General features: G+C 61.5%; 208 protein-coding genes, 4 tRNA genes and 3 pseudogenes (2 of these 215 only partly in view). 104 read left to right on the top strand and 111 right to left on the bottom strand.

Features of this window, described 5'->3' with window-relative positions:
- The 9 genes from HS968_RS13645 to HS968_RS13605 form a co-directional block, all read right to left on the bottom strand.
- On the bottom strand, positions 1–249 hold the 5' portion of the coding sequence (locus tag HS968_RS13645) for a secretin N-terminal domain-containing protein (protein WP_182366413.1). 561 nt of this gene lie to the left of the window's left edge; only the first 249 of its 810 coding nucleotides appear in the window; it begins with the start codon at positions 247–249; its stop codon lies beyond the left edge, outside the window.
- Positions 246–887, bottom strand: coding sequence for a DUF7931 domain-containing protein (locus tag HS968_RS13640; RefSeq protein ID WP_182366411.1), 642 nt, complete (start codon positions 885–887; stop codon positions 246–248). Before HS968_RS13640 ends, HS968_RS13645 begins: the two co-directional genes overlap by 4 nt.
- An 8-nt stretch (positions 888–895) precedes the next feature.
- Entirely contained in the window at positions 896–1321 is a 426-nt protein-coding gene (locus HS968_RS13635) for a GNAT family N-acetyltransferase (protein WP_036999437.1), read from the bottom strand.
- Positions 1314–2480, bottom strand: coding sequence for a ribosomal protein uL16 3-hydroxylase (locus tag HS968_RS13630; protein ID WP_182366409.1), 1167 nt, complete (start codon positions 2478–2480; stop codon positions 1314–1316). The genes HS968_RS13635 and HS968_RS13630 overlap by 8 nt, the downstream gene beginning before the upstream one ends.
- A 78-nt stretch (positions 2481–2558) precedes the next feature.
- Positions 2559–3929 (bottom strand): adenylosuccinate lyase, encoded by a 1371-nt coding sequence (gene purB, locus HS968_RS13625; RefSeq protein WP_182366407.1) that lies wholly within the window; start codon positions 3927–3929, stop codon positions 2559–2561.
- A 147-nt stretch (positions 3930–4076) separates the two neighbouring features.
- Positions 4077–4940 carry a DMT family transporter gene (locus tag HS968_RS13620; RefSeq protein WP_179624886.1) on the bottom strand — a complete coding sequence of 288 codons (864 nt, stop codon included), beginning with the start codon at positions 4938–4940 and terminating at the stop codon, positions 4077–4079.
- Positions 4941–4942: 2 nt separating this feature from the next.
- On the bottom strand, positions 4943–5563 hold the full coding sequence (hflD, locus tag HS968_RS13615; RefSeq protein WP_182366405.1) for a high frequency lysogenization protein HflD: 621 nt from the start codon (positions 5561–5563) through the stop codon (positions 4943–4945).
- Positions 5560–6672, bottom strand: a complete 1113-nt coding sequence (gene mnmA / locus HS968_RS13610; protein WP_182366403.1) for a tRNA 2-thiouridine(34) synthase MnmA — start codon at positions 6670–6672, stop codon at positions 5560–5562. The genes hflD and mnmA overlap by 4 nt, the downstream gene beginning before the upstream one ends.
- An 88-nt stretch (positions 6673–6760) precedes the next feature.
- Positions 6761–8146, bottom strand: coding sequence for an aminotransferase-like domain-containing protein (locus tag HS968_RS13605; protein WP_182366401.1), 1386 nt, complete (start codon positions 8144–8146; stop codon positions 6761–6763).
- Between the two features lie 117 nt (positions 8147–8263).
- On the opposite strand from HS968_RS13605, the gene HS968_RS13600 reads away from it, so the two are divergent.
- From HS968_RS13600 to HS968_RS13585, 4 genes are all read left to right on the top strand, one after another.
- Positions 8264–9550, top strand: a complete 1287-nt coding sequence (locus tag HS968_RS13600) for a hydroxymethylglutaryl-CoA reductase, degradative (protein WP_182366399.1) — start codon at positions 8264–8266, stop codon at positions 9548–9550.
- Complete coding sequence (locus tag HS968_RS13595) at positions 9547–10455, top strand: hydroxymethylglutaryl-CoA lyase (protein ID WP_182366397.1); 909 nt, start codon at positions 9547–9549, stop codon at positions 10453–10455. Before HS968_RS13600 ends, HS968_RS13595 begins: the two co-directional genes overlap by 4 nt.
- Positions 10456–10581: 126 nt before the next feature.
- Positions 10582–11115, top strand: coding sequence for a hypothetical protein (locus HS968_RS13590; protein ID WP_238338844.1), 534 nt, complete (start codon positions 10582–10584; stop codon positions 11113–11115).
- Positions 11115–12497, top strand: a complete 1383-nt coding sequence (locus tag HS968_RS13585) for a tripartite tricarboxylate transporter permease (protein ID WP_182366395.1) — start codon at positions 11115–11117, stop codon at positions 12495–12497. Before HS968_RS13590 ends, HS968_RS13585 begins: the two co-directional genes overlap by 1 nt.
- Positions 12498–12553: 56 nt before the next feature.
- Here the strand turns inward: HS968_RS13585 and HS968_RS13580 are convergent, their stop codons facing one another.
- Both HS968_RS13580 and HS968_RS13575 read right to left on the bottom strand, forming a co-directional pair.
- Complete coding sequence (locus HS968_RS13580; protein WP_182366393.1) at positions 12554–12991, bottom strand: NUDIX hydrolase; 438 nt, start codon at positions 12989–12991, stop codon at positions 12554–12556.
- 121 nt (positions 12992–13112) lie between these two features.
- A complete protein-coding gene (locus HS968_RS13575; RefSeq protein ID WP_182366391.1) occupies positions 13113–15341 on the bottom strand; it encodes an NADP-dependent isocitrate dehydrogenase in 2229 nt (742 codons plus the stop codon).
- 361 nt (positions 15342–15702) lie between these two features.
- Between HS968_RS13575 and icd the strand changes: the two genes are divergently transcribed.
- Complete coding sequence (icd, locus tag HS968_RS13570; protein ID WP_106741022.1) at positions 15703–16959, top strand: NADP-dependent isocitrate dehydrogenase; 1257 nt, start codon at positions 15703–15705, stop codon at positions 16957–16959.
- Positions 16960–17030: 71 nt separating this feature from the next.
- Here icd and cspD read toward each other — a convergent pair whose 3' ends face one another.
- Positions 17031–17300, bottom strand: coding sequence for a cold shock domain-containing protein CspD (gene cspD, locus HS968_RS13565; protein WP_119691357.1), 270 nt, complete (start codon positions 17298–17300; stop codon positions 17031–17033).
- Positions 17301–17532: 232 nt separating this feature from the next.
- Between cspD and clpS the strand changes: the two genes are divergently transcribed.
- Together clpS and clpA are read left to right on the top strand one after the other, a co-directional pair.
- Positions 17533–17895 (top strand): ATP-dependent Clp protease adapter ClpS, encoded by a 363-nt coding sequence (gene clpS / locus HS968_RS13560; RefSeq protein WP_106741026.1) that lies wholly within the window; start codon positions 17533–17535, stop codon positions 17893–17895.
- 29 nt (positions 17896–17924) lie between these two features.
- Positions 17925–20195: an ATP-dependent Clp protease ATP-binding subunit ClpA gene (gene clpA, locus HS968_RS13555; protein ID WP_106741029.1), complete on the top strand. Its 2271-nt coding sequence runs from the start codon at positions 17925–17927 to the stop codon at positions 20193–20195.
- A 95-nt stretch (positions 20196–20290) separates the two neighbouring features.
- Here clpA and infA read toward each other — a convergent pair whose 3' ends face one another.
- The 4 genes from infA to trxB all read right to left on the bottom strand — a co-directional run bounded on the left by infA (position 20291) and on the right by trxB (position 23179).
- Positions 20291–20509: a translation initiation factor IF-1 gene (infA, locus tag HS968_RS13550; RefSeq protein ID WP_002553999.1), complete on the bottom strand. Its 219-nt coding sequence runs from the start codon at positions 20507–20509 to the stop codon at positions 20291–20293.
- Between the two features lie 138 nt (positions 20510–20647).
- Positions 20648–21355 (bottom strand): arginyltransferase, encoded by a 708-nt coding sequence (locus tag HS968_RS13545; protein ID WP_182366389.1) that lies wholly within the window; start codon positions 21353–21355, stop codon positions 20648–20650.
- Positions 21356–21493: 138 nt separating this feature from the next.
- Complete coding sequence (gene aat / locus HS968_RS13540; protein ID WP_182366387.1) at positions 21494–22174, bottom strand: leucyl/phenylalanyl-tRNA--protein transferase; 681 nt, start codon at positions 22172–22174, stop codon at positions 21494–21496.
- A 54-nt stretch (positions 22175–22228) separates the two neighbouring features.
- A complete protein-coding gene (gene trxB, locus HS968_RS13535; protein ID WP_182366385.1) occupies positions 22229–23179 on the bottom strand; it encodes a thioredoxin-disulfide reductase in 951 nt (316 codons plus the stop codon).
- Between the two features lie 194 nt (positions 23180–23373).
- Between trxB and HS968_RS13530 the strand changes: the two genes are divergently transcribed.
- From HS968_RS13530 to cysG, 6 genes are all read left to right on the top strand, one after another.
- Complete coding sequence (locus HS968_RS13530; protein WP_407681629.1) at positions 23374–25779, top strand: DNA translocase FtsK; 2406 nt, start codon at positions 23374–23376, stop codon at positions 25777–25779.
- 122 nt (positions 25780–25901) lie between these two features.
- Positions 25902–26528, top strand: coding sequence for an outer membrane lipoprotein chaperone LolA (gene lolA, locus HS968_RS13525; protein ID WP_179624897.1), 627 nt, complete (start codon positions 25902–25904; stop codon positions 26526–26528).
- Between the two features lie 3 nt (positions 26529–26531).
- Positions 26532–27857, top strand: a complete 1326-nt coding sequence (locus HS968_RS13520; protein ID WP_182366380.1) for a replication-associated recombination protein A — start codon at positions 26532–26534, stop codon at positions 27855–27857.
- Positions 27854–28234 (top strand): fluoride efflux transporter CrcB, encoded by a 381-nt coding sequence (gene crcB / locus HS968_RS13515; protein ID WP_119691349.1) that lies wholly within the window; start codon positions 27854–27856, stop codon positions 28232–28234. The genes HS968_RS13520 and crcB overlap by 4 nt, the downstream gene beginning before the upstream one ends.
- Before the next feature lie 80 nt (positions 28235–28314).
- Complete coding sequence (serS, locus tag HS968_RS13510; RefSeq protein WP_182366378.1) at positions 28315–29595, top strand: serine--tRNA ligase; 1281 nt, start codon at positions 28315–28317, stop codon at positions 29593–29595.
- A 151-nt stretch (positions 29596–29746) separates the two neighbouring features.
- Positions 29747–31135, top strand: coding sequence for a siroheme synthase CysG (gene cysG / locus HS968_RS13505; protein ID WP_182366375.1), 1389 nt, complete (start codon positions 29747–29749; stop codon positions 31133–31135).
- A 48-nt stretch (positions 31136–31183) separates the two neighbouring features.
- Here the strand turns inward: cysG and HS968_RS13500 are convergent, their stop codons facing one another.
- From HS968_RS13500 to HS968_RS13470, 7 genes are all read right to left on the bottom strand, one after another.
- A complete protein-coding gene (locus HS968_RS13500) occupies positions 31184–32188 on the bottom strand; it encodes a glutathione S-transferase family protein (RefSeq protein ID WP_182366372.1) in 1005 nt (334 codons plus the stop codon).
- 73 nt (positions 32189–32261) lie between these two features.
- Complete coding sequence (locus HS968_RS13495) at positions 32262–33257, bottom strand: glycosyl transferase family protein (RefSeq protein WP_182366369.1); 996 nt, start codon at positions 33255–33257, stop codon at positions 32262–32264.
- A complete protein-coding gene (locus HS968_RS13490; RefSeq protein ID WP_182366366.1) occupies positions 33254–33589 on the bottom strand; it encodes a TusE/DsrC/DsvC family sulfur relay protein in 336 nt (111 codons plus the stop codon). Before HS968_RS13490 ends, HS968_RS13495 begins: the two co-directional genes overlap by 4 nt.
- On the bottom strand, positions 33586–33885 hold the full coding sequence (gene tusB / locus HS968_RS13485; RefSeq protein ID WP_182366363.1) for a sulfurtransferase complex subunit TusB: 300 nt from the start codon (positions 33883–33885) through the stop codon (positions 33586–33588). The genes HS968_RS13490 and tusB overlap by 4 nt, the downstream gene beginning before the upstream one ends.
- The gene (gene tusC / locus HS968_RS13480; protein WP_182366360.1) at positions 33885–34244 is read right to left on the bottom strand and encodes a sulfurtransferase complex subunit TusC; all 360 of its coding nucleotides are present in this window, start codon (positions 34242–34244) and stop codon (positions 33885–33887) included. Before tusC ends, tusB begins: the two co-directional genes overlap by 1 nt.
- The gene (gene tusD / locus HS968_RS13475; protein ID WP_182366357.1) at positions 34245–34637 is read right to left on the bottom strand and encodes a sulfurtransferase complex subunit TusD; all 393 of its coding nucleotides are present in this window, start codon (positions 34635–34637) and stop codon (positions 34245–34247) included. It abuts the gene before it with no gap.
- A 138-nt stretch (positions 34638–34775) separates the two neighbouring features.
- The gene (locus HS968_RS13470; RefSeq protein ID WP_179624908.1) at positions 34776–35444 is read right to left on the bottom strand and encodes a Bax inhibitor-1/YccA family protein; all 669 of its coding nucleotides are present in this window, start codon (positions 35442–35444) and stop codon (positions 34776–34778) included.
- A 165-nt stretch (positions 35445–35609) separates the two neighbouring features.
- Here HS968_RS13470 and HS968_RS13465 point away from each other — a divergent pair.
- The 7 genes from HS968_RS13465 (at position 35610) to HS968_RS13435 (ending at position 39386) form a co-directional block, all read left to right on the top strand.
- Positions 35610–35697: transfer RNA gene (locus HS968_RS13465), tRNA-Ser, on the top strand.
- Between the two features lie 162 nt (positions 35698–35859).
- Complete coding sequence (gene gacA, locus HS968_RS13460; RefSeq protein WP_119691339.1) at positions 35860–36504, top strand: response regulator transcription factor GacA; 645 nt, start codon at positions 35860–35862, stop codon at positions 36502–36504.
- A gap of 2 nt (positions 36505–36506) precedes the next feature.
- Positions 36507–38330, top strand: a complete 1824-nt coding sequence (gene uvrC, locus HS968_RS13455) for an excinuclease ABC subunit UvrC (RefSeq protein WP_182366354.1) — start codon at positions 36507–36509, stop codon at positions 38328–38330.
- A gap of 33 nt (positions 38331–38363) precedes the next feature.
- Entirely contained in the window at positions 38364–38924 is a 561-nt protein-coding gene (gene pgsA, locus HS968_RS13450) for a CDP-diacylglycerol--glycerol-3-phosphate 3-phosphatidyltransferase (RefSeq protein WP_119691337.1), read from the top strand.
- A 67-nt stretch (positions 38925–38991) separates the two neighbouring features.
- Positions 38992–39067: transfer RNA gene (locus tag HS968_RS13445), tRNA-Gly, on the top strand.
- Between the two features lie 38 nt (positions 39068–39105).
- Positions 39106–39179 (top strand) — tRNA-Cys (locus tag HS968_RS13440).
- 120 nt (positions 39180–39299) lie between these two features.
- A tRNA-Leu gene (locus HS968_RS13435) sits at positions 39300–39386 on the top strand.
- 209 nt (positions 39387–39595) lie between these two features.
- Here HS968_RS13435 and HS968_RS13430 read toward each other — a convergent pair.
- Genes HS968_RS13430 through HS968_RS13420 form a run of 3 tightly spaced genes read right to left on the bottom strand, consistent with a single transcriptional unit; the run spans position 39596 to position 40906 of the window.
- Positions 39596–39817 carry a hypothetical protein gene (locus tag HS968_RS13430; RefSeq protein WP_119691858.1) on the bottom strand — a complete coding sequence of 74 codons (222 nt, stop codon included), beginning with the start codon at positions 39815–39817 and terminating at the stop codon, positions 39596–39598.
- Positions 39818–39858: 41 nt separating this feature from the next.
- Positions 39859–40503, bottom strand: coding sequence for a BRCT domain-containing protein (locus tag HS968_RS13425; RefSeq protein ID WP_182366352.1), 645 nt, complete (start codon positions 40501–40503; stop codon positions 39859–39861).
- Positions 40457–40906 carry a hypothetical protein gene (locus tag HS968_RS13420; RefSeq protein WP_119691335.1) on the bottom strand — a complete coding sequence of 150 codons (450 nt, stop codon included), beginning with the start codon at positions 40904–40906 and terminating at the stop codon, positions 40457–40459. The genes HS968_RS13425 and HS968_RS13420 overlap by 47 nt, the downstream gene beginning before the upstream one ends.
- A gap of 344 nt (positions 40907–41250) precedes the next feature.
- Here HS968_RS13420 and HS968_RS13415 point away from each other — a divergent pair, with 344 nt between their 5' ends.
- Complete coding sequence (locus HS968_RS13415) at positions 41251–42405, top strand: Fic family protein (RefSeq protein WP_119691334.1); 1155 nt, start codon at positions 41251–41253, stop codon at positions 42403–42405.
- Here HS968_RS13415 and HS968_RS13410 read toward each other — a convergent pair.
- On the bottom strand, positions 42377–43048 hold the full coding sequence (locus tag HS968_RS13410) for a hypothetical protein (protein WP_182366349.1): 672 nt from the start codon (positions 43046–43048) through the stop codon (positions 42377–42379). The two genes, HS968_RS13415 and HS968_RS13410, sit on opposite strands and share 29 nt — an antisense overlap.
- Before the next feature lie 183 nt (positions 43049–43231).
- On the opposite strand from HS968_RS13410, the gene HS968_RS13405 reads away from it, so the two are divergent.
- The gene (locus HS968_RS13405; protein ID WP_182366346.1) at positions 43232–44593 is read left to right on the top strand and encodes a UDP-glucose dehydrogenase family protein; all 1362 of its coding nucleotides are present in this window, start codon (positions 43232–43234) and stop codon (positions 44591–44593) included.
- A 42-nt stretch (positions 44594–44635) separates the two neighbouring features.
- Positions 44636–45475: a UTP--glucose-1-phosphate uridylyltransferase GalU gene (galU, locus tag HS968_RS13400; RefSeq protein ID WP_119691331.1), complete on the top strand. Its 840-nt coding sequence runs from the start codon at positions 44636–44638 to the stop codon at positions 45473–45475.
- A 48-nt stretch (positions 45476–45523) separates the two neighbouring features.
- Here the strand turns inward: galU (HS968_RS13400) and HS968_RS13395 are convergent, their stop codons facing one another.
- Entirely contained in the window at positions 45524–45946 is a 423-nt protein-coding gene (locus HS968_RS13395) for a VOC family protein (protein ID WP_182366344.1), read from the bottom strand.
- A 72-nt stretch (positions 45947–46018) separates the two neighbouring features.
- Between HS968_RS13395 and gorA the strand changes: the two genes are divergently transcribed.
- The 3 genes from gorA to HS968_RS13380 are packed head-to-tail and all read left to right on the top strand — an operon-like array spanning position 46019 to position 48402.
- Entirely contained in the window at positions 46019–47377 is a 1359-nt protein-coding gene (gene gorA, locus HS968_RS13390; RefSeq protein WP_182366342.1) for a glutathione-disulfide reductase, read from the top strand.
- Between the two features lie 9 nt (positions 47378–47386).
- Entirely contained in the window at positions 47387–48010 is a 624-nt protein-coding gene (locus HS968_RS13385) for a trimeric intracellular cation channel family protein (protein ID WP_182366340.1), read from the top strand.
- A 2-nt stretch (positions 48011–48012) separates the two neighbouring features.
- The gene (locus HS968_RS13380) at positions 48013–48402 is read left to right on the top strand and encodes a VOC family protein (RefSeq protein WP_182366338.1); all 390 of its coding nucleotides are present in this window, start codon (positions 48013–48015) and stop codon (positions 48400–48402) included.
- Between the two features lie 24 nt (positions 48403–48426).
- On the opposite strand, the gene mqo is transcribed toward HS968_RS13380, so the two are convergent.
- Positions 48427–50082, bottom strand: a complete 1656-nt coding sequence (gene mqo / locus HS968_RS13375; protein ID WP_182366336.1) for a malate dehydrogenase (quinone) — start codon at positions 50080–50082, stop codon at positions 48427–48429.
- A gap of 220 nt (positions 50083–50302) precedes the next feature.
- Here mqo and HS968_RS13370 point away from each other — a divergent pair, with 220 nt between their 5' ends.
- The 7 genes from HS968_RS13370 to HS968_RS13340 all read left to right on the top strand — a co-directional run bounded on the left by HS968_RS13370 (position 50303) and on the right by HS968_RS13340 (position 54258).
- The gene (locus tag HS968_RS13370) at positions 50303–50794 is read left to right on the top strand and encodes a hypothetical protein (protein WP_119691325.1); all 492 of its coding nucleotides are present in this window, start codon (positions 50303–50305) and stop codon (positions 50792–50794) included.
- A gap of 10 nt (positions 50795–50804) precedes the next feature.
- The gene (locus HS968_RS13365) at positions 50805–51254 is read left to right on the top strand and encodes a DUF421 domain-containing protein (protein WP_119691324.1); all 450 of its coding nucleotides are present in this window, start codon (positions 50805–50807) and stop codon (positions 51252–51254) included.
- A 118-nt stretch (positions 51255–51372) separates the two neighbouring features.
- The gene (locus HS968_RS13360) at positions 51373–51540 is read left to right on the top strand and encodes a con-10 family general stress protein (protein WP_119691323.1); all 168 of its coding nucleotides are present in this window, start codon (positions 51373–51375) and stop codon (positions 51538–51540) included.
- Positions 51541–51698: 158 nt separating this feature from the next.
- Entirely contained in the window at positions 51699–52562 is an 864-nt protein-coding gene (gene galU, locus HS968_RS13355; protein ID WP_119691322.1) for a UTP--glucose-1-phosphate uridylyltransferase GalU, read from the top strand.
- Between the two features lie 27 nt (positions 52563–52589).
- Positions 52590–53444 carry an SDR family oxidoreductase gene (locus HS968_RS13350; protein ID WP_179624922.1) on the top strand — a complete coding sequence of 285 codons (855 nt, stop codon included), beginning with the start codon at positions 52590–52592 and terminating at the stop codon, positions 53442–53444.
- 93 nt (positions 53445–53537) lie between these two features.
- Positions 53538–53708: a con-10 family general stress protein gene (locus tag HS968_RS13345; protein WP_119691320.1), complete on the top strand. Its 171-nt coding sequence runs from the start codon at positions 53538–53540 to the stop codon at positions 53706–53708.
- Positions 53709–53787: 79 nt separating this feature from the next.
- Entirely contained in the window at positions 53788–54258 is a 471-nt protein-coding gene (locus HS968_RS13340; RefSeq protein WP_119691319.1) for a hemerythrin domain-containing protein, read from the top strand.
- A gap of 46 nt (positions 54259–54304) precedes the next feature.
- Here HS968_RS13340 and HS968_RS13335 read toward each other — a convergent pair whose 3' ends face one another.
- Both HS968_RS13335 and HS968_RS13330 read right to left on the bottom strand, forming a co-directional pair.
- Entirely contained in the window at positions 54305–55273 is a 969-nt protein-coding gene (locus HS968_RS13335; RefSeq protein WP_182366334.1) for a class I SAM-dependent methyltransferase, read from the bottom strand.
- Between the two features lie 16 nt (positions 55274–55289).
- Positions 55290–56690: an iron-containing redox enzyme family protein gene (locus HS968_RS13330; RefSeq protein WP_182366332.1), complete on the bottom strand. Its 1401-nt coding sequence runs from the start codon at positions 56688–56690 to the stop codon at positions 55290–55292.
- Positions 56691–56905: 215 nt separating this feature from the next.
- Between HS968_RS13330 and HS968_RS13325 the strand changes: the two genes are divergently transcribed.
- The 5 genes from HS968_RS13325 (at position 56906) to HS968_RS13305 (ending at position 60423) form a co-directional block, all read left to right on the top strand.
- The gene (locus HS968_RS13325) at positions 56906–58042 is read left to right on the top strand and encodes a carboxylate-amine ligase (protein ID WP_182366330.1); all 1137 of its coding nucleotides are present in this window, start codon (positions 56906–56908) and stop codon (positions 58040–58042) included.
- A 56-nt stretch (positions 58043–58098) separates the two neighbouring features.
- Positions 58099–59265 carry a zinc-dependent alcohol dehydrogenase gene (locus HS968_RS13320; protein ID WP_182366328.1) on the top strand — a complete coding sequence of 389 codons (1167 nt, stop codon included), beginning with the start codon at positions 58099–58101 and terminating at the stop codon, positions 59263–59265.
- 117 nt (positions 59266–59382) lie between these two features.
- Positions 59383–59727, top strand: coding sequence for a YgaP family membrane protein (locus HS968_RS13315; protein ID WP_182366327.1), 345 nt, complete (start codon positions 59383–59385; stop codon positions 59725–59727).
- 73 nt (positions 59728–59800) lie between these two features.
- A complete protein-coding gene (locus HS968_RS13310; protein ID WP_182366325.1) occupies positions 59801–60223 on the top strand; it encodes a hypothetical protein in 423 nt (140 codons plus the stop codon).
- Positions 60220–60423 (top strand): metallothionein, encoded by a 204-nt coding sequence (locus HS968_RS13305; RefSeq protein WP_182366323.1) that lies wholly within the window; start codon positions 60220–60222, stop codon positions 60421–60423. Before HS968_RS13310 ends, HS968_RS13305 begins: the two co-directional genes overlap by 4 nt.
- A 242-nt stretch (positions 60424–60665) precedes the next feature.
- Here the strand turns inward: HS968_RS13305 and HS968_RS13300 are convergent, their stop codons facing one another.
- Positions 60666–61043 (bottom strand): Rho termination factor N-terminal domain-containing protein, encoded by a 378-nt coding sequence (locus HS968_RS13300; protein WP_182366321.1) that lies wholly within the window; start codon positions 61041–61043, stop codon positions 60666–60668.
- A gap of 170 nt (positions 61044–61213) precedes the next feature.
- On the opposite strand from HS968_RS13300, the gene HS968_RS13295 reads away from it, so the two are divergent.
- The 4 genes from HS968_RS13295 to glgB all read left to right on the top strand — a co-directional run bounded on the left by HS968_RS13295 (position 61214) and on the right by glgB (position 69317).
- Entirely contained in the window at positions 61214–61738 is a 525-nt protein-coding gene (locus HS968_RS13295) for an MgtC/SapB family protein (RefSeq protein WP_182366319.1), read from the top strand.
- Between the two features lie 124 nt (positions 61739–61862).
- Positions 61863–63845, top strand: coding sequence for an alpha-1,4-glucan--maltose-1-phosphate maltosyltransferase (locus tag HS968_RS13290; protein ID WP_182366317.1), 1983 nt, complete (start codon positions 61863–61865; stop codon positions 63843–63845).
- A 16-nt stretch (positions 63846–63861) separates the two neighbouring features.
- Entirely contained in the window at positions 63862–67167 is a 3306-nt protein-coding gene (treS, locus tag HS968_RS13285; protein WP_182366315.1) for a maltose alpha-D-glucosyltransferase, read from the top strand.
- Entirely contained in the window at positions 67164–69317 is a 2154-nt protein-coding gene (gene glgB, locus HS968_RS13280) for a 1,4-alpha-glucan branching protein GlgB (RefSeq protein WP_182366313.1), read from the top strand. Before treS ends, glgB begins: the two co-directional genes overlap by 4 nt.
- Before the next feature lie 148 nt (positions 69318–69465).
- On the opposite strand, the gene HS968_RS13275 is transcribed toward glgB, so the two are convergent.
- The 4 genes from HS968_RS13275 to HS968_RS13260 all read right to left on the bottom strand — a co-directional run bounded on the left by HS968_RS13275 (position 69466) and on the right by HS968_RS13260 (position 73449).
- Complete coding sequence (locus HS968_RS13275) at positions 69466–70236, bottom strand: alpha/beta hydrolase family protein (protein ID WP_119691307.1); 771 nt, start codon at positions 70234–70236, stop codon at positions 69466–69468.
- Positions 70233–71321, bottom strand: a complete 1089-nt coding sequence (locus HS968_RS13270) for a DUF3182 family protein (RefSeq protein WP_182366311.1) — start codon at positions 71319–71321, stop codon at positions 70233–70235. Before HS968_RS13270 ends, HS968_RS13275 begins: the two co-directional genes overlap by 4 nt.
- Positions 71318–71749 carry a hypothetical protein gene (locus tag HS968_RS13265; RefSeq protein ID WP_182366307.1) on the bottom strand — a complete coding sequence of 144 codons (432 nt, stop codon included), beginning with the start codon at positions 71747–71749 and terminating at the stop codon, positions 71318–71320. Before HS968_RS13265 ends, HS968_RS13270 begins: the two co-directional genes overlap by 4 nt.
- Before the next feature lie 251 nt (positions 71750–72000).
- A complete protein-coding gene (locus tag HS968_RS13260; protein ID WP_182366304.1) occupies positions 72001–73449 on the bottom strand; it encodes an efflux transporter outer membrane subunit in 1449 nt (482 codons plus the stop codon).
- Positions 73450–73539: 90 nt separating this feature from the next.
- Here HS968_RS13260 and HS968_RS13255 point away from each other — a divergent pair, with 90 nt between their 5' ends.
- The 6 genes from HS968_RS13255 (at position 73540) to HS968_RS13230 (ending at position 82952) form a co-directional block, all read left to right on the top strand.
- Positions 73540–74154: a TetR/AcrR family transcriptional regulator gene (locus tag HS968_RS13255; RefSeq protein ID WP_182366301.1), complete on the top strand. Its 615-nt coding sequence runs from the start codon at positions 73540–73542 to the stop codon at positions 74152–74154.
- An 80-nt stretch (positions 74155–74234) separates the two neighbouring features.
- Entirely contained in the window at positions 74235–75341 is a 1107-nt protein-coding gene (locus HS968_RS13250) for an efflux RND transporter periplasmic adaptor subunit (RefSeq protein WP_182366298.1), read from the top strand.
- On the top strand, positions 75338–78430 hold the full coding sequence (locus HS968_RS13245; protein WP_182366295.1) for an efflux RND transporter permease subunit: 3093 nt from the start codon (positions 75338–75340) through the stop codon (positions 78428–78430). Before HS968_RS13250 ends, HS968_RS13245 begins: the two co-directional genes overlap by 4 nt.
- Before the next feature lie 64 nt (positions 78431–78494).
- The gene (fabF, locus tag HS968_RS13240; RefSeq protein WP_182366291.1) at positions 78495–79787 is read left to right on the top strand and encodes a beta-ketoacyl-ACP synthase II; all 1293 of its coding nucleotides are present in this window, start codon (positions 78495–78497) and stop codon (positions 79785–79787) included.
- Complete coding sequence (locus tag HS968_RS13235; RefSeq protein WP_182366289.1) at positions 79784–80335, top strand: TetR/AcrR family transcriptional regulator; 552 nt, start codon at positions 79784–79786, stop codon at positions 80333–80335. Before fabF ends, HS968_RS13235 begins: the two co-directional genes overlap by 4 nt.
- A gap of 163 nt (positions 80336–80498) precedes the next feature.
- On the top strand, positions 80499–82952 hold the full coding sequence (locus HS968_RS13230; RefSeq protein ID WP_182366286.1) for a glycogen/starch/alpha-glucan phosphorylase: 2454 nt from the start codon (positions 80499–80501) through the stop codon (positions 82950–82952).
- A 6-nt stretch (positions 82953–82958) separates the two neighbouring features.
- On the opposite strand, the gene HS968_RS13225 is transcribed toward HS968_RS13230, so the two are convergent.
- The 6 genes from HS968_RS13225 to HS968_RS13200 form a co-directional block, all read right to left on the bottom strand.
- Positions 82959–83180, bottom strand: a complete 222-nt coding sequence (locus HS968_RS13225; RefSeq protein WP_119691303.1) for a hypothetical protein — start codon at positions 83178–83180, stop codon at positions 82959–82961.
- A gap of 195 nt (positions 83181–83375) precedes the next feature.
- The gene (locus tag HS968_RS13220) at positions 83376–84350 is read right to left on the bottom strand and encodes a lysylphosphatidylglycerol synthase domain-containing protein (protein ID WP_182366284.1); all 975 of its coding nucleotides are present in this window, start codon (positions 84348–84350) and stop codon (positions 83376–83378) included.
- Entirely contained in the window at positions 84347–85549 is a 1203-nt protein-coding gene (gene clsB / locus HS968_RS13215) for a cardiolipin synthase ClsB (RefSeq protein WP_182366282.1), read from the bottom strand. The genes HS968_RS13220 and clsB overlap by 4 nt, the downstream gene beginning before the upstream one ends.
- On the bottom strand, positions 85546–86334 hold the full coding sequence (locus HS968_RS13210; RefSeq protein WP_182366280.1) for an endonuclease/exonuclease/phosphatase family protein: 789 nt from the start codon (positions 86332–86334) through the stop codon (positions 85546–85548). Before HS968_RS13210 ends, clsB begins: the two co-directional genes overlap by 4 nt.
- 28 nt (positions 86335–86362) lie before the next feature.
- Positions 86363–87631, bottom strand: coding sequence for a zinc-dependent alcohol dehydrogenase (locus HS968_RS13205; protein WP_182366278.1), 1269 nt, complete (start codon positions 87629–87631; stop codon positions 86363–86365).
- 147 nt (positions 87632–87778) lie between these two features.
- Entirely contained in the window at positions 87779–88363 is a 585-nt protein-coding gene (locus HS968_RS13200) for a TetR/AcrR family transcriptional regulator (protein WP_182366275.1), read from the bottom strand.
- 131 nt (positions 88364–88494) lie between these two features.
- On the opposite strand from HS968_RS13200, the gene HS968_RS13195 reads away from it, so the two are divergent.
- Complete coding sequence (locus tag HS968_RS13195; protein WP_182366273.1) at positions 88495–89694, top strand: MFS transporter; 1200 nt, start codon at positions 88495–88497, stop codon at positions 89692–89694.
- Between the two features lie 31 nt (positions 89695–89725).
- Here the strand turns inward: HS968_RS13195 and glgX are convergent, their stop codons facing one another.
- The 6 genes from glgX to glgA all read right to left on the bottom strand — a co-directional run bounded on the left by glgX (position 89726) and on the right by glgA (position 100314).
- Positions 89726–91840: a glycogen debranching protein GlgX gene (glgX, locus tag HS968_RS13190; RefSeq protein WP_182366266.1), complete on the bottom strand. Its 2115-nt coding sequence runs from the start codon at positions 91838–91840 to the stop codon at positions 89726–89728.
- A 10-nt stretch (positions 91841–91850) separates the two neighbouring features.
- Complete coding sequence (locus tag HS968_RS13185; RefSeq protein WP_182366264.1) at positions 91851–92108, bottom strand: DUF2934 domain-containing protein; 258 nt, start codon at positions 92106–92108, stop codon at positions 91851–91853.
- A 98-nt stretch (positions 92109–92206) separates the two neighbouring features.
- Positions 92207–94984: a malto-oligosyltrehalose synthase gene (locus HS968_RS13180; RefSeq protein WP_182366262.1), complete on the bottom strand. Its 2778-nt coding sequence runs from the start codon at positions 94982–94984 to the stop codon at positions 92207–92209.
- Positions 94977–97031 (bottom strand): 4-alpha-glucanotransferase, encoded by a 2055-nt coding sequence (gene malQ / locus HS968_RS13175; protein WP_182366260.1) that lies wholly within the window; start codon positions 97029–97031, stop codon positions 94977–94979. Before malQ ends, HS968_RS13180 begins: the two co-directional genes overlap by 8 nt.
- Entirely contained in the window at positions 97028–98782 is a 1755-nt protein-coding gene (treZ, locus tag HS968_RS13170) for a malto-oligosyltrehalose trehalohydrolase (RefSeq protein WP_238338843.1), read from the bottom strand. The genes malQ and treZ overlap by 4 nt, the downstream gene beginning before the upstream one ends.
- Complete coding sequence (gene glgA, locus HS968_RS13165) at positions 98782–100314, bottom strand: glycogen synthase GlgA (RefSeq protein ID WP_182371550.1); 1533 nt, start codon at positions 100312–100314, stop codon at positions 98782–98784. The genes treZ and glgA overlap by 1 nt, the downstream gene beginning before the upstream one ends.
- A gap of 246 nt (positions 100315–100560) precedes the next feature.
- Between glgA and HS968_RS13160 the strand changes: the two genes are divergently transcribed.
- The gene (locus tag HS968_RS13160; protein WP_182371549.1) at positions 100561–101043 is read left to right on the top strand and encodes a CinA family protein; all 483 of its coding nucleotides are present in this window, start codon (positions 100561–100563) and stop codon (positions 101041–101043) included.
- Between the two features lie 19 nt (positions 101044–101062).
- Here the strand turns inward: HS968_RS13160 and HS968_RS13155 are convergent, their stop codons facing one another.
- Positions 101063–101587, bottom strand: coding sequence for a DUF4142 domain-containing protein (locus tag HS968_RS13155; RefSeq protein WP_182371548.1), 525 nt, complete (start codon positions 101585–101587; stop codon positions 101063–101065).
- 216 nt (positions 101588–101803) lie between these two features.
- Here HS968_RS13155 and katE point away from each other — a divergent pair, with 216 nt between their 5' ends.
- Positions 101804–103942, top strand: coding sequence for a catalase HPII (katE, locus tag HS968_RS13150; protein ID WP_182371547.1), 2139 nt, complete (start codon positions 101804–101806; stop codon positions 103940–103942).
- Positions 103943–103974: 32 nt separating this feature from the next.
- Here the strand turns inward: katE and HS968_RS13145 are convergent, their stop codons facing one another.
- The 9 genes from HS968_RS13145 to coxB all read right to left on the bottom strand — a co-directional run bounded on the left by HS968_RS13145 (position 103975) and on the right by coxB (position 110687).
- Positions 103975–104154, bottom strand: a complete 180-nt coding sequence (locus HS968_RS13145) for a hypothetical protein (RefSeq protein ID WP_182371699.1) — start codon at positions 104152–104154, stop codon at positions 103975–103977.
- Entirely contained in the window at positions 104155–104484 is a 330-nt protein-coding gene (locus HS968_RS13140) for a four-helix bundle copper-binding protein (protein ID WP_182371546.1), read from the bottom strand.
- A gap of 92 nt (positions 104485–104576) precedes the next feature.
- Positions 104577–104801: a PLD nuclease N-terminal domain-containing protein gene (locus HS968_RS13135; RefSeq protein ID WP_182371545.1), complete on the bottom strand. Its 225-nt coding sequence runs from the start codon at positions 104799–104801 to the stop codon at positions 104577–104579.
- A gap of 113 nt (positions 104802–104914) precedes the next feature.
- Positions 104915–105376: a hypothetical protein gene (locus HS968_RS13130; protein WP_238338949.1), complete on the bottom strand. Its 462-nt coding sequence runs from the start codon at positions 105374–105376 to the stop codon at positions 104915–104917.
- A gap of 11 nt (positions 105377–105387) precedes the next feature.
- Positions 105388–105705, bottom strand: a complete 318-nt coding sequence (locus HS968_RS13125; protein WP_119691286.1) for a hypothetical protein — start codon at positions 105703–105705, stop codon at positions 105388–105390.
- Between the two features lie 410 nt (positions 105706–106115).
- Positions 106116–106925: a cytochrome c oxidase assembly protein gene (locus HS968_RS13120; protein ID WP_182371544.1), complete on the bottom strand. Its 810-nt coding sequence runs from the start codon at positions 106923–106925 to the stop codon at positions 106116–106118.
- Positions 106916–107269 (bottom strand): hypothetical protein, encoded by a 354-nt coding sequence (locus HS968_RS13115; protein ID WP_182371543.1) that lies wholly within the window; start codon positions 107267–107269, stop codon positions 106916–106918. Before HS968_RS13115 ends, HS968_RS13120 begins: the two co-directional genes overlap by 10 nt.
- Positions 107269–109800 (bottom strand): cytochrome c oxidase subunit I, encoded by a 2532-nt coding sequence (ctaD, locus tag HS968_RS13110; protein ID WP_182371542.1) that lies wholly within the window; start codon positions 109798–109800, stop codon positions 107269–107271. The genes HS968_RS13115 and ctaD overlap by 1 nt, the downstream gene beginning before the upstream one ends.
- Positions 109797–110687, bottom strand: a complete 891-nt coding sequence (coxB, locus tag HS968_RS13105) for a cytochrome c oxidase subunit II (RefSeq protein WP_182371541.1) — start codon at positions 110685–110687, stop codon at positions 109797–109799. The genes ctaD and coxB overlap by 4 nt, the downstream gene beginning before the upstream one ends.
- A 144-nt stretch (positions 110688–110831) precedes the next feature.
- Between coxB and HS968_RS13100 the strand changes: the two genes are divergently transcribed.
- Positions 110832–111293, top strand: a complete 462-nt coding sequence (locus tag HS968_RS13100; RefSeq protein ID WP_119691282.1) for a DUF2231 domain-containing protein — start codon at positions 110832–110834, stop codon at positions 111291–111293.
- Between the two features lie 58 nt (positions 111294–111351).
- Here the strand turns inward: HS968_RS13100 and HS968_RS13095 are convergent, their stop codons facing one another.
- Complete coding sequence (locus HS968_RS13095) at positions 111352–111765, bottom strand: CopD family protein (protein ID WP_182371540.1); 414 nt, start codon at positions 111763–111765, stop codon at positions 111352–111354.
- Between the two features lie 390 nt (positions 111766–112155).
- On the opposite strand from HS968_RS13095, the gene HS968_RS13090 reads away from it, so the two are divergent.
- From HS968_RS13090 to HS968_RS13080, 3 genes are all read left to right on the top strand, one after another.
- Positions 112156–112707 carry an ATP-dependent Clp protease proteolytic subunit gene (locus tag HS968_RS13090; protein WP_119691280.1) on the top strand — a complete coding sequence of 184 codons (552 nt, stop codon included), beginning with the start codon at positions 112156–112158 and terminating at the stop codon, positions 112705–112707.
- A gap of 128 nt (positions 112708–112835) precedes the next feature.
- On the top strand, positions 112836–113300 hold the full coding sequence (locus tag HS968_RS13085) for a ferritin-like domain-containing protein (protein ID WP_182371539.1): 465 nt from the start codon (positions 112836–112838) through the stop codon (positions 113298–113300).
- Between the two features lie 91 nt (positions 113301–113391).
- Positions 113392–113877 (top strand): PA2169 family four-helix-bundle protein, encoded by a 486-nt coding sequence (locus HS968_RS13080; protein ID WP_182371538.1) that lies wholly within the window; start codon positions 113392–113394, stop codon positions 113875–113877.
- Here HS968_RS13080 and HS968_RS13075 read toward each other — a convergent pair.
- On the bottom strand, positions 113852–114208 hold the full coding sequence (locus HS968_RS13075; protein WP_182371622.1) for a DUF7693 family protein: 357 nt from the start codon (positions 114206–114208) through the stop codon (positions 113852–113854). The genes HS968_RS13080 and HS968_RS13075 overlap by 26 nt on opposite strands.
- A gap of 202 nt (positions 114209–114410) precedes the next feature.
- On the opposite strand from HS968_RS13075, the pseudogene HS968_RS13070 reads away from it, so the two are divergent.
- From HS968_RS13070 to HS968_RS13050, 5 genes and pseudogenes are all read left to right on the top strand, one after another.
- A pseudogene (locus HS968_RS13070) lies at positions 114411–115374 on the top strand (GNAT family N-acetyltransferase).
- Positions 115375–116320: 946 nt separating this feature from the next.
- Positions 116321–124423: an Ig-like domain-containing protein gene (locus HS968_RS13065; RefSeq protein WP_182371536.1), complete on the top strand. Its 8103-nt coding sequence runs from the start codon at positions 116321–116323 to the stop codon at positions 124421–124423.
- The gene (locus HS968_RS13060) at positions 124420–125697 is read left to right on the top strand and encodes a TolC family protein (RefSeq protein ID WP_407681649.1); all 1278 of its coding nucleotides are present in this window, start codon (positions 124420–124422) and stop codon (positions 125695–125697) included. Before HS968_RS13065 ends, HS968_RS13060 begins: the two co-directional genes overlap by 4 nt.
- Positions 125687–127849: a type I secretion system permease/ATPase gene (locus tag HS968_RS13055; RefSeq protein WP_182371534.1), complete on the top strand. Its 2163-nt coding sequence runs from the start codon at positions 125687–125689 to the stop codon at positions 127847–127849. The genes HS968_RS13060 and HS968_RS13055 overlap by 11 nt, the downstream gene beginning before the upstream one ends.
- Entirely contained in the window at positions 127839–129017 is a 1179-nt protein-coding gene (locus tag HS968_RS13050; RefSeq protein WP_182371533.1) for an HlyD family efflux transporter periplasmic adaptor subunit, read from the top strand. The genes HS968_RS13055 and HS968_RS13050 overlap by 11 nt, the downstream gene beginning before the upstream one ends.
- Before the next feature lie 43 nt (positions 129018–129060).
- Here HS968_RS13050 and HS968_RS13045 read toward each other — a convergent pair whose 3' ends face one another.
- The 6 genes from HS968_RS13045 to HS968_RS13020 are packed head-to-tail and all read right to left on the bottom strand — an operon-like array spanning position 129061 to position 135427.
- Positions 129061–130002 carry a D-2-hydroxyacid dehydrogenase family protein gene (locus HS968_RS13045; protein WP_182371532.1) on the bottom strand — a complete coding sequence of 314 codons (942 nt, stop codon included), beginning with the start codon at positions 130000–130002 and terminating at the stop codon, positions 129061–129063.
- Between the two features lie 24 nt (positions 130003–130026).
- A complete protein-coding gene (locus tag HS968_RS13040) occupies positions 130027–131541 on the bottom strand; it encodes a tripartite tricarboxylate transporter permease (protein ID WP_119691254.1) in 1515 nt (504 codons plus the stop codon).
- Between the two features lie 3 nt (positions 131542–131544).
- Complete coding sequence (locus tag HS968_RS13035) at positions 131545–131997, bottom strand: tripartite tricarboxylate transporter TctB family protein (protein ID WP_182371531.1); 453 nt, start codon at positions 131995–131997, stop codon at positions 131545–131547.
- A 47-nt stretch (positions 131998–132044) separates the two neighbouring features.
- On the bottom strand, positions 132045–133025 hold the full coding sequence (locus HS968_RS13030) for a Bug family tripartite tricarboxylate transporter substrate binding protein (RefSeq protein WP_182371530.1): 981 nt from the start codon (positions 133023–133025) through the stop codon (positions 132045–132047).
- Between the two features lie 35 nt (positions 133026–133060).
- The gene (locus HS968_RS13025) at positions 133061–134311 is read right to left on the bottom strand and encodes an OprD family porin (protein ID WP_119691251.1); all 1251 of its coding nucleotides are present in this window, start codon (positions 134309–134311) and stop codon (positions 133061–133063) included.
- Between the two features lie 39 nt (positions 134312–134350).
- Positions 134351–135427, bottom strand: a complete 1077-nt coding sequence (locus tag HS968_RS13020) for a 4-oxalomesaconate tautomerase (protein ID WP_119691250.1) — start codon at positions 135425–135427, stop codon at positions 134351–134353.
- 212 nt (positions 135428–135639) lie between these two features.
- Here HS968_RS13020 and HS968_RS13015 point away from each other — a divergent pair, with 212 nt between their 5' ends.
- Together HS968_RS13015 and HS968_RS13010 are read left to right on the top strand one after the other, a co-directional pair.
- Positions 135640–136554: a LysR family transcriptional regulator gene (locus HS968_RS13015; RefSeq protein WP_106741247.1), complete on the top strand. Its 915-nt coding sequence runs from the start codon at positions 135640–135642 to the stop codon at positions 136552–136554.
- 308 nt (positions 136555–136862) lie between these two features.
- The gene (locus HS968_RS13010; protein ID WP_182371529.1) at positions 136863–138116 is read left to right on the top strand and encodes an OprD family porin; all 1254 of its coding nucleotides are present in this window, start codon (positions 136863–136865) and stop codon (positions 138114–138116) included.
- A 33-nt stretch (positions 138117–138149) separates the two neighbouring features.
- Here HS968_RS13010 and pdxR read toward each other — a convergent pair whose 3' ends face one another.
- On the bottom strand, positions 138150–139649 hold the full coding sequence (gene pdxR, locus HS968_RS13005; protein ID WP_119691248.1) for a MocR-like pyridoxine biosynthesis transcription factor PdxR: 1500 nt from the start codon (positions 139647–139649) through the stop codon (positions 138150–138152).
- Between the two features lie 123 nt (positions 139650–139772).
- On the opposite strand from pdxR, the gene HS968_RS13000 reads away from it, so the two are divergent.
- A complete protein-coding gene (locus HS968_RS13000) occupies positions 139773–140978 on the top strand; it encodes an NAD(P)/FAD-dependent oxidoreductase (RefSeq protein ID WP_119691247.1) in 1206 nt (401 codons plus the stop codon).
- A gap of 41 nt (positions 140979–141019) precedes the next feature.
- Here the strand turns inward: HS968_RS13000 and HS968_RS12995 are convergent, their stop codons facing one another.
- Positions 141020–141889: a helix-turn-helix transcriptional regulator gene (locus HS968_RS12995; protein ID WP_119691246.1), complete on the bottom strand. Its 870-nt coding sequence runs from the start codon at positions 141887–141889 to the stop codon at positions 141020–141022.
- Positions 141890–142040: 151 nt separating this feature from the next.
- On the opposite strand from HS968_RS12995, the gene HS968_RS12990 reads away from it, so the two are divergent.
- A complete protein-coding gene (locus HS968_RS12990) occupies positions 142041–142751 on the top strand; it encodes a cysteine hydrolase family protein (protein WP_119691245.1) in 711 nt (236 codons plus the stop codon).
- Positions 142752–142783: 32 nt separating this feature from the next.
- Here HS968_RS12990 and HS968_RS12985 read toward each other — a convergent pair whose 3' ends face one another.
- The 3 genes from HS968_RS12985 to HS968_RS12975 form a co-directional block, all read right to left on the bottom strand.
- On the bottom strand, positions 142784–143287 hold the full coding sequence (locus HS968_RS12985; protein ID WP_119691244.1) for a hypothetical protein: 504 nt from the start codon (positions 143285–143287) through the stop codon (positions 142784–142786).
- Positions 143288–143458: 171 nt separating this feature from the next.
- The gene (locus HS968_RS12980; protein ID WP_119691243.1) at positions 143459–144352 is read right to left on the bottom strand and encodes a chemotaxis protein CheV; all 894 of its coding nucleotides are present in this window, start codon (positions 144350–144352) and stop codon (positions 143459–143461) included.
- A gap of 60 nt (positions 144353–144412) precedes the next feature.
- On the bottom strand, positions 144413–145435 hold the full coding sequence (locus HS968_RS12975; RefSeq protein WP_119691242.1) for a zinc-dependent alcohol dehydrogenase family protein: 1023 nt from the start codon (positions 145433–145435) through the stop codon (positions 144413–144415).
- Between the two features lie 218 nt (positions 145436–145653).
- On the opposite strand from HS968_RS12975, the gene HS968_RS12970 reads away from it, so the two are divergent.
- From HS968_RS12970 to HS968_RS12945, 6 genes are all read left to right on the top strand, one after another.
- Positions 145654–146568 carry a LysR family transcriptional regulator gene (locus tag HS968_RS12970; RefSeq protein WP_106741267.1) on the top strand — a complete coding sequence of 305 codons (915 nt, stop codon included), beginning with the start codon at positions 145654–145656 and terminating at the stop codon, positions 146566–146568.
- A 49-nt stretch (positions 146569–146617) separates the two neighbouring features.
- Positions 146618–147385: an AraC family transcriptional regulator gene (locus tag HS968_RS12965; RefSeq protein ID WP_182371528.1), complete on the top strand. Its 768-nt coding sequence runs from the start codon at positions 146618–146620 to the stop codon at positions 147383–147385.
- Positions 147386–147544: 159 nt separating this feature from the next.
- The gene (yddG, locus tag HS968_RS12960; protein ID WP_182371527.1) at positions 147545–148450 is read left to right on the top strand and encodes an aromatic amino acid exporter YddG; all 906 of its coding nucleotides are present in this window, start codon (positions 147545–147547) and stop codon (positions 148448–148450) included.
- Between the two features lie 333 nt (positions 148451–148783).
- The gene (mexE, locus tag HS968_RS12955) at positions 148784–150022 is read left to right on the top strand and encodes a multidrug efflux RND transporter periplasmic adaptor subunit MexE (RefSeq protein ID WP_182371526.1); all 1239 of its coding nucleotides are present in this window, start codon (positions 148784–148786) and stop codon (positions 150020–150022) included.
- A 29-nt stretch (positions 150023–150051) separates the two neighbouring features.
- Positions 150052–153231 (top strand): efflux RND transporter permease subunit, encoded by a 3180-nt coding sequence (locus tag HS968_RS12950; RefSeq protein ID WP_179624987.1) that lies wholly within the window; start codon positions 150052–150054, stop codon positions 153229–153231.
- Entirely contained in the window at positions 153228–154616 is a 1389-nt protein-coding gene (locus HS968_RS12945) for an efflux transporter outer membrane subunit (RefSeq protein WP_182371525.1), read from the top strand. Before HS968_RS12950 ends, HS968_RS12945 begins: the two co-directional genes overlap by 4 nt.
- A gap of 175 nt (positions 154617–154791) precedes the next feature.
- Here the strand turns inward: HS968_RS12945 and HS968_RS12940 are convergent, their stop codons facing one another.
- The 3 genes from HS968_RS12940 to HS968_RS12930 all read right to left on the bottom strand — a co-directional run bounded on the left by HS968_RS12940 (position 154792) and on the right by HS968_RS12930 (position 157474).
- Positions 154792–156636, bottom strand: a complete 1845-nt coding sequence (locus HS968_RS12940; RefSeq protein WP_182371524.1) for a sensor domain-containing diguanylate cyclase — start codon at positions 156634–156636, stop codon at positions 154792–154794.
- A 92-nt stretch (positions 156637–156728) separates the two neighbouring features.
- Positions 156729–157151, bottom strand: a complete 423-nt coding sequence (locus HS968_RS12935; protein ID WP_182371523.1) for an MAPEG family protein — start codon at positions 157149–157151, stop codon at positions 156729–156731.
- Positions 157148–157474: a DUF2834 domain-containing protein gene (locus HS968_RS12930; protein ID WP_182371522.1), complete on the bottom strand. Its 327-nt coding sequence runs from the start codon at positions 157472–157474 to the stop codon at positions 157148–157150. The genes HS968_RS12935 and HS968_RS12930 overlap by 4 nt, the downstream gene beginning before the upstream one ends.
- 108 nt (positions 157475–157582) lie before the next feature.
- On the opposite strand from HS968_RS12930, the gene HS968_RS12925 reads away from it, so the two are divergent.
- Genes HS968_RS12925 through HS968_RS12915 form a run of 3 tightly spaced genes read left to right on the top strand, consistent with a single transcriptional unit; the run spans position 157583 to position 159538 of the window.
- Positions 157583–158398, top strand: coding sequence for a helix-turn-helix domain-containing protein (locus HS968_RS12925; protein ID WP_182371521.1), 816 nt, complete (start codon positions 157583–157585; stop codon positions 158396–158398).
- Positions 158395–159159, top strand: coding sequence for an aminoglycoside adenylyltransferase family protein (locus HS968_RS12920; protein WP_182371520.1), 765 nt, complete (start codon positions 158395–158397; stop codon positions 159157–159159). Before HS968_RS12925 ends, HS968_RS12920 begins: the two co-directional genes overlap by 4 nt.
- Before the next feature lie 25 nt (positions 159160–159184).
- Positions 159185–159538, top strand: coding sequence for an MmcQ/YjbR family DNA-binding protein (locus tag HS968_RS12915; protein WP_119691230.1), 354 nt, complete (start codon positions 159185–159187; stop codon positions 159536–159538).
- On the opposite strand, the gene HS968_RS12910 is transcribed toward HS968_RS12915, so the two are convergent.
- Together HS968_RS12910 and HS968_RS12905 are read right to left on the bottom strand one after the other, a co-directional pair.
- The gene (locus HS968_RS12910; protein ID WP_182371519.1) at positions 159524–160252 is read right to left on the bottom strand and encodes a DUF1294 domain-containing protein; all 729 of its coding nucleotides are present in this window, start codon (positions 160250–160252) and stop codon (positions 159524–159526) included. The two genes, HS968_RS12915 and HS968_RS12910, sit on opposite strands and share 15 nt — an antisense overlap.
- A complete protein-coding gene (locus HS968_RS12905; RefSeq protein ID WP_182371518.1) occupies positions 160249–161079 on the bottom strand; it encodes an undecaprenyl-diphosphate phosphatase in 831 nt (276 codons plus the stop codon). The genes HS968_RS12910 and HS968_RS12905 overlap by 4 nt, the downstream gene beginning before the upstream one ends.
- Positions 161080–161328: 249 nt before the next feature.
- Here HS968_RS12905 and HS968_RS26735 point away from each other — a divergent pair.
- The 5 genes and pseudogenes from HS968_RS26735 to HS968_RS12885 all read left to right on the top strand — a co-directional run.
- Positions 161329–162060: pseudogene (locus tag HS968_RS26735) on the top strand (cache domain-containing protein); the annotation flags it as partial.
- Between the two features lie 72 nt (positions 162061–162132).
- Positions 162133–162963, top strand: coding sequence for a methyl-accepting chemotaxis protein (locus HS968_RS26730; RefSeq protein WP_407681659.1), 831 nt, complete (start codon positions 162133–162135; stop codon positions 162961–162963).
- A 7-nt stretch (positions 162964–162970) separates the two neighbouring features.
- Positions 162971–163585 (top strand): hypothetical protein, encoded by a 615-nt coding sequence (locus tag HS968_RS12895; RefSeq protein WP_202884208.1) that lies wholly within the window; start codon positions 162971–162973, stop codon positions 163583–163585.
- Positions 163586–163637: 52 nt separating this feature from the next.
- On the top strand, positions 163638–164204 hold the full coding sequence (gene pnuC, locus HS968_RS12890) for a nicotinamide riboside transporter PnuC (RefSeq protein ID WP_182371516.1): 567 nt from the start codon (positions 163638–163640) through the stop codon (positions 164202–164204).
- The gene (locus HS968_RS12885) at positions 164204–164758 is read left to right on the top strand and encodes an AAA family ATPase (RefSeq protein WP_182371515.1); all 555 of its coding nucleotides are present in this window, start codon (positions 164204–164206) and stop codon (positions 164756–164758) included. The genes pnuC and HS968_RS12885 overlap by 1 nt, the downstream gene beginning before the upstream one ends.
- Here the strand turns inward: HS968_RS12885 and HS968_RS12880 are convergent.
- Positions 164718–165899, bottom strand: coding sequence for a sigma-54-dependent transcriptional regulator (locus HS968_RS12880; RefSeq protein ID WP_238338948.1), 1182 nt, complete (start codon positions 165897–165899; stop codon positions 164718–164720). The genes HS968_RS12885 and HS968_RS12880 overlap by 41 nt on opposite strands.
- Positions 165900–166164: 265 nt before the next feature.
- On the opposite strand from HS968_RS12880, the gene HS968_RS12875 reads away from it, so the two are divergent.
- The 4 genes from HS968_RS12875 to HS968_RS12860 all read left to right on the top strand — a co-directional run bounded on the left by HS968_RS12875 (position 166165) and on the right by HS968_RS12860 (position 170064).
- The gene (locus HS968_RS12875; RefSeq protein WP_182371513.1) at positions 166165–168042 is read left to right on the top strand and encodes a di-heme-cytochrome C peroxidase; all 1878 of its coding nucleotides are present in this window, start codon (positions 166165–166167) and stop codon (positions 168040–168042) included.
- A gap of 35 nt (positions 168043–168077) precedes the next feature.
- Positions 168078–169283, top strand: coding sequence for a catalase family protein (locus HS968_RS12870; RefSeq protein ID WP_238338947.1), 1206 nt, complete (start codon positions 168078–168080; stop codon positions 169281–169283).
- A 177-nt stretch (positions 169284–169460) separates the two neighbouring features.
- Positions 169461–169730, top strand: coding sequence for a hypothetical protein (locus tag HS968_RS12865; protein WP_106741329.1), 270 nt, complete (start codon positions 169461–169463; stop codon positions 169728–169730).
- A gap of 106 nt (positions 169731–169836) precedes the next feature.
- On the top strand, positions 169837–170064 hold the full coding sequence (locus tag HS968_RS12860) for a DUF1272 domain-containing protein (protein WP_106741332.1): 228 nt from the start codon (positions 169837–169839) through the stop codon (positions 170062–170064).
- Positions 170065–170115: 51 nt separating this feature from the next.
- On the opposite strand, the gene nfuA is transcribed toward HS968_RS12860, so the two are convergent.
- Both nfuA and HS968_RS12850 read right to left on the bottom strand, forming a co-directional pair.
- Entirely contained in the window at positions 170116–170700 is a 585-nt protein-coding gene (gene nfuA, locus HS968_RS12855; RefSeq protein ID WP_182371512.1) for a Fe-S biogenesis protein NfuA, read from the bottom strand.
- A gap of 145 nt (positions 170701–170845) precedes the next feature.
- Complete coding sequence (locus HS968_RS12850; RefSeq protein WP_182371511.1) at positions 170846–173122, bottom strand: fatty acid cis/trans isomerase; 2277 nt, start codon at positions 173120–173122, stop codon at positions 170846–170848.
- A 152-nt stretch (positions 173123–173274) separates the two neighbouring features.
- Here HS968_RS12850 and metH point away from each other — a divergent pair, with 152 nt between their 5' ends.
- Complete coding sequence (metH, locus tag HS968_RS12845; RefSeq protein WP_182371510.1) at positions 173275–176985, top strand: methionine synthase; 3711 nt, start codon at positions 173275–173277, stop codon at positions 176983–176985.
- Positions 176986–177152: 167 nt separating this feature from the next.
- On the top strand, positions 177153–177485 hold the full coding sequence (gene osmE, locus HS968_RS12840; protein ID WP_182371509.1) for an osmotically-inducible lipoprotein OsmE: 333 nt from the start codon (positions 177153–177155) through the stop codon (positions 177483–177485).
- 41 nt (positions 177486–177526) lie between these two features.
- Here osmE and HS968_RS26910 read toward each other — a convergent pair whose 3' ends face one another.
- Both HS968_RS26910 and HS968_RS12835 read right to left on the bottom strand, forming a co-directional pair.
- Positions 177527–177613 carry a small membrane protein YohP gene (locus tag HS968_RS26910; RefSeq protein ID WP_115291545.1) on the bottom strand — a complete coding sequence of 29 codons (87 nt, stop codon included), beginning with the start codon at positions 177611–177613 and terminating at the stop codon, positions 177527–177529.
- 82 nt (positions 177614–177695) lie between these two features.
- The gene (locus HS968_RS12835) at positions 177696–177989 is read right to left on the bottom strand and encodes a DUF1883 domain-containing protein (protein WP_074914993.1); all 294 of its coding nucleotides are present in this window, start codon (positions 177987–177989) and stop codon (positions 177696–177698) included.
- A gap of 139 nt (positions 177990–178128) precedes the next feature.
- On the opposite strand from HS968_RS12835, the gene HS968_RS12830 reads away from it, so the two are divergent.
- Positions 178129–179175, top strand: coding sequence for a DUF5924 family protein (locus HS968_RS12830; RefSeq protein WP_182371508.1), 1047 nt, complete (start codon positions 178129–178131; stop codon positions 179173–179175).
- Here HS968_RS12830 and HS968_RS12825 read toward each other — a convergent pair.
- The gene (locus HS968_RS12825; RefSeq protein WP_182371507.1) at positions 179172–180176 is read right to left on the bottom strand and encodes an AraC family transcriptional regulator; all 1005 of its coding nucleotides are present in this window, start codon (positions 180174–180176) and stop codon (positions 179172–179174) included. The two genes, HS968_RS12830 and HS968_RS12825, sit on opposite strands and share 4 nt — an antisense overlap.
- Before the next feature lie 114 nt (positions 180177–180290).
- On the opposite strand from HS968_RS12825, the gene HS968_RS12820 reads away from it, so the two are divergent.
- The 5 genes and pseudogenes from HS968_RS12820 (at position 180291) to HS968_RS26720 (ending at position 186083) form a co-directional block, all read left to right on the top strand.
- A complete protein-coding gene (locus tag HS968_RS12820) occupies positions 180291–182030 on the top strand; it encodes an N-acyl-D-amino-acid deacylase family protein (protein WP_182371506.1) in 1740 nt (579 codons plus the stop codon).
- Positions 182031–182075: 45 nt separating this feature from the next.
- On the top strand, positions 182076–183107 hold the full coding sequence (locus HS968_RS12815; protein ID WP_182371505.1) for an RNA methyltransferase: 1032 nt from the start codon (positions 182076–182078) through the stop codon (positions 183105–183107).
- Positions 183108–183155: 48 nt separating this feature from the next.
- Entirely contained in the window at positions 183156–184052 is an 897-nt protein-coding gene (locus HS968_RS12810) for an alpha/beta hydrolase (RefSeq protein ID WP_182371504.1), read from the top strand.
- Between the two features lie 147 nt (positions 184053–184199).
- Positions 184200–185177, top strand: a pseudogene (locus HS968_RS26725) (cache domain-containing protein); the annotation flags it as partial.
- Positions 185178–185255: 78 nt separating this feature from the next.
- Positions 185256–186083, top strand: coding sequence for a methyl-accepting chemotaxis protein (locus HS968_RS26720; RefSeq protein ID WP_407681658.1), 828 nt, complete (start codon positions 185256–185258; stop codon positions 186081–186083).
- A 68-nt stretch (positions 186084–186151) separates the two neighbouring features.
- On the opposite strand, the gene HS968_RS12800 is transcribed toward HS968_RS26720, so the two are convergent.
- The 4 genes from HS968_RS12800 to HS968_RS12785 all read right to left on the bottom strand — a co-directional run bounded on the left by HS968_RS12800 (position 186152) and on the right by HS968_RS12785 (position 190137).
- The gene (locus tag HS968_RS12800; RefSeq protein ID WP_179625009.1) at positions 186152–187228 is read right to left on the bottom strand and encodes a polyamine ABC transporter substrate-binding protein; all 1077 of its coding nucleotides are present in this window, start codon (positions 187226–187228) and stop codon (positions 186152–186154) included.
- 77 nt (positions 187229–187305) lie between these two features.
- Positions 187306–187647 (bottom strand): cupin domain-containing protein, encoded by a 342-nt coding sequence (locus HS968_RS12795; protein ID WP_119691211.1) that lies wholly within the window; start codon positions 187645–187647, stop codon positions 187306–187308.
- A 40-nt stretch (positions 187648–187687) separates the two neighbouring features.
- Complete coding sequence (locus HS968_RS12790) at positions 187688–189094, bottom strand: NAD(P)/FAD-dependent oxidoreductase (RefSeq protein ID WP_182371502.1); 1407 nt, start codon at positions 189092–189094, stop codon at positions 187688–187690.
- 197 nt (positions 189095–189291) lie between these two features.
- Positions 189292–190137 carry a helix-turn-helix domain-containing protein gene (locus HS968_RS12785; protein WP_238338946.1) on the bottom strand — a complete coding sequence of 282 codons (846 nt, stop codon included), beginning with the start codon at positions 190135–190137 and terminating at the stop codon, positions 189292–189294.
- 124 nt (positions 190138–190261) lie between these two features.
- On the opposite strand from HS968_RS12785, the gene HS968_RS12780 reads away from it, so the two are divergent.
- Entirely contained in the window at positions 190262–190489 is a 228-nt protein-coding gene (locus HS968_RS12780; RefSeq protein ID WP_182371501.1) for a DUF2970 domain-containing protein, read from the top strand.
- On the opposite strand, the gene HS968_RS12775 is transcribed toward HS968_RS12780, so the two are convergent.
- On the bottom strand, positions 190490–191554 hold the full coding sequence (locus HS968_RS12775; RefSeq protein WP_238338945.1) for an ABC transporter substrate-binding protein: 1065 nt from the start codon (positions 191552–191554) through the stop codon (positions 190490–190492).
- Between the two features lie 448 nt (positions 191555–192002).
- On the opposite strand from HS968_RS12775, the gene HS968_RS12770 reads away from it, so the two are divergent.
- Together HS968_RS12770 and HS968_RS12765 are read left to right on the top strand one after the other, a co-directional pair.
- Positions 192003–193661 (top strand): nitrite/sulfite reductase, encoded by a 1659-nt coding sequence (locus HS968_RS12770; protein WP_182371499.1) that lies wholly within the window; start codon positions 192003–192005, stop codon positions 193659–193661.
- The gene (locus HS968_RS12765; RefSeq protein ID WP_119691208.1) at positions 193645–194142 is read left to right on the top strand and encodes a DUF934 domain-containing protein; all 498 of its coding nucleotides are present in this window, start codon (positions 193645–193647) and stop codon (positions 194140–194142) included. Before HS968_RS12770 ends, HS968_RS12765 begins: the two co-directional genes overlap by 17 nt.
- Before the next feature lie 63 nt (positions 194143–194205).
- Here HS968_RS12765 and HS968_RS12760 read toward each other — a convergent pair whose 3' ends face one another.
- The 12 genes from HS968_RS12760 to sdhC form a co-directional block, all read right to left on the bottom strand.
- Positions 194206–194598, bottom strand: a complete 393-nt coding sequence (locus tag HS968_RS12760; protein ID WP_182371498.1) for an MAPEG family protein — start codon at positions 194596–194598, stop codon at positions 194206–194208.
- A complete protein-coding gene (locus tag HS968_RS12755; RefSeq protein WP_106741384.1) occupies positions 194595–195329 on the bottom strand; it encodes a DUF599 domain-containing protein in 735 nt (244 codons plus the stop codon). The genes HS968_RS12760 and HS968_RS12755 overlap by 4 nt, the downstream gene beginning before the upstream one ends.
- Before the next feature lie 246 nt (positions 195330–195575).
- Entirely contained in the window at positions 195576–196889 is a 1314-nt protein-coding gene (gene brnQ / locus HS968_RS12750) for a branched-chain amino acid transport system II carrier protein (protein ID WP_182371497.1), read from the bottom strand.
- Between the two features lie 306 nt (positions 196890–197195).
- Entirely contained in the window at positions 197196–198083 is an 888-nt protein-coding gene (gene sucD, locus HS968_RS12745) for a succinate--CoA ligase subunit alpha (RefSeq protein WP_106741389.1), read from the bottom strand.
- Positions 198083–199249, bottom strand: coding sequence for an ADP-forming succinate--CoA ligase subunit beta (gene sucC, locus HS968_RS12740; protein WP_179625014.1), 1167 nt, complete (start codon positions 199247–199249; stop codon positions 198083–198085). The genes sucD and sucC overlap by 1 nt, the downstream gene beginning before the upstream one ends.
- 241 nt (positions 199250–199490) lie before the next feature.
- Complete coding sequence (gene lpdA / locus HS968_RS12735; protein WP_119691205.1) at positions 199491–200927, bottom strand: dihydrolipoyl dehydrogenase; 1437 nt, start codon at positions 200925–200927, stop codon at positions 199491–199493.
- A 63-nt stretch (positions 200928–200990) separates the two neighbouring features.
- Entirely contained in the window at positions 200991–202214 is a 1224-nt protein-coding gene (gene odhB, locus HS968_RS12730; RefSeq protein ID WP_182371496.1) for a 2-oxoglutarate dehydrogenase complex dihydrolipoyllysine-residue succinyltransferase, read from the bottom strand.
- A 65-nt stretch (positions 202215–202279) separates the two neighbouring features.
- Complete coding sequence (locus HS968_RS12725) at positions 202280–205111, bottom strand: 2-oxoglutarate dehydrogenase E1 component (protein WP_182371495.1); 2832 nt, start codon at positions 205109–205111, stop codon at positions 202280–202282.
- 252 nt (positions 205112–205363) lie between these two features.
- Entirely contained in the window at positions 205364–206071 is a 708-nt protein-coding gene (locus tag HS968_RS12720; protein ID WP_106741402.1) for a succinate dehydrogenase iron-sulfur subunit, read from the bottom strand.
- Positions 206072–206082: 11 nt separating this feature from the next.
- A complete protein-coding gene (gene sdhA / locus HS968_RS12715) occupies positions 206083–207855 on the bottom strand; it encodes a succinate dehydrogenase flavoprotein subunit (protein WP_106741405.1) in 1773 nt (590 codons plus the stop codon).
- 3 nt (positions 207856–207858) lie between these two features.
- A complete protein-coding gene (gene sdhD, locus HS968_RS12710; RefSeq protein ID WP_119691202.1) occupies positions 207859–208227 on the bottom strand; it encodes a succinate dehydrogenase, hydrophobic membrane anchor protein in 369 nt (122 codons plus the stop codon).
- Positions 208221–208595: a succinate dehydrogenase, cytochrome b556 subunit gene (sdhC, locus tag HS968_RS12705; RefSeq protein WP_106741410.1), complete on the bottom strand. Its 375-nt coding sequence runs from the start codon at positions 208593–208595 to the stop codon at positions 208221–208223. Before sdhC ends, sdhD begins: the two co-directional genes overlap by 7 nt.
- Before the next feature lie 363 nt (positions 208596–208958).
- Here sdhC and gltA point away from each other — a divergent pair, with 363 nt between their 5' ends.
- A complete protein-coding gene (gene gltA, locus HS968_RS12700; RefSeq protein ID WP_106741412.1) occupies positions 208959–210242 on the top strand; it encodes a citrate synthase in 1284 nt (427 codons plus the stop codon).
- Positions 210243–210311: 69 nt separating this feature from the next.
- On the opposite strand, the gene HS968_RS12695 is transcribed toward gltA, so the two are convergent.
- The 3 genes from HS968_RS12695 to HS968_RS12690 all read right to left on the bottom strand — a co-directional run bounded on the left by HS968_RS12695 (position 210312) and on the right by HS968_RS12690 (position 212178).
- Entirely contained in the window at positions 210312–210911 is a 600-nt protein-coding gene (locus HS968_RS12695; RefSeq protein WP_182371494.1) for an START domain-containing protein, read from the bottom strand.
- Positions 210912–210977: 66 nt separating this feature from the next.
- On the bottom strand, positions 210978–211229 hold the full coding sequence (locus HS968_RS26385) for a YkgJ family cysteine cluster protein (RefSeq protein WP_119691200.1): 252 nt from the start codon (positions 211227–211229) through the stop codon (positions 210978–210980).
- 76 nt (positions 211230–211305) lie between these two features.
- Positions 211306–212178, bottom strand: a complete 873-nt coding sequence (locus HS968_RS12690; protein ID WP_182371493.1) for an NAD(P)-dependent oxidoreductase — start codon at positions 212176–212178, stop codon at positions 211306–211308.
- A gap of 183 nt (positions 212179–212361) precedes the next feature.
- Here HS968_RS12690 and HS968_RS12685 point away from each other — a divergent pair, with 183 nt between their 5' ends.
- The 3 genes from HS968_RS12685 (at position 212362) to rhtA (ending at position 214255) form a co-directional block, all read left to right on the top strand.
- Entirely contained in the window at positions 212362–212910 is a 549-nt protein-coding gene (locus HS968_RS12685) for an exonuclease domain-containing protein (RefSeq protein ID WP_182371492.1), read from the top strand.
- Positions 212911–213047: 137 nt separating this feature from the next.
- The gene (gene ppnP, locus HS968_RS12680; RefSeq protein WP_003459961.1) at positions 213048–213329 is read left to right on the top strand and encodes a pyrimidine/purine nucleoside phosphorylase; all 282 of its coding nucleotides are present in this window, start codon (positions 213048–213050) and stop codon (positions 213327–213329) included.
- Positions 213330–213403: 74 nt separating this feature from the next.
- Entirely contained in the window at positions 213404–214255 is an 852-nt protein-coding gene (rhtA, locus tag HS968_RS12675) for a threonine/homoserine exporter RhtA (RefSeq protein ID WP_182371491.1), read from the top strand.
- On the opposite strand, the gene HS968_RS12670 is transcribed toward rhtA, so the two are convergent.
- Genes HS968_RS12670 through HS968_RS12650 form a run of 5 tightly spaced genes read right to left on the bottom strand, consistent with a single transcriptional unit; the run spans position 214252 to position 218564 of the window.
- A complete protein-coding gene (locus HS968_RS12670) occupies positions 214252–216009 on the bottom strand; it encodes an ABC transporter transmembrane domain-containing protein (protein WP_182371490.1) in 1758 nt (585 codons plus the stop codon). The two genes, rhtA and HS968_RS12670, sit on opposite strands and share 4 nt — an antisense overlap.
- A gap of 8 nt (positions 216010–216017) precedes the next feature.
- On the bottom strand, positions 216018–216425 hold the full coding sequence (locus HS968_RS12665) for a DoxX-like family protein (protein WP_182371489.1): 408 nt from the start codon (positions 216423–216425) through the stop codon (positions 216018–216020).
- Positions 216418–216852 (bottom strand): thiol-disulfide oxidoreductase DCC family protein, encoded by a 435-nt coding sequence (locus tag HS968_RS12660; RefSeq protein WP_182371488.1) that lies wholly within the window; start codon positions 216850–216852, stop codon positions 216418–216420. The genes HS968_RS12665 and HS968_RS12660 overlap by 8 nt, the downstream gene beginning before the upstream one ends.
- A complete protein-coding gene (locus HS968_RS12655; protein ID WP_182371487.1) occupies positions 216849–217439 on the bottom strand; it encodes a DUF1287 domain-containing protein in 591 nt (196 codons plus the stop codon). The genes HS968_RS12660 and HS968_RS12655 overlap by 4 nt, the downstream gene beginning before the upstream one ends.
- 9 nt (positions 217440–217448) lie before the next feature.
- Entirely contained in the window at positions 217449–218564 is a 1116-nt protein-coding gene (locus tag HS968_RS12650) for an ATP-NAD kinase family protein (protein ID WP_182371486.1), read from the bottom strand.
- A 220-nt stretch (positions 218565–218784) separates the two neighbouring features.
- Here HS968_RS12650 and HS968_RS12645 point away from each other — a divergent pair, with 220 nt between their 5' ends.
- The gene (locus HS968_RS12645; protein ID WP_182371485.1) at positions 218785–218955 is read left to right on the top strand and encodes a PA1571 family protein; all 171 of its coding nucleotides are present in this window, start codon (positions 218785–218787) and stop codon (positions 218953–218955) included.
- 27 nt (positions 218956–218982) lie between these two features.
- Here HS968_RS12645 and msrB read toward each other — a convergent pair whose 3' ends face one another.
- Complete coding sequence (gene msrB / locus HS968_RS12640; protein WP_106741437.1) at positions 218983–219378, bottom strand: peptide-methionine (R)-S-oxide reductase MsrB; 396 nt, start codon at positions 219376–219378, stop codon at positions 218983–218985.
- A gap of 314 nt (positions 219379–219692) precedes the next feature.
- Between msrB and HS968_RS12635 the strand changes: the two genes are divergently transcribed.
- The 3 genes from HS968_RS12635 (at position 219693) to htpX (ending at position 222325) form a co-directional block, all read left to right on the top strand.
- The gene (locus HS968_RS12635) at positions 219693–220904 is read left to right on the top strand and encodes a pyridoxal phosphate-dependent aminotransferase (protein WP_182371484.1); all 1212 of its coding nucleotides are present in this window, start codon (positions 219693–219695) and stop codon (positions 220902–220904) included.
- 6 nt (positions 220905–220910) lie between these two features.
- A complete protein-coding gene (locus HS968_RS12630) occupies positions 220911–221363 on the top strand; it encodes a hypothetical protein (RefSeq protein WP_119691191.1) in 453 nt (150 codons plus the stop codon).
- Positions 221364–221452: 89 nt separating this feature from the next.
- Positions 221453–222325 carry a protease HtpX gene (htpX, locus tag HS968_RS12625; protein ID WP_099524396.1) on the top strand — a complete coding sequence of 291 codons (873 nt, stop codon included), beginning with the start codon at positions 221453–221455 and terminating at the stop codon, positions 222323–222325.
- 57 nt (positions 222326–222382) lie between these two features.
- Here the strand turns inward: htpX and HS968_RS12620 are convergent, their stop codons facing one another.
- On the bottom strand, positions 222383–223039 hold the full coding sequence (locus tag HS968_RS12620) for a thiopurine S-methyltransferase (protein ID WP_182371483.1): 657 nt from the start codon (positions 223037–223039) through the stop codon (positions 222383–222385).
- A gap of 54 nt (positions 223040–223093) precedes the next feature.
- Here HS968_RS12620 and HS968_RS12615 point away from each other — a divergent pair, with 54 nt between their 5' ends.
- Together HS968_RS12615 and HS968_RS12610 are read left to right on the top strand one after the other, a co-directional pair.
- Entirely contained in the window at positions 223094–224326 is a 1233-nt protein-coding gene (locus HS968_RS12615) for a transporter substrate-binding domain-containing protein (RefSeq protein ID WP_182371482.1), read from the top strand.
- 91 nt (positions 224327–224417) lie between these two features.
- Positions 224418–225185, top strand: a complete 768-nt coding sequence (locus HS968_RS12610) for a DODA-type extradiol aromatic ring-opening family dioxygenase (protein WP_182371481.1) — start codon at positions 224418–224420, stop codon at positions 225183–225185.
- Here HS968_RS12610 and HS968_RS12605 read toward each other — a convergent pair.
- Positions 225182–225766: a TetR/AcrR family transcriptional regulator gene (locus tag HS968_RS12605; RefSeq protein ID WP_179625031.1), complete on the bottom strand. Its 585-nt coding sequence runs from the start codon at positions 225764–225766 to the stop codon at positions 225182–225184. The genes HS968_RS12610 and HS968_RS12605 overlap by 4 nt on opposite strands.
- Positions 225767–225869: 103 nt before the next feature.
- On the opposite strand from HS968_RS12605, the gene HS968_RS12600 reads away from it, so the two are divergent.
- Complete coding sequence (locus HS968_RS12600) at positions 225870–226307, top strand: hotdog fold domain-containing protein (protein WP_182371480.1); 438 nt, start codon at positions 225870–225872, stop codon at positions 226305–226307.
- A gap of 39 nt (positions 226308–226346) precedes the next feature.
- Here HS968_RS12600 and HS968_RS12595 read toward each other — a convergent pair whose 3' ends face one another.
- On the bottom strand, positions 226347–226776 hold the end of the coding sequence (locus HS968_RS12595; protein ID WP_182371479.1) for a YhdH/YhfP family quinone oxidoreductase. The gene runs 560 nt beyond the window's last position; 430 of the gene's 990 nt are visible here — the last part of the coding sequence; its start codon lies beyond the right edge, outside the window; it ends in the stop codon at positions 226347–226349.

The following is a 226776-nucleotide window of genomic DNA, read 5'->3' as shown; positions in this document are numbered from 1 at the left end:
CAGCAGGCGACGAGGGCGGGTGTCGAGTTGTTGCAGCAGTACCCGAACTTCGCCGATCTTGGCGGGCGAGGCATTGACGATCAGTTGGTTGCCGTAAGCGCTGACCTTGCCCTCATTGCCGAGCATCGATTGCACCACACCGAGCACATCATCGGCGGTGCGATAGTTCAGCGGAATCACTTCGGTGGCGGCGTGCAGTGGCAGGCACAGGCCGAGAAGCAGGGCGGCAAGCAGCGTGCGCAGGGTCATAGCAGAAAACTCCGCAGATCAGGATCGGTGATGCTGGTGTCCCAGGCCTGGTCGAACTGTGCCCGGCGTTGGCGCACCCGCGCCGGATCGTCATACAGGGCGTAGCCAGCCTGCTGATCGGGCTCCGGCCGCAAGAACAGGCCTCTGTCATCGGCGATCAGGTAGGCCAGTTCCTCGTTGGTGTAGTCCGGGTTGAGTTTGCGGATATGCAGGTTGGAGGACAACCGGCGTGACAGGCTCAGCAGGCGATGGCCCTCCTTCACGGCGCGGGTCGGGTCACGCAGCAGGATGCGCAGGCGTGCCCGTGGGCTGCTCAGCAGGAATCGGGTGCAGGCCTGTTGCACGCTGCTGTGGTGATAGAGCCAGGGCTCAAGGTCATCGCTGTACAGGCACAGGTTGCGCTGCGCCTGCTGGATCAGGGCGAGGACGTGGGCGCGGGCTTGCTGGGGTTGGCTGAACCGCTCCAGGCGCTCGTGCTGGCCGAGGATGAAGGGTGCTGGCTCCCATTGCGCCACATCCGGCGTGATGGGTTCGGGGTTGTGCACGGCAAAACGCCCCGGCGACTCGAATTCGATGGCCGCCAGCTCGCTGGACTTTGGCGTATCGATCGGTTCGACCGGGGCGTTTTGTTTGTCCATTACGGCCTCTACTGGCTGGTGCGCACCATATCCACATGGGGAATGCCGGCGTCGAGGTACTCGTCGCTGACAATCCTGAAGCCTAGCCTTTCATAGAACGGCGTGGCGTGCACCTGGGCGGTGAGCATTTGCTGATGCAGGCCGCGCTTTTCCGCTTCGGCGATCACGGCCTGCATCAGTTTCTCGCCCACTTTCAGGCCGCGCCAGTCCTTGAGCACCGACACGCGGCCGATATGGCCGTCGGGCAACAGGCGCGCGGTACCTACCGGATAGTCGCCTTCTTCGGCGAGAAAATGCACGGCGTCGGTATCTTCGGCGTCCCACTCCAGTTCCGGCGGTACCGATTGCTCGGCGACGAAAACGCTGTCGCGGATACGACGAAGCTCAGCATTGTCCCTATGCCAGTCCGCGACACGGACAGTGATCTCACTCATCGGCAAATCCCAGGCTGCCTTGCTTGACCAGTTCCCACAGCAGGGTACGCCCCTCGTCCTCGGCCAGCCAGGCGCCGAGGTTTTCCACATGTAACGCATCGGCGCTGCAGATCAGTTTCAGCAGCTCGCGTAGGCGGGCAGAAACCAGGCGGCTCTGGCCGCTGGCGAACAGCACCAGGTCTTCACCCACTTCCGACCAGGCCATACGCGCGCTGGGGTTGCGGATGAGGATCGCGCCATTTTCCAGGGCGCCGAGGAAGTCTTCTTCCTCGATTTCGATGCCGGCGACCAGTTCCGGGTACTTGGGCTCGGTCATGAACTGGCCGAACCAGGTCATCAGCAGGCGCTCATCGCTCATGTGTTCGTTGAGCAGGGCCTTGAGGCGTTCCAGGGCGTCGCGCTGGATCTGGTTGGGATCCTCGCTCGGCTGGATGTCGGCATCGCTGTAACGCTCTTCGTCGGGCAGGAACTGGCCGAGGAAGTCAGTGAAATGGGTCAGTACTTCAGCGGCGCTCGGCGCGCGGAAGCCCACGGAATAGGTCATGCAATCATCCTCAGCGGTGCCACAGTGGGCGAGGCAGGGCGGCAGGTAAAGCATGTCGCCGGGTGCCAGCACCCATTCATCGGTTGGTTCGAATTGAGCCAGGATCTTCAGATCGGCGTGGGGGAGCAGCGGGCTGTCGGAATCGCACATCTGGCCAACTTGCCAGCGGCGATGACCGTGAGCCTGCAGCAGGAATACGTCGTAGTTGTCGAAATGCGGGCCGACGCCGCCGCCGGGCGCAGCGAAGCTGATCATCAAGTCGTCGATGCGCCACTTGGGCAGGAACTTGAAGTCTTCCAGCAGTTCGGCCACTTCCGGAACGAACTGGTCGACGGCTTGTACCAGTAGCGTCCAGTCGCGCTCGGGCAGTTCCTGGAAGGTGTCTTCGTTGAACGGGCCGCGCTGCAGTTCCCAGGGGCGCTCGCCGTGCTCGATCACCAGGCGCGATTCGACTTCTTCTTCCAGCGCCAGGCCAGCCAGCTCGTCCGGGCTGATCGGGCTTTCGAAGTCCGGGATCGCCTGACGCACTAGCAGCGGCTTCTTCTGCCAGTAGTCGCGCAGGAATTCACGGGCTGTGAGGCCACCCAGCAATTGCAGCGGAGTATCAGGATTCATCAGTAAGCCCTTGAACTAGATAAAAACCTTAAAACAAAAACGCCCGGCTCAGCCGGGCGTCCTCAAGGCTGGTCGCGCTCAGATACGCTTGGCCTGGGCCACGGCGTTACCAATGTAGCGCGCCGGGGTCAGTTGCTTGAGCTCTTTCTTGGCGGCGGCTGGCATGTCCAGGCCGTCGATGAAAGTTTGCAGCGCCTCGGCGCTGATACCCTTGCCGCGGGTCAATTCCTTGAGCTTCTCGTACGGGTTCTCGATGGCGTAGCGGCGCATGACGGTCTGGATCGGCTCGGCGAGCACTTCCCAGCAAGCGTCCAGATCTTCAGCAATACGTTGAACATTGAGCTCCAACTTGCTGATTCCCTTGAGACTTGCTTCGTAAGCGATGACGCTGTGAGCGAAGCCGACACCCAGGTTGCGCAGCACGGTGGAGTCGGTCAGGTCGCGCTGCCAGCGGGAGATCGGCAGCTTGCTGGCCAGGTGCTGGAAGATCGCGTTGGCTATCCCTAAGTTGCCTTCGGAGTTCTCGAAGTCGATCGGGTTGACCTTGTGCGGCATGGTCGAGGAGCCGATTTCGCCGGCCACGGTCTTCTGCTTGAAGTAGCCGAGGGAGATGTAGCCCCAGACGTCGCGGTCGAAGTCGATGAGGATGGTGTTGAAGCGGGCGATGGCGTCGAACAGTTCGGCGATGTAGTCGTGCGGCTCGATCTGGGTGGTGTAGGGGTTCCAGGTCAGGCCCAGGTCGCCTTCGATGAACTGACGGGCGTTGGCTTCCCAGTCGATGCTCGGGTAGGCCGACAGGTGGGCGTTGTAGTTGCCCACGGCGCCGTTGATCTTGCCCAGCAGCGGTACGGCGGCGACCTGAGCGATCTGGCGCTCGAGGCGGTAGACGACGTTGGCCAGTTCCTTGCCCAGGGTAGTCGGCGAAGCTGGCTGGCCGTGGGTGCGCGAGAGCATTGGCACGTCGGCGAACTTCACCGCCAGTTCGCGAATGGAGTTGGCGATCTGCTTCATCAATGGCAGCAGTACGCTGTCACGGCCTTCGCGCAGCATCAGGGCGTGGGACAGGTTGTTGATGTCCTCGCTGGTGCAGGCGAAGTGGATGAACTCGCTGACCTTGTCCAGTTCCGGCAGCTTGGCAGCCTGTTCCTTGAGCAGGTACTCCACGGCTTTCACGTCGTGATTGGTGGTGCGCTCGATTTCCTTGACGCGCTCGGCGTGCTCGACCGCGAAGTTCTCGGCCAGCTCGTTGAGCACGGCGTTGGCTTCGGCGGAGAAGGGCGCGACTTCCGGGACGCCTTCATGGGCGGCCAGACGTTGCAGCCAGCGCACTTCGACCAGTACGCGGCTACGGATCAGACCGTATTCGCTGAAGATGGGGCGCAGTGCGCTGGTTTTGCCGGCGTAGCGGCCGTCGACGGGGGAAACCGCGGTGAGCGAGGAAAGCTGCATGTAGGCGTTCTCGGGCTGTCGGGCTGAAAAGCCATCCTGGGTCACTGTGCGTTGCGCCTGCTCCGTGGAACAGGCTCTGGCTCAGTTGCCGGGACGGCCTCTGACGAAAAGGGCGCATATCATACATGAAAACCAGCGCTTGGCCGTCTATGCGCTACGTCTGGCGACCGATAACAGACTGGCGGCGAAGATCAGCGCAGCGCCGAGCAGCGACAGCGTGTCTGGCGTCTCGCCCCAGAGCAGCCAGGCGATGATGCCGGCGAAGACGATCGCCAGATAGGCGATGGGGCCGATCAGGCCTGGCGGCGCCAGGCCGTAGGCACGCGACATGATGATCTGGCTGGCGGTGGCCAGCAGGCCAATGCCGAGCAACCAGCCAAGCTGGGTGGCGTCCAGGGGCTGCCAGCTCCAGGTCAGCGGGATGGCCGAGAACAATGCACTGAACAACGAGAAATAGAAAACGATGCGCGTGGCCGGTTCGCTGTCGCTCATCTCGCGGATCGAGACGAAGGCGAATGCCGCCAGCAGGCTGGCGGCCAGGCCAATCAGTGCGGCGCCTTCGAACAGGGCAGCGCTGGGCTTGGCCACCATTAACACGCCACACAGGCCGATCAGGCTGGTGATCAGCATGCGGCGTGTCAGCGGTTCCTTGAGCCAGAAGTGGGCGATCAATGGGGTAAAGATCGGCGCCGAATAGGTGAACAGCATGGCGTCTGCCAATGGCAGATGGGCGATGGCGTAGAAAAAACAGTACATCGCCGCCAGGCCGTAGGTGGTGCGCCAGAGATGGGATTTGAGGCGTGTGGTGCGCAGTGGGCGTATGCCGCGCACCAGCAGAAGAGGCAGGAAGAACAGTACGCCGACCAGGTTGCGGAAAAACACCACCGACTCGTTATTGACGCTGGCGGATATCTCGCGGATGCCAACTCCGGTGAAGGCAAACAACAAAGCGGATATGGCCAGCAGGAGAGCGCCCTGCAGCGGTTTGACGCTGCGGCTGGGGGCGCTCATGGTCAGGCGCGCGTCAGTTCGTAGAGTTCTTTGAGCAGCTTGCCGCGACTGAATACCAGTTGCCAGCGATGGCCACCCAGTTGCCGCCACAGGCGTGCCGAGCGAATGCCGGCCAGCAGGAGTGCGCGAATTTTTGCGGCGTTGCTGGGCTGCTGCAGGAAGCGCATGTCGCCTTGTACCTGAATGCGCTGGCGGAAGGTGCTGATGGTGTCCTGGTACAGGCCGCCACAGGCGGCGATGACGTTGTCGTGCACCAGGCCGAAGTGCTCGACCTGTTGCTGGATCTGATCCAGGCGATTGCCCATGGTCTCGAGCATGTCGCCGCGCTTGTCCAGTTGGCGCTCCAGGCCGATCATCGCCAGGGAGTAGCGCAGAGGTTCGCGCTGCAAGGCCGACGGATTGCGCTCCAGCGAGCTGATCAGTGCGCGGTAGCCATCGCGCAGGTTGAGGTCGTCACCGCCGTAGACATCCAGTGTGCTCTTCGGGTCGCGTACCAGCAGGCTGCCGAGCATGCAGCTCATCGAGGCTTCGCTGACCAGGCCGGTACGGGCGATCTTGTCGGCCAGTACTGCAGCTTCGAATACGGCGCCGAGCGCGACCAGTTGTTCCTGAAGCGGGCTCATCGGGCGTCCTCGTACCAGGCTTCGGCGGTTTCGATCACGCCGCCACCCAAGCATACCTCGCCGTCGTAGAACACCACGGACTGGCCGGGGGTTACGGCGCGTTGGGGTTCATCGAATACGGCGCGATAGCCGTTCTCGGTCTTTTCCAGGGTGCAGCTCTGGTCGCTTTGGCGATAGCGCACCTTGGCCGTCAGGCGGCGTGGGCTGCTCAGATCCACCGGGTTGACCCAGTAGATTTCCGAGGCGAGCAGGGCGCGGGAGAACAGCCATGGGTGTTCGTTGCCTTGACCGACGATCAGCACGTTGCGCGTCAGATCCTTGCGCAGCACGTACCAGGGATCATCGCTGGCATCCTTTAAGCCGCCGATGCCGAGGCCCTGGCGCTGGCCGATGGTGTGGTACATCAGACCATGGTGACGGCCGATGACCTGCCCGTCGGTGGTCTCGATATCGCCTGGCTGCGCCGGCAGGTACTGCTTGAGGAAGTCGCTGAAGCGACGTTCGCCAATGAAGCAGATGCCGGTGGAGTCCTTCTTCTTCGCCGTGACCAGTTCGTATTTCTCGGCGATGGCGCGCACCTGCGGCTTTTCCAGCTCACCGACCGGGAACAGGGTCTTGGCGATCTGTTCACCGCCCACGGCGTGCAGGAAGTAGCTCTGATCCTTGTTCGGATCCAGGCCCTTGAGCAGTTCGGTGCGGCCATCGATGTCGCGGCGGCGCACGTAGTGGCCGGTGGCGATCAGGTCGGCGCCGAGCGACAGGGCGTAGTCGAGGAAGGCTTTGAACTTGATCTCACGGTTGCACAGGATGTCCGGGTTCGGCGTGCGTCCGGCCTTGTATTCGGCCAGAAAGTGCTCGAACACGTTGTCCCAGTACTCCGCGGCGAAGTTGGCGGTGTGCAGTTTGATGCCGATGCGGTCGCATACGGCCTGGGCGTCGGCCAGGTCATCCATGGCGGTGCAGTATTCGGTGCCGTCGTCTTCGTCCCAGTTCTTCATGAACAGGCCTTCGACCTGATAACCCTGTTCGATCAACAGCAGGGCGGAAACGGATGAATCGACGCCGCCGGACATGCCGACGATCACGCGTTGGGTGCTAGGTGCTTGCATGGGGGTCTGCGAGTGAAGCCTGAAAAGTTGCCGAGTCTACCAGAAAGCCTCCGCCCGTTCAGTGCACGGGCTATAGCGGCTGTGGTTCTTATCGCGCAAGCCCCAGGTGCGTCAGGCTGCGGCGAAAGGCCGGGTCATCCAGGTAGGCGACATTGAGCCGCGTCCAGGCCACGGGCATCTGTCGGTCGACCGCGAAAATCGAGCCCGGAGCAAGCATCACGCCCTGGCTCAGGCACTGGCGGGTAAGGATGTTGGCGTCGTCGGCGCCAGGAAAGCGGGCCCACAGATAGAGGCTCTGTTCGGGCCGGCAGAACACCTCTGCGCCCAGTCCATCGAGCACTTCCAGGCCGCGCTTGGTGGCGGCCCGCAAGCGCTCCTGAAGGCGCGACAGGTGGCGCAGGAAGTGCCCTTCGGCGAGGATCACGTCGATGGTACGTTCACTGTACTCGGCGCCACTGTTGTGCAGCAGCATCTTCAGATCGGCCAGTTCCTCGATGCGTTTCTTGCTGCCGGCGATGAAGCCGACACGCAAGGCGGCGGAAATCGATTTGGAAAAGCTGCCCAGATAAAGGGTGCGTTCGGACTGATCCAGAGCCGTCAGTTTTATCGCAGAACTGGGTTTGAAGTCGGCCATGGCGTCGTTTTCCACCAGCAGAAGATCATGCGCTTCTGCTATCTGCAGCAGATGGTGCGCCTTGGCTGGTGAGAGGTCGGAGCCGGTCGGGTTATGGCCCACGGATTGAAGGAAGAACAGCTTGGGCCTGTGTTTTTTCAGAGCGTGTTCCAGCGCATCCAGATCCGGGCCATCGGCTTCCCGTGGAATGCCGAGCATGCGTGCCCCTTGCAGTTGCAGCTTTCCGAACAATGGGTAGTAGCCCGGATCCTCAACCAGAACCGTGTCGCCAGGCATCACGTAGCGACGGATGATCAGATCCATGCCGTGGTTGGCGCCCAGGGTGGTCACCAGTTGCCGTTGCGAAACGGCAATCTGGTAGTCCGCCAGTTTCTGTACCAGGCGCTGGCGCAGGTCGGGGTTGCCCAGTCGTGTTCCGTAGCGAAACAGGGTTGAAACCCCGCCGCGCACCACTTGCCGATGGAATTTGTCCAGGCGCATATCCATCAGCCATTCAATCGGTGGAAATCCCTCGCCCAGGTGCGAGTGGCCAGGGTCGCGCACGAACTGCTGACGCATCATCCAGATGGTATCCAGCGCTCGGGTGTAAGGCTGTGAATCGTCATCCTCCGTGCGGACTTTCAGGTTCTTGCAGACGAAGAAGCCCTTGCCGTGCCGAGCCTCTACCAGTCCCTGTGATGCCAGGTGTTCGTAGGCAGTGATCACGGTGTTCTTGGAGTACCCATGCAGGCGCATGTACTCGCGCAGCGATGGCAGTTTGTTGCCTTCCAGCAGGGCGCCTTCGGCGATCTGCCTGGCAATTGCGTCAGCAACTTTTTGCGCAAGGGTTTGTTTGGGCATGGCGAAAAGGTCGTGGGTACATGAAGTAAGTGTCTGAGCAAACTGTACCTTCTTTCATGGATACAGTGAGGATAGTGTTCCCCCAACCAAGAACAAACGACTCCAAGAGAGCCCCCCATGTCTATCGACTCCCGCCTGCCCAATTTCCGCAATCTGTCGCCCTCGAAACGTCTCGACTACGTTCAGCAATTGCTCGGTCTGCCTGTCGAGGACTTCGCTCTTCTACGTGATGCCGGTGCCCTGCCAATTGAAATCGCCGACGGCATGATCGAGAACGTGGTTGGCACGTTCGAGTTACCCTACGCACTGGCGAGCAACTTTCACATCAACGGCAGGGATGTAGTGATTCCGCTGGTGGTGGAGGAGCCTTCGGTGGTTGCCGCGGCTTCGTTCATGGCCAAGCTGGCCCGTCAATCCGGTGGTTTCCAGACTTCCAGCAGTGCGCCATTGATGCGTGCTCAGGTACAGATCATCGGTGTCAGCGATCCCTGCAATGCGCGGCTCAGCCTGTTGCGCAGCAAGGAAGAGATCATCGCCCTGGCCAACAGCAAGGATCAGTTGCTGAACAGCCTGGGTGGCGGTTGTCGCGATATCGAAGTGCACACCTTCATCGACAGCCCGCGAGGGCCGATGCTGGTGGCTCACCTGATCGTCGACGTGCGCGATGCCATGGGGGCGAATACGGTCAATACCATGGCGGAGGCGGTGGCGCCGTTGATGGAGCAGCTCACGGGAGGCAAGGTGCGTTTGCGCATTCTTTCCAACCTCGCCGATCTGCGCTTGGCTCGCGCCCAGGTGCGCATCGCGCCGGAGCATCTGGACACGCCAGAGTACAAAGGGGCAGAGGTCATCGAGGGGGTGATAGATGCCTATACCTTTGCGGCTATCGACCCTTACCGAGCTGCCACGCACAACAAGGGCATCATGAATGGCATCGATCCATTGGTGGTGGCCACCGGTAATGACTGGCGAGCGGTGGAAGCTGGCGCCCATGCCTATGCCTGTCGCAATGGTCACTACGGCTCCCTGACCACCTGGGAGAAGGACAGCCAAGGCCACCTGGTCGGCACGATTGAAATGCCCATGCCGCTGGGGTTGGTGGGGGGCGCTACCAAGACGCATCCCCTGGCGCAGTTGTCGCTGCGCATTCTTGGTGTGAAGAGCGCGCAGGAACTGGGCGAAATAGCGGTCGCCGTGGGCTTGGCGCAAAACCTCGGGGCTTTGCGTGCCCTGGCCACCGAAGGCATTCAGCGCGGCCACATGGCCTTGCATGCGCGCAATGTCGCCCTGTCGGCTGGCGCTCGTGGCGATGAGGTTGACTGGCTGGTCAAGCTGATGGTCGAGGCGCGAGATGTACGTGCTGACCGCGCGGAGGTTCTGCTGCGCGAGAAGCGTGGGCAATGACCATGGATGCAGTGAAGCTGGTCGAGGTCGGTGCACGTGACGGCCTGCAGAACGAGGCCCAGGCGCTACCAGTGGAGATACGCGTGGAGCTGATCGAGCGTCTGGCCGCAGCTGGATTGCGAACCCTGGAGGCAGGTGCTTTCGTCTCGCCGCGCTGGGTTCCGCAGATGGCCGGCTCCGATGAGGTACTGCGACGACTTGGACGGCGCCCAGGGGTTACCTACACGGCGCTGGTTCCTAACCTCAAGGGGCTGGATGCTGCGCTGGAGGTCGATTGCCGGGAGGTCGCCGTGTTCGCGGCGGCATCCGAGGCGTTCTCGCAGAAGAACATCAACTGTTCCATCGATGAAAGCCTGCAGCGCTTCCAGCCTGTGCTTGCCAAAGCCGCAGAGCAGGGCGTAGCGGTACGTGGCTACGTTTCCTGCGTGCTGGGTTGCCCGTTCAGCGGTGATGTGCCGGTGGTCGATGTGGTTCGAGTCGCCCGTGAGCTGTATGCCATGGGCTGCTACGAGATCAGCCTGGGCGACACCATCGGCAGAGGTACACCAGGTAGCACCAGGCGGCTCGTGGAGGCCTGCGCCAGCGAGGTGCCTATCACGGCGTTGGCCGGGCACTTTCATGACACCTACGGCATGGCAGTCGCCAACGTCCAGGCTGCTCTGGAGGCTGGTGTGCGGGTGTTCGACAGCTCGATTTCCGGGCTGGGCGGTTGCCCTTACTCACCAGGCGCCACTGGCAACGTGGCAACCGAAGAGTTGGTCTACCTGTTCCAGGGCCAGGGAGTGGCGACCGGTGTGGATCTTCCTGCACTGCTCGAAGCAGGGGCCTTTATCGATAAGGCATTAGGCAAAGCCTCGGCCTCACGGGTGGCGACTGCTTTGCGCAGCAGGGCGTCCAATCAGTGATGAACGCATCAGAGGGCCGGTAGAGACGCCTGTCAGCCTAGCAATAACCAATGAGTGACGGCTTCGCGGTCGTCCAGGCAACTGCTTCCTCAATAACAACAAGAGCCCGTGAGGGCGAGGGACATCATGACTCAAGAACTTGCCAGATCGGCGGCAACGCCGCCCAATGACGACGTCATACGCGACACGGGCAACCTCTATGAGGTGTGGGGCGACACCGTGGATGCCAGGCACCTTGTGCTGGCCATCCTTGTCAGCTCCGTCGTCAGCCTCGGTACCTATGCACTGGCGCTATGGATTCTTGCCGGCATCCTGGATACGACGCAGATGGCCAGAGCCTACGCCATGTTGTTCGGGATTCTGGGCTGCCTGGGTGGCGGTACGATCAGTGCCATCTTGTTCAAACCAAAAAGGGATGTGATCGAGCATGTCGCAGATCCTGCGTTTCGTGAGCAGGTGGTCAATGACCTGCTCAAGGAGTACGGCAGCCTTGGTCGCCTTGAGGAAACCTCACCCGAAGTGCTTGCCGAGCTGCACGATCTGGGCCTCTACGAGCTATTTCGCGATGCCCAACTCCGAGAGGAGGCTACACGTGAGCCAGCGGCTGACGTCGGGCTGGATGCGCATGCGTCCCTGCAACCAAGCGGAGGGCGCTCGTGATGGAAGGGCTGCTCTACGAAATCCTGATGGCTTTGGCGCTTGGCTTGTTCGGCGCGGTGCTGTTCTCTGCGATCGGCCTGGTCTCAGGAACCGATGAAACCACGACCCTGGCTCCCCTTACCCTGTTGGTCGTGATGCTCGGGGCGCCGCCGGCCGGCATTCTCACCTTCTTCCTGGCTGGTGCGGTCGCCAAGCATATGACCCACGCGGTGCCGACAGCTCTGCTGGGAATTCCCGGCGACACGATGGCGACTGCGCTCATCGGTGACGCCAACTACTTGCGCCGGCTCGGCGTGCCTCACGTGGCCTTGCGCAAGATGATCACTGGCGGCGCGCTGGCCGCTCTGATCGCCGTACCGTTGTCGGTGCTGTTCGCGGTGTTGCTGGCGCCATTCGGCGATGTGATCAAGCAGTTCGCGCCTTGGGTTTTCCTCTGTGCGGCCTTCGCCATCGCTTATTTTTCGGCTGGCCGCTGGGCCTCGGTGCTGGCGTTGCTGCCGTTCGTGCTGGTCATCGTTGCCTTGCAGTCACTGACGGCTCAATACGACGTCAAGCTGGCTGTCAGCTATTTCCTCGGTATTGCAGTCGCACCGCTGATTGCCTCACTGTTCTCGCTGTTGGCGCCGGTCGAGCGCGAGAAGATGCGCCGTGACGGGTTTCGGGTCTTTTCCCTGGCTCCGGACATGAAAAGCTGGAAAGGCTACTTTCCCAATCCGTTGCGGGTGATCAACAAGCGCCAGAGGCGCATGACCGCGATGGCTGCCAGTGTCACCAGTGCCACCTTCGTCTTCAGCCCAGTGGCCATGACCGTGATCATGGGCGAGGTGATCGGCGCACGTATCAAGCAGGCATACGAGCGACTGACCACCGTGATTACCGCGCGCAATGGCGTAACCGAATCGACCTATATCGCGGAAGCGCTCATTCCCCTGATTGCCTTCGGTCTACCGCTCAGCCCGGTAGCCGCAGGGCCAGCTGCGCCGCTGTTCAACGCGCCGCCGCGATTTACCGTGGATAGCGCGACTGGCGAGGTCAATAACCTGCACAATCTGTTGAATTACTGGGAGTTCTTCGGCTACGGCATGTTGGCGGTGGTTATCGCCATCCTGATCGCCTATCCCTTTTCCATGAGCTTTGCTCACCGGGCTGCGTCCTTCGTGTTCCGCAAGATCAGTCACGAGGCGGTGATTTCCACCTTCATCGGGTTGGCACTGGTCGTGGGTATCTGGGAGGGCGGCCTGCTGGGGGTACTGGTGGTCGTCACCATCGGCTTGCTTGGTGGTTTCCTGGCGCGCTTCCTGGGTTTCAATATCGGCGTGCAATTCATGGGGTACTACACGGCGGTGCTGAGCGTTCCGGCGATGTTGGCTCTGTTGAGGTGAGCGGGGCGGTTCATCACGGCAGTGCGATTGCGCTGCCGCGTCAACAGGCCTCCGTGTTATCGCAGCAGCTCCAGCGATCCGCTGATACCGGCCAGGTAGTCGTCCACGCAACGCAATACCAGCTCGCTGCGCCAGCGCTCGGGTTGAGCGGCCAGTTCATCACGGGTTAGCCAGCTGATACCGCTGATGTCGGTGTCCAGCTCGCGCTGCGGGTCGTGGTGCACGGGGCGGGCGCTGAAGCACACGCGTTGGTAAGTGACGCCATTGCTCGGCGCCGTGTAAAGGTAGATGCCGAGCAGGCCGGTCAGCTCGACATCCCAGCCCGTTTCCTCGAGGGTTTCGCGCAGCGCGGCCTCGCGTAGCGATTCATTGGCTTCCAGGTGCCCGGCTGGTTGGTTGAGTACCAGGCGGCTGGCTTTGAATTCTTCGACGAACAGAAAGCGGCCCTGGTCTTCGATGACCGTGGCCACGGTGATATGGGGTTGCCACTCCATTTCCGTTGCTCCAGATGGACGATGTGCGGGTGTGCCGATATGGCCTGGGCCATTTTCAGCATTGCGCCATAAAAAAGAACCCCGGCACCAGGCCGGGGTTCTTTTCACGTCGAAGCCTTTATCAGGCGTTCAGCGCAGCCAGAGCGGCGTTGAAGGTAGCGCTTGGGCGCATCACCTTGCTGGTCAGCTCAGGGTTGGAGCGGTAGTAACCACCGATTTCGGCCGGCTTGCCTTGTACGGCGGCCAGTTCGCCAACGATGGTGGCTTCCTGCTCGGTGAGCTGCTTGGCCAGCGGCGCGAATTGCGCTTTCAGCGCTGCATCTTCGTCCTGGGCGGCCAGGGCTTGCGCCCAGTACAGTGCCAGGTAGAAGTGGCTACCACGGTTGTCGATTTCGCCAACCTTGCGCGCCGGGGACTTGTTGTTGTCCAGCAGCTTGCCGGTGGCTTGATCCAGGGTCTTGCCCAGTACCTTGGCCTTGGCGTTGTTGGTCTTGATGCCGGTTTCTTCCAGCGAGACGGCCAGGGCCAGGAACTCGCCCAGGGAATCCCAGCGCAGGTAGTTCTCTTCTACCAGTTGCTGTACGTGTTTCGGAGCCGAACCGCCGGCGCCGGTTTCGTACATGCCGCCACCGGCCATCAGCGGAACGATGGACAGCATCTTGGCCGAAGTGCCCAGCTCCATGATCGGGAACAGGTCGGTCAGGTAGTCACGCAGCACGTTGCCGGTCACCGAGATGGTGTCCTGGCCACGAATCATGCGCTCCATGGAGACGCGGATGGCTTCGTTGTAGCCCATCATGCGGATATCCAGACCGCTCAGGTCGTGATCCTTGAGGTACAGCTCGACTTTCTTTTGCAGTTCGCGGTCGTGAGCGCGCTCCGGATCCAGCCAGAAGATGGCCGGGGTGCCGGATTGGCGGGCGCGGGTAACGGCCAGCTTGACCCAGTCGCGAATCGGCGCGTCCTTGGTCTGGCAGGCGCGCCAGATATCGCCAGCTTCGACTTCATGCTGCATCAGCACGGTGCCATCGGCAGCGACGACGCGCATGGTACCGTCGGCGGTCATTTCGAAGGTCTTGTCGTGGGAGCCGTACTCTTCGGCTTTCTGCGCCATCAGGCCGACGTTCGGTACGCTGCCCATGGTGGTTGGGTCGAAGGCGCCGTTGGTTTTGCAGAAGTTGATCATTTCCTGGTAGATGCGAGCGTAGGTGCTCTCAGGCATGACGGCCTTGGTGTCTTTCTGCTTGCCGTCCTTGCCCCACATCTGACCGGAGTTGCGGATCATCGCCGGCATGGAGGCGTCGACGATCACGTCACTCGGGATGTGCAGGTTGGTGATGCCCTTGACCGAGTCGACCATGGCCATTTCCGGGCGATGGGCATAGACCTCGTGGATGTCATGCAGGATTTCTTCCTGCTGCGAGGCCGGCAGGGATTTGATCTTGTCGTAGACGCTGCTGATGCCGTTGTTCGGATTGACGCCCAGTTCCTTGAATAGGTCGCCGTACTTGTCGAACACGTCTTTGTAGTAAACGCTGACCGCGTGGCCGAAGACGATCGGGTGGGAGACCTTCATCATGGTCGCCTTGACGTGCAGGGACCACATCACGCCGGTTTCCTTGCAGTCCTGCAGGGTCTTCTCGAAGAAGGCGCGCAGCTTGTTGCAGCTCATGAACATGCTGTCCAGCACTTCGCCGTCTTGCAGGGGCAGGGTTTTCTTCACCTCTACCTTGCCGTCCTTGCTGACGAATTCAATGCGTACGTCACCGGCTTTGGCCATGGTGATCGACTGCTCGCTGGAGAAGAAGTCGCCGCCACGCATGTAGTCGGCGTGGGACTGCGAAGCCATGCTCCATTTGCCCATGCTGTGCGGGTGCTTGCGGGCATAGGCCTTGACCGCGGCCGGGGCGCGGCGGTCGGAGTTGCCTTCGCGCAGAACCGGATTCACGGCGCTGCCCAGTACCTTGGCGTAGCGGGCGCGAACTTCTTTGTCTTCTTCGCTCTGCGGATCTTCCGGGAAATCGGGGATGCTGTAGCCCTGGGCTTGCAGTTCGGCGATGGCTGCCTTGAGCTGCGGAACGGAGGCACTGATGTTGGGCAGCTTGATGATGTTGGCATCCGGCTGCAGGGTCAGCTCGGCCAGTTTGGCCAGGTCGTCATCGATGCGCTTGTCGGCATCCAGACGGTCGGCAAAGCTTGCCAGGATCCGTCCAGCAAGAGAGATGTCGCGGGTTTCGACGGAGATGTCAGCCGAGGCGGCAAAGGCTTCTACAATGGGCAGAAGCGAGTAGGTAGCGAGGGCCGGAGCTTCGTCGGTGAAGGTGTAGATGATCTTCGAAGGGGTGGACATTTAGGGTTAACTCTCTTCTTTGCTGAGCGCGCATAGAAACTCGACCTGCGCGGGTAGGCGCTTGAGCCCCATGGTGGCGGAGCTGGGTCGAGGACTCGCCGCGGTGATGTTGGATGCACCCGTAGAGTGTCGAGCGGTTCGAGCCGGCTGACAGTGGTGGCCATCAACCGGTTTCAAGAGGTTGCTACCTGGTTCCAGGCAGGTCGCCCCTTATGACTCGTTAGTCACCTAAGCAGTATATCACTGCGGCACCTCGTCGCAGAATGCCCAGATGAATAAGACCTTTGCACATGTGTCTCGCTCGTTGGGTTTGCGCTACTCTCGGGGATGCACACTGTCTAACCACAAGATGGAGTCCAGCATGGGATACCAAAAGATCCAGGTGCCAGCTAGCGGTGACAAAATCACCGTTAATGCCGATATGTCGCTGAATGTTCCGAACAACCCGATCATCCCGTTCATCGAGGGTGATGGCATCGGCGTCGATATTTCCCCGGTGATGATCAAGGTCGTCGATGCCGCCGTCGAGAAAGCCTATGGCGGCGCGCGCAAGATTTCCTGGATGGAGGTCTACGCCGGAGAGAAGGCCACTCAGGTTTATGACCAGGACACCTGGCTGCCGAAAGAAACCCTCGAGGCCGTGCGTGATTACGTCGTTTCGATCAAGGGCCCGCTGACCACGCCTGTTGGCGGTGGTATTCGCTCACTCAACGTGGCCTTGCGCCAGGAACTGGACCTTTACGTCTGCCTGCGTCCGGTGCGCTGGTTCGAAGGCGTACCCAGTCCGGTGAAAAAACCGGGTGACGTGGATATGGTGATCTTCCGCGAAAACTCCGAAGACATTTACGCCGGTGTCGAGTGGAAGGCCGGCAGCCCGGAAGCGGAGAAGGTCATCAAGTTCCTCACCGAGGAAATGGGCGTCAAGAAGATCCGCTTCACCGATATGTGCGGTATCGGCATCAAGCCGGTTTCCGAAGCGGGCACCAAGCGCCTGGTACGCAAGGCGTTGCAGTACGCGGTGGATAACGACCGTGGCTCGGTGACCCTGGTGCACAAGGGCAACATCATGAAATTCACCGAGGGGGCCTTCAAGGAGTGGGGCTACGAGATCGCGCGCGAAGAGTTCGGCGCCGAACTGCTCGACGGCGGGCCCTGGATGCAGTTCAAGAACCCCAAGACCGGCAAGAACATCGTGGTCAAGGATGTGATCGCGGACGCCATGCTGCAGCAGATCCTGTTGCGCCCGGCCGAATATGACGTGATCGCCACGCTCAACCTGAATGGTGACTACCTGTCCGATGCTCTGGCGGCCGAAGTGGGCGGCATCGGCATTGCGCCGGGCGCCAACCTGTCCGACTCGGTGGCCATGTTCGAGGCGACCCACGGTACGGCGCCGAAATATGCCGGCCAGGACAAGGTCAACCCGGGATCTGTCATTCTCTCTGCTGAAATGATGCTGCGCCACATGGGCTGGCCAGAGGCTGCGGATCTGATCATCAAGGGCACCAATGGCGCTATTGCCGCCAAGACCGTGACCTATGACTTCGAGCGTCTGATGGACGGTGCGACCCTGGTGTCGTGCTCCGGATTCGGCGATGCGATGATCAAGCACATGTAAGAATGCGGTAAGGCGACAAAGAAAGGCCGGTCAATTGACCGGCCTTTTTCATGGCATATGCCAGGGGATCATCAGGCTTCGGCAGTGCTCGCGGCGTTCTGTTGCACCGATACAGCGGCAGGAACTTCCTGGCTGGTGGTGGCGGCACTGATGTTGACCGCATGCAGGCCTTTGGGGCCTTGCACGATCTCGAAGCGAACCGGCTGGCCGGCTTTGAGCGTTTTATAACCTTCCATCTGGATGGCCGAGTAGTGGGCGAACAGGTCCTCATCTCGGCCGTCGGCCAGGATGAATCCGTAGCCTTTGGCGTTGTTGAACCACTTGACCTTACCGCTGAGCATGCTGATATCCCTCTGCAAAGGACTCCATCTCTGGAGTATCATCCACTTCGATTCCGCACGATAACCGACCAGGCTGGGCGAAAGTGCGGAACCCCTGATACCCGCTAATAGGGTATTCATTGGTTGTAACACCCTTTTGCCGATAGTCAAGGCTATGCGGCGGACGGCTGAGAACTCAGTCAAACTCCCTCTAGCATCCCTGTTCGCCCGGCCCTGAACCTCTGATTTCAGCATGCATGCAAGTAGCCAGATTCGACTAACATTCAATCAGGATCGCCCGGCAGAGCATGAGGATGATTCCTCTGGTGTTGCTGTTCAGGAATCCAAGCCAGCATTGCAGGCACCACCGATGTACAAGGTGGTCTTATTCAATGACGACTACACCCCGATGGATTTCGTCGTCGAAGTGCTTGAAACCTTTTTCGGCATGAATCGGGAGCTGGCGACCAAGATCATGCTGGCCGTCCATACAGAAGGGCGTGCGGTGTGTGGTGTTTACACCCGCGATATTGCGGAGACCAAGGCAATGCAGGTCAACCAGTACGCGCGAGAGAGCCAGCATCCGCTACTCTGTGAAATAGAGAAGGACGGTTAACGCCGGCCACTTGGGTATGAGGTGAAGCTATGTTGAATCGAGAGCTCGAAGTCACCCTCAATCTGGCTTTCAAGGAGGCCCGTGCCAAGCGTCATGAATTCATGACGGTCGAACACCTGCTGTTGGCCTTGCTGGATAACGAGGCGGCAGCCAGTGTGCTGCGGGCCTGTGGGGCCAACCTCGACAAGCTACGCCACGATCTGCAGGAGTTCATCGACTCCACCACGCCGCTGATCCCTCAGCATGATGAAGAGCGCGAAACTCAGCCGACCCTGGGCTTTCAGCGCGTCTTGCAGCGTGCGGTGTTTCATGTGCAGAGCTCTGGCAAACGCGAAGTGACCGGCGCCAATGTGTTGGTGGCGATCTTCAGCGAGCAGGAAAGCCAGGCCGTGTTCCTGCTCAAGCAGCAGAGCGTGGCGCGTATCGATGTGGTCAATTACATTGCCCATGGCATTTCCAAGGTGCCGGGGCATGGCGATCAACATGAGCACGACCAGGAAATGCAGGATGAGGAGGGCGGCGAATCGTCTGCCTCAAGCAATCCGCTCGATGCTTATGCCAGTAATCTCAATGAATTGGCTCGTCAGGGGCGTATCGACCCGCTGGTCGGGCGTGAGCACGAGGTCGAGCGCGTAGCGCAGATTCTCGCGCGGCGCCGCAAGAACAACCCGTTGCTGGTGGGTGAGGCAGGTGTAGGCAAAACCGCTATTGCCGAAGGCCTGGCCAAGCGCATCGTCGATGAGCAGGTGCCTGATCTGCTGGCAGACAGCGTGGTCTATTCGCTCGACCTCGGCGCGTTGCTGGCCGGCACCAAATACCGTGGCGATTTCGAGAAGCGCTTCAAGGCGTTGCTCAACGAGCTGCGCAAGCGCCCGCACGCCATTCTGTTCATCGATGAGATCCACACCATCATCGGTGCGGGTGCGGCATCGGGCGGGGTGATGGATGCGTCCAATCTGCTCAAGCCGGTGCTGTCGTCTGGCGAGATCCGCTGCATCGGTTCGACCACCTTCCAGGAGTTTCGCGGCATCTTTGAAAAAGATCGCGCCCTGGCGCGGCGCTTCCAGAAGGTTGATGTTGTCGAGCCCTCCGTGGATGACACTTACGGCATTCTCAAAGGGCTCAAGGCGCGCTTCGAGCAGCATCACCATATCGAATACAGCGATGAAGCCTTGCGTGCCGCGGCCGAGCTGGCTGCGCGTTACATCAATGACCGGCACATGCCGGACAAGGCCATCGACGTGATCGACGAAGCGGGCGCGTACCAGCGTCTGCAGCCGGAGGACAAGCGCGTACCGCGTATCGAGGTGGCGCAGGTCGAGGACATCGTCGCCAAGATCGCGCGAATTCCGCCAAAACATGTCTCCAGTTCCGACAAAGAGCTGCTACGCAATCTGGAGCGTGACCTCAAGCTCACCGTGTTCGGTCAGGACGCTGCCATCGATTCGCTGGCAACCGCGATCAAACTGTCGCGTGCCGGGCTCAAGGCGCCAGACAAACCGGTCGGTTCCTTCCTGTTTGCCGGTCCTACTGGTGTCGGCAAGACCGAGGCCGCGCGGCAGTTGGCCAAGGCCATGGGTATCGAACTGGTACGCTTCGACATGTCCGAGTACATGGAGCGGCATACCGTCTCGCGTCTGATAGGTGCACCACCCGGCTATGTCGGTTTCGATCAGGGCGGCCTTTTGACCGAGGCGATTACCAAGCAGCCACATTGCGTGCTGCTGCTCGATGAAATCGAGAAGGCGCATCCGGAAGTCTTCAACTTGCTCCTGCAAGTGATGGATCACGGTACGCTGACCGACAACAACGGGCGCAAGGCGGATTTCCGCAACGTGATCCTGATCATGACCACCAACGCCGGCGCGGAAACTGCGTCGCGTGCCTCGATCGGCTTCACCCAGCAGGATCACTCCACCGATGCCATGGAAGTCATCAAGAAGAGCTTCACGCCGGAGTTCCGCAACCGTCTGGACACCATCATCCAGTTTGGTCGTCTCAGTCACGAAACCATCAAGAGCATCGTCGACAAGTTCCTCACCGAACTACAGGCGCAGCTGGAAGACAAGCGTGTCACGCTGGAAGTCAGCGACGCGGCGCGCAGCTGGCTGGCCGAGCGCGGCTACGATGTGATGATGGGGGCCAGACCGATGGCACGCCTGATCCAGGACAAGATCAAGCGTCCGCTGGCGGAGGAAATCCTCTTTGGCGAACTGGCCGAGCATGGCGGCGTGGTGCACGTCGACATCAAGGATGGCGAGCCAAGCTTCGAGTTCGAGACGGCGGCGGAGGTCGCCTGATCGAATGGCTTCAAAGTCACTGAAAGCCCTGGCGGCTTTCAGTGAACCAACGAAAACGCCCGGCATATGCCGGGCGTTTTCGTTTGGTGCTTGGCTTAACGGGCGCGGTAGGTAATGCGACCCTTGCTCAAGTCATAAGGTGTCAGCTCGACGCGCACCTTGTCACCAGTGAGAATGCGGATGTAGTTCTTGCGCATCTTGCCGGAGATGTGCGCGGTAACGACGTGCCCGTTTTCCAACTCCACGCGGAACATGGTGTTGGGCAGGGTGTCGACGACAGTGCCTTCCATTTCGAAGCTGTCTTCTTTCGACATGCAGTAAAGCCCTCGGTATCCAGGAAATGGCCCGGTGCAACTGGCGCCAGGCAAAAGCGGCGTGCATTGTGCCCGAAAACAGGGGGCTGCGCCAAGGGGCTTGGTTCGTCGAGCTGACTTGAGGGTGGTCAAGCGGGTCTAGGTGAGCAGCGTCCAGCGCTGATTGACGAAGAGTTCGATCGGGCGGTACTGGGTTTTGTAGTTCATCTTGCGGCAATTCTTGATCCAGTAGCCAAGATAGACGGCTTCCAGACCCAGGCGTGCGGTCTCGCCGACTTGCCAGAGGATAGCGAAGCGGCCAAGGCTGCGGCGCTCTTCAGCTGGGTCATAGAAGGTGTAGACCGCCGAGAGACCGTTTGGCAGAAGGTCGGTAACGGCGATCGCGACGAGTCGACCTTGCAGGCGGAACTCATAGAAGCGCGAGAAGGGCAGGTCGCGAACCAGAAAGGTGGAGAACTGATCTCGACTGGGTGGGTACATGTCGCCGTCGGCATGGCGCTGCTCGATATAGCGCACGTAGAGCGAGTAGTACTCCTCGGAGAAAACCGGGCGTACGGAGCGTACGCTGATGTCTTCGTTGCGCTTGAGGATTCGCCGTTGCTGGCGGTTGGGTGTGAACAGGGCGGCCGGAATGCGTGCCGGGATGCAGGCACTGCACTGCTGGCAGTGCGGACGGTAGAGGTGGTCGCCGCTGCGGCGAAAGCCCATTTCCGAGAGTTCTGCATAGACCAGCACGTCCATGGGCTGACTGGGGTCAAGGAACAAGGTGGTCGCCTGTTCCTCTGGCAGATAGCTGCATGGATGCGGTTGAGTGGCGTAGAACTTCAGGCGGGCCAGCTCGGTCATGGTCGCGTCTCGGGTAAAGCCTTGCCTATGAGTGTAAGCCAGTGTTCCGAGCCCTACCATATGAGAGGAACACTAGCTGCAAGTGTGCTCCCGCGGCGGGGCTGATAGGGTTTGCGCGCGATCACTTTCAGGTGTGTGCTAAGCGAGCCAATCTGCTTTGCTGGGCAGGTCGAGATGACGCTGCAGATACTCGGCGAAGGTGGCGCGTGGGATGGCTCTGGCGCCGAAGCTGTGCAGATGTTGTGTGGGCATCTGGCAGTCGATGAGCACGAAGCCCCATTCCTGCAGCTTGCCGACCAGCGTGGCGAAGCCGACCTTGGAGGCGTTGTCGGCGCGGCTGAACATTGATTCGCCGAAAAACAGCTGGCCCATGGCCAGGCCATAGAGTCCGCCGACCAGCTCGTCCCCATTCCAGACCTCCACGGAATGAGCGATGCCGCGTTGATGCAGCTGCAGATAGGCCTCCTGCATGCCGCGGGTGATCCAGGTTCCATCGGCGTACGCGCGTGGCTCGGCGCAGGCCTTTATGACGGATGGAAAGTCCTGGTCGAAGGTGACGCGATAGCGTTGTTGGCGCAGCAGTTTGGCCAGGCTGCGAGAAACATGCAGTTCTTCGGGAAGCAGTACCGTGCGCGGATCGGGTGACCACCAGAGAATCGGCTGGCCATCCTGAAACCAGGGGAAGCAGCCATGCCGATAGGCGCTGACCAAGCGGTCGGCGCTCAGGTCGCCGCCGGCAGCCAGCAGGCCATTGGGTTCGCGCATGGCTTTCGTCAGCGGCGGGAACTGCAGGGAGTCACGTTGCAGCCAAGTCAGCATGCGCGCTTGTCCAGCGGAGGAGGGGAGGGCGAGTGATGCACTCGCCCTTATCCATCAATTGCCGTCGAGGAATTTCTCGACATCCAGCGCAGCCATGCAGCCTGCGCCGGCCGAGGTGATGGCCTGGCGATAGACGTGATCGGCCACGTCGCCGGCGGCGAACACACCTTCGATGCTGGTGGCGGTGGCATTGCCTTCGCTGCCGCCTTTGATCTTCAGGTAGCCGTCATGCATGTCCAGCTGGCCGACGAACAGCTCGGTGTTGGGCTTGTGACCGATGGCGATGAATACGCCGGCCAGGGCCAGCTCCTTGGTGGTGCCATCTTCAGTGCTTTTCAGGCGTACACCGGTAACGCCGGTCTGGTCACCCAGAACTTCGTCCAGGGTGTGATTCCAGTGCAGGCGCATGTTGCCGTTTTCGACCTTGTCGAACAGCTTGTCCTGCAGAATCTTCTCCGAGCGCAGCTTGTCGCGGCGGTGTACCAGGTGCACTTCCTTGGCGATGTTCGACAGGTACAGCGCTTCTTCCACGGCGGTGTTGCCGCCGCCGATCACGGCAACTACCTGGTTGCGATAGAAGAAACCATCGCAGGTGGCGCAGGCGGAAACGCCCTTGCCGGAGAAGGCTTCTTCCGACGGCAGGCCCAGGTATTGGGCGCTGGCGCCGGTGGCGATGATGAGCGCGTCGCAGCTATAGGTGCCGCTGTCACCCTTGAGAATGAAAGGGCGGCTCTGCAACTCGGCGGTATGGATATGGTCGTAGAGAATCTCGGTGTCGAAGCGTTCGGCATGCTTCTGCATGCGCTCCATCAGCGCCGGGCCGGTAAGGCCTTCGACGTCACCCGGCCAGTTGTCCACTTCGGTGGTTGTAGTGAGCTGGCCGCCAGGCTGGATGCCGGTGATGACCACTGGCTTGAGGTTGGCGCGTGCGGCGTAAACAGCGGCGCTGTAACCGGCAGGGCCGGAACCCAGGATGATCAGGCGGGAATGCTTGACTTCGCTCATAAAAAAACCCCATAAGCCTTTGTCACAAAAGAGAATGCGTGCTCCAATTGAGCCGCATGGAAGCTGCTGGCGGCTATGCTACACCGAAGCGAGGCGCATGCGGGAGCTTGGCGATTGGCCTACGCGGCAAGCTGGCTCTACAATAGCGCGCTTGCGCGGTTAACCATCAGATGGACGCGCCAAGGGCGCAGGAAATGGCTGTTTTGAAGAATTCCACCACCCAGATTACCGACTGGCGCCAGAAGCTTCAGTATCGACTGAAGGAAGGCGCATTGATCGCCCTGGGCGCAATGTGCATGTACCTGCTGATGGCGCTGTTGACCTATAACGTCGCCGATCCGGCGTGGGACAACAGCGTGCAGGTCGAGCGTATCATCAATGCCGGCGGCAGCATTGGCGCCTGGCTCTCCAGTGCGCTGTTCGGCGCACTGGGCTACTTCGCTTATATCTTCCCGTTGCTGCTGGCCGCCAAGACCTGGCAGGTGTTTCGTACGCGCAATCAACCCTGGCACTGGAACGGCTGGCTGTTCTCCTGGCACAGCATCGGTCTGGTGTTCCTGATCCTCTCCGGTGCGGCACTCGGCGATATTCATTTTTCTGCGGCTGCCGGCATGCAAGGTTCTGGTGGCGGCATGCTCGGTGCCAGCCTCGGCGACCTGGCCGTGCATGCGTTGAACGTGCAGGGCAGCACCTTGCTGTTCCTGGCTCTGTTCCTGTTCGGCTTGACCGTTTTCACCGACCTGTCGTGGTTCCGTGTGATGGATCTGACCGGCAAGATCACCCTCGACCTGATCGAGCTGATCCATGGCGCCATCACCGGTTGGTGGAATGCCCGTAGCGAGCGCAAGCAGATGAAGATTCAGCTGCGCGAGCTGGATGAGCGGGTCACCGAAGTGGCTGCGCCAGTCGTCTCCGATCGCCGTGAGCAGGCCAGGGTCAAGGAGCGCCTGCTCGAGCGTGAAGAGTCGCTGAGCAAGCACATGAGCGAGCGCGAGAAGCGCCCTGCACCAGTGATCGCGCCACCGCCTGTGGCCAAGGCACCGGAACCGAGCAAGCGAGTACAGAAGGAAAAGCAAGCGCCACTGTTCGTAGACAGTGCCGTGGAAGGCACCTTGCCACCGATTTCCCTTCTCGATCCTGCAGAAGCCAAGAAGGTCGAGTACTCGCCAGAGTCGCTCAAGGGCGTCGGCCATTTGCTGGAGATCAAACTCAAGGAATTTGGCGTCGAGGTCGCGGTGGATTCGATCCATCCGGGCCCGGTGATCACGCGCTACGAAATTCAGCCAGCGGCAGGGGTCAAGGTCAGCCGCATTGCCAACCTGGCCAAGGATCTGGCGCGTTCGCTGGCGGTGACCAGCGTACGTGTCGTGGAGGTCATTCCCGGCAAGACCACCGTTGGTATCGAGATTCCCAACGAGAATCGCCAGATCGTGCGCTTCTCCGAGGTGCTGTCGACCCCCGAATATGATGATGCCAAGTCGCCGGTCACCCTGGCGCTGGGGCATGACATTGGCGGCAAGCCGGTGATTACCGATCTGGCCAAGATGCCGCACTTGCTGGTTGCAGGTACGACTGGCTCGGGTAAGTCGGTCGGCGTGAACGCGATGATTCTGTCGATTCTGTTCAAGTCGAGTCCGGAAGACGCCAAGCTGATCATGATCGACCCGAAAATGCTCGAGTTGTCGATTTACGAAGGCATCCCGCACTTGCTTTGCCCGGTCGTCACCGATATGAAGGAAGCGGCCAACGCCTTGCGTTGGAGCGTTGCCGAGATGGAGCGCCGCTACAAGCTGATGTCGAAGATGGGCGTGCGCAACCTGGCGGGCTTCAACCGCAAGGTCAAGGATGCCATCGAGGCTGGCGAGCCATTGGCTGACCCGCTGTTCCGCCGCGAAAGCATGGAAGACGAAGCGCCGCTGCTCAAACCGTTGCCGACCATCGTCGTTGTCGTCGACGAGTTCGCCGACATGATGATGATCGTCGGCAAGAAGGTCGAAGAGCTGATCGCTCGTATCGCGCAGAAGGCGCGTGCGGCCGGTATTCACCTGATTCTCGCCACCCAACGCCCGTCGGTAGACGTGATCACCGGCCTGATCAAGGCCAACATTCCGACCCGTATGGCATTCCAGGTATCGAGCAAGATCGACTCGCGCACCATCATCGATCAGGGCGGTGCCGAGCAACTGCTTGGCCACGGCGATATGCTCTATATGCCGCCTGGTACCAGTTTGCCAATCCGTGTTCACGGCGCCTTCGTCTCCGACGATGAAGTGCATCGTGTGGTCGAGGCCTGGAAGCTGCGCGGTGCGCCGGATTACAACGAAGACATTCTTGCGGGCGCTGAAGAAGGCGGTGGTAGCTTCGAAGGTGGCGGCAGTGAAGGCGGTGAGGGCAGCGAGGAAGATCCGCTGTACGACGAGGCCGTCAACTTCGTGCTGGAAAGCCGTCGTGCTTCCATTTCCGCGGTTCAGCGCAAGCTGAAGATCGGCTACAACCGCGCCGCGCGAATGATCGAGGCGATGGAAATGGCTGGCGTGGTCAGCTCGATGAATACCAACGGTTCGCGCGAGGTGCTCGCGCCCGGCTCTGCGCGCGACTGACGGCAGCGTCACGGACAAACCGCGCGTTTCGCGGTCTACAAAATTCCACGGCCGCCACAAGCAGCCGAGCAATGCGAGGTGCGGACTCACCTCGCCATCCTTAACGGACTCAAGGGGTTCATATGCGTGTTATTCGCCTGCTGATGCTGGCTGCTCTGAGTTTCACCCTGCTGACTGCCCAGGCCGATGAAGAGGCGGCCACCAAGCGCCTGAGCGAACTGCTCAGCCAGGCGCAAACCATCAGTGCGCGCTTTTCCCAACTGACCCTCGACGCCAGCGGCACTCAACTGCAGGAAACCGCAGGGCAACTGGTGCTCAAGCGTCCGGGCATGTTCCGCTGGCACACGGATCAGCCGATGGAACAACTGCTGGTATCCAACGGCGAAAAGGTCTGGCTGTACGATCCAGATCTGGAGCAAGTGACCATCCAGACGCTCGATCAACGCCTGACCCATACGCCGGCGCTGTTGCTCTCCGGCGATGTCTCACAGATTCGTGAAAACTTCGATATCGACTACAAGGAAGGCGGTAGCGTGGTCGATTTCATTCTCAAGCCCAAGGCCAAGGACAGCCTGTTCGATAGCCTGCGCCTGTCGTTCCGCAATCGCGTGCTCAATGACATGCAGCTGATCGACAGCATCGGCCAGCGCACCAATATCCTGTTCCTCAATGTGAAGATGAATGAGCCGGTCGAAGATCACCTGTTCAGCTTCGACATTCCGGAAGGTGCGGACGTCATCCAGGAGTAAGTCGTGGATCTGTTCGGTCGCCAACCTGTCGCGCAGCCTCTGGCTGCGCGTTTGCGTGCCACCAGCCTGGACGAATACGTCGGGCAGGAGCATGTGCTGGGGCCGGGCAAGCCGCTGCGTGAGTCGCTGGAACAGGGCGCTTTGCACTCGATGATCTTCTGGGGGCCGCCAGGCGTGGGCAAGACCACCCTGGCCCGCTTGCTGGCTAAGGTTACCGATGCCCACTTCGAGACCATTTCCGCGGTGCTGTCCGGGGTTAAGGAGATCCGTCAGGCTGTGGAGGTGGCTCAGCAACACGCCGCTCAGTACGGTCGTCGCACCATCCTCTTCGTCGATGAAGTGCATCGCTTCAACAAGAGTCAGCAGGATGCCTTTCTGCCCTACGTGGAAGACGGCACGCTAATCTTTATCGGTGCTACCACGGAAAACCCTTCCTTCGAGCTGAACAATGCGCTGCTGTCGCGTGCCCGCGTTTATGTGCTCAAGAGCTTGGACGAAGCGGCGATGCGCAAGCTGGTCAAGCGTGCGCTAAGCGACCCGAAAGGCCTGGGCGAGCGCCATCTCAGCCTGCCGGACGAGGCCTTTCAGATTCTCCTGGCCGCTGCCGATGGTGACGGTCGTCGCCTGCTCAACTTCCTCGAGAATGCTGCCGACCTGGCAGAGGATGACAGCGAAATAGGCGTCGAACTGCTGCAGAACCTGCTGGGTGACAGCCGTCGTCGTTTCGACAAGGGTGGCGAGGCTTTCTACGACCAGATTTCCGCACTGCACAAGTCGGTGCGTGGTTCCAGCCCGGACGGCGCGCTGTACTGGTATGCACGCATGCTCGATGGCGGCTGTGACCCGCTGTATATCGCCCGCCGGGTAGTGCGCATGGCCAGTGAGGATATTGGCAATGCCGACCCTCGCGCCCTGACCCTGTGCCTCAATGCCTGGGATGTGCAGGAGCGCCTGGGCAGCCCGGAAGGCGAGTTGGCCGTAGCCCAGGCCATCGTCTATCTCGCTTGTGCGCCGAAGAGCAACGCGGTGTACACGGCCTTCAAGGCGGCCATGCGCGACGCTGCCGAGCAGGGCTCGCAAGAAGTACCACTGCACCTGCGCAATGCGCCGACCAAGCTGATGAAGCAGCTCGGCTATGGCGATGAATACCGCTACGCCCATGATGAGCCGGATGCCTACGCGGCAGGGGAGGATTACTTTCCTGAGAATCTCGAGCCGCGGCAGTATTACGACCCGGTTCCGCGTGGGTTGGAGTTGAAGATTCGCGACAAACTGCAGCATTTGCGTCACCTCGACGCCAATAGCCCTCGCCAGCGGAGAAAGCCATGATTCGTGTCGCGCTTGCCGTTGCGCTGGGTGGCGCAGTGGGTTCCGTGTTGCGCTTTCTCGCCTCCAGCTGGGTGGCCGCGCAGTGGCCGAGGCACTTCTACATGGGAACCCTGGCGGTCAACCTCTTCGGTTGCCTGCTGATCGGCCTGCTCTCCGGTTTGTTCCTGACGCGCACCGAGCTGCCGCTAGAGCTGCGCGTAGGTTTGATCACCGGTGTTCTCGGCGGCTTCACCACCTTTTCCTCCTTCAGCCTGGAAATCCTCAAACTGATGGAAAGTGGGCGTCTGTTCGAAGCAGCCGGCTACTTGCTGTGCAGTGTGCTGGGTGGCCTGCTTGCCGCCTGGTGCGGATTGCTGTTGGCCCGATTGGCATCATGACCCGCTAAAGCTTTACACTCGGCAACCCGCGTCACGCTGGTGGCCGCAACCTTTTTTCGCCGATGTATTGAGACCCGAACATGCTCGATTCCAAACTCGTCCGCACGCAACTCACCGAAATTGCCGAGCGCCTCGCCACACGTGGCTTCGCTCTCGATGTAGCCCGTTTCGAGGCTCTGGAGAGTCAGCGCAAGTCGGTGCAGGTGCGCACCGAACAACTGCAGGCCGAGCGTAACAGCCGTTCCAAGTCCATCGGTCAGGCCAAGGCGCGCGGCGAGGACATCACGCCGTTGCTGGCGGAAGTCGATCAGATGGGCAGCGATCTGGAAGCCGGCAAGCGTGAGCTGGACGCCATCCAGAACGAGCTGGATAACCTGCTGCTGAATATTCCGAATCTGCCGCACGAGTCGGTGCCGGTTGGTGCGGATGAAGACGGCAACGTCGAGGTGGCGCGCTGGGGCACCCCGCGTAGCTTCGATTTCGAGATCAAGGATCATGTCGCCCTGGGCGAACAGCATGGCTGGTTGGATTTTGAAACTGCCGCCAAGCTGTCCGGTGCGCGTTTCGCCCTGCTGCGTGGCCCTATCGCCCGTCTGCATCGTGCTCTGGCACAGTTCATGATCAACCTGCACACCGGCGAGCATGGCTACGAGGAGGCTTACACACCTTATCTGGTGCAGGCTCCCGCGCTGCAGGGCACTGGTCAGCTGCCGAAGTTCGAGGAGGATCTGTTCAAGATCGGCCGTGAGGATCAGGCTGACCTATACCTGATCCCGACGGCGGAAGTGTCGCTGACCAACATCGTTGCTGGTGAAATTCTCGATGCCAAACAGCTGCCGCTGAAGTTCGTCGCCCACACGCCGTGTTTCCGTAGCGAAGCAGGTGCCTCGGGTCGCGATACGCGCGGGATGATCCGCCAGCACCAGTTCGACAAGGTCGAGATGGTGCAGATCGTCGAGCCGTCGAAGTCCTTCGAGGCTCTGGAGGGCATGACCGCCAATGCCGAGCGCGTGCTGCAACTGCTGGAGCTGCCGTATCGCAAGCTGGCCCTGTGCACGGGCGATATGGGCTTCTCCGCGGTGAAAACCTACGACCTGGAAGTCTGGGTGCCGAGCCAGGACAAATACCGCGAGATTTCCTCCTGCTCCAACTGCGGCGACTTCCAGGCGCGGCGCATGCAGGCGCGCTACCGCAATCCGGAAACCAACAAGCCGGAGCTGCTGCACACGCTCAATGGCTCTGGTCTGGCGGTCGGGCGCACGCTGGTGGCGGTGTTGGAAAACTACCAGCAGGTCGATGGCAGCATCCGCGTGCCGGAAGTGCTCAAGCCCTATATGGGCGGTATCGAAGTGATCGGCTAAGTCGCGATCAGTTTGCATAATACGGGGTGGCAATGGCCGCCCCGTTTTTTAGGCGGCAAACGCCGTGCGCACCCGAGCCGGCATCAATCAATGGTGCGCATGGCGCACTCTGCGAGCTTGCCGCTCACCTTCCTCTTACGAGGCGTGATTCATGCAATTCCTTCCGCTGTTCCACAAGCTGCAGGGTCGTCCGGTATTGGTGATCGGCGGTGGTGAGGTCGCACTGCGCAAGGCGCGCCTGCTGAGCGACGCCGGTGCTCGTTTGCGAGTGGTGGCCCCCGATATTCGTCGCGAGCTTCAGGAGCTGGCTGGCCCGGATGGCATTTTCCTGCGTGGCTACGCGAGCACTGATTTGCAGGGTGTGGCCCTGGTCATTGCCGCGACCGATGATGTGCCGCTCAATGCGCAGATTTCCGCTGACGCCCAGGCGTTGGGTATTCCCGTCAACGTGGTGGATGCGCCGGCACTGTGCAGCGTGATATTCCCGGCTATCGTCGACCGCTCACCGTTGATCGTTGCGGTCAGCAGTGGTGGTGATGCGCCGGTGCTGGCACGACTGATCCGCGCCAAGATCGAAACCTGGATTCCAGCGACCTATGGCCAACTGGCCAACCTCGGTAAACGCTTTCGTGATCGGGTCAAACAGTTATTCCCCGATGTGCAGCAGCGCCGGGTGTTCTGGGAGGACGTTTTCCAGGGGCAAATCGCCGAGAGTGTTTTTGCCGGCAAGCCGGAGGAGGCCGAACGTCTGCTGGAGGCGCGCGTGGCAGGCGCCGCACCGCGTGCTTTGGGCGAGGTGTACCTGGTCGGTGCCGGGCCGGGTGATCCGGATCTGCTGACATTTCGTGCCCTGCGTCTGATGCAGCAAGCCGACGTGGTGCTCTACGACCGGTTGGTTGCGCCCGCCATCATCGAGCTGTGCCGTCGTGACGCCGAGCGCATTTATGTCGGCAAGCGCCGCGCCGATCACGCCGTACCGCAAGAGCAGATCAACCAATTGCTGATCGACCTGGCCCGTCAGGGCAAGCGCGTGCTGCGCCTGAAGGGCGGTGATCCGTTCATCTTCGGGCGTGGCGGTGAAGAGATCGAGCAACTGGCGGCCGAGGACATTCCGTTCCAGGTGGTTCCGGGCATCACGGCGGCATCGGGTTGTGCGGCGTACGCGGGCATTCCGCTGACCCATCGTGATCATGCGCAGTCGGTGCGCTTCGTCACTGGCCACCTCAAGGATGGCAGCAGTAACCTGCCGTGGAAGGATCTGGTTGCACCCGGGCAGACGCTGGTTTTCTACATGGGGCTGGTCGGTTTGCCTGGCATCTGTGAGCAGCTGATCGCCCACGGACGTGCGGGTACGACGCCTGCGGCATTGGTGCAGCAGGGCACCACGCAGAATCAGCGGGTGTTCACGGGGACTCTGGAAACCCTGCCGAAATTAGTGGCTGAGCACGAAGTGCATGCTCCGACCCTGGTCATCGTCGGTGAGGTGGTCACTCTGCGGGACAAGCTGGCCTGGTTCGAGGGCGCACAAGGAAGCGTCTGATTCCTTGTCGGGGTCGGCAACGCTTATTAGCATTACCGGCCCCAGCCATCAGCGCTTGCGTTGCAATACGCCTTTACCCGCAAGACGGTTGCGATCATGACCGCGAGTGAAGTCCTGATGCGGGCCTTTGGGAATCACGCCTGTCGGGTTGATGGTGGCGTGGCTGGCGTAGTAGTGCGACTTGATATGGGTGAAATCCACGGTCTCGGCGAGACCCGGCCACTGATACAGTTCACGTAGCCAGTTGGACAGATTCGAGTAGTCCTCGATGCGTCGCAGGTTGCACTTGAAGTGCCCGTGATAGACGGCATCGAAGCGAATCAGCGTGGTGAACAAGCGAATGTCCGCCTCGGTCAGGTATTCACCAGCCAGATAGCGTTGCTCGCCAAGCAGGGCCTCCAGTTCGTCAAGCATGGCGAATAGTTCATCGAAGGCTTCCTCATAGGCTTCCTGGGTGGTGGCGAAGCCTGCGCGGTAAACGCCATTGTTCACTGCCGGGTAGATGCGTTCGTTGAGCAGGTCGATGCGCTCGCGCAATGGCTCGGGGTAAAAGTCCAGCGTATTGCCGGTCAGGTCGTCGAAGGCATTATTGAACATGCGGATGATTTCCGCCGACTCGTTGCTGACGATTCCGCCAGTCTGTTTGTCCCATAGCACAGGTACGGTGACGCGGCCGGTGTAATGACGGTCATCGGCGGTGTAGCGCTGATGCATGTAGTTCAGGTTGTCGAGATGGTCGCCGCTGGAGCCGAAGTCGCGATCGAACGTCCAGCCCTGTTCACGCATCAACCAGCTCACCACGGATACGTCGATCAGTGATTCCAGGCCTTTGAGCTTGCGCAGGATCAGGGTGCGATGGGCCCAGGGGCAGGCCAGCGATACATAGAGGTGATAACGCCCGGCTTCCGCCTTGAAGCCGCCGTCACCGCTTGGTCCGGCGCTACCGTCTGCGGTTACCCAGTTGCGACGTTGTGCGCTTTCGCGCTGGAAGCGGCCGGTGTTGCCGGTGTCGTACCACTGGTCATGCCAGCGTCCATCGATCAACAAGCCCATAACGCGTGCCTCCATTTTGAATGAATCTGGAGTCTAACGTTATGAAGTCGATTGAACGGTGGAAAAAGCTGGCTTAACCAATCGACTGATTAGATTGGATGCGAGTGTCCCAGCGCTGCTGGGCCTGCGCGAAGGCCTCTTCACGTGCCAGTCCGAGCCCTCGCAGTGCTGTGGCCATGGTGGCGATCACCGCCAGCCTGCCGTATGCATCGTCATGTTCACCGCGCCAGAAGGCGGCCAGCACGGCAGGGTCGAGTCGCTCGGGTTTGACATGGCGCTGCGCTGACAGCGCGGGCCATTCTTCGTCCCAGTCCACACCATCGAGCGTGCCATAGAGATGGCAGGTGCCGTCCGGGTTGACCTCGATCTCGCCGCCTTCGCCCTTGATCACGATGGCGTGGTCGCCCAGCAGGCGACTGGCTTCGCGATGCACGGCCTGATAACCAGGGTGGAAAATGCTTTGCAGGCCGCAGCGGGCGCCGAGCGGGTTGATCACCCGCGCCAGGGAATGGATAGGCGAACGCAGGCCCAGGGTGTTACGCAGGTCGATCATGCGCTGCAGCGCCGGCATCCAGTCGCCTAGGTAGCTGTAAGCCAGGCCCTGCTCATCAAGTGCTTTCGCCACTGTCTGCCAGTCATTGGCGCAAGGAATATCCAGCTGCTCCAGCAGTTGCTCGGTATACATGCGCCCAGCAGTATGGGCACCGCCGCCGTGCATGAAGATGCGCACGCCGCTGCTAGCCAGCGCTTTGGCGGCCAGCAGGTACCAGGGTAGGTGGCGTTTCTTGCCGGCATAGCTGGGCCAATCCAGATCGACCTGAATAGCAGGCGCGCAGAGTCTTGGGCGGATGGCTTCGGTGAAACCGGCGAGTTCCTCGGCGCTTTCTTCCTTGTGCCGCAGCAACATCAGAAAAGCGCCGAGCTGAGTGTCCTCGACCTTGCCATCGAGCAACATACCCATGGCTTCGCGGGCTTCTTCACGGGTCAGTCCGCGTGCGCCGCGCTTGCCTTTGCCGAGAATGCGTACGAACTGGGCGAAAGGGTGTTCAGCAGGCGTGATCAGGTTCATAGGCAATTGGTCGGTTTCGGCAGGCCAGCGAGCTTGGCGGCGAGTTTGGCGGGCGTGCCCTTGAACAGGCGATTGAGGTGCAGGCTGTTGCCCTTGTCCGTGCCCAGTTTCAGGGCCACGTACTTGATCAGTGGGCGATTGGCCGGCGATAGCTGGAATTCGTCGTAGAAGGCACGCAGCGCTTCGAGGATTTCCCAGTGTTCATCACTTAACTGCAGATCTTCCGATGCTGCCAATGCCTCGGCTGTAGTGCGTGACCAATCCTGCAGGTCGACCAGATAGCCGTCCTTGTCCAGGGGAATATCACGTCCAGCGACGTTGAGCGTGCTCATAGCCAGCTATTGACCTTGTCGTAGCGGGTGCACAGCTCAACGAACCCTGGATAGTCCACTACCTGTGTGCGTTCGGGCGCCTTTAGGCCGCGCGCGCTGAGGTCTTCGTCCAATGCGTAGAGGGCGATACTGGCAGGCATCAACTGCAGTGCCTGCAGGTTGGCGGTGTTGGGTTGCAGTGCGTAGACCGCATCGCCGTAGAGCAGCAATGCGTCGCTGGCGCCCAGCAGGCGCAGGCAACTGGCCAAACGGCTATCGGCGAACGGCGAATGGGAAAGGATATGCAGGGTGGCCATCAGAGGGTGATCACCTGGTCATAACGATCGAGGAGGGCGGTCAGCGCTGCGTCGTCGAGTCGCTGTACCGCCAGATTCAGTTCTGTGTTGCTCAGGCTACGTTCGGCCAGGCTGCGCTGGCTGGCATACAGATCCTCTACGCCGAACATCGGCAGGGCCTGGAGGTTCGCGCCAAGATCCTTCTGCTGCAACTGGCCGGGTTGTTGTCCGGAGCTCAGCTGGAAAACGCCATCGTCGAGAAACAGCATGCCGATCGGCAGATCGAAGGCGCCGCCAGCCAGAGCGATATCCAGCGCTTCGCGTGCGCCGGGGCCGCTCCAGGGCGCCTGACGGCTGATGATCAATAGTGACTTGCTCACTCACGAGCCTCCGAAACAGACAAGTCGGTCGGCCTGCTGCGCCGCTTCATGCAATTGGCCCAGCCCGGATAGCTCCCACGGAGCCTCAAGGTTGGCGGCAGGACGCGAATAGCGCTGCGCTTCTTCGGCATTGAGTACGCCTCGCCGTAATGCCGCCGCGATGCACACCACTGCGTCCAACCCATTGCTGGTGACGAACTCGCGCCACTCTTTGGGCAGATCCAGCTCGTCCTGGGGGCTGACGACATTACTGGCGGCGCTGTGCACGCCATCCTGATAGAAAAACAGGCGAACGATTTCATGGCCGCCAGCCAGTGCCGCCTGGGCAAAACGCAGTGCGCGGCGAGAAGCGGGGAGGTGCGGGGCGGCGAACAGGGCGATGGCAAACTTCATGAGGTGTCCGGCGAGGTAAAACTGGGCCAATGATAAGGCCAGGTGCGGCTGTCAGACAAAGATTCGCTGAGGCTGGCCGAACAGACGCCCAAGAAAAAGCCCGCCGAAGCGGGCTTTATGAGAGGCGCGACTTGAATATCAGTCGTCGCCGCCCATGATGCCGAAGATCTGCAACAGGCTGATGAACAGGTTGTAGATCGAAACATACAGGCTGATGGTCGCCATGATGTAGTTGCGCTCACCGCCGTGGATGATTGCGCTGGTCTGGAACAGGATGCAGGCCGAGGAGAACAGCACGAAGCCGGCACTGATCGCCAGTTGCAGGCCGCTGATCTGGAAGAAGAAGCTCGCAACCACGGCGCCCAGCAGAACGAAGAAGCCGGCGGTGATGAAGCCGCTCAGGAAGCTCATGTCCTTGCGAGTAGTCAGCACATAGGCGGACAGACCGAAGAACACCAGTGCGGTCATGGTGAAGGCGGAGCTGATGATTTCAGCGCCGTTGGACATGCCCAGATAACGGTTGAGGATCGGGCCCAGGGTATAACCCATGAAACCGGTCAGGGCGAGGGTGGAAAGCAGGCCCCACGAAGAGTTGCGCAGCTTGGCGGTGAGGAAGAACAGGCCATAGAAACCAATCAGCACCACGAAGATGTTCGGATAGGGGACGTTGGCGCGCTGAGAAATGAAGGCAACCAGGCCGCTGAAGGCCAAGGTGATGGCCAGTAGACCATAGGTGTTGCGCAGAACGCTGCTGACTTCCTGTTGTTCAACCTGAGAATGGTTGAGTGCGTAATCTCGCTCTTGCATGGCGACGCTCCTGTGGCACGAGGCTTTCGAAATCGAATGTACTGGATCATAACAGAGCAGGGTTACCTGCCAAGACTTAGAGTTTGACAGTGTGTTGCGTTCCGGTAAGATTGCCGCCCGCACTGCTGCGGAGGTTTGAGCATTAGCCTCCGTACTCGAAAATTTGGAAGCGTGGCCGAGTGGTTTAAGGCAACGGTCTTGAAAACCGTCGATGGGCAACTATCCGTGAGTTCGAATCTCACCGCTTCCGCCAATTCTCTATTTGCCTTGATGCAATTCTCGACCTTAATCTGGCGCTTGCTTTTTGACTCCCGTACGCCAAGCTAGGTCTGACCCTGGCTTTTTGCTAAGGTGATCGACAAGTTCAACCTCACCGTCGTTGCACGGTGGCTGACAAGGTGCAACGAGGTGGCGATTGATTAGGGTGCTGGTAGTAGACGACCACGATCTGGTTCGCACGGGCATCACTCGTATGCTCGCTGACATCGATGGTCTGCAAGTCGTAGGTGAAGCCTGCACTGGCGAAGAAGCCCTGCTCAAGGTGCGCGAACTCAAGCCCGACGTGGTGCTGATGGACGTCAAGATGCCCGGCATTGGGGGCCTTGAAGCCACGCGCAAGCTGATGCGCAGTCATCCTGATATCAAGGTCGTCGCGGTCACGGTGTGTGAGGAAGATCCTTTCCCGACTCGCTTGCTGCAAGCCGGCGCCGCTGGTTATCTGACCAAGGGCGCCGCGCTCGATGAAATGGTTCAAGCCATTCGCCTGGTGTTCGCCGGCCAGCGCTACATCGACCCGCAAATTGCCCAGCAACTGGCGCTGAAATCCTTCCAGCCGCAGAACAATGGTTCGCCCTTCGATCTGCTGTCCGAGCGTGAAATCCAGATCGCCCTGATGATCGCCAACTGCCACAAGGTGCAGAACATTTCGGACAAGCTGTGTCTGTCACCGAAAACGGTCAACACCTACCGCTACCGCATTTTCGAGAAGCTCTCCATCACCAGCGACGTCGAGCTGGCTCTGCTTGCGGTACGCCACGGCATGGTCGACGCCGTTAACTGAAGATGTCCGCCCCATTCGATTCGAGCGCCTTCCTGGCGACCTGTAGTGGTCGCCCCGGTGTCTATCGCATGTTCGATGGCGAAGCTCGGTTGCTTTACGTCGGCAAGGCGAAGAACCTCAAGAAACGCCTCTCCAGCTACTTCCGCAAGACCGGCCAGGCGCCCAAGACTGCAGCGTTGGTGGCGCGCATTGCGCAGATAGAAACCACCATCACCGCCAACGAGACCGAGGCACTGCTGCTTGAGCAGACGCTGATCAAGGAGTGGCGGCCGCCGTACAACATCCTGCTGCGTGACGATAAGTCCTACCCCTATGTGTTTCTCTCCGACGGCGATTTCCCGCGCCTTGGTATCCACCGTGGCGCGAAAAAGGCCAAAGGGCGTTACTTCGGCCCCTATCCCAGCGCCCTGGCGATTCGCGAGAGTCTCAGCCTGCTACAGAAAACTTTTCTGGTTCGTCAGTGCGAGGACAGTTATTACAAAAACCGCACAAGACCGTGCCTGCAGTACCAGATCAAGCGCTGCAAGGGGCCCTGCGTCGGCCTGGTCAGTCCTGAGGAATATGCAGAGGATGTTCGTCACTCGGTGATGTTTCTCGATGGCCGCAGCAATGCACTGAGCGACGAGCTGTCCGCCAGCATGGAAAAAGCCTCCATGGCGCTTGAGTTCGAGCGAGCTGCCGAGTTGCGCGATCAGATCGCCTTGCTGCGTCGTGTGCAGGATCAGCAAAGCATGGAGGGCGGTACCGGCGATGTCGACATCGTCGCAGTCATGCTCAACCCGGGTGGTGCCTGCGTGCACCTGATCAGCGTGCGTGGTGGGCGCGTGCTGGGTAGCAAGAATTTCTTCCCTCAGGTGGCAATCGAGGAGGAGGGCGGCGATGTGCTGATGGCCTTCCTCGGTCAGTACTATCTGGGCAATGCCGAGCGCGATCTGCCGAGCGAACTGATCGTCAACGTCCAGCATGAGGATTTCGCCACGCTGATCGAGGCAATCGAGTCGCTGCGCGGCCGCAGCCTGTCCATCAGTCATCGGGTTCGCGGTACCCGTGCGCGCTGGCAGCAACTGGCCGTTACCAATGCCGAGCAGGCGCTGGCGGCGCGCCTGGCCAACCGCGAGCATATGGCCGAACGTTTCGAGGCGCTGGCAAGCGTGCTGGAGATGGATGAGCCACCGCAGCGTATGGAGTGCTTCGATATCAGCCACTCCAGTGGTGAGGCGACGGTCGCCTCCTGCGTGGTTTTCGGCCCGGAAGGCCCGCTGAAGTCCGATTACCGCCGCTTCAATATTGAAGGCATTACCGCGGGCGACGATTACGCTGCCATGCATCAGGCGCTGACCCGGCGCTTCAGCAAAGTGAAGGATGGCGAAGGCAAGTCGCCCGACGTGCTGCTGGTCGACGGTGGCAAGGGGCAATTGGCTATGGCTCGGGAAGTACTGCAGGAACTGGCCGTGCCGGATCTGATTCTGCTCGGTGTGGCCAAAGGCACCACGCGAAAGCCCGGCCTTGAAGTGCTGTACCTCAATGACGCCGAGCACGAGTTCACCTTGCCGGGCAATTCGCCGGCACTTCACCTCATTCAGCAGATTCGCGACGAATCGCATCGCTTCGCCATCACCGGCCACCGCGCGCGACGGGGCAAAGCACGTCGCACCTCTAGCCTGGAGGAGGTGGCGGGAATTGGCCCCAAGCGGCGGCGTGAACTGCTCAATCACTTCGGCGGTCTACAAGAACTGTCTCGCGCCAGTGCCGAGGAAATCGCCAAAGCGCCGGGAATCAGCAAAAAGCTCGCCGAGTTGATTTATGCCACTCTGCACAGCGAGTAGAATGCCCGCTCACCTCGCAGCCTAGTTGTATTGATGAATATCCCCAACTTGCTAACCGTGCTCAGGGTTCTACTGATCCCGGTCTTTATCCTGCTGTTCTATTTGCCGTTCTCCTGGAGCTATTGGGCTGCCAGTGCGGTATTCGCCATTGCTGCATTCACCGACTGGCTTGACGGCTACCTGGCACGTCGCTGGGAGCAGGGCACTCCCTTCGGTGCCTTCCTGGATCCGGTGGCGGATAAATTGATGGTGGCGGTGGCCTTGGTGCTACTGGCGGCCGAGCATTCCAATCTTTGGCTGACGCTGGCTGCGGCGATCATCATCGGCCGTGAAATCGTGGTGTCCGCTCTGCGTGAGTGGATGGCCGAGCTGGGTGCGCGTGCGCATGTGGCGGTATCCAATCTGGGCAAGTGGAAAACCGCGGCGCAGATGGTGGCGCTGGTCATCTTGCTGGCCAATCCGCCCGTTTTCACCTTCTGGGTCATTCTGGGTTACGTCCTGCTGGTTATCGCTGCGGTGCTGACCTTGTGGTCGATGCTGCAGTACCTGCTGGCCGCCTGGCCGCACCTCAGCACGACCTCGGAAAAGAAATAAGTATTTTTGAATCAAAGGGTTGACGGCGCGATTCGATTCTATAGAATGGCGCCCGTCGACAAGACAAGCGGGAATAGCTCAGTTGGTAGAGCACGACCTTGCCAAGGTCGGGGTCGCGAGTTCGAGTCTCGTTTCCCGCTCCAGTTTTACACGAGCCGCCAAGGCGGCTCGTTTGATTTAAGGCTGAGTTGCAGAGTGGTTATGCACCGGATTGCAAATCCGTGAACGCCGGTTCGATTCCGACCTCAGCCTCCAATCCAAAAGGCCTCGTAGATCCATGATTTACGAGGCCTTTTTCATTCTCTCAGGTTGCTTTTGCATGCCTTGCGAGGATGCGGAGGGCTGTATATAGTCCGCCCTTCGCACAGCGCTACCGCCCGAATGGCGAAATCGGTAGACGCAGGAGACTTAAAATCTCTCGCCAGTAATGGCGTGCCGGTTCGAGTCCGGCTTCGGGCACCATGCTTCATGCGGTTTTCAGGATTGGGATTGGGCGCAACGCTTTTCCGCAATCCTGAAGCTTTTCCGCAATTCATCTGCTTGGCGTGATTTTCTTACCTCTTCACTCCCTTATGTACTGCTCGGTCATGACAACGGTTGGGCGTCCGAGCTGATCCCGTGCCTGTAGGATGTCTCCGCTCGATTCAGTCTTGCCGGTACCAGCCTTTACGCTACTTCATGCGTTTTGGTCTGCCTTCGTTTTCCATCAATTCAGCGAATTTTTTCCAGCTAAGGCGATGTTTGTTGGCACTGTTCCCGGCCGGAACCCATTCAATATTGCCTTTACTGATCAAAATGGTGCCGAGCTTGGCTCCATCGGCTTTCACCTCTACCTCAACGTCTTTGCTGAGCACGATCTTTTGGTGCAGGTTGACGCTTACTTCATGAGCCACGAGGGCCTCCTTGCGCATATACCCGAGTACCGGGCGAAAAGTTATCCAAACAGTGCTTTTTGCCAGTGCTCTTCGCTGATGATAGCGAGTGGTGAGCCTGTTTCTCGGAGCTCGACGGCCTTCTTGATTTTCGTGCCATAAGTACTATGGAGCCATTGATCGTTGCCGATGCTGCCCACCACCAAGTAATGAATCTTCTTGTTGATGCTGGCGCCGATCTGGCCGTTGCGCTCGAGCACCAACGCTTCACAATCCTTGCGTGGGCCGTAGGCCATGACACCAGTGAAGACGAATAGGCGGCCGCTCCATTCCAGTTCCGGGGCTGGGCGGCATAGCGGTAGGTCGTTGGGGGCGGTGAAGGCGTTGTCACTTGGTTTGGGCTTGCCCACGTTCAGGCCGGTGAAGCTGCGCAGCATGCCAAGTAGTTCGACCGACTCCTCGGGATCGAGCTCACCGTCTGCCAGCATGTCAGAAAGGCGCCGGTAGAGCAGGTTTACCACCGGGTCGCCGAGGTGAGCGAGGTTGCTGGAAATCCAGTTCTTCAGAAACTCGGCTTCCTGTTGGTTGATGTGCCCATCTGCGGTGATGCCGGCGGCCAGGCCTACCAGGGCATCGGCAGAGCGCCGATCTATGCGTGCCTCATGGAAGAAGCGACTGTTCTGGAATTCCTGATGTAGGTCGACCATTCGAGTCTCCTTCCTCGTTATCAGTATCGCTGTGTTGGTCGGCGAGTTTGGATATATCACCTGTGTAGGTGATCACCATTCCGGTCTTGGTGCAGGTAAGCGTGACCTCAGCGTCCAGATCGACGCTGAGGTCATCGCCACGCAGACCTTGCCATTGGGCCAGGTAGTGAAGAGCGCCGGTTTTGTCTTTCTTTTTGAGCGTGCGTGCGACGCCGCCTTTCCAGTTGAGCGGCGGCAATTCACCAGCTCTGCAACGCTCGGCTAACTCGGGGATTTGGATGGCGAGCTTGCGGCCGGTTTCCCAGCACGTGATCAGCCCACGATCGGAGCCTTGCCAGGCGGCGTTCCAGTCGAGGCCTATACGCTCGGGCTCGCTTATAGAACGGTGGATCGGGTTAGCCATATGTTTGCAATGTCCTTCTGCTGGCAGCGTCCTTGCGGCCCGGTATGAGCGAGCACTTAGTTGGTACTGCCACCGAAGCATAAACAGATACGGCCCAAATGCCATCACTGGTTGGATAACCAGTTTTGCGCGTTCAGCGTTTCGCCTGGCCTAGCCCAACTGGGCGAAAAGCGGATTCGCCATCTGCGGTTGCTGGTGTACTTGAGCGCCGCGTTGTTTGCAGTTGATATAGACGAAATTTCAAGATAATTTCCAGACATGCTCCATGTGAAGGCCTTGCTATACATGGACTTTGTGAGATTTGTTCAAGATAACTGAAGTTTCATTTTGAGATAATTTTACGTATGTCGCAGTTTGTTCACCATGAACTCCAGCTTCTGAACCCGTCCTTCGCTTCGCCTTTGGTGGATGTGCTGAACGAGCTTGAGCACCTGCGCCGCTTGCAGCTTGAGGGGAGTACGCCGCTTCCGGTCTTCTACCAATTGAAGAGCATCTTCCACATGCTGGAGAGTCTGGGGTCGGCTCGGATCGAGGGCAATCACACGACCCTTGCAGACTACGTCGAAAGCAAAGTAGAGGGGCGCCAGCAAGAGAGCGACCAGTTGCGGGAGGTCGCGAACATCGAACGGGCAATGGAGTACATCGAGGGCTCCATGAGCCCTGGGGATGCGCTGTCGGAGCATTTCATTCGGGAACTGCATCACCTTGCGGTCAACGATTTGGAAAGGGAGGGCGATCGAACGCCTGGAGCATATCGATCGGGGGCAGTTCGCATTTCCCAATCACCCCATGTTCCTCCTGACGCGGTCTCCGTCGCTGGTTACATGACCGAGTTGGTCGATTTCGTGAATCGACCGGATCCGTCCAAGTACGATCTGATGAAGGTGGCGTTGGCTCATCATCGATTCGGCTGGATCCACCCATTCGGCAATGGCAACGGGCGCGTGGTGAGGCTTTTGACCTACGCGTTGCTGATCAAGTACGGCTTTAACGTGAATGTTGGCGGCAGGTTGCTTAATCCCACGGCGGTTTTCTGCAATGACCGTGAACGTTACTACGCCATGCTGTCCGGCGCAGACAGTGGCACGCCAGAGGGGTTGGAAAGCTGGTGTATCTACGTGCTGGAGGGTGTGCGCGAAGAGCTGGATAAGGTGGATCGTCTGACCGATTTCGAATACCTGACCCGGCACATCCTCAACCCCGCCGTGGATATCGCGCGTAGCCGCTCCCTGATCACGGCAACCGAGGAGGGGGTACTCAAACTCGCCATCAAGAAAGGTATGGTGAAATCGTCGGATTTGGCGCCCGCGTTGCCTGGGTTGACCGCCAATCAGCGAACCTACCAGCTCAAGAAACTGGTCGACCAGGGCATGCTTCGCCCGGTGGTTGAGGGCGCCAGGCAGTATACGATTGGCTTCTCCAATAACTACTTGATTCGTGGCGTTGTAAAAGCGCTACGAGACGAAGGCTTCATTCCTGAACCTGTTGTTGGTTTGTGATCGGATTCTCCACGAACACTAACTGCGACTCGTGGCTGTACTCATAGGGCGTCGTTTCGATGTCAGTAGAGCGGTATTTGACGTTGGTGACGGCCAGGCCGATGCGCTTGCTGGTGCTGTCGCCCTCGAAGATGTTGATGAACACGTCGTTGCCCTCGCAGTCGCGCTCCACGTAGGCGCCGCAGTTGCCGGAATTGTCCGATTCGCTGGCAGTGAAGAGGGTCTTGGCCGACCAGCCATCGAAAACCACCAGCGCGTAGCTGGCCTCCGATGAGCCCTGGCCCGAGCCGGCGCCACCGATGATCACGGCGGAGTGGCTGTCGCTGTAGTCGTCCAGGGTGCGGATCTGGTTGTACTGGCCGCCGAATTCTTCCAGAGGGCGCGCTTCGCCGATCTCCGGACGGACGAGCAGGTAGCCGGCCCAGAAATTACGCCCGGCATTCTCGTAGGAAACCGAGGCGAGGTAGGCCTGTTCGCCGCCTTTGAGCGTGACAGGCAGCAGCTTTTCGATCGTTGGCCCCTGTTCGTTGATCTCTTCGGGCGACCAGGCGGCAATCTGAGTGGACGACGGCGGTGTGGGCGGTGCCGCGAAAGCGGAGGCGGCGGCAGATAAGGCGAAGGCGGCGATAAACTGTGAGCGCATAACTGTTCCCTGTAGTCGGTTGGTTTCCAATGCTGTCGACCAGCGTAGCGCCGAAGATACAAGCGACCCGAGTTCCATGCCAGCCGACACATGTGATGCGTTTGTCATCATTCCTTCGCTGATCCTTCACATCGCTGCCACCGCGATTGGTTGCAATCGCAGCAAACTCTGGAGGACGCTGCGATGCAGATTTGCGTGATAGGAGCTGGATACGTAGGGCTGGTAACGGCGACCTGCTTTGCCGAGATGGGCAATCAGGTGGTTTGCGTTGAGCGTGATCCCCAACGCGTCGCGATGCTGTCGCATGGCGAGGTACCGATCTACGAGCCTGGTCTGGAAGCGATGCTCAAGGCGCAGCTGGTGGGTGGCCAGCTCAGTTTCACTTCGCAGCTTCAGGCCGGAATCCGCCGCGCCGAAGTCATCTTCATCGCCGTGGGTACACCCAGCGGCGAAGATGGCTCGGCTGATCTGAGCCATGTACTGGCTGTCGCCGATGAGTTGGGTGAACGTCTGGAACAGAGCTGCCTGGTAGTGGACAAGTCCACCGTGCCGGTGGGAACTGCCGAGCGGGTCGAGCAACGTATCAATGCCGGCCTGGCACGTCGCGGCAAGCGCTCGCGGGTTACGGTCGCGAGCAATCCGGAGTTTCTTAAGGAAGGCTCTGCGGTCGAGGATTTCATGCGGCCTGACCGGGTGATCGTCGGTTGTGACGACGAGCGCGGCCGGGCGCAGTTGCGCCGGCTGTATGCGCCGTTCCTGCGCAATCACGACCGTCTGCTGTGCATGGGCGTGCGTGCGGCCGAGTTCAGCAAGTACGCGGCCAATGCCTTCCTGGCGACCAAGATTTCCTTCATCAACGAGATGGCCGGCATTTGTGCGCGGCTGGGCGTCGATATCGAGGAGGTACGCCGTGGCATTGGCAGCGATCGGCGCATCGGTACGCATTTCATCTATGCCGGTTGCGGTTATGGTGGTTCGTGTTTTCCCAAGGACGTGAAGGCGTTGATCCGTACGGCGGAGCACGAGGGCATCGAGCCGGGCATCCTGCGAGCGGTGGAGGCGCGCAACGCGCTGCAGAAGACACTGCTGTTCCAGGCTCTGCGCGAGCATTTCAATGGTCACTTGCAGGGCCGCGTCGTCGCGCTCTGGGGGCTGGCGTTCAAGCCGGGTACGGATGACCTGCGCGAAGCGCCGAGCCTGGTGCTGCTGGAGGCATTGCTGACTGCCGGGGCGCGAGTGCAAGCCTGTGATCCTGCTGCCATCCAGGCAGTTGCGCTGCGTTACGCCGATGCGCTCAAGACTGGGCAACTGGTGCTGAGCGAGTCGCCTTACGCGGTGACGCAGGGCGCGGATGCACTGGTGCTGATCACGGAGTGGAAACAGTTCCGTCAGCCTGACTTTCTGCGTGTTCGTGGCGGGATGCGGATGCCGGTGCTATTCGATGGACGCAACATTTATGACGCCGATCAACTGGCGGAACTGGGTTTTCTTTATCGTGGCATTGGCCGACCAGCAAGCGGCAGTTGTAAGGCTAGCGCGGCTTGATAGACTGAGCAGGCAATCCAACCATCCCCATCTGGGAGTCCCATGATCAAGAAATGCCTGTTCCCCGCTGCCGGTTACGGCACCCGCTTTTTGCCAGCGACCAAGGCAATGCCCAAGGAAATGCTTCCGGTGGTGAACAAGCCACTGATCCAGTACGGCGTCGAAGAAGCTTTGGAGGCTGGTCTCGATCAGATTTCCATCGTCACCGGTCGTGGCAAGCGCGCACTGGAAGACCATTTCGACGTGAGCTATGAGCTCGAGCACCAGATCAAGGGCACCGACAAGGAGAAGTATCTGGTTGGTATCCGTCGTCTGATCGACGAGTGCAGCTTCTCTTACACCCGCCAGGTGGAGATGAAGGGGCTGGGCCACGCCATCCTCTGCGGTCAGCCGCTGATCGGTGACGAGCCATTCGCCGTGGTACTGGCCGACGACCTGTGCCTGAACCTGGAAGGTGACAGCGTACTGGCGCAGATGGTCAAGCTGTACAACCAGTTCCGCTGCTCCATCGTCGCGATCCAGGAAGTACCGAAGGACGAAACCTCCAAGTACGGCGTGATCGCCGGCGAGATGATCCGCGAGGACATCTACCGCGTCAGCAACATGGTGGAGAAGCCCAAACCCGAAGACGCGCCGTCGAATCTGGCGATCATCGGTCGTTACATCCTGACCCCGGACATCTTCGACCTGATCCGTAGCACCCCTCCGGGCAAGGGCGGTGAGATCCAGATCACCGACGCCCTCATGCGCCAGGCCCAGCAGGGCTGCGTGATGGCGTACAAGTTCAAGGGCCAGCGTTTCGACTGCGGTAGCGCCGAGGGTTACATCGACGCGACCAATTTCTGCTTCGAGCACCTGTACAAGACCGGCAAGGCGTTCTGATACGTCTGCTAGCCAACGAAACGCCACCCTCGGGTGGCGTTTTGCATTTCAGGGGATGGGCATGTCTTCGGAGCCAGGGCCGAGTGGCTGGCCATAGCTGAACTCCACGTAGTTACCGGCCGGGTCGCGCAGGCCGCAGTAGTAACCGACCGGGTAGGGTTCGTCGCGTGGTGGCCAGATCAGGCAACCATCGTTATTGGCCATGGCGGCGATGCGCTCGACCTCCTCGCGGCTGGCCAGTGCGAAGCCGAAGTGGCTGTAATCATTGGCGGCCAGGTTCCTGTCCTGACCACCGGGCATGATGACGAAGATGAACTGGTGTTCCTTGCCCGGTTCGGCCATCCAGACGATGCGGGTGCCCTTGCCTGGGCGTTCATGGATCACCTGCATGCCGCAGAAGCGCTGATAGAAAGCGATGCAGGCATCGAGGTCGGGCACGTGCAGGGCCAGGTGAGTCAGGGTAGGGCGCATGGGGTTGTCCTCCGCCTTTCAGCTTAGCGTTGGGCTTTGCGGTATGCTCCATGTCTGCCAAGGAGATATCCGATGAGTTACGACTTCGACCTGTTCGTTATCGGCGCCGGTTCCGGCGGCGTACGTGCGGCGCGCTTCGCCGCTGGTTTTGGGGCCCGCGTGGCGGTTGCCGAAAGCCGTTACCTGGGCGGCACCTGCGTCAATGTTGGTTGTGTGCCGAAAAAGCTGCTGGTCTACGGCGCGCATTTCGCCGAGGACTTCGAGCAGGCTTCCGGTTTCGGCTGGTCGCTGGGCGAGGCCAACTTCGACTGGGCGACACTGATCGCCAACAAGAACCGTGAGATCGAACGCCTCAATGGCATCTACCGTAACCTGTTGACCAACAGCGGCGTAAGTCTGTTCGAAGGCCATGCACGTATCGTCGATGCCCACACCGTCGAGGTGAACGGCCAACGTCACCGCGCCGAGCGTATTCTCATCGCCACCGGTGGCTGGCCACAGATTCCGGACATTCCCGGTCGCGAGCATGCCATCAGTTCCAACGAAGCCTTCTTCCTCAAGGCGCTACCCAAGCGCGTGCTGGTGGTGGGCGGTGGCTACATCGCGGTGGAGTTCGCCTCGATTTTCCATGGGCTGGGCGCACAGACTTCGTTGCTGTATCGCGGCGACCTGTTCCTGCGCGGCTTCGACGGCGCGGTGCGTGAACACCTGCGCGATGAGTTGAACAAGAAAGGCCTGGATCTGCAGTTCAATGCCGACATCGCCAGCATTGCGCGCAATGCTGATGGCAGCCTGGCTGCAACGCTCAAGGATGGCCGTGTGCTGGAGGCCGATTGCGTGTTCTACGCCACTGGCCGCCGACCGATGCTGGACAACCTCGGCTTGGAGAACGTCGAAGTCAAGCTGGACGAGCGCGGCTACATCGAAGTTGACGACTTGTTCCAGACCTCCACCCCATCGATTCTCGCCCTGGGCGATGTGATCGGCCGCGTGCAACTGACGCCAGTCGCCCTGGCCGAAGGCATGGCTGTAGCACGTCGGCTGTTCAAGCCGGAGGAATATCGCCCGCTGGATTACCGCATGATCCCCACCGCGGTGTTCAGCCTGCCGAACATCGGCACCGTCGGTCTCAGTGAGGAGCAGGCCATTGAAGACGGGCACAAGGTGAAAGTCTTCGAGAGCCGCTTCCGGCCGATGAAGCTGACGCTGACCGAGAACCCGGAGCGCACGTTGATGAAACTGGTGGTCGATGCTGACAGCGACCGCGTGCTGGGCTGCCACATGGTCGGCCCGGAGGCAGGCGAGATCGTCCAGGGACTGGCCATCGCACTCAAGGCCGGCGCCACCAAGCAGATCTTCGACGAGACCATCGGGGTGCACCCAAGTGCTGCCGAGGAGTTCGTCACTCTGCGTACGCCTACCCGGGGCTGAGTTCGCAGCATGCAGCAGCTGTTCTACATCGCCGATCTGTTCGGTGTGGCGGTGTTCGCCATCACCGGTGCGTTGATGGCCGGGCGCAAGTCCATGGATCTGTTCGGTGTGCTGGTGATGGCCATCGTCACTGCGCTGGGTGGCGGTACGTTGCGCGACCTGATTCTGGACAACCACCCGGTCAGCTGGATTCGCGACGACACCTACATCCTGGTCGCCTCGCTGGCAGCGCTGGGCACGGTGGTATGGGTGCGCATGACCCGGCCAATCCATGAAAAAGGCCTGTTGATCGCCGATGCCTTCGGCCTGGCGGTGTTTACCGTCTATGGCACCGAACTGGCGCTGCAGCATGGCACGCCGATCAGCACGGCGGTGATCATGGGGGTGATGACCGGCGTGGTCGGCGGGGTGATCCGCGACGTGTTGTGCAACGAGATTCCGCTGATCTTCCAGAAGGAAATCTACGCCACCGCCTGCATTGCCGGTGCGCTGACCTTTATCGGCCTGCGCATGCTGGGCACCCCGCACTGGCTGGACACCTGCGTCGCCATGCTGGTGGTGCTGTGCGCCCGCCTGGCGGCGATTCACTGGCACCTGCGGTTGCCACGTTTTCATCTGTTGGACAGGCATTGAACATGATCGAACGACTGGATCATCTGGTACTGACGGTGGCCGATATCGACACCTCCGTCGACTTCTACGAGCGTGTGCTGGGCATGCGTCATGAGCGTTTTGGCGCCGGGCGCAGTGCCCTGGTCTTCGGTCAACAGAAATTCAACCTGCATCAGGCGGGCCGTGAGTTCGAGCCCAAGGCAAGCAGGCCGACGCCAGGCGCCATCGACCTGTGCCTGATCACGCTGTGGCCGCTGGAGCGGGTGCTGGCGCATCTGGTCGAGCAGGGCGTAACCGTCGAAGAAGGGTCGGTGGCTCGTACCGGCGCCATCGGCCCTATCGAGTCGGTGTACTTCCGCGACCCGGATGGCAACCTGATCGAAGTCAGCCGCTATCCCGAAAACGCTCCATAGGGCGCGATGCGCGCACCGCCTTGCTCAAGGTGCCAGTTCCGGGTCGTGATCCCGCTCGGTTTCCTGCGACTGGTCGATGGGTTGAAGATCGGTTGGGCCGGCCTCTTCAGCATCGACATCATCTTCGACCGTCGCCAGCTGCAGCGTACGGCTGGTAGACGCCCATACTTCCCGCAGTTTGTCAGGATTCTCGTTGAGGCTGATGCCGTAGCTCGGGACGATTTCGCGCAGTTTTTCCTGCCAGGTATCCGAGGCGAACTGATCCTTGAACGAGCGCTCCAGCAGGCTCAGCATGATTGGCGCGGCGGTGGATGCGCCCGGTGAAGCGCCGAGCAGGCCGGCAATGCTGCCGTCCCCGGAGGTGACCACCTCCGTGCCCAGCTTCAGTACACCGCCCTTGTCCTCGTCGCGCTTGATGATCTGCACGCGCTGGCCCGCCTGCCACAAGCGCCAGTCGTCCTTGTTTGCCTCGGGGTAGTAGGTCTGGAGTGCTTCGAAGCGATCATCGTCGGATTGCAGTACCTGGCCGATCAGGTAGCGCACCAGGCTGAACTCACTGAGCCCGACCTTGGTCATCGGCCAGAAGTTGCTGGTGGTCATGCTGCTGAACAGATCCCAGTAGGAACCTTCCTTGAGGTATTTGGTGGAAAAGGTGGCGAACGGACCGAACAGAATCACCCGTTTGCCATCGAGCACACGGGTATCGAGGTGCGGCACCGACATCGGTGGTGCACCGGTTGGCGCGATGCCGTAGGCCTTGGCCATATGCTGCGCGGCGACTTCCGGGTTTTCGGTGACCAGGAACGAGCCGCCAACCGGGAATCCACCGTACTCCTCGGCCTCGGCGATGCCGGATTTCTGCAACAGCTTCAATGCGCCGCCGCCTGCGCCAACGAACACGAAGCGGGCGTCGGTGACGCCGTCGCTACCATCGCCGAGATTACGGTAGGCAACGCGCCAGGAGCCGTCGTCGTTGCGGCTGATGTCGCGAACTTCGGTGGAAAGACGCAACGAGAAGTTGTCCTGCTTCTGCAGGTGGCCGACGAACTGGCGGGTAATCTCGCCGAAGTTGACGTCGGTGCCATCCGGCGACCAGGTTGCTGCGAGCTTCTGCTGCGGATCACGTCCGGCCATCATCAAGGGTACCCAGCTCCGGATCTGCTCGGGATCCTGCGAATACTCCATCGAGCTGAACAGTGGGCTGGCTTGCAGCGCGTCGTAACGCTTCTTCAGGAAACGGATATTGTCATCGCCCCAGACGAAGCTCATGTGCGGCGTGCTGTTGATGAAGGAGGGCGGGTTCTGCAGCACACCTTGCTGCACCTGCCAGGCGAGAAACTGGCGGGTGATCTGGAAGGACTCGTTGATCTCGATGGCCTTGCTGATATTGATGTTGCCGTCCTTGTCCTCCGGGGTGTAGTTCAGTTCGGCCAGGGCCGAGTGGCCGGTACCGGCATTGTTCCAGCCATTGCTGCTTTCCTCGGCAACGCCGTCCAGGCGTTCGACCATTTCCATCGACCACTGCGGCTCCAGTTCATTGAGCCAGACGGCCAGTGTCGAGCTCATGATGCCGCCGCCGATGAGCAGAACGTCCACCTTCTTCGGTTCATCGCCATGGGCAGTCGTGCAGCTTAGCGCAATGGCCAGGCCGATCAGCGGCAGATTGATCTTGATGTTCATCCGTTTACCTCCCGAAGGGTGCAGATTATCGCGGGCTTACCTGCAGCCCAGGTGCGCATTGCAGAACCTGGCTACACCTCCAGTAAGGACTACCGGAGGCATTCTTGGGTCGCCCAAGCCGACGGACGGACGGTCAATCCAGCACCTGGAGGGGAAGATAAGAAATTTTCTTCTGATATTTGCCTCACCGAAGATGTCAGAGGCTTCAGGAGGAAACTCAATGCACCTACCCGAGCAGAACAGCCGCAGTGAACCGATCCGGGAAAATATGCCCTTGCAGATCCGTGGCTGGCAGATCGAGAGGCTGGGTTGGTATGGCTTGTTGCTGCTGGTGGGGCTTGCATTGGGAGGCCTGTTCTCCAAAGGGCCACTGAGTGATGCTCAGGTAGTTAGCGAGCAGGGGGATCTGTTACTGGACTACCAACGATTCGCCCGTAATGGTGCGCAGTCGCAACTGATCGTGACCCTTGAAGAGAGAAGCCGATTGAGTATCGCTGGCGAGTTACTCGATGGCTTCTCCATCGACTCGATACAACCCGCACCAATGAGCAGCGCAAGTGATGGCAATGGTGGCCTGGTTCTCGACTTCAGAGTTGGCGCCGAGCGGACTGTAGTAAGCATTCGCCTTACCGCCAACGGTGTCGGTTCCTACCGTTCGACCTTGCATGCTGCCGACCAGCAGGTCGAGTTGAACCAGTTCATCTATCCCTGAGGAAAACACCATGGACGCAGTACTGCGTGCTGGCGCCATCTACCTGGCGCTGCTGCTCCTGTTCAAACTTTCAGGCCGCCGTTCGCTGGCGCAACTCACCACGTTCGACTTCGTCTTGCTGCTGATCATCGGCGAAGCGACCCAGCAGGCCCTGCTGGGTGAGGATTTCTCGATAACCAACGCCGTACTGGTGATCGCGACCCTGATTGTACTGGACGTCGGGGCCTCATTACTTAAGCGCCGCAGTGACTGGTTGGCACGATTGCTCGATGGTTCGCCGACCATCATCGTCGAGGATGGCGTGCCGATGCAGTGGCGTCTGGACAAAGCACGACTGACGCTTGATGACGTCATGGAGTCTGCGCGTGAGAGTGGTTTGGAGCGTCTGGAGCAAATCCGTTACGCAATCATCGAACGCAACGGCAAGATTTCCATCATCCAGCGTGCCAACGAAAAATGAGCATGACCATTCGTCAGCGACTGCCGAGCGAGGCGGAGAATTAGGCTGAACATCCGAGCAGGGCGATTTCTCCAAGTCAGGGCAAGGGCAATCCTGCCCATCACAGAGGAGAAACGACATGACCACCAAGAATCCTGGAAACTTCGCCAACGACCGTGAGAAGGCTTCCGAAGCCGGCAAGAAAGGCGGGCAAAACAGTGGCGGCAACTTCGCCAATGACCGCCAGAAAGCCTCTGAAGCTGGCCGCAAAGGTGGCCAGAACAGCCACGGTGGAGGCCGCGCTTGAGTGACTGCGTAGCTGGGGGAGGCCCTTACCGGGCCTCCTTTCCATAACGGTGAGCATGCCCCTACAAACCAAACGGCAAGCCCGCGAAATACCTTGAACCGTTAAAGCTGTTGACGAGTCAGGTTCTAGTACCGAATCCCTCAATTGGTACAGAACCCATGATCAAGAAATGCCTGTTCCCCGCCGCCGGTTACGGCACCCGTTTTCTTCCCGCTACCAAGTCGATGCCCAAGGAAATGCTGCCGGTCGTCGACACCCCGTTGATCCAGTACGGCGTCGAAGAAGCACTCGAGGCAGGGTTGAACGAAATCGCCATCGTCACTGGACGGGGCAAACGCTCGCTAGAGGATCACTTCGATATCAGCTACGAGCTGGAGCACGAGATTTCCAATACCGGGAAGGAAAAATCCCTTAGTGGTGTTCGCCACCTGATCGACCAATGCACCTTTTCCTACACCCGCCAGATCGCAATGAAGGGGCTTGGCCACGCCATCCTCACCGGGCGCTCGCTGATCGGCGACGAGGCTTTCGCCGTGGTGCTGGCCGATGACCTGTGCCTGAACCTCGATGGCGACGGTGTGCTGACCCAGATGGTCAAGCTCTACGAACAGTTCCGCTGCTCCATCGTCGCCATTCAGGAAGTGCCAATGGAAGAGGTCTCGCGTTATGGCGTGATCGCTGGCGAGGCGCTGCGCGATGACATCTTCCGCATCGACCGCATGGTGGAGAAGCCCAACCCAGAAGATGCGCCGTCCAACCTGGCGATCATCGGTCGCTACATCCTCACGCCCGACATCTTCACCCTGATCGAGCAGACCGAGCCAGGCAAGAGCGGCGAGATCCAGATCACCGATGCCCTGATGAAACAGGCCCAGCAGGGCTGTGTGCTGGCCTACAAATTCAAGGGCCAGCGCTTCGATTGTGGCTCGGCCGAAGGCTACGTGCAGGCCACCAATTTCTGTTTCGAGAACCGCCACAAGACCCACCCGGTGACGGCCAGCCCGCGTTTGCAGGCCGTCTGAACGCTTACCCGATAAGGAGCATGAAAGATGAACGACAAGACATTGCCCGCTCAGCACCAGGAGCGGCAACCTGGTATCGAACACGCCATGCATCCCGAGCCGGTTTATCTCGCCGATGATTACCGTGCTGCCGGCAAGTTGGCCGGCAAGGTGGCGATCATCACTGGCGGCGACAGCGGCATTGGCCGCGCCGTGGCGGTGCATTACGCCCTGGAGGGCGCCAGGGTCGCGCTGGTCTATCTGAACGAAGACGAAGATGCGCAGAAGACCCTGGATGAGGTGAGCCGCCATGGCGGTGAGGCCATCGCCCTGGCCGGTGACGTGGGCGACGGCAGCTTCTGTCAGTGCGTGGTCGATGCAGTGATCGCCAAGTGGGGCCGGATCGATATCCTCATCAACAACGCCGGCGAGCAACACCCCGAGCACAACCTCGAAGCGCTTGACGAGGCTCAGTGGGAAAAGACCTTCCGCACCAACATCTTCGCCATGTTCCACCTGACCAAGGTCGCGCTGGAGCATCTGCAGCCTGGGGCGAGCATCATCAACACCAGTTCGGTGACGGCCTACAAGGGCAATCCGATGTTGCTCGACTACTCCTCGACCAAGGGCGCGATCACCTCGTTCACCCGTTCACTCTCGATCAACCTGGCGCCTCGCGGCATTCGGGTCAACGGCGTAGCGCCGGGGCCGATCTGGACGCCGCTGATCCCATCCACCTTCAGCGCTGAAAAGGTTGCCGAATTCGGTGCCGACACACCGCTTGGTCGGCCCGGCCAACCCGCCGAAGTGGCGCCAGCGTTCGTCTACCTGGCCAGCAACGATGCCTCTTACGTGACCGGGCAAATGCTCCACGTCAACGGCGGTAGCGTGGTCAATGGCTGATGAAAAATAGCCTGAACGAGTCGGCGTGGCGCCTGCCTCAATTTATGTAGAGGCAATCACGCCTCGCGAACAAACCATCAGGAGGTACCAGTAATGGCGACCAACAAGAATCCGGGTAACTTCGCAAACGATCGTCAGAAAGCTTCGGAGGCCGGGCGTAAAGGCGGTCATAACAGCGGCGGCAACTTTGCCAATGACCGCCAGCGGGCGGCTGAAGCCGGGCGCAAGGGCGGCCAGAGCAGCCGCCGCGATCGCGAGTCGTGATCGTCCCCTCAGAGCCCGCTTGCAGCGGGCTCTGACATTTCTGACCGGTGTGATTGAAAGACCTGAGGAGGGCATGACGATGAACGCCATCGATCTGCTGAAAAAAGACCACGAAACCGTCAAAGAGCTGCTGGGCAAACTCGAGGAAACCACCGAGCGCGCCGTGCAGACACGCAAGAAGCTGCTGCTCAAGATCGAACAGGAGCTGAAGATCCATACCGAGCTTGAAGAGAAGATTTTCTATCCGGCCTTCAGACGCGCTGGCGACAAGGACGATGCAGTGCTCACCGTCGAGGCCAAGGAAGAGCACCGTGCAGTGGAGGCCCTGGTGCTACCGGACATCAAGGAAACCTCGCCCTCGACGCTGGAGTTCGCCGGTCGGGTCAAGGTGCTCAAGGAATTGCTCGAACACCATATCGAGGAAGAAGAGCGAGACATGTTTCCCCAGGCCAGAAAGCTGCTGAGCAAGAGTCAGCTGGATGATCTGGGCGAAGCGATGGAAGTGCTGCGCAAGTCGCTCAAGGACAGTTCGCCGGCCAAGGCGGCCTGAGGGCAGGCTGTCTGCAGGCACCTGCGCCAAGCAAGTGCCTGCATGCTCAGCGCTGCCGCAGGTGGGGCTGATAGGTCAGGCGCAGGGCCACGCAGGCGATGCGCTCGGCCTGCGCATAATCGGCTTTTTCCAGTTCCTCGCCGAATACGTCCGGATCGATTTCCTCGTAGCTCCAGTCCCAGCCGGTATCGCGCAGTGACAGGCGAATGGCGTTGAGGAACGGGTCTTCGCCGTCGAAAATGGCCACGCCGGTATACAGCAGCAAGGTGCCACCCGGCGCCAGTCGTTCCATCGCCGTATCGAAGATCGCCAGCGATAGCCCGGCGCCATGCTTGCCACCGCCGTGGCGATAGGTGCGTTGCTGCGCATCGAGCATATAGGGCGGGTTGGCGATGATCAGATCGAACTGACCCTCCACGTCGTGCAGCAGATCACTGCTTTGCACGCGCAGGTTGTAGATGCCGGCGAGTCGTGCATTCACCGCTGTCAGGGCCAAGGCGCGCGGATTGATGTCCAGCGCCATCACCTGGGCACCAGGTTGCAGCCGCGCGGCGGTGATCGCGCCGGGCCCGGCGCCACAGCCAATATCGGCAATGCGCCTTAGCGGCTGGTGGCTGTGCTGCAGGTAGTCGCGTAGCAGGCGAGTGAAACGGTAGGTGTCGGGGCCGAAGAACACCGAATCGCTTTCCTCGGTGGGATAGCGTGAGTGCACGTAGAGACCATCGCCGAGGGTCGACCATCGCACAGCACTGAGCCAGCCATCGTCGCGGGCCTGTAGCACCTGGGCCTCGCGCATCACCGTCATGATGTCGTCGTCGAGCAAACCATTCTGAAACGGCCGACTCCAGCCGAACACATCCCGTAGATCGCGTGCCCAGCGATTCTCTGTGCGCTGGAGGACGCGCTGATGGGTGAGCGGAGTAGGGGTAATGAATTGGTAGCCGCGGGCACGCAACAGCGTGCCCAGACGCAGCAGTGCAAGGCTCTCGGCCGATTCGAAGTCGGGTTCATGCATGGGGCTTCTCCTGGTTTCAGCGCGCCTGCTGTGCCAGCGCAGCGAAGGTTCGGGTCGCAGCCAGCCCAGCCGTGCTGGCATGGTGAGCGGGCGCCTGTAGCTCGATCAGGCGTACCTCGCGCTGGCTGGCGTCCAGGCGATTGAGCTGCACCAGCAGATCGCGCCGCTCGCGATCCAGTTCTCCGCGCTGATGCGCTGTACTCGGCAGCTGCGCGATAGCCGTTGGATGCCGACGGCGGAAGGGGTTCTGTGGGCTGTCCTGGCGCCAGTCACCGGCGATCCAGTCATGCAGCAAATGACGCTCGTAAGGGCTGAAGACGCCGAACATCGACGCGCCTTCACCTTGGACCAGCCGCCAGAAACGGCTGTTGGCCGGATCGCGGTCACGGCGGATCCAGCCATGGCGTTGCAGCGCATCGAGGAAACCGGCCATGCCGTTGTCATCGGCCAGCCACTGGTTCACCGTGCGGCCCTCTATCCGGCAGTAGTCGGAGTGCATCTGGCTGGCCACGCTGCGTTTGCGTTCCAGCGCCTGCAACAGCTCACGTTCGAGATCGAAGCTTTCGATCACCGCGGTGGAGCCTACGCCCAGCTCGTTGAGGCAATAGCCGCGCATCACCCGTCGATAGAACGCCTCGGTATCGCCTACCCGAGGCAGGTTTTCCAGCACGCTCTGCACCGCCTTGGCGGCATGGCCGCTGGCGCTGTTGTCGATGGTGACGTGCAGTTGGAAGTAATAGGGGTCGATGCCCAGCTCGTTGAGTTCGAAGGCCGTGATCAACAGGTGCAGTGGCAACTGTTCGTAGCCAAGGTTGTAACCGATGACCTCGGGCAGGTAATCCTCGGTCAGCAATCCCAGCGCCAGCTGGATCGCACCCTGGCGGTAGAGTGCGTCATCCAGCTCGCCCAGGTCGTCGCAGCCTTGCGTCGCCAGCAGCCGGCGGTACAGGCAGACGTGGTTCTGTGCGGCGACGCCATCGCCCAGCTCTTCCAGATAGGTGCGTACCAACGGGTACAAGCGGTTGTCACGCCAGTGCGGCAGCGTGCCGTAGAGCCAGGCGCCATCGACCAGCTTGGTCGGTGCGACGCTACGCAGGAAATGCAGGGCGTGGGCATGGCCCGTGAAGTAGCGACGCCCTTCGCCTGACTTACGCCCGGCCAGGTAGGTCGCATATTCGGCGCTCACCGCCTGGCTGTGCTGAACAGACCAGGCCGGCAACGCCTGCACCGTGGGCGGCAGGTCGCAGGGTAAGTGCTGCGCTTCGTGCAGACATTCCTCAATGAAGCTGCGTGCCAGGGCGTGGCCGGGCACGGGCTCCTCCAGCAACTGACGATAGATGCGCTGCCATGGGCCGCCACTGACGGCAAGGGAAATAGGCTGGGTAGCAGGGGTGTCGACGAAGCTTGCGATCGACATGGGGCAGGTCTCCTCGTTCAGGGCCATGTCCTGTTTAGGAGAGGAGCCCGAGAGCAAAGATTCCACCTAAATTAGGTCGTACGCTTTTGAGCCCTTGGTGCGCGCGGCGCACCTTACGGAGTCCATGCTCCGATCCGCTATCGGCGTTAGCGATAGGTTGAACCCGAATGGCCAACCGCTTCTCCACACACAGGAATGGATGGAGCGAGTGAGTCATGGCGGAAAGTACTTTTGGCATCGAGGAAGAGTATTTCCTCACCGATCTGCATAGCCGGCGAGTGGCGCAACACGGGGTTGAGGCGTTTGCCGAAGCCAGTCGCAGCGAACTGGGTGAGCGGGTCACGCGAGAGATGTTCGCGGCCCAGTTCGAAGTGGTGACTCCCGTACTGCGTGAGCTCGACGAGGCGCGCGAATGCCTGGGCGATGCGCGTCGTACCCTGGCCCGGTTGGCTGCTGTGCACGACTGCGGCATCCTCGCGGCCGGCACCCATCCGCTGGAACAGTGGCGCCGCGTACAAGCCACGGACATGGCACGTTATCGGGCGATCTTCGACGACTACCGCATCGTCGCCAGCCGTAGCGTACTGGCCGGTTTGCATGTGCATGTCGGGGTGCCCGAAGAGGTTGACCGTATCTGCCTGATGAACCGGCTGACGCCATGGCTGCCACTGTTGCTGGGGCTGAGCGCGTCATCGCCGTTCTGGGATGGTCGTCCCTCGGGGCTGATGAGCTATCGCCAGGCCGTCTGCGATGAGTGGCCGCGTATGGGTATCCCCGACCATTTTCACGACGCTGCCGAGTACCAGCGCTATCTGAAAGTGATGACCGACACCGACTGCATCGCCTCGGCCATCAACCTGTGGTGGAACATTCGCCCCTCACTACGCTACCCGACGCTGGAGCTGCGCATCGCCGATGCCTGTCCGCGCTTGGAGGATGCGCTGTGCATTGCCGGGCTGTTTCGCGCCATGGTCGATCATGCGCTGAACGCGCCGCACCATGCCTGGTTCGACGATCCAATGACGCGCATCCTCACCGTGGAAAACCGTTGGCGAGCCAAGCGCCGCGGCATGCGCGGCCTGTTCGTCGAGCCCCGCAGCCAGCGCCCGCTGCCGTTCACGGCTTGGCTGGAGGCGGTGCTGCAGTGCATTGCCGAGCATGTCCCCCACAAGGATCGGGCAATCCTGGTGCATGCCCGGAAACTCGCGCGCCTGGGCGGCAGCGCCGAGATGCAGCTGCGCATCTACCGGCGTGCCCGTAGCGCCGGTGCGGAGCATCGCAATGCTCTGCATGAAGTGGTCGATACGCTGCTGGCGCAAACGGCCTTGCAGCAGGTTCGGCAATTAGCCTGAACATCTGCTCATGGGTGATTTCGGAATAGGGACATGCCTTATCCGGGAGAAGCCCCATGCAAGCATTGACCTATCACGGCAGCCACGACGTTCGAGTGGAGCAGGTGCCGGATCCGATCATCGAGCAACCCGACGACATCATCCTGAGGGTCACTGCCACGGCTATCTGCGGTTCGGATCTGCACTTGTATCGCGGCAAGATTCCGCAGGTGAAGGATGGCGACATCTTTGGCCATGAGTTCATGGGCGTGGTCGAGGAAGTTGGTTCCGAGGTGACTGCCGTCAGCAAGGGCGATCGGGTGATCGTGCCTTTCGTCATCGCCTGTGGCGGCTGCTTTTTCTGCCAGATGGATCTGCACGCGGCCTGCGAAACCACCAATCCGGGGCGTGGCGCGATTCTCAACAAGAAACAGATACCGTCCGGGGCTGCCTTGTTCGGCTACAGCCACCTCTATGGCGGGGTGCCGGGTGGTCAGGCCGAGCTGGTTCGTGTGCCCAAAGCCAATGCCGGGCCATTCAAGGTGCCGGATGTGCTGGACGACGAGCAGGTGCTGTTTCTGACCGACATCCTCCCCACGGGCTATCAGGCCGTGGTCAATGCCGGGGTCAAGCAGGGCAGCAGTGTGGCGATCTTCGGCGCTGGCCCGGTAGGGCTGATGAGCGCGGCCTGCGCACGGATGCTTGGCGCCGAGCAGATATTCATGGTCGATCAACACGACTACCGCCTTAAATACGCCCAGCAGACCTACGGCGTCATACCGATCAATTTCGATGTGATTGACGACCCGGCCAGCTCCATCATCGAACAGACATCCGGTTGCCGGGGTGTGGATACGGTGATCGATGCGGTGGGCTTCGAGGCCAAGGGCAGCATCACCGAAACGGTGTTGACCAAACTCAAGCTGGAAGCCAGCAGTGGGGCAGCCTTGCGCCAATGCATCGCGGCGGTACGCCGAGGCGGAACAGTGAGCGTGCCGGGCGTTTACGCCGGGTTCATCCACGGCTTTCTGTTTGGTGATGCCTTCGACAAGGGGCTGACCTTCAAGATGGGCCAGACCCATGTCCACCCGCTATTGCCCACATTGCTCGAGCATATCCAGAAGGGCGAGCTAAGCCCGGAAATCATCATCAGCCATCGCATGCGCCTGGCCGATGCCGCAGAGGGCTACCGCCTGTTCGACTCGGCTCGAGAGCAATGTCGCAAGGTAATCCTGCGTCCTTGAGTACGCATCGCCACGCGCCACTGGCCAGATTCTCTGAACCTTTACCCGGGCCTTGGCCTTCTAAAACTCACGGGAGCCAGAAGCGGCTTCGTCATTCAACTGTCAGGAGGAAACGCCATGTCACTGACTCATAACGTCCATCGCCTGGAACGCGCCATCTCGCTCGCCACAGGGGTCAGCGCCGTCGTCGCCGGCGTCTGCCAGGGCGGCACTTCAGGTGTGCTCAAGGCTCTCGGCGGCGCCGCGCTACTGCAACGCGGCCTGACGGGACACTGCGTGGTGAAGGGCTTGATCAGCGACCCCAAGGCCGAAATCGAATGCCTGCGTGAACGCGTGGCCGAACTGCGCGCGGCGCTGCCGCGCCTGCAAAAGGAAGTGGCGGCGATGAAAGGGCGGCAGGAAAACCGCCTGGATCACGCCGTGGAAGAAACCTTTCCGGCCAGCGATCCGATCTCGCCGTGACCGACCGTAGCGCTCAGGCGATGGCGCCCCTGCGCCATCGCCACGAAAAGAACCCTACCCATGGAGGTACGTGATGAAGCACACCACGCTCGGGCCCCAGCCAGAGGAAGTACCAGAAGATACCTTGGATTTCACCGCTGACGAGGAAAGCCTCACGGCAGGTGATCCCTCGGTACAGCAAGCCGCGCGTCCCCCACTTGACCCACAGGATCAGCCTGGGCTGACCGGCGCTGCTACGCAGAGCGAAAGCGCCCATGAAGACAACGTCAGCCTCGATGACCTGAGCCCCGATACCCTGTTCGACGAAAGTGGTGCACGTTCCCCTCTCGAACAGGGCGGCAATGGCCCAGCGGATGAGGAGCTGCGTAGCGTCGAGGAAACGGAAATCGGTGGCGGCAGCGGCCTGGACGAGGCCGAGCTGGGCCGCTCCGCACCGCTCGATGGCAAACCCTGGGCCGATGAAGTTGCACCTAGCGGCAAGGAGACTGATCAATGAGCGAGGAACGTACCTGCGCCTGCCCATACTGCGATTGCCTGGTCGAATCCCAGACCTGGGTGCAGGATGCCGTGGGCGACGGCCTGGCCTATTGCTGCGAGGCCTGCCAGCAGGGTCACCCCAACGGCATGATCGAATGCCAGCATGCTGGCTGCGATTGTGGTGAGCGCTTGGCGCTTGAGCGTACTCAGGAGTCATAGAACTGCATTTCTACCCAGCCATGTGAGGAGTAGGGGCGGCAGTTCTTTCGCCGTGTTCCCCATCAGCGACAGATCGTGTTGCGCTGATGGTGGGTTATCGCGGGGCGGCAATCCGCCGCAGCTGATGACGTGGGTGAAATGACGTGGGTGGCAGGTGGCTGACCCTCCCTAGGAATCCCCGTTCAATCGCACCAGATCGAAGGGCGCTGAACGAGGATCGCCGGTCTGCGGTTAGCGCGTTATCAGGACTTGCCGCGCAGGGCCTCCAGCAGCTCCTGCTTGCGCATCCGTGAACGCCCTGACAGGTCACGCTTGCGCGCCAGCTCCATCAATTCGTCGCGGCTCATGGCCTCCAGCTTCTGTCCCGGCCGGGGAATGCCCTGGCGGGTCTTCGAGGCGCGGCGGGCGGAAGATTCGCGGGCTGCCTGTTTGACGGCGGGCGGTGTGGTGCGCCCCGAACCACCGGCTTTCTCACCACCACCGGACTGTTTGTTCACCGTCGCCCAGGCCCGAGCTTCGGCTTCGTCCTCGGGTACGCCGCGTTCCTTGTAGCTGTCCTCGATGTGCTCGGCTTTGCGCTTCTGCTTGGCGGTGTATTTGTCCTTGCTACCACGGGGCATGAGCTTTCTCCCGGTTGGCCATGCAGCGGGATTGCCTCATGGCGCTTATCGGGAAAGAAGCCGCAGCAGGTGATTGGTTCCCTGTTTCGGATGTTCGGCGGCGCAAATCGAGCGAACCTCTTCGCGGTTTCGCTGTTTAGACATAAAGCGTTCCTCGATGGTGAACACAGATGGAAGTGTACGAACGAATCCTCACGACCCTGGCACAGGAGTTTTCCGATCTGCACCAGGTCGAACACCTGACCCGCGCCACGCTGCGCCTGGTGCTGGCCATGTTCCTCGGCGGCTTGCTTGGCTACGAGCGCGCTGTGATGGGCAAGGCCGCCGGCATGCGCACGCACATGCTGGTGTGTCTGGGGGCGGCGATCTTCGTCATGGCGCTTGAGCAGAATGGCGCTGAATCAGACGCCATGAGCCGGGTGATCCAGGGTGTCGCCGCTGGTATCGGTTTTCTTTGCGCCGGCACCATTCTCAAGGGGCGGAGCATTTCCGACGTGAAGGGACTGACCACTGCCGCCGGTCTTTGGGCTTCGGCGGCCATCGGCGTGGCGGTTGGCCTCGGCCGTGAGGCCACGGCGGTGCTGGCCACGGTGATCGTGCTGGTGGTGCTGCATCTGATGCCGATGGTGGTCGACCCCAGCGCCAACATCCAGTCGGACGACGAGCCGGACTCCGAGCCGCGCGACAAGCACTAGCCGCTGAGGCCGGCAAAAACAGCCTGAACTTTTCCTTCCGCGCTGGCCTCGGAATTTCTGTAGGCCAGTGACACCCGCACCTCCCGCGACCCCATGTCCGCCAGGCGAAAAGGAGCCCGGAACGATGCCGTCCCCACGCTATGCCGACGACCCAGTCATCCATGCCATCCAGCAGCCGCGTCTGGCCATCGAGTCGGTGCAGCCGGTCGTCGAGGGTGGGCGCTTCGCGGCCAAGTGCCTGAGCGGGAAACCGTTGACCGTCAACGCGGTAATTTTCGCCGATGGCCACGACCAGTTGGCCGCCGACCTGCTATGGCGTGGCAACGGCCAGGCCACCTGGCAGCGCGTGCCCATGCAGATGCTTGGCAATGATCGCTGGGCGGCCTCGCTGTTGATCGAGAGCGAAGGCCGCGGTGAGTTCGCCATCGAGGCCTGGCAGGACATCTACGCGAGCTTTCGCTATGAGCTGGTGAAGAAATACGGCGCTGGTGTGCCGGTCAGCCTGGAGGTGCAGGAAGGCGCCGAACTGGTACGGCGTATCCGCAGCCAGGCGCCTCAGGAAACCCACCCAGAGCTGGACGCGTTGGTGGCGAGGATAGAAGAGGCACAGTCGATCGAAGAACGCGTCGCGGTGCTCGTCGAACCGGCGCTGGGCGAGCTGATGCGCCGCGCCGAATACCGTCCGCACCTGCTGCGCAGCATGCACTACCCGCTGGATGTGGAGCGGCAGCTGGCGCAGTTCGCCAGTTGGTACGAGCTGTTCCCGCGCTCGCTCGGTAGCGACGGTCGCCACGGCACCTTCGCCGATGTGCAGGCGCGCATCCCGGAAATCGTCCAGCTCGGTTTCGACGTGCTGTATTTCCCGCCGATTCACCCGATTGGCAGCACCCATCGCAAGGGGCCGAACAACAGCCTCAGCGCCGGCCCGGATGATCCCGGCAGCCCATACGCCATAGGCAGCGATGAGGGCGGCCACGATACGGTGCACCCGCAACTGGGCAGCCTCGATGATTTTCGCGAGCTGGTGCGCGTCGCCCGTGAACACGGACTGGAAGTGGCGCTGGATTTCGCCGTGCAGTGCTCGCCGGATCATCCCTGGCTCAGGCAACACCCCGGCTGGTTCAGCTGGCGACCGGACGGCAGCATTCGCCATGCCGAGAATCCGCCGAAAAAGTACGAGGACATCGTCAACGTCGAGTTCTATGCCGAAGCGGCGCTTCCCGATCTGTGGCTGGCATTGCGTGATGTGGTGCTGGGTTGGGTGGAGCAGGGCGTGACGCTGTTTCGCGTGGACAACCCGCACACCAAACCAATGCCGTTCTGGGAATGGCTGATCGCCGATGTGCGCGAGCGCCACCCCGAGGTAATCTTCCTCTCCGAGGCCTTTACCCGCCCAGCGATGATGGCGCGCCTGGGCAAGCTCGGTTTCAGCCAGAGCTACACCTACTTCACCTGGCGCAACACCAAAGCCGAGCTGCAGGCGTATTTCACCGAGCTGAACCAGCCGCCGTGGCGCCATTGCTACCGGCCGAATTTCTTCGTCAACACGCCGGACATCAACCCCTACTACCTGCAGCGCAGTGGGCGCCCTGGGTTTCTCATCCGCGCCGCGCTGGCGACCATGGGCTCCGGCCTGTGGGGCATGTATTCGGGTTTTGAACTGTGCGAAGCAGAGCCGGTGCCGGGCAAGGAAGAGTACTTCGACTCGGAGAAGTACCAGCTGCGCCCACGCGACTATCAGGCGCCCGGCAACATCAATGGGGAGATCGCCCGACTCAACCAGATCCGCCGTGAGAACCCGGCGCTGCAGACGCATCTGGGCTTCCAGGCCTACAGCGCCTGGAACGAGAACATCTTCTACTTCGGCAAGCGCACCGATGACCTGAGCAACTTCATCCTGATCGCCATCAGCCTCGATCCCGAGCGCCCCCAGGAGGCCTATTTCGAGCTGCCGCTCTGGGAGCTGGGCCTGCCTGACGACGCTGACCTGCAAGGCGAAGACCTGATGAACGGCCATCGATGGACATGGCACGGCAAGGTGCAGTGGATGCGCATCGAGCCCTGGCACCTGCCGTTCGGCATCTGGCGTATCCAGACCGTTCGCTGAACAACGGAGTATCACCATGGCCAAGCGCAGCGCTGCCAAGAGCTTTCTCAACGACCCGCAGTGGTACAAGGATGCGGTGATCTACCAGGTTCACGTGAAGTCATTCTTCGATGCCAACAACGACGGCATCGGCGACTTCCAGGGGCTGATCGACAAGCTCGACTACATCGCCGACCTCGGCGTGAACACCCTGTGGCTGCTGCCGTTCTACCCCTCGCCACGCCGTGACGACGGCTACGACATCGCCATGTACCGCGGCGTACACCCTGACTACGGCAGCCTGGCCGATGCCCGGCGCTTCATCGCCGAGGCGCACAAGCGTGGCCTGCGCGTGATCACCGAGCTGGTGATCAACCACACCTCGGATCAGCATCCCTGGTTCCAGCGCGCGCGCAAGGCGAAGAAGAACTCCAAGGCGCGCAACTACTACGTGTGGTCGGATACCGACGAGAAGTACGACGGCACGCGGATCATTTTCATCGACAGCGAGAAGTCCAACTGGAGTTGGGACGCCGTGGCCGGCCAGTACTTCTGGCACCGCTTCTACTCGCATCAGCCAGATCTCAATTTCGACAACCCCAAGGTGCTCGACGCGGTACTCGGGGTGATGCGCTTCTGGCTGGACATGGGTGTCGACGGCCTGCGCCTGGACGCCATTCCGTACCTGATCGAACGCGACGGCACCAGCAGCGAGAACCTGCCGGAGACTCACGCGGTGCTCAAGCGCATCCGCGCCGAAGTGGACGCCCGCTACCCGGATCGCCTGCTCCTGGCCGAAGCCAACCAGTGGCCCGAGGACACACGGCCTTACTTCGGCGAGGACGATGAGTGCCATATGGCCTTCCATTTCCCGCTGATGCCGCGCATGTACATGGCCATCGCCCAGGAAGACCGTTTCCCGATCACCGACATCCTGCGCCAGACGCCGGAAATCCCGCCCAACTGCCAATGGGCTATCTTCCTGCGCAACCACGATGAACTGACCCTGGAAATGGTCACAGACGACGAGCGCGACTACCTGTGGAACTACTACGCCGCAGACAGCCGTGCGCGCATCAACCTGGGTATCCGTCGTCGTCTGGCGCCGCTGGTCTCACGTGATCGACGGCGTATCGAACTGCTCAACAGCCTGCTGCTGTCGATGCCGGGCACACCGACGCTGTACTACGGTGACGAGATCGGCATGGGCGACAACATCTACCTGGGTGACCGCGACGGTGTGCGCACGCCAATGCAGTGGTCGGTGGATCGCAACGGCGGCTTCTCCCGTGCCGATCCGGCCAGCCTGGTGCTGCCACCGATCATGGATTCGCTGTACGGCTACCAGACCATCAATGTCGAGGCCCAGGCCCGCGACCCGCACTCGCTGCTCAACTGGACGCGGCGCATGCTCGCCATCCGCAATCAGCACAAGGCCTTTGGCCGTGGCTCGCTGGTGATGCTGGCGCCGAGCAACCGGCGCATCCTGGCTTACCTGCGCCTGCATCGGGCCGAGGATGGCACTGAGCAGCAGATACTCTGCGTGGCCAACCTGTCGAGTGCCGCCCAGGCGGTGGAACTGGAACTGGCTGACTACCGCGACCGGGTGCCGGTGGAGATGATCGGTGGCGCCTCGTTTCCGCCCATTGGCCAGCTCACCTACCTGCTGACGCTGCCGCCATATGGCTTCTACTGGTTCTACCTGGCCGATGCCTCACAGATGCCCAGCTGGCACCTGAAGCCTGTCGAACGTATGCCGGAGCTGCAGACCCTGGTGCTTGGTCGTGCCCTCAGCGAAGTGATGAATGACCGGCCCCGGCAAACCCTGGAGCGTGAGTCGCTGCCGTTGTATCTGGCCAAGCGTCGCTGGTTCGCCGGCCAGGAACGACCGAGCGACGGCGTGCGCCTGCTCTACGTCGTTCCACTGGCCGAAGGAGCGGATGCGCCCTTGCTGGCGGAGGTGGAAGTACAGGGCGAGGCGGGCGTCGAGCACTACCGCCTGCCGCTGGCGGCGGTGCCGGAACGCGCTGTCGGTAACGACCTGCCGCAACAACTGGCGTTGGCGAGGCTACGCCGTGGCCGACGTGTCGAGTTGCTGACCGACGCCTTCAGCCTGCCGCAATTCAACCAGCACATCCTCAGTCTGCTACGTGAGCAAAGCATGCTGCGCAGCGCCGCTGGCGAGATCCAGTTCCGTGCCGAACCTGGCCTGCTGGCACTCGAAGCGCTTGATGAAAGCGCCTTCAAGCTGCTGTCGGCCGAGCAATCCAACAGCTCGGCACTGCTCGGTGAACAGCTGCTGGTCAAGCTGCTGCGCCGTGGCTTCCCCGGCATTCACCCGGAAGTGGAGATGGGCCGTTTCCTCACCGACCACGGCTATGCCAACGTCGCGCCGTTTCTCGGCGAAGTGGTACGGGTCGACGATGACGGCCAGCCGCACACGCTGATGGTGGTGCAGCGCTACCTCGACAACCAGGGCGATGCCTGGCAGTGGACGCTGAACACCCTCGACCGTGCCATCCGCGACGGGCTCGCTGGCGGTACCGCCGACCCAGAGCTGGACGCGTTGGATGAGCTGGCGGCGTTTTCCGCCACGCTCGGCAAGCGGGTAGGTGAGATGCACGCGGTGATGGCACGCCCAGTGGAGAACCCGGATTTCGGCTATCGGCTCAGCGACGAACAGGACAGCGCGCACTGGGCCGAATCGATCACCGGCCAGTTGCAACAGGCGTTGCAGGCTCTAGCTCGCAATCGCGACGGCCTGGCTACAGCCGATGCGCAGCAGGCGGATTGGTTGCTCGGCAAGCAACAGGCGCTGCTCGAGGCGACCACCAGATTGGCACGCCAAGTTGCCGGCGGCCTGCGCATTCGTGTGCATGGCGATCTGCATCTGGGCCAGGTGCTGGTGGTTCAGGGCGACGCCTACATCATCGACTTCGAGGGCGAGCCCAATCGCTCGCTGGAGGAGCGCCGCCAACGCCACAGCCCGTTCAAGGATGTGGCCGGCATGCTGCGCTCCTTCGACTACGCCGCTGCCGTGGCGCAGCGCAATGCAGGCGGGGTAGACGGCGCCGTGGATGCCCAGCAGGTGGTGCGCACTGTGGTAGCGCGTTACCGCAGCACGGCTCGCAATGCCTTCCTGGAGGCCTATCGCCTGGCTGCTAATGGCTTGCCGCACGAGTGGCATGAGCGGGACGGCGAGGATGCTGCGCTCACTCTGTTCTGCCTGGAAAAGGCGGCCTATGAAATCGTTTACGAAAGCGGCCACCGCCCCGACTGGATCGATGTTCCGCTCCAGGGCCTGGCGGATCTGGCTCGCCAACTGCTGGGAGTGCGAACTTGAATCACAACACGGTGGAACGCCTGCGCCAGGCCGAGGAAGGCGATCCGTTCGGTTTTCTCGGCCCTCATGCGCACGGCGATGGAGTTCTGATCCGCGTCTGGTTGCCCGGCGCCGATGCGGTTGACCTGCTGACGGCCGACGGCGAATCACTCGGTGCCATGCAGCTCAGCGACCCGGACGGTCTGTTCGAACTGCGCTTGGCGCAACCGCAGCGTTATCGGCTGCGTATTCACTGGCCCGGCGGTGTGCAGGAATGCGAAGACCCGTATTCATTCGGCCCGCTGCTGGGTGAAACCGATCTTTACCTGTTCGCCGAAGGCAATCACCGCGAGCTGTGGCGCTGCCTCGGCTCGCGGCCTGTCGAGCACGAAGGCGTGCCGGGCGTGCGTTTTGCCGTCTGGGCGCCCAACGCCAAGCGGGTTTCCGTGGTCGGCGACTTCAACAGTTGGGATGGTCGCCGTCACCCCATGCGCCTGCGCTACCCGGCGGGTATATGGGAGTTGTTCATTCCGCGCCTGGAGGCGGGCGAGTGCTACAAATACGAAATCCTCGGCCAGGGCGGCGTGCTGCCTTTACGTGCCGATCCGTTGGCCCAGGCCACCGAAATGCCGCCAGCCACCGCATCGCGCGTGCCGCAGGCCGAGCCTTTCGCCTGGCAGGACGAGCAGTGGATGAGCGCGCGCGACAAGCGCCATGGCCCGCAGGCGCCGCTTGCAATCTACGAGCTGCATGCCGGCTCCTGGCAGTGGACGCAAGGCCGCCCACCAAGCTGGGATGAATTGGCCGACCGGCTGATTCCCTACGTGCAGGATCTGGGCTTCACCCATATCGAACTGATGCCGATCATGGAGCACCCGTTTGGCGGTTCGTGGGGCTATCAGCCGCTGTCGATGTTCGCGCCGACCGCACGTTTTGGCAGCCCCGAACGCTTCGCAGCGTTCGTCGACCGCTGCCACCGCGCCGGTATCGGCGTGATCCTCGACTGGGTGCCGGGGCATTTCCCCAACGATGCCCATGGCCTGGCCGAGTTCGACGGCACCGCGCTGTATGAGTACGCGCACCCGTTCGAGGGCTTCCATCCGGACTGGAACACCTGCATCTACAACCTGGGGCGCACCGAGGTGCACGGTTTCATGCTCGCCAGCGCGCTGTACTGGCTGCGTGAGTACCACGTCGATGGTCTGCGCGTGGATGCGGTGGCCTCGATGCTGTATCGCGACTATTCGCGCGAAGCGGGGCAGTGGATTCCCAACCGTCACGGCGGGCGCGAGAACCTGGAGGCCATCGAGTTTCTCCAGCACCTCAACGAGGTGGTGCGCACCGAGGTGCCGGGCGCACTGATGATCGCCGAGGAATCCACCGCCTGGCCCGGCGTCAGCCGGCCGGTGCAGGAGGGCGGCCTGGGCTTCACCCACAAGTGGAACATGGGCTGGATGAACGACAGCCTGAGCTACATCCAGCAAGACCCGATGTTTCGCCGGCACCACCATCACCAGATCACCTTCGGTTTGCACTACGCGTTTTCCGAGCGGTTCATCCTGCCGATCTCCCACGACGAAGTGGTGCATGGCAAACGTTCGCTGCTCGGGCGCATGCCGGGCGATCGCTGGCAGCAGTTCGCCAACCTGCGCCTGTTTCTGGCGCTGATGTGGACGCATCCGGGCAAGAAGCTGCTGTTCATGGGTTGCGAATTCGGCCAGTGGTGCGAATGGAATCACGACCAGCAACTGGACTGGTACCTGCTGCAGTACCCCGAACATGCGGCGAGCCAGGCACTGGTGCGTGAGCTGAACCGGTTGTATCGCGGCGAGCCGGCGCTGCATCAGCTGGACGATCGAGCCGAAGGTTTCCAATGGCTGATCGGCGATGACGCCCGCAACAGCGTATTCGCCTGGCTGCGGCACGGTCGGGACGGCGAATCGCTGCTGGTGGTGCACAATTTCACGCCACAGGTGATCGATGGCTACCGCATTGGCGTGCCAAAGGCTGGAAGCTGGCGGGTGCTGCTCAATACCGACGAGAGCCGCTGGAGTGGTTCGGGGGCGGGTACTCAGGGCGAGCTGCATAGCGACGCTGTAGCGGCTCATGGCCAGGCCGATTCGCTGAATCTGCAATTGCCACCGCTGGCCACACTGCTGCTCCGCCCGTAGGGTGTCGCGGGGGCGCCTAGGTCGTGCGCACCGCGGTTAGAGTGCAAAAGCCAAAAGCCGGTGCGCGCGGCGCACCCTACGTTGGAGGCGCGCGTGCGGGAGTTTGTAGGGTGCGCCATGCGCAGCGATCCGCCCATGCCCGTGGGTGTCAGGAATACCGCACCAACTGATGCGGGTAGTTGCCGACCCGCGCGCCGATGACCATCTCACTGATCCAGTTGCCGAGAATCTGGGTATAGGCCTGCTGGTCGCGGTCTTCGCTGAGGGCGTGATCGGCGCCGTCGAGGATGCGGTGCGTCAGCGAGTGGGCCTTGTCGAAGGCGGCGCGGTAGCTCATCAGCGTGGCGTGCGGCACGAAGTCATCGTGCTCGGACTCTACCAGCAGCACGTCGCCACGAAACGCCGAGCAGGCACGCAGCGCCTGATTGTCCTCGGCGCGCAATAGGCGCCGCCGGTATTCCTGCAGGCGCGTGGTGTCCAACTGGCCTTTGGGTGTGTGCCATTGCTCGTCCCAGTACAGCGCAGGTACCCGCAGGGCCAGCCATTTCACCGCGCGCTGCGTGCTCAGCAGGGTGGACAGATACCCGCCGTAGCTGCTGCCGATCACCGCGATGCAGTCGGTGTCGACGGCTGGGTGTTCGGTCAGACGGTCGTAGGCGGCGATGATATCGGCCAGGTTGTGCGCGCGGGTCACGCTCTCCTTCGCGGCGATGGTCTTCTCGTGGCCACGCAGGTCGAAGGTCAGGCATACGCAGCCAAGCCCCGCAATGCCTCGGGCACGTGCCAGATCACGCTGCTGGCTGCCACCCCAGCCATGGACGAAGAGTACGCCAGGCACCTTGGCCGGCGGCGAGAGGAGGGTAGCAGCGATAGCTTCGTCATCGACCAGGATTTCCAGCGTCTCGCTCTGTGCACTCATGTCCGTTCCACCTTGACGTACTTGCTCAGCAAGCCTAGTTCATCGTCGTGCCCCTGATAGAGGCAAATGGCGCCGCGTGGAGGTGGGATGTCGCCATAGTGCTCGAAGGTCGAGGCATGCAGCTGCCTTAGCGCCGGGTCGTCGACGAAGGCTTCCAGGGCGAATATTTCCGCCGGGCTGGCCCCGCCAACCCGCCAGGATTGCTCCAGTACACCGCAGCGCTGCTTGCCGGTGCGGCTTTCGCCACAGGCCACGTCGTAGTTGCGCCGCGAAGCGAAGAGGCCGGGGTAGGCCTCGAACGCAGCCAGTTCGTAGATACGCGCCTGCTGAAGGGCCAGGCGCGCCGCACGCGGCATGGTCAGGGCCATCAGGGCCAGATAATCACCTCTGACCATGATCAGCTCGGAGCCGCCGTAAACCGAATGGCCGTGGTTGTCACGGGTCAGATGCTGGCTGCCGTAGTAGCTCAATGTGACGCCCGCCACGGTGATCTGGCCGACGCTGTAGGTGTAGGGCTGACGCAGCTCTTCCTCCAGCACCAGGCCATGCTCGCGCACGGTTTGTGCGTCCAGCGCTGCCAGGGCAGTCTCCAGTTCCGCCAGGTCGTTGATCGATTGTTGCCCGCGTCCCGCCCGGGCCAGCACCGGCTTGAGGCGCAGCGGCCCATCCCGCAGCAGACGTTGACCGGCGCTGTGAGCATCATCCAGATCGAACGCGGTGAAGCCGGGCAACGTGACCTGATCGACCTGCAGTGCGAAGCTCTCCGACCAACCGTCAGGGTGCCGGCTCTGCTCGCTGATCAGCGGATGGCTGATTGCCTTGGTCGCCACGAAAGCGTGCTCGACCACACCGCCGAAGAGATCCTGATTGCTGTCGATGCCCAGCGCCGAGACATCGCCTACCAAGGTGTCATCCGGCAGGAAGTAATAACGCCCCCCGGAGGGCAGGCTGGTCGAGTAGTCGCCTATGAAAGGGCAGCCGAGCAGCTTGCCCAGCTTCTCGGCCAATATCTGCTGCACGGCGCGCTCGTGCTCACTGCGGGTGCCTTGAACGGGTAGCCATACCACGCTGCTGTGTGGGGTCATTGCTTACCTCGCCAGGTGCCGCCTGCGCTCTCGCAATCGAGTCGTACCTGACGCAGGTCACCCACGTTGTAATAGTGGGTGACGACCTTGGCGTCGTTCGGTACCGCTGGGCGTGCCTGGTCTTCATCTTCAGCGGTGGAGCGGTAGTTGCTCAGGCTTTCCTGGGTCAGCGCGGCCTCACAGGTGCCGATGCTGTCGCTGGAACAACTGGCGACCTTTTGCTGCCGGGTGTTGATCATCTCATCGCTTTCGTTGTTGCAGGACCAGTCGATATCGCCCTGTGACATACCGACGAATTCATAGCACAGCTCTTTTTCAACTTCGCGAATGGCGTCGCTGGACGAGCGGCTGCTGACATAGCAGGCATCGGCCAAGGCGTCGGCAGCGGTCATCCAGCCGAGTAGAAAGATAGGAACGGCGGCTTGCATGGTGATATCTCCATAACGGTGGCCTTCATCGTTTGTGAGCCAGGCTATCGGTATGAAGTTCAGGATTTCTGATCGGTGGGGCGGCTGCAGAAACAGCGGTATTCATGCAGCCACGAGCTGAAAACCGGGCGCGCCGCTCCAGCCTCACTGGGCACTGCAAGGGTGTACAAAGGGCAGCTCAAGGCGATGGCGGAACTCGGCGTGAAGCTCGAACCTGTCCGCGAGATTGAGCCGATGCGGGGTTTTGAAAATCAGCGTTTGGCCAGTTGTTCCGTCTGCCAACCGCCACCCAGTGCCCTGAATGCCGCAATGGCGGCGCGCGCAGATTCCGTCTGCGCCTGGGCTCTGGCATCCGAAGCTCGCAGCAAGGTTTCGTCGGCGTTGAGCACTTCGATCAGGCTGGCCGCGCCGCTTTGATAGGCGATGAACGATGACTGCCTGGCGCCCGTGAGCGATGTTTCGCCTGCTAGCAGGGTGGTCGCCTGAGCCTCGCGATTGACCAGGGCCGAGAAAGCGTTTTCAACATCTTCACTGGCTCTTAGCACCGACTGCCGATAAGCCGCGAGCGCTTCGGCTTCCTGGCCCTTGGCCTGATCGATCTGCGCGTTGATACGGCCGAAGTCGAACAGTCGCCAGCGCAGGCCCAGCACGCCGGCCGATTGCGCGGCGCCGCTGCTGAACAGGTTGCCACTTTGCGTGGCGGCACTGCCGAGCAGGGCACTGAGCGAGAATTTCGGGTAGTACTCGCTGATCGCCATGCCGATACGGGCATTGGCGGCGACCAGGCGACGTTCGGCGGCTATCAGATCGGGGCGGCGGCGCAGCAGATCAGCTGGCGAGCCAGTGGCCGTCAGTTGCGGAGCGCGTGGGATGGCGCTTGCGCTGGCCAGCTCGGCGCGATGGGTGCCGGGCGGGGTGCCGAGCATCACATCCAGCGCATTCATGGCCGCATCCAGGCCCGCCTGCAGCACCGGCACACTGGCCTTGACCTGCGACAGCTGGCCCTCGGTCTGCTGTACCTGAAATTCGGCGGCAAGCCCCTGCTCGTGCAGCAGGCGCACTTTCTCCAACAGCTCCTGCTGGGTGTCGACCTGCCGCTGGGCAATCTCCAGCCGCGCCTGCAGGCCACGGATGGTGGTGTAGACATCGGCGGTTTGCGCCGCGACGGCCAGTCGCGTGGCGACGACGCCGGCCTCGGATGCCTGGTATTCGGCCAGAGCCGCTTCTCGGCCACGGCGCAGGCCGCCAAATACATCCAGTTCCCAGCTCGCATTGAGATTGGCCTCGTAGCTATTACCATAGCGGTCATAGCCGGGCGCGGTGTCGAGCACCTGGCCCAGCGGTGTTTCCAGCGACTGGTAAGCACGGGCTGCCTGGCCATTGACTGTTGCGGAGGGCAGCAGAGCCGCATTGGCTGCACCCAGCCCGGCGCGTGCCTGAACGACCCGTGCCTGGGCTTGGGCCATATCAAGGTTCTGCGCGAGCGCCTGACTGACCAGCGCGCTCAGTTGTGGGTCGCCAAAGCCTTCCCACCAGGCCGCGAAGCTGGCAGTGGTCGTCGCGCTTCGGCTCTCTACTGCGGCCTGGCCAATGTATCGTTCGGCCAGTGGAACATCCGGACGCTGGTAGTCCGGGCCAACCGCGCAGCCTGCTGCCAGACTGGTGCTTACCGCGAGAGCGAGAAGACGGAAGGGAGGCATGAGGTTTCTCTGAGACCAATTCAAGTTGTGACCATATTATAGATTGGTCACTTTCTGTCAATCAGCCCACTACAGGGTTAAGCTGTAGGCATGAACGAAAATATGAACACCTCAACCATACGCGGGCCGCTGGATCACGAGATTCGCGATCAGATCATCAGCGCTGCAACCGAGCATTTCAGCCATTACGGTTACGAGAAGACCACCGTCTCGGATCTCGCCAAGGCCATCGGTTTCTCCAAGGCCTATATCTACAAGTTCTTCGAGTCCAAGCAGGCCATCGGTGCGGTGATCTGCACCAATCGCCTGGCGATGATCATGGAGATTGTCGACGCGGCCATCGCCGGCGCGCCGACGGCGTCTGAAAAACTGAGGTGCCTGTTTCGCTCTATTTCAGAGGCTGGTAGCGATCTTTTCTTCCATGATCGCAAGCTCTATGACATCGCGGCGGTCGCTTCGCGTGATCAGTGGCCTTCCGCAGTGGCACACCAGGTACGCATACGCGCAATCATTCAGCAGATCCTGCTCGACGGTCGCGCATCTGGCGAGTTCGAGCGCAAGACGCCGTTGGACGAGGCCACCAAGGCGATCTTTCTGATCATCCTGCCCTACGTCAATCCTGCTCAGTTGCAATACAACCTGGACACGGCTCCCGAGGCGGCCGTGCACTTGCCGGCACTGATATTACGAAGCTTGGCACCTTGATAGATCGATTGTGACCATTGACAGAATTAGTCACTAGTCTAAGAATGGGGTTCCTGTATTGCTCTTGAGTAACGGAACCCATGCGCCTCAAATCCGCCACTTTTGCTCTTTGCCTACTGCCTATCCTTCTGGTGGCGTGTGGCGATTCGTCAGTCCATCAAGACCCACGCCTCAAGCCGCCGCTGGTCAGAGCAGCGGCGGTCGAGCACTCGCTTGAGGTTTCTCGTTCATTCACCGGTGTGGTCGTCGCCCGTACCCAGAGTGACCTTGGTTTCCGCGTGTCGGGCAAGATCCTGGAGCGCCTGGTCGACACCGGGGAAACGGTCAAACGCGGCCAGCCGCTGATGCGCCTCGACCCCATCGACCTGCAATTGCAGGCGCGTGCGCAGCAGGAGGCTGTTGCTTCCGCCCGAGCGCTGGCCAAGCAGACGGCTGACGACGAGGCGCGTTATCGCGGGCTGGTCGCTGCTGGTGCGGTATCGGCGTCGGCCTACGCTCAGATCAAGGCCGCCGCTGATTCCGCCAAGGCTCAGCTCAGCGCGGCTCAGGCTCAGGCTGATGTGGCGCGCAATGCCACGGGCTACGCGGTGTTGCTGGCTGACGCCGATGGCGTGGTAATGGATACCCTGGCCGAACCAGGCCAGGTGGTCAGCGCTGGGCAACCGGTGGTGCGATTGGCGCGGGCAGGGCAGCGTGAGGCCATCGTGCACCTCCCCGAAACCCTGCGCCCGGCGCCGGGCTCAACGGCTCAAGCCACCTTGTATGGCAATAGCGGCGCTGCCGTCGCAGCCAAGCTGCGCTTGCTCTCCGAGGCCGCTGATGCCGCCACCCGTACCTTCGAAGCCAGGTATGTGCTTGACGGCGCGCTGGCGAATGCGCCACTCGGCTCGACCATCACCCTGAATATCGCAGAGGGCAAGAACGCCACGCCAGTGCTGCAAGTGCCCATCGCCGCGCTCTACGACCCCGGCAATGGCACCGGCGTGTGGGTGATCGCTGGCGAGCCGGCAAAAGTCTCCTGGCGCCCCGTTCAGGTGTTGGGCATCGGTGATGACACGGCACGTGTCGCCGGCACGCTCGACGCCGGTGAGCAGGTGGTGGCCCTCGGTGCCCATCTGCTGCGTGATGGCGAAGAGGTCAGGCTTGCCCAGGCAACGGGCGCGTCGGTCGCCGGGAGTCAGCCATGAGCGAGGGGCGTTTTAACCTTTCCGCCCTTGCCGTGCGTGAGCGCGCCATCACGTTGTTCCTCATCCTGTTGATCGCCGTGGCCGGGACACTGGCGTTCTTCCAGCTCGGCAGGGCGGAAGACCCACCGTTTACCGTCAAGCAGATGACCATCATCACGGCCTGGCCAGGCGCCACTGCCCAGGAGATGCAGGATCAGGTCGCCGAGCCGCTGGAAAAGCGTATGCAGGAGCTGCGCTGGTACGACCGCAGTGAAACCTACACCCGTGCAGGGCTGGCATTCACCATGGTGTCGTTGCTCGATAGCACGCCGCCGTCGCAGGTGCAGGAAGAGTTCTACCAGGCTCGCAAGAAGCTGGGCGATGAAGCCAAGACGTTGCCGGCCGGCGTTATCGGGCCAATGATCAACGACGAGTTCTCCGATGTGACCTTCGCGGTGTATGCCTTGAAGGCCAAGGGCGAACCGCAGCGCCAACTGGTGCGTGATGCCGAGTCGCTGCGCCAGCGCCTCTTGCACGTGCCGGGGGTCAAGAAGGTCAACATCATCGGCGAACAGGCCGAGCGTATTTTCGTCTCCTTCTCCCATGACCGGTTGGCAACCCTGGGCGTAACGCCGCAGGACATCTTTGCCGCACTCAATAGCCAGAACGCGCTGACGCCTGCCGGTTCGGTGGAAACCAGCGGGCCGCAGGTGGTCATGCGCCTGGATGGCGCCTTCGACAAGCTGGCGAAAATCCGCGAAACACCGATTGCCGTGCAAGGTCGCACGCTGAAGCTCTCTGACGTAGCGACGGTGGAACGCGGCTACGAAGACCCGGCCACCTTTCTGGTGCGCAATGGCGGTGAGCCTGCATTGCTGCTCGGTGTGGTGATGCGCGAGGGCTGGAACGGCCTTGATCTCGGCAGGGCGCTCGACGCCGAAACGGCGAACATCAACGAAGAGATGCCGCTGGGCATGACGCTCGATAAAGTCACCGATCAGGCGGTCAACATCACCTTGTCCGTCGATGAGTTCATGGTCAAGTTCTTCGTCGCCTTGCTGGTGGTCATGCTGGTCTGCTTTATCAGCATGGGCTGGCGCGTCGGTGTTGTGGTTGCCACTGCCGTGCCGCTGACGCTGGCCATCGTTTTCGTGGTGATGGCCGCCACGGGCAAGAATTTCGACCGGATTACCCTCGGCTCGCTGATTCTCGCTCTGGGCCTGTTGGTGGACGACGCTATCATCGCCATCGAAATGATGGTGGTGAAAATGGAGGAGGGCTACGACCGCTTCAAGGCCTCGGCCTATGCCTGGAGTCACACCGCTGCGCCGATGCTTGCCGGTACTCTGGTCACTGCCATCGGCTTCATGCCCAACGGTTTCGCCCAGTCCACGGCGGGTGAGTACACCAGCAACATGTTCTGGATCGTCGGCATTGCCCTGATCGCCTCCTGGGTGGTGGCAGTGGCATTCACGCCTTATCTGGGCGTGAGGCTGTTGCCGAATATCAAACAGGTCGAAGGCGGCCACGCGGCGATCTACAACACCCGCCACTACAACCGTTTCCGCACGCTGCTGGCACGTGTTATCGCCCATAAGTGGCTGGTGGCGGGCGCGGTCATTACCTTGTTTGTGGTGGCCGTGCTGGGCATGGGTTTGGTGAAGAAGCAGTTCTTTCCGACCTCCGACCGACCCGAGGTACTGGTAGAACTGCAGATGCCTTATGGCACCTCCATCGAGCAGACCAACGCCACCGCCATCAAGGTCGAGTCGTGGCTGCGCGAACAGGAAGAAGCCAAGATCGTCACCTCCTACATCGGCCAGGGCCCACCGCGCTTCTTCCTGGCCATGGCGCCGGAGTTGCCCGATCCATCGTTTGCCAAGATCGTGGTGCTGACGGACAGCCAGGAAGCCCGCGAAGCGCTCAAGCTGCGCCTCCGAGAAGCGGCCTCCGAAGGGTTGGCGCCCGAAGCCAAGGTTCGCGTCACGCAACTGGTCTTCGGCCCGTACTCGCCATACCCAGTGGCGTATCGGGTGATGGGGCCAGATCCCATGCAACTGCGTGAAATCGCCTCTCGCGTGCAGAGCGTGTTGCAGGCCAGCCCGATGATGCGCACGGTGAATGCCGACTGGGGCCCGCTGGTGCCAACGCTGCATTTCTCGCTGGATCAGGATCGCTTGCAGGCCGTTGGCCTGACTTCCAACGCGGTCGCTCAGCAGTTGCAGTTCCTGCTCAGCGGCGTGCCGATCACCTTGGTACGCGAAGATATTCGCTCGGTGCAGGTGGTCGGTCGTGCGGCGGGGGATATCCGTCTCGATCCGGCGAAGATCGAAGGTTTCACGCTGGTCGGCTCGGCTGGTCAGCGCATTCCGCTGTCGCAGATCGGTGAAGTGGGTGTACGCATGGAAGACCCGATCCTGCGCCGTCGCGACCGCACGCCGACCATTACCGTGCGTGGCGATATCGCCGAAGAGCTGCAGCCGCCCGACGTCTCCGTGGCGGTGTGGAAAGACTTGCAACCGATCATCGAGACGTTGCCTGCCGGCTACCGCATCGAAATGGCTGGTTCCTTCGAGGAGTCCGGCAAGGCCAGCAAGGCGATTCTGCCGCTGCTGCCGATCATGATTGCTCTGACACTGCTGATCATCATCCTGCAGGTGCGCTCGATCTCGGCGATGGTGATGGTGTTTCTCACCTCGCCGTTGGGCCTGATTGGCGTGGTGCCGGTTCTGCTGCTGTTCCAGCAGCCGTTCGGCATCAATGCCCTGGTCGGGCTGATCGCGCTGTCGGGCATCCTGATGCGCAACACGCTGATCCTGATCGGGCAGATCCACCATAACGAAAACGAGGGGCTCGACCCATTCAATGCCGTCGTTGAGGCCACGGTACAACGAGCCCGACCGGTATTGCTGACCGCGCTGGCGGCCATTCTCGCCTTCATTCCGCTGACCCATTCGGTGTTCTGGGGCACCTTGGCCTACACGCTGATCGGGGGGACTTTCGTCGGCACCATCATGACCCTGGTGTTCCTGCCGGCGATGTACTCCATCTGGTTCAAGATCCGTCCCAGCGAGCGCACCGATGATTCGAGCGTCGCGGCGAAAGCCTGACGCAACTGCCGGTCAGCGTTGTCCTGCGGCTCGGGAGAACGCCGACCGATACGGAGAGGTTCCAATGAGCAACGTTCAACAGCAGAAACGTATCGTGGTAACCGGCACCGGTATCGTCGGGCCGCTGGGCTGTGGTGTGGATGAAGTGTGGCGCCGCCTGCTGGCCGGGCGCTCGGGCATTCGCACGCTGCCGGCGGAAATCACCGAAGGCACGGGCGTGGCCGTAGGCGGTCAAGTGCCCACGCTCGAAGAAGACGCGCTGGCGGGCTACCAACCTGAGCAGATCATCGCGCCGAAAGAACGCAAGAAGATGGACCGCTTTATCGAGTTCGCGCTGGTTGCCGCTCATGAAGCGCTGGAGCAGGCGGGCTGGCACCCGAGCAGCGAAGCCGATCAGGCACGTACCGCGACCATCATCGCCTCCGGTGTGGGTGGTTTTGGCGCGATGGCCGAGGCGGTGCGCACCACCGATTCACGCGGGCCGCGCAGGTTGTCGCCGTTCACTGCGCCATCGTTCCTGGCCAACATGGCGGCGGGGCATGTGTCCATCCGCAATGGCTTCAAAGGCCCGCTCGGCGCGCCGGTCACCGCTTGTGCGGCAGGCGTCCAGGCGATTGGCGACGCAGCTCGTCTGATCAGAAGTGGCGAGGCCGATATCGCCATCTGTGGCGGTACGGAAGCGGCGATCGACCGGGTGACCCTGGGCTGTTTCGCGGCAGCTCGCGCGCTGTCCACTGGTTTCGCCGGCCACCCGCAGCAAGCATCGCGACCGTTTGATCGTGACCGCGACGGTTTCGTGATGGCCGAGGGCGCCGGGTTGCTGGTGATCGAGTCGCTGGAGCATGCCCTTGCACGCGGTGCAACGCCATTGGCCGAGCTGGTGGGCTACGGCACCAGCGCCGATGCCTATCACCTCACCGCTGGCCCCGAGGATGGCAGCGGCGCCCGCCGCGCCATGCAACAGGCGCTGCAGCAGGCGGGCCTGAGCCCGGACGATGTGCAACACATCAACGCCCACGCTACCTCCACCCAGGTTGGCGACAACGGCGAGCTTGCGGCCATTCAGGCGTTGTTCGGCGCGGGTGCAGGCGTGGCGATCAGCTCGACCAAATCCGCTACCGGCCACTTGCTCGGCGCTGCCGGCGGGATCGAGGCGATCTTCACGGTGCTGGCGCTGCGCGACCAGATCGTGCCGCCGACGCTGAACCTCGACAACCCGGCCGACGCCGCGGCGGGGCTCGACTTGGTCGCGCTCAATGCTCGCAAAATGCCGCTCACCTATGCGCTCTCCAATGGCTTCGGCTTTGGTGGCGTAAATGCCAGCGTGCTGTTCAGGCGCTGGGAACCCTGGCCATGAGCCAATCCGCACAGAAGGGGCGGCGCCAGCGGGAGATGTTGCTGGCTGCGAGTGATGTGTTCACGGCGTTGGGTTTTGCCCAGGCGAACATGCAAGCCATTGCTGATTCTGCGGGAGTGACCAAGGCGACTCTCTATGCGCACTTTGGCGACAAGGAGCAGCTCTACCGAGCGGTCATCGACCACTGGCTGACTCAATTGCCGGAGCCAGAACTGCCAGGTCAGGTGCGGGGCGGGTTGCGCGCTCGCCTGGAAAGCGTCGCACGTGAACTGCAACTGCAAAGTGAACACCCAGCGTTTCATGCGCTCACCCATATAGCGCTGCGCTCCAACCGGATACCTCACAAACGCTGGCGGCAACGCTACAGCCCCTATCAGCGCTACCTTGAGGAAAGCCTTTCGCGATCTGTTCGATGCTCGGATCCCGAGCAGGCAGCAGTCCGTTTCCTGCTGCTAGCAGTGGGTAGCATCGACTGTAGCCATTTGATGGCCGTGAGCGGGCTGCGCCTCTCAGCAGCTGTCGACATGTTCGTCCAGGCGTATGCCTGAGTCAGGCTTGCGCTTCGGAAACATCAGGGTTCCTGAAAGGGGCGCAATTGGCCAGATTCAGGGGGCTGGATAAGCGAGGATCTCGCGCCGGATAAAGTCTGAACTCATCGCAGGCCGTGCTGACTGAATCTGAAAGAGCGAAGCGCTGCCAGGAGAGAGACGCATGAATGAGTCCGAGAGCACGGTAGAGGCATTCAAGGCCTCGATCCTGGCCAAACTTCGTTATGCGGTGGGCAAAGATCCGGAGAACGCCTTCGACCATGACTGGTTCGAGGCCCTGGCCTTGGCTACCCGTGATCATGTGGTCGACCGCTGGGAAGAGGCCAGTGCCCAACTTGCCCGGCAGGACGACAAACGCGTCTATTACCTGTCACTGGAATTTCTCATCGGCCGACTGCTGGTCGACAACCTGAGCAACCTGGGCTTGCTCGATGTAGCGCGTCAGGCCATGGCCGAACTCAACGTCGAACTCGAACGCATCCGCCAGATCGAGCCCGATGCGGCGCTGGGCAACGGTGGCCTCGGCCGGCTGGCCGCGTGCTTCATGGAGAGCATGGCGACGCTGCGCCTGGCCGCTCACGGCTATGGCATTCGCTACGAGCATGGCTTGTTCCGCCAGGCGATCATCGATGGCTGGCAGGCCGAGCAGACCGAGACCTGGCTCGATTTCGGCAACCCCTGGGAGTTCGAACGCCCGGAAGTAGCCTATCGCGTGGGCTTTGGTGGGGGGGTCACCAGCCATGTGCAGGAAGACGGTGGCATCAGCCAGAGCTGGCAACCGCAGGAAACCGTACGGGCTATCGCCTATGACACGCCGGTGGTCGGCTGGCGTGGCGCTTCGGTGAACACCTTGCGCCTGTGGCGGGCGAGGGCCGAGGAAAACCTGCAGCTGGATCGCTTCAACGCCGGCGATCACTTCGGCGCCGTCGCCGGTGAAGTGCGCGCGGAAAGCATCTCGCGGGTGCTGTATCCGGCCGACGACACCGAAGCCGGCCAGGAGCTGCGCCTGCGCCAGGAGTACTTCCTGGTATCCGCCTCGTTGCAGGATTTGCTCGAACGCCATCTGCGCCTGCACGGTGACCTGCAAAACCTGCCGCAACAGGTGGCGATCCAGCTCAACGACACGCACCCGGCCATCGCCGTGGTCGAGCTGATGCGCCTGCTGGTCGATCAGCACCAGATACAGTGGGCGCGGGCCTGGGAGTTGACGGTGGCCTCGACGGCCTACACCAACCACACCTTGCTGCCGGAAGCACTTGAGTCCTGGCCGGTGGCTCTGATGGAGCGTCTGTTGCCGCGGCATTTGCAGATCATCTACCTGATCAACGCCGAGCATATCGACGCCCTGCGGGCCAAGGACATCCATGATTTTCGTCTGCTGCGCGCGGTTTCGCTGATCGACGAGGACAATGGTCGACGGGTGCGAATGGGCAACCTGGCCTTTCTCGGTGCGCACAGCATCAACGGCGTTTCGGCTCTGCACACGCGGCTGATGCGCGACACGGTATTTCGCGACCTGCACCGGCTCTATCCGCAGCGGGTGAACAACAAGACCAACGGCGTGACCTTCCGCCGCTGGCTGTTTCAGGTCAATCCGCTGCTGACCCACCTGCTGGTCGATGCACTTGGCCCCGAGGTGCTGGAGTCGCCGCAAACCACGCTGGAGAAACTGCAGCCGCAGGCCGAGCAGGTAGCCTTCCGCGACGAGTACGCCCTGTGCCGGCGGCGCAACAAGGAGGCGCTGGCGCAACTGGTACAGCGCCAGTCTGGCCTGCTGCTCGATACCGAGGCGATCTTCGACGTGCAGATCAAGCGCATCCACGAGTACAAGCGGCAATTGCTCAACCTGCTGCATACCGTGGCGCTGTACCAGGCCATCCGCAACGACCCGACCACCGACTGGGTTCCGCGGGTGAAGATTTTCGCCGGCAAGGCGGCGGCCAGTTACCGCCAGGCCAAGCTGATCATCAAGCTGGCCAACGACATCAGTCGCACCATCAATGGCGACCCTACCGTGCGCGGGCTGCTCAAGGTGGTGTTCATTCCCAACTACAACGTCAGCCTGGCCGAGACCATCATCCCGGCGGCGGATCTCTCCGAGCAGATTTCCACCGCGGGGCTGGAAGCCTCCGGCACCAGCAACATGAAGTTCGCCCTCAATGGCGCATTGACCATTGGCACGCTGGATGGCGCCAATGTGGAGATGTGCGAGCGGGTTGGCGAGGAGAACCTGTTCATCTTCGGCATGACGGCGCAACAGGTCGCGGCACGCCAGCGTCTCGGGCTGGAAATGGGCGACGTGGTTGCCGACTCGGAGCGGCTGGAGGCCGCCCTGGGCGCGATCCGCGCCGGGGTATTCTCGCCGGACGATCCGGCGCGCTACGTCGGCCTGGTGGATGCTCTGCTGTATGACGACCGCTTCATGGTCTGCGCGGATTTCGAGGCCTATTGGGCTGCGCAACGGCAAGTCGACAAGCGCTGGCAGACGCCCAATGACTGGTGGCGCTCAGCCGTGCTCAATACCGCGCGAATGGGATGGTTCTCTTCGGATCGCACCATCAGCGAGTACGCGCGGGACATCTGGCAGGTACCGGTGCCCGCACGCGATAAAGGCTGAGAGCCGTTACTGCTGGACGCGGTGCGCCGGCGTCGCCTGGCCTTTCTTCGGATGCAGGATGCGCGTGACCTGTACGTCGGTGAACTCGTTGGGCCATTCGAAGGTGTGCAGGACACTGAGGTAAACGCGGGCCTGCTCGGGCGTGAGCTGCTCACGGTCGGACTCGACCTCAACGCTGTGTGGCTGGTTATGCAGGATGTAGCTGATCAGATGCAGTGGCTTGGCCATATCGTGCCTCCAGGTTTGCAGGGTGATGAGAAGTAGACCTGTGCAATAGGTTGGCGAGTTCCCGCGATCCGCCGGGCGGCATGCACATCGGTAGGGGGCGCCATGCGCACCGAGCCAGGCTTGGCCGCGTTGGTCGTTGCTCGAACCGATGCGCATGAGATGCCCTGCACAAACGCGGATCACCGCCCGGCCCGGCTAACCGGGTTGGGTTTCGATCGTTTGTTCGCCACTCTTGCGCAGCGTGCGCGCGCGTTTTTCCAGCACCAGGTAGGCGGCGCTGGCCAGAACCAGCGGCAGCAGGTAATACAACACGCGGTAGGCGAGCAGGGCGGCGATCAGGCTGGCCTGACTGTACTGATGCTGCAGCAATGCCAGGAACACGGTTTCCAGTACGCCGAGGCCTGCTGGAATATGTGCAACCGCAGCGGCCATGCAACTGATCAGCAGCACGCCGAGCACCGAGCTGTAGGCCGCGCCTTCCGGCAGCAGCCAAAAGATCAGTGCCGCCATCAATGCCCAGTTGCTCGCACCGAGGCACAGTTGCAGCAACGCCATGCCCAGCGAGGGCAGGGTGATCGAGCGCTCACCGAAGTGCCAGACGCGTTGCCGCGAGAAGGCGCAGATACCGACATAAGCGCTGACGATCCCCAACAGGGTGAAGCCCAACAACTGCAGTCCCGTCACCCCCAGTGCCCAGCTTTCCGGCAATTTCACCAGGCGCAGGGAGAAGATCACCCCGGCCAATGCCATGTAGCCCGTCCAGTTGGTCAGCAGACTGAGGCTGAGAATACGCGTCACCGTCGACGCGCTCAGGCCCAGGCGCATGTACAGGCGATAACGCATCGCCACGCCGCCGATCCAGGTGGTGAAGTTCAGGTTGAAGGCGTAGCAGACCATCGCCACCGGCATGACCTGGCGCGTGGGCAGGCGGTGGCGGCTGTAACGCCGCCCCAGCAGGTCGTAGCAGCTGAACACCAGATAACTGGCGCAGGCGATCAGCGCGCCCACCAGCAGCGTCTGCAGGCTGTAGTCGCTGAGCGCCTGGCGCACCTCGCCCCAATCCAGGTTGCGTGCCAGCATGTACAGCAGTGTCGGCACCAGCAGCAGGAAGAACAGCGTGAGTACGCGTTTGCCCCAGCGCATCCAGGGCTTGTTGTTGGCGCCATTCATCCAGTTTTTTCCTCTTCGTAACAATTGGGCTTGTCGACCGGCTCCAGCGGCTTCAGTCGCTTGCGATGCGCCGGCAGCCAGCCGGCGATGGCCGGAAAGCGCCGCAAAAAGTGGAAGCACAGGAACACCAGCGGCGCACGCCACCAGTAGCCGCGTACCACGCGCTCCAGTTCGATGCGCTGGCAGTGTTCGGCTGACAAGCCCATCAGGTGGTCATACAGATGCTGATTGAAGGCGCAGTCACGGATCACCAGATTGGCCTCCAGATTCAGCGCCAGACTCAACGGATCGAGGTTGCTCGATCCCACCGTGCTCCACGCGTCGTCTACCAGCGCCACCTTGCCGTGCAACGGCCGCTGGCAGTATTCGTAGATCACCACGCCATCGCGCAGCAGGTAGTTGTAGAGCAGGCGCGAAAAGGCCTGCACCCAGCGCATGTCCGGCTGTCCCTGCAAGATCAGCGTCACCGCCACGCCACGCCGTGCTGCATTGCGCAAGGCGCGCAGCACCCGGTAACCAGGGAAGAAATAGGCGTTGGCCACCACCAGGCGCCGGCGTGCCGATTCGAAGGCTGCCAGGTGCTCGTCTTCGATGTCGGTGGTATGGCGCTCGTTGTCGCGCTCGAGCAGCATCACCCGCATATCGCCCACCGGCGTTCTCGACGGCTGCACCGGGCTCGGCTCGGCCAGGGCAGGGCGCAACAGGCGCAGCGTGCAGGTATGCAGGTCGGCGACCACCGGCCCCATCACCTCGACGGCGTAGTCCTGTTTGGCCATCTCGCCGAAATCGCCGAGGTGATCGGCTGAATAGTTGATGCCGCCGACGAACGCGCGCTCGCCATCGATCACCACGATCTTGCGGTGCAGGCGGCGGAACAGATTGGTGCGCATCCCCAGTCGCCGTGGGCTGGGATCGAAGACATGAATCTTGACGCCTTCGCGCGTCAGCGCCGCCACGTATTCATGCTGCAGGTCGGCAGTGCCGTAGCCGTCCACGGCGATCACCACACGCACACCGCGGCGTGCGGCCTCGATCAGCACCTCCTGCAGTTCCAGGCCGACCTTGTCTTCACGGATGATGAAGGTCTCCAGCAACACCTCGACGCGCGCCTGGCGAATGCATTCGAACACCCGCGGGTAATAGGCTTCGCCGTTGATCAGCAACCGCAGCTGGTTGCCGTCCCGCCAGATACCGCTCATAGGTGAATCTCCGCGGCCAGTGGAGCGTGATCGGACAGGTGCGACCAGGGCCGTGTCGACAGCACCTGCGGCCCATGAGCCGTGGCATTGCGGGTGTAGATGCGATCCAGGCGCAGCAGTGGTAAACGTGCCGGGAAGCTCCGGGCCGGTTTGCCATGGCGGTGCTGAAAGGCTTCGACCAGCGCATGGGGTGCGAGCTGGTCATCCGCGCGCAGGCGCCAGTCATTGAAGTCGCCTGCGACGATCACCGGCGCAGCCGGATCGAAGCTCGCCAGCAGATCCAGCAGCAGGCCGATCTGCTGGCGCCGATGCGTTTCGCGCAGGCCCAGGTGCACGCAGATCGCATGCACTTCGTCATGCCCTGGCACATCCAGGCGGCAATGCAGCAGGCCGCGCTGCTCGGTGCCGCTGACCGTGACGTCGAGGTTGTGGTGTTCGAGGATGGGAAAGCGCGACAGCAACGCGTTGCCATGATGGCCATCCGGGTAGACGGCATTGCGCCCGTAGGCGAACTGCGGCCACATGCTGTCGGCGAGAAACTCGTACTGCGGCACGCTCGGCCAGTCATGAAAGCGCTTGGCGTGCAACGCGTGGCTGCCCAGCACCTCCTGCAGGAACACCAGGTCGGCGCCCGTGGCCTGCACCGCGCTGCGCAGCTCCGGCAGGATGAAACGTCGGTTGAGTGCGGTGAATCCCTTGTGCGTGTTGATCGTCAGCACGCGCAGACGCTTGACCGGCGTGATGCGGTCGATGATCACCTCGGGGTTGGGGAGGGTGCTAGTCATGGCTGACATGTCCATTGCCCGGCGTCGCTCATAAGCTGCCTGGGGCTTTGGAGCGCGACTCGCCTAGCGGATCCGCTGCAGCGATGGCTTTGTCCAGCGCGGCACTGCCCAGCACACGTTCCTCCGTGCCATTGCCGGATGCTTGCTTGGCGGGCTGCAGTTCGACCTTGATCCAGCCACTGTCACGGCGGTCGAAAGCCTTGAAGGCTTCGATGGCGTCGGTCATGGGTTTGACCTGGGTAAGGATCTTCGCCGGGTCGATGCGCCCGGCCTGCACCATCTCGATCAGCCGGGGGATATAGCGCCGGTGGTTGCAATTGCCCATGTTGACGGTGAGGTTCTTGTTCATCGCCTGACCGATGGGAAATTCGCGCGCCTGCTGCGGATAAACGCCAATGATCGCCAGCGTACCGGCCTTGGCCAACGCATCGACGGCCCATTGCAAGGCCTGCTCGGGCGCGTCCCCCGGTTGCCACTGCTTGCTCTCGGCCTGGTGCGGTGCATGGCCATGCGCCGGGCACTGGGCATCGACACCAACGGCGTCGATGGCGCGATCCACGCCGATGCCATTGGTCAATCGGCGCAGGGTATCCACCGGGTCTTCACGGTCGAAATTGATGACTTCGGCGCCCTGACGGCGAGCCATGTCCAGGCGGTCGTCGAGATGGTCGATGGCGAACACCCGCGAGGCGCCGAGCAATTTGGCGCTGGCAATGGCGAATTGGCCAACCGGGCCGCAACCGAACACCGCCACGGTGTCGCCACTGCAAACCTCAGCCAGCTTTGCGCCGAAGTAACCGGTGGGGAAGATGTCGGAGAGCAGGATGGCCTGGTCGTCACTGATCTCGCTGGGCAGTTTCACCAGACCGATATTGGCGTAGGGAATGCGCGCCATCTCGGCCTGCAGGCCATGGAAGGCACCGGTGATTTCCGGGCCGCCGTAGAACGAGGTACCGGCTTCCTTGCCATTGGGGTTGGCTTCATCACACTGCGCGTAGTAACCCGCACGGCAATAGGCACAGTTGCCGCAAGCGATGGTGGAGGGCACTACCACACGGTCGCCAATGCTCAGGTTACGCACGTCGCTGCCCAGTGCTTCGACGATACCGACTGCCTCATGCCCGAGAATGGTGCCCTTGCGCATACCGCCCACGGTGCCGCGAACGAAGTGCAGATCGGTGCCACAAATGGCCGAAGCGGTGATGCGAATGACGGCATCGGTGCTGGCCTGAACCTCGGGCTCCGCTACTTCGTCCAGGCGAATGTCACCGACGTCGTGGAATACCACTGCTTTCATGACTGTCTCCCGAAACCGGCGTTGCCGGTCTTGCAAACGAATGTCGCCGCACGAGTGCGGCACATGTGTTTTCGAGTGACTGCAGGAAACAGGGGTTCAGGTTTTTTGTTTGGCCGGCCGCTTACCGCGCGGGGCGATCACACCGCGCTAGCTGTTCAGCAGTCCGCGCAGCAGCAGTTCCAGCGCCGCGATGCTCTGCGCCAGGCGCGTCTTGCCGTCGTCGCTGGCGGCGATCCAGAGCGTCGCTTCCTCCAGGCTGCCGTAGATCAGTGCTACCAATGCTTGTGGCTCGGCCTTGGCGACGAGGCCACGGCGCATCAGCTCGTCGATCAGTTGCTGCATCGACTCGACGCACTGGCGCTGCGCTTGCGGTGAGGCGTCGCCAAGCACGGCGCGCGCATCGCGTAGCACGATACGCTGGATGTCCGGCTCCAGAGCCATTTCCAGGTACGCCTGGCAGCGTCCGCGAAAGCCTTGCCAGGGATCGTCGGCGTTGTCGGAGATAGCCTGCAGGCGAGCGTCCATCTCAGCGTCGATCTGCTGCACAACGGCAGCCAGCAAGCCTTTCTTGTCGCCAAAGTGGTGATAGAGCGCGCCGCGCGTCAGGCCGGCCTGAGCGGTCAGGTCATCCATCGAGGTATCGGCGTAGCCGCGTTCGGTAAACACCTTACGCGCCGTGGCCAGCAGCAGGGTGCGGGTTTCTTCCATCTCGGCACGGGTACGGCGAGCCATGATTCTCTCCTTACATACGGATCGCATGATTATTTACATACGGTACGTATAAATATAGTCTCTTATTCATACGCGATGTATGTATCTGCTTTTGGCGAGTTGCCAGACGAGCCGAATCACGGGAGAACGAGATGGCCAACCCTTACCGAGAACTTTTCACTGCGCCCGGCGCCACAGGCTTTGTCCTGGCAGGCCTGGTGGCGCGGCTCGCGCTGCCCATGACGGGCATCGGCATCATCACCATGCTCGCCCAGTTGCGCGGCAGCTACGCGCTGGCCGGTGCGGTATCGGCCACCTTCGTGCTGACCTATGCGCTGCTGTCGCCGCAGGTTTCCCGCCTGGTGGATCGGCATGGGCAGGCCCGTGTGTTGCCGCTGGCCACTGCAATCAGCGCAGGCGGCATGCTGCTTCTGCTGGCCTGCTCGTGGTGGCAGGCACCGGACTGGAGCCTGTTCATCGGCGCCTTGCTGGCAGGCTTCATGCCCAGCCTTTCGGCGATGGTGCGTGCGCGCTGGACGGTGATCTATCGCGGCCAGCCGCGCCTGCAGACCGCCTATTCGCTGGAAACGGTCTTCGATGAAGTGACCTTCATTGCCGGGCCGCCGCTGTCGGTAGGGTTGAGCATTGCACTGTTCCCACAGGCCGGGCCGTTGGTGGCTTCGCTATTGCTGGCACTTGGTGTGTTCATCCTGGTACTGCAACGCGGCAGCGAACCGCCCGTGCAGGCACGGAATGCCAACCTGACCGCATCAGGCTCGGTGATTCGCGAGAAGAACGTGCGCCTGCTGGCGCTGCTGATGATGGGCATGGGCGTCATCGTCGGCACCGTGGATATCGTCAGCGTGGCCTTCGCCGAGCAATTGGGCCGCCCGGCAGCCGCCAGCCTGGTGCTGTCGGCCTATGCCGCTAGCTCCTGCGTGGCCGGCTTGCTGTTTGGCGCGCTCAAACTGGCGACGCCCTTGCACCGTTTGCTGTTGCTGGGCGGACTGGCAACGGCACTGACGACCTTGCCGCTGCAACTGGCCAGTAGCATCCCGGCATTGACGGGGGCCGTACTGCTGGCTGGATTGTTCTTCGCGCCGACCATGATCGTGGCGATGTCGCTGGTCGAACGCCTGGTTCCCGAGCACCGCCTGACCGAGGGCATGACCTGGCTGCTGGCCGGGCTGAACGTCGGTATAGCCTTGGGTGCGGCGGTATCCGGTCGGTTGGTTGACCAGAGCGGTGCGCAGGCCGGATTTGCGGTCGCGCTATGCGCCGGCGTCACGGTACTGCTGGTGGCGGTATGGGGACAGCAGCGCCTGCGTGCTCCGTTACCCGCACCAACCTGAATCGGTTGCTCGGCCCCGCCATGTAGCATGCTCAGCGTTGCAGTTCGAGCAGTTGCAGCGACCGCCCAGCCAATTCCACCACTTCGTGCAGCACCGATGCCGACTCGCATTGCGCTGTGTGCGTATCGATCAGGCACCGCCAATGGCGCCCGCCGTGCACCTCGGGCAAGCGAAACTCGCATCCCTCGTGCCCGGCATTGAGCAACAGCAGCAGGGTGGCATCGGCGCCGCTGCGCTTGACTCCGGATGGCTGCGCGCGGCCGTCCATGAGCATGCCCATGCAACGGGCTTCTTCGTCGTGCCAGTTGCCCTCGCTCATTTCGCTGCCGTCCGGAGCCAGCCAGGTCACATCCTTGACGTCCAGTTCCTCGTTGTAGTGGCCAACCAGAAAGCGCTGACGACGCAGGATCGGGTAGCTCTGGCGCAGGGCTATCAGGCGCTGACAGAACGCAGCCAGTTCACGGCCTTCAGCGTCGAGCGACCAGTCCACCCAGCTCAGTTCGTTGTCCTGGCAGTAGGCATTGTTGTTGCCGTGCTGGGTGCGGCCGAACTCGTCGCCAGCCAGCAGCATCGGCGTACCCTGGGCGAACAGCAGGGTGGCGAGCAGGTTGCGGATCTGTTGCAGGCGCAGGCTGCGAATCTGCGCGTCGTCGGTTTCGCCCTCGCAGCCGTGATTCCAGGACAGGTTGCGATCGGTGCCGTCCTGATTGTTCTCGTCGTTGGCTTCGTTGTGCTTGTGGTCGTAGGAAACCACGTCGCGCAGGGTGAAACCGTCATGCGCAGTGATGAAATTGACCGAGGCGAACGGCCTGCGCCCACGCTGGTTGTACAGATCGCCTGAAGCGGTCAGGCGGCTGGCCAGCTCGGCCAGTTCGCCGCGATCACCTTTCCAGAAGGCGCGTACGTTGTCGCGAAACTTGTCGTTCCATTCCGCCCAACCCGGCGGGAAGCCGCCGACCTGATAGCCACCCGGGCCGCAATCCCAGGGCTCGGCGATCAGCTTGACCTTGCTCAGGATCGGATCCTGGCGACAGGCGACCAGAAAGCTGTGGCGCTCGTTGAAGCCATCGGCGTAGCGCCCGAGGATGCTCGCCAGGTCGAAGCGGAAACCGTCCACGCGCATCTCGGTCGCCCAGTAGCGCAGCGAGTCGGTGACCATCTGCAACACGCATGGGTGGCTCAGATCCAGCGTATTGCCGGTACCGGAATCGTTGATGTAGTAGCGGCGCTCGTCCGGCATCAGACGGTAGTAGCTGGCGTTGTCGATACCGCGCATGGACAGGGTCGGCCCGCGCTCGTTGCCCTCGGCGGTGTGGTTGTAGACCACGTCGAGGATCACTTCCAGGCCGGCACTGTGCAGGTGGGCGACCATCTCCTTGAACTCGCTGATCTTGCCGCTGGCCAGGTAGGCCGGGTGCGGGGCGAAGAAACCGATGCTGTTGTAGCCCCAATAGTTGTTCATGCCTTTTTCCAGCAGGTGCTGGTCATTGACGAAGGCGTGTATGGGCAGCAGCTCGACGCTGGAAACGCCCAGCTCGCGGATATGCCGCAACAATTCGGGGTTGGTCAGGCCGGCGCAGGTGCCGCGGTAGCGCTCGGGCACGGCGGGGTGACGCATGCTGATGCCGCGCAGGTGCGTTTCATAGATCACCGTGCGATCCCAGGGAATGCGCAAGCGTGGCTGTTCACCCCAGGTGAATGCCGGGTCGATGACCTTGCTCTTGGGCACGAAGGGCGCACTGTCGCGCTCGTCGAAACTGAGGTCGCCGTCCGCATCGCCGATGGTGTAGCCGAACAGCGCCTCCGACCATTGCAACTGGCCAACCAACTGCTTGGCGTAGGGGTCGATCAGCAGTTTGTTGGGGTTGAAGCGATGCCCGGATTCGGGCTCGTATGGCCCATACACGCGATAGCCGTAGACCTGGCCAGGACGCGCATCGGGCAGGTAGCCGTGCCAGATTTCATCGGTGTATTCGGGCAATTCGATGCGTTCGATTTCCGTCTCGCCGTGTTCGTCGAACAGGCACAGCTCCACGCGGGTGGCATGCGCGGAGAACAGTGCGAAATTGACGCCCAGGCCATCCCAGCTGGCGCCGAGCGGAAAGGGGGTGCCTTCGGTAACGCGGGAGCGCTGTGGGTTGCGCATGGGGATTACCTCAGGCTTTCGGTGTTTTGGGCGTGCGCGGGGCACGTGGCTTTTTCAACAGGGCTGGCTGCTCGGCTTCGCTCAGCGGCACGGTCTTGGGTTTGCTGATGCGCCGTGGCTTGGGTACGGCCGAGAGCTGGGCTTGCGACTCGGCCTCGGCCAGTTTTCTGGCCATCATCCAGTGCCGCTCATGCTGGCCATGGGGACGCCCCTCGGACTCCCAGATCTGAAAGGCAAATTCGCGGATACGCTGTTCATCGGTGTTCATGGCGTGGCTCCTGTAATGATCGGGGAATGACTTATCTGAACTCTGCGCCGTAGGGCGGGTGAAACCCGCCATTGACGATCTGGCGGGTCGCACCCGTTCTACGAGGAGCGTCCATCGCCTGCTCCGGCACGGGGCTCAAGAAGAATCAGGTTGACGGGAAACTCAGCCAGCGCAGCCGCAACCATCACGCTGCCCTGGCTGTTTTCTGTGTGGCAGGGCCCGAGCAGGCCGGTGGCCTGCCAGCTGCGCAGTTCATCAGGCAGCACCACCGTGGTGTCGCCCCAGCGTTGGGCGGGGACGTGCGGTGTGCCGTGCTCGCCCAACAGGCCGGCCGCCAGGCGCGGCACAATCACCAGCAGGTGCTCATCGCCATGGCTGCGCAGGAAGGCCAGTACCTGGCCGGCGTGCTCGCCGACCACCCCAAGCGGGTGATAGCTGCCCTGGCTGAACAACTGCGGCTGGGCGGCGCGCAGCGCCAATGTCTGCTGGATCAGCCACTGTTTGATGCGCCCGTCCTGCCAACTGGCCAGTTGGCCGGCCGGCGTATCGTCGCTTTGCAGGGCGGACAGGCGTGCCGAGAAATCCACCGGGCGGCGATTGTCCGGATCGACCAGGCTGAAGTCCCAGAACTCGCAGCCCTGGTACAGGTCGGGTACACCGGGTGTGGTCAGGCGCAGCACGCACTGCACCAGCGCGTTCAATGCGCCGGCCGGGGCAATCGCGGCCACAGTTGCAGCCAGCTCATTACGCAGAGGTTGCCCGGATGGCTCGCACAGCAGGCAGCGCAGGAAATCGGCGCAGGCGGCCTCGTAAGCCTCGTTCGGCGCGCTCCACGTGCTGTTGAGCTTGGCCTCGCGCAGCGCCTTGCGTTGCCAGCCAAGCAGGCGCTGCAGATAGTGCTGCAGGCCTTCCGTATCGTCTGGTCGTAGCCCGAGCGGCCAACTGCCAATAATTGCCTGATAGAGAATGGCTTCTTCGCCACCATCCGGAGCCTGCGCCGCACCGCTGGTGCGCAGCGCCTGTGCCAACTGCCGCCAGTGCCTGACACGCTCGGCGTACCAGGCCGCGCGTTCGCTGAGTACTGCCAGTCGGGCGCGGCAATCTTCGCCACGCTTGTGGTCGTGAGTGGCAGTGGCGAGCAGGTTGCGTGGATGCTGCACTGCACGTTCGCGGCAGGCCTGATGAAAGCGCTCGACCGTCGCGCTGAAATGCTCGGCATCGAAACCGACGTCATAGCGCGACAGCAACACGCCCGCGCGGTACAGGGCGGTGTCTTCGACAGCCTTGGCTGCCACCGGCGAGGTCAATTGCTGAAAGCGTGTCAGCGCCTGGGCACGCAGGCGCCGTGCCCGGCCCGGCGGCAGCGTTCGAAGGGAGGCACCACCCAACCAGTCGTCGAGATGCGGCAGCAGCGGCCAGTCGGCCTCCGCCAGCGTCTGCCGCGCGCCATCGAGCGCCTGTTGGAAAAAACGGCGATCCTGCTGCGAGCGGCCACAGGCCGGGGCATAGGTGCGATAGATCGGAAAATGCACGATCAGCTCGCGCAGCGCCCGACGGATCGCACCGAGGGTGAGGTCGCGGGTGGCGATGTCATGCCGGGCGACATGCAGCAGGCGTTGGGCGACTTCCTCCAGATCACCGGCGAGCGATCCCTCCAGCACCAGCCGGCGCGCTTGCCGTACCTCGTCGTCGAAGGCCGTGGGCCGGCCACTGATTTCCTGCCACAGCTTGCCGAGCGGCAGCTCGCCATGTGGGTCGTGCTGCAGCAGCGATACCTGGTTCATGAACTCGTAGCCGGTGCTGCCGTCCACGGGCCACGCCTGCGGCAGCAGTTCGCCATGGCCGAGGATTTTCTCCACGAAGATGGGGAAGGGCGCATCGCCGCGCAGGCGGCTGATGCGTCGGCGCAGGCGGCTGCAATAGGCCCGTGGGTTGGCCAGGCCGTCGATATGGTCGATACGCAAGCCATCGATCAGGCCGCGTTCGATCAGCTCGAACACCTTGCCGTGGGTCTGCTCGAACACCGCCAGGTGCTCGGCACGCAGGGCGCCCAGTTCGTTGATGTCGAAAAAGCGCCGCCAGTTGATGTCGTCGGCCGCGGTGCGCCAGCTGGCCACGCGGTAGTGCTGACGTTCGAGCAGGGCATGCAGGCGCTTCTGCGTTGCCTCGTCGCGCCCCTGGAAATGGGCCAGCAGCGGTGCGACTTTTTCCGCCAGGGCTGCTAATTCTACGCAGAGCCGTTGCGCCTCGGCGCGACTGTCGTTCTCCCGTCCCAGACGTGCGAAACGCTGGCCCAGCGCGCGCAGTGCCGGGTCATCGCTGGCCCGCAGGATGCTGTCGTAACTGGGCGGCGTCAGTGGCAGGCGATGCTCGAAATGTTGCGCATGAAAGCGCCCGCGCGCGGCCTCGAAATGCAGTTCCAGCGTGCCTTCGCGCAGCGCCTCGCCGTAGTCGGTGCGCAGAAAGGGCACCAGCAACTGGCCACTGAGCAGCGGGTCATGCGACTGCCACTGGATATCGAAGAACGCCGCGTAAGGGCTACCCTGGCCCCACTCCAGCACGTCCAGCCACCAGGGATTGCCGTCACCACCAACGGCCATGTGGTTGGGCACGATATCCACGATCAAGCCCATATCGTGCGCGCGCAGGGTGTCCACCAAGTGCACCAGGGCTTCTTCGCCGCCCAGCTCGGGGTTGACCTGGCTGGGGTCGATCACGTCGTAGCCGTGTTGCGAGCCTGGCCGCGCAGTAAGGATCGGTGAGGCGTACAGATGGCTGATGCCCAGCTTCGCCATGTAGGGCACCTGGGCGGCGGCATCGGCGAGGGTGAATCCCTTGTGCAACTGCAGGCGCAATGTCGCGCGCAATTCAGTCATTGCCAGCCTCCTGACGCGCACGATCGAGCTTGGCCAGGCGCTGGCTGGTGGCCGGCTGTTCCAGCAACTCGTTGACCGGCAATGGGTAGCGTCGCCGCCAGTTGGGATGCACATCGCCAGGACCGGGCAGGTTGGGCTGCTGCTCCAGGCCACAGGCGTCCTCCAGTGGCAGCAGGGCCAGCGCTGATGGCGTACGACCGATATGTTCGATGCAGGCCAGCAGACAGGCATCGTCCTCCGTGCCGTTTACCGAGCCTTGTCGCTCCAGAAGCTGGCGCAGGGCGACACGCTCACCAGCGCGCTCGGCATGATCGCCTTCCAGCAGCTCCGCGTCGCGTTGCCCGGCCCTGACCCGCCATTCCAGATCACGCCCGGTGAGCCAGCCCTTGATCGTCGGTAGATCATGGGTGGTGGTGGTCGCCAGGGCGTTGCCGGGCCAGCGAGCGGTCGGCACGAAACCTATGTCGTCCTGTTCGAATAGCAGCACCCGGGTGCCGAGGATGTTGCGCGCGGCAAGTTTCTCGCCCAGGCCGTCTGGCACGGTGCCGAGGTCTTCGCCGATGACCAGCGCCCGATGCCGGTGCGACTCCAGGGCCAGCAGGCGCAGCAGATCGTCCAGCGGATAACGCAGGTAGGCGCCGTGCTGTGGCGCCGCGCCCTGGGGGATGACCCACAGGCGTTGCAGGCCCATCACGTGGTCGATGCGAATGCCGCCAGCATGGGCGAGGTTGGCCTGGAGCATTTCGATATAGGCGCGAAACCCGTGCTGGCGTAGCCCCTGTGGCGAGAATGCCGACACGCCCCAGTTCTGCCCCTGGCGATTGAGGATATCCGGTGGCGCCCCGACGGTGACCGAAGGCAGCAGTTCATCCTGGCGTGACCAGGCCTGACTGCCGGCACAATCGGCGCCCACCGCCAGGTCTGCGATCAAACCGATGCCCATGCCAGCGCCGCTGGCCGTGGATTGGGCAGACTCCAGACCGTGAGCGATCAACCACTGGCAAAAGGCGTGATAGCGCAGCTCTTCGCCATGCTCGACGGCAAAGCGGGTCACAGCGCCCAGCAGTGGATTGCGCAGCGCCTCCGGCCAGGTACGCCAGTCGCCACTGGCGCCCTCGCGCAGACGCTGGCCATGGATCGCCTCGAAGCAGCAATGCTGTTGCAAGGCCTCGCCACCGGCCGTGCGAAATGCCTCGAAGCGTTCCAGCAACTGGCCGGGTGCCTGACAGAAATCCTCATACAACTGGCGTAACAGACGCTGACGAGCCTGGGCCACGGCCGGCCAGTCGATCAGCTCCAGCGCTTCCAGACGCGCCATCTCATCCTGCAGCCTGGCGGCGTGAACCGCGCGTTGCAGGCGCTCGCTACCGAGCAAGGTGACGGGGGCGGCATACAGCGTATTGAAGAACAACCGGCTGGAAGGCGAGTAGGGCCCGAAACCCTGCATATCCGCGCTGAATTGTGCGTGCACCGGGCTCAGGGCAATCGCATCGGCGCCATGGTTGGCAGCGTGCCGCGCCAGATCCGCCACCGCCAGCGTGTCGCCCAGGCCACCATCACCCTTGCGGCGCAGGCCATAGAGCTGAGCCGTCAGGCCCCAGATGCGTGGTTTGCCGCACAGCTGCTGTACCGACAGGCAGGCTGCAGGTGCGACAGCGAGAGGATGTTGGCTATCGCGGATTTCCAGCTGGTAATAGCCCGTCCGCTGTTGCGCCGGCAGGTGTCCATCGCCGTCGAGTCGACCCTCGCTGACATTGCCTTGCTCATCGATCAACCGGTAGAGGCTGTCAGCTGGATAGAGCGTCAGCGGCAGTGGCTGGCCCTGATCCTGAAACAGCAGGTTCGCGTCTCCCGGCACATGGCGTGACTGCCCCACTGCGGCCAAACTGGCGCGCAACTGCTCGGGGCTTTGCGCCGGGTAGCCAAGCGCCTCCAGCAGGCTGCGCTGCGCTTCCGGGCTGACCTGTTGCGGGCGGCCGTGCGCATCGATCCAGTCGATGCACAGATCAACGGCCTCAGCCAGCTCGGCCAGTAATCGATCACTCATTGTGCAGGCTCCAGGGTGACCAGGGCGCTGCGTGCCGGCAATCGCTCCTGGCGCAGATCGGCATCATCGATGCGCAGGGTGTACAGCCGCTCGCCGTGAACGGCAGGCAAGGGCAGGGATACGTCGCTGCTGCCCAGATTGATGGCGATGCTCAGCGCCGGGCCGTGCCCCAGCCGCCAGCGCGCCAGAACTGCGCCATCACCGAGCACCTGCGCACCGAGGCTTCGCGCCTGCTGCAAGCCTGGCAGCAGGCGGCTGTGACGCACCTGCAACAGGCAGCGGTAGAAGGCCAGCCATTCCCGCTGCTGCGGCTCCAGCGCCGGAGCCAGGTCTGGCTGTGAGCGCTGAAAGGTGGCCAGGGCGTTGGGGTCGGCGATGGCCTCGCGGCTGTGCGCCGCGGCGAACTGCGAAAAATCGGCGAACTCGTTGCGTCGGCCCTCACGCACGGCATTGGCCAGCTCGTCGTGGTAATCGGTGAAGAACAGAAAGGGTCGCTTGCTGCCCCATTCTTCGCCCATGAACAACAGCGGTACCATCGGGCACAGCAGCAACAGTACGGTGGCCGCCTTCAGTGAATCGGTGTCGGCCAGCAGCGTCAGGCGTTCGCCAAAAGCGCGGTTGCCCACCTGGTCATGGTTCTGCAGGAACAGCACAAAGGCGTGTGGCGGCAGATCGGCACTGGGCTCGCCGCGTGGCTGGCCATGGCGATTGTCCTGGCCCTGGTAGACGAAACCCTGCTCCAGGCAGGTGGCCAGCTTGCGTGTCGGCGCCTGGGCGTAATCGGCGTAGTAGCTTTCGTTCTCGAAGGTGAGCAGTGCATGCAGGGTGTTGTGGCCGTCATCGTTCCACTGCGCGTCAAAGCCATCACGCAGCAGATGCGCGGCGTTGTGCTCGTTTTCCAGCACCAGATGCACCTGGCGCCGTTGCGGCACTGCTGAGCGCACGCGTGCGGCCAACTCCCTGAGGAACTCGTCATCGTCGATGGCGTGCACGGCATCCAGGCGCAGGCCATCGACACGGTAGTCCAGCAGCCACATCAGTGCGTTCTCGCAGAAGAAGTCCCGCACCTGCGGCCGGCCGAAGTCGATGGCCGCGCCCCAGGGCGTCACGCGCTCCTCGCAGAAGAACTGCCGCGCGTACAGCCCCAGGTAATTGCCGTCCGGGCCGAAGTGGTTGTAGACCACGTCGACGAATACCATCAGTCCATAGCCGTGGGCACTGTCGATCAACTGCTTGAGTTCGTCGGGCGAGCCATAGGCGTTGGCCGGCGCGAAGGGGAGTACACCGTCATAGCCCCAGTTGCGCGTACCGGCGAAGGCGTTCAGCGGCATCAGTTGCAGGGCGGTGACGCCCAGGTCGGCCAGGTGCGGCAGGTGCTCGATGACCTGCTGATAACCGCCGAACAGGCCCACATGCAGCTCGTACAGCACCGTTTCGTGCCAGGGGCGACCGTTCCAGTCATGCTGCTGCCAGGCATAAGCCGCATGATCGATGACCTGGCTGAAGCCATGCACATCGTCCACCTGGCGGCGCGAGGCCGGATCCGGCACCGCTCGCTGGCCGTCGACCACATAGCGATAGCTGCTATCGCTCGGGCACTCGAGCAAGCTCACGAACCAGCCATCCGTTTGTTGATCCATCGGATAACGGTCGCCGTCCAGCAACTCCAGCTCCACTCGCTGCGCGCTGGGCGCCCAGAGGGCGAAACGCACACGACCATCGGCCATCGGCCGGGCACCATGGCTGTACATCAGCGGATTTCCCTGCGGGCCTCGACATGAGCCAGCAGGCGCTGATACAGCCGGTCGTACGGGCGCACGGACTGTCGCCAGTACAGCGGCGCCTGCATGGCATGGCAGCGCATGGCCTCGAACAATGCAGGGTGCTGGTACACCTGCAGGGCACGATCGATGGCCGCGCGATAGCTATGTGTCTGCGCCTCATCGAAGAGAAAGCCACTGACGCCGTCCTCGATGGTGTCGGCCAGGCCGCCGGTGCGCCGGGCGATGGGCAGCGAGGCGTAGCGCTGGGCGTATATCTGGCTCAGGCCGCAGGGTTCGAAGCGCGAGGGCATGAGCAGAAAATCACTGCCGGCATAGAGGCGTCGTGCATCGCTCTCGTTGAAGCCGATATGCACCCCGATGCGGCCACGATAGCGTTGACCCAGCTCGGCCATCGCCGCCTCCAGCGCCGGTTCGCCCTGGCCGATCACCGCGATACGGCCACCTCGCTCGACGATGTGCTCGGCGACGCCCAGGGTCAGGTCGATACCTTTCTGCTGCACCAGGCGCGATACCACCGCGAACAGCGGACCATCCGACTCCAGATCCAGCCATTGCTGCATATAGGCAGCATTGGCACTTTTACCGTCCCACTCACCGGCCGCGAAACCTTGCAACAGATGAGGGTCGCTTTGCGGATGCCAGCTCTCGTCGATACCGTTGGCGATACCGCTGAGTTGCTTCGCCTGAACCTTGGCTCGCAACATGCCGTCCAGCCCGCAGCCGAACTCTGCCGTGGTGATTTCCCGGGCATAGCTGCGGCTGACGGTGGTGACGTGCTGGGCATAGGCGATACCGGCTTTGAGAAACGACAGCCGGCCGTGGAACTCCATGCCGTCGATCGAGCAGGCCTGTTCTGGGATCGCCAGCTCACTGCTGCACTGCATGTCGCAAAGGCCTTGATAGGCCAGGTTGTGAATGGTCAGCAGGGCAGGGGCGCTGGCCCCGCGCCAGGCCATGTAGGCCGGCGCCATTGCGGTCGTCCAGTCATTGGCATGTACCAGATCCGGGCGCCACTGGATGCCGGCTTCGCCCATTGCCATCTCGGCAGCAGCCAGTCCAAGGCGGGCGAAGCGGATGTGGTTGTCCGCCCAGTCGTTGCCCTGCGGGTCGACGTAAGGCGAGCCGTCGCGCTCGTAGAGCACGGGGTTGAGCAGCACGTAGACGATCAGGCCATCGGCCAGATCCATGCGGCCGATCTGGCAAGGCGGCAGGGCAGCCAGCCCAGGAATCTGGCCGACGACACGGATTGGCCGGCCTTCCACCACCTGGCGATAGCCGGGGATCAGCACACGGATATCGTGTTTATCCGCCAGGGCGCGGGGCAGCGCAGCGGATACATCGCCAAGCCCGCCGCATTTGACCAGGTCGGTGAACTCGGAGGTGACGAACAACACGCGCTTGCGTTCTTGGTACTGGGTTGGCATCTGCAAGGGCTGCTGAGGGGCTGACGCGAGCGGAGGATAGGAATGAATCAGTGCGGAGGCTGCTGCGCTTGCCATGTCTCTCTCCATGATCGGGGTTGAACGTGAGGTAGACCCAGCGTGGGGTCGTGGAGGAGAGCAATCGGCTCAGGCATGCCCATATCGGCCACCCGCTTTCGCACTCCCCATACTCTTGTGCTGACGGGGCATTTGCGGCAAAGGTTCGACCTTTTTTTGCAAAAGCGAGCCGGGTGAAAAGGTTGAACTTTGAGCACGCCGAGAGCTTCCACCGGACACCCAGAAAGATGTCCGGAGGCCGCACCAATGCAGAGCATCGAGCAGGTAGTGAATTTTCTGAGCAAATACGGATTGCGGCTGTGCACCGCAGAATCCTGCACCGCTGGGCTGATCGCCTCGCTGATCGCGGATGTTCCAGGCAGTGGGGCAGTGCTCGACTGTGGTTTCGTCACCTACTCACCCGAGGCCAAGCAACGCTGTCTGGGCGTTGATCCGCTGACCATCGAACGCTTCGGCCTGACCAGCGAGGAGGTGGCGCAGGAAATGGCCCTGGGCGCACTCAAGCACAGCAACGCCGATATCGCGCTGGCCAATACTGGCCTGGCGGAGGCCGAGGACGAGATGGACGGTGTGCAATGCATCGCCTGCGCGATCCGCCTCGACCAACACCAGGGCATCGTCAGCGAGACGGTGAAATTCAATGGTGTGCGTAATCAAGTGCGTCACGACGCAGCCCGTTACGCCCTGCTGCAACTGCCTTACTACTACGAGCGCCTGCGCTCGGCATGAGCCGAGCGCAGGCTAGCGGTCAATTTTCCGGGAGTGCGCCGTTGATCCGCTCGGCATGCTGGAGATGCTGTTCCAGCTTGGGCAGCGTCTCCCGAGCGAAGGCGGCGATTTCTTCGTCATCGACCTTTACACCACGACGGAACAACTCGATGGTCTGCTGGTGGGCAACTACCTGATTGTTCATGTAGGCCTTGTCGAAGCTCTCTTCGCTACGTAACTGGAGCACCATGGCCTTGGCCTGATTGATCAGCTCGGCGTCATCGGACACCTCTAGATCCTTGCTCTTGGCCAACTCGCCCAATTGCTGGTTCGCTCGGCGGTGGTCGTCGATCATCATCTGCGCAAAGCCTTTGACGTCCTCGCTGCGCGCTTTCTCCAGCGCCAGCTTGGCCGTCTCGATCTCGGCGATGCCCTTGGCCGAGGCCTCTTCGACAAAGTCTTCGGTGCTGATTGACTCTACCTCGTTGGCAGCGTGCAGGGTGCTGACGGCACAGATGGCCAGCGCTGCGGCAGCGAGCAAGGCAAGGGGTTTAAGTAGATACATGGTCGATCCTCCTGTGGATGTGCATACACAGGGGTAGAAGGACGTCGCCTGGACGAAGTTCAGGCGAAATTTTCCTCGCACCTAGCGGCCCTGAATCAAGCGAAACGGTGGCGCCAGCCCAGGAAAATTCTGTTCGAACGCAAGCGCCATGGGCTGCCTCAAAAGTTGGCGTTGCGCGGCTTCGCGCATCTCCAGACAACAACCAGGAGTAGCCTGATGAATGACCAATCGAAAGCCACTGGCAGCAGCCAGATGGCGGGCAGTGACACTCTCGACAGAGCCAACGGCAACCCCAAGCTCGATCAGCTCGATGACTTTCGTGAAGATGCGACCGGCGAAGCACTGACAACCAATACCGGCACTCGCATCGCTGACAACCAGAACAGCCTGCGCGCGGGTGAGCGCGGCCCGACGCTGATGGAAGATTTCATCATGCGCGAGAAGATCACCCACTTCGATCACGAGCGCATCCCCGAGCGTGTGGTGCATGCACGCGGTGCGGCGGCGCACGGCTACTTCGAAGTCACCGATCCCGCCACCGACCTGACCTGCGCGTCCTTTCTCAGCGAAGCGGGCAAGCGCACCCCAGTGTTCGTGCGTTTCTCCACCGTGCAGGGGCCACGGGGGTCGGCGGACACGGTACGCGACGTGCGTGGCTTCGCCGTGAAGTTCTACACCGATGAAGGCAACTTCGACCTGGTCGGCAACAACATGCCGGTGTTCTTCATCCAGGATGCGATCAAGTTTCCCGACTTCGTCCATGCGGTGAAGCCCGAGCCGCACAACGAGATTCCCACCGGGGCGTCGGCGCACGACACCTTCTGGGACTTCGTCTCGCTTACCCCCGAGTCGGCACATATGGTGCTCTGGACCATGTCGGATCGGGCGATTCCGATTGCCTACCGCGCCATGCAGGGCTTTGGCGTGCACAGCTTTCGCCTGGTCAATGCCGAGGGCCAGAGCAAGCTGGTGAAATTTCATTGGCGCCCCAAGGCTGGCGTCTGCTCGCTGGTCTGGGATGAGGCGCAAAAGCTCGCCGGCAAGGATCCGGATTTCCATCGCCGCGGCCTCTGGGAGGACATAGAAAGAGGTCTCTATCCGGAGTGGGAATTGGGTCTGCAGGTGATGGACGAGGAGGACGCACAGCGCTACGGCTTCGACCTGCTCGACCCAACCAAGCTGGTGCCCGAAGAACTGGTGCCGGTGCGTGTGGTCGGGCGCATGGTACTCAACCGCAACCCGGACAACTTCTTCGCGGAGACCGAGCAGTCGGCGTTTCATATCGGCCATATCGTGCCGGGCATCGATTTCAGCAACGACCCCTTGCTGCAAGGCCGGCTGTTTTCCTATACCGATACCCAACTGCTGCGTCTGGGCGGGCCAAACTTCAATGAAATTCCCATCAATCGCCCGCTGTGTCCGTTCCACAACAACCAGCGTGATGCGCCGCACCGCCAGCAGATCAACAAGGGCAGGGCGGCTTACGAGCCCAACTCCATCGACGGTAACTGGCCACGGGAAACGCCACCTGCTGCCAGCAAAGGCGGCTTCAGCTCGTATCCGGAACCCTTGAGCGGCAACAAGGTTCGGGTTCGCTCTGCCAGCTTTTCCGACCACTTCTCGCAGGCCACGCTGTTCTGGCGCAGCATGAGCGAGGCCGAGCAGCAACATATCGTCGACGCCTACAGCTTCGAACTGTCGAAGGTCGAACGCAGCTTCATTCGCGAGCGCCAGGTCAAGGAGATACTGGCCAATATCGACCCGTTGCTGGCCCTGCGTGTAGCGGAAAACCTCGGCATCGACCTGGACAGCACGGCCTCGGCGACCTCCGACGACAGCGCTGAAGTGTCACCTGCGCTGAGCCAGATCAACCTGCTGCCTGGGGATATTAGCGGTCGTCGTGTGGCAATCATGCTCACGCCTGGCTGCAAGGCAGATGAAGTCGGCAGCCTGATCAAGGCGCTGGAGAGTGCCGGCGCTGTGGCCAAGCTGTTGGCGCCATCGGTTGCTGCACTGAAGAGCTCCGATGGTCAGCCCATGCAGCCGGACGGCTCGTTTGCCACGGAGCCCTCGATTACCGTGGATGCGGTATTCGTACCGGGCGGGGAGTACGTGCTCAAGACGCTGCAAGGCGATGGCGTGGCCAAGCACTTCCTGATGGAAGCCTACAAGCACCTCAAACCCATCGCCCTGAGTGGAGAGGCGGCTCACCTCGCATCGGCCCTGGGCCTGGAAGAGGATGACGGCCTGGTGACAGGCGACAGCTTCGACCCGCTATTCACCCGTTTCGAAAACGCCCTGAAACAGCACCGCATCTGGGAACGAGAGGCCCGCGCCAAGGCCATTCCAGCCTGATCCGCTACAACGCCACGACGGCGCCGCAGAAGCTACTGCGGTTCGACGTCGGTAGGCGTTGAACGCTCGTCTGCATGATCTGCTGGGTGCAGCGGCACCTGCCCATCCAACTGTGACCCCGGATCTTCATTGCCGGGGTCATCGTCCAGCCAGTGATCCTCAACAGGTGACGGCTGATTCATCGTGGCTTGTTCTTTGTTCGTGCCCATCATTCATGCCCTCTTCACAAGAGGTTCAGCTGCACAGACCTGGCAGGTACGCGCGCACTCTTGGCAGTGTAGGTCGGCGTACAACGCGCATTCCTCCGCACAGGCCAAACAAGCAACTCGGCATAGCTGGCTTGCCACCACCGCATAGTCGCTATGACGCAGCATCAGCGTCGCAGTCAAGCGACAAAGTTCTGCACAGTCACGGCACAACTCGATGCATCGACTGTGCTCGGCATTTTTATCGGCTAAACAAGTCGCTGAACAATATTCACAGCTGTTCGCGCAACTGCTGTAAGCAGTAATACGATCAAGATAACTATACTGATCTCTCATTTAATATCGCGCCTGTACAAGTGCTGTAAAAGCAAGCGCCTTATTGCGCACTGCCCGAGAAAAGCGCAGCGCAATATGCTGTTGAAGCCAATTCACTTGCTGTGCTCAGGTGAACTTGGGCCATCGCCATGACCTCGCGGCCCGGCAATACCCCAGAAGATCAAGCCGATAATCGGGACTATCCATATGAATAGCGCCCAGAGTGTTTTGGTGCCGACTGGCTTATCACTGCGAAAAACGCTGATGATTGCCCACAGCTCGACCAGAATGATGATGGCCGCGAGTGCCATCCCGAAGTAGATGATGAAGTCCGGCATATTCGTTCCTCCTCAAGCAGGCCTACCACAGTCGACAGCCACCCCGCCCATTGGATCAATGAATCGGGATACGACGGCAGTAAGAAAGCTTGAGAAGGATCGAAACCGGCTGGTTAGAACGAGTGATTCGACTTGTTCACTTCGATTATCAGGTTCTGCGGTTTGTCCGTGTTCTTGCTCGGCACCGAACGGCCATGACCGTCTTGGCACGTGAGAATCGAGCGGCTGAACTCGAACGGCTCGTCAGACCGCGGCGAGGAGGCCTTGTCGGCCGCACAGTCCTCGCCACAGTGCCCGTCGCCTATGGCTTCGGTGTGCACCTGATAGCAACTTGCATCGATTTCCTGCAGCGAGCGCTGGCCTGCAGAAGCCGCGGCCTCCAATGGTGGCGGAGGAAACACGACTATCGATGTCGGGTGGAAGGGGTGCCACACCAAAAGCACTACCAGGCAGGTGGAGCCGGCCACGTATGGCCATTCATGACTCACCTGATGGCGAGAGGGCATGTGTTTTCGGATCTGCCCGATCAATGTGCGCTTGTCTTGAGCAGATGCTGGCTCATCACGTCTGTTCATGCGCGTTCTCCTCAGAGCTTCTCGAGCTTTCTCATTGCCCATAGGCGAGAACTGCGCGTACGGTAAATCGGCTCGCGGGAGTAGGTTGGCAAATCGCTGATATTGCAGTGCTTGACAGCTTCGTTGATCGACTCGGCATCCGTATCTAGCGTCATATCGAATTTGATCAGACGAATCACTTCCTGGGTGGAGCAATTCGAATCAATGACTCGAGTTACTCTCTTGCCATTGTTATCCACTGTCAGTAACACACTTCCGTCTGGGCGTAACGTCATATTGACATCATATGCGGATAACTCAGACCTAATGCCATTCAGATCGTATCTCATGAGAACCTCCTTTTAATAACACTCATGGAAAATAGCGATATATCTGCCTCATCCTCTCGATTAGGACGAATGGTATTAATAAATATTAAAGTGCTATCACGCGAGGGGCTGTATCTGTTGCGAAGAGTGTGACATTTAGGCTGGAGAATTTTTTCAGATATTTTTCAGCTGTAATTATTTTCGTTTTTTTACAAAATGTTATCGGCGTGAAAAGTGAGAATTTCGTCTCGCGACAGAAAAAAATAAGTTGAACCATGCCTGTACGAGCGACGTCGCGCTTATACCGATAGTCCCGGCAAGGTAAATAAAGAAAGTGTCTGTAGTGATACGTGGTTTTCTTTTACTCTACTTTTGCACGAGCAATATAAAGTAATAGATGTGTATAACTTTATTAAGTCGTTGAGAGTGTTTCATATCCCTGTCGCAGCGTCCTGACGCCGCCATATGCGCGCCAACCAGCGCCAGGTGATCCAGCCAGCGGCAGCCAGATAGACCAGGCTGCCCGGCACCCACATCAGCAGGCCGGCCAGTTGCTGGTCGGCCAGGTCGCGCGATTCGCCATAGAAGGGCGTGTTGCCGAAGGTCAGCAGGGCACCTAGCAGGCCGGTGTGCATCAGGGTCAAAAGTATCGCCATCAATGCGTGCGGCACCTGGTTGGGGCTGGCGCGCAGGCACGACCACCAGAACAGCCAGGCGCTGAACAGGAAACAGGCGTGCTCGACCACGTGCCACCAGGTATTTTCCAGTGCCAGCATGTACAGGCTGGGGGTGTGCCAGACCCAGATCATCGCGCCGTGCAGCATGGCCAGCGCTACCGGGTAGCGGCCAGAGCGCAGGATGCCCCTATACAGCGGCTGGATCTTCGGGCCGAGCGCTGCGCGCCATTGCGGCAGCGGTCGGGCAAGGGCCCAGAGCGGGGCGATGACGATCATGAACAGCATGTGCTGAACCATGTGCAGGCTGGTGCTGGTTTCCGCCCAGTCGTCGATCGGGCCGAATACCGCCAGTACGGTGATGACCATAGCCAGATGCATCCACAGCGCCTCGCGGCCATGCGGCCTTACCGTGCGGCAACCGACGATGTACAGCAGCCAGGCCGCACCCAGCAGCAGCGCGCTCAGCCAGACCGGCAAGCGTTCTTCGAGGTGGCCGTCGAGCAGACCATGAGCAGCGGCAAAACCGGGGAGCGAAGCAAGCAGAACAATGCTGATCAAACGCATGGGGGCAGGCTCAGGGTCGGGATGGCGATGAACAGGGTGGCGATGGCGCTGATCAGGTGAGCGCCCGCAGCCAGTCGCGCGGAAAAACAGCGGGCAGGGCGCTCGGTTTCACGTCTGGCAGCTAGCTGAAACAGGCGCGCCAGCCACAGCAGCAGCGCCATGGTGAGCAGGCTGAACAGACCGAGCACGGCATTCAGCCAGTTCCACTGGCCTTGCTCTGGCGCAGGCGGGGCGAGCGAGCAGCCCACCGAGAGCCCCCCGTAAAGTGCGACGAACCACAGGCTCCAGATCACCAACCCGAGCGGGATGTGGATGGGGTTGTAGGGCGATCGCAGCGGCTGCATCAGGCTCCTCCGAAGGTCGGTGGGAACAGCACCACCGAGCAGTAGGTGATCCACAACACCACCAGGTTGTATTGCCAGAGTTGCTCGACCACCAGTGGCTCGTAGGGCGTCTGCACGCAGACGTAGCCGTGGTGCACGCGCAGCGCCTGCAGGACACTGAGGATGGCCGCCAGCAGGCAATGCACCAGGCTGTAGACCAGCAGCACCACGATCACTGCGTCATGGGCGGTGGCGCGCGGTGCCAGGTCGCCGCCCAGCAGCGCCCACAACAGCAACGCCGATTGCAACAGGCCGATAGAGGCGATGCCGACGAAGCAGGTCAGCAGGGTGCGCGGTTCGCCCTGGCCTTTGCGCAGCCGCTTGAGCACTGGTCGCTGCCAGAGCACCGCGATGGCGAGTAGTACGCCACTGGCCAGCAGCAGACGCTGATCGATCACCGGTGCATCGGGCACCAGCCAGTTGGGCGACACCGTCCACAGGTAGAACCAGCCGAACAACAGCGCCAGATACAGCGCACCGTTGGCCAATAGCGTCACACCCATGCCCCACAGGCCGGGGCCGTCGCAGGTTCGTGAATGCAACGGCGGCTCGCCGGGCTGAACCTTGGCGTCCGGTGCGGCATTTGGGTGTGCGCCGTTCTCCCAGCTCCAGCGGAAAAGCACCACCAGCGCGGCGAGGGTAGCGGCCAGTGATACCCAGTAGAACTTGCTCAGCAGGCCCAGGCAGACCACCGCGATGAACAGCGAAGCGATGAAGGGCAGCCAGCTGTTGCCGGGCAGGTGGATGATCTCGCGCACCTTGCCGGTCAGCGGTTCGACACCCCAGGTTTCCCGGCGACCGTGATCGATCACCGTCAGCGCGTGCTCGCCACGGGCGATGCTTTCCGGAAGATCCGGGTTCTCCCACAACGGGTGGCGCTCGGTGACCTTGGCCAGGCTGACGAAGTTGTAGGGGCAGGGCGGCAGGCTGGTGGCCCACTCCATGGTGTCGGCCCTCCACGGGTTCTTCGGCGCGGGCTGGCCGAAACGAAAGTGCAAGACGATGTCGAGCAGGATGGTGGCGATCCCCATCGCCATGATGAAGCTGCCGATGGAGGACACCAGGTTGGGCAAGTCCCAGCCCAGACCGGCCTCGTAGGTATAGATACGCCGCGGCATGCCCATCAGCCCTGTCCAGTGCATGATCAGGAAGGTGACGTTGAAACCGATGAACACCAGCCAGAATCCCCACTTGCCCAGGCGCGCCGATGGCATGCGCCCGGAGAAATGCGGCAGCCAGTAATAGATGCCGGCCAGCAGCGGGAAGAACATGCCGCCCACCAGCACGTAGTGCATGTGCGCGACCACGAAATGAGTGTCGTGCACCTGCCAGTCGAACGGCACCAGGGCCAGCATCACCCCGGTCAGCCCGCCACACACGAATACGATCAGAAAGCCCACCAGCCACAGCATCGGCACGTGGTACTGCGGCCGGCCCAGCCACAGGGTGGCGATCCAGGCGAACACCTGGATGCCCGTTGGCACCGCCACCAGCATGCTCGCGGCCGAGAAGAACGCCTGCGCCAGTTGCGGAATGCCCACGGTGAACATGTGGTGTACCCACAGGCCGAAGCTGATGAAGCCAGTGGTGAGGATCGCCAGCACTACCCAGCGATAGCCCACCAGCGGGCGCTGGCAGAACACCGGCAGCAGGGTGGAGACGATGCCGGCGGCCGGCAGGAAGATGATGTACACCTCGGGGTGGCCGAACAGCCAGAACAGGTGCTGCCAGAGGATCGGGTCGCCGCCACGCGCGACTTCGAAGAACGGCAGGCCCATGGCGCGCTCCAGTTCCAGCAGGATGCTGCCGAGGATCAATGGCGGGAAGCCGACCACGATCATCATCGCCATCACCAGGATGTACCAGGCGTAGATCGGCATCTTGTTCAGCGACATGCCTTCGCCGCGTGTGCGCAGGATCGACACCACCAGCTCGACGCCCGCTGATACCGCAGAAATTTCCACGAAGGTGATGCCGATCAGCCAGAAATCCGAGTTCGGCCCCGGCGTATGCACTGCACTCGATAGCGGCGTGTACATGAACCAGCCGGCCTTCGGTGCGATGCCCAGCAGCAGGCTCGCGCACAGGATCAGCCCGCCGAACAGGTAGCACCAGTAGCCCAGCGCCGACAGCCGCGGGAATACCAGGTCGCGTGCGCCAAGCATCTTCGGGATCAGGTAGACCGCCAGGCCTTCCATCATCGGCACGGCGAACAGGAACATCATCACCGTGCCGTGCATGGTGAAGACCTGGTTGTACATGTCCGGTTCGAGGAACTCGTAGCCGGGTATCGCCAACTGCGTGCGCACCAGCATCGCCAGCAGCCCGCCGAACAGGAAGAAGCCCAGCCCGGTGAGCATGAAACGGATGCCGATGGTGCTGTGGTTGACGATGGTCAGGGCTTTCCAGCCGCGCGGATTGCCCCAGACGTCGTTGAACTGGTCGTGCAGCTGATCCGGATCGAGTGCCTTGTCGGTCTTGTCGTTGCTCACGGTGCCAGGGTCTCCAGCCAGTCTGCGATGGCGCTGAGGTGGTCGGGGTCGATGTCGTCATTGAGCGGCATGGCATTGCCGGGTTTGAGCCGCTGGTGCTCCTGCAGCCAATGCAGGATCGCGCCGGGCTCGTTGGCCAGCACTCCGGCGCCGAGACTGACGCGCGAGCCAAGGTCGGTGAGGTCTGGTGCGCGTTGGCCCTCGGTAACGCCGGCAACGCGGTGGCATTCGCCGCAGCGCTCGGCAAAGGCATCTCCGGCCGCGCCGGGTAGGGCGCTTACGTGTGGCTCGCGACGGGCCTGTAGCCAGGCCTCGAAGTCGTCGTCTTCGTGGGCCTGCACGTTGAGGATCATGTGGGTGTGTTGGGTGCCGCAGAACTCCGAGCACTGGCCGCGGAAGGTGCCGGGCAGGTCGGCTTGCAGGCGAATCTTGTTGTGCCGCCCAGGGATCATGTCGATCTTGCCGCCCAGGCGCGGCACCCAGAATGCGTGGATCACGTCGGCGCTGGTGACGTCCAGATCCACTGGCCGGCTCACAGGCAGGTGCAACTGATTGGCGGTGACCACGCCGCTGTCCGGGTAGCGCACCTCCCACCACCATTGGTGGCCGATCACCTCGATGCGCAAGGGCTGCTCGCCGATCAGGGGTAGCGGCAACATGCGATGGCCGATGGGAATGCCGAAGATCAGCAGCAGGACGATGCTCACGCTGGGCAGTATCAGCCCACCGCCTACCAGCCAGCGCAGGGTGATCACTCGCGCGCGTTGCTCATCGACCTGGCGCGGCGTGCGCCGCATCGCATGCACCCACAGGGCGGTGACCACCACCAGCACCACCGTGGCGAAACCGCACATCACCCACCACAGGATCGCCACCTCGCATGCCATTGGCCCCGCTGGGTCGAGCGCCGATTGCGGCCCGCTGCACGCGGATATAAGCGGAACTGCCAGCATCAGCGTGGTCAATTGCAGGCAAGGGCGACGTCTTTGGCGGTGCCGGGTTTCTTCATTCACCTGCTCAGGGAGGCCGGGATGGCCGAAATCAACGAACCTATCGTCAGCCGCGCCGCCATTGCCGGGCATCCGTTGCACCCGATGATGATCCACTTCCCGGTTGCCGCCTTGCTCGGCCTGGTGGCCAGTGACCTGGCCTACCTGTGGCTCGGCGATCCGTTCTGGGCGCGCGCCAGTTTGTGGCTGGTAGGCGTCGGTGCATTCGGCGGTTGGATCGCCAGCGTGGCCGGGCTGGTCGATCTGCTTACCGTGACCAGCATCCGCCAGAAGATCACCGCCTGGTGCCATGCGATCATCGCCGTGATGATGCTGTCGTTGGCTTCGCTCAACTGGCTGCTGCGTTACGCCGGTCCGGAGCAGGGCATGGAGAACTGGGGGCTGTACCTGTCGCTGCTGACTGCGGTGTTGATCGCTCTGGCGGCCTACCTGGGTGGGCGTCTGGTGTATGAGCACGGCGTGGGGGTCGACACAAATTCGTGAGTACCGACTTGCAGATTGGCTGAGCGCTGCTTCATGCATGTCCGTAGGTACTCCTCATTCAGAAGGGTTTGGCCAAGACCAACCAGAGCGTGGTGCTGATCAGCATCACGATCAGCACGCCGATCGCCAGGCATTCGCGGCGCAGTGCGGGCTCCGCAATCTGCTCGATACGCAGGATCAGCACGCCACACAGGGCATGGCAGATGACCATGCCGGCGACGGTGGTGAGCTTGACAATCAACCAGGCATCGAACAGTCCATCACGCAGAAACAGCGCCGTGCCCGAGCCGATGGCCAATAGCGCGGCTGGCGTAGCGATCAGGTTGAAGACCATTCGGGTGAGATGGGCGTGGTCGCGATAGAACAGGGCATCACTGCTACGCGTGCCTGCCGCGATCAGCGCTGGCAGATAGAGCAGGGCACCGCACCAGCAGATCAGCGCCATGAAGTGCAGTAGTTTTAGCAGCGGCATGAATTGCGCTCCTTGCGTCCATTCTTGCGAGTTGCCTGGCGGGGCGGCTCACGTTTCTTTTACTGCCTGACGCAGCGTGAGTTCGATCCATTCCGGGGCCGGCCGGTATCACATCTCCCTGATTGCCTGAGAAAAGAAAGAGCCGCCGCAAGGAGAAGGAGGGAGACGACGCGGCGGCCCAGGGAAGCGTAATCGCAGGTTCGAATATGGTTGGCGCACATACGCCCAGAGCTCCCCTGTAAGGAACAGAGTCCCGTGGCGGCGTAGCGTTCAGGTTTTTTATGGAAGTCGTGACTGGGTTACACAAAGAAAGTTGAAACCCTCAAGACGAGTTCCACTCCTTGAAGATGAAGGCCCGTCAAAGGCGCTTCATTGGCAGAGGAGAGCATCATGAGAACTCACGTCGTGCATTTCACTGCGCCGATCAACTCCTACACCTGTGGGCAGTTGATCGACAAATGCAGTCAGGCCATCCACCAGGGCGCGGACGAGCTGGTCATCAAGATCGCCACCATGGGCGGGGAGTGCAGCTACGGCTTCTCCCTGTACAACTTCCTCATATCCCTTCCGGTACCGGTCAAGACCCATAACCTGGGCACCGTGGAATCGATGGGCAACATCATCTTTCTTGCCGGCGAAACGCGCACCGCCTGCCCGCATAGCAAGTTCCTGTTTCACCCCTTTCATTGGACCGTGAGCGGCGCAGTCGACCATGCGCGTATGTCCGAATACGCCATGAGTCTGGACTACGACCTACAGCTCTATGCCACCGTCGTCGGTGAGCGCACTCAGGATGCCGAAGCCCCGCTCAATGTCCTCGATTGCCTGATGTCCGCGCCGCGCATTCTCAATGTCGAGGACGCGCTGAAAGCGGGGCTCATTCACAGCGTCGACTGCCTGGGCATGCCGGCGGAGTCGGTCAACTGGTGCGTACATGCTTGAAGCGCAGTCTGGCGACCGCTTGGAAAATTCCCTGAACGAACTTTACAAGCGCTACGTCGGATTCCATGTACCCCTCAGGGGCGACTTTCCAACCAGCATTGGCCGTAATCACGGCCTGGAGGCGAATCATGGATATCGCAGACGATCGCAAAGCACTGATCCGAACCCTCAACAAACTGATCGAAACCTGCAAGGACGGCGAGGCCGGTTTCAAGGTCTGCGCCGAGGACATAAAACGTCCGGACATCAAGCAACTGTTCACCCAGCGCTCGCGCCAATGCGCCGAGGCAGCTGAAGAACTGCAGCGAGCCGTATTGGAGTTCGGCGGCCAGCCGGAGGACAGCACCAGCATCGGAGCGGATCTGCACCGTCGCTGGGTCGACTTGAAATCGCTGATCACCGGCAAGGATGAAGCGGCGATCCTCAACGAAGCCGAGCGTGGCGAGGACGTAGCCAAGGAGCGCTACAGCGAGGCTCTCAGCCAGGATCTGCCGACCGATATCCGCGCCATCGTGCAGCGCCAATACGAAGGGGTGTTGCGCAATCATGATGAGGTACGGGCACTGCGCGACGTAGAACGCGCGCGGAGCTGACTCATCGTCGGCCAGGGGCGCGCACCAACGCGCCGCCTGGCTTAATGCCCGCCCCAGGCTCACTGCGCGAACGTGACGGGAGGCGTACCGCATGCCCACGCTGAACAAGACCATCACCCACCTCAACCGCCTGCAAACCACCTGCCAGGATGGACAGCAGACGTGTCGACAGCTTGCAGCAAACGCCCAGGCCTTGCCGCTACGCTGCTTCCTTACCGAACGCGAGCAGGAATATGGCGCCCTGATCGCCTGCCTGCACAGCCAGATCACCACCTATGGCGGTCGCCCCACAGAGCACATCAGCCTGGCCGGACTATGGCGGCACTGCTGGTGGTATGAGGTGAAGGCGCTGATCGTGCCTGTCGATGATCGAACCAGGCTCAATACCGCGTTAGAGCTTGAAACACAGGTCAGGCGAGGGTTCGAAACCCTGCTTGCGCAGGAGCTTTCACCGGAGTTCCGTCAGCAACTGGCTGAACATCATCAGCGGGTGCTAGAGCGCACGAGACAGCTGCAGACAGCACTCGAGCAGTGGCCACACCTTGGCATGCTCAAAACCGAGTCGGGTCAGGACTGAAGTCCGGCAGCGGGGAAAGGGCGCATGCATTCATCAAGAGCCGTTCCAGTTGAGCGCGCTCCCATGTACTCAGCAGTTCGAGCGGATCAGTGCCGAAATATTGCGATGCGCTGAAGGCGTAGGCACGCCCATTCGGGCAATGGCAACTGTCGCAGTAATCCAGCGTTCCCCCTTCGCCATATAGCCTGATCACCCAGCCATCTACCTCTATGATCATCAGACCGTAGTTGGGTTGTGGCGAGCGATCGACACGGCGCATGACGCGGATACCCAAGGCGATGTCCCGCAACACCTGATACACCTCGCGAGCAGTGAGCGTGTTGTGATTCATTGGCACAGGATCACTGGGTTTCTTCATGCTTGAGGGTTTGCCTGGAAGTAGGGAAGGGGGACAGTTACTGACGTTGCGACGAACTTTGTAAAGCAGCCTATGCGGAAAGCGCGTATCAGATGTTACGCCGCGCCCACGTGTGCGGGATGTTCGGCATTACTCGCGTTATGCCTTAAAGTAGCCGGTTGCCGAAAGAACCGTCATGGCCATAGCCATGAAGGGCTTTCATTCTTTGCATATTAAGTGTGGTGAAGATGAACAAGCCTTTCATTTCGCTGTGCCCTGAAATTACTCGGGCACACGCGCTGAAGCTGATGGATTGGTTGGAAGATGAGCGAGTCACCTGTTATCTGAGCGATTCGCGTCATGTTTCCCGCTCCATCGAGCAAGCCATCGATCGGACTCAATTGCCGATCCTGACTCATCTGTTCAACCGGGGCGGCCGATTCTTCATGGCCTATGACCGGCATGACGAGCCGGTGGGTTTTGTCCGTCTCATCAAGACCGGCTCGGATTGCGAGATAGTCCTGGTCATCGGAGATAGCGACAAATGGGGCCGTAACCTCGGCACCCGTACGATCCGCGAAGGCATGAAACTGGCCTTCCTCGACATGCGGGCTGAAAAGCTCATCGCCAAGATCCACCCGGACAACGTGCGCTCGCTGAAAGCCTTTCTGCGCAGCGGCTTTGTGCTTGAGAGCGAAACGCCGACCTTGAAGTCATTTTCCATGACGGCGGGAAGCTATCTCCAGTTCTTGCGCGAAGGTACCTCTGGTGATGCCACAGGGATCTACATCACTGAAATCGACAAGGCCAGGCTCGAGAGCCTGATCGTGCTCGAGCAAGGCCCAGCCGTTATTGATCTCGAACATGAGCTTGAGCGCGCCATAGTCGTTAAGCCGCAGAAGGTGCCACGCAACGTCGTCACGATGAACTCCAGAACCTTGCTGCAGCTGGACGACGAAGAGATCGAAGTGGCGTTGGTCTACCCGGAAGACGCAGACAGCAGCGCCGGGAAGCATTCCGTGTGCTCTGACCTCGGCGCCGCCATCCTGGGCTATCAGGAGGGAGACGCCATCGACTGGCGAATTGCTGATCGAACCCGCCGGATTGAAATCAGGAAAGTGTTGTACCAGCCAGAGGCTGCAGGCGATTTCCACCTGTGATTGCGGCCTAGCTCAGTGTTCATCCATCAGGCACGGAGATTTCCCGAGAGACGGGGCTCGTTCCGTGCCTGATATGGACGAGGGCGCGCATCGAGATGCTTGCACGAGAAGCGGCACTGGACGTCGAGTAGGTCATACGGCCTGTGAGTTCATATGTGTAATTTAACATAATATACATTATGCGAATACTCATGTACTTACTGTGATGGCCTCTGCTCACGATTCGGCCCAGGCTTTCCTTGGTCTATCCGAAATTTTGCGCTTCTGAGACTGTTCTTGTACGTACGGCACGATTTGCGAGTCTCGATGAAATAGATGAATCCAGGGCTCACTATCTGGTTAAGGCCTGACTGGATTGGCGTGAGATCCGGATTCGCCATCTGTGATCAACCGAGTATTTCTGATGTTCATAGACGCCATGCGCGCTTATTAGAGCGGGCTTCCTCTGGTGCAATCTGCCATGTCCCTACGAACATGGTCGCGCGGTGTTCTTACCTAAAAATGATGCCAAATCCATGCAGGCCGCCACCCACAGGCAGGCTGATCTGGACTCACACCTGCTTCGTATTCTTGGGCTATCTGTGAATACTCCAGGAGCCAAGAATGCTATCGCTCACGAGCAGCACTGCCCCTTGTCGGTCATTGATAATTTTTTGGAATATAAGAAGGGAATTCATATCACTAAAAAGAATTTATGATTTCTGTTCGATCAGGCTCCCGATTTCTGAGCGAAATGTCAGGAATCCCCAGTTGAAGCGGCATTCCTCAAAAAGGACGTCGGTATCAGTATTTCATGAGTATCGAGGCTGCAAAAATCTGAGACACATTGTCTGCAGGCTACTTCCATGAAAATTTCTGAAGTCCTGCTATATGTTTCGTCATGGGTTCATGACAGCGGAAGTAATGCCAGGGCCCTTCTGTAAAACGGATAGGGATGTCACTGCCCATGACGATTTCAGCAAAGGTTTCTTCGCTCGCTCAACCTGTATCCCTCAGCACTGAACGCACCTTGGGTGGCACCCTCTCTCTCAGTGAAAGCAGTAATGTCGCTCTGGATCTATCCCCCGACGCCATAGCCAGTTACTCCCGTGATGGCAGTGATCTGGTGATTCGCATGACGGATGGCGAGACGCTTCGAATCAGCAACTTCTATGTCGAAGGTCAACCACCCAGCCGGCTCTATCTGGTCAATGCCGAGGATGAACTGCTGTTGGTCGAACTTGGCCCGGTCTCGCCAGAAGGGTTCATGGCCGCCAGCTACGCCTCGGAAGAAGTCGCAGCCGGCTTCGAGTCTCTGACGGCCGCCGGTGCTGCAGCGGGAGGTGGTCTCGGCACCACTGGCATGTTGGTGGCGGGTGGCCTGGCTGTTGCCGGAGGCGCTGCAGCTGCCAGTAGTGGAGGTGGCGGTGGCAGCGGAGATAACGGCAGTGGCAACCCGCCAACGCAACCTGGCTCAGCTACACCACCGAGCAATGTGAGCCTGAGCAGTGATGGCCGAACCATCACCGGCCGTGCCGAACCGGGCAGTACTGTAGAGCTGGATATAGACGGCGACGGAGTCCCCGATTACACCGCGCTCGTGGATGTGAACGGCCAGTTCACCATCAACGTTCTGCAGCCGTTGAACAACGGAGAACATTTGCAGTTGCGTGTGCGCCTGTCGAACGGAACCCTGAGCAGCCCGACAACCCTCTCCGCTCCTGACGATATCGCGCCTTTGCGTCCCAGCAACCTGCAGGTGTCCACCGACGGTTCCCAGGTCAGTGGTCGTGCTGAACCCGGCAGCACGGTCAGCATCGATATCAATGGTGACGGTCAGCCCGATGCTTCGGTAGTCGTGGGCCCCAGTGGGCAGTTCGTGATTCCGCTCAATCCACCGCTGAGCAATGGTGAGACCATCACCGTGGTGGCCAGGGATCCGGCCGGCAACACCAGCCCCAGTGTCTCCCTGATCGCACCGGATACTACCCCGCCACCGCCTCCCGTACTCGATGCGAGCAACGGCAATGTCGTCACGGGTACTGCCGAGGTCGGCGCTTCCGTGGTCATCGTGGTCGTCGGCAACTCTGCAGTTACCGTTCCCGTGGACGCGAATGGAAACTGGTCCTATACACCAAACTCTCCGATTCCCGATGGCACCACCATTACCGCCACGGCTCGTGACCAGGCAGGTAACAGCAGCACAGCCGTTTCCGTCGATGTGACCAGTAACATTCCCAACCCGCCCGTTGTTATCGTTGCCAACGGCACTGAAATCAGTGGCACGGGATTGCCCGGAGCCACGATCGAGATACGCAATGCCAATGGCGTGTTGGTCGCGCCGGCTGTCCAGATCGGCATGGACGGCAGGTGGTCGACGACGCCCACGGGTTTGTCTGCCGATACGCCGATCAAGGTCGTGGCAATCGATCAGGGCGCACAGAGCGCTCCCGCCAATCTAACCCTGGATGTCACTCCGCCCAGCGTCAGCGTGATCAATCACACTGCGACCCAGTTGAGCGGAACCGCAGAGCCTGGCAGCAGCGTTCAGGTATCTGTGGGGGGGAGTTCTCTGGGTGTGGTGGTGGTCGATTCGCAAGGTAACTGGAATCTTCTCCTCTCTCCCGCCCAGCCTGATGGGGCGCAACTGTCAATTACGGCACGGGATGCCGCTGGCAACGTCAGCGCCCCGCTCACCACGACAGTCGATGCACAACCGCCTGCCGCGCCGACCGTTGCGTCGATCGCCGCCACCAGCATCAGCGGTACTGCCGAGCCCGGCAGTGTCGTGCGCCTGGTGGATGACAATGGGCGGGGGCTGGGCGAATTGAATGTCGGCCCGAGCGGTGCCTGGAGTTTTACCGCGAGCCCGCCACTTGCCGAAGGCACCGAAGTGACCGTGACCGCGCGTGACCCGGCGGGCAACACCAGCCCGTCGACCACGGTACGCGTCGACACCACGGCACCTGCTGCCGCCACGGTCGAGCCCAGCAACGGCACTGTATTCACCGGTACGGCCGAGCCTGGCAGCAGCGTGACCATCACCGGCCCGGGTGGTGCTCCTATCGGCCAGGTGACGGCCGACGTCAACGGTAACTGGAGTATCACGCCCTCCCCAGCCTTGGCTGATGGCACCCAGGTTTCCGTGGTGGTGCGGGATCCGGCAGGCAATGCCAGTGCACCGGTGAGCGCCACTGTCGACCTTACCCCGCCGCCGCCGCCGGTTATCCAGCCCAGTAATGGTGACGAAATATCCGGTACTGCCGAGCCTGGCAGCATGGTGACAATCAATACCGGAGGCACCCCGCTCTCCGCAGTTGCCGACAGCAACGGCAACTGGAGCGTGACAGTCGTTCCGCCATTGGCCAATGGCACGGTGATCAACGCCACCGCCACAGACGCCGCAGGTAATGTCAGCGGCCCCTCGGCCAACGTCACCACGGACAGTACCCTGCCAGACCGACCGACCCTCGACCCAAGCAATGGCAACACCCTTGCAGGCACTGCCGTCTTTGGCGAAAGCGTGATCCTCACCGATGGCAACGGTAATCCCATCGCGATCGTCACCGTGGACAGTGGCGGCAATTGGTCTTACACCCCTACCCCCGCTCTCGCTGATGGCACGCATGTGATTGCCGTGGCGCGAGACGGCAGCGGTAACCTCAGCGCTCCGATCCAGATAGTGGTGGACGCTGTGCCGCCTCCGCCAGCGCAGATCGATGCCAGTAACGGCTCGCAACTGAGTGGAACCGCCGAAGCCAACAGCACCGTGCTGATCACTGGACCGGGTATTAATGCGCAGGTGACTGCAGGTTCTGACGGCAAGTGGGTCTATAACGCCGGCCCTGGTCTGCCGATTGCCGATGGCGCTACTGTCAGCGTCACGGTGCGCGACGCCAGTGGGAACACCAGTACACCGAGCACTGCCGTGATCGATGCGGCGCCTCCTGCTGCTCCGGTGGTCGCAGTCAGTAATGGTACTCTGCTGAGTGGAACCGCCGAAGCCGGCACGCAGGTGATCCTGAGTACCGTACCAGGCGGCCAGTTGGCCATCGTCAACACCGATGCCAACGGCAGATGGTCGTATGCGCCGCAACCGCCTCTGGCGAATGGTACCCAGGTCAGCGCGGTAGCCCGAGATGCAGTCGGCAACACCAGTACCAGTGGCAGCACCACCATCGATGCTCAACCACCGGCAGCCCCGCAGATTTCGCCCAGTAATGGCAGCGAAGTTCGCGGTACCGGCGAGATTGGCGCCACCATCAACCTGACCAATGCCAGTGGCACCGTAATCGGCACCACGGTCGTCGATGGCAGCGGTAACTGGGCTTTCACCCTGAATCCGGCGTTGCCCAACGGCACCCTGATCAGCGCCACCGCCACCGATGCGGCCGGCAACCTGGGCCCGGCAGCCACGACTACAGTCGACAGCATCGCACCCTCGGCACCGACCATCGATCCCAGTACCGGAACCACGCTCAGCGGTACCGCCGAGCCGAACAGCACGGTGCGACTCGTCGATGGCAACAGCAATCTGATCGGCAATGCGATCACCGATGCGTTCGGCAACTGGTTTTTTACCGTCACGCCGTCGGCGCTACCCAACGGCACGGTGGTCCGTGCCGTGGCAATCGATGCGGCGGGCAATATCAGCCAACCAGTCAGCACCACCACCGACAGCGTGGCACCAACCTTGCCCGGCATCACGGCCAGCAATGCGACCACCCTCGCCGGTACGGCGGACGCCGACAGCACGATATTGCTGACCCTGCCCAACGGCAGTGTGGTGGAGGTGCCAGTCGATGCCAACGGCAACTGGAGCTACTCGCCTAACCCGCCGTTCGCCGACGGTGCGCAGATCAGCGTTTCCGCTCGCGACGAGGCAGGTAATCTGGCCGGGCCAGTGGCGGTGACCATCGATGCCCTGCCGCCTGCACCGCCGAGTGTCGACCCCAGCAACGGAACCCTGCTGGAGGGCACCACCGATGCCAACACGGTGATCCTCATCACCATCGGCAACGGTGTACCCATCCTGATCACGCCCGGCCCTGGCGGCGCTTGGTCTTACACGCCGAATCCACCTCTGGCCGAAGGCACGCAGATCACCATCGTGGCCCGGGATGAAGCAGGTAATCTCAGCACGCCAGTCAATCCGCTCATCGATACTACGCCGCCCTCGGTCACGCTGGAGCTCAGCGATGGCAGCGTCCTGACCGGGCTTACCGAAGCGGGTGCCAGTGTTGCCATTTCCGTGGGCGGCAGCTTGATCGACACCGTCATTGCTGGCCCGGATGGACGCTGGATCTACACCCCCACTCCAGCCCTGGCCAACAACAGCGCTGTCAGCGTGGTGGCTACCGATGCTGCCGGTAATACCAGTAGCCCGGCAACCGGTACCACCGACAACCAGGCACCGAACGTATCCATCGAACCCACCAATGGCGAGACGCTCACAGGCGTCACCGAAGCCTTTGCCAGCGTCACCATCAGCAGCGGTGGCGTTGTACTGGCGACGGTCACCGCAGACAGCGCTGGCAACTGGAACTACACCCCAGCGACAGCCCTGGCAAACAACGCTCAGGTCAGCGTTACCGCGCAAGATGCCACCGGCAACACCAGTGCGCCTGCGACCACCACGGTCGACAGCCAGCCTCCGGCACCACCGACCATCAACCCCAGCAACGGCACCGAGATCATCGGCCGTGCTGAGCCCAACAGTTCCATCAGTCTGACCTTCAGCACGGGTGCTACGGCAGGCCCGATCAGCGTCAACGGCAATGGCGACTGGAGCTATACACCCAGCCCCGCATTGCCTGACGGCACCACCATCACTGCGGTCGCATCGGATGCTGTCGGCAATACCAGCCAGCCCACCAGCACGGTCGTCGATGCGGTGCCACCACCGAGCCCGGTCGTCCTGCCGAGCAGCGGTACTTCCATCAATGGCACTGCTGAGGCCTACAGCACCATCACTCTGTCCGTCGATGGCGTTCCTCTGCCCGGAACCATCACGGTGGATGCCAATGGTTATTGGCATCTGAGCAACATCGGGCCACTGGCCGACAATGCACTCATCGAGGCCTGGGCCACGGATGCGGCGGGCAATATCAGTGTGTTGCCCGGCACGGCCACGGTGGATGCCGATCTGCCTGATCCCCCCGTGATCAACCCCAGTCGGGGCAACATCATCACTGGCACTGCAGAGGCCAATACCACGGTCGAGCTGACCATAAACGGACAGAGCGTTCTCGTGTCCGTTAATGGCATGGGCGCCTGGAGTCACATACCTACCACGCCGTTAGGTAATGGTGTGCAGGTCACGGCGGTGGTGATCGATGCCTCCAACAACCGCAGTTCCCCTGCCACCCTGGTGATAGATGCAATGCCGCCGGCCATTCCAGTGGCAGAAGCGGCCAATGCCACGACGGTCATCGGGACGGGCGAAATAGGCTCCACGGTAGTGGTCAGGCTTGGCGCCACGATCCTGGGTAGCGCCACGGTAGGCACCGATGGCAAATGGACGATCACCATTCCGGCCCAGAGCAACGGTACGCCACTGGTTGTCGAAGCGCGGGACAGCCTGGGCAATACCAGCAACTTCACCGTGGTCGTGGTCGATGCCATCGCACCGGCCCTGCCTACCATACAGGCAACCAACGGCACCCTTCTCGGCGGCACGGCCGAAGCCAACAGCACGGTCATCATCAGCGTAGGCGGTGTTCAGGTCGGTACCGCGCAGGCCAATGGCTCCGGCAACTGGAGCTTTACCGCCAGTCCACCGTTGTCAGGAGGCAGCACCGTCGAGGTCGTGGCGCGGGACGCTAGCGGCAATATCGGCCCGGCGGCCTCGACCGTGGTGGATGCCACACCACCACCAGCACCGGTGGTTAACCCAAGCAACGGGATTACCCTGTCAGGCACTGCTGAAATCGGTAGCACGGTCATCCTGCTGGTTGGGGGTATGCAGATCGGCGCTGTCCCGACCGATGGCGGCGGCAATTGGACTTTCTCGCCCTCCCCGCGCCTGGCCGATGGCGTGAAGGTGGACATCAAGGCTCAGGATGGCGTCGGCAATATCGGTGCCTCCGCCAGTGTGACGGTGGATGCCGTGGCACCCAATGTCCCGATCATCAACCCAAGCAACGGGAGCGTTATCAGCGGCACGGCCGAGGTGGGTAGCAGGGTCATCATCCGCGATCAGAGCAATCAGGTCATTGCCGACCTCACGGCCGACGTCAACGGCAACTGGAGCTTTTCCCCGGTCGTTCCACTCACGCACGGCAGCCTTGTCTCCGTCACTGCCACTGATGCTTCCGGAAACGTCAGCACCGCTGGCAACGTGGTGGTGGATGCCCAGGCCCCCTTGACACCAACAGGGCTGATATCCGCCAACGGCACACTGTTGACCGGTATCGCCGAGGCCAACAGTCAGGTATCGATTCTGATAGGCGGCAGCGGCACTCCCATCGTGGTCACGGTCGGTAGCAACGGCGCCTTCACCGTACCGCTGTCACCTGCGCTGATCGCTGGCCAGAGTGTACAGATCACTGCCACCGATGCCGCCGGTAATACCAGCACGGCAGCCCTGGTTCAGGCGCCCAATCTGGCGCCGCCAGCCATCGTCGTAGCCGAAGCCGCTGACACCTACATCAACGCTGCCGAGATTGCCGATGGCATCCAGGTGCAGGTCGGCCTGCAACCCGGCATGCGCGTGGGCGATAGCGTAACGCTCACGTTCCGCGGCCAAGGGGGCTTCACCTTCACCCAGACGCACGTGGTCACCGCCGCCGAAGTATTGGCTGGCAGTTTCTCCGCCACGCTCACGCCTTCGGGCGGCAATGGGGCTTATCCGCAAGGCGCCGCCACGGTCACGGCCCATGTGAACAATGGTGCGGACGGAGCACCAGTGAACTTCGTCATCGACACCATTGCACCGGCGACTCCCGTGCTGTCGCTGGTTGGCAGCCTGTTGACCATTTCCGCCGACCCTGGCGTTGCCCTGACGATCACCGTCAATGTCGGAGGCGTGACCGCAACGCAGACGGTGACTGCCAATAACGCTGGCATCGCCTCGCTGAACCTGCTGACCGGTCTCAACATTGGCCTGACCTGGGATCAGTTGATCAGTGCGCAGATAGGCGTCTCCGCTCGCGATCAGGCGGGCAACCCGAGCAACATCGCGCAGATAGGCCTGGGGGTGGGTACCAATCTGCAACCGGTAACGGTTGGCAATTTCGCAGTGGATGCCAGCCTCAACCCGCTGTCGCCCAAGCTCGGCGTGACAGGTACCACGGCCGCCAATGCCAGCCTGATCATCGAGGTAATCTCCCCTGCCCTCAACGTCACCCTGTCACCGATCATCGCCAATGCCAGTGGCCAGTTCTCGCTCAACCTGCTCAGCCCCAGTGTGTTGAGCCAACTGGGCCTGAGCGTCACTGGCCTGCTCAACCTGGGGCCGGATCTGCAGTTGCGCATCACCTCCACATCGCAAGGTAAGCAAAGCGCGAGTTATCTGGTCGACCTCGATCCACTTGGCCTGCTTGGCTTGACCATCGGCGCGATCACCGTAACCGGGTCGGCACTGGATGACATTCTCTCCGGCACTGCTACCAGCGCCGAGCGGATCATTGCCGGCGCAGGCAACGACCTGATCCTCAACGTCGGCTCGGGTGATCGGGTGGAGGCCGGCTCCGGTAACGACACGATTCAGATCACTGCCACCAACTTCGTCAGCATCGACGGCGGCAGCGGTTTCGACACCTTGCTGTTCACCGGTGGCATCGACATCAACTTCAACAGCTTTGCGCTCGGAGCCATCACCAACATCGAGCGTATCGACCTGGGCGTTGGCGATGCCGGCAGTACCATCACGCTCACCGCCGCCCAGGTGGACGCACTGACCGACAGCGGCAACACCCTGCAGATCACCGGTGAGGCCAACGACATCGTGCAGGTCAGTGGCGCAGTCTTTCAGAACAGCCAGATCATCGACGGTATCCGCTATCAGGTTTACCAGTTCGGCAATACCACGCTGCAGATCGAGGAGAATACCGTTCAGGTCATCGTATGAATTCGAAAACCGCTTTCGCCTTTGGCGTAGCGCCTGCCTTGCGAAGCGTGGCGCTCGTCATGATGTTGGGATTGCATCCGGGGGCGGTTTTCGCCCAGGAACTGGTCGATGCAGTAAAGGCCGGACTCGCCATTCACCCCGAAGTGCGCGCCGTGATGGCGGATCGGGAGCGGGCCGGCACCGAAGTGGAGATGGCCAAGAGCGGCTACCACCCTGCCCTGAGCCTCTCGGCCGGCCCGCAGGAGTTCAACTTCGGCGACGTGGTGTACGACGCCACGGTGTCGCAGATGCTCTATGACTGGGGGCGTGTCAGCAGCAAGGTCGACCGTGCCTCGGCCGCGCACCAGCAATTATCGAAAAGCCTGCTGGTGACCCGTGACGATGCCGCGCTGGACATCATCGAGACCTACTTCGATGCCCTGCTCGCCGAACGTCGTCTGGAGGCGGTACGCCTGCATCTGAACGATCTCGATGACATCCTGCGTATGACCGAGGCCCGCGGCCAGGATGGTTATTCCGACCGTAGCGAGGTGGATCGTGCGCACCTGGAAATGACCCGTGCCCGCGAGCAGTTGGCGATGGAAAAGGGCAGCTTGCAGGAAGCCCGCAACCAGTACCGTGTGCTGGTCGGCACCGATCCGCAGGAACTCAGCGAGCCCAGGCCGATGTCGATGGCGCGTTATCTGGCAGCCAGTGACCTGTCGCGCATCATCACCCAGTCCCCGCTCTATCAGCGCAGCGTGCAGGACACCGCGCAAGCCGAGGCCGAGCTGCGGGAAACCAAGGCCGCCCTGCTCCCGCAATTGAATCTGGAGGCCACCGCCTTGCGCCGGGAGATCGGCGGCCAACTTGAAAACGACTCCATGATTGCTCTGCGTCTGCGTATGGATACGCTGCAGGGGCTGTCCAATTTCCAGCGCCCGACCGCCGCCCAGCAGCGCCTGGAGTCGGCGCAGTGGAGCCAGGACTCCATGCAGCGCGATATCAGTCGCAAGCTGCGCAACCTGTTCGACACCGAGGAAACCCTGCGCTGGCGTGAAGAATCGCTGCGCCAGCAGGTCGGCGAGTCGGATCAGGTCAGCGCGCTCTACCGCGAGCAGTTCGAGGTAGGCCGACGCGACATCATCGACCTGCTCAACGTCCAGCGCGAGCGTTTCGAAGCTGTACGCCAACTGGAAACCCTGCGCATCGAACGTCTGCGTATCGAATACCGTGCAGCAGCCCAGATCGGCCTGCTGGGCGCACTGCTGGAGAATCGCCTCAATGACGTCTGACGCCCGCTCGCCCCGGCAGAACAGGGATCATTTGCGCGATGGCCTGGTACTGCTCTGCCGGGAGCTTGGCCATCCGCTCAGCGAGAACGAGCTGGTCGATGGCCTGCCCATGGAACAGGGGCGCCTGCCCTTGCGCCTTGCGCCCCGTGCCCTACGCCGCGCGGACATCAATGCACGTGTCGAAACCGGCCAGCAGCTGCACGATCTGAAAGGCTACCTGCTGCCGGCCTTGTTGCTGCTCAACGATGGTCGCAGTGCCTTGCTGGTGAGCGTGCAGGATGAACAGGCCGATTTGCTTCTGCCGCAAAGTGGTGGTGGCCACGAACGCATCGCGCTGAACGTGCTGGAGCCGATGTTCAGCGGTGTCGTGGTATTCGCCAAACCCCGCTATCGCGACGACGGCAGGGCTGGCGACCTGGCTCAGGGGCAGCAAGAACACTGGTTCTTCGGTGCGATCAAGCAGATGCGCCGCTCCTATCTGGAGGTGGCCGTCGCCGCCATGGTCGCTAACCTGTTGGCCATCGCTTCGGCCTTGTTCGCCATGCAGGTCTACGACCGCGTGGTGCCCAACTCGGCCTTCGATACCCTGTGGATACTCGCCAGCGGCGTAGCTCTGGCCATCCTCCTGGAAAGCGTGCTGCGCGTACTGCGCGGCCATCTGCTCACCAGCATGGGCAAGCGCATCGACCTGCGCCTGTCGACCCTGCTGTTTGAGCGTGCCCTGCAGACCCGCCTGGCGGCCAAACCGGCATCGGTTGGCGCCTTCAGCTCGCAAATTCGCGAATTCGAGTCGGTACGTGAGTTCTTCACCGCCTCCAGCGCGGCGGTGATCAGCGACCTGCCATTCGTGGTGATCTTCCTGCTGATCATCGCGGTAATCGGCGGCCATCTTGTCTGGGTGCCCGTCATCGCCGTGCTGCTGATGCTCCTCCCTGCCCTGTTCGCCCAGGGTCACCTCGCTCAGCTGTCGCGGCAGAACCTGCGCGAGGGCGCGGTGAAGAACGGCATCCTACTGGAATCCATCGAACACCTGGAAACCGTCAAGGCCACGCGCGCCGAGGGGCGCTGTCTGAAGCTCTGGGAAAACCTCACAGCCCAACTGGCGGGCAGCTCGGTAAAGACCCATAACCTGACCTCGGCCCTGAGCTATGGCGTCAGCCTGGTACAGCAGATGTGCTATGTCGGCGTGGTGGTGTTCGGGGTCTATCGCATCAGTGACGGCCTGCTCACCATCGGTGCCCTGATTGCCTGCTCGATCCTCTCCTCGCGTGCCATCGCGCCGTTGTCGCAGAGTGCCTCGTTGCTCGGTCGCTGGCAGCACACGAAAGTCGCTCTGGAAGGGCTCGACCAGATGATGAGTGGCCCGGTCGAACGCACGGCTGGCCGCAGTTATGTCCGCAAACCCCGACTGGCAGGTGACTACAAGGCTCAGGCACTGACCCTGGCGCACGGTGAGGGGCCGACGGTCGTGGATATTCAGGCATTGCACATACGTGCGGGTGAACGCGTCGCTCTGCTCGGCGGCAACGGTGCAGGTAAATCCAGTTTTCTGCGTCTTTTCGCTGGTCTTGCCGACCCGAGCTCCGGTCGACTGCTGCTCGACGACGTGGGCATCGAGCAGATCGACCCCAGCGACCGCCGACAGAACATCGGCTATCTACCGCAGGACGTTGCGCTGCTCTATGGCACCCTGCGTGAGAACCTCAACCTGGAAAATGCCAATCTGAGCGATGACGAGCTGTTCGAGGCGCTCGATGGCGTAGGCCTCGGTGAATGGGTGCGTAACCATTCGCTGGGGCTGGACATGCCGATCCAGGGCAATGCCAGCCTCTCCGGCGGGCAGCGCCAGGCAATCGGTCTGGCCCGCGTGCTGCTGCAAGATCCGCCAATAGTGCTGCTCGACGAACCCACCGCGGCCTTCGACCAGACCAGTGAGAAACACGTGCTCGAGTACCTGCGCGACTGGCTCAAAGGTAGAACCCTGGTACTGGTGACCCACAAGAAAAGCATGCTCGAACTGGTCGAGCGAGCCATCGTCATGCGTCAGGGGCGGGTGATCATGGATGGCTCGCTGGATCAGGTGGTGCAGGACAATCGCGTTCAATCGCCACCGGATGCGACTGACGCCAGGGAGGTCATCCATGGCATCTGACGAACGCCTGCGCCGCGCACTGGAAGACCCACTGCTCAGCGCCACTCACCCGGTGTTCCGTCCGCTGATGTGGACGATCCTCTTCACTGTCGGTGCCTTCATAGCCTGGGCGATCTGGGCTGAACTGGACGAGGTCACCCGTGGCGATGGCCGCGTGGTGCCATTCAGCCGTATCCAGAAGATCCAGAGCCTGGAAGGCGGCATCCTCGACCGCCTGCTGGTCGGCGAAGGTGACATGGTGCGTGCCGGTCAGCCGGTGGTGCGCCTGGACGAAACACGTTTCCGCACCTCCTATCAGGAGACGGTCAACCAGGCCCAGGCCCTGCGCGCGACCATCGCTCGCCTGGATGCCGAAGTTCTCGACCATGACAGCATCGGCTTCCCGGCCGGCATCGCGGCAGACAGCGCCCTCGCCCGCTCGGAACAAGAGCTTTTTCGCTCACGTCGCGCCAAGCTCGAAGACAGCGTGCGCTCGCTCAATCAGCAGATCGGCCTGGCCCAGCGCCAGTTGAACCTGGTCGAGCCACTGGTGGCCAAGCGCGCGGTGAGCCAGATGGAGGCGCTCAAACTCAGCCAGGAAATCGCCGGGCTACGCGGCAAGCTCACTGAAGTGAAAACCGCCTATTTTCAGGACGCCTATACCGAACGCGCCAACAAGCAGGCCGAACTCAGCGCCCTGGAGCCGATCATCCTGCAGCGCGAGGATCAGTTGCAGCGCACCGAGATTCTCTCGCCGGTCAATGGCCGGGTGAATACGGTGCTGATCAATACCCGTGGCGGCGTGATCCAGCCTGGCGAGCCAATCATGGAGGTGATCCCGATGGAGGATCGCTTGCTGATCGAGGCCAAGATCAAACCACGGGACGTCGCCTTCCTGGTGCCTGGGATGCCGGCCAAGGTCAAGATCACTGCCTACGACTACAGCATCTACGGCTATCTCAATGGCACTCTGGAGCAGATCAGCGCCGACACCATTTCCGAGGATACGCTGCAGGGCAAGGAGTTCTATTACTCGGTACTGATCAAGACCGACGGTAGCCAGCTGATGCGCGGCGGCGAAGCGCTACCCATCATTCCTGGCATGGTCGCCGAAATAGACATCCTGTCCGGCAAACGCAGCGTGATGAACTACCTGTTGCGCCCTCTGGTGAAAGCGCAGTTGTACTGACCGGCGCACTTGCAGTCGTTGCTTGGGCTGGGTTGCCAGGCACTCAGTCGTTGCGCTGGTCAGCGAAGAACGCCCGCACATTGGCGAAGGCTTCGCCAAAGTAGGCCTCATAGCTGTGCCGTTCGACGTAACCCAGGTGCGGCGTACACAGCACGCGCGGGTACGTGAGCAGCGGATGGTCAGCGTGCAGAATCGGTTCCTGCTCGAATACATCCAGTGCTGCCTGGCCAGGCCGGCCATGATCCAGCGCGTCGAGCAACGCGCCGGGGGCGATCAGCTCGGCGCGGCTGCTGTTGACCAGCAAGGCATCGGGTTTCATTCGCGCCAGATCCGCGGCCGTCACGCAGTGCTGCGTTGCCGGCACCAGACGCAGGTGCAGGGTCAGCACATCGGCCTGCTCGAAGAACGCTTCACGCGAGGCTGCGGCTTCATGGCCATCGGCTACGGCAGCCTGACGGGATGCCTCGCTGCCCCAGACCAATACGCGCATATCGAAGGCCCGCGCATAGCGCGCCAGGCGTTGGCCGATCTTGCCATAGCCCCAGATGGCCAGCGTCTGACCATACAGGCGCTCACCCAGGTTGACCTGCCACTTGCCGGCATACAGCCCGTTCATGGCTTCACGCAACTGGCGCCGGGCATTGAGGATCAGCGCCCAGGTCAACTCCGCTGCCGCGATGGGCGAACCGGTGCCCTCGGCTACCGTCACGCCACGCTCGCGGCAGGCCTGCAGATCGATATGCGGCCCTGCCCGCCCGGTCTGGCTGAGCAGTTTCAGCTTGGGCAAACGCTGTAGCAGCGCTGCGTCGATACGCGTGCGCTCGCGCGTCAGCACCAGCGCATCGGCATCGGCGAAGCGCTCGGCGAGCACCTCCGGATCGCTGGCATGGTCGTGATACACCTGCACATCGAAGCCTTCGAGCAACTGGAAACAATCCAGTGACTGTACGACCCGTTGGTAGTCTTCCGGTATCACGACACGCATCTGGGAACGCTCCTTTGAAATGGATCAGGCCATGCTGGATACACGAGCCTGCTGGCGACGTGCACGCCAGGCGCGCCAGAACGGCAACGCGATCATCACGCCAACCAAAGCCCACACACCCCAGGTGATCGGACTGGCGAACAGTATCCCGATTTCGCCGTTGGACAGCGACAGGGCACGGCGCAGATTCTGCTCCATCAGCCCGCCAAGGATGAAGCCCAGCAGGATGGCCGAGAGCGGGAAATCCATCTTGCGCAGCACGTAGCCGAAGATGCCGATGACGATCATCAGGAACAGGTCGAAGGTGGTCGCATGTACCGCGTAGACACCGATGGCTGTGATGATCGCGACCGCAGGCACCAGCGCCCAGTAAGGCACGGAGAGGATCTTGGTGAAGATCTTGATCATCGGCACGTTCATCACGATCAACATCAGGTTGGCGACGAACAGCGAGGCGATCAGGCCCCAGACGATGTCTGGCTGGTTCTGGAACAGCAGCGGACCGGGTGTGATGTTATAGAGGGTCAGCGCACCGAGCATCACCGCCGTGGTACCGGAGCCCGGCACGCCGAGGGTCAGCATCGGCACCATGGAGCCACAAGCCGAGGCACTGTTGGCGGTTTCCGGCGCAGCCAGGCCACGCAGATCGCCTTTACCGAAGGTGTTGTCCTTCACCGCCATGCGTTTCTCGGACATATAGGCCACAGCACTGGCCAGTGTCGCCCCGGCGCCCGGCAGAATACCGAGGACGAAACCGAGCAGACCGCTGCGCAAGTTGGTACCCAGAACGAAGGCGCCTTCCTTGAGGTTGAACAGCATGCGACCGCTGGCCTTGATGGCCTTCTGACCCTGATGAGTCCGCTCCAGCAGAACCAGGATTTCGCTGATCGAGAACAAACCGAGCACCAGCACCACGAACTGGATGCCATCGGCCAAGCCGAGGCTACCGAAGGTGAATCGATACACGCCGCTGTTGGAGTCGATGCCCACGCAAGACAGCAACAGACCAATCAGCGCCGCAACGGCGGTCTTCAGCGGCTTGTTGCCCGCCATGCCGGCCAGGCAGGTGATGGCAAACACCATGAGTACGAAATACTCGGCCGGGCCGAAGGCCACCGCCCATTTTGCCAACAAGGGCGCGAACAGCACGACACCGATGGTGGAAATCAGGCCGCCGATGAACGAGCTCCAGGCAGACAGCGACAGCGCCACACCCGCCTGGCCGCTACGTGCCAGCGGATAGCCGTCGAGGGTGGTCATCACCGCCGAGGCTTCGCCCGGGATGTTCAGCAGAATCGAGGAAATACGGCCGCCGTATTCACAGCCCAGGTAAACGGCAGCAAGAAGAATCAGGGCGCTTTCCGGGGGCAGACCGAGGGCGAAGGCGACTGGAATCAGCAAGGCCACGCCATTGATCGGCCCCAGGCCTGGCAGCAGACCAACCACGGTGCCGATCAAGGTGCCACACAGGGCCGTGACCAGATTGTAGGGCGTCAGGGCGACACCGAAGCCCTGACTGAGATAACCGAGAGTATCCATGAATCAGTTCTCCAGGGACGAAAGGATGCCGAGTGGCAGAGGAACGTCGAGCGCCTTGTCGAACAGCAGGTACAGGCAGATGGCCAGGGCCGTGCCGCTGATCAGGCTTTGTGGCCAGCGGCCGCCATAAAGGCGCCCCATCCCGATGCCGAACATCACGCTGGAGAGAATGAAACCGAGGGTTTCGAACAAAGCAGCGTAGAGCCCCATCATCACCAGGCAGATGGTGACCTTGACCACCACCTCGCGGGACATCGGTGGCTCTTCGCCGTGCGACTCGGTAGCAGGCTTGAACAGCAGCTGTACGGCACCTGCCGCGATCAGCAGAAGCAGCAGCAGCGGAAACGCTTTCGGGCCGACTGGTTCATAGGAAAAGGGAGCGCTGTATCCCCAGGCGGCTACCGCCAGGACACAGCAAAGCAGCAGGGTGATACCTGCGAAAATACGATCGTGCATAGCGGGGCTCCGCGAGAACGCGCCGCCCGAAGGCGGCGCCATAGGCATCATTCAACCAGGCCGAACTCGCGTCCCAGCTGGCGGTACTCTTCTACCTGGACTTTCACCAGATCATCGAGCTCCTTGCCATCGACATGGAACGGCAGCACATCGCGATCGGCCAGATAGCTCTGGAACTCTTCGGAAGCACTGAGCTTGGCGAAGCGCTCGCGCCACCAGGCGACGTCTTCGGCCTTAACGTCAGGCCCAACGAAGTAGCCACGGATCAACGGCCAGAGAATTTCATAGCCTTGCTCACGTGCGGTGGGGATCGAGGCCAGCTCGCCAGTCAGGCGCTCTTCGCTGAATACCGCCAGCGTATGAATGTTGTTGCCTTGCTGCGCGCGAATCTCGCTGGCACTGCCGGTCACCAGATCCACATGTCCACCCATCAGCGCCATGTAGTGCTCGGAGCCCCCTTCGAACGCGGCATAACGCAGGTCACGTGGATCGAGGCCTGCTGCACGTGCCAACAGGGCGATCTTCATCCAACCCTGACCACCGATGCTGCCGCCACCGCCGACGGTGATGCTCTTGGGGTCTTTCTTCAGCGCTTGCACGACGTCGTCGAGCGTCTTGTACGGCGAGTCGCCACGCACGGCCAGGGTGCCGTAGTCGGTGCCGACGGTGGCCAGCCATTGCACGGCGTTTTCATCGAAGCGGCCGTATTTGCCCAGTGCCAGGTTCAGCAGCGAGGCGCCAGAGAACGCCACCAGGGTGCCGGGTTCGGCACGACGGTTGGCGGCGATGGAGTTGTAGGCAATGGCGCCGATGCCGCCCGGCATGTAAGTCACGCGAATCGGCGAGTTGATCAGGTTCTCGTCCTTGAAGCCGACCTGCGCCAGCTTGCAGGTCAGGTCGAAACCGCCGCCGGGCTTGCTCGGGGCGATGCATTCAGGGCGATGCGGTTCACCAGCGACAGCCGAGGCGCTGCCGATGAGCAAGGCCAGGGTCAACGGCAGAATCTTGCGAAGGGTAAGAGTTGACATGCTTGTTCCTTTTATTGGAGTTGTCAGGAAAGGCGTTACCAGAGCGGTACGATGTAACTGAGGATCAAACGGTTCTCGTCCAGATCACGAACGAAACTTGAGCGATAGGTGGCGTTTCTCCAGGTCACTTTGAGGTTCTTCAGAGGGCCATTGGTAAAACCGTAGGCAATGTCGGTATTACGCTCCCACTCCCGCCCCTCTCCTGCTGCCAGGTCTACCTGGTCGCCACGAACGTAGCGGGTCATGAAAGTCAGCCCGGGTACGCCGACAGTGGCGAAATCGAAGTCGTAACGCAGCTGCCAGGAACGCTCGTCGGGACCGGCGAAGTCGTTGATCTGCAGGAAGTTGGTCAGGTACGGCGTGGCGCCGTTGACGTAGGTGAAGGCATCGTCACCCCGCATCTTCTGATAGGCGAGTCCTAAGGAATGCCCCGCGACGCTGTAGGTGAACATCGCGTTGATGGCCTGGTTATCGATCTTGCCAACCCGCTCCTGACCCGCTTCGCTGTTGTTGAAGTAACGCAAATCGCTCTTCAACTTGCCGGCGCCAAGCGGCAGCGTGTGTTGCAGACCAGCGAAGTGCTGGCGATAGATATCACTCAGCTCGGCATAGTGATAGCTGGCCAGCAACTGCGGATTGATCGCGTAATCGACGCCGGCAAAGCGCAATTCGTCGCTTTCCGGACTCGCGCCGAAACGGCCGTTCTTGTTGTTCAGTGCAAGCTTGTCCGAGCCGGACACGTTGCGCTGAACAACACGGTTGATCTCGCCCAGAGTGAAGGTCGCGCCCTCGAGATCCTTGCTCTGCAGTTGAAAACCTTCGAACACCTGAGGCAGCAGGCGTGCGTTGCTGTATTGCAGGTAAGGCATCTTCGGCAGCAAAGTGCCGACGCGCAGCTGGCTCTCGGCGAAGCGCACCTTGCCGGTCACGCCAAGCTTGCTGTAGTCATCCTCGGCGCGATTGCGGCTGTCGCGTGGCAGCAGATCGGTGCCGCTACGATCAGGCGAGGAATCGAGCTTGATGCCCAGCATGCCGATGGCATCGACGCCAAAGCCGACCGTCCCCTGGGTGAAGCCGGACTCAAGGTTGAGGATGAAGCCCTGGGCCCACTCCTCTCGCTTGTTCTGCCCGGCATTCTCCCGAAAGTCGCGGTTGAGGTAGAAGTTGCGCAGCTCCAGGTTGGCCTTGCTGTCTTCGATAAAGCCTGCAGCCGTGGCGCCAGCACCAGGCAGTGCAAGGACGGACATGCCCAGGACGGAGCAGCTCAGGGATTTCTTTCTTGTCATTATCATGAACCCTACGGGTGTGGTTGTGGTGAAACGGAATCAGCTTCCTGTTCGGCGCAGGTTGGGGACATAAACCTCGCCCGAGAACAGGCGGCGTGCGGTGCGTACCAGCGAGGCGCGCAGGTTTTCAGGTTGACCGTCGCCGGCAGGCTGCAGGGAAACCTCGATCTGCCCGCCTGGGTGCTCCAGGCGCACGAGTGCTTCACCGGCGATAGGGGCTATGTCCTGAGCGACGCTGCCGACAACGGCGCAGGCCGTCGCCAGGCCAATGGCCCCTGTGGCGGCGACCGAGCGATGACAGCTGTGCGGCATGAAGTAGCGAACGCTGAGGGTGCCGCCATTTCGTGCTGGCGCCAGCAACACCGGCTTGGGAATGACCATCTGCGAGACATCGCCGAGGCCCATGGCCAGGCCGGCCTGCAGACGAATGCGCTCCAGGCGCTGCAGAAATGCCGTATCGGCATCCAGTTCCGCTGGCGACTCGTAACCGGTCTTGCCCAGCGCTTCGGCGTGCATCAGCACCATCGGCATTGCCATGTCGATGCAGGTGACCTCGACACCGTCGAACTGGTCACGCACACGGCCAGTCGGCAGCAACTTGCCGGTCTTGGCGCCAGCGGCGTTGAGGAAGGTCAGTTTGATCGGCGCGGCGGTACCCGGTACGCCATCGATGGCGGTATCGCCGTCATAACGCACACGGCCGCCCGGGGTCATCACGTCGGAGTCGACGAAGGTGTTGGTGTTGAGATTACGGATACGCACCCGCGTCATCGGCGAACTGGCATTGACCAGGCCGTGTTCGATGGCGAAGGGGCCGATGGCGCAGAGCATATTGCCGCAGTTCGGAGCGGTGTCGACGCGACGCTGGGTCACCATGACCTGCACGAACAGGTAGTCGACGTCGGCATCCGGGTGTGGCGAACGGCTGACGATCGCCACCTTGCTGGTTTGCGGGCTGCCACCGCCAATGCCATCGATCTCCAGCTCGTGGCCAGAGCCCATCAGGCTGAGCAATACCTCATCGCGCTGCTGTGGATCGCTGGGCAGATGGTTGGCCAGAAATACTGGCCCTTTCGAAGTACCGCCTCGCATGAGTACACAAGGTACCGTCCGCATGATGCCTCCAACGCATTAAATCTATTGATTGTTGCCTTGGAGTAATTATGAAGAGCGCGTTTTTATTCTGTAAAATGCATATATTTGTACATTTATTCCGATATGCGCATTAATGCATGCGCATACACTACGTCTTGCCAGGCTCAGCCTCAGAGACTAGGGTTGACTGGTGCAATGAAAACAAAAATATCAGGGACTAATAATCAAAACGCATGAATTACGAACTTCAAGACATCCGGGCTTTCGTGAAAATTGCCGAATTCGGTAATTTTCACGAGGCCGCCAACGCGATCCACCTCTCCCAGCCGGCATTGACCCGACGCATGCAGAAGCTTGAAGAAGGTCTCGGCATCCAGTTACTGGATCGCACCACCCGTCGTGTCAGTCTGACGGCCGTGGGGCGCGATTTTCTGCCCAAGGCCAGGCGCCTGCTGGATGACTTCGAACGCTCGATACTGGGCATCCGAGAGCTTGCCGAGCGTCAGTCAGGCCAGGTGACACTGGCCTGCATCCCGACCGCCGCCTTCTACTTCCTGCCCACGGTGATTCGTGCCTTCAACCTGCAATATCCGAAGATTCGCATCCGCATTCTCGACCTGAGTGCTCACGAAGGCCTGGAGGCGGTGATCCGTGGTGAAGCGGACTTCGGCATCAACATGCAGAGTGGCCAGAGTGCGGAAATCGACTTCACCCCGCTGGTCAACGAACCCTTCGTCCTGGCTTGTCGCCGTGATCATCCGCTGGCCAATCAGCCAGAGGTCGCGTGGCGCGAGTTGAGCGACTACAGGCTTATCGGTGTCGGTCGCCTGAGCGGTAACCGTGTGCTGCTCGACCACGGCCTAGCCAATCTGGACTGGCGGCCGAGCTGGTTCTACGAGGTGCAACACCTATCCACCTCTCTGGGTATGGTCGAAGCCGGCCTGGGCATTGCCGCACTGCCGAGCCTGGCGATGCCTGCCGAAGATCATCCGATTCTGGTCAGACGCCCGCTGGTCGATCCGGTCATCAGTCGAACGCTGGGGCTGGTGCGTCGTCGGGCTTCCTCCTTGTCGCCTGCGGCCGAGCAGTTTGTCGAGACCCTGCTGCGGCAATGGCCCAGCTACACCTCGCTGGGCAGCGACAGCTGAAAATGCAGGCAAAAAAAAGCCGCGCTGGAGTACCGGCGCGGCCATAAGTCGTCTTAACCAAAGGAGATGAAGTGGAGCCAGAGCGGTGCTGTCTGGGGGAGGAGTAGAAACCACCGCTCGGGAATCTTCATCGGGGTGAAGCCTATCGCCCTTCGTCGCGAACACCCCATCGAAGTCACTGATAGTGATCATCGATCCGCTTGAATAGTGCCTCTCGCCATGTGCTGATAACTCTAAGCGCGCCCTCTGGGCCGGGCCTTGCCTCGCTGTGAAGTCCGTTTAGAAAGCACACGACATCGGGAGCAAACATGCACAAGAAGCACTGTCTCGCGCTGGCTTGCAGCCTTGCGCTGGGCGGCCAGCTGGCACATGCCAGCAGCCAGTCCGAAGCCAATGGGTTCGTCGAAGACGCCAGCCTCAATCTGTTGCTGCGCAACGCCTACTTCAACCGTGATTACAAGGACAACACCAACGACGCCAAGACCTGGGGTCAGGGTTTCATCGCCACCTTCGAATCGGGTTTCACCCAGGGTACCGTTGGTTTTGGCGTCGATGCCTTTGGCCTGCTCGGGGTAAAACTGGACAGCGGTCGCGGTCGTAACTATGCGGCCTTCTTCGACACCGACAGCCAGGGTCACCCGGTGGACGATCTGTCCCAGGCTGGTGGCGCGGTGAAGCTGCGTTTCTCCAATACCGTGATCAAGTACGGCAACCAGTTCCCTTCCCTGCCGGTTCTGGCTCATGACGACAGCCGCCTGCTGCCGCAGTCCTTCACCGGCACGCTGGTCACCAGCAACGAAATCGAAGGCCTGGAACTGAATGCCGGTCGCTTCACCGCTGACAGCCCGATGGGCGACCCGGCACGCGACCCCAACCGCCTGAAGAGCATCGATGTACTCGGTGGTAGCTATGCCGTCAGTGACGACCTGAGCGTGGCGCTGTACCACTCCGACATCGAAGACGTGTACAAGCGCTACTACGCCAACGTCAATTACAACCTTGCCCTGGCGGCGGATCAGGCGCTCAATTTCGACTTCAACATCTACCGTACCAAGTACGACACCGGTTCCGATGCGGCGCTGGATTACGGCGGTGATGGCGAAGGCGACCGCAACACCATCTGGAGTCTGGCGGCCAATTACAGCATCGGCGCCCATGCCTTCATCGTCGCTCACCAGCGCAACACGGGTGACGCCGGCTTCGCCTATGACTATGGCGATGGTGGTGCCAGCATCTACCTGGCCAACTCCTACTACTCGGACTTCAACCTGAAGGATGAGCGTTCCTGGCAGGCCAGCTACGAGCTGGATTTCGCCGAGTACGGTGTGCCGGGCCTGCGTTACAAGTTCGCCTATGTACGCGGTGACAACATCGATACCGGCAACGACAATAAGGGCACCGAGCGCGAGATCTTCAACCAGGTCAGCTACACCATCCAGAGTGGTGCGGCCAAGGATCTGCACCTGCGCCTGCGCAACTCCATCTACCGCTCCAGCAGCGACGTAGGGCCGGATCTCAACGAGATTCGCGCCTTCGTCGAGTATCCGCTTAGCATCCTCTGATGGCGGCCGCCCCGGCCTTGGCCGGGGCACTTCTCAACCGCGCAAGGCCAGTGCAACAGCCTTGGCGGCATCCTCGATGGTGCGTTCTTCATAGGGCGCAAAGCCCATTACCAACCCCGCTGCACGAGTATTCACGCAGTAGCGTGACAGCGGAATCGTGTCGATTCCGGCAGCCTGCAGACGGGTGAAGGCGTCCTGCTCGCTCTCGACCTGTAGCTGGCAGGCGATGTCCATTCCCGCGCGAATTTCCGGCACCTCAATCAGGCCTTGCCAATGCCTGTGCGCCGCCTCGGCGAAGGCCTCGGCGCGCGACGCATAGATCTTGCGCATGCGTCGCACATGACGGTCGAAATGGCCCTCGTGAATGAAATCCGCGAGTACGGCCTGCGCCAGGCTGTTGGCATGCCGTGACATCAGCGCTGAAGCGCGCGTGAAGCTCTCGAGCAGATGCTCCGGTAGCACCAGATAGGCCAGGCGCACGCTGGGAAACAGCAGCTTGCTGAAGGTACCGGCAAGAATCACCGAATGCTCCGCGGCCGGCATCGAACGTAACGCAGGTATCGGCTTGGCGATGAAGCGGTATTCGCTGTCGTAGTCGTCTTCGAAGATGTAGCTGCCCTGCTCCGCTGCCCACTTCAGCAAGGCCAGACGCCTGGCTGGCGACAGCTCGCCCCCCAGCGGCGCCTGCCGTGACGGTGTGACATAGGCCAGCCTGGCAGCAGGCGCCTGGCGCATGCCTTCTTCTACTTGCATGCCGAAGCGATCCACCGGCACATCCACGCGACGCACTCCGGAGATGTCCATCAACTGCCGTGCGCCTGGGTAGCCAGGGTCTTCCATCCACACCTGCGAGTCGCCTGGGGCCAGCAGCCGCAGGCAGATATCGAGCCCTTGCTGCACGCTGCTGAGTACCAGGATGCGCTCGGGTGATACCTGCACGCCACGGGCAATGGCCAGATAACTGGCGATGGCTTCACGCAATTCGGGCAAACCCGCCGGATCGGAATCGAGCAGCATGGACAGACGCGAGCTGCGCAGTTGCTGGGTATGCAGCTTGCGCCACAGATCGATGGGGAAGGCGTTGATGTCACCACGGTGGGGAAAGAACGGTCGCAGCCCGGAAGGCAGTGTGCGCCGGGAGAAAATCGGCACGATCTCGTCCAAGCGTTTCAGCCACGGAGTCTCAGGAGCGCTGCGTTTCTCCTCCTGCACCGGCACCACCTTGCGTCGAACGTAACCCGCATTGAGCGTGGGATCCGGCAATACCTCACTGACCCGCGTACCGCTACCTGTTCGTGCTTGCAGGTAACCCTCGGAAAGCAGCTGCTGGTAGGCCGCCTGCACCGTGCCACGGGCCAGGCTGTAGTGCTCGGCCATGGCGCGGGTGCTGGGCAATTTACTGCCTGTTGGTAGACGGCCGCCGAGGATCGCCCGCCTTAGCGACTCATACAGCCAACTCTGCAGGCTAGCCCCGGCTTCCGGAGCCCCCAGCGGCAGGAATACCACGTGTGGCGGGGCTTTTTCAGATGGCATGCAGGCTCCAAAGTGGATCAGCTATTTCTATCGATAATGGATCAATACTCTGATCCAAGACAACCACACAATTCATCCCGTAGTCAGCCAACACCCCTACTCTTCACTACGGGAATTCACGATATGAAACAGCAGATCCTGATCATCGGTGCCGGTTTCGGCGGTATGTGGAGTGCACTGAGCGCCACGCGCCTGCTCGACAAACAACAGCGTCTCGATGTCGCCGTCACCCTTCTCGCCCCGCAAGCCGAACTGCGCGTTCGTCCGCGCTTCTACGAGAGCGACCTGGCCACCACCGTAGCGCCGCTCGGCCCGTTGTTCGAAGCGGTTGGCGTGCAGTTCATCCAGGGCAGCGCCACGCGTATCGATGCAGCAGGCAAGCGAGTGATCTATCGCAACGCCGCTGGTGCACAGGCCGAACTGCACTTCGATCGACTGATCCTGGCCAGCGGTAGCCAGGTCGCCCGTCCACCGTTGGCTGGCATCGACCGTTTCGCTTTCGATGTCGACAGCCTGGAATCAGCACAGCGTCTGGAAGCCCATCTACAAAGCCTCAGTGAGCGACCAAACAGCCTGGCACGTAATACCGTGGTCGTGGTGGGCGGCGGCTTTACCGGAATCGAAACCGCCACGGAAATGCCGGCACGCCTGCGCGCCATCCTGGGCGACAAGGCCGACATCCGCGTCATCGTCGTCGACATGGGCAAGCGGGTTGGCAGTGCCATGGGCGAACAGATCGCCAATGTGATCGCCGAAGCCAGCGACACCCTGGGCGTGACCTGGCGGCTCGGCAGCCCGGTCTCGATGGTCGACGAACATGGCGTTATGCTCGATGACGGCGAGCGCATCGAGGCCAGCACAGTGGTCTGGACCGTTGGCGTGAAAGCCTCGCCGCTGACCCAGCAGATCGACGGCGAGCGCGATGCGTTCGGTCGCCTGCACGTCGACCGCAACCTCAAGGTGCTCGGCCAGGAAGCCATCTACGCCACCGGCGATACGGCCTATGCCGCGGTGGACGATCAGGGCAACCATGCCTTGATGACCTGCCAGCACGCCATCGCCCTGGGTCGTTCGGCGGGCAACAACGCCGCTGCGGACTTGCTCGGGGTCGAGCCAACGCCTTACAGCCAGCCCAAGTACGTCACTTGCCTCGACCTCGGTGGCTGGGGCGCGGTGTTTACCGAGGGCTGGGAGCGCAAGGTGGTGCTGACTGGCCAGGAAGGCAAGGCGCTCAAAACCGAGATCAACACCAAGTGGATCTACCCGCCAGAGGCCAACCGCGAAACCGCGCTGGCCGCTGCCGACCCACTGATCCCGGTCGTGGCCTGATCCTCAAGCAAGAGCCCTGAGCTACACGGCTCAGGGCGGCATCAAGGCCAGTCGCGATAGATCCTGGCCTTGAGTTTGGGCGGTGGCTCGCGGCCGGCATCCCGCAGCCACTCACCTGGCGGCTGGCCGATCTGCTGCACGAAGGTACGCGAGAACGACGCCTGCGAGCTGTAACCGACCGCATCGGCAATGGTCTTGATCGGCACGCCCTCGCGCAGCATGTCCTGCGCCACCTTCATTCGCCATGCCGTGACGTAAGCCATAGGCGCCATGCCCATCACCTCAGTGAACAAAGCCGCGAATTTCGAGCGCGACATCTTCGCCAACTCGGCCAGACGCTCGACGCTCCATTGCATTTGCGGCTCCTGGTGGATGCAGATCAGCGCCGGCCCCAAGCGGCCGTCCTGCAAGGCATAGAGCAAGCCGCTGGAAATCCGTCCCTCGCCCACAGCACGGCGTACCAGCAGCACGAACACATACTCGAACAGCAGGTTCAGTGCCTTGCTGCGCCCAGGCGCCGGCGTACGAAACTCACTGACCAGCGAGCCGATCACCGGGCCGAGTTGCTCCAGGGCGCTCAGGGGGAAGACCAGGGTTTCCATCAAACCCAGCGGAAAGGGCTGCTGCCCCGACCGGCCAAACTGGAACGACGCGCAGATCAGATCGGCGCCACTCTCTTCCTGTGCACGCAGCTGATAACGGCAACTGCTTGGGCAGAACAAGACACTGGGTTGATTGATCGCGATACGGGGCAGATCGGGTTGCACCATATCGACCCCGCCACGCTCGATCACGTGAAGGAACGCCATGCCTGGCGGTTTATCCAGAACGAGGGTGCCCTCAACCGGGCCGGCGAAGAACAGTCGCCCTTGCAGGCTCGTGCGCTCGAAGAACTCGGAAAGAATATCCATTTGGGGACGACCTGATAAAGATTCTGTACGTATGGGAAAAAGTCGAACCAAGCCCAGCCCTAAGATCAAGCCATCGCTGATGGTAGACAGTCTCAACCCTGCCTGCCAACGCGAAAAAACCTAATCTAATCAAGCTGCTTGGAAAATCGCCATGACTGAATTCACATCCCTGTACGCTGACCCGGATGCCCCCGCGCTACCCTCTCCCGACATGCAGCTCGAACTGTCCCGTGCAGCGCTCGTGGTCATCGATCCGCAGATCGATTTCCTCAGCCCTCAGGGCGTGAGCTGGGGCGTTTTCGGCAAGAGCATCGTCGAGCACAACACCGTCGCACACATCGCTCAGCTCTTCGCCGCCGCCAAGGCAGCCGGGATCACGGTGGCCGTGTCACCGCACTACTACTATCCCTGCGATCATCAATGGCAATTTGGTGGCCCACTGGAAAAGGTCATGCATAACCTCTGCATGTTTCACCGAGAAGGGCCGCTGAACGTCGATGGATTCGAAAACTCGGGTGCCGATTTCATGCCCGAGTACAAGCCGTACATTCTCGATGGCAAGACCATCATCACCTCGCCGCACAAGGTCTATGGCCCGGAGACCAACGACCTTGCGCTGCAACTGCGCAAACATGGAGTTTCGCAGGTCATCCTCGCTGGCATGGCTGCCAACCTTTGCGTGGAATCCCACCTGCGCGAACTGCTTGAGCAGGGCTTCGAAGTGGCCGTGGTTCGCGATGCCACTGCTGGGCCGAGCACGCCGGAGGGCGATGGCTACCTGGCAGCGCTGATCAACTACCGCTACATCGCCAACGCGCTGTGGACGACCGCGCAGACGCTCGAACGGTTATCGCGCGCCTGACTCCCTTCATCGCTCAGTGCCCTGCGGCCTGCTCAGACCAGGCCGTAGGAGTGGCTATCGCCCTCGGACTTGGCCTGCATCTCGGCACGTTCCTTCATGCGCTGGGCAATCTCTTCCTCGACGGCTTGCTGTTGCTCAGGCGACATTGCCTCGATGTCTTCCTCGGTCAGGCCCATTTCCTTGAGGATGCCGTCGCGAATCTTTTCCGCCGGGGTCATCGCCATGTAGGCCTTGAATGCCTCCAGCGCAGCGTTACCCTCCTCATCGCCCAACGGCTTTTCCAGGCGCCCGGAGCTGACGCTCGTTTCCACCTTGTCTTCGGACGTGTTCTGCAGGGCGAAGCGTAAACGGGCGAAGCCTTCTTCAGTGGCTTGCTGAGCACGAAACTCGCGCTCGGACTCGGCATTTACCGTGCGAGTGGTCTTCTCGACATTGCGAGCCATCTGGGCCAGCTCGCCCTGCTCCTCGCTTTGCTTACTGCGAAATCCCGTTAGCGATATGCCGCCGTAACTGCCAATACCTCCAATCGTGCTCATGGTTGCTCCTTGACTGAGTTGCAATTGCCAGGGGCACTGATTCAAAGTGCATGCCAGTCGAGGAAGTTAATTTAAGCGATTGAATATAAAGGGTATTCGTTTCTTAGAAATCACATGAAGAGGCAGGATCTTGCCGCTGAGCGGCAAGATGGCGGCAATGGCTCAGGCAGCTCAGTGCTGCCCGGCCATCTGCCGGAAGGCATTGAGCAGTGCCTGTGTGAGGTCGACCGAAGAAAATTTGGTCAGCACCGCATTGGCGCCCACCGAACGAGCCTTCTCGGTATTCATGGTGCTATCGAGCGAGGTGTGCAGCAGCACGTATGTCTCGGCAATGTCGTGGCTGCGACGAATTTCCTGAACCAGGCTGTAGCCGTCGAGTTCGGGCATCTCGATATCCGATACCAGCAGTTCGAACGGCATACCCGCCTGTTGAAACTCGTGCAGTTGCTGCAGCGCGGCCTGAGCACTGCGCACGGCCGTGCAATCGAGCCCCAACTGGCGCAGTACGTTGAGCGTCTGTTGCAAGGCGACCTGAGAGTCGTCGACCAGCAATACCCGGCGGCCTTGTAGCAGACGACCATCTTCGCCTTCGAGCAGTTGCCCGACCGGCGCCTCTTCGAGCGCCGGAGCGATGTCATGCAGCACCTTCTCGATATCGAGAATCTGCACGATTGCACCGTCGATCTGGGTCACACCGGTAATGAATGCACGCGCGCCGGAGCCGGCGGGTGGTGGACGCACGTCACGCGTGGAGCACTGCACGATACGCTCCACGCTCTTCACATGCAGGCCCTGGCGCGAGCGGCTCAGCTCGGTGACGATCAGGCAGCCGTCGTCTTCTCCAGCCGCGCCGCGCTCGCCAATGGCGCGAGCCAGGTCGATCACGGTCAACGCCGAGCCGCGCAATGTGGCGATGCCACGCACGTTCGGGTGGCGATTGGGCAGCTTGGTCAACGGCGGACAGGAGATGATCTCGTTGACCTTGAGCAGATTGATCCCCAGCAGTCGGCCGCTATGCAAACGAAACAACAACAGCGATAGCGCGTCGCCGATGACCATGCTCATGCCACTTTCCTTGAGAGAACGATAAACCTACCGGGTATAGCGACCGTGTGGCCGCGGACTTTAATCCGCGGCCAGTTTCAGGGCCACGCGCCCACGGTTCGGGCAGGTTTCCATATAGCGGTGGGCCTCGACGAAGTCTTCGAAGTCGAACACCTTGTCGATCACCGGGGTCAACAGGCGATCCGCAGTCATCTGATTGATGTGCGTGAGCGCGCGTTGCACCGCCTCGTTGTTCGGCTCGATGCCCAACTCCGGGCAACCGGTGAAATCGAGCACGCAGTGTCGGAAGAACTGCAGGTGTTTCTTGAACGCCGCGCAGGCTGGAAACGCCGTGTCGTTGCCGCCGTTGATCCCATACAGGATCAGCTTGCCACGTGGCGCGGCGATGTCGCCCAGCAGTTTCATCTGCGGGCCGGCGCACTGGTCGAGAATCACCTCGACACCCTTGCCTTCGGTATAGCGCTCGACCTCCAGTACCAGATCCTGCTCCTCGGTCACGATCACCTTGTCGGCACCCAGGCCGCGCAGAAACTCACGATCGTCCGATGAACCAGTGGAGACGATGACCTTGGCCCCCAGCGCCTTGGCCAGCTGCACGGTTTGCGGTGCCATGCAGTGGCTGGCCTCGGTGATCAGCACATGCTGGCCGGGCTTCAGGTGGGCGAGATCGATCAGCGCCAGATAGCCGAACAGCAAACTGGTGTAATGCACGCTGGCCTCGACCGGGCTGAGCACATCGGGATACCGGGTCAGGGCATGGGCGGGCATCAGCACCAGGTCACCCCAGGTCGGATAACGATTAGGCGTGCTGGCCGGGAAACCGGCAACGGCCGTGCCGACTTCGAAGTCGCTCACGCCTTCGCCCAACGCGGCTACAGTGCCAGCCAGTTCGAAACCGGTACCTGCCGGAAGCTTGGCCTGCTCGGCCGCCAGGTTCTGCCGCCACAGCACGTCCTTCCAGCCCAGGCCTACGGCCTGAACACGCACCAGCACCTCGCCAGGGCCGGGCACGGGCGTCGGAACCTCCTCGTACTGGAGCACTTCGGCATCGCCGAACTTATGAAAACGGATCATGCGGGACATCGCTTACCTCGAGCTTGATCGCGGATTAACACTTCAATAACTGTGGACTCTATCCGCTGTGGGCCGGCGGCACTATCAGACTCTATCGATAGTCGTCATGCCTGTCAGTGATTCGGCGCCTTTCAATCCGCCGCACACTGCCCGTACTATTGCCCGGACGAAGGCTCTCATTTGCAACGCCGTGCTGACAAGGCCCGTTTTCCTCGGATGGTACCTGGATGAACCGTAACGACCTGCGTCGCCTCGATTTGAACTTGCTGATCGTCTTCGAGACGTTGATGCATGAACGCAGCGTTACCCGAGCGGCGGAGAAGCTGTTCCTCGGCCAGCCGGCCATCAGCGCCGCGCTGGCTCGCCTGCGTACGCTGTTCGATGATCCCCTGTTCGTACGCACCGGCCGCAGCATGGAGCCGACGCCGCGCGCGCAGGAGATCTTCGCCCTGCTCTCGCCGGCACTGGACTCGATCTCCACCGCCGTCAGCCGCGCCGCCGATTTCGACCCGGCCACCAGCAAGGCGGTGTTTCGCATCGGTCTGTCCGATGACGTCGAGTTCGCTTTGCTGCCCGCCCTGCTTCGTCGCCTGCGCGCCGAAGCACCTGGCGTGGTGCTGGTGATTCGCCGCACCAACTATTTGCTGATGCCGGGGCTGCTGGCTTCCGGCGAAATCTCCGTGGGCGTGGCCTACACCGATGAACTGCCAGCCAACGCCAAGCGCAAGGTACTGCGTCGCAGCAAGGCCAAGCTGCTACGCGCCGATACCGTGCCTGGCGCGTTGAGCCTCGACGATTACTGCGCTCGCCCGCACGCGCTGGTGTCCTTTGCCGGCGACCTCACCGGCTTCATCGACGATGAACTGGCCAAGTTCGGCCGTCAGCGCCACGTGGTGCTGGCCGTGCCGCAGTTCAACGGATTGGCCAGCCTGTTGGCGGAGACCGATATCGTCGCCAGCGTGCCGGACTACACGGCCGCAGCCTTGACTGCGGCCGGCGGCCTGCGTGCAGAGGATCTGCCGCTGGAGACGCAATCGTTCGAGCTGCACATGGCCTGGCGCGGCGCCCAGGACAACGACCCGGCCGAACGCTGGCTGCGTTCGCGCATCCAGATGTTCTGCGGCGACCCGGACAGCCTGTAGCTCATTGCCCTGTTAGCGCCAGCGCTGTTCGACATTTAGAGAGTCATGGATGAACGCTACCGTCTTCCCCTTCTCCCTGGCGATACGCTCCTACTCGGGAGAGGTAGAGCTTCACGAACACGACTTTCACCAGATCGTCCTGCCGCGCTCCGGGGCAATGGAAATCGAGACCGATGGACGAGGCGGCAAGGTGGACGCCAGTCAGGGCGTGGTGATCGCCGCCGGTGCCCACCATACCTTCCAGGCCAACCCCTATAACAGCTTTCTGGTGCTGGACGTACCAGCCCAGTACGCCAAAGCCTGTGCCACACAATCACTCGATCCACTGAGCGACAAACGCTTCTTTGCGCTCACCCCCGATATCCGCCACCTGCTCGATTACGCCATCGGCAACAGCGCGCGCCTGAGCCAGTCACCGACGCTGGTCGAGTCGTGGAGCCAACTGCTGCTGTGCTCCCTGTTGCAGCCCGACGTCAGAGCGCAGGATCCAGGCCAGCTCATCCTCGCCAAGGCGTTGGCCTATATCGAACAGCACCTGCATACACCCCTGACGATCCGTGACATAGCCCGCCATTCCGGCACCAGTGAGCGGCGCCTGTACGCTCTGTTCGAGCGACACCTGGCAAGAACGCCATTCAGCCATATCGCCAGCCTGCGCCTGAACCTGGCCATCGACCTACTGCGCCAGACCTCGCTGCCGATCATCGAGATCGCTCATCGCACCGGGTATGCCGACCAGAGCGCACTGACCCATGCACTGAAGAAGGTTCACGACCTGACACCGGCCTCGCTACGCAAACGCACGCGCGCCCACTGAAGAGTGCACCTCGGCTTGGGCTTGCTGCGCCACACCCGCGTGCTGACGCTGTCCTGAAGGCAGCGGTCTCGAACAATTCTCCGGCAGTTCCGATCAAGACACCCCTGCACGCGCCTTTCTATGTTCTCCCCTTGAGAATTACAGGCAGGCGGGGCTTGCATGACCACTCCCAACCTATCCATCGCTACCCTCGGCGCGGGCGCAGGCGCCACGCTGATCGGGGTGATCGCAGTATTCCTGTGGGCCTGCCTGGCGCTGCTGACGACGCTGACGGCTGGCATTCCGGCCTTTCAACTGCTGGCCTCGAGCTTCGCCGTCGCCTTCGTAGCCAGCCTGTGCATACTCGGGCTGCGGGGTACCGGTGAATTCGCTAACTGGCGCCAACCCTGGTACGTATGGGCAACAGGGTTCGCCGGCATCTTCGGTTATCACGCCCTGTACTTCTTCGCGCTGAAGGCCGCACCAGCGGCTGAAGCCAGTCTGATCGCCTACCTCTGGCCACTGCTGATCGTCCTGCTGTCGAGCCTCACCACCGGCGAGTCGTTGCGCAAACGCCAACTGTTGGGCGCCCTGCTTGGCCTGGCGGGTACAGACCTGATCATGCAACAGCGCGCAAGCCAGGAAAGCACGTCGATGCCCGTCATCGGTTACGCCGCCGCCTTTGCCTGCGCCTGGGTCTGGTCGAGCTACTCGGTCGTCAATCGACGCTTCAGCAACGTCCCGAGCAGCATCATCGGAGGCATCTGCGGTCTGGTCGCCGTCGCCGGCCTGCTCTGTCATCTGCTTTTCGAGACCACGGTGCGCCCTGCTGTCGAGCAATGGGCGGCAATCGTCGCCCTCGGCCTGGGCCCTGTGGGCCTGGCCTTCTTCGCCTGGGATCACGCCACCAAGCACGGCAACCTGGCGATGCTGGGCGCCCTGTCCTACCTGGCGCCCCTGTTCTCCACGGTGCTGCTGATCATGGTCGGGCAAACCGATGCCAGCCCGATCCTGCTGATCCCGGCCGGGCTGATCATCCTTGGGGCCGTCATCGCCACCTCTCGCTCACGCAAGACCTCAGGCTGATACCGACCTCTCTAGGAGACATACAGATGGAATTGATCGCTTCGCAGGACACCATGAAAATAGACAGCAGAATCGCCATTTATCGACGGGCCAATGGCGCTGACCGTGTCAGGGAGATGGTGCGCCGTGGCACCTGTCCTGTGGACGCCTGTGTACACAAAACCCGCATAGCTGTCGGCGCAAACGCACGACAGCCGCAACCATGCCCCTCATTCATGAATGACCGCGCATAATCATTGACGGTGATATTGAACTTCATGGCGTTCGATTAGTCGCTCGCCATCCCTCACCGCAGACTCCGCCCATCCACAAATCCGACTGGCGGAGTCACCCATGGAACAGCAGCACAAGAACATCTGGATATTCCCCCTGGCCCTCGCCGGCGTCCTTGCCCTCAGCGGTTGCGAGCAGGCAGCGCAAACCCAGGCGCAAATGCCTGCACCCAAGGTCAGCGTCGCCGAGGTCATCGAACAACCGATCAACGAGTGGGACGAGTTCACCGGTCGCCTCGAAGCGCCGCAATCCGTCGAAATCCGTCCGCGCGTTTCCGGTTACATCGACAAGGTCGCCTTCGACGAAGGCACCCTGGTCAAGAAAGGCGATCTGCTGTTCCAGATCGATCCGCGTCCTTTCCAGGCTGAAGTCAAACGCCTCGAAGCCCAGCTGCAACAGGCTCGCGCCAGCCAGGCTCGGGCTGCCAACGAAGCCCGCCGTGGCGAGCGCCTGCGTCAGAGCAACGCCATTTCCGCTGAGCTGGCCGATGCCCGTGCCAGCGCCGCCACCGAAGCTCAGGCGCAGGTCGCTGCGATTGCCGCCGAACTGGAAAGCGCCCGCCTCAACCTTGGCTTCACCCGTATCACCGCGCCCATCGATGGCCGCGTCAGCCGCGCCGAAATCACCGAAGGCAACCTGGTTGGGGCCGGCGAAAGCCTGCTGACCTCGGTGGTTTCCACCGACAAGGTCTACGCCTACTTCGATGCCGATGAACGCGCCTTCCTCAAGTACATCGAGCTGGCTCGCCAGTCCGGCGCCGACGCCCGTGGCGCCAGCCCGGTGTATCTCGGCCTGTCCGATGAGAGCGATCATCCGCACCTGGGCAAGCTGGACTTCCTCGACAACCAGGTCAACCCACGCACCGGCACCATTCGAGGTCGCGCCGTGTTCGACAATCAGGACGGCCGCTTCACCCCTGGCCTGTATGCCCGTCTGAAGCTGGTGGGCAGCAAGTCCTACTCTGCCACCCTGATCAAGGATGAGGCAGTCGGCACCGACCTGGGCAAGAAATACGTGCTGGTTCTGGGTGACGACAACGCCGTGGCCTACCGCTCCATCGAGCTGGGGCCGAAGCTGGAAGGCCTGCGCATCGTCCGCAGTGGCCTGAGCAAGGGCGAGAAAATCGTCGTCAATGGCCTGCAACGCGCTATGCCCGGTTCCACCGTCGACCCGCAGCCGGTTTCCATGGCCGATGACAACACCCTCGAACAACTGGCTCGCATGCGCCAGGCCGTCGACGGTAGTCAGGCGCCGCGTATCGCCGCCGACCACATCGACGCTCGCGCGCCGCGCGGCTGATCACGCCTGCGCGACTTGAGGAAAGACCCATGAATTTCTCGCAATTCTTCATCCAGCGGCCGATCTTCGCCGCGGTGCTATCGCTGCTGATCCTGATCGGCGGCGCCATCTCGCTGTTCCAGCTGCCCATCAGCGAATACCCGGAAGTGGTACCGCCGACCGTGGTGGTACGTGCCGACTTCCCCGGCGCCAACCCCAAGGTGATCGGTGAAACCGTCGCCTCGCCGCTGGAGCAGGCCATCGTCGGCGTCGAAGGCATGCTCTACATGTCGTCGCAGTCGACCATCGACGGCCGCCTGACCCTGACCGTGACCTTCGCCCTCGGCACCGACCTGGACAACGCCCAGGTGCAGGTGCAGAACCGCGTCACCCGCACCATGCCGACCCTGCCCACCGAGGTGCAGCGTCTCGGCGTGACCGTGGACAAGGCCTCCCCCGACCTGACCATGGTGGTGCACCTGACCTCGCCGGATCAGCGCTACGACATGCTTTACCTGTCCAACTACGCCGCGCTCAACGTCAAGGACGAGCTGGCGCGTCTGGACGGCGTCGGCGACGTGCAACTGTTCGGCATGGGTAACTACTCGCTGCGTGTCTGGCTCGACCCGAACAAGGTGGCCTCGCGCGGGCTGACCGCGACCGATGTGGTCAATGCCATTCGCGAGCAGAACCGCCAGGTCGCCGCCGGTGCCCTCGGTGCGCCGCCTTCGGATGCGGGCAACAGCTTCCAGCTGTCGATCAACACCCAGGGCCGCCTGGTCTCCGAGGAAGAGTTCGAGAACATCATCATCCGTGTCGGCGACAACGGCGAGATCACCCGCCTGCGCGATATCGCTCGCGTCGAGCTGGGCTCCAACCAGTACGCCCTGCGCTCGTTGCTGAACAACCAGCCGGCCGTGGCCATCCCGGTATTTCAGCGCCCAGGCTCCAACGCCATCGAAATCTCCGACTCGGTGCGCGAGCGCATGGCCGAGTTGAAACAGAGCTTCCCGCAGGGCATGGACTACGAGATCGTCTATGACCCGACCATCTTCGTACGCGGCTCCATCGAGGCAGTGGTGCACACCCTGCTCGAAGCCATCGTGCTGGTGGTATTGGTGGTGATCCTGTTCCTGCAGACCTGGCGCGCCTCGATCATCCCGCTGGTGGCCGTACCGGTCTCGCTGATCGGCACCTTCGCGGTCATGCACCTGCTCGGTTTCTCGCTCAACGCCCTGTCGCTGTTCGGCCTGGTACTGGCCATCGGTATCGTGGTGGACGACGCCATCGTCGTGGTGGAGAACGTCGAGCGCAATATCGCCCTGGGCAAGTCGCCGCTCGACGCCACGCGTCAGGCCATGAAGGAAGTGACCGGCCCCATCGTCGCCACCGCCCTGGTGCTGTGCGCCGTGTTCATCCCGACCGCGTTCATCTCCGGCCTCACCGGGCAGTTCTACCAGCAGTTCGCGCTGACCATCGCCATCTCTACGGTGATCTCGGCCCTCAACTCGCTGACCCTGTCGCCTGCGCTGTCGGCCATCCTGCTCAAGGATCACCACGCGCCGAAAGACCGCTTCTCGCGTGTGCTCGACAAACTGTTCGGTGGCTGGCTGTTCGGCCCGTTCAACCGCATGTTCGAGCGTGCCAGTAATGGTTATGTCGGTACCGTTCGCCGTGTACTGCGTGGCAGCAGCATCGCCATGCTGGTCTACGGTGGCCTGCTGGTGCTCGGTTACCTGGGCTTCGCCAGCACCCCGACCGGTTTCGTGCCGCAACAGGACAAGCAGTACCTGGTGGCCTTCGCCCAACTGCCGGATGCCGCGACGCTGGATCGCACCGAAGCCGTGATCAAGCGCATGAGCGAAATCGCCGGCAAGCACCCGGGCGTGGAGAACACCGTGTCCTTCCCCGGCCTGTCGATCAACGGTTTCACCAACAGCCCGAACAGCGGCATCGTCTTCACGCCGCTGAAACCGTTCGATGAGCGCACCGATCCGTCGATGGGCGCCAATGCCATCGCCGCCGAGCTCAACGCGCAGTTCGCCGATATTCAGGATGCCTACATCGCCATCTTCCCGCCGCCACCGGTACAGGGGCTGGGCACCATTGGTGGCTTCCGCCTGCAGATTCAGGATCGTGGCAACCTGGGTTACGACGAGCTGTATGTGCAGACTCAGAACATCCTCAACAAGGCCCGCCAGTTGCCGGAATTGAACCCGATGTCGGTGTTCACCAGTTACCAGGTCAACGTGCCGCAGGTCGATGCCGCCATCGACCGGGAAAAGGCCAAGACCCACGGCGTGGCCATCAGCGACATCTTCGACACCCTGCAGGTGTACCTGGGCTCGCTGTATGCCAACGACTTCAACCGCTTCGGCCGTACCTACCAGGTCAACGTCCAGGCCGATCAGCAGTTCCGCCTGGAACCGGAGCAGATCGGTCAGCTCAAGGTGCGTAACAACCGTGGGGAAATGGTGCCGCTGTCGACCTTCGTCAAGGTCGATGACAGCGCAGGTCCGGATCGGGTGATGCACTACAACGGCTTCCTCACCGCCGAGATCAACGGTGCCGCCGCCCCGGGCTACAGCTCCGGCCAGGCCGAGGCTGCCATCGCCAAACTGCTGGAAGAGGAACTGCCGATCGGCATGACCTTCGAGTGGACCGATCTGACCTATCAGCAGATCCTGGCCGGCAATACCGCGATCTTCATCTTCCCACTCTGCGTGCTGCTGGCGTTCCTGGTGCTGGCTGCCCAGTACGAAAGCTGGAGCCTGCCGCTGGCGGTGATTCTGATCGTGCCGACCGTGCTGCTCGCCGCCATCACCGGAGTGATCCTGTCCGGTATCGACAACAACATCTTCACCCAGATCGGCCTGATTGTACTGGTGGGCCTGGCGTGCAAGAACGCCATCCTGCTGGTGGAGTTCGCCAAGGACAAACAGGAGGAAGGACTGGATCGCGTCGCCGCCGTGCTGGAAGCCTGCCGCCTGCGTCTGCGCCCGATTCTGATGACCTCGATCGCCTTCATCATGGGTGTGGTGCCGCTGGTGCTGTCCACCGGTGCCGGTGCCGAGATGCGCCATGCCATGGGCGTGGCGGTGTTCAGTGGGATGATCGGCGTGACCTTCTTCGGCCTGCTGCTGACCCCGGTGTTCTATGTACTGATCCGCGCCTTCGTCGAGAAACGCGAAGCGCGCAAAGCCGCCCGTCTGCAGGAGTCGCATGCATGAAAGCCTTTGCCCCCGCCCTCCTGACCCTGGCGCTGTCGGCTTGCGCCGTCGGTCCGGACTACCGAGCGCCCAGCACCGAACCAGCACGCATTGCCGCGCTGGAAGCGGCCGATTACGACCGCAGCCGGTTTGAGGCCACCTGGTGGCAGCAGTTCGACGACCCGACGCTGAACCAGCTGGTGCAGCGTTCGCTGCAGGACAACCGCGAACTGCACGTGGCCTTCAACCGCCTGCGTGCAGCGCGGGCGATCCGCGATGACGTGGCCAATGACCGTTTCCCCACCGTCACCAGCCGCACCAGTGGTGAATTCGGCAAGGCCCAACAACCGCCAACCAGCGAGCAGCGCATCCGCCAGGAACGCTACGACCTGGGCCTGGACATGGCCTGGGAAGTGGATCTGTTCGGCCGCATCCAGCGCCAACTGGAAGCCAGCGAAGCGCGTATCGAGCTGGCCGAGGCCGACTACTACCAGCTGCAAGTCAGCCTGATCGCCGAACTGGTCGATGCCTATGGCACGCTGCGTGGCGCGCAACTGCGCGAAAGCATTGCTCGCGAGAACCTGAAGAATCAGCAGGACTCGCGCGCCATCACCGAGCAACTGCGTGACGCCGGTGTCGGTAGCGAACTGGACGTGTTGCGTGCCGATGCGCGCCTGGCTGCCACTGAAGCCAGCCTGCCGCAACTGCAGGCGCAGCAGGTACGGGCGCAGAACCGCATCGCCACCCTGCTCGGCCAACGTCCGGAACAACTTCAAGTCGACCTGACGCCCAAACCTCTGCCGGTGATTGCCAAGGCGTTGCCGATTGGCAACCCAGCCGAATTGCTGCGCCGTCGCCCTGATATACAGGCGGCCGAGCGTCAGTTGGCAGCGGCCACCGCTGAAGTCGGTGTCGCCACTGCGGATCTGTTCCCGCGCGTTAGCCTGTCCGGTTTCCTGGGTTTCACCGCTGGCCGCGGCTCGCAGCTGGGCGCATCGGCGGCTCGAGCCTGGGGCGTCGCACCCAGCATCAGCTGGGCGGCATTCGACCTGGGCAGCGTGCGAGCGCGCCTGCGTGGCGCCGAAGCCGAGGCCGATGGCGCCCTGTCGCAGTATGAGCAGCAGGTACTGCTGGCTCTGGAAGAGTCGGAGAACGCCTTCAGCGACTATGCCAAGCGTCAGCAACGCCTGGTTGCGCTGGTACGCCAGGCTGAAGCCAGTCGCGCAGCGGCCGAGCAGGCAGCGATTCGTTACCGTGAAGGTACGGTGGACTTCCTCGTGTTGCTGGATGCCGAGCGCGAGCGCCTTTCTGCCGAAGATGCCCAGGCCTCGGCCGAGGTGGAGCTGTACAGCGGCATCGTCGCGATCTACAAGGCGCTTGGCGGTGGTTGGCAACCGCAGGCCTGAACCTGCTCTCCCCGGTCGGCAGCCCTGCCGACCCTCCTCAGCCCCAGGGTCGATACTCTGGGGCTTTTTTTGCCTGGTAACGCACAGGAAGGCCGGCTGAATGAGCGGCCCAAACGGTGCGCACGGCGCACCCTACAGCCGAGGTTCGGCTGTACGTGGAGCTGGATGCGTTCTTTTAACCGTGTTCGACCCGATTGCGCCCCTGCGACTTGGCGCGATACAGGGCGGCGTCAGCCTGTTGCAGAAGTGTCTGCGGCAAGTCGTCGAGCCCTGGACACATGGCCGCCACACCCACGCTGATACTGACGCACCTCAGCGGTGAGCCGGCGTGTGACAAGGCCAGCGCCTCCACTGCCTGCACCAGTTTTTCCGCCAGATGTCGGGCGCCGTCAAGGCTGGTGGCTGGCGCCAGGAAAACGAATTCCTCACCGCCGTAGCGCGCTACCAGGTCGGTGGAACGGCTGAGGCTGACAAGGGTACGGGCAACCTGTTGCAGACAACTGTCACCTGCCGGATGGCCATAGTGGTCGTTGTAGGCCTTGAACCAGTCCACGTCCAATACCGCCAGGGCCAGTGGCTCGCTGAGACGCTGGGCGCGTTTCCATTCCTTCTCCAGCACCTCGTCGAAGTGACGACGGTTGGCAATCCCGGTCAGGGCATCGGTCAGGCTCAGGGTCTCCAGGCGGCTATTGAGCGCCTGCAGTTCTTCGGTACGCTCGGCCACGCGATGCTCCAGCTCACGTTCGGAGCGCTGCAACGTCTCCACCAGTTGCTCCTGGGTCTGCAACAACGCGGCCTGCGCCTGCAACTTGTCCCGGCGCATGACGTTTATCCGGTCGGCCAGGGCGAAGGCCAGCAACAGCATTTCCAGCGATGAGCCGATCTGCAGGCCGTCTTCCGTGAACGCGTTGGTCGGCAGGATGCCCAGCGCCCGCAAGGTGGTGGTGGCACCACCAAGAATCAGCAGGCCGAAGGCTGCCAGGAAGAAGTAGGCACTGCGTTGCCGCTTGATGGCACAGGCCAGACCGACGCCCATCATCACGAAGGCGGTCAGCAGATAGACCAGGATGGCCACGCGTGACACCTGCGGCAGTGCAGCGGCGTAAATGAGTGGGGAAATCAGGTACAGGGCGATCAGCGCCAGTAAACCACGGTCGACCTGCGGCAACAGGCGCGCGGTCTGCAACATGCTGCGCATGAACAGCAACATCCCGCTCAACGCCAGCGAAGCCGCCGAGTAGTAGGCGACGTTGGAGTTAAGCGGCAGGCCGGCCAGCGTCCAGTCCGGCGCCATGCCGTTCTTGATCGTCAAGGCGCAGACGGCGCATAGCACGAAGGTCACATAGAGCAGGTAGATGCGCTCGCGCAGGGCAATGAACAACATCAGATTGAACAGAATCATCGCGATGGCGATGCCCATGTAACCGGCGCGCGCCATGTAGTCCTCGCGCTCATAGGCATGGAAGGCATCGACCGACCAGAGCTGCAGCGGCACCAGCAGGCCGATGCTCGACTCGACCCGCAGGTACACGACCTGCTGTGAATGTGCCGGCAGGCTCAGCGCAAAGACGAAGTTGCGGTTGTCATAGGCCTTGGCCGTCTGTGGCCGATCAGCACCGGTGTACCAGGCACGATAACCGCCCTGCTCGTCCGGGATATGCGCATCGACGATGGAGATTCGCGGGTTTTCCACTACCAGCAAATGGGTCACGGCCTCAGCACTGGAATTGCCGACTTCCAGGCGAAACCAGTAGGCCGAACGGGTAAAGCCCAGGGCGAAAGACGCGCTGCTGGCCTGTTCATAACGAAATCGCCCGGCCATTTCGGCGGAGCGGACATCTTCCAGCGTCAACGTCCGCGAGGCGTCTTCCAGTATTCCGACATGGGTCGTCAACGACAGAGGTTGCTGACTCGGTTGTGCGATATCGAGTTGGCGACTATCGGCCCATGTCGACAATGAAAGCAGCAACAGGCCCAGCAAAAGCCAGGAAGAGAGCCGAAGACGGTGATGGGCGTTCATTGACAGGTATCGACTGGGCCTCGGACAAGCCCCGGCTCGCGCGTGATCACGGGGGATCAGAGTCTACAAGACAAGTTCTGGCGGCGGCAAAATCACAGCAAGGCAATGCCAATCAATACGGCCAGAACGAGGAGGCAGGCCAACGCCACGAAATATGAAAGCGTGCGCCAGGGCTGCCAGCCGCCCAGGTACATCAGCGTATGCGCGATACGTGCGCCCGTGAAAGTGGCGAATGCCACGCTGGTCGTTTCAATCGGTGTCTGCAACGCCACGGCAAGAGCGCCGAGCATGAAGAACAAGGGAATGTTCTCCAGATCGTTCGCCCAGGCCTTGGCTGCCCGCTGTACTTGCGGCATGTCCTGCGCGTGTACCGCGCGGCCGAAGAAGGTGGCGTCCTCGAGGTTAGCGAACGCCCGATACCTGAGGCGGAAATATCCCTGGTAGCAGGAGATCGCCAGCATCTTCAGAAAAAGCGCCAGCACGCACAGGCTGTAGAGATGCAAGAGATCGCTCACGCCCGCGTCTCGCTCAGTCGCTCGCGGCAGAAACCTTCGACCACGAGATACAACAGCGGGCCAATCGAGACGAAGACGGCGGTAAGCAGCAGGTACGGCAGGATCGAGAACAGCGAACGCCCCTTCGCGCGGGCATCCCGGTACATCCAGATACAGGCCATGCTACCGAGCAGATAGAGGTCGATGACCACTTGCGCCGTATCGGGGCGGGACATCAGCTCCAGGCCGAAGGCTATCAGCGACTGCTCGGCAATCGCCATGCTCCAGGCGGTATAGGCAGAAAATACCAGCAAGGCGACGAGGGCGAGGTAAGGCTTGTTCATTCGCGGCTCCTGATCGATGACCCGCGCAAGTTAGTGCTATCGTCGCCGCTGGTTCAATGACCTGTCAGGTCATAGACACCACCTCACCCGCACGATCAGAGTTTGCGCATGAATGCCCGCCTGTCGCCTCGCCCCACCACCGTCGCCACGGCCGGACTGCAACTGCGTCAGCTACGCCGCCAGGCCAGCCTCAGCCAACTCGACCTGGCATTGCTTACCGGCGTTTCCCAGCGTCATCTCAGCTGCATCGAAACCGGTCGCGCCAAACCAAGCCCCGCTACCCTGCATGCCCTGTTGATGGCACTGGAGGCGCCGCTGGAACAATGCAACAGCGTGTTCCTGGCTGCCGGTTATGCGCCGCGGTATGGTGCGTCGCCGCTCAACTCTCCCTCGCTGGAGGCCATTCGTGGCGCCATCGGCCATGTCCTGCAGGCCAACAACCCGGCTCCGGCGATCGTGCTGGGCAGCCAGTGGCAGGTACTGGCTGCCAACGCCAGCACTGCCGCGCTATTCGGGCTGCTGGGACTGCCGGTGGATGCTGCCGATGAGCTGAATTTGCTGGTCACCCTATTGCAGCCGGGAGGCCTCGGCGACTATCTGCTCAATGCCGAAGAAATCCGTACCGTCGCCTGGCAACGCGCCTCCCGCGAAGCGCTGGAAAATCCGGAGTTGGCCACGCTGCTGGCCAGCCTGCCGACACCATCCGGGCCGGCGTTGCTGAGCAACGAATTCCCACCACTGGTGATGACGCGCATCGACTCGCCTGAAGGGGAGCTGAGTTTTCTCTCCACCTTCACCACCTTCGGCATGCCGCTGGACATCACCGTGGCCTCGCTGCGCATCGAACACCTGATCCCGGCCGACCCACTCACCTGGCAGGTCATGACCAGGGCCTATGAACGTTCGCTGGTAACCCCGTCATGAATGCACAGATCAACGCTGCCATCGCCCTTCTGCAGCAGCACCTGGGCGATGACCTGCTGGCCGTGCACCTCTATGGCTCGGCCGTGGCCGGTGGCCTCAAGCCTGGCAGTGATCTCGACCTGCTGGTAATGGTTGGTACGCCGCTGAGCGATGCCGTGCGCCAACGCCTGATGCGGGCATTACTGAACATTTCCGCCTGGCCAGCCACCGAGCAGCTGCGGCCGTTGGAAGTTACGGTGCTGAATCGAAACGCCTTACTGCCCTGGCGCTACCCTGCGGAGCGCGAGATGCAATTCGGTGAATGGCTGCGCGACGATCTGAACGCAGGCCGCATAGAGCCAGCCATGACCGACCACGACCTGGCGATTCTCATCAGCAAGGCCCGCCAACACAGCATCTGTCTGTTCGGCCCAACGGCAACAGAGTTGTACGAACCGGTGCCCGAAGCCGATCTGCTCCGTGCACTGCACGATACCGTCGCACAATGGAATCAACCGGACGATTGGCTGGGGGATGAGTGCACCGTGGTACTGGCCCTGGCCCGCATCTGGCTGACACTGAGCACTGGCGAGATCGCGGCCAAGGATGTAGCAGCCGATTGGCTACTGGAGCGCCTGCCCGCTGAGCATCGACCTGTGCTGCAAACTGCGCGGAACATCTACCTGGGCACGGGCGCAGATGATCTGGGCCAGCATCCGCGGGCACTGGCAGACTTCATCGGCTACGCACACCTGCAGATCGAACGGCTACGCACGAGTTAATGGCATAAACCCTTTGGAGACACCCATGACACCGGATCAGATCGCCGCCTTTTGCCTCGCCCTGCCGGGTGCCCGCGAAGATCTCAAATGGGGCAGCAACCGGGTGTTTTCGGTGGCGGGCAACAAGATGTTCGCCATCCTCGATTTTCTCGGTGAGGATCTGGCATTCAAGGTCGATGACGATCTGTTCCTCGGCCATGTCGATCGCCCCGGCATTCGCCCTGCCCCTTACCTCGCGCGTGCCCGCTGGGTCAGCATGAGCGCACGCCGTTTGCCGCTCGGCGACGACGAACTACGCCAGTTGCTTACCCGCTCGCATCAGCTGGTGGTGCGCCGGTTACCCAAACGCCTGCAACCCGGGCTGCTACTGGACGAATAACGGAATGTGCCGGGCGATATAGGCGCCGTCGAGCAGCAACAGGTCGATCCAGAACAACTGGTGCGCCGCGACGATCAGCCAGAACAAAGCCTGGTAGGACGCCTTGCGCGTCTTGTGGCGAAAGACCTGTTGAGCCATCAGCGCACCCGGCCAACCGCCAGCCAACTCGACCAGGTGCAGGGAGTTTTCCGATATCCGCCGCCTGCCCTTCTGCGCACTGTGTTTGTCCAACCAGTACTGCATGAAGCTCACCACGCTGGCGAACATGTACAGCGGCAACACCCAAACGACGCCCGCTACCAGCAGTTTCTGTGCGCCCAGCAGGGGCAGCAGGCACAACGCGATCAACAGCAGGATCTTGCCGCCGAAGTTGCGAATAGGCCCGGCTGAGTCGGTATTGCCGGCAGATGTTCTGGACGCTTTGCTCGGTGCCTTGCGTGGCTGTGGCGCTGCAACAGGCTTGGGTTTGCGCCGAATGGCTGGACGATCCAGGCTTATTTCGCCGGCCAGGCGCAGGTGCTCGGCACGCAGCCGGCCCTTCTCGTCCCGGGCTTCCACATACAGCACCTGGTCACCTGGCACAGGCCGCCGCTCACCGCGCATGGCCGAGATATGCGCGAATACATCCGCGCCGCCCGAGTCCGCTGCGATGAAACCAAAGCCTTTGTCATCGTTCCAGCTTTTCAGTCGCCCTTTGCGCTCATGGCCAATCACGGTTGCGCGGTGCTCCAGTCGATCAGATGCAACTGCCAGGTAGCGAGAATGAACAGACCGAAGGCAATGCGGTACCAGGCAAAGACCACATAGCTGTGGTTGGCGATGAATTTCAGCAGCGCGCGCACGGTCAGCATCGCCACGATGAAGGTGGTGACGAAACCGATGACGAAGATCGGCAGATCGCTCCACTGCAGGATATGGCGGTACTTGAACAGCGAGTACGCGGTTGCCGCGACCATGGTCGGCATGGCCAGGAAGAAGGAAAACTCGGTGGCGGCCTTGCGCGACAGCCCGAACACCAGGCCGCCGATGATGGTCGCGCCGGAACGGGAAGTGCCGGGGATCATGGCCAGGCATTGTGCCAAGCCGACCTTCAAGGCCAGGCCCCAGGTCATGTCATCGACCGACTCGGCCTTGATCGCATGCTCGCGCTTTTCCGCCCAGATCATGAGGATGCCGCCCACGATCAACGCAGTGGCCACGGTGATAGGGTTGAACAGCCAGTGTTCGATCAGATTGGCCAGCAGCGGCCCGATGATCAGCGCAGGAATGAAGGCGATCAGCAGATTACCGGTGAAGCGCTGAGCCTTGCGCTCGCTCGGCAGGCCGCGCACCACGCTGAAGATCCTGTCGCGAAACTCCCACATCACTGCCAGGATGGCGCCCAGCTGGATGATGATCTTGAATGCTGTAGCGGTTTCCCCATTGAAATTCAGCAGATCGCCCGCCACGATCAAGTGCCCTGTACTGGAGATCGGCAGGAACTCCGTCAAGCCTTCCACTATGCCCAAGATCAAGGCCTGAAAGGCCGCCCACATATCCATTGACTCCCCCAATAAAAATCGCGACAAGTGCCGCTTGAAAAACAAATTGAAACATTGCCCGGCCCTGGGACATGGAGGCGCTCTGGAGGTTCCTTGCGACGCTCTAGCTCGGCGACCATTCAGGTTCTTTGCCGCGCTACCGAAATGCTATCAGACAACTAGAGTAAAGGATGCCTCAGCGTGACCGGTTGTTAGCTCGGCAGCGCGTGGTAGTTATCCCGAACAAAAACAATAATCAGGAACTCGCCCATGAACAGCTTACGTAGTATCCCCATCAGTCGCCGCCTATGGCTGATCCTCGGGTTGGCCCTCCTGACGCTGGTTCTGCAAGGCACCTACATGCTGCGCCAGATCAACCTCGACCTCTATGCCGGCAAGGCCCAGAAGACCGAGCACGTGGTGCAGAGCGCCGCCGGCATCCTCAAGCACTTCCACGATCTCGAAACCGCTGGCAGCCTGAGCCGCGAAGAGGCGCAGAAACAAGCGATGGACGTCATCCGTGGTCTGCGTTATGCCGGTCAGGAGTACTTCTGGATCAATGACCAGACGCCGGTCATGCTCATGCATCCGATCAATGCCAAGCTCGAAGGCCAGAACCTCTCGGGCTTCAAGGATCCGGACGGCAAGGAGCTGTTCAATGAGATGGTCGCCATCAGCCGCAGCAAAGGGGCTGGCCAGGTCGACTATCGCTGGCCCAAGCCGGGCGCCAGTGAGCCGGTTCCGAAAATCTCCTATGTCGAACTGTTCCAGCCCTGGGGCTGGATCATTGGCTCCGGCGTCTATGTCGATGACGTGCAGGCCGAATTCAAGACTCAGGCACTCGCCGCGATGAGCATCGGCCTGCTCATCGCCCTGCTGCTGACCGCCCTGGTGGTGTTGATTACCCGTAGCATCGCCCAACCACTGGAGGCTGCAGTGGGCGCCATGGCCAGTATTGCCAGTGGCGAAGGCGATCTCACCCGCAATCTCGACACCCATGGCCGTGACGAGCTGACCGCCCTGGCCGGGCACTTCAATGCCTTCACCGACAAACTGCGCCAGGTCATTCGTCAGATGCTCGACTCCGCCAGCTCGCTGGATCAGGCCGCGCGCTCGCTTGGCGACATATCCAGCGAGGCCCAGCAACACAGTCAACAGCAGGCCCAGCAGATGGAACTGGTGGCTACGGCAGTGAATCAGGTGACCTACGGCGTGCAGGACGTGGCGAAGAACGCCGAACACGCCTCCAGCGAAATGCACACAGCAGAAGAACAGGCCAGCCAGGGGCAGCAGAACATCGAGGCCAGCCTGCGTCAGATCGATCAGCTCTCGGGCACCATCGACAAGGCCGTGGAAGTCATCCAGTCACTGGCCAGCGAGAGCACGCAGATTGGCAGCGTGCTGGAAGTGATTCGCTCGATTGCCGAGCAGACCAACCTGCTCGCTCTCAACGCGGCCATCGAAGCGGCCCGTGCCGGCGAGCAAGGCCGCGGCTTTGCCGTGGTAGCCGATGAAGTGCGCCTGCTGGCGCAGCGCACGCAACAGTCGACGGCTGAAATTCAGGGCATGATCGAGCGTCTGCAGGGTAATTCCGAGGCGGCGGTCAAGGTCATTCACGACAGCAGCCGGGCCTCGCAGCTCACGGTGGAACAGGCCAGCCAGGCTGGCCAAAGCCTGGAGCAGATAGCGCAATCACTGCGCAATCTGACCGGGCTCAACGCATCGATCGCCAGCGCCACCCTGCAACAATCGCACGTGGTGGAAGACATCAACCAGAACGTCACCCAGACGGCAGCCCTGGCTCATAACACGGCCGAGGCCGCCGAGCAGTCGAACGCCGCCAGCCAGCATCTGAAGCAGCTGGCCGATCAACTGAGCCGTCTGCTGGGGCAGTTCCGCGTATGAGACCAGCATGAGCAGTATGGAGCACCAGGAGGTCGACTTCAGTCGGCCGCAGAACCAGGATCTGATCTGGGATCTGGATAGCATGGCCCGCCGTGAGCTGGCCGAACGCTTCATCAAGCTGTTCGAGAACCGCCTGTGCGTCTATTCCGAATCGGTGGGGCAGCTGTACACCAACTACAGCTTGCACTTTCCCACCGACCTCGGCCGCAAGATGGTGGTGCTGCCCAACCCCTATGCGTTCCATGACACGCTGCACGGTATCGATACCCAGGCCATTCGCAAGACGGGCCTGTGCGTGCTGCCTGGCAAGGTGTTGGGCAAACCCGGACTGTTGCTCAGCACGCAGCTCAGGGATCACGGCCCAGCGCCGAAGACCATGCCGTTCAAACCGGCACTGGCGCAGATCATTAGTAATCAGAAGAAGATCGGCGACGTTTTCCTGCCGGTGCTGATGAAAGGTGACCTGCGCGAGTTCGACCAGCAGATGCCCTACATCCATCTGCATCGCCTGCAGCTCGCCCGCCTGGAACGTCTGTCGAGTTTCGAGCGCGACGATATTCAGCAGACCATCACCCGCAAACTCCTGGCGCTCTACCGGCAGGCCGACAGCCTGGTGTGCTGAATACCGGGCAGACCAGTACAATCGCCCCCTTTTCTCTTCACGAGGACGCCAGATGTCCTGGCTCGAACTGATTGCCGCCGGGCTCGGCATCATTGCCGTGTGGCTGACGGTACGCCAGAACCCCTGGTGCTGGCCCATCGGTCTACTCATGGTGCTGCTTTACGCCTGGCTGTTCTACGACTGGCGGCTGTATTCCAATCTGCTGCTGCAGGTGCTGTTCGCTGGCTTGCAGCTCTACGGATGGTGGCAATGGACGCGTGGTGGCGAACGCCATGATGGGCGCCAGGTCAGCCGACTCGGACTGCAACGCGTAATAGCAGGGCTTCTGGTGGGCGGCGCCGGTGCATTGCTGCTCGGCTACCTGATGGCCAACCATACCGACGCCAGTGCGCCGTGGCTGGACGCCGCACTCACCTCCTTCAGCCTGGTTGCACAACTGTGGATGGCGCAGAAACGCCTGCAATGCTGGGCGCTGTGGGTCGTGGTGGATCTGTGCTACGTCGCGTTCTTCCTACACAGCGGCCTGTACCTGACTGCTGGTCTTTATGCCGTTTTCACCCTGCTGGCCCTCAGTGGCTGGCGAAGCTGGCGGCGTGATCCTGCCGTCTGGGGCCATTGATGAAAGTGCTGGTACTCACGGGCCCGGAATCCAGCGGCAAGAGCTGGTTGTCGGCACAAATCCAGGCGCGCTTCGGCGGAATCGTGGTGGGCGAGTACGTGCGTCACTTCATCGAGCGCGAGCAGCGCGATACCTGCTATGCCGATATACCGGTGATCGCCCGTGGCCAGCTGGCCTGGGAAGATGCAGCTCGCGCCCAGAATCCTGCCCTGCTGATTCTCGATACCCACTTGCTGAGCAACATCCTTTGGAGTCGTTGCCTGTTCGGCGACTGCCCCACGTGGCTGGAAGAAGAACTCCTTGCCCGTCACTACGATCTGCATTTGCTGCTCGATCCGCGCGGGGTTTCCTGGGTCGCTGATGGCCAGCGCTGTCAGCCGCAACTGAAAGAACGCGTAGCATTCCATCGCGCCTGCCAGCAGTGGCTTGATGACAATAATCAGCCTGTCTGCGCGCTATCGGGAGATTGGCCGCAACGCCGTCTTGCCGCCTTGAGTCGGGTACAAATGCTGCTCAGCGCAGACGATGCTTGTGCAGCAGGCGATAAAAGGTAGGACGTGAGATGCCCAGGCTGCGCGCCGCCTGGCTCATGTTATGGGTGTGACGCGCCAGTACGTCGTCCAGCGCCTGGCGCTCCGCGCGAAGGATATAGTCCTCCAGCGTAACGACTTCAGCGTCATGACTGTGCACCGCCTCGAGGCCAAGATCCTGCGCATTGATCGGTCTTCCCCGAGCCTGGGCCAAAGCCCGAACCACACGGCTGCACAGCTCCCGTACATTACCGGGCCAGGCATGCGCGGTCATCGCATCGATGGCGTCATCACTGAAACTACGCTGGCGGCGACTGGCCGACGAACCATGCAACCTGGCAATGTGTTCGGCCAGCAGCAACAGGTCGCCGTGCTGTTCGCGCAGTTTGATGGTCTGCAGTTGCTGGCCCGCCAGCAGGCGATAAAGATCCTTACGGAAATCGCCCTGGAGCAATGCCTGCTCCAACTCCCCTCGACTGATAATAAGCAGCGCCAGATCGGGTTTGCCCTGCAAGGTCTGCAGCAACCGCTGCTGATCCTGCGCTGACAATCCAGCCACTCCATCCAGCACAACCGTTGTCCTGGCCGCCGCGGCCAGAGGCCCCTGCTCGTCGAACAAACCACTGCCATTGCGCACACAATCGACATGCACCAACACCTGTCCTGCGCGCGGTGACGCCTCATGAAGCAGGCGTGCCAGCAGCTTCTTGCCACTGCCATGTTCGCCGCTGATCAAGATTGGCCCAGACCAGTTGGCGAGACGCTCCAGTTGCTGGCGCAGGCTGCGTGCCTGGCTGCTGTTACCCAGAAAATGCCGTGCCTGGCGCTCACCCTGTTGTTTGCTTAATCGGGCGAACACCTGCGTCTGCTGCAGGGTATCGAGCAGGTTGACGGCATTGAGCGGCAAGCTATGTGCCGCGAAGAATCGCTCCCCCAGCAGCGCCTTCATGCTCGGCTGGGGTGGTTCATCGAGCAGCGCCACCCAGCAGGCCTGGCTTTGCTCCAAGACCGTCAGCAACTGCGAACTGGGTTGATCCGGCAGGCGCATCAGCACCACATCGCCGGCCTGGGCCGTGAGCCGCTCCAGATGGCAGCGATGAAGCGTCCATCCGGCGGCTTGTAGAAGAGAGAATAGTGATTCGCAGTCAGCGGCGGGCTCGACCACGAATAATTGTCGGGATGCGACGGAAACAGCCTCTAACATACTCCATCCTTGGCGCCATTATTTTGTATCCCCAATAAAAACAATGATTTGGCGCACATGACTGTAACGCTAGCAAGAACTTTGACGCCGCTTGGATCATTTCTCTATATCGGTTGTTCCCGCTGGTTATTGCAAACTTGTCGTCGGACAACGATGGCATCTTGCCAACTGTCTACAGTATTGGCATAACAGACCAATTAATAAGAACGCTACAAGGATGTCTCCGATGCGTCGCCTGATCCGTCGTACCCTGAAACTCGTTCTGTTGCTGGTGCTCATCGGCCTAGCGGTGGTGCTCTATTACGTCGCCAATCCCAATTTACCGAGTTTCGAACAGCCAGATGAGCTGCACTATCTGGAGCAGTGGAGCGACGAACAGCGCCAGACTTACTATTACACCCCCCAGGGCACAACGGTTAAAGGCCTGCGCTACGATTGGTTCGTCGCACTGGAGATGCCCTTTGGCAGCGAGAAGTTCGCCCGCCTCGATTACCTCGCCCGCTTCGGCTTTCTGACCGATCCCAAGCAGCAGGCCACTGCGCTCAACCCCGGTAACCTGCCTGTCGGTTTTACCCGTCATGAGGACAATGAAAGCGGCGAGCACTTCCTCGATATCAGCTGCGCCGCCTGCCATACCGGCGAACTGCGCTACAAAGGCCAGGCCATACGCATCGATGGCGGTGCCGCCCTGCACTCTCTGGCCTCAACCGTACCGACCTTGCGCGGCGGCGGCTTTGGCCAGGCACTGGGCATGAGCATGGCCTTCACCTACTACAACCCGCTGAAATTCCGCCGTTTCGCTCAGGCGGTGCTGGGCGACCAGTATCCCCAGGGCCGTGATCGTCTGCGCGAGGACTTCAAGCAGGTACTCGACCGCCTGCTGGGCACGGCTTTCAATGACTGGCACCGTGGGCTGTATCCCACCGAAGAAGGTTTCGGCCGCACCGACGCCTTCGGCCGCATCGCCAATACCGTGTTTGGTGATGCCCTCGACGCGTCCAACTACCGCGTAGCCGACGCCCCGGTGAGCTATCCGCATCTCTGGGACATCTGGAAATTCGATTGGGTGCAGTGGAACGGTTCGGCCATGCAGCCGATGGCCCGCAATATCGGTGAAGCGCTGGGCGTAGGCGCTAGCCTGCACCTGTTCGGCGAGAACGGCCAGGCCGTTGCAGAGGCCGATCGCTACGCCTCCAGCGTACGCCTGCATGATCTATACACGCTCGAAGAAACGCTGAAAACGCTGCAGCCACCGAAATGGCCAGAAGCGATTCTCGGCAAGGTTGATCTGCCGCTGGCCAGCCGCGGCAAGGCGCTCCACACCGAAAACTGCGCCTATTGCCACGCCCCCAATCCACAGCCACGTGACAAGCGCGTGGCGCCCTCGCGCGATCCGGAGTGGAAGATGCGCATCGTACCGACCGACATCGTCGGCACCGACCCCACTACCGCTGACAATATCGCCGATCACCGCTTCGATATCAGCCGCCTGGGATGGACCAAGGCCGAACTCAGCAAGCTGGACGTCAAACTGTACGGCGCCAGCCTGGATAACGTCGATTTCAAGAGTATCTCCAGCGCCAAAGGCCTGGCCTACATCACTGCCTACGTGGAAAACCGCGCCTATCAGGATGCCGGTATCGGCCCACGCCAGCGCTGGAACATGGACGGCTATGGCCTGTCCATCGGCGTGCAGGAGAAGCGCGCTTACAAGGCACGACCTCTGGACGGTATCTGGGCTACCCCGCCCTTCCTGCACAACGGTTCCGTGCCGAACCTGTTCGAATTGCTCTCCCCGGTTTATGAACGGCAAGCCCAGTTCTGGGTGGGTAACTTCGAGTTCGACCCGAGCCGCGTCGGTTATCGCAGCGAAAGCTTCCCTGGCGGCTTCCTGTTCGATACCCGAATCAGAGGCAATGGCAACGGCGGCCATGAGTTCCGCGATGGCTGCCGCCAGGAGGGCGTGATCGGTCGCGCGCTGTCGCCGGATGAGCGCCTGGCACTGATCGAATACCTCAAGGTACTCGGCAACCACGAGCTGGAAACCCAGCTCAGCGAAGTCCCCGTAAAACCCTGGACACCCGGCCCGAGCTGCGAAGGCTGACTCCACCAGCACGTTCTAGAACAAGGATTCCAATAATGTTGAAACGTTTCTGGCTTTGGCTCGGTCGCCTGCTCGGCAAGCTCCTGCTCACACTGGGTGTCGTTGGTCTGATTGGCTGGGGTCTCGGCGAGGCCTACTACGCTTGGAAGTTCTCCGGCCCGGTTTCCAGCGAAGAGCAGATTCCGCCGGATGAAGCAGCGCTGACCCGCGTGATCATCGAGGATGCCGTACGCATCGTCGAGCAGCACCGTGACAACACCCGCGTACTGCGCGATGCACACGCCAAGGCCCATGGCTGCGTTAAGGCTGAGGTGCATGTGCTGGATGATCTGGACGAGTCGCTGCGTCAGGGCGTATTCAGCCAGCCCGGACATACCTGGCAAGCCTGGATGCGCCTGTCCAACGGCAACGCCTACCCGCAGTTCGACCGCGCCCGCGATGCCCGCGGCATGGCCATCAAACTACTCGACGTCCCCGGTGAAAAGTTGATGAAAAGTCCGGCCCATGCCGGCGAGCAGGACTTCGTGATGTTCAACCATCCGGCGTTCTTCGTCAGCGACGTGGCTGAATACCGCACCAACTTCGCGGCTCAGGCCGACGGCAAGAAGGTGCAAGCCTTCTTCCCCAGCCTGGATCCACGTACCTGGGAAATTCGTCACCTGATCATCGCGCTGAAGACCCTGGCACCGGCGCCGGAAACCCCGGTGGCGACCACCTACAACTCCATCGCTCCGTTCAAGCTCGGCGACCTCAACATCAAATACCGCGTCGTGCCCGCTCCGCAGAACTGCCCTCCCTATGAACTGCCGAAGCAAAACGACGGTTTGCCAAACTTCTTGCGCAATGCGCTGTACCAGCAGCTATCGCTGGATCGCGCGCCAGCATGCTTTGAACTGCAAGTGCAAAAACAAAATGCCCAGTACTACATGCCCATTGAAGATCCCAGCGTCGAATGGAGCGAAAAAATCTCCCCATTCGAAAGCGTGGCGCGTATTACCGTAAAGGCTCAGGACTTCGATAGTCGCGAACAAAATCTGTTCTGCGACAATATGTCCTTCAATCCCTGGCATGCACTCCCGGAGCATCGCCCAATCGGCGGCATTAACCGTTTGCGCAAGTCGGTATACGAAGCGGTAAGTGCCTATCGCCATCAGCGTAATGCCGCACCTGAGGTTGCAGCCCCCGTCAATTCAGGGGTGCAGCAGCAAGAAGTAGAGGCGTCAGTGGAACTTTCAGAATAGAAAACTGTAACCGGCGAGACGCCGGCAGGTTCTTGCAGGGCACTTTGTGAGGGAATTAAAACTTTTTTCAGTGGTGTGTGACTTATAGGTCGACTGCGTTCATCAACAGTAATGAAAGGCCCACTCATAAACGATGGGCACATTAATTACTGGGATTAGCTCGGAGAGACCGAACCCATGAACACACCACTGCGTTTTAACGAAGCCCTGCTGATTGCCGATCGTGCATTCCGCCCCTTCCAGTGCGTTGCCTGGTCCCCGCAAGATGGTACCGGTGTTATCAGCATCAGCGTCATCGACCGTACCAGTACCCGTCTGCTCGGCCGTACCCAACTGTCCAGCGACACCTACACCGACCCGGCACAACTGGCCGACGCCCTGACCCGCTCCCGCGAAGAACTGCGCAGCCAAGGCTTCGATCTGGCGCCGTGGAGCATGCCGGAGTAAGTCACCTTCCGGGGCGCCATCAGGCGCCCCCAGATAGTCCCGCCTATTGCCTGCTTTGCAGAGCATCTGCAGACTCCAGTGATCCCATCCTACGGAGTCACTCACCATGCTCGAGCTGCGCCCCAACTGCGAAAACTGCGACTGCGATCTACCAGCAGCCAGTGTCGATGCGCTGATTTGCTCTTTCGAATGCACCTTCTGTCGGCCCTGTGCCGAATCCGTCCTGGCGCTGCGCTGCCCCAACTGCGGTGGCGAACTGGTAAGACGCCCGATTCGACCAGCCGCAAAGCTCGAACGCTTCCCCGCCTCCATTACCCGCGTTCATAAAGCCTGAAATGAAAAAGGGGCGACCATGGTCGCCCCTTTTTCATGTGCAAACCCTTACTCAGTAGTAAGCGTTCTCGCGATTGCTGTGATCGGTCACGTCACGTACGCCCTTGAGCTCAGGAATGCGCTCGAGCAGGGTTTTCTCGATGCCTTCCTTGAGGGTGTAGTCGGCTTGGCCACAACCCTGGCAACCACCACCGAACTGCAGAACGGCGATGCCCTCCTCGACCACGTCGATCAGCGTTACCTGGCCGCCATGGCTGGCCAGACCGGGATTGATCTCGGTCTGCAGGTAGTAGTTGATGCGCTCGTTGAGCGGGCTATCTTCATTGACCATCGGCACCTTGGCGTTTGGCGCTTTGATGGTCAGCTGGCCGCCCATGCGGTCAGTGGCATAATCCACTACCGCGTCTTCCAGGAACGGCTCGCTGACACCGTCAATCCAGGCAGTGAAGCTGGCCAGTCCAACAGCGGTGTCTTCAGGCTTCTGCTCACCCGGCTTGCAGTAGGCAATGCAGGTTTCCGCATAGGGCGTACCTGGCTGGGTAATGAAAACTCGGATGCCGATACCCGGAGTGTCCTGCTTGCTCAGCAGCTCGGCCAGGTAATCTTCGGCAGCTTGGGTAATGGTGATGGCGCTCATGGCAACTCCTCGCGAACATGGACGCAGTGTACGCCAGAGCGTCGCCCGGTTAAAGCCCAAGTAAATTAGTAGGAATTGATCGCAGCCATAGCCACGCCTCTCCGGGTGCTTTCGAAGCGCACCTGGTGCGCTCCGAAAGTGACGCTCAGAGGTTCTCGTAGCGGTTCATGTCCAGCACGCCCGCCTCCAGCGGCTGGGTTTCGCGGATATGCTCGGCCATATCATGGAAGTAGCGCCAGAACTCGGGATGGCTACGCCGTATCCCCCAGTGGTCGACGATACGCTCGAAGGACTTGGCGTCGCTGACACCTTCCATTTGCTTGACGAAAGCATCCACCTCGTCGGCTTTCACCGAGAACAGGAAGTTCGGGTAGCTGCTCAGAACTTCCGGATAGATGGTCAGGGTATCCAGCCGCGGTTGATAGCGCAGCTCCTCACCGAGCATGAACGCCACGTTGCTGTGGGCACGGTTGCGCAGCAGGCTGTAGATCTCGCGCGAACCATCGCTCAGTTCCACGCGCAGCATCGTCGCTTCCGGCAATTGATCGATCACTCGCAGGCCACCGGCCGGGCGACTGGCAAGACGCGCCAGCGCCTGCTCGGCATGCTGCAGCTCCTTGGGCAGGCCATCGCGATAGCAGTGTGCTCTTGTGCAGCGGTTGATCGGATCCGGCCGCGCATTGAGCTTGGCGTAACGCTGCAGCAGTTGCTCGGCAAACTGCTTCTTCGGATCGTTGCCCGTCAGGCCAATGGCGCTCGGTGAACGATGATCGACCGAGGTGTAGTCCAGCAGCATCTTCAACTTGCCGCTGTTCTGATACCAGTCATCCAGGTAAGCCTCGCGTGATCGCGCCGGCAACAGGCGGAGGAAGTTGACCTCGGCGCCATTGCGGATCAGGTCGAAGTACAGGCGCGTCTGCGCCTGGTGCGAGACGTTGCCGAACACGTCGAAATTGACCACCAACTGATAGTAGGTGCGCTCAAGGAGCGGATAGTCCAGCCACCACAGGGTCTGCGGGATCTCGCCGAGCAGGCCTTTGCGCACCGAAGCGCTGTCGTGCTGGCGGAAGATCGACAGCAGCGCGTTGTCATTGCCGCTCCAGATATGTGCCCAATCGGCGGCAGGCGCATCGGCGTAGGCGTCCTTGCGCAGGTTCTCGTAGTCGTTGCGCTTGTCGCGATAGTTGCGCCACAAGCCCAGCAGATCGCCGATATCGTCGAACTGGCCGGGCATGGCCAACAGGGGCGTGGCCTCACGCTGGTATTCGGCATCGGTGATATAGAGATCGTGCTCGGGCGCCTGGAACACGGCCCAGAAGTTGTCCCGAATCACGTCGGTGGCGATCTGCCCGCGGCACACCGGGCCACGGATGAAGGTACGCACGAAGTACTCGGCGTTATCCAGCATGAACTGGTAGCGCGCCCGCGCCGGAATCGCGGCAAAGGTCTCGAAGGGGTTGGCGCGACGTTGGGCGCCGTAGCCTGGCACAGCATCCAGCGTCCAGTCGTCGCCGAAAAACAGCTCCTTGACCCGCGCCAGCTTGTCCTCGCCCAATGGGTAGGTGATGTGCGTTTTGTGCACGATCACACCTTGGATTGGCCACAGGCGGTAATAGAACTCGGTGCCTGGGTCATCATTGGGGCGGCGTGTGGCGATGGGATCGATGGTTTTGCCGCTGGGGGTTCGTGAGCGCACCATCTGGAAGAAGTGCCCAGGCTCACCACCTTCGAAGTGCAGGTGTGCCAGGAACAGGTGCTCGTAGAGCCAGCGCGACACTAGATTCTGCCGCGCACCTGGCGCGTTCATGAAGTTTTCCCACTGTTCCACCTGGCGCAACTCGACTGCGCTGGGCTTGAGCGCCTGCTCGGCGACCGGTGCACCCTGCGCCAGCCACTGTTCCAGGGTGGCGTACTCGTCATCGTTCAGACCGGTCACGGCGAAAGGCATGCCGCCATGGGGATTCTTCTGTGCGTAGGCGGCGAATTCACCCGGCAATGGGCAGCTGTTGCTGCGGGTGATGGCGATATCGAGGTTGTCAGGAAGCTTGGCATTGGGTTCGAGCGGCTGGCTGCGTCCCAACTCCAGCATGCGCTTGATCAGTGCTGCCTGCCCGTTCTCACCATCGAGTACCGAATGAAAATCACGTTTACGCCAGGCCGCCTCGCCTTGCGCGTCCAGATACAGGCGTGTGGTCGCTTGCGCCTTGCTGCGCGTGCCGTCATAGACCAGTTGCTTGCTGGCACCGCGCAAGATGCCCTCACCACTGCCCAGATTGAGCTGGCACGGGGCGTCGTAGCAGGTGTGGCAGGCCACACACTTGTGGGTGAGGATCGGTTGTACGTCATCGACATAGGAAATCGCTTCCGCACGGGCCAGGCCAGCTGCGAAAGAAAGAAGAAACAGAGCAGCAGGCTTGAGCATGACCACGTCCTTGATTTCGATGCTGGCAATTCTAGCGAGACGGCGCCCCTAGGAACATGAATGAAATTCATGGGAATCCCCGAGACGCTCCAGACCCCTGCAGCTTTGCTATCATCGCGCACCTTTGTTTCCGCTTTGCTCAGGTAGTTCTCATGTCCGATCGCAGCGCCCGCCTCCAAGCCCTCCAGCAAGCCCTGAAGGAGCGCATCCTGATCCTCGATGGCGGCATGGGCACCATGATCCAGAGCTACAAGCTGGAAGAGGCCGACTACCGCGGTGAGCGCTTCGCCGACTGGCCGAGCGATGTCAAAGGTAATAACGACCTGTTGCTGCTGACTCAGCCGCAGATCATCGCTGCCATCGAGAAGGCGTATCTGGATGCCGGTGCCGACATCCTGGAAACCAACACCTTCAACGCCACCCAGGTATCCCAGGCTGACTACGACATGGAGTCGCTGGTCTATGAACTGAACGTGGCCGGCGCCCGTGTGGCCCGTGAAGTGGCCGATGCCAAGACCCTGGAAACCCCGGATCGCCCGCGTTTCGTCGCAGGCGTTTTAGGCCCGACCAGCCGTACCTGCTCGATCTCCCCGGACGTCAACGACCCCGGCTACCGCAACGTCACCTTCGACGAACTGGTGGAGAACTACACCGAAGCCACCCGTGGCCTGATCGAAGGCGGCGCCGACCTGATCCTGATCGAGACCATCTTCGATACCCTCAACGCGAAGGCGGCGATTTTCGCCGTGCAGCAGGTGTTCGACGAAGACGGTGTCGAGCTGCCCATCATGATCTCCGGCACCATCACCGACGCCTCCGGCCGTACCCTCTCCGGCCAGACCACCGAAGCGTTCTGGAACTCGGTGGCCCACGCCAAGCCGATTTCCGTTGGCCTGAACTGCGCCCTCGGTGCCGCTGACCTGCGCCCCTATCTGGAAGAGCTGTCGAACAAGGCCGGCACCCACGTCTCCGCGCACCCCAACGCTGGCCTGCCCAATGCCTTCGGTGAATACGATGAAACCCCGGCGCAGATGGCGGCGGTGGTCGAAGAGTTCGCAGCCAGTGGCTTTCTCAACATCATCGGTGGCTGCTGCGGCACCACGCCCGGGCATATCCAGGCCATCGCCGAAGCGGTCGCCAAGTACCAACCGCGCCCGATTCCGGAGATTCCCAAGGCATGCCGCCTGTCGGGCCTGGAGCCGTTCACCATCGACCGCAACTCGCTGTTCGTCAACGTCGGCGAGCGCACCAATATCACCGGTTCGGCCAAGTTCGCCCGGCTGATTCGTGAGGAAAACTACACCGAGGCCCTGGAAGTCGCCCTGCAGCAGGTTGAAGCCGGCGCTCAGGTGATCGACATCAACATGGACGAGGGGATGCTCGACTCCAAGGCGGCCATGGTCAGGTTCCTCAACCTGATCGCCGGCGAGCCGGACATCTCCCGCGTGCCGATCATGATCGACTCCTCCAAGTGGGAGGTGATCGAGGCCGGCCTGAAGTGCATCCAGGGCAAGGGCATCGTCAACTCGATTTCCATGAAGGAAGGCGTCGAGCAGTTCAAGCACCACGCCAAGCTGTGCAAGCGCTACGGCGCCGCCGTCGTGGTGATGGCCTTCGACGAGGTCGGCCAGGCCGACACCGCCGCGCGCAAGAAGGAAATCTGCCTGCGCAGCTACGACATTCTGGTCAACGAAGTGGGCTTCCCGCCGGAAGACATCATCTTCGACCCGAACATCTTCGCCGTGGCCACCGGCATCGAGGAACACAACAACTACGCCGTGGACTTCATCGAAGCCTGCGCCTTCATTCGCGACAACCTGCCCTACGCCTTGAGCTCGGGCGGCGTGTCCAACGTGTCGTTCTCGTTCCGTGGCAACAACCCGGTGCGCGAGGCGATCCACTCGGTGTTCCTCTACTACGCGATCCAGAACGGCCTGACCATGGGCATCGTCAACGCCGGCCAGTTGGAAATCTACGACGAGATTCCCAAGGAGCTGCGCGACCGCGTCGAGGATGTGGTGCTCAACCGCACGCCAGGCGGTACCGACGCCCTGCTGGCCATCGCCGACAATTACCGTGGCGGCGGCGCGACCAAGGAAGTCGAGAACGAAGAGTGGCGCTCGCTGCCAGTCGACAAGCGCCTGGAGCACGCGCTGGTAAAAGGCATCACCGCCTTTATCGTCGAAGACACCGAGGAGTGCCGCCAGCAGTGCGCGCGGCCCATCGAGGTTATCGAAGGCCCGCTGATGAGCGGCATGAACGTGGTCGGCGACCTGTTCGGCTCGGGCAAGATGTTCCTGCCCCAGGTGGTCAAATCCGCCCGGGTGATGAAACAGGCAGTAGCGCATCTGATTCCCTTCATCGAAGCCGAGAAAGGCGACAAGCCGGAAGCCAAGGGCAAGATCCTGATGGCCACCGTGAAAGGCGACGTGCACGACATCGGCAAGAACATCGTCGGCGTGGTGCTGGGCTGTAACGGCTACGACATCGTCGACCTGGGCGTAATGGTGCCGGCGGAGAAGATCCTGCAGACCGCCATCGCCGAGAAGTGCGACATCATTGGCCTCTCCGGTCTGATCACCCCGTCGCTGGACGAGATGGTGCACGTGGCCAAGGAAATGCAGCGCCAGGGCTTCACCCTGCCATTGATGATCGGCGGCGCCACCACCTCCAAGGCCCACACCGCGGTGAAGATCGACCCGCAGTACAGCAACGATGCGGTGGTCTACGTCACCGACGCCTCACGCGCCGTGGGTGTGGCCACCCAGCTGCTGTCCAAGGAGCTCAAGGCCGACTTCGTGCAAAAGACCCGCGACGAATACGTGGTGGTGCGTGAACGCACCTCAGCTCGTGCCTCGCGTACCGAACGCCTTGGCTATGCCGACGCCATCGCCAACAAACCCGCCTTCGACTGGAACGGTTACGTCGCACCGAAGCCGAGCTTTACCGGTGCGCAGGTGCTGGACGATATCGACCTGGCCACCCTGGCCGAGTACATCGACTGGACACCGTTCTTCATCTCCTGGGATCTGGCCGGCAAGTACCCACGCATCCTCACCGACGAAATCGTCGGTGAAGCGGCCACCAGCCTGTTCAACGATGCCCAGGCGATGCTGAAGAAGCTGATTGACGAAAAACTGATCAAGGCCCGCGCCGTATTCGGTTTCTGGCCGGCCAACCAGGTCGCGCATGACGACATCGAAATCTACGGCAACGATGGCAAGCCCCTGGCCACTCTGCACCATCTGCGCCAGCAGACCATCAAGCCTGACGGCAAGCCGAACCTGTCGCTGGCCGACTTCGTTGCGCCGAAGGAGAGCGGCGTGACCGATTACGTCGGTGGCTTCATCACCACTGCCGGCATTGGCGCCGAGGAAGTGGCCAAAGCCTATGAGGCCAAGGGTGACGACTACAACTCGATCATGGTCAAGGCACTGGCCGACCGCCTCGCCGAGGCCTGCGCCGAGTGGCTGCACGAACGCGTGCGCAAGGAGTACTGGGGGTACGCCAGGGACGAGCAACTGGACAACGAGGCGTTGATCCGTGAGCAGTACAAGGGCATCCGCCCTGCCCCGGGTTACCCGGCCTGCCCGGATCACACCGAGAAGGCCACGCTGTTCAAGCTGCTCGACCCTGAGGCCGACTACAACAAGGCCGGCCGCAGCGGCGTGTTCCTCACCGAGCACTACGCCATGTTCCCGGCGGCGGCGGTATCCGGCTGGTACTTCGCCCACCCTGAGGCGCAGTACTTCGCCGTGGGCAAGGTCGATAAGGATCAGATCGAGCAGTACAGCAAGCGCAAGGGCCAGGACATCGCCGTCAGCGAGCGCTGGCTGATGCCCAACCTGGGCTACGACGACTGATGCAAAAGAGCCCGCAATAGCGGGCTCTCTTCATTTACAGGGTAAGGTCAGGTATAGCGGCGAACAGGCAACGAGCAGAGCCGATCATCGAGAAAAGCGAACTCCCACGCATGAGACGCGCTCCAATCCATGTCGAGCCATTTCGGCTCATTCGACGGAGCGACGACATGTACAAGCACAGCCTTGCAGTACTGGCCGTAGCGGCCACGATCAGCGGTTGCTCGACCTTCGAGAACCCGACCGATTACGTGACCTTTCACAATGAGCCCCTGGTCAAGCAAGTCGACCACGGCATGACTCAGGATCAGGTACGAACCCTCGGTGGCCCACCCTCTTCGGAAGTACGGAACAACGTCACTGGCGGCACCTGCAACAACTACGTGCTCAATGTCGACGGAGTGGAACAGCCCTACTACGTGAATTTCGACGTCAACGGCCGTGTCGACAGCAAAGGCTTCATGAGTTGCGCCCAGCATCAAGAAAACCAGCGACGGCTCTGAATCAACGCAGCCCCGCTACCGATAGCGGGGCTTTTTCATGCCTAGAAGATCAGTTTCAGCAGGCCGATAACCACGATCAGGCCGATGATGAAAATGATACCGACTGTACCGCCTAGAAACTTCAGCATGCCGACTCTCCTTTTGCGAGGTTCACGAGTTGTGACCGCAGGCAGGCTGTCAGCGTTTAGCTTTTTTCTTCGACGTCTACGATCAGGCTCCGGGGCGGCGCACGATCTTGATGCTGTATTCCATCTGCGGCTTGCGCGTCACGCTGACGGCACGACGGCTCACGGTATCCAGCGTGATGTTCCAGAAGCCACCAGAGGGCACGCGGATCTTCGCCGGAAACTTGATGAAGGCACCGCCGTGGTAACTGTGCCGACCGCGATTTCGGAACGCGCGGAAATTGGCGTCGTTCATCAGGCGAATATTGCAGGGTTGCGAACACTGGATGACCACCAGATCGCCCTCTTCCAGGTGTTCGCGTTGATGGATGAATTTCATCGTTTTCGGACTCGGTGGTGAAACGGGGGCGCAATATTGCCGCAAGCGGCGCGGCATCGCCAGCGCAGCTGACGACTCGCTTGCGCCCGAGGCTCGGGCTACCTAGGATGCGCGCCCATCACCACACTGCACTGCCGCCATGAAAGCCCTGCTCGACCGCATCCCCACTCTGCTCGCCCTGCTGCGCCGCTACCCAGGTCTGGTCGCCCTGTTCGGCTTCTGCTCGGGTGTGGCCAGCTTCCTGCTGGTAGACCGCCAGGCGCACCTGGCCAAGGTGCTGGGTGTGGTACTGCTGGTCAGCTGGATCTGGCTGATCCTGGAGAACCTGTTGCGCGAGCGCATTGCCCGGCGCTTTGGCTTCGAGCTGCCGTTACCCTTGTTGCGTTACGCGACGCAGATGATCCATCAGGAAAGCCTGTTCTTCGTTCTGCCGTTCTTTTTCATCACCACCACCTGGAACAGCGGGCAACTGCTGTTCAGCGGCCTGCTGGCGCTCGCCGCGCTGGCGTCTATTACCGACCCCATTTACTACCGCTGGCTGGCGCCGCGCCGCTGGCTGCTACTGATCCTTCACAGCCTGGCGCTGTTCGCCGTGACGCTCACGGCGCTGCCGATCATCTTCCACATGACCACGACGCAGAGTTATCGCATCGCACTGGCGGTGGCCACGGTGCTGGCGCTGCCGAGCCTGCCGGGTCTGATCGGTTTTGCTGGCTGGCGCCGTATCCTGCTGCTGGCGATCCTGCCGCTGGCCATGGCCGGCGCAGGCTGGATGGCCAGGGTCTGGGTACCACCAGCGACGCTGTGGCTGACCGAAGTGGCGATCACCGATCGTTTCGATGGCGCGCAGCGTATGCCAGGCGAAAGCCTGGAGCTGATCACGCTGGATCAACTGCGCGACGACGGGCTCTACGCCTACACCTCGATCAACGCCCCGCGCGGCCTCAACGAACGCATCTACCACGTGTGGCAGCACAATGGCCAAGAAGTCGACCGTATCGCTCTGGATATCCACGGCGGACGCAAACAGGGTTATCGCGCCTGGACGCACAAGCTACGCTTTCCGGCAGATCCGCTTGGCGACTGGCAGGTGCAGGTGCGTACCGAGGCCGGACAGATGATTGGTGTGCTGCGCTTCGAGGTCGTTTCCAGTCCATCCCGTGAGGCAACCTCACCGCCCTTCTAGCGATGCGCCTTGCGCCAGCTCGATGGCGACTGGCCGAAATGATTGCGGAAGGCTTTGCTGAACGCGGCCTGGTCGGCATAACCCAGCACATCGGCCAATAGCGTCAACGGCATGTTCGAGGCCTGCACCTGCCAGCCGGCAGTGTCCATTTTCACTTGGTGAACGAGTTGCTTGAAGCACAGGCCTTCGCTCAGCAGACGTCGCTGCAGCGCGCGCGGATGCAGGTCGAGTAATTCGGCGATATGCCCGAGCGAATGCTGGCGCATGCCGAGAGTCTGCACGATCAGACTGCGCACTTGCAGTTCCAGGCTGTCCTGCAGGCTGCCCAGGCGCTCGCGCAGCAAGTCATCAAGGCGTTGCGCATCGTCACGGGGCATGGCCAGCACTGGCCGTCGCAGGATACTGGCGTCGTACACTAGGCAATCGTATTCCTGATCGAACAGCACCTCGCAGCCAAGGTGCTGGCGATAACGAGCACGCGGCGCCACCGGGCTGTGGCTGAACTCCACGCGTAGCGGGCGCAGATCGGCCCCGCCTATCGCTCGCACCAGCTGCGCGTAGGCCGCGATGGACATCTCCCGATACTGTTGAGCCTCCTCCACGGCAAAGAAGTGCTCGATCCGCCGTACCTGAATGCGATCTTCCAGCGGCAACAACTGCCAGTGCTCAGCCTTGTTGTGCAAGGCCAGATAACGCTGCGCAGCAGTGAAAGCCGCGTACAGATCCGGCTCACGCACCAACAGGCGGCCGAGCAGCCCGAGCATGTCCAGCCCCTGGTGACTGGCCACGCGCAAGCCCAGGTCGGGGCATTGCAAATGGATCGAGGCCTCGTTCAGCAGGCGGATCAACTGCTCGATCTGAATCAGCTCATCGCCATCGTCCAAGGCCGTGGGCTTCATCGCCGAACGCACCAGCAGTGCCGACAGGTCACCGCCCAGGCCTGCCACCTCGGCCGCCAGGCCAGTCAGGGCGGCGCTGCGCACTTCATAACGAACGGACATGGCGGGCATCCAGACAGGTCAGCGGAAGATGCCAACACTGTCGTGTAATGACAAGTTTTACTCCCATAAGACTCCTACTCTGGCATCACAACAACAAGAGTCGAGACCCCCTCTATGCACCAGTACGACCTGATCATCCAGAGCGGCCGCTATTTCGACGGCAGCCCAGCCCCCTCCGCCATCCGTAGCCTGGCGATTAAGGACGGTCGTATCGCCCTGGTCAGCGCCGAGCCACTCGACGCGAGCCTGGCCGAACGGGTCATCGACGCCCAGGGCAAGTGGATCACCCCCGGCTTTCTCGACACCCACACGCATTACGACGCCGAACTGATGGTCGCCCCCAGCCTCAGCGAGTCGGTGCGCCACGGTGTGACCACGGTGCTGGTAGGCAGTTGTTCGCTGAGCATGGTGTGCAGCGAGGCCGAGGATGCATCAGACATCTTCACTCGCGTGGAAACCGTGCCGCGCGAGAAGGTTCTGCCGATCCTGCGTGAACGCAAGACCTGGAACGGCCCGCGGCAGTGGCGTGAGTTCGTCGACCAACACCCACTGGGACCTAACCTGATCAGTTTTCTCGGCCACAGTGACATGCGTGTGGCGGTGATGGGCCTGCACCGCGCCACCGACCGCCAGGTAGTACCTAGCGAGAGCGAGATGCAGCGTATGGAGGCGCTGCTCACAGAGGCACTGGATTACGGCTTCCTCGGGCTGTCCACCATGTGCCTGAAGTGGGACAAGCTCGATGGCGACCGCGAATGGTCGAAGAGCCTGCCCAGTACCTATGCACGCTGGCGCGAGGTGCGCCGCCTCAACCGCCTGCTACGCCAGCGCGGGCGCGTGCACCAGGGCGCGCCGAATGCCGCCAATCCGCTGCAGATCACCCAATACATCAGTGAAGCCATCGGCCTGCTGCGCAAACCACTGAAGACCACGCTGATCTCCCTGCTCGACCTCAAGGGCAACCGCAGCCTGGCGCTGCTCGCACGCCTCTCCGCCTGGCTGACCAATCGTCTTGGCGGTGACTTCCGCTGGCAGTTGTTGCCCACGCCCTTCGCCATTTATGCCGACGGCATGGATATCGTCCTGTTCGAAGAGTTCGGCGCTGGCGAGATGGCGCTCGACGTCAAGGATCATATCGAGCGCAATATGCTGCTGCAGAACGAGCAGTACCGTCGCACCTTCCGCAAGTACTACGCCGACAAACTGTCGCCGCGCGTCTGGCAGCGCGATTTTGGTGACGCGGTGATCCTTGGCTGTCCGGATGCCTCGCTGGTCGGGCGCAACTTCGCCGAAGTGGCGCGCGAGCGTGGCCTGCATGTGGTCGATCTGTTTCTCGACATGGTCGTGCAATACGGCCGGGAGCTGCGCTGGTTCACCGTGATAGGCAACCACCGCCTGGACAAGCTGCGGCAGATGGTGCGCAGCCCGCACACGCTGATCACCTTCTCCGATGCCGGTGCGCATATCCGCAACATGGCCTTCTATAACCTGCCACTGCGCTTTCTCAAGCTGGTCAAGGACAGCCATGACGAGAACCAGCCAGTGATGAGCCTGGAACACGCCGTACATCGCCTTACGGGCGAGCAGGCCGACTGGCTCGGTATCGACGCGGGCTACATTCGCCAGGGTGACCGCGCCGATCTGGTGCTGATCGACCCCGCCGGCCTGAAGCAGAACCTGGAACGGGAGAACTGGGACGAGATGCAGGGCTTCGGCATCCAGCGTATGGTCTGCCGCAATCCAGGCTGCGTCAGCCACGTGCTGATCAATGGACGACTGGCCGTGGACGAAGAGCGCATCGCCCCGGAGCTGGGCCAGCAACGCGGTTTCGGCCAGTTTCTCGCGGCACGCTGAGACGCCCTACGCATGGGCGCGCGGCGGTGGTAGCATGCGCGCCCCATGCAACTCTCCGAACTCAACCAACGCCTCGCCGCCCTCGGCGCCAAACCCCAGCATATCGGGCGCATCACCCGTGCCTGGCTGCAAGGCAAGGCGCTGGACACCGGCACCAAGCACCAGAAGACCGAGAACTTCCTGCCCCTGACGGTACGTGAGGCGCTGCCGGCGCTGGCCGCAGATCTCGACGGTTTGGCCCGGCTACGCTCCGAGCACCCTGGCGCCGATGGCTCGGCGCGCCTGCTGGTGGAGCTGGCCGACAAGCAGATGGTGGAAAGCGTGCTGCTGCCGCGCGATGGCCTGTGCATCTCCAGCCAGGTGGGCTGTGCGGTCGCCTGCGTATTCTGCATGACCGGCAAGAGCGGCCTGCTACGCCAGCTCAGCAGCGCGGAGATGGTCGCTCAGGTTGCCCTGGGCCGACGCTTTCGCCCGGTGAAGAAAGTGGTGTTCATGGGCATGGGCGAGCCGGCGCACAACCTCGACAACGTGCTCGAGGCCATCGACCTGCTCGGCACCGAGGGTGGTATCGGCCAGCGCAATCTGGTGTTCTCCACCGTTGGCGACCCACGGGTGTTCGAACGCCTGCCCAAGCAGCGTGTGCGCCCTGCCCTGGCGCTGTCGCTGCACACCACCAACGCCGAACTGCGCCAGCGTCTGCTGCCCAAGGCGCCACGCATCGATCCCGAAGAGCTGGTGGCGCTCGGCGAGGCCTACGCCCGCACCATCGACTACCCGATCCAGTACCAGTGGACGCTGCTCAAGGGCATCAACGACAGCCAGGAAGAGATGGACAACATCCTGCGCCTGTTCAAGGGCAAGTTCGCCGTGCTCAACCTGATCCCCTACAACAGCCTGGAAGCAGACGACTACCAGCGCCCGGATGGCGAGCGCATCGTCGAGATGGTGCGCTACTTGCACAGCCGTGGCGTACTGACCAAGGTGCGCAACTCGGCAGGCCAGGATGTCGATGGCGGCTGCGGGCAACTGCGTGCACGCGCAACCGACCTGATCAAGGTGCGCAACCTGGGACGCTGATGGCTACCCGCACCGGCATAACGACTGGTGCACCCGGAGGATCGTTTCATGCCCCGTTCTCTAACGCTGCTTGTCGCCGCCCTGCTGTGCCTGCCTCAACTCAGTGCAGCCAGCACGCTGCGCGAGAAACTGCAGGAACGCCGCGAAACCCGCAGCGAACAACGCCTGCTGAGCGAACTGCCAGCCGGCAGCCGCATCCTCAGAGACCAGGCCTACGGCACCCACCCGCGACAGCGTTTCGACGTCTACCTGCCGCCCGCGGCGCAAGCTGCCCCGATCCTGTTCATGGTGCACGGTGGTGGCTGGTACACCGGCGACAAGGCCCGCGACGCGGTGATCGAGAACAAGGCCCGCCACTGGCTAAGCCAGGGCTACATCCTGGTTTCGAGCAACTACCGGCTGCTGCCCGAGGCCGATCCGCTGGCGCAGGCCGGCGACGTGGCCCAAGCGCTCGCCGTCGTTCAGCGCGCGGCCCCTGGCTGGGGCGGCGACGCCACGCGCACGCTGCTGATGGGGCATTCCGCGGGTGCCCACCTGGTGGCCCTGCTCAACAGCGACCCGCAGCTGGCCTCGGCCATTGCCCATCCCTGGCTGGGCACCATCGCCCTGGACAGCGCTGCCTTCGACGTGACGGCCATCATGCAGAACCGTCACCTGCCGCTCTATGACCGAGCCTTCGGTGACGATCGCACGGGCTGGCGGCAGGCGTCGCCACTGCAACGCCTGCAAACGGGCGCCCGCCCTCTGCTCGCGGTGTGCTCGACGCGCCGCCACGACGCCTGTCCGCAGGCCGACGCCTACGCGGCCAAGGCCCAACAACTGGGCGTGACGGTTCACGTGCTGCGCGAGAATCGCTCGCACGGTGAAATCAATCAGGATCTGGGCGCGGATGCCGTCTACACCGCACGGGTTGATGCGTTCCTGCATACGCTAGGCCTACCTTGATACGGCCGTTACAAACATCGCCGCAGCCTCTCAAGTCCGCTCGCTATAGGCCGATATCACTGATGCGGAAGCATAACCGCCGACAGATGTGCCCCGTCTGATCGACCAACACTGCAGGGACGCCTGCATCTTGCCGTAGGAGCTCCCATGAAAATCGCCCATAAGGTCGGCATAGCCGCTGCGACCGTGCTGTTTCTCACCACCAGCCTGCTGTCGCTGTCCCAGGTCAACCAGGTACGCGACACCCTGCGTAACCAGATCGAATCCAGTCTTTCCGAGTCGAGCAATGCCCTGGCCCGACAGATCGAAAACTGGCTGAACGCCAAGATGCGGCTCATGGACACGCTGTCGCAGACCATCGACAGCCATTACGGCCCGGAAGAAACCCAGCGTGTATTCGATCTCCCCCTGCTCAAGGATGAATTCATTCTGGTCTTCGGTGCGCTGGAGGCAACCGGTCAAACCCTCAAGAACAGCGCCGACTGGAAACCCGCCGCAGACTATGACGGTCGCAAGCGCCCTTGGTATGGCCTTGGCAAGGGTGCTGACCGAGCGGTACTGACCGAGCCCTACGTCGACTCCACAACGGGCGAAATCCTGATTTCGGCAGTCGCAAAAATCAGCGATGCCGGCAAGTTCCTCGGCGTGTTCGGTGGCGACATTCGCCTGCAGTCGGTGGCCGATGCCGTCAACACCCTGGATTTCAATGGCGCTGGCCATGCCTTCCTGCTCAGCCGCTCGGGCAACATCATTTCCCACCCCAATGCCGACTACAACGGCAAGCCCTATAGCGTCTTGTTCAACGGCCAGAGCCCGGCATTGGTCAAGGAGCTGCACGAGGTCGACGCCGATGGCAAAAGCCTGCTGGTGTCCTTCACCCCGCTACCGAACCTGCGCGGTATGGATTGGTACATCGGAGTGGTTCTGGACGAAAGCATCGTCATGGCCGAGGCCAACCGCCTGACCTGGCTGGCCGTGATTGGCACGGTGATCGGCGTGGCCATCAGCCTCGTGGTGCTGGGGCTGCTGATGAGTCACCTGCTCAAGCCGCTGGGCCTACTCAATACCTCGCTGCGTGAAATCAACAGCGGCGAAGGTGACCTGACCCGTCGACTGGCGATCACCAGCAACGACGAGATCGGCGAGCTGTCGCAGGAGTTCAACCGCTTCCTGCAAACCCTGCAGACCCTGATCGGCGACGTGATGGGCAGCTCCCATCAGGTTCGCGAGAGTACGGCGCTGACCTCCAACGAGTCGGAGCAGGCGGCACGCCGTCTGCAGGAACAGTTGCAGGAGCTGGATCAACTGGCCACGGCCATGCAGGAAATGGCCTCCACCGCCGAGGAAGTGGCGCGCAATGCGCAGGCAGCTGCTCAGGCTGCTGTGGCAGCCAACCAGGAAACTGAGAATGGCGTGCGCGTGGTGTCGCAATCCAGCGCCGCCATCCGCCATCTGGCTGACGAGATGGATGGCACCAGCCATGCGATCAACGAACTGGCCAAGCTCAGCCACAATATCGAGTCGATCCTGCAGGTGATCACCAGCATCGCCGAGCAGACCAACCTGCTGGCACTGAACGCCGCCATCGAAGCCGCACGCGCTGGTGAGTCGGGCCGTGGCTTCGCCGTGGTTGCCGATGAGGTGCGCTCGCTGGCCTCGCGCACGCAGCAGGCGACCCAGGAAATCCGCCAGATGATCGACCAGTTGCAAGGCGGTGTGCGCCAGGCCGAAAGCCGCATGCAGCAGAGCCGCGATACGGCCAGCAAGACCGCCGAGGAAGCCGGCGCGGCCAACGACATGCTTGGGCGTATCCGTGAAGCGATCACCCGCATCAATGACATGAACCTGCAGATCGCCACTGCCGCCGAGGAGCAGAGCGCCACCACCGAGGAGATCAACCGCAATACCACCAACATCCGCGACATCAGCCATGAACTGGCCGGTGGCGCCGAGCAACAGGTGCGTCAATGCAGTTCGATGGTGGAGCAAGTCGGCCAGCAGGATCGCCTGCTCGGACGCTTCAAGGTCTGAGCCATGCGTGCCTGAACCGCGCACAAGAAAAGCCCCGGTATACCGGGGCTTTTTCATTAAGCGGGTGATCAGACGCCGCTCTTCACCTTGCTCCAGATACGCGTGCGCACGCGGTCGATCTTCAGCGGCATGGCTTCCAGCGTGTACAGCTTGTCCATCACCGATTCCGGCGGATACACGGTCGGGTCGGCCTTGAGCGCCGGATCGACCAGGCCGTCGGCCTTGAGGTTGCCGTTGGCGTATTTGACGTGGTTGCTGATAGCCGCCATCACCTCCGGCTGCAGCAGGTAGTTCATGAAGGCGTAACCACCCTCCTCGTTACTGGCGTCGACCGGCATGGCCACCATGTCGAACCAGATTGGCGCACCTTCCTTGGGAATCTCGTACTGGATCTTCACCCCGTTACCGGCCTCGGCGGCACGCGCGCCTGCCTGCATGATGTCGCCGGAAAAGCCGACGGCCATGCAGATCTCGCCGTTGGCCAGGTCGCCAACGTACTTGGAGGAATGGAAGTAGCGCACGTTCTTGCGCATTTCCATCAGCAACGCTTCGGCGCGCTTGTAGTCCTCGGGGTTCTTGCTGTGGTGCGGCAGCCCCAGGTGATGCAAGGCGATCGGCAGCATTTCCGGGCCGTTGTCGAGGATCGCGACACCACACTCGTTGAGTTTGGCCAACTTGACTGGATCGAACAGCACGTCCCAGCTGTCCATCTTCACGTCGTCGCCCAGCACTGCGCGTACCTTGTCGACGTTGTAGCCGATGCCGGTACTGCCCCAGAGATAGGGAAAACCATGCTCGTTGCCTGGATCGTTCACCTCCAGCGCCTTCATCAGCAGCGGGTTGAGGTTGTTCCAGTTCGGCAGCTTGCTGCGGTCGAGCTTCTTCAGCGCCCCACCTTGAATCTGCCGGGCCATGAAGTGGTTGGAGGGAAATACCACGTCGTAGCCCGAACGCCCGGCCATCAGCTTGGCATCCAGGGTTTCGTTGCTGTCGTAGACGTCGTAGTGGGTGCCCAGGCCACTGCTCTTCTCGAATTGCTTGAGGGTGTCCGGGGCGATGTAGTCGGTCCAGTTATAGATGCGCACGCTGTCGGCGGCATGGGCGGTGCCGGCCAGGATCAGGCACGGCAGAAGTTTCTTCAGCATGGGATACCTCGTTAAGTTGTTGTTCTAGGCAGTCACTGAAGGGGACGTCTAAACAGGCCCCCTGAAAAGGCACTCGATCAGAAGATCAGCACATAGGTCTTGCGAACCGTTTCTTGTATGTCCCAGATGCCGACGGTATTGGCCGGCATCATCAACGCGTCACCGGCCTGGATCTCGATGGGCTCGCCACCGTCCGGGGTGAAGGTGCAACGCCCGGCGATGAAGTGGCAGAACTCCTGCTGCACGATCTGCCGGCGCCAGCGCCCCGGTGTGCATTCCCAGACGCCGGTCTCTACGCCGTCATTGCGCTCGACGCTGGTGGTCGAGGTGACCGCCACCGGCTCGCTCAGGGGCACGCCAACCGGGTTGGAATCGTCCAGAGCGATAGCCGGGGTGTTACGGAAGTGAGTGATGTTCATGTGGACTCCAGGTGAAAGATCGGCGAGCGCTAACGCTCACTCAGCTCATCAGGCTTTCCATGCGCGCCGCCACGGCCTGCGCCAGACGCCGGCGCCAGGCCGGACTGCGCGGGTTGGCGAGAACCTCGTCTTCGTGGACGAAGCTGCGGATGATCGCGTTGTAACCCAGCCAGCGGCAGGGCTCGGGTTCCCAGCGCTTCAGGCTGGAAACAGGACTGTCACTCAGCACCCAGGGCTGGCGCAGCAGCTCGCTGTCACGTCCGAGGATGAGGTCGGCCAAGGTGCGCCCACCGAGGTTGGTGGCTCCGACGCCCTCGCCGCCGTAGCCGCCAGACAGTGCGATGCGGCTACGACTATCGCGCAGCATGTGCGGCTGGAAACGCCGTGCCATGCCCAGATTGCCACCCCAGGAATGGGTGAAGCGCACGTTGCGTAGCTGCGGGAAGATTTCCCCCACCAGGTAACGACGCAGGCCGAGTTCGTCCGCATTGAGGTTGAAGTCGCTGCGCAGGCGTCCGCCAAAGCGGTAACCGCCGCGTGCCCCGAAGATCAAGCGATCATCGAGGCTGCGCTGGCCATAGGTGACCTGGCGACTGAATTCACTGAAGGCTTGGCCACGCTCCAGACCAATACCGGCCCAGACATCCGCAGGCAGCGGCTCGGTGGCGACGATCAGGCTTTGCACCGGCAGTTGATGATTGCCCAGTGGCGGCAAGCTCGCGGCGTAACCCTCGATAGCCGGCACCACCCAGTCGGCCGTGACACGCCCCTGCTCCGTGCGGATCAGCCCAGGCTGCCAGTCGATCACCAGACTGCGCTCGTAAAGCTCGACACCCATGCCCTCGACGCAACGCGCCAAGCCGCGTACCAGCTTGGCTGGCTGAATGGTCGCGCAATTTGGGCTGTATAGCGCGCCATAGGCGTTGGCCAAGCGCAGTTGCTCAGTCAGCTCGCTTGGCGTTAGCCAGCGGTAGTCCTCTTCACTCAGGCCCAGCGCACGCAATTCCTTGAGGTAGTCACGCAGGCGCGTCTCCTGCTCGGGATAGCGGGCAGCGCAATACAGCACTCCACCCTTACGCAGATCGCAGTCGATACCTTCACGGGCGACGACCTCAGCCACTTCATCGGGAATGCCGTGCAGCAGATCGAAGGTGGCCTTGCGCTCGGCAGGCGGCAGGCCGGCCAACAGGCGATCCTCGCCCAGCAGATTGCCCATCAGCCAGCCGCCATTGCGCCCGGAGGCGCCGAAACCGGCGGTCTCGGCCTCCACGATCACCACACGCAGGTGCGGCGCCTGGCGTTTGAGGTAATAGGCCGTCCACAAGCCGGTATAGCCGGCGCCGATGATCGCCACATCCGCATGCAGTTCGGCTTGCAGGCTGGGTCGCGCCTGCAGCGGATCGTCGAGCTGATCCATCCACAGACTGATGTTGCGCCAGGAATTCATGCACGCCTCCGTCATCAATCGATGACACAAGGCTAGTAGTAGCTATCGGCCGCTGTCTTGCTTGCGTGCCCGCGAGGAAATCTCTTTGAGAACCCGCCTAGAATCTGCTGCGCGTCGACCCTGCTGCGTTAAAAACGTGCTCGGCAAGCCGCTTGCGGCTAACGCGCTTCAGCGCGGCCCGTAAACTCCGCGTCCTCTCACGTTTTTGTAGGGCAATCATCGGTATTGCCTGGCGCTGGCTCGCTAGATTCCAGACGGGTCTTAAGATAAGCCTTCGGCGACAGCCCGGTGTGACGTTTGAAGCAGTTGTAGAAGGCCGATAACGAATTGAAGCCAGCCGCAAAGGCCAGCTCGTCGACACGCTTGAGGTCGCTGCCGGCCTGCAGGCCGTCCAGAAGATACTGCAGGCGCGCGCGGTTGACGTAACGGTAGAAACTCTCGCCAAGCACCTGATTGAGCAGATGGGAGATCTGGTTGCGGCTATAGCCGGTAGCGGCCGCCACCTGTTGCAGATCCAGCTCGGGATCGAGAAACGGCTGGCTGCGCTGAAAATAATCCTGCAGATCCTGCGCCAGTTGACTGAGCTGACGCGTCGACAGCCCCAGGCGGCTGATGGCAGGTCGCGAACCCGTGTCCTCTCCAGTCCCTCGCGCTTCACGAACCAGGGTGGCGTATTCATTGATGCGCCAGATCAGACCCTCGCGCACGGTGAGGGCTTCGCCGGTACGAAACGACACCAGCCCTTCCCCGCCCTGCAGGCTGGTGCAGTACTGGATGAACGCGGTGTGACCGTCGATACGAATACGGTCGACATGCTCCAGCAGCTCGCCCGGACGCCGCGGCAGGTTGTGTTCGACATACTCGCGCAGCTCGCCCAGGCGCATGCAGCGTTGTTGAAAGAAGTCGTTGTATTCGACATCCGGGTGATACAACGCCATCACCGCCTCGAGGTCGCGGTGCTTCCAGCTCAGGTGATAACGCAGGATGATCTCGCGGGTGCGCTCGGTCTGCGCGGCATCGTCGGGGAATAGGTCGTCAGGCATGGTCGGTGTCAGTTGTCTGCGCCCTGGCAGATTGCCTGAATCGTCACAGCCAGCCTAGCCCCTCAACACCGTGCCGACTCTGTGGCTGAGGTCTATGCTTGAAGCACTGACGGAGAAGCTGACCATGACTGATCAGGACAAAGACCCGCAACAGGCCCCGCTGACACTACGGGAGATGCTGCAGAGCGTGTTCGCTGCCGCGCTCGGCGTGCAGAGCGGCAAGAACCGCAGCCGCGACTTCAGCCGCGGCAAACCCAGTCACTTCATCCTGCTTGGCGTGCTGTTCACCGCGCTGTTCGTGGTGATTCTGCTGGGCGCGGTGAAACTGATCCTGCACATGGCCACTGGCTGATCAGTTCAGCAACTGATCGATGCCGCAGCTGTAGCGCGACATTCCAGGATCATTCACGGCGCTGAAGCGGGTGAAATCCATATCCAGCGGCGTCTGCTCGAAGTGCCTGGCCAGGCGCCGTGCCTGTTCAGCATCGATCAGGCGCAGCAGACCGGCGATCTGATCCTTGCCGCCGCGCTCGGCGAAGTCCAGGCCCATGGCATGATCGTAAAGCATCACCATGGCGCAACCGCCCAACAGGAAATGCCCACTGGCGAGCACGTCGATGCTTCCGTTCGCACGTGCATTCAATACGCGCTGCGAATTGTTCAACGCCGCGTATCGGAAGGAGCGCCCCATCTCTTCGGCAGCCTGCATGACCCCAAAGGCCATTTCGTCGTTGGCCGACCAGATCAGGCTGATGTCGGGGTAGCGTGGCAACAAACTCATGGACTGCTCGTAGGCCCGCTGTTGCAGCCATTCACCATACAAGGCCTGTACCAGCCGTACGTTCGGCGTCTCCTCGAGTGCCCGCTGCAAACCGTGCAGGCGCAACGTCGCCGAGGGGGTTTGCTTGATGCCGCTGAATGCCAGCAGCTCGGCAGGCTTGCCCTGAGCCAGTTCGGCAAGCGCCCGCCCCATCAGGTATCCCGCCTCTTCATCATTCGGCACCAGGCTGCCAATCCAGTTTTCGTAGCGCTCGCGGCTGCCACCAATGAGCTTCTGCTGTTCCTGATTCAGCGCGCTGTGCAAAGCGAACAACCGAACCCCGGTGCCGGCATACAAACGCAGGATCTCCGGCCCGGTGTACTGTTCGTTGGTGAAGACGAGGTAATCGGGGCGAGCCTCACCCTCCAGCACCTGGCGGGCATAGGTGAGCAGGCGCGCACTATCGCGCTCACCATGGAAGACACGTAGCTGCATGCCGAGATCGTCGGCCGCATCATGCATGTAGCGGATATAGTCGACCCAGAACTGCTCGTCACTGAAGCCCGGGTTGAGAAATACGACTGAAACTGGCCGTGCCTGAGCCAGCGCAGGCGAAGCCCCCAGTACGACCAACAAGCCCAGTATCCACTTGATCACCGACGCAAATCTCCTTTGATCGTCGGCGCAGTATACGGGCATATGTGGATGGAGACCGGCCCCGATTCTCAGGGCCGGTAATTGCCGCTCAGACCATGCTCAACGGCCACTGACCCAAAAAACCGCAGTGCCCACGGCAATCAGGATCAGAAACAGAATCGCCCAGGCATCGACGACGCTGTCACGATTATCGGTATCGCCATGATCGCTCATGCTTCCCCCTTCGTTCTTGTTTTGTAGGTGACACCAGGCAGTTAAGACCAGCCAACCGGAGTCCTCAAGCGAACGAACGGTGCGATACGCTTACTTATTACCAAAATCACATCTTATATACTCAAACTTCACTTTTACGCATAAAGCTGAACTGGTATGGTGCCCACGCTCCGTGTCCAGACGGAGTGCGCGGCCGTGCGCGCGGATTGGCAGTAGCCTGATAACAGGACCCTTCATGTACGTATATGACCAGTACGATCAGAAGATCGTCGAGGATCGCGTCAAGCAGTTCCGCGATCAAACCCGTCGCTATCTCGCCGGGGAACTGAGCGGCGAGGAATTCCGCCCGCTGCGCCTGCAAAATGGCCTTTATATTCAGCGTTTTGCACCGATGCTGCGGGTCGCCGTGCCCTACGGCCTGATGTCCTCGGCGCAGGTGCGCATGATGGCCAAGATCGCCCGCGACTACGACAAGGGTTACGCCCACATCAGCACCCGGCAGAACGTGCAGTTCAACTGGCCGGAGCTGGAAGACGTACCGGAGATTCTCGCCGAGCTGGCCAGTGTGCAGATGCACGCCATTCAGACCAGCGGTAACTGCATCCGCAATACCACCACCGATCAGTTCGCTGGTGTGGCCAAGGACGAGATCATCGACCCGCGCCCCTGGTGCGAGATCATCCGCCAGTGGTCGACCTTCCACCCCGAATTCAGCCACCTGCCGCGCAAGTTCAAGATAGCCGTCAACGGCGCCGTGAGCGACCGCGCCGCCATCGAAGTCCACGACATCGGTCTGGAAGCGGTGAAGAACGCGGCTGGCGAACTGGGCTTCCGCGTTTCCGTCGGCGGCGGCCTGGGCCGTACTCCGATCGTCGGCAGCTTCATCAATGAATTCCTGCCGTGGCAACACCTGATCAGCTACCTCGACGCCATCCTGCGCGTGTACAACCGCTATGGCCGTCGTGACAACAAGTACAAGGCGCGTATCAAGATTCTGGTCAAGGCGCTGACTCCCGAGGTATTCGCTGAGCGCGTGAATGCCGAGTGGGCGCACCTGAAAGATGGCCCGACCACCCTGACCGAAGCCGAAGTCACGCGGGTTGCCGCGCACTTCGTCGATCCGGCCTATCAGGCACTGCAGGATGAAGACGCCCTGCTCGCCCAGCAGAGCGCCGAACATCCCGGCTTCGCCCGCTGGCGCGAGCGCAACACCTTCGCCCACAAGAAGCCCGGTTACGTTGCCGTGACCCTGTCGCTCAAGCCAACCGGCGTGGCCCCTGGCGATGTCACCGACAAACAGCTGGACGCCATCGCCGACCTGGCCGATCGCTACAGCTTCGGTGAAGTGCGCAACAGCCATAACCAGAACATCATCCTCGCCGACGTTGAACAGCGTCAGTTGCTGACCCTGTGGGGTGAGCTGCGCGAGCAGGGCTTCGCCACCCCGAACGTTGGTCTGCTGACCGACATCATCTGCTGCCCGGGCGGCGACTTCTGCTCGCTGGCCAACGCCAAGTCGATCCCGGTGGCCGAGGCCATCCAGCGCCGCTTCGACAACCTGGATTACCTGTTCGATATCGGTAACCTGGATCTGAACATCTCTGGCTGCATGAATGCCTGCGGGCATCACCACGTCGGCCATATCGGCGTACTCGGCGTGGACAAGAAAGGCCAGGAGTTCTATCAGGTTTCCCTCGGCGGCAGCGCCGGCCGCGAAGCCAGCCTTGCGCAGATCCTCGGCCCATCCTTCGCCCAGGACGACATGCCGGACGTGATCGAGAAGATCATCAACGTCTATGTCGAACAACGCACCGAAGAAGAAAGCTTCCTCGATACCTACCGCCGTATCGGTATCGACCCGTTCAAGGAGCGCGTCTATGCAGCGAATCATTAAGAACGGCCAGGTGGTCGACGAAACCTGGCACCTGCTGGCCAAGGATGTGACCCTGGACGCCATCCCCAACTGCGACGACATCATCGTGCCGCTGGCGCTGTGGTGCGAGCACGCCCACGCCCTCAAGGCTCGCGATGGCGGTCTGGGCGTTTGGCTGGAAGCCGGTGATGAGATCGAAGAAATCGCCGATGACCTGGCGCACTTCCAGGTGATCGCGCTGGAGTTCCCGGCCTTTACCGACGGCCGTCACTCTTCCACTGCCTACCTGCTGCGTACCCGTTATGGCTACAAAGGCGAAGTACGCGCCATCGGTGATGTACTGCGCGATCAGCTGTTCGCCCTCAAACGCGTCGGCTTCGATGCCTTCGCTCTGCGCGCCGACAAGGATCCGTTTGACGCGCTGAAGGCCTTCGAGGACTACAGCGAGGTCTACCAGGCTTCCGCCGACGAGCCGCAGCCGCTGTTCCGTCGCCGCGCCTGATCGCTGCGTGCAAATGAAAATCCCCGCTTTCAGCGGGGATTTTTTATGGGCGCAATATTCGCCTTACAGCACCGGACTGAGCATCAACAACAGGCTGCACAAAAGCCCGATGATCCACACCAGGCTGCGTTGCCAGTGCATATCCCACCAGTAGAACAACAGATACAGCACGCGACTGATGACGAAAGTGATCGCCAGAATGTCGATGAGGTAGCCGTAGGTCTGCGTCACGTGAGCCATCAACACGCCGACGGCAAACAGCGGGAACGCCTCGATGCTGTTCAGATGCGCGGCCAGGGCACGCGCACCGAAACCGGTCAGACGCGCCTGCTGGGCGCGCGGGTGATGGTTGTCGTAACGACCGCCGCCCTCAGCAGCCATCGCCTTGGCCAGCGGAGCCTTGGCGATGAAGATCAGTAAGGCGCTGATGAAGATGCACCAGAACGGTATGCTCATTCACTCTTCTCCTTGGCCACTTCAGCGGCCGGCGTTGGGGTATAGACCATCACTTCCAGCACATCCGAATGGAACTCACGGCGATACAGCACCACCACCACACCGGCAGTCACCAGCATGAAGAACCAGGGGTTGATGAACCACGCCAGCGTTGCCATACCGAAATAATAGGCCCGCAAACCGAAGTTGAACTGGTTGGCGGCCATCGAGATGACACGCGCCGTGCGCTCGGCAAAGGCTTTGCGCTCCTGCTCGGTGACGTGGCGCTCGCCGATCATGGGCGCAGACCCCACCAGAACGGCAGCGAAGTTGTACTGACGCATGCACCAGCTGAAGGTGAAGAAGGCATAGACGAACACGATGCCCAGGCACAATAGCTTCACTTCGGACAGGCCGCGGCTGGCCGACTGCACGAACGGCAGATCAGCCAGCAGCGACAGAGCACGATCGGAGGCGCCCAGTACCGTGAGGATACCGGCAAGGATGATCAGCGTACTGGAGGCGAAGAACGAGGCGTTGCGCTCGAGGTTGCCGATCACGTTGGCATCGGCGATACGGTTGTCGCGCAGCAGCATGCGACGCATCCAGTCTTCGCGATACAGGTGCAGAACGCTGGCCAGGCAAGGCGTATCACGGCCCTTGAGCTGTGCGTAACGGGTATAGCCGGCCCAGCAAATGACAAACCAGAGCACGGCTAAGAGATGAGGCAGGTACTGATCACTGATGGGCATGCCAACTCCTTGTATGACTGCCGCGGATTATAGCCAGCCCGCCTCCTCTCTTGTTCAATAAAAAGGCCGCTGTAACAGGCAGTGTGAAAACGTAGCGAGCGAAGGTCAGGCAAGGCAAAAACAGGCGAAGAAGCGCAGTTTACGCGTTGTAAATGAGCATTCTGAGCCTGTTTTTAACGCAGCATGGCCGAGCGCAGTAGTTTTCACACAGCCTGGTAAAGCAGTCTTTCCATTCATCATCGGGGCTCAGGCCGTGGCGGCCTTCGGCGCGCCAATGATGCGGTCGAGTACGGCGACCAGCGCCAGCGTCACCAGCACCGGCACCAACCAGCCCAGGCTCTGCTCGGCCAGTGGTAGGCGGGCGAAGAAGCCCGGTACCCACTCCCCTTTGCCAGCGACGGTCAGGCCATCGACCACGCCGAATACCAGGGTCACTGCCATGACTGGCACGAACACCAGCGACTGCGAATGCCACAAACGATTGGCCAGACTCAGTGCGACCAGCACGATGGCCAGCGGATAGAGACCCACCAGCACCGGAATGGACACACTGATCAACTGGGTCAGCCCCTGGTTGGAAACCGCCAGACTGAACACCGCCAACGCCACGACCACAACGCGATAAGGCAGCTTCAACAAGTCGCTGAAAAACTCGCCACAGGCAGTCAGTAGACCAACACCGGTGGTCAGACACGCCAGGATGATCACTACCGCCAGCAGCAACGAGCCACCACTACCGAAGGTATGCGAAACATAGGCCGTGAGGATCTGCCCGCCATTCTCGGCGCCGGCGGCCAACTCATGACTGGTCGCGCCAAGATAGAACAGCGAAAGATAAACCAGCGAAAGTGCGACGGCGGCAATGATGCCGGCGATTACCGAATAGCGAGTCACCAGACCGGCATCGGTGACGCCACGATCACGGATGGCCGTAGCGATGACGATGCCGAATACCAGTGCACCCAGCGCATCCATGGTCAGGTAACCCTGCAGGAATCCTTGTACCAGCGGCTCGCTGCTGTAGGCGCCACTGGATTGTCCGACGACGCCAGCAGGCGCGAACAGCGCGGCGCCACCCAGCACGATCAGCGCCGCGATCAGCACCGGCGTGATGACCTTGCCCACACGGTCGACCAGACGTCCCGGGTTGAGCGAGAGAAACAGAACCGCAGCGAAATACACCAGGGTGTAAACGAACAGCGCCAGTGGGCTGTTACCGACAAAAGGCTGCATGCCAATCTCGAAGGAAGCGACTGCAGTGCGCGGCGTGGCGAACAACGGGCCGATCGCCAGGTACACGGCAACCGCCAGCAATACACCGGCGAAACGCCCGAGTGGTGCGGTAAGAGTCGGCAGGCCGCCGCCAACACGGGCCAGAGCCACCACGGTGAGCAGTGGCAAACCCACGCCGGTAAGCAGGAAGCCGAAAGCGGCGGCGCCCATGTTCTCACCGGCGGACATACCGGCACTGGGCGGGAAGATGATGTTGCCTGCACCCAGGAAAAGGGCAAACGTCATGAAACCAAGGGCGAGGAGATCCAGGCCTTTCAAACGAGTCATAGAGGGAAATACCACTGGCAGAGAATCAGAACGTGAAAGTTTCCTTCAGGTCTGGGAAACGTCGCCTGGAACGGGTGATCCGGGCCACTTGGGCGTCGCCTGGAGGCTTGTGGCACCCGGAACGCTCGATGGCGGCGATACTACCCAAAACAGCCCCCGAGCAGGACAGTTGCCGTTCTGGGTGTCGAAAGCCTGTAACTCTGCGTCGCGCTGACGAAACTTGCAGTGCTAACGAATGCTTGCTTTTGCACAGTGCAAACGAAAAAGGCCACCCGAAGGTGGCCTCTCTCGTTCCGTCAAAAACGCTTAGGCGTTCTTGGCTTCCCAACCGGTCAGCTCGGCCAGGGCCTTGCCGATGTCAGCCAGGGAACGCACGGTTTTCACGCCTGCGTCCTGCAGTGCAGCGAATTTCTCGTCTGCAGTGCCTTTGCCGCCGGAAATGATGGCGCCAGCATGGCCCATGCGCTTGCCGGGAGGAGCGGTCACACCAGCGATGTAGGAAACTACAGGCTTGGTGACGTTGGCCTTGATGTAGGCGGCCGCTTCTTCTTCAGCCGAACCGCCGATCTCGCCGATCATGACGATCGCTTCGGTCTTCGGGTCTTCCTGGAACAGCTTCAGGATGTCGATGAAGTTGGAGCCCGGGATGGGGTCACCACCGATGCCCACGCAGGTGGACTGGCCGAAACCGGCGTCAGTGGTCTGCTTGACGGCTTCATAGGTCAAGGTGCCGGAACGTGACACGATGCCTACTTTGCCTGGCAGGTGGATGTGACCCGGCATGATGCCGATCTTGCACTCGCCGGGAGTGATCACGCCCGGGCAGTTCGGGCCGATCAGACGAACGCCCAGCTCGTCACACTTGACCTTGGCGTCGAGCATGTCGAGAGTCGGGATACCTTCGGTGATGCAAACGATCAGCTTGATGCCGCCGTTGGCAGCTTCCAGGATCGAGTCTTTGCAGAACGGAGCCGGAACGTAGATGACCGAAGCGTCGGCGCCAGTGGCTTCAACGGCTTCTTTCACGGTGTTGAACACCGGCAGGCCCAGGTGAGTGGTGCCGCCCTTGCCCGGGGTCACGCCGCCAACCATCTTGGTGCCGTAGGCGATGGCTTGTTCGGAGTGGAAGGTACCTTGCGAGCCAGTGAAACCCTGGCAGATAACCTTGGTGTCTTTATTGATCAGGACGCTCATTACTTGCCCTCCGCAGCTTTGACGACTTGCTGAGCAGCGTCGGTCAGGCTGGTTGCCGCGATGATGTTCAGGCCGCTGTCGGCCAGTACCTTGGCACCCAGTTCAGCGTTGTTGCCTTCCAGACGGACGACAACCGGAACCTTCACGCCAACTTCTTTCACTGCACCGATGATGCCTTCGGCAATCATGTCGCAACGAACGATACCGCCGAAGATGTTCACCAGAACGGCAGCGACGTTGCTGTCGGACAGGATGATCTTGAACGCTTCGGTCACGCGCTCTTTGGTCGCGCCGCCGCCAACGTCCAGGAAGTTGGCCGGCTTGCCGCCGTGCAGGTTGACGATGTCCATGGTGCCCATGGCCAGGCCAGCACCGTTGACCATGCAGCCGATGTTGCCTTCAAGGGCAACGTAGTTCAGTTCGAACTGGGCAGCGTGGGCTTCACGGGCGTCGTCTTGCGACGGGTCGTGGAAGGTCTTCAGCTTCGGTTGACGGTACATGGCGTTAGCGTCGATGTTGATCTTCGCGTCCAGGCAGTGCAGGTCGCCGTCGGCCTTGATGACCAGCGGGTTGACTTCCAGCAGAGCCAGGTCGTGATCCTTGAACAGCTTGGCCAGACCTACGAAGATCTTGGCGAACTGAGCGACTTGCTTGCCTTCCAGGCCCAGCTGGAACGCCAGCTCACGACCTTGGTACGGCTGTGCGCCGACCAGCGGATCGATGGTGGCCTTGAGGATTTTCTCAGGGGTCTCGTGAGCGATCTTCTCGATGTCCACGCCACCTTCGGTGGAAGCCATGAACACGATACGACGGCTGGAACGGTCTACAACGGCACCCAGGTACAGCTCTTTGGCGATGTCGGTGCAGGACTCGACCAGGATCTTGGTGACAGGCTGGCCATTGGCATCAGTCTGATAGGTCACCAGACGCTTGCCCAGCCAGTTGGCTGCGAAGGCTTTGGCGTCTTCCTTGCTCTTGACCAGTTTCACACCGCCCGCTTTACCGCGGCCACCAGCGTGTACCTGAGCCTTGACGACCCACTCGGTACCACCGATTTTTTCGCAGGCCTCAGCGGCCTCTTCCGGGGTGTCTACCGCGAAGCCCTTGGATACGGGCAGGCCGTATTCAGCGAACAGCTGCTTACCCTGATACTCGTGAAGATTCATGCTTGTCTACCGTCTTCGTTTAGGTATTGCGCATTCGGCGCTGCACTTTTGATACCGCGCCACCTGTGACTGCCTGAGCAGTCCGCCGGGCCTTGCGCGACACGTTCTGCAACGTGACGCGAGCCTCCCGACGTGGTTCTGCTTGCAAACACCGCCGTAGCGACAAGGCGATTACACAACGCCCCATCTACCACGGCGGCTTACAACAACTCGAGTGGCCGAACGACTCGGCCACTAACGCTTAGCGTTTCTTGCGGTTGGCGATGTGGATCGCGCCACCGTTCACGGCCAGGGCTGCTTCGTGCAGCGCCTCGGACAGCGTCGGGTGCGAGAAGACCATCATGCCCAGGTCTTCGGCGCTGGTGCCGAATTCCATGCCGATCGCACCTTGCTGAACCAGCTCGGCAGCGCTCGGGCCAATCACGTGAACGCCCAGTACGCGATCGGTGTTGGCATCGGCAATGACCTTGACCAGACCACCAGTATCGTTGGCAGCCATGGCACGGCCGCTGGCAGCGAACGGGAAGGTACCGACGTTGACGGCAACGCCTTCAGCCTTCAGCTGCTGTTCGGTCTTGCCGACCCATGCGATTTCCGGGTGGGTGTAGATAACCGACGGGATCAGGTCGTAGTTCATCTGGGCCTTGTGGCCAGCGATGCGCTCGGCAACCATCACGCCCTCTTCCGAGGCCTTGTGGGCCAGCATGGCGCCACGCACCACGTCACCGATGGCGTAAACGCCCGGTACGCTGGTCGCGCAATGATCGTCGACGAAGATGTAGCCGCGCTCATCGAGGGTCACGCCGCTGTCAGCAGCCAGGAGGTCGGTGGTGACAGGACGGCGGCCAACGGCCACGATCAGCTTGTCGAACACCATTTTCTGCTCGCCTTCGGCGTCGGTGAAGCTCACGGTAACCTGCTTCTTCTTCACTTCCGAACCGGTCACGCGAGCGCCCAGGCGGATGCTCAGGCCCTGTTTGGTCAGGGTCTTCATCGCTTCCTTGGCAATCTGCTCGTCAGCAGCCGGCAGGAACTTGTCCAGGGCTTCGAGAACGGTGACCTCCGCGCCCAGGCGCGACCAGACCGAACCCAGCTCAAGGCCGATCACGCCAGCGCCGATCACGCCCAGCTTCTTCGGTACGCTCTGGAATTCCAGGGCGCCGGTGGAGTCGACGATGACGTCCTGATCGACCGGAGCCGGCGGGATGTCAACCGGACGCGAGCCGGAAGCCAGGATCACGTTCTGCGCTTCGACGATGGAGGTCTTGCCATCCTTGTCGGTCACTTCGACCTGCTTGCCAGCCAGCAGCTTGCCGTGGCCTTCCAGCAGGGTCACGCCGTTGGCCTTGAACAGGCCGGCAACGCCACCGGTGAGGTTCTTGATGATGGTGTTCTTGCGCGCGACCATGGCCGGAACGTCGATGGTGACGCCTTTGGCCTCGATGCCGTGCACGGCGAAGCCGTCTTTGGCTTCGTGGTATTTCCAGGAGCTGTCCAGCAGAGCCTTGGAGGGGATGCAGCCGACGTTCAGGCAAGTACCGCCGAGGGCGACTTTACCCTCCTTGTCCTGATACTTCTCGATGCAGGCGGTCTTCAGGCCGAGTTGCGCTGCTTTGATGGCGGCAACGTAGCCACCAGGGCCGGCACCGATGACTACCACGTCGAATTTCTGAGTCATAACTGATTCCTTCTCGAAAAAACCGGGCGGCCTCATACCGAGGCCGCCTTGGAAAAGACTGGCTTAGATTTCCAGCAGCAGGCGAGCCGGGTCTTCCAGCAGGTTCTTGATGGTCACCAGGAAGCTAACGGCTTCCTTGCCATCGATCAGGCGGTGATCGTAGGACAGCGCCAGGTACATCATCGGGCGGATAACGACCTGACCGTTGATGGCCATCGGACGTTGAACGATGTTGTGCATGCCCAGGATAGCGGCCTGCGGCGGGTTGACGATCGGGGTCGACATCATCGAACCGAAAGTACCACCGTTGGTGATGGTGAAGGTGCCGCCGGTCATTTCCTCGATCGACAGTTTGCCGTCTTTGGCTTTCTTGCCGAAGGTGGCGATACCGCTTTCGATCTCGGCCAGGCTCATCAGCTCGGCGTTACGCAGTACCGGAACCACCAGGCCGCGGTCGCTGGAAACTGCAACACCGATGTCGGAGTAGCCGTGGTAAACGATGTCGTTGCCATCGATCGAAGCATTGACTGCCGGGAAGCGCTTCAGCGCTTCGGTAGCGGCCTTGACGAAGAAGGACATGAAGCCCAGGCGCACGCCGTTGTGGGACTTCTCGAACAGATCCTTGTACTTCGAACGCAGGGCCATGACTTCGGTCATGTCCACTTCGTTGAAAGTGGTCAGCATGGCCATGGTCGACTGAGCCTCGACCAGACGCTCGGCGATCTTGGCGCGCAGGCGGGTCATCGGAACGCGCTTCTCGGTGCGGTCGCCAGCGGCGGTCACAACCGGAGCGGCAGCAGCGGCAGCCGGCTTGGCAGCAGGAGCAGCCGGAGCGTTCTTCTTGGCTTCGACAGCAGCGACCACATCTTCCTTGGTCACTCGACCGCCTTTGCCGGTGCCAGCGATGCTGTTCGGGTCGATGCCGTTCTCTTCGGCCAGCTTGCGAGCAGCCGGCGAAAGGATGGCGTCGTCACCAGCAGCCGGGGCAGCAGCTTGAGCTTGAGCTGGAGCAGCGGCGGCAGGTGCAGCAGCCGGAGCAGCGGCAGCGCCACCTTCGGTCAGCTTGCCCAGCAGTTCGTTGGAGAGAACGGTATCGCCTTCGTTCTTGATGATTTCAGCCAGGACGCCGTCGGCCTCGGCCAGGACTTCGATCACGACCTTGTCGGTTTCGATGTCGACGATCAGCTCATCGCGCTTGACCGCTTCGCCCGGCTTCTTGTGCCAGGTGGCGACGGTGCCGTCGGCAACCGATTCCGGGAAGGTAGGGGCTTTGATCTCGATAGCCATTGTATGTGTTCCTTAAATTCGTTTTGTACCGGCAGGCGGCGAATGCCACCTGCCGGATGAAGGCGTTAAACAGTAAAGGCGTCCTGCAGCAGTTTTTCCTGCTGCTCGGCATGCATCGAGGCGTAACCGCAAGCTGGCGCAGCCGAGGCATCGCGACCGGCGTACTCGAGGAACAGTGCCTTCTTGTGCGCAGTGGCGACGCGACGCATGTGGTGCTGGCTGCAGTACCAGGCCCCTTGGTTCATCGGCTCTTCCTGACACCAGACGATGTGCTTGAGGTTCTTGTACGGAGCCAGAACCTCGGCCAGGTCGTCTTCCGGGAACGGATAGAGCTGCTCGATACGCACGATGGCGGTATCTTCGCGGCCTTCGGCGCGGCGTTTTTCCAGCAGGTCGTAGTAGACCTTGCCGCTGCACAGAATTAGGCGTTCGACCTTCTTCGGATCGATCGCATCGATTTCCGGGATGACGGTCTGGAACGAGCCTTCGGCCAGATCTTCCAGGGTCGAGATTGCCAGCTTGTGACGCAGCAGCGACTTCGGAGTCAGCACCACCAGCGGCTTGCGCAGCGGACGGATCACCTGACGACGCAGCATGTGGTAGACCTGAGCCGGAGTGGTCGGCACGCAGACCTGCATGTTGTGCTCAGCGCACAGTTGCAGGTAACGCTCCAGACGCGCCGAGCTGTGCTCAGGCCCCTGCCCTTCATAACCGTGCGGCAGCAGCATGGTCAGACCGCACAGACGGCCCCACTTGTGCTCGCCACTGGAGATGAACTGGTCGAATACCACCTGGGCACCGTTGGCGAAGTCGCCGAACTGAGCCTCCCAGATCACCAGCGCATTCGGCACGGTGGTCGAATAGCCGTATTCGAAGGCCAGCACCGCTTCTTCGGAAAGGAAGGAGTCGTACAGCTCGAACTTGGGCTGACCTTCGTACAGGTTCTTCAGGGCAACGTAGGTGCTGGCGTCCTTCTGGTTGTGCAACACCGCGTGACGGTGCGAGAAGGTGCCACGGCCGATGTCCTGACCGGTCATGCGGATCGGATGGCCTTCGAACAACAGGGTCGCGTAGGCCATGGTCTCGGCGTAGCCCCAGTTGATCGGCAAGCCGCCGGCGCCCATCTTCTGGCGATCTTCGAGGATCTTGGAAACCTGGCGCTGAACCAGGAAACCGTCCGGAATCTCCAGCAGCTTGGCCGACAGATCCTGCAGGGTCTTCAGGTCGAAGCGCGTGTCGTGACGCGCAGTCCAGGTGTGGCCCAGGTACGGACGCCAATCGACGAACAGTTCCTTGTTGGGCTCCTTGACCAGGCTCTTGACCACGTGTTGACCGTTATCCAGCGCGGTACGGTATTCGTCGATCTTGGCCTGTACGTCTTCGCTGGTCTGCACACCGGCAGCGACCAGTGCATCGGCATACAGCTCACGGGTGGTGCGCTGCTTGGCGATCTGCTGGTACATCAGCGGCTGGGTGCCGTTAGGCTCGTCGGCCTCATTGTGGCCGCGACGACGGTAGCAGACGAGGTCGATGACCACGTCACGCTTGTACTGCATACGATAATCGACAGCCAGCTGGGTTACGAACAACACGGCTTCCGGATCATCACCGTTCACGTGGAAGATCGGCGCCTGGATCATCTTCGCCACGTCGGTGGCGTATTCGGTCGAGCGCGAGTCTTCCGGACGGCTGGTGGTGAAACCAACCTGGTTGTTGATCACGATGTGGATGGTACCGCCCGTCTTGTAGCCACGGGTCTGCGACATCTGGAAGGTTTCCATCACCACGCCCTGACCGGCGAATGCCGCATCACCGTGGATGGAAATCGGCAGAACCTTGTCGCCACTGGCGTCGTTACGACGATCCTGGCGGGCACGTACCGAACCTTCGACCACCGGAGAAACGATCTCCAGGTGCGAGGGGTTGAACGCCAGCGCCAGATGGACTTCGCCACCAGCGGTCATGACGTTGGACGAGAAGCCCTGGTGGTACTTCACGTCACCGGAGGACAGGCCTTCGGTCTTCTTGCCTTCGAACTCGTCGAACAGGTCGCGCGGGTTCTTGCCGAAGGTGTTGACCAGTACGTTCAGACGGCCGCGGTGGGCCATACCGATGACGATTTCCTTGGTGCCATAGGAGCCGGAACGCTGGATGATCTCGTCCAGCATCGGGATCAGGCTCTCACCACCTTCAAGACCGAAGCGCTTGGTGCCTGGGTATTTGGTACCCAGGTACTTCTCCAGGCCTTCGGCGGCGGTGACGCGCTCGAGCACGTGCGCCTGCACTTCGGCGGAAAATTGCGGACGACCACGCACGCTTTCCAGACGCTGGGCGAACCAGTGACGCTGGCCGGAATCGACGATGTGCATGAACTCGGCACCGATGGTGCGACAATATGTCTGCTGCAACGCACCGAGGATTTCACGTAGGGTCGCCTCTTCCTTACCGATGTACAGCTCGCCGGTACGGAAAGTGGTATCCAGGTCAGCGTCGGTCAGGCCGTAGTGATTGATCGACAGATCGGACGGCGCGGTACGCACCCACAGCCCCAGCGGATCGAGCTGGGCGGCTTGGTGGCCACGCACGCGGTAGGCCTGGATCAGACGCAGCACTTCTACCTGCTTCTTCTCGTGCTCGCTGCTGACGGCCCCGGCGGAAACCGGCTGGGCACGACGCGAATTCTTGGCGAGCAGAACGAAATGATCGCGAATGGTCGAGTGCGACACATCCGCTGCAGCGCTGCCATCGGTCGGCAGCTTCTGGAAGTAAGTGCGCCACTCTTCTGGCACAGCGTTGGGATCGTGCAGGTAGAGCTCGTAGAGCTCTTCCACGTAGGCAGCGTTGCCACCGGATAGGTGGGCACTGTCCCACATGCGCTGCATCACGCTTTCTTGCATGCTTGGTCACCCTCGGTAAGGGGACACCATCGGCGCGAATACCGTATGGCCCAAATCAAAGTCATGGTGCTGCGACTCGGATAAAGCCACTTGGGTTCCCGCAGATAGTCCGGGTACCAGCCCGGATGCCCCTGCTGGTCGTCATAATTTTTCGAATATGGAACCGCGGCTTTGTGGGCTGCGGTTCTGGCTTTTACTGCAAGGCCGGCCGAAGCCGGACTTGCAGGTGTTACAGGTACAGCAACTTTCGAATCAGGTACCGCTTTGCAGCAACATGTTGCGAACGTGACCAATGGCCTTGGTCGGGTTCAACCCTTTCGGACACACGTTCACGCAGTTCATGATGCCGCGGCAGCGGAACACGCTGAACGGGTCGTCCAGGGACGCCAGACGCTCGCTGGTCTTGGTGTCACGGCTGTCGGCCAGGAAGCGGTAGGCCTGCAGCAGTGCAGCGGGACCGAGGAACTTGTCAGGGTTCCACCAGAACGACGGGCAGCTGGTCGAGCAGCACGCGCACAGAATGCACTCATACAGGCCGTCAAGCTTCTCACGCTCTTCCGGCGACTGCAGACGCTCGATGGCCGGAGCCGGCGTATCGTTCTGCAGGAACGGCTGCACCTTCTCGTACTGCTTGTAGAAGATGCTCATGTCGACGACCAAGTCACGAATGACCGGCAGGCCTGGCAGCGGACGAATCACCAGCTTGCCGCCCTTGAGGCCGGCAGCGGAGATCGGCGTGATGCAGGCGAGGCCGTTCTTGCCGTTGATGTTCATGCCATCGGAGCCGCAAACACCTTCACGGCAGGAGCGACGGTAGGAGAAGCCTTCGTCCTGTTCCTTGATCAGCGCCAGCACGTCAAGAACCATGATGTCCTTGCCTCCGGTATCGACCTGGAAGTCCTGCATGAACGGAGCAGCGTCTTTCTCCGGGTTGTAGCGATAAACACTGACTTGCAACATATCAGTCACCCTTAATAAGTCCGAACCTTGGGTTCAAATGCCGGAACGGTCTTCGGCGCGAAGTTGACGGCACGCTTGGCAACGCGCTTCTCGCCTGGGAAGTACAGGGAGTGGCACAGCCAGTTCTGGTCATCGCGCTCTTCGAAGTCTTCACGAGCGTGGGCGCCACGGGACTCTTTACGAGCCTCGGCTGCGACCGCGGTCGCTTCGGCGACTTCGAGCAGGTTTTGCAGTTCCAGCGCTTCGATACGCGCAGTGTTGAACGCCTGGCTCTTGTCCGCGATTTTGACTTTCGCGATGCGCTCACGCAGGTCGGCCAGTTGTTGGATGCCCTTCTGCATGTATTCGCCAGTACGGAATACACCGAAGTAGTTCTGCATGCACTGTTGCAGCTCTTTACGCAGCGGCGCGACATCTTCGCCAGTGCTGCGCTCGTTGACACCAGCCAGACGCGACAGCGACTGCTCGATGTCGGTTTCGCTGGCACCACGGACTTCCACGCCTTCTTTCAGCGCTTTTTCCAGGTGCAGGCCAGCGGCACGACCGAACACGACCAGGTCGAGCAGCGAGTTACCGCCCAGACGGTTGGCGCCGTGTACCGATACGCACGCCACTTCACCTACGGCGAACAGGCCTTCGATGATCTTGTCGTTGCCGTTGGCGTCCTGAGTCATTGCCTGGCCATGAATGTTGGTGGCAACGCCGCCCATCATGTAGTGGCAGGTCGGAATGACCGGAACCGGTGCGACAACCGGGTCGACGTGCGCGAAGGTCTTCGACAGTTCGCAAATGCCAGGCAGGCGGCTGTGCAGTACTTCTTCGCCCAGGTGATCGAGCTTGAGCAGCACGTGATCCTTGTCCGGACCACAGCCGTTGCCGGCGATCACTTCCTTGACCATGGAGCGGGCAACGACGTCGCGGCCAGCCAGGTCTTTGGCGTTGGGAGCGTAACGCTCCATGAAACGCTCGCCATGGGCGTTGATCAGGTAACCACCCTCACCACGGCAGCCCTCGGTAACCAGTACACCGGCGCCGGCGATACCGGTCGGGTGGAACTGCCACATCTCGATGTCCTGCACCGGTACGCCAGCACGCAGAGCCATGCCCACGCCGTCGCCAGTGTTGATCAGGGCGTTGGTGGTGGAGGCGTAGATACGACCGGCACCGCCAGTGGCCAGAACCACGGCCTTGGAGCGGATGTAGACGGTTTCGCCAGTCTCGATGCAGATGGCGATGATGCCGACGATAGCGCCGTCCTGGTTCTTCACCAGATCGACTGCGTACCACTCGTTGAGGAACGAGGTGCCGGCTTTCAGGTTGGCCTGATACAGGGTGTGCAGCAGTGCGTGACCGGTACGGTCGGCAGCGGCGCAGGTACGGGCAGCCTGAGTCGGATTATCCGGGCCTTTGGACTGACCGCCGAACGGACGTTGATAGATGCGGCCTTGCTCGGTACGGGAGAACGGCAGGCCCATGTGCTCGAGTTCGAACACGGCCTCCGGACCGACGGAACACATGTATTCGATAGCGTCCTGGTCACCGATGTAGTCGGAACCCTTGACGGTATCGTACATGTGCCAGCGCCAATCATCGTTCGGGTCGGCCGAAGCGATGGCGCAGGTGATACCACCTTGAGCGGATACGGTGTGCGAGCGAGTCGGGAACACCTTGGTGACCACGGCAGTCTTGTGACCGCCCTGAGCCAGCTGCAGCGCTGCGCGCATACCAGCGCCACCACCACCTACGATGATGGCGTCATAGGAAAGAGTACGGATGCTAGCCATGAATCAGAAACCCCACAGAATCTGGACGCCCCAGACGAACAGGACGAACTGGAGAACGCCACATACCGCCTGAACCAGGAAACGCACGCCGGTAGCCCAGCGGCCAATGGCCATGGGCGTCAGGTAGTCGGTGGTGATGGTCCACAGACCTACCCAGGCGTGCACGATCAACGCAACCAGCGCCAGAAGGCTGAAGATGCGCATCGCGGTGTGAGAGAACAGGCCGTGCCATTCGGCATAGCCCATCCCTGGATTACAGATCACATAGCCCAGCAGAAACAGCGTGTAAGCCGCGAGAACGACCGCAGAAACGCGTTGCGCCATCCAGTCATAGAGGCCCGAACGCGAGAAGTTCGTAACGTTGGTTACCATATCCACACCCCCAGCAGCACGATCACGATGACCGAGATGACAAGCACGATTTTCGAGCCCAGCTTGCCGCCTTCAAGCGTCTCACCGACGCCGACATCCATGATCAGATGGCGCACACCGGCCACCAGGTGGTACAGCAGAGCGGACAGAAGACCCCAGATCACGAACTTGGCCAGCGGGCTGGTCAGGCATTCTTTCACTTGGGCGAAGCCCTCTTCGGAAGTCAGCGACTTGTCGAGGCCGAACAGCAGGATGGCGATACCGACAAAGAGGATGACACCGGAGATACGGTGAAGAATGGACGTGTAAGCGGTGATCGGAAGCTTGATAGTCCGAAGGTCTAGGTTTACAGGTCGTTGGCTATTCACGGCTTTTTTATCACACTGAGAGCCCCTAACTATCAGGGCAAAGTTGTTGGGAAGTGCACTGGCAAGGTACCCATCACCCAATGAGTGACAACCGCCATGACACGGCCCTAAAGCCTGTGGCGGTCGGCCGCAGAGTATAGACAGTTAGCAGACTAATGACAATGCGACCTCCCCCCCTAAAAAGCGCATTGCAGACTGTAAAAAAATGACGTAAATAGCGGCCTTTTTTCGTTGAAAACCACGCCGAAACCCTTCTGCCAGCTGGGTTTTCGCAAATTGACTTTCGGATTTATCCCACTATAGTGGTGCGGGCCCTGCGTGGGGGGCTGGTTGATGATTCCAAGCATAATTAGGAGGCCACACATGGCTGACAAAAAAGCGCAGTTGATCATCGAGGGCGCAGCCCCCGTCGAACTGCCTGTTCTGACCGGCACCGTTGGTCCTGATGTAATCGATGTGCGGGGCCTGACCGCCACGGGTCGCTTCACTTTTGATCCCGGCTTCATGTCGACCGCCTCTTGCGAGTCGAAGATCACCTATATCGATGGTGACAAGGGCATCCTGCTGCACCGCGGCTATCCGATCGAGCAACTCGCCGAAGACTCCGACTACCTGGAAACCTGTTACCTGCTGCTCAATGGCGAACTGCCGAGCAAGGAAGAGAAGGCCCAGTTCGTCAGCACCATCAAGAACCACACCATGGTTCACGAGCAGTTGAAGACCTTCTTCAACGGCTTCCGCCGCGATGCCCACCCAATGGCCATCATGTGCGGCGTAGTGGGCGCCCTCTCCGCCTTCTACCATGACTCGCTGGACATCAATAATCCGCGCCATCGCGAGATTTCGGCCATGCGCCTGGTCGCCAAGATGCCGACCATCGCGGCCATGACCTACAAGTACTCCATGGGCCAACCCATGATGTACCCGCGTAACGACCTGAACTACGCGGAAAACTTCCTGCACATGATGTTCAACACCCCGGCCGAGATCAAACCGATCAGCCCGGTGCTGGCCAAGGCGATGGACAAGATCTTCATCCTCCATGCCGATCATGAGCAGAACGCCTCCACCTCCACCGTGCGCCTGGCAGGCTCCTCGGGCGCCAACCCGTTCGCCTGTATCGCAGCCGGCATCGCCGCACTGTGGGGCCCTGCACACGGTGGCGCCAACGAAGCCGTACTGGCCATGCTGGACGAGATCGGTGACGTATCGAACATCGACAAGTTCATCGCCAAGGCCAAGGACAAGAACGATCCGTTCAAGCTCATGGGTTTCGGCCATCGCGTTTACAAGAACCGCGACCCGCGCGCTACCGTGATGAAGCAGACCTGCGACGAAGTCCTCGGCGAGCTGGGCATCACCAACGATCCGCAGCTGGAACTGGCCATGCGCCTGGAAGAGATCGCCCTGACCGATCCGTACTTCAAGGAACGCAACCTGTACCCGAACGTCGACTTCTACTCGGGGATCATCCTCAAGGCGATCGGTATTCCGACCAGCATGTTCACCGTGATCTTCGCCCTGGCACGTACCGTCGGCTGGATCTCGCACTGGAAGGAAATGCTCTCCGGTCCGTACAAGATCGGTCGCCCGCGCCAACTGTACACCGGTTACGAGCAGCGCGACCTGCCTGCCAACCGCGACTGATAGCGCTGCATCACGAAAAAGGCTGCCAATTGGCAGCCTTTTTTCATTTATCCAGCTATGCAGCGCGACTCAACGCCCCTCGGCCTGCGCACGCAACCCCTTCAGCGTCTCCAGCGGCGCATCGACCACGAAGCTGTTGGCCAGCCAGGACGGTACGCTACCACCCGGCTCGGTATGCACCTCGTAAGTCACTTCCACCTCACCATCGCTCAGCGGCTTCATATGCCACTGGCCATCGACCCGACTGACCCGCACGAAGTCCTTTTCTTCCGGCAGGCGCTCAGGCACGGCCTTGAGCAGACGCGTGACGCTGCCGTCAGGCTCGGTTCGAGTGGTGACTTGAATCACTGAATCACGCGACTTCACCGGCCAGGGCATCTTGAAGCGGGTATAGATTTCGCTGACATCGTCCTTGGTCTCCAGCAGCCGCTGCTGCTGACAGCTGAAGATCCAGGCGCAGGAGCCTGAAACGTCCTCCTGCAAGGCCAGCAAATGCGGCAGATCGCTTTTTACCGTGACCACGCCACGGTAGGCCTTGTACTTCGACCCAGGCACCTCGGCCAGATAGACACGAATGCCGTCCTCCTCCCGTTCCAGCTGCCACGGCCTCTCGGCGGCATGGGCGGCGCTCGCACACAAGATCATGGCCAATGCGGAAATACGGATCATCTTCAGACCAGCTCCCTGGGGATTGTTTGCGTTTCGACCGCTGATGATCATAGCGGGTTCAGATCATCAGGCAGTCGCCTGCTCGAGCCAACCCAGCATTCGAATGGCACTCTCACGGCTGTCGCCACAGACAAGCTCGTCAGCCTTGAATGCAGCGCACACAGCCGGACGCTCCGCCCGCCCGAACAGGGCGCAGAGGTAGTCAACGGTAAGGTGGAGACAACGCACGCCTGCTGGCTTACCTTCGGGCATGCCTGGAATCGGCGAACTGATGGAGGGCGCGATGCAGCAGGCACCACAACCGGCACGACATTCCATGAGAAGACCTCGACGACGCGAAACGAACGGCGGCGATCCTAATGATGCGCGCGCCGCCAGTCGAGGCCTTTCATGATCAGTGGTTACGCTGCAGGCGCGCCAACAGACTGGAGGTGTCCCAGCGCCCACCGCCCATGCCCTGCACGTCGGCGTAGAACTGGTCGACCAGCGCCGTGACCGGCAGTTGCGCCCCATTGCGGCGCGACTCTTCGAGCAGGATCGACAGATCCTTGCGCATCCAGTCGACGGCGAAACCGAAATCGAACTCACCGGCCAGCATGGTCTTGTAGCGATTTTCCATTTGCCAGGATTGCGCAGCGCCCTTGCTGATCACATCGACCACCGCGTGGCCATCGAGACCGGCGCATTGAGCGAAGTTCAGCGCCTCGGCCAACCCCTGAACCAGGCCAGCGATGCAGATCTGGTTGACCATCTTGGTCAACTGCCCGCTACCGGCCGGCCCCATCAGTCGAATCATTCGCGCATAGCTCTGGATAGCAGCTTCGGCGGCGGCATAGGCTTGCGGCTCGCCGCCAACCATCACCGTCAGCACGCCGTTGACGGCGCCCGCCTGACCACCAGACACCGGCGCATCGAGAAAACCCAGGCCGCGCTCGGCGGCGATAGCTGCCAGCTCCCGCGCGACATCAGCAGAGGCCGTGGTGTGATCGACCAGGACGGCGCCCGGCGCCATACCCGCGAAAGCGCCCTGCTCGCCCAGAACCACGCTGCGCAGGTCATCATCGTTGCCCACGCAGCACATCACCAGCTCGGCACCCTGCACGGCTTCACGCGGTGTTGGCGCACTGCTGCCGGCGTATTCGCCCATCCATTGCTCGGCCTTACCCGGCGAGCGGTTGTAGACCGTCACCTGATGCCCTTTGCGCGCCAGATGCCCGGCCATTGGATAGCCCATGACGCCCAAGCCGAGAAACGCGACCTTTGCCATACCAACCTCCTCCAGATGTAGGCGGCAGAGCCTAACACGGCGTTTGCCCTGCTCGAAAAGCCCTTCCATACTGCCAGCGGTTTCGTTCAGAGCGAGGGCTTGAGCCTGATCTGATGCCAGGAACCTTTTCAATGCAGCGGGGCCGAAGCGCAAAATATCGCAGACAGGTTCTAAGGAGCGCCCATGGGGCATTGGCTAGTCATCGACCTGGAAGCCACCACCGACGAAGGCGGCTGGGCGATGGAAGAAATGGAAATCATCGAGATCGGTGCCAGCCTGGTCGGAGCAGATGGTCATGAGCGCGACCATTTTCAGCGCATCATCAAACCGCAGCGCCGGCCCTGCCTGACCGACTTCTGCCGCGAACTCACCCATATCACCCAGGCCGAGATCGATAGCGCCGCCGCCTTGCCTCAGGTATGGACCCAGTTCGAACGCTGGCTGGGACAACATGCGCCGCGTCTGGCGGGCTGGAGCAGCTGGGGGGACTACGACCGCCGCCAACTGGAACAGGAATGGCGCCAGCATCAGCTGCATAGCCTGTTGGCCGATGTTCCGCACCTGAACCTCAAGCAAGCCTTCGCCAAGGCGCGTCAGTTGCCACGCCCCGTAGGCCTTCACAGCGCCCTGCAACTGGCCGGCATGCAGTTTCAAGGGCAGCAGCACCGTGCCCTGGAGGACGCACGCAATACAGCACGCCTGCTGCCACTGGTTCTCCCCGTGAAAGGGTGATGACGAAAAAAAAGCGCTTGGGCATACTGGCGCCCTTTTATGGCCTGCCATCCATGGCGGCCATCCTTCGGGTCGTCGCCTAGCGACGTTAAAACTGGCTCCCAGCATTTTTTCCAAACCCTTCCGAGGAATCGCAGATGTTCAAGGTCAACGAGTACTTCGACGGCACCGTCAAATCCATCGGCTTCACCATGGCTGAAGGCCCTGCCACCATTGGCGTGATGGCCCCGGGCGAATACGAATTCGGCACCAGTCAGCTGGAAGTCATGCATGTCGTCGCCGGCGCCCTGACCGTCAAACTGCCGGGTAGCGACAGCTGGAACACCTTTGAAGCCGGCAGCAAGTTCACCGTCGAAGCCAACAGCAAGTTCCAGCTGAAGGTGGCCGTGGATACCGCTTACCTCTGCGAATACCGCTAAGCCACAAGGCGCCACGAAGAACCGGCCCCAGCGGCCGGTTTTTTCTTTGATGATCAGCACCAGGACACAGCCCCATGTCGCGCACCGCACTTTTTGTCCCCATAGCCCTGCTCGTGGTGGCCATGGTCTCGATCCAGAGCGGTGCATCGCTGGCCAAGAACCTGTTCCCCCTAGTCGGTGCCGAGGGCACCACGGCGCTGCGCCTGGTGCTCGGTGCGATCATTCTGTCGCTGGTGATGCAGCCCTGGCGGGCCAAGCTGGATCTGCGCAAGTGCCAGGCACTCGTCGCCTACGGCCTGTCCCTGGGGGGCATGAACCTGCTCTTCTACATGTCGCTGCAGAGCATTCCACTGGGCATCGCCGTGGCCCTGGAATTCACCGGCCCGCTGGCCCTGGCGTTGTTTTCTTCACGCCGTCTGCTGGATTTCATCTGGGTCATCCTGGCCATTGCTGGGCTGTGGATGCTGCTACCCACCGGTGCCACGCAGAGCGCCATCGACCCGCTTGGCGCCGCCTTGGCGCTCGGTGCGGGCGTTTGCTGGTCGCTGTACATCATCTTCGGCCAGAAAGCCGGCGCCCAGCATGGGCGCCACACCGTTGCGCTGGGAACCTGGGTCGCCGCGCTGCTGGTTCTACCCATCGGGGTCTGGCATGCCGGTAGCGACCTGCTGAGCGTCGATCTGCTGCCAATCGCACTGGGCGTCGCGCTGTTGTCTTCCGCTCTGCCCTACAGCCTGGAGATGGTCGCCCTAACGCGCCTGCCAGCACGCACCTTCAGTGTCCTGATGAGCCTGGAGCCGGCTGTCGCCGCGCTATGCGGCCTGATTTTTCTCGGCGAGAAGCTGCTCTGGGGGCAGTGGCTGGCCGTCGGCGCGATCATCATCGCCTCGGCCGGCGCTGCCGCCACTATCAGGCCCAAGAGCTAGCTGCCGAACTGCAACTCGGCCAAACGCGCATAGAGCGGGCTGCGCTCGATCAGCTCGGCATGCCGGCCAATCGCGGCCAGGCGCCCCTGCTCGATCACCGCAATGCGATCCGCTTGTTTCACCGTGGCCAGACGATGGGCGATCACCAGCGTCGTGCGTCCAGCCATCAGCGATGGCAGCGCCTGCTGGATCAGATGTTCACTCTCTGCATCCAGTGCGCTGGTAGCCTCGTCCAGCAGCAGGATCGGCGCATCGGCAAGCAAGGCACGAGCAATCGCCAGACGCTGACGCTGGCCACCGGAGAGCCCGAGCCCGGCCTCACCGAGATGAGTCTGATAGCCCTGTGGCAGGCGCTGGATGAATTCATGAGCGTGCGCCGCACGTGCAGCCGCTTCCACCTCGGCATGACTGGCATCCAGGCGACCATAGCGAATATTGTCCTCGACCGAGCCGAAGAACAGCGCGGGATTCTGCGAAACCAGGGCGAAACTGGCACGTAACTCACGCGGATCGAGCTGATCGATCGGCACGCCATCGATGAGGATGCGCCCGGCCTGCGGGTCGAAGAAGCGCAGCAGCAGGTCGAACAGCGTCGACTTGCCTGCCCCAGAAGGGCCAACCAGAGCCAAGGTCTCACCCGCTGCCACCTGCAGGTCGATGCCATCGATGGCATAGCTGTCCGAGCGTGACGGATAGGCGAAGCGCACGCCCTGCAGCTCGATACGTCCCTGCACCGGCTGCGACAGGTGCTGCGGCTGCGGCGGCGCCACGATGGCGTTACTGGCACGCAGCAGCTCGCCAATACGCTCAGCGGCGCCGGCCGCACGCTGCAACTCGCCGATCACCTCGCTCAAGGTGCCGAACGACGAGCCGACGATCAGGCTGTAGAACACGAAAGCGGCCAGTTCGCCGCCGGAAATACGCCCGGCGATCACATCCATGCCGCCCACCCAGAGCATCACCCCCACCGCACCGAGCACCAGCACGATGACCACGGTGATCAACCACGAACGCTGGGCGATACGCTTGCGCGCCACATCGAACGCCGCCTCGGCGGACTCACCGAAACGACGCTTGTCCTCGTCCTGGTGGTTGTAGGCCTGCACCGTCTTGATCTGCCCCAGCGCCTCGCCCACGTAGCTGCCGACATCCGCCACACGATCCTGGCTTTGCCGCGACAGTGCGCGCACGCGGCGGCCAAACAGCAGGATAGGCGCCACCACCAGCGGCAAGGCCAGCAGGACGATGCCGCTGAGCTTGGGATTGGTGACCACCAGCAGCACGCTGCCGCCAATCAGCATGATCAGGTTGCGCAGCGCCATCGACAGCGATGAGCCGATCACCGATTGCAGTAGCGTGGTATCGGCAGTCAGCCGTGACTGGATTTCCGAACTGCGATTGCTCTCGTAGAAGCCTGGGTGCAGCTCGATCAGATGATCGAACACCCGCCGACGGATATCCGCGACCACTCGCTCGCCGATCCACGACACCAGATAGAAGCGCGTATAGGTGCCAAAGGCCAGCGCCAGAACCAGCACGAAGAACAGCAGCAGGGACTGACGCAGCGCTGCCGGCGATTGCGTGGCCAGGCCCTGATCCACCAGCAGCTTGATGCCCTGGCCCATGGACAGGGTGATCGCCGCCGTGAACATCAGCGCCAGCAGCGCGCCCACTACTCGGCCGCGATAAGGCGCGATGAAGCGCCAGGCCAGGCGCATGGCACCACGCTGGCGGGAGGAAAGCATCGATGTCATGACAGGTCTCAGGAGTCAGCAGCCGAGGGCGCTTCGGCCAGCCATGCCACTGCGCACAGAGTCAGCGCGGCCAGGTTGGTCGAGAGCGGATTGAACGCCTGGATCAACAGATGGGGACTGAACAACGCAACATCAAGCAACAGCGCCAGTAATACTGCGCCAGCGACCAGCAAGAACCAGCGCTGCCGACGCAGCGTCAGCAGCACGATGCCCAGGAGTATCTCGGCGACGCCAGCGATACGGGCGATCACCTCCGTGGCGAACAGCGGGTAATCAGCCAGGCTGTGAGCCCCGATCATCGCCACCTCGTCAGGGCTGAGCCAGAGAATCTTCGGTGCCAGCCCATGCCAGATGAACACCAGCGCCAAGGCCAGCCGAGCGAGCCAGGCAATCTGCGCCAGACGCGCATCAGTCATGCAGGAAGCGCTCGCTATGGTCGGCGCTGGACAGCAGGCAGACCTCATACCGGCCGAACAGACGGTAGCGATTCAGCGCAATGCGGTCGTAGCTCCAATCGCGCAGCGGGCGCGGAATCACACGCAGCCAACTGAGGCTACGCCAGGGCTGGGGCAAACGGGCAAGGATGCGCAGCAACGCCGAGGAACGTACATGCAACCCGGCCTCGTCGATCAGCGCCATGGTGTCGAAACGGTCGGTCGGCAGGCCATACCAGGCCAGCAATGCCTGGCCCTGTGTCGACTGCACCGAAGCCAGGCGAAACTGTCGCTGCCGGTCATGGCGAATGAGGAATCTCGCCCAGCCGTTGCAGAGCCTGCAGACGCCATCGAACAGTACGACACGCTCGCCTGCAGCAAGATTCGGCGGCAACGACTGCTGCGTCATTGACCAGCCCTCGCCTGCTGCGCCAGCGCCCGGTAATGGCCAGTAATGCGGTAGGCGAACAGAATGTCCTCCTCCTGCGTACCCCGGCCAATGTTGTGCAGCACCAGCGGTGTGCCGGTTGCAGCCTGACGGTCGCTGACGATGCCGATGTGGGTGAGGCCGCGGCCCAGATCCCAGGTGACGATATCGCCGGCCCGGTAAGCCGAGGCATCCTGTTTGACCGGCAGCGACCAGCCCTGGCGCTTGAACCAGGTCATCAGGTTGGGCACCCGGCGGTGGTCGATATTGCTGTCCGGGCGGCTCAACCCCCAATGCTTCGGATAGACCGCGAAGTTGCCACGCATATCACGATGTACCGACTCCTGCAGATCCAGCCCCTGTTGGCGCAGCGCACGGATCACCACATCGGTGCAGACCCCGGTGGCCATGGGCACGTCGCCGCCTGGATAGCTCAGTTTCCGGTAGGCCGGGTCATAGCTCAGGGTCACGCCAACCTGCTTGCGCGCATCGAGTACCAGCTTGTCCGCCTCGATGGCCTGCGCGGCAAAAGCCAGCGACCAGACCAGCAGCGCGATCACCATTCGCATATCGATCTCCTATCGACTCAGGGGATACAGCAGTTCTTCCTTATAGCCAGCCCAGACCCGCACCGCATCTGGAAAGGCATCGTCCAGCGTCACGTCGCCACTATCGACCAGTAGCGGCCTTCCTTCCAGGGTCGCCAGCTTGCGCTTGGTTGCCACCACGCGCAGGCGCTCCAGGCCAATGGCGCGCAACACTCGCGGGCTGACCTGCTGATTGCCGCGGCCGATGATATGGCCCTGACCACCAATGGCGGTGACCAGCAGATAAGTCGGATGCCCCTCGACCAGGCCGAACAGCTCGGCTTCGTTGACGTCACGAGCAATGACCTGACCATCCTCGATCACATCGACGCCCAGCAACGTGGTTTCCAGCCCCAGGTTGTGCGCCAGGCCATGCAAGGTCGAACCAGGGCCAAACACGTAACGCGCGCCAGGCTCCCACTCTGCCTCCAGCCAGGCGGCAAGATCCGCCAGCACCAGTTCTTCGGACTCCATACCGCCCTGCTTGACCGCCTGTACGTAACCACCTTCCTGCGGCACGCACAGCTCGCCATACCAGCGTGCAGTCACGCGCCCCTCACGCAAGGCATTCTCATCGATATCGCGGACTTCACCGCTGGCCAGACGAACCAGGCCACCTTCGATCAGCCGTGCAGTCAGCTCGCCTGCTGCACGTGGGCTTATGGCGTAGACGCCAGATTGAATCTTTACCCCGGCGGGAATGCCCAGTACTGGCTGCCCTTGCCTGACGGCCGCACAGACATCGCGCGCGGTGCCATCGCCGCCGGCAAACAGAATCAACGCCACGCCTGCGTCCTGCAGTTGCTGCACGGCCCGGCGGGTGTCTTCTGCTGTGGTCAACTGAGGGTCGACCTGCCCCAGCAAACGATGCTCGAAGCCCATCTGCGCCAAAAGATCGCCACCCATATCGCCCGGATAGCTGACGAACTCTATGCGCTCACGCAGGGTCAACAACTGTTCAAGTGCCGTGCGTGTACGTTGTGCGGCTTTTGGCTCGACACCCAGAGCCAGCGCCTGTTCGGCCATGCCGTCGCTGCCCTTGAACCCTGCCGGGCCGCCCAGCCCAGCCAGTGGATTGATGATCAGACCGATATGAAAACGCGACATGAGTTCCTCGTTCCACGCAGGCTGGCATGCCGCCTGCAATACGACTTTCACACTGTATTTTGTGACGGAGTTCCGCCGTCTTGAAACCTGTTCAAAGTATCGCGAGCCAGAGTCAGGCATAGCCACAAGCGGCTGCCGACGCGCAGCAGACTTTGAACTGTCACCGCGCCTTCATCTGGGCACTCTAGAGTGGCGCGCATCATTGATGAGGAGACAGGCCATGAGCATGCAAGACAACGCAGCCCCATGCATCACCAGCAAGCAATCGCAGGAGCCGGTGGGCGGTTTTATCATCGACGGTCAGGGCCGCGAAGTGCCGATCACCGAAGACATGATCCAGCAGGCCTGCGATGCGCTGGAAGAAAGCCGTGAGCAGGCTCGCCAGAGCTGAGCCCGCCACACGGACGACAGGGGGCGATCACTCGCGCGGGATCAGCTTCAGCGATACCGAGTTGATGCAATAACGCAAACCGGTGGGACGCGGCCCATCGGGGAACACATGGCCCAGGTGCGCGTCACACTTGGCGCACTTGACCTCGATGCGGTGCATGCCATGGCTGAAGTCGTCCAGCTCACGGATGACCGCCTCACCCACCGGCTGAAAATAGCTCGGCCAGCCGCTGCCGGAATCGTATTTCGCATCGGAGTCGAACAATGCCTCGCCACAACAGGCGCAGTGGTAGATGCCGGGCGTCTTGTCATCGTGATACTGGCCGCTGAACGGGCGTTCAGTGCCGCCCAGCCGGCAGACATGGAATTGCTCCTGAGATAATTCGTCGCGCCATGCATCCAGGGGTTTGTCGAGCTTGTCCACGAACGGTTTCCTCCTCGATTAAGCAGCCGGAGATTGCACTGGCGGGAATTCTGCCACGAACCACAGCGCAGTGATCGTCGGCCAAGTGTGCATTGACAAAACAATCTAACGCCCAGCCCTCAGGGCGCCGCCCAATGGGTGCCCCACTCTGCGCGGCAAACCACAAAAAAGCCAGGGCAGCACCTTTGCCGCACACAGGCTGCAACGTATGATTCGACCCCAGTCTGTCACCCGCGTTTCAGGCTGCCCGTTTCTCCACCCGGAGATACTGGCAAGCCACATTGGCGGGTTCTCCATCGATCGGGATTTCTCACATGCAGGTCAGCAAATCGAACAAGCTCGCCAACGTCTGCTATGACATTCGCGGGCCGGTGCTCAAGCACGCCAAGCGTCTGGAAGAGGAAGGCCACCGCATCCTCAAGCTGAACATCGGCAACCCGGCGCCGTTCGGTTTCGAGGCACCGGAAGAGATTCTCCAGGACGTCATCCGCAACCTGCCGACCGCCCAGGGCTACAGCGACTCCAAGGGCCTGTTCAGCGCACGCAAGGCGGTGATGCAGTACTACCAGCAGAAGCAGGTCGAAGGCGTCGGCATCGAGGACATCTACCTCGGTAACGGTGTGTCCGAGCTGATCGTGATGGCCATGCAGGCGCTGCTCAACAACGGTGATGAGGTGCTCATCCCCGCTCCCGACTACCCGCTGTGGACCGCCGCGGTGGCGCTGTCTGGTGGCAAACCGGTGCACTACCTGTGTGACGAGCAGGCTGGCTGGTTCCCCGACATCGCTGACATGCGCGCCAAGATCACCCCGAACACCAAAGCCCTGGTGCTGATCAACCCGAACAACCCCACCGGCGCGGTGTATTCCAGGGAAGTGCTGCAGGACATCGTCGAGCTGGCACGCCAGCATAACCTGGTGATTTTCTCCGACGAGATCTACGACAAGATCCTCTACGACGAAGCCGTGCACATTAGCACTGCCTCGCTGGCACCGGACGTGCTCTGCCTGACCTTCAACGGTCTGTCCAAGAGCTACCGCGTGGCGGGCTTCCGTTCCGGCTGGGTGGCCATCTCCGGGCCCAAGCACAAGGCGCAGAGCTATATCGAAGGCCTGGATATCCTGGCCAACATGCGCCTGTGCGCCAACGTACCGAGCCAGCATGCAATCCAGACCGCGCTCGGCGGCTACCAGAGCATCAACGACCTGATCCTGCCCAACGGTCGCCTGCTGGAGCAGCGCAACCGCACCTGGGAGCTGCTCAACGACATTCCTGGCGTCAGCTGCGTCAAGCCCATGGGCGCGCTGTATGCCTTCCCGAAGATCGACCCGAAGGTCTGCCCGATCCACAACGACGAGAAATTCGTCCTTGACCTGCTGCTCTCCGAAAAACTGCTGATCGTCCAGGGCACCGCCTTCAACTGGCCGTGGCCGGATCACTTCCGCGTGGTCACCCTGCCCCGCGTCGACGACCTGGAGCAGGCCATCGGGCGCATCGGCAACTTCCTCAAGGGCTACAGCCAGTAAGCCGGTATGGATCTGCAGATAGACGACTTCTACAAGGACGCCGCCAGCGGCCTGCTCATGCTCTATCAGGCCTTCCCGCGCAAGATGGCGCTGTACGTGGAAGACCTGATCGGGCGTGAGGAGCCGGATGAGTTCGGCCTGCCCAGCAAGCGCCATCAGGCCTGCCTGGGTGCGCTACTGTGGCTGGCCGAGGAAGGCTATCTGCGTTTCGAGTCGACCATCGCTTACGACGCGCTGGATCAGGCCGTGCTTTCCGAGAAAGGTTTTCTGCGCCTATCGCGCAGCGTGCCGCATGCACTTCCCGAAGGTGAACCCCTGCCGCCCAGCGTACGTCGCGTGCACGCCACCCTGGCCTTCCAGCTGCGTGAAGCACTGGCGCGCCAGCATGGGGAACGCATTGCCCGCCTGACCCGTCTACTGTTCGAAAGCCAAGCGGCGCAGCCAAACGACATAGTTTGAAATAGTCGCTGGTTGAAAGCCCCATAGGGGCGCCCTTATATAGCCGGCATTACTCGTACGTCTTTCCCCGTGAGGAGTCCGTTCACACCATGATGCGCATTATGTTGTTCCTGGCCACCAACCTGGCGGTTCTGGTTATCGCCAGCATCACCCTCAAACTGCTGGGGGTCGACCGCTTCACCGGCCAGAACCATGGCAGCCTGCTGATTTTCTGCGCCGTGTTCGGTTTCGCCGGCTCGCTGGTCTCGCTGTTCCTGTCCAAGTGGATGGCGAAGATGAGCACCGGCACGCAGATCATCACCCAGCCGCGCACCCGTCACGAACAGTGGCTGCTGCAGACCGTCGAGGAGCTGTCCCGTGAAGCCGGCATCAAGATGCCGGAAGTCGGTATCTTCCCGGCCTACGAGTCCAACGCCTTCGCCACCGGCTGGAACAAGAACGACGCGCTGGTCGCCGTCAGCCAGGGCCTGCTCGAGCGCTTCTCTCCCGATGAAGTGCGCGCGGTGCTGGCCCACGAGATCGGCCACGTGGCCAACGGCGACATGGTCACCCTGGCACTGATCCAGGGCGTGGTGAACACCTTCGTGATGTTCTTCGCACGCATCTTCGGTAACTTCGTCGACAAGGCGATCCTGAAGAACGAAGACGGCCACGGTATCGGCTACTTCGTCGCGACCATTTTCGCCGAACTGGTACTGGGCATCCTGGCCAGCATCATCGTCATGTGGTTCTCGCGCAAACGCGAATACAAGGCCGATGAAGCCGGCGCCCGCCTGGCCGGTACCGGCGCGATGATCGCCGCGCTGCAGCGTCTGCGCGCCGAACAGGGCGTGCCGGTGCAGATGCCCGACAGCCTGACCGCCTTCGGCATCAACGGTGGTCTGAAGAACGGCCTGGCTGGCCTGCTGATGAGCCACCCGCCGCTGGAAGATCGCATCGAGGCACTGCGCCGTCGGGGCTGATCGGAACTGCAAAACAAAAGGCGACCTCAGGGTCGCCTTTTTCATTACCTCGCCGCTTTAACGGCGCGCCAGGTGAAACACCACCTCCTCCACCGCCTCGAGCTGATTCTCGATAAAGCGTGGGTTGCCGCTCAGCACGTCCTTACGCTCCACTTCCCGCAGTATCCAGCCTGGAGTGAAGCGCTGCTCGACTTCGGCATCCTCGACCGAGAAAGGTGGGCCATCCATGCGTTGCTGATCGTATACCAGCGTCACCAGCAGCCCCTGACAGGTTTCAGGCAATATCGCCTGCAAGTGGGCGGCGTAACGCTCGCGCATTTCCGCTGGCAGCGCGATCAGCGCAGCCCGGTCATAAAAGGCCTGGCAGTCGGCAACGTCAGCGTGGTTCAAGGCGAAAAAGTCGCCACAGAAAATCCGCAGCGCACCTGCCTGATAGACCTTGAAGGCGCCATGCTGCGATACATGCGGCTGCACATCACGCTCGGCGAAGAAATCCTGTACCGCACGCTCGGCTAACTCCACCCCGATCACCGCATGCCCCTGCTCCGCCAGCCACGCCAGGTCGAGGCTTTTGCCACACAGCGGCACCAGCACCGCTGCATCGTTGGGTAGCCCGAGAGTTGGCCAATGGCGGCGCAGATAGCCGTTGACCTTCTCCTGATGAAAACCGATTTGGCTACGCGCCCAACGCTCCTGCCAGAATGTTGCGTGCATACACACTCCCCTCACCTAAACTGGAAATAACAATCCTATACGCCAAGTGACTCGATGCCGGCACGTCATCTGCTGTCCTGCTTACTACTGATTGTCGCGGTACTGGCGCAGGCCAGTGACGAAGACGATCCAACCGTTCGCCTCGACACCAGCCTCGAAGATCCTTACCAGGTAGTCGTCGACGGCGAGCTCAGTGGTAGCTCGGTAACCGTGCTCAAGTGCATCTTCAACCGACTGCAACAACCCTATCAGATCCAGCTCACCTCCCTCAGTCGAGCACGGCAGAATGTCAGTCGACGAATTGCCGATGGTTTCTTCAGCTCAGCTCCAGACACTCAGGTAGATGGCTATGCGCAGCTTTCTGCCCCGCTGCTGATGGAGAAATGGTACTGGTACGCACAGGATGCCCAGATACTCAACAAGCCAATATGGTCGCGCGAGCTGCGCATCGGCAGCGTTCTGGGCAGCAACAGCATGACTTGGCTGGAGGCACGCGGCATCACCGTGGCACAGAAGGTATCGCGCCTGGAACAACTAATCGAACTACTCCAACGCGGTCGCATTGACCTTTTCCTGGCAGATGAGAACGTTATGCGCACTGCACTTTCTCACCAACCAGCGCAGCCGGGCCTACAGCAACGTTTCGTGAGGTATTCGCCATTGGGCGTATATTTCTCTCACATTTTCCTGCAGCAACACCCTGACTTCCTCAACGCGTTCAATCGCCAGGTCGAACACTGCGCACATAGAGGCAGCACACTCACCGAGGCAGAAGCCTACTATCTGCGCCAACTGACGGCTCAACACCTCAAGCGCTGGGCTTACCACGACCAATTGCTGAGCGCCCTTCGCCAGGCAGCAACGCGCAACACCAGTATCGAGCGTATTCACGAACTGGATCGGCAATGGATGCGTGAACGTCTGCTCGAGGAGAAACCACTGATTCGCCGACTACTGCATGCCCCTCCCTCAAGACTCCTGGCCAACATAGCGCGTCAGCACAAGCCGCTGTTCAATGAGATCTTCCTTAGCGACTACTCCGGCCAACTGGTCGCCATCAGCGAGATTACCAGTGATTACTGGCAAGCTGACGAAGATGACTTTCAGCAAGCTCAGCACTTGCCACCGGGTCAGGTGCATATCGGCGAAATTGAATACGACGGTTCGACCCAGAGCTTTCAGATCAAGGTTTCGGCGCCCCTTCACGATCCACAGGATGGCCGCTTCCTCGGAGTGCTCAGTCTGGGTATCAATATAGAAACGGCCTTTGGCGACAACCTGCGTTAAACATCGAACCAGTCGATTGATATCGCGGAAAAACCTCATTATTCATCCATGACCGCCTCGGAGAGAATGTAACAAATCTCTGGAGGTCGTCATGCTGCCCAGTTTGTTCATATCCCACGGTTCCCCCATGCTGGCTCTGGAGCCGGGCGCCAGCGGTCCAGCCTTGACCAAACTGGCCGCCGAACTGCCCAGGCCCAAGGCTATCGTGGTGGTGTCGGCGCACTGGGAAAGCCAGCGTTTGCTGGTGACGGCAGGTGAGCAACCGCAGACCTGGCACGACTTCGGCGGCTTCCCAGCCCCGTTGTACGCCGTACAGTATCCCGCTCCCGGTGCACCAGCGCTGGCCAAGAAGATCGCAGAGCAATTGAATAACGCGGGTCTAGCGACAGAGCTCGATGCCCAGCGCCCTTTCGATCATGGCGCTTGGATTCCGTTGTCGCTGATGTATCCGCAAGCCGACATCCCCGTACTGCAGATTTCACTACCCAGCCGCCTCGGCCCCGAGCTGCAGACCCGTGTGGGGCGCGCACTGAGTGGCCTGCGTGAGCAAGGCATATTGCTTATCGGCTCCGGTAGCATCACCCACAACCTGGGCGAGCTGAACTGGCGCGCAGGCCCGGAAGTCATCACGCCCTGGGCCAAGGCATTTCGCGACTGGATAGTGGAAAAACTCGCAGCCAATGACGAGCAGGCGCTGCACGATTACCGCCACCTGGCGCCAAACGCCGTGCGCAACCACCCGAGTGACGAGCACCTACTGCCGCTGTTCTTCGCCCGTGGCGCTGGCGGTGCCTTCAGCGTCGCGCACACGGGGTTCACCTACGGTGCGCTGGGTATGGACATCTATCGCTTCGACTAGCCGCTGCTTTTCACGCTGTCCCAGGCGATCTGCGCCAGCAACTCACGGCACTCACCCAGCTCGCTCTGGGTGCGGCCGGCCAGCCAGTTGCGCGCCAGATCATGCGTCGGGCCGATTACCACCGAGGCGAAGCAGTCATCTGGTAGTGCCTTGAACAGTCCCTGCAGGCGGTACTCGGCGAGCGCTGTGAGAATCTGCGCGAAATGCTGGCGATTGGCTTCACGCAGGGCGCCACCCATTTCCCCGGCTTCGACCCGACTGCGGCTGTGCAGGATGAAACGCGCCCAATCCGGATTGGTCACCACCCAGTCGATATAGCTGGTCACCAACAACTTGACGCAGGCTTCGGCGCTGGCTGCCTCGGCAAACCCGCGCTGCAACAGGTCGGCGTATTGGGCAGTGCCGGCCAGATACAGCGCGGCAATGATCCGCTCCTTATTGCCGAAGTGGTGGTACAGACTGCCGATGCTCGCACCAGAACGGTCGCGAATCATCTCTATGGTGGTGACATCGACGCCGTGCTCGGTGAAGCAGGCCAACGCAGCCTGAAGGATCTCGTCTTTACGCGATGGGCGAGCCATGCCACTCCTCATGACTAGAATATATTTCTAGAATAATTTTCTAACACTCGTATACTGCCTCGGCGCGCGCTCATCTTCAATCGCAAACACGCAGGAGAGAGTCATGAGTCAGATGTTGCAGATGTTCCAGCAGGCCGGCGCTGCCCAGTTCAGCGCGATGATCGGTCAAGTCGCCCCGTACTTCGCCAGTATCGCTCCGCAGATGGCCGAGCTGCGTCCCGGCTATGCCGAGGTCAGCTTCGCCAAACGCCGCGAAGTGCTCAACCATATCGGTACGGTGCACGCCATTGCCTTGTGCAATGCTGCCGAGCTTGCCGCCGGCAGCATGACCGACGCCTCCATTCCTGCCAGTTGCCGCTGGATTCCCAAGGGCATGACGGTGGAATACCTCGCGAAGGCCGATGGCGACATCCGTACGGTGGCTGACGGCAGCCAGGTGGATTGGAGTCAGACCGGCGACATCAAGGTGCCGGTGATGGCCTACGTTGGCGACAAGCCGGTGTTCCGCGCGGAAATCACCATGTACGTCAGCCAGGCCTGAAAATGCAGAGGTCCGTCATCGACGGACCTCGTTCAGCGCTCAGTCGAGCCGCACCAGGATACGACCGACCATGCCGCCGGCCAGTATCCGTTCGATGGCCCCCGGCAACTCCGCCAGGCCAATTTCCTGGCACAACACAGAAAGATCGAGCTTCCACTGCAGCGATAGCTTGTCCCACATCGACGCCTTGACCACCAGTGGTAGTTCCACCGAATCAACCCCCAGCAGGTTGACCCCACGCAGGATGAACGGCAGTACGCTGGCCTGGAAGCCAACGCCAGCAGTCAGACCGCAGCAGGCCACGCTACCGCTGTGGCGCAGCGACTTGACCACATTGAACAGGATGTCACCACCCACGGTATCCACTGCCCCCGCCCAGCGCTCCTTGAGCATCGGACGTTCGCTACCCTGCTGCAGCTCTTCGCGGCTGACGATCTCGTCAGCACCCAGGTTACGCAGAAAATCAGCC

The sequence above is a fragment of the Pseudomonas berkeleyensis genome, assembly GCF_014109765.1.
Classification (GTDB): Bacteria; Pseudomonadota; Gammaproteobacteria; order Pseudomonadales; family Pseudomonadaceae; genus Aquipseudomonas; species Aquipseudomonas berkeleyensis.
Note: the sequence above shows the minus strand (reverse complement) of the source record. Positions and strands in the feature narration are given on the sequence as shown.

What these genes read in the sequence shown, in the direction of transcription:
- HS968_RS13470 (WP_179624908.1), bottom strand. Translation starts at nt 35,444, where the DNA reads ATGCAAGAGCGAGATTACGCACTCAACCATTCTCAGGTTGAACAACAG.
- HS968_RS12635 (WP_182371484.1), top strand. Translation starts at nt 219,693, where the DNA reads ATGCAGGTCAGCAAATCGAACAAGCTCGCCAACGTCTGCTATGACATT.
- HS968_RS13245 (WP_182366295.1), top strand. Translation starts at nt 75,338, where the DNA reads ATGAGCGAGGGGCGTTTTAACCTTTCCGCCCTTGCCGTGCGTGAGCGC.
- HS968_RS12605 (WP_179625031.1), bottom strand. Translation starts at nt 225,766, where the DNA reads ATGGCTCGCCCATCGCGTAAAGACGAGATCCTTCAGGCTGCGTTGGCC.
- HS968_RS12610 (WP_182371481.1), top strand. Translation starts at nt 224,418, where the DNA reads ATGCTGCCCAGTTTGTTCATATCCCACGGTTCCCCCATGCTGGCTCTG.
- HS968_RS12875 (WP_182371513.1), top strand. Translation starts at nt 166,165, where the DNA reads ATGCGTCGCCTGATCCGTCGTACCCTGAAACTCGTTCTGTTGCTGGTG.
- pgsA (WP_119691337.1), top strand. Translation starts at nt 38,364, where the DNA reads ATGAATATCCCCAACTTGCTAACCGTGCTCAGGGTTCTACTGATCCCG.
- HS968_RS13580 (WP_182366393.1), bottom strand. Translation starts at nt 12,991, where the DNA reads ATGGAGTGGCAACCCCATATCACCGTGGCCACGGTCATCGAAGACCAG.
- HS968_RS12950 (WP_179624987.1), top strand. Translation starts at nt 150,052, where the DNA reads ATGAATTTCTCGCAATTCTTCATCCAGCGGCCGATCTTCGCCGCGGTG.
- htpX (WP_099524396.1), top strand. Translation starts at nt 221,453, where the DNA reads ATGATGCGCATTATGTTGTTCCTGGCCACCAACCTGGCGGTTCTGGTT.
- icd (WP_106741022.1), top strand. Translation starts at nt 15,703, where the DNA reads ATGGGATACCAAAAGATCCAGGTGCCAGCTAGCGGTGACAAAATCACC.
- HS968_RS13315 (WP_182366327.1), top strand. Translation starts at nt 59,383, where the DNA reads ATGTCACTGACTCATAACGTCCATCGCCTGGAACGCGCCATCTCGCTC.
- HS968_RS13255 (WP_182366301.1), top strand. Translation starts at nt 73,540, where the DNA reads ATGAACGAAAATATGAACACCTCAACCATACGCGGGCCGCTGGATCAC.
- HS968_RS12975 (WP_119691242.1), bottom strand. Translation starts at nt 145,435, where the DNA reads ATGTCCCGCATGATCCGTTTTCATAAGTTCGGCGATGCCGAAGTGCTC.
- galU (WP_119691331.1), top strand. Translation starts at nt 44,636, where the DNA reads ATGATCAAGAAATGCCTGTTCCCCGCTGCCGGTTACGGCACCCGCTTT.
- HS968_RS12895 (WP_202884208.1), top strand. Translation starts at nt 162,971, where the DNA reads ATGAGCAGTATGGAGCACCAGGAGGTCGACTTCAGTCGGCCGCAGAAC.
- crcB (WP_119691349.1), top strand. Translation starts at nt 27,854, where the DNA reads ATGATTCGTGTCGCGCTTGCCGTTGCGCTGGGTGGCGCAGTGGGTTCC.
- HS968_RS13045 (WP_182371532.1), bottom strand. Translation starts at nt 130,002, where the DNA reads ATGCGTGTCGTGATACCGGAAGACTACCAACGGGTCGTACAGTCACTG.
- gorA (WP_182366342.1), top strand. Translation starts at nt 46,019, where the DNA reads ATGAGTTACGACTTCGACCTGTTCGTTATCGGCGCCGGTTCCGGCGGC.
- HS968_RS12765 (WP_119691208.1), top strand. Translation starts at nt 193,645, where the DNA reads ATGCAGCGAATCATTAAGAACGGCCAGGTGGTCGACGAAACCTGGCAC.
- HS968_RS13060 (WP_407681649.1), top strand. Translation starts at nt 124,420, where the DNA reads ATGAATTCGAAAACCGCTTTCGCCTTTGGCGTAGCGCCTGCCTTGCGA.
- HS968_RS13620 (WP_179624886.1), bottom strand. Translation starts at nt 4,940, where the DNA reads ATGAGCGCCCCCAGCCGCAGCGTCAAACCGCTGCAGGGCGCTCTCCTG.
- HS968_RS13085 (WP_182371539.1), top strand. Translation starts at nt 112,836, where the DNA reads ATGGATATCGCAGACGATCGCAAAGCACTGATCCGAACCCTCAACAAA.
- serS (WP_182366378.1), top strand. Translation starts at nt 28,315, where the DNA reads ATGCTCGATTCCAAACTCGTCCGCACGCAACTCACCGAAATTGCCGAG.
- HS968_RS13185 (WP_182366264.1), bottom strand. Translation starts at nt 92,108, where the DNA reads ATGAACACCGATGAACAGCGTATCCGCGAATTTGCCTTTCAGATCTGG.
- mexE (WP_182371526.1), top strand. Translation starts at nt 148,784, where the DNA reads ATGGAACAGCAGCACAAGAACATCTGGATATTCCCCCTGGCCCTCGCC.
- HS968_RS12995 (WP_119691246.1), bottom strand. Translation starts at nt 141,889, where the DNA reads ATGGATATTCTTTCCGAGTTCTTCGAGCGCACGAGCCTGCAAGGGCGA.
- clpA (WP_106741029.1), top strand. Translation starts at nt 17,925, where the DNA reads ATGTTGAATCGAGAGCTCGAAGTCACCCTCAATCTGGCTTTCAAGGAG.
- galU (WP_119691322.1), top strand. Translation starts at nt 51,699, where the DNA reads ATGATCAAGAAATGCCTGTTCCCCGCCGCCGGTTACGGCACCCGTTTT.
- hflD (WP_182366405.1), bottom strand. Translation starts at nt 5,563, where the DNA reads ATGAGCCCGCTTCAGGAACAACTGGTCGCGCTCGGCGCCGTATTCGAA.
- mqo (WP_182366336.1), bottom strand. Translation starts at nt 50,082, where the DNA reads ATGAACATCAAGATCAATCTGCCGCTGATCGGCCTGGCCATTGCGCTA.
- HS968_RS12870 (WP_238338947.1), top strand. Translation starts at nt 168,078, where the DNA reads ATGTTGAAACGTTTCTGGCTTTGGCTCGGTCGCCTGCTCGGCAAGCTC.
- HS968_RS12720 (WP_106741402.1), bottom strand. Translation starts at nt 206,071, where the DNA reads ATGTTGCAAGTCAGTGTTTATCGCTACAACCCGGAGAAAGACGCTGCT.
- HS968_RS13095 (WP_182371540.1), bottom strand. Translation starts at nt 111,765, where the DNA reads ATGCCGCTGCTAAAACTACTGCACTTCATGGCGCTGATCTGCTGGTGC.
- brnQ (WP_182371497.1), bottom strand. Translation starts at nt 196,889, where the DNA reads ATGACTCGTTTGAAAGGCCTGGATCTCCTCGCCCTTGGTTTCATGACG.
- HS968_RS12945 (WP_182371525.1), top strand. Translation starts at nt 153,228, where the DNA reads ATGAAAGCCTTTGCCCCCGCCCTCCTGACCCTGGCGCTGTCGGCTTGC.
- HS968_RS13270 (WP_182366311.1), bottom strand. Translation starts at nt 71,321, where the DNA reads ATGACCCCACACAGCAGCGTGGTATGGCTACCCGTTCAAGGCACCCGC.
- HS968_RS12925 (WP_182371521.1), top strand. Translation starts at nt 157,583, where the DNA reads ATGAATGCCCGCCTGTCGCCTCGCCCCACCACCGTCGCCACGGCCGGA.
- HS968_RS13225 (WP_119691303.1), bottom strand. Translation starts at nt 83,180, where the DNA reads ATGGCCAAGCCACTGCATCTGATCAGCTACATCCTGCATAACCAGCCA.
- HS968_RS12620 (WP_182371483.1), bottom strand. Translation starts at nt 223,039, where the DNA reads ATGCACGCAACATTCTGGCAGGAGCGTTGGGCGCGTAGCCAAATCGGT.
- nfuA (WP_182371512.1), bottom strand. Translation starts at nt 170,700, where the DNA reads ATGAGCGCCATCACCATTACCCAAGCTGCCGAAGATTACCTGGCCGAG.
- HS968_RS13295 (WP_182366319.1), top strand. Translation starts at nt 61,214, where the DNA reads ATGGAAGTGTACGAACGAATCCTCACGACCCTGGCACAGGAGTTTTCC.
- HS968_RS12790 (WP_182371502.1), bottom strand. Translation starts at nt 189,094, where the DNA reads ATGAATTCCTGGCGCAACATCAGTCTGTGGATGGATCAGCTCGACGAT.
- HS968_RS12815 (WP_182371505.1), top strand. Translation starts at nt 182,076, where the DNA reads ATGCAACTCTCCGAACTCAACCAACGCCTCGCCGCCCTCGGCGCCAAA.
- HS968_RS12630 (WP_119691191.1), top strand. Translation starts at nt 220,911, where the DNA reads ATGGATCTGCAGATAGACGACTTCTACAAGGACGCCGCCAGCGGCCTG.
- HS968_RS13080 (WP_182371538.1), top strand. Translation starts at nt 113,392, where the DNA reads ATGCCCACGCTGAACAAGACCATCACCCACCTCAACCGCCTGCAAACC.
- HS968_RS13305 (WP_182366323.1), top strand. Translation starts at nt 60,220, where the DNA reads ATGAGCGAGGAACGTACCTGCGCCTGCCCATACTGCGATTGCCTGGTC.
- HS968_RS13345 (WP_119691320.1), top strand. Translation starts at nt 53,538, where the DNA reads ATGGCGACCAACAAGAATCCGGGTAACTTCGCAAACGATCGTCAGAAA.
- HS968_RS12990 (WP_119691245.1), top strand. Translation starts at nt 142,041, where the DNA reads ATGACTGAATTCACATCCCTGTACGCTGACCCGGATGCCCCCGCGCTA.
- HS968_RS13220 (WP_182366284.1), bottom strand. Translation starts at nt 84,350, where the DNA reads ATGAATGGCGCCAACAACAAGCCCTGGATGCGCTGGGGCAAACGCGTA.
- HS968_RS12660 (WP_182371488.1), bottom strand. Translation starts at nt 216,852, where the DNA reads ATGACGCAGCAGTCGTTGCCGCCGAATCTTGCTGCAGGCGAGCGTGTC.
- HS968_RS12860 (WP_106741332.1), top strand. Translation starts at nt 169,837, where the DNA reads ATGCTCGAGCTGCGCCCCAACTGCGAAAACTGCGACTGCGATCTACCA.
- HS968_RS12690 (WP_182371493.1), bottom strand. Translation starts at nt 212,178, where the DNA reads ATGGCAAAGGTCGCGTTTCTCGGCTTGGGCGTCATGGGCTATCCAATG.
- HS968_RS26910 (WP_115291545.1), bottom strand. Translation starts at nt 177,613, where the DNA reads ATGCTGAAGTTTCTAGGCGGTACAGTCGGTATCATTTTCATCATCGGC.
- HS968_RS13145 (WP_182371699.1), bottom strand. Translation starts at nt 104,154, where the DNA reads ATGATGGGCACGAACAAAGAACAAGCCACGATGAATCAGCCGTCACCT.
- trxB (WP_182366385.1), bottom strand. Translation starts at nt 23,179, where the DNA reads ATGAGCGAAGTCAAGCATTCCCGCCTGATCATCCTGGGTTCCGGCCCT.
- metH (WP_182371510.1), top strand. Translation starts at nt 173,275, where the DNA reads ATGTCCGATCGCAGCGCCCGCCTCCAAGCCCTCCAGCAAGCCCTGAAG.
- HS968_RS13385 (WP_182366340.1), top strand. Translation starts at nt 47,387, where the DNA reads ATGCAGCAGCTGTTCTACATCGCCGATCTGTTCGGTGTGGCGGTGTTC.
- clsB (WP_182366282.1), bottom strand. Translation starts at nt 85,549, where the DNA reads ATGAGCGGTATCTGGCGGGACGGCAACCAGCTGCGGTTGCTGATCAAC.
- HS968_RS13490 (WP_182366366.1), bottom strand. Translation starts at nt 33,589, where the DNA reads ATGAGCACGCTCAACGTCGCTGGACGTGATATTCCCCTGGACAAGGAC.
- HS968_RS13600 (WP_182366399.1), top strand. Translation starts at nt 8,264, where the DNA reads ATGTCTATCGACTCCCGCCTGCCCAATTTCCGCAATCTGTCGCCCTCG.
- HS968_RS13405 (WP_182366346.1), top strand. Translation starts at nt 43,232, where the DNA reads ATGCAGATTTGCGTGATAGGAGCTGGATACGTAGGGCTGGTAACGGCG.
- HS968_RS13125 (WP_119691286.1), bottom strand. Translation starts at nt 105,705, where the DNA reads ATGAGATACGATCTGAATGGCATTAGGTCTGAGTTATCCGCATATGAT.
- HS968_RS13595 (WP_182366397.1), top strand. Translation starts at nt 9,547, where the DNA reads ATGACCATGGATGCAGTGAAGCTGGTCGAGGTCGGTGCACGTGACGGC.
- osmE (WP_182371509.1), top strand. Translation starts at nt 177,153, where the DNA reads ATGTACAAGCACAGCCTTGCAGTACTGGCCGTAGCGGCCACGATCAGC.
- HS968_RS13340 (WP_119691319.1), top strand. Translation starts at nt 53,788, where the DNA reads ATGAACGCCATCGATCTGCTGAAAAAAGACCACGAAACCGTCAAAGAG.
- HS968_RS13640 (WP_182366411.1), bottom strand. Translation starts at nt 887, where the DNA reads ATGGACAAACAAAACGCCCCGGTCGAACCGATCGATACGCCAAAGTCC.
- HS968_RS13545 (WP_182366389.1), bottom strand. Translation starts at nt 21,355, where the DNA reads ATGACCGAGCTGGCCCGCCTGAAGTTCTACGCCACTCAACCGCATCCA.
- HS968_RS12770 (WP_182371499.1), top strand. Translation starts at nt 192,003, where the DNA reads ATGTACGTATATGACCAGTACGATCAGAAGATCGTCGAGGATCGCGTC.
- HS968_RS13135 (WP_182371545.1), bottom strand. Translation starts at nt 104,801, where the DNA reads ATGCCGGACTTCATCATCTACTTCGGGATGGCACTCGCGGCCATCATC.
- pdxR (WP_119691248.1), bottom strand. Translation starts at nt 139,649, where the DNA reads ATGCCATCTGAAAAAGCCCCGCCACACGTGGTATTCCTGCCGCTGGGG.
- mnmA (WP_182366403.1), bottom strand. Translation starts at nt 6,672, where the DNA reads ATGCAAGCACCTAGCACCCAACGCGTGATCGTCGGCATGTCCGGCGGC.
- HS968_RS12615 (WP_182371482.1), top strand. Translation starts at nt 223,094, where the DNA reads ATGCCGGCACGTCATCTGCTGTCCTGCTTACTACTGATTGTCGCGGTA.
- HS968_RS13140 (WP_182371546.1), bottom strand. Translation starts at nt 104,484, where the DNA reads ATGAGAGATCAGTATAGTTATCTTGATCGTATTACTGCTTACAGCAGT.
- coxB (WP_182371541.1), bottom strand. Translation starts at nt 110,687, where the DNA reads ATGGCATGCGAGGTGGCGATCCTGTGGTGGGTGATGTGCGGTTTCGCC.
- HS968_RS13055 (WP_182371534.1), top strand. Translation starts at nt 125,687, where the DNA reads ATGACGTCTGACGCCCGCTCGCCCCGGCAGAACAGGGATCATTTGCGC.
- HS968_RS12655 (WP_182371487.1), bottom strand. Translation starts at nt 217,439, where the DNA reads ATGCGAATGGTGATCGCGCTGCTGGTCTGGTCGCTGGCTTTTGCCGCG.
- HS968_RS13235 (WP_182366289.1), top strand. Translation starts at nt 79,784, where the DNA reads ATGAGCCAATCCGCACAGAAGGGGCGGCGCCAGCGGGAGATGTTGCTG.
- treZ (WP_238338843.1), bottom strand. Translation starts at nt 98,782, where the DNA reads ATGTACAGCCATGGTGCCCGGCCGATGGCCGATGGTCGTGTGCGTTTC.
- HS968_RS13035 (WP_182371531.1), bottom strand. Translation starts at nt 131,997, where the DNA reads ATGCACGATCGTATTTTCGCAGGTATCACCCTGCTGCTTTGCTGTGTC.
- lpdA (WP_119691205.1), bottom strand. Translation starts at nt 200,927, where the DNA reads ATGACTCAGAAATTCGACGTGGTAGTCATCGGTGCCGGCCCTGGTGGC.
- HS968_RS13075 (WP_182371622.1), bottom strand. Translation starts at nt 114,208, where the DNA reads ATGAATCACAACACGCTCACTGCTCGCGAGGTGTATCAGGTGTTGCGG.
- HS968_RS13635 (WP_036999437.1), bottom strand. Translation starts at nt 1,321, where the DNA reads ATGAGTGAGATCACTGTCCGTGTCGCGGACTGGCATAGGGACAATGCT.
- HS968_RS13290 (WP_182366317.1), top strand. Translation starts at nt 61,863, where the DNA reads ATGCCGTCCCCACGCTATGCCGACGACCCAGTCATCCATGCCATCCAG.
- HS968_RS13380 (WP_182366338.1), top strand. Translation starts at nt 48,013, where the DNA reads ATGATCGAACGACTGGATCATCTGGTACTGACGGTGGCCGATATCGAC.
- HS968_RS12940 (WP_182371524.1), bottom strand. Translation starts at nt 156,636, where the DNA reads ATGAACGCCCATCACCGTCTTCGGCTCTCTTCCTGGCTTTTGCTGGGC.
- HS968_RS12885 (WP_182371515.1), top strand. Translation starts at nt 164,204, where the DNA reads ATGAAAGTGCTGGTACTCACGGGCCCGGAATCCAGCGGCAAGAGCTGG.
- HS968_RS12760 (WP_182371498.1), bottom strand. Translation starts at nt 194,598, where the DNA reads ATGAGCATACCGTTCTGGTGCATCTTCATCAGCGCCTTACTGATCTTC.
- HS968_RS12780 (WP_182371501.1), top strand. Translation starts at nt 190,262, where the DNA reads ATGACTGATCAGGACAAAGACCCGCAACAGGCCCCGCTGACACTACGG.
- HS968_RS12800 (WP_179625009.1), bottom strand. Translation starts at nt 187,228, where the DNA reads ATGCTGAAGAAACTTCTGCCGTGCCTGATCCTGGCCGGCACCGCCCAT.
- HS968_RS13130 (WP_238338949.1), bottom strand. Translation starts at nt 105,376, where the DNA reads ATGAACAGACGTGATGAGCCAGCATCTGCTCAAGACAAGCGCACATTG.
- HS968_RS12645 (WP_182371485.1), top strand. Translation starts at nt 218,785, where the DNA reads ATGAGCATGCAAGACAACGCAGCCCCATGCATCACCAGCAAGCAATCG.
- HS968_RS13500 (WP_182366372.1), bottom strand. Translation starts at nt 32,188, where the DNA reads ATGGGCTTGTTGATCGATGGACGCTGGCATGACCAGTGGTACGACACC.
- sdhD (WP_119691202.1), bottom strand. Translation starts at nt 208,227, where the DNA reads ATGGTAACCAACGTTACGAACTTCTCGCGTTCGGGCCTCTATGACTGG.
- HS968_RS13160 (WP_182371549.1), top strand. Translation starts at nt 100,561, where the DNA reads ATGCAGAGCATCGAGCAGGTAGTGAATTTTCTGAGCAAATACGGATTG.
- HS968_RS13120 (WP_182371544.1), bottom strand. Translation starts at nt 106,925, where the DNA reads ATGCGTTTGATCAGCATTGTTCTGCTTGCTTCGCTCCCCGGTTTTGCC.
- HS968_RS13365 (WP_119691324.1), top strand. Translation starts at nt 50,805, where the DNA reads ATGGACGCAGTACTGCGTGCTGGCGCCATCTACCTGGCGCTGCTGCTC.
- ppnP (WP_003459961.1), top strand. Translation starts at nt 213,048, where the DNA reads ATGTTCAAGGTCAACGAGTACTTCGACGGCACCGTCAAATCCATCGGC.
- HS968_RS26385 (WP_119691200.1), bottom strand. Translation starts at nt 211,229, where the DNA reads ATGGAATGTCGTGCCGGTTGTGGTGCCTGCTGCATCGCGCCCTCCATC.
- HS968_RS12830 (WP_182371508.1), top strand. Translation starts at nt 178,129, where the DNA reads ATGAAAGCCCTGCTCGACCGCATCCCCACTCTGCTCGCCCTGCTGCGC.
- HS968_RS12695 (WP_182371494.1), bottom strand. Translation starts at nt 210,911, where the DNA reads ATGATCCGTATTTCCGCATTGGCCATGATCTTGTGTGCGAGCGCCGCC.
- HS968_RS13155 (WP_182371548.1), bottom strand. Translation starts at nt 101,587, where the DNA reads ATGTATCTACTTAAACCCCTTGCCTTGCTCGCTGCCGCAGCGCTGGCC.
- HS968_RS13320 (WP_182366328.1), top strand. Translation starts at nt 58,099, where the DNA reads ATGCAAGCATTGACCTATCACGGCAGCCACGACGTTCGAGTGGAGCAG.
- fabF (WP_182366291.1), top strand. Translation starts at nt 78,495, where the DNA reads ATGAGCAACGTTCAACAGCAGAAACGTATCGTGGTAACCGGCACCGGT.
- HS968_RS13325 (WP_182366330.1), top strand. Translation starts at nt 56,906, where the DNA reads ATGGCGGAAAGTACTTTTGGCATCGAGGAAGAGTATTTCCTCACCGAT.
- HS968_RS13605 (WP_182366401.1), bottom strand. Translation starts at nt 8,146, where the DNA reads ATGCCCAAACAAACCCTTGCGCAAAAAGTTGCTGACGCAATTGCCAGG.
- HS968_RS13330 (WP_182366332.1), bottom strand. Translation starts at nt 56,690, where the DNA reads ATGTCGATCGCAAGCTTCGTCGACACCCCTGCTACCCAGCCTATTTCC.
- HS968_RS13205 (WP_182366278.1), bottom strand. Translation starts at nt 87,631, where the DNA reads ATGAAAGCAGTGGTATTCCACGACGTCGGTGACATTCGCCTGGACGAA.
- HS968_RS13335 (WP_182366334.1), bottom strand. Translation starts at nt 55,273, where the DNA reads ATGCATGAACCCGACTTCGAATCGGCCGAGAGCCTTGCACTGCTGCGT.
- tusD (WP_182366357.1), bottom strand. Translation starts at nt 34,637, where the DNA reads ATGAAGTTTGCCATCGCCCTGTTCGCCGCCCCGCACCTCCCCGCTTCT.
- odhB (WP_182371496.1), bottom strand. Translation starts at nt 202,214, where the DNA reads ATGGCTATCGAGATCAAAGCCCCTACCTTCCCGGAATCGGTTGCCGAC.
- cspD (WP_119691357.1), bottom strand. Translation starts at nt 17,300, where the DNA reads ATGCTCAGCGGTAAGGTCAAGTGGTTCAACAACGCCAAAGGCTACGGA.
- glgA (WP_182371550.1), bottom strand. Translation starts at nt 100,314, where the DNA reads ATGGCAAGCGCAGCAGCCTCCGCACTGATTCATTCCTATCCTCCGCTC.
- HS968_RS13000 (WP_119691247.1), top strand. Translation starts at nt 139,773, where the DNA reads ATGAAACAGCAGATCCTGATCATCGGTGCCGGTTTCGGCGGTATGTGG.
- HS968_RS12825 (WP_182371507.1), bottom strand. Translation starts at nt 180,176, where the DNA reads ATGTCCGTTCGTTATGAAGTGCGCAGCGCCGCCCTGACTGGCCTGGCG.
- HS968_RS13300 (WP_182366321.1), bottom strand. Translation starts at nt 61,043, where the DNA reads ATGCCCCGTGGTAGCAAGGACAAATACACCGCCAAGCAGAAGCGCAAA.
- yddG (WP_182371527.1), top strand. Translation starts at nt 147,545, where the DNA reads ATGACCACTCCCAACCTATCCATCGCTACCCTCGGCGCGGGCGCAGGC.
- HS968_RS13370 (WP_119691325.1), top strand. Translation starts at nt 50,303, where the DNA reads ATGCACCTACCCGAGCAGAACAGCCGCAGTGAACCGATCCGGGAAAAT.
- HS968_RS13010 (WP_182371529.1), top strand. Translation starts at nt 136,863, where the DNA reads ATGCACAAGAAGCACTGTCTCGCGCTGGCTTGCAGCCTTGCGCTGGGC.
- uvrC (WP_182366354.1), top strand. Translation starts at nt 36,507, where the DNA reads ATGTCCGCCCCATTCGATTCGAGCGCCTTCCTGGCGACCTGTAGTGGT.
- katE (WP_182371547.1), top strand. Translation starts at nt 101,804, where the DNA reads ATGAATGACCAATCGAAAGCCACTGGCAGCAGCCAGATGGCGGGCAGT.
- HS968_RS12930 (WP_182371522.1), bottom strand. Translation starts at nt 157,474, where the DNA reads ATGAACAAGCCTTACCTCGCCCTCGTCGCCTTGCTGGTATTTTCTGCC.
- HS968_RS13250 (WP_182366298.1), top strand. Translation starts at nt 74,235, where the DNA reads ATGCGCCTCAAATCCGCCACTTTTGCTCTTTGCCTACTGCCTATCCTT.
- HS968_RS13415 (WP_119691334.1), top strand. Translation starts at nt 41,251, where the DNA reads ATGTCGCAGTTTGTTCACCATGAACTCCAGCTTCTGAACCCGTCCTTC.
- HS968_RS13575 (WP_182366391.1), bottom strand. Translation starts at nt 15,341, where the DNA reads ATGTCCACCCCTTCGAAGATCATCTACACCTTCACCGACGAAGCTCCG.
- sucD (WP_106741389.1), bottom strand. Translation starts at nt 198,083, where the DNA reads ATGAGCGTCCTGATCAATAAAGACACCAAGGTTATCTGCCAGGGTTTC.
- HS968_RS13025 (WP_119691251.1), bottom strand. Translation starts at nt 134,311, where the DNA reads ATGACAAGAAAGAAATCCCTGAGCTGCTCCGTCCTGGGCATGTCCGTC.
- HS968_RS13585 (WP_182366395.1), top strand. Translation starts at nt 11,115, where the DNA reads ATGGAAGGGCTGCTCTACGAAATCCTGATGGCTTTGGCGCTTGGCTTG.
- HS968_RS13310 (WP_182366325.1), top strand. Translation starts at nt 59,801, where the DNA reads ATGAAGCACACCACGCTCGGGCCCCAGCCAGAGGAAGTACCAGAAGAT.
- HS968_RS12755 (WP_106741384.1), bottom strand. Translation starts at nt 195,329, where the DNA reads ATGCCCATCAGTGATCAGTACCTGCCTCATCTCTTAGCCGTGCTCTGG.
- HS968_RS12600 (WP_182371480.1), top strand. Translation starts at nt 225,870, where the DNA reads ATGAGTCAGATGTTGCAGATGTTCCAGCAGGCCGGCGCTGCCCAGTTC.
- HS968_RS13360 (WP_119691323.1), top strand. Translation starts at nt 51,373, where the DNA reads ATGACCACCAAGAATCCTGGAAACTTCGCCAACGACCGTGAGAAGGCT.
- HS968_RS13230 (WP_182366286.1), top strand. Translation starts at nt 80,499, where the DNA reads ATGAATGAGTCCGAGAGCACGGTAGAGGCATTCAAGGCCTCGATCCTG.
- HS968_RS12980 (WP_119691243.1), bottom strand. Translation starts at nt 144,352, where the DNA reads ATGAGCATGGTCATCGGCGACGCGCTATCGCTGTTGTTGTTTCGTTTG.
- HS968_RS13020 (WP_119691250.1), bottom strand. Translation starts at nt 135,427, where the DNA reads ATGCGGACGGTACCTTGTGTACTCATGCGAGGCGGTACTTCGAAAGGG.
- rhtA (WP_182371491.1), top strand. Translation starts at nt 213,404, where the DNA reads ATGTCGCGCACCGCACTTTTTGTCCCCATAGCCCTGCTCGTGGTGGCC.
- HS968_RS13195 (WP_182366273.1), top strand. Translation starts at nt 88,495, where the DNA reads ATGGCCAACCCTTACCGAGAACTTTTCACTGCGCCCGGCGCCACAGGC.
- sucC (WP_179625014.1), bottom strand. Translation starts at nt 199,249, where the DNA reads ATGAATCTTCACGAGTATCAGGGTAAGCAGCTGTTCGCTGAATACGGC.
- HS968_RS13200 (WP_182366275.1), bottom strand. Translation starts at nt 88,363, where the DNA reads ATGGCTCGCCGTACCCGTGCCGAGATGGAAGAAACCCGCACCCTGCTG.
- HS968_RS13180 (WP_182366262.1), bottom strand. Translation starts at nt 94,984, where the DNA reads ATGACTGAATTGCGCGCGACATTGCGCCTGCAGTTGCACAAGGGATTC.
- sdhA (WP_106741405.1), bottom strand. Translation starts at nt 207,855, where the DNA reads ATGGCTAGCATCCGTACTCTTTCCTATGACGCCATCATCGTAGGTGGT.
- HS968_RS13395 (WP_182366344.1), bottom strand. Translation starts at nt 45,946, where the DNA reads ATGCGCCCTACCCTGACTCACCTGGCCCTGCACGTGCCCGACCTCGAT.
- HS968_RS12820 (WP_182371506.1), top strand. Translation starts at nt 180,291, where the DNA reads ATGCACCAGTACGACCTGATCATCCAGAGCGGCCGCTATTTCGACGGC.
- HS968_RS13410 (WP_182366349.1), bottom strand. Translation starts at nt 43,048, where the DNA reads ATGCGCTCACAGTTTATCGCCGCCTTCGCCTTATCTGCCGCCGCCTCC.
- HS968_RS12810 (WP_182371504.1), top strand. Translation starts at nt 183,156, where the DNA reads ATGCCCCGTTCTCTAACGCTGCTTGTCGCCGCCCTGCTGTGCCTGCCT.
- HS968_RS12905 (WP_182371518.1), bottom strand. Translation starts at nt 161,079, where the DNA reads ATGGATATGTGGGCGGCCTTTCAGGCCTTGATCTTGGGCATAGTGGAA.
- HS968_RS13030 (WP_182371530.1), bottom strand. Translation starts at nt 133,025, where the DNA reads ATGTCAACTCTTACCCTTCGCAAGATTCTGCCGTTGACCCTGGCCTTG.
- HS968_RS13590 (WP_238338844.1), top strand. Translation starts at nt 10,582, where the DNA reads ATGACTCAAGAACTTGCCAGATCGGCGGCAACGCCGCCCAATGACGAC.
- HS968_RS13260 (WP_182366304.1), bottom strand. Translation starts at nt 73,449, where the DNA reads ATGCCTCCCTTCCGTCTTCTCGCTCTCGCGGTAAGCACCAGTCTGGCA.
- HS968_RS12785 (WP_238338946.1), bottom strand. Translation starts at nt 190,137, where the DNA reads ATGCCTGACGACCTATTCCCCGACGATGCCGCGCAGACCGAGCGCACC.
- HS968_RS13530 (WP_407681629.1), top strand. Translation starts at nt 23,374, where the DNA reads ATGGCTGTTTTGAAGAATTCCACCACCCAGATTACCGACTGGCGCCAG.
- malQ (WP_182366260.1), bottom strand. Translation starts at nt 97,031, where the DNA reads ATGAGTGATCGATTACTGGCCGAGCTGGCTGAGGCCGTTGATCTGTGC.
- HS968_RS13065 (WP_182371536.1), top strand. Translation starts at nt 116,321, where the DNA reads ATGACGATTTCAGCAAAGGTTTCTTCGCTCGCTCAACCTGTATCCCTC.
- HS968_RS12850 (WP_182371511.1), bottom strand. Translation starts at nt 173,122, where the DNA reads ATGCTCAAGCCTGCTGCTCTGTTTCTTCTTTCTTTCGCAGCTGGCCTG.
- HS968_RS12985 (WP_119691244.1), bottom strand. Translation starts at nt 143,287, where the DNA reads ATGAGCACGATTGGAGGTATTGGCAGTTACGGCGGCATATCGCTAACG.
- pnuC (WP_182371516.1), top strand. Translation starts at nt 163,638, where the DNA reads ATGTCCTGGCTCGAACTGATTGCCGCCGGGCTCGGCATCATTGCCGTG.
- HS968_RS12685 (WP_182371492.1), top strand. Translation starts at nt 212,362, where the DNA reads ATGGGGCATTGGCTAGTCATCGACCTGGAAGCCACCACCGACGAAGGC.
- HS968_RS13275 (WP_119691307.1), bottom strand. Translation starts at nt 70,236, where the DNA reads ATGAGTGCACAGAGCGAGACGCTGGAAATCCTGGTCGATGACGAAGCT.
- HS968_RS13425 (WP_182366352.1), bottom strand. Translation starts at nt 40,503, where the DNA reads ATGGTCGACCTACATCAGGAATTCCAGAACAGTCGCTTCTTCCATGAG.
- HS968_RS13265 (WP_182366307.1), bottom strand. Translation starts at nt 71,749, where the DNA reads ATGCAAGCCGCCGTTCCTATCTTTCTACTCGGCTGGATGACCGCTGCC.
- HS968_RS12650 (WP_182371486.1), bottom strand. Translation starts at nt 218,564, where the DNA reads ATGTCGCGTTTTCATATCGGTCTGATCATCAATCCACTGGCTGGGCTG.
- HS968_RS12665 (WP_182371489.1), bottom strand. Translation starts at nt 216,425, where the DNA reads ATGACTGATGCGCGTCTGGCGCAGATTGCCTGGCTCGCTCGGCTGGCC.
- aat (WP_182366387.1), bottom strand. Translation starts at nt 22,174, where the DNA reads ATGCTGACTTGGCTGCAACGTGACTCCCTGCAGTTCCCGCCGCTGACG.
- HS968_RS26720 (WP_407681658.1), top strand. Translation starts at nt 185,256, where the DNA reads ATGGGCAGCTCCCATCAGGTTCGCGAGAGTACGGCGCTGACCTCCAAC.
- HS968_RS13015 (WP_106741247.1), top strand. Translation starts at nt 135,640, where the DNA reads ATGAATTACGAACTTCAAGACATCCGGGCTTTCGTGAAAATTGCCGAA.
- gltA (WP_106741412.1), top strand. Translation starts at nt 208,959, where the DNA reads ATGGCTGACAAAAAAGCGCAGTTGATCATCGAGGGCGCAGCCCCCGTC.
- cysG (WP_182366375.1), top strand. Translation starts at nt 29,747, where the DNA reads ATGCAATTCCTTCCGCTGTTCCACAAGCTGCAGGGTCGTCCGGTATTG.
- HS968_RS26730 (WP_407681659.1), top strand. Translation starts at nt 162,133, where the DNA reads ATGCTCGACTCCGCCAGCTCGCTGGATCAGGCCGCGCGCTCGCTTGGC.
- infA (WP_002553999.1), bottom strand. Translation starts at nt 20,509, where the DNA reads ATGTCGAAAGAAGACAGCTTCGAAATGGAAGGCACTGTCGTCGACACC.
- purB (WP_182366407.1), bottom strand. Translation starts at nt 3,929, where the DNA reads ATGCAGCTTTCCTCGCTCACCGCGGTTTCCCCCGTCGACGGCCGCTAC.
- HS968_RS12970 (WP_106741267.1), top strand. Translation starts at nt 145,654, where the DNA reads ATGAACCGTAACGACCTGCGTCGCCTCGATTTGAACTTGCTGATCGTC.
- HS968_RS13350 (WP_179624922.1), top strand. Translation starts at nt 52,590, where the DNA reads ATGAACGACAAGACATTGCCCGCTCAGCACCAGGAGCGGCAACCTGGT.
- treS (WP_182366315.1), top strand. Translation starts at nt 63,862, where the DNA reads ATGGCCAAGCGCAGCGCTGCCAAGAGCTTTCTCAACGACCCGCAGTGG.
- HS968_RS13040 (WP_119691254.1), bottom strand. Translation starts at nt 131,541, where the DNA reads ATGGATACTCTCGGTTATCTCAGTCAGGGCTTCGGTGTCGCCCTGACG.
- glgX (WP_182366266.1), bottom strand. Translation starts at nt 91,840, where the DNA reads ATGCGCAACCCACAGCGCTCCCGCGTTACCGAAGGCACCCCCTTTCCG.
- HS968_RS12835 (WP_074914993.1), bottom strand. Translation starts at nt 177,989, where the DNA reads ATGAAATTCATCCATCAACGCGAACACCTGGAAGAGGGCGATCTGGTG.
- lolA (WP_179624897.1), top strand. Translation starts at nt 25,902, where the DNA reads ATGCGTGTTATTCGCCTGCTGATGCTGGCTGCTCTGAGTTTCACCCTG.
- HS968_RS12795 (WP_119691211.1), bottom strand. Translation starts at nt 187,647, where the DNA reads ATGAACATCACTCACTTCCGTAACACCCCGGCTATCGCTCTGGACGAT.
- HS968_RS12915 (WP_119691230.1), top strand. Translation starts at nt 159,185, where the DNA reads ATGACACCGGATCAGATCGCCGCCTTTTGCCTCGCCCTGCCGGGTGCC.
- HS968_RS13100 (WP_119691282.1), top strand. Translation starts at nt 110,832, where the DNA reads ATGGCCGAAATCAACGAACCTATCGTCAGCCGCGCCGCCATTGCCGGG.
- HS968_RS13050 (WP_182371533.1), top strand. Translation starts at nt 127,839, where the DNA reads ATGGCATCTGACGAACGCCTGCGCCGCGCACTGGAAGACCCACTGCTC.
- tusB (WP_182366363.1), bottom strand. Translation starts at nt 33,885, where the DNA reads ATGGCCACCCTGCATATCCTTTCCCATTCGCCGTTCGCCGATAGCCGT.
- HS968_RS12725 (WP_182371495.1), bottom strand. Translation starts at nt 205,111, where the DNA reads ATGCAAGAAAGCGTGATGCAGCGCATGTGGGACAGTGCCCACCTATCC.
- HS968_RS13210 (WP_182366280.1), bottom strand. Translation starts at nt 86,334, where the DNA reads ATGACTAGCACCCTCCCCAACCCCGAGGTGATCATCGACCGCATCACG.
- HS968_RS13090 (WP_119691280.1), top strand. Translation starts at nt 112,156, where the DNA reads ATGAGAACTCACGTCGTGCATTTCACTGCGCCGATCAACTCCTACACC.
- HS968_RS12865 (WP_106741329.1), top strand. Translation starts at nt 169,461, where the DNA reads ATGAACACACCACTGCGTTTTAACGAAGCCCTGCTGATTGCCGATCGT.
- HS968_RS12670 (WP_182371490.1), bottom strand. Translation starts at nt 216,009, where the DNA reads ATGACATCGATGCTTTCCTCCCGCCAGCGTGGTGCCATGCGCCTGGCC.
- HS968_RS12920 (WP_182371520.1), top strand. Translation starts at nt 158,395, where the DNA reads ATGAATGCACAGATCAACGCTGCCATCGCCCTTCTGCAGCAGCACCTG.
- HS968_RS13420 (WP_119691335.1), bottom strand. Translation starts at nt 40,906, where the DNA reads ATGGCTAACCCGATCCACCGTTCTATAAGCGAGCCCGAGCGTATAGGC.
- HS968_RS12965 (WP_182371528.1), top strand. Translation starts at nt 146,618, where the DNA reads ATGAACGCTACCGTCTTCCCCTTCTCCCTGGCGATACGCTCCTACTCG.
- HS968_RS13630 (WP_182366409.1), bottom strand. Translation starts at nt 2,480, where the DNA reads ATGAATCCTGATACTCCGCTGCAATTGCTGGGTGGCCTCACAGCCCGT.
- HS968_RS13495 (WP_182366369.1), bottom strand. Translation starts at nt 33,257, where the DNA reads ATGAACCTGATCACGCCTGCTGAACACCCTTTCGCCCAGTTCGTACGC.
- clpS (WP_106741026.1), top strand. Translation starts at nt 17,533, where the DNA reads ATGCATGCAAGTAGCCAGATTCGACTAACATTCAATCAGGATCGCCCG.
- HS968_RS13115 (WP_182371543.1), bottom strand. Translation starts at nt 107,269, where the DNA reads ATGCAGCCGCTGCGATCGCCCTACAACCCCATCCACATCCCGCTCGGG.